The sequence below is a fragment of the Edaphobacter paludis genome (genome assembly GCF_039993895.1).
In the GTDB taxonomy this organism is placed as follows: Bacteria; Acidobacteriota; Terriglobia; order Terriglobales; family Acidobacteriaceae; genus Edaphobacter; species Edaphobacter paludis.
On sequence record NZ_CP121194.1, the window covers coordinates 2,183,522 to 2,414,207 of the forward strand.

213 protein-coding genes, 2 tRNA genes and 4 pseudogenes (2 of these 219 cut by a window edge) are annotated in these 230,686 nt (G+C 56.7%); 100 read left to right on the top strand and 119 right to left on the bottom strand.

What is annotated here, in order from left to right:
• Window positions 1–806 (top strand): annotated as a pseudogene (locus tag P4G45_RS08950) (cbb3-type cytochrome c oxidase subunit I) (it extends 344 nt beyond the left edge of the window).
• A 282-nt stretch (window positions 807–1,088) separates the two neighbouring features.
• A complete protein-coding gene (locus tag P4G45_RS08955) occupies window positions 1,089–1,796 on the top strand; it encodes a hypothetical protein (protein WP_348266134.1) in 708 nt (235 codons plus the stop codon).
• Window positions 1,797–1,833: 37 nt separating this feature from the next.
• On the opposite strand, the gene P4G45_RS08960 is transcribed toward P4G45_RS08955, so the two are convergent.
• The 4 genes from P4G45_RS08960 to P4G45_RS08975 all read right to left on the bottom strand — a co-directional run bounded on the left by P4G45_RS08960 (window position 1,834) and on the right by P4G45_RS08975 (window position 4,751).
• Window positions 1,834–2,490 carry a trimeric intracellular cation channel family protein gene (locus P4G45_RS08960; protein ID WP_348266135.1) on the bottom strand — a complete coding sequence of 219 codons (657 nt, stop codon included), beginning with the start codon at window positions 2,488–2,490 and terminating at the stop codon, window positions 1,834–1,836.
• Entirely contained in the window at window positions 2,487–3,749 is a 1,263-nt protein-coding gene (locus tag P4G45_RS08965) for a M20 family metallopeptidase (RefSeq protein WP_348266136.1), read from the bottom strand. The genes P4G45_RS08960 and P4G45_RS08965 overlap by 4 nt, the downstream gene beginning before the upstream one ends.
• Window positions 3,750–3,832: 83 nt before the next feature.
• Window positions 3,833–4,489 carry a hypothetical protein gene (locus P4G45_RS08970; protein ID WP_348266137.1) on the bottom strand — a complete coding sequence of 219 codons (657 nt, stop codon included), beginning with the start codon at window positions 4,487–4,489 and terminating at the stop codon, window positions 3,833–3,835.
• Between the two features lie 82 nt (window positions 4,490–4,571).
• Entirely contained in the window at window positions 4,572–4,751 is a 180-nt protein-coding gene (locus tag P4G45_RS08975; RefSeq protein WP_348266138.1) for a hypothetical protein, read from the bottom strand.
• Between the two features lie 593 nt (window positions 4,752–5,344).
• Here P4G45_RS08975 and P4G45_RS08980 point away from each other — a divergent pair.
• On the top strand, window positions 5,345–6,481 hold the full coding sequence (locus P4G45_RS08980) for a TIGR03118 family protein (protein ID WP_348266139.1): 1,137 nt from the start codon (window positions 5,345–5,347) through the stop codon (window positions 6,479–6,481).
• 746 nt (window positions 6,482–7,227) lie between these two features.
• On the opposite strand, the gene P4G45_RS08985 is transcribed toward P4G45_RS08980, so the two are convergent.
• The 5 genes and pseudogenes from P4G45_RS08985 to P4G45_RS09000 all read right to left on the bottom strand — a co-directional run bounded on the left by P4G45_RS08985 (window position 7,228) and on the right by P4G45_RS09000 (window position 10,407).
• Complete coding sequence (locus P4G45_RS08985) at window positions 7,228–7,788, bottom strand: FMN-dependent NADH-azoreductase (RefSeq protein ID WP_373695284.1); 561 nt, start codon at window positions 7,786–7,788, stop codon at window positions 7,228–7,230.
• 34 nt (window positions 7,789–7,822) lie between these two features.
• A pseudogene (locus P4G45_RS17030) lies at window positions 7,823–7,966 on the bottom strand (NAD(P)H-dependent oxidoreductase); the annotation flags it as partial.
• 241 nt (window positions 7,967–8,207) lie between these two features.
• Complete coding sequence (locus P4G45_RS08990; protein WP_348266141.1) at window positions 8,208–9,068, bottom strand: NmrA family NAD(P)-binding protein; 861 nt, start codon at window positions 9,066–9,068, stop codon at window positions 8,208–8,210.
• A gap of 133 nt (window positions 9,069–9,201) precedes the next feature.
• Complete coding sequence (locus tag P4G45_RS08995; RefSeq protein WP_348266142.1) at window positions 9,202–9,639, bottom strand: hypothetical protein; 438 nt, start codon at window positions 9,637–9,639, stop codon at window positions 9,202–9,204.
• 141 nt (window positions 9,640–9,780) lie between these two features.
• The gene (locus P4G45_RS09000) at window positions 9,781–10,407 is read right to left on the bottom strand and encodes an NAD(P)H-binding protein (RefSeq protein ID WP_348266143.1); all 627 of its coding nucleotides are present in this window, start codon (window positions 10,405–10,407) and stop codon (window positions 9,781–9,783) included.
• A gap of 108 nt (window positions 10,408–10,515) precedes the next feature.
• On the opposite strand from P4G45_RS09000, the gene P4G45_RS09005 reads away from it, so the two are divergent.
• A complete protein-coding gene (locus P4G45_RS09005; RefSeq protein ID WP_348266144.1) occupies window positions 10,516–11,253 on the top strand; it encodes a TetR/AcrR family transcriptional regulator in 738 nt (245 codons plus the stop codon).
• Window positions 11,254–11,885: 632 nt separating this feature from the next.
• Here P4G45_RS09005 and P4G45_RS09010 read toward each other — a convergent pair.
• The 3 genes from P4G45_RS09010 to P4G45_RS17035 form a co-directional block, all read right to left on the bottom strand.
• Window positions 11,886–12,626 carry a hypothetical protein gene (locus P4G45_RS09010; protein ID WP_348266145.1) on the bottom strand — a complete coding sequence of 247 codons (741 nt, stop codon included), beginning with the start codon at window positions 12,624–12,626 and terminating at the stop codon, window positions 11,886–11,888.
• A gap of 17 nt (window positions 12,627–12,643) precedes the next feature.
• Complete coding sequence (locus P4G45_RS09015; protein WP_348266146.1) at window positions 12,644–12,883, bottom strand: TIR domain-containing protein; 240 nt, start codon at window positions 12,881–12,883, stop codon at window positions 12,644–12,646.
• A gap of 442 nt (window positions 12,884–13,325) precedes the next feature.
• Window positions 13,326–13,433 (bottom strand): SEC-C metal-binding domain-containing protein, encoded by a 108-nt coding sequence (locus tag P4G45_RS17035; protein WP_373694194.1) that lies wholly within the window; start codon window positions 13,431–13,433, stop codon window positions 13,326–13,328.
• Window positions 13,434–15,272: 1,839 nt separating this feature from the next.
• On the opposite strand from P4G45_RS17035, the gene P4G45_RS09020 reads away from it, so the two are divergent.
• Complete coding sequence (locus P4G45_RS09020; RefSeq protein WP_348266147.1) at window positions 15,273–18,383, top strand: DUF4082 domain-containing protein; 3,111 nt, start codon at window positions 15,273–15,275, stop codon at window positions 18,381–18,383.
• 766 nt (window positions 18,384–19,149) lie between these two features.
• Here the strand turns inward: P4G45_RS09020 and P4G45_RS09025 are convergent.
• From P4G45_RS09025 to P4G45_RS09105, 18 genes are all read right to left on the bottom strand, one after another.
• On the bottom strand, window positions 19,150–19,407 hold the full coding sequence (locus tag P4G45_RS09025; RefSeq protein WP_348266148.1) for a hypothetical protein: 258 nt from the start codon (window positions 19,405–19,407) through the stop codon (window positions 19,150–19,152).
• A gap of 309 nt (window positions 19,408–19,716) precedes the next feature.
• Entirely contained in the window at window positions 19,717–21,249 is a 1,533-nt protein-coding gene (locus P4G45_RS09030; protein ID WP_348266149.1) for a Gfo/Idh/MocA family oxidoreductase, read from the bottom strand.
• Window positions 21,250–21,427: 178 nt separating this feature from the next.
• A complete protein-coding gene (locus tag P4G45_RS17040; RefSeq protein ID WP_373694195.1) occupies window positions 21,428–21,565 on the bottom strand; it encodes a YdeI/OmpD-associated family protein in 138 nt (45 codons plus the stop codon).
• Window positions 21,566–21,616: 51 nt separating this feature from the next.
• Window positions 21,617–21,997: a DUF1801 domain-containing protein gene (locus tag P4G45_RS09035; protein ID WP_348266150.1), complete on the bottom strand. Its 381-nt coding sequence runs from the start codon at window positions 21,995–21,997 to the stop codon at window positions 21,617–21,619.
• A gap of 234 nt (window positions 21,998–22,231) precedes the next feature.
• Window positions 22,232–22,723, bottom strand: coding sequence for a hypothetical protein (locus P4G45_RS09040; protein ID WP_348266151.1), 492 nt, complete (start codon window positions 22,721–22,723; stop codon window positions 22,232–22,234).
• Between the two features lie 124 nt (window positions 22,724–22,847).
• The gene (locus P4G45_RS09045) at window positions 22,848–23,186 is read right to left on the bottom strand and encodes a hypothetical protein (RefSeq protein ID WP_348266152.1); all 339 of its coding nucleotides are present in this window, start codon (window positions 23,184–23,186) and stop codon (window positions 22,848–22,850) included.
• Between the two features lie 79 nt (window positions 23,187–23,265).
• Entirely contained in the window at window positions 23,266–23,475 is a 210-nt protein-coding gene (locus P4G45_RS09050) for a hypothetical protein (protein ID WP_348266153.1), read from the bottom strand.
• A 450-nt stretch (window positions 23,476–23,925) separates the two neighbouring features.
• Window positions 23,926–24,090, bottom strand: a complete 165-nt coding sequence (locus tag P4G45_RS09055) for a hypothetical protein (protein WP_348266154.1) — start codon at window positions 24,088–24,090, stop codon at window positions 23,926–23,928.
• Window positions 24,091–24,222: 132 nt separating this feature from the next.
• The gene (locus P4G45_RS09060) at window positions 24,223–24,579 is read right to left on the bottom strand and encodes a carboxymuconolactone decarboxylase family protein (protein ID WP_348266155.1); all 357 of its coding nucleotides are present in this window, start codon (window positions 24,577–24,579) and stop codon (window positions 24,223–24,225) included.
• A gap of 24 nt (window positions 24,580–24,603) precedes the next feature.
• Entirely contained in the window at window positions 24,604–24,978 is a 375-nt protein-coding gene (locus P4G45_RS09065; RefSeq protein WP_348266156.1) for a carboxymuconolactone decarboxylase family protein, read from the bottom strand.
• Between the two features lie 36 nt (window positions 24,979–25,014).
• Entirely contained in the window at window positions 25,015–25,392 is a 378-nt protein-coding gene (locus P4G45_RS09070; RefSeq protein ID WP_348266157.1) for a cupin domain-containing protein, read from the bottom strand.
• A 107-nt stretch (window positions 25,393–25,499) separates the two neighbouring features.
• Window positions 25,500–26,489, bottom strand: coding sequence for an aldo/keto reductase (locus tag P4G45_RS09075; RefSeq protein ID WP_348266158.1), 990 nt, complete (start codon window positions 26,487–26,489; stop codon window positions 25,500–25,502).
• Between the two features lie 72 nt (window positions 26,490–26,561).
• Entirely contained in the window at window positions 26,562–27,152 is a 591-nt protein-coding gene (locus tag P4G45_RS09080; protein ID WP_348266159.1) for an NAD(P)H-binding protein, read from the bottom strand.
• Between the two features lie 17 nt (window positions 27,153–27,169).
• A complete protein-coding gene (locus P4G45_RS09085; protein ID WP_348266160.1) occupies window positions 27,170–28,189 on the bottom strand; it encodes an AraC family transcriptional regulator in 1,020 nt (339 codons plus the stop codon).
• A gap of 3 nt (window positions 28,190–28,192) precedes the next feature.
• Window positions 28,193–29,251: an NAD(P)-dependent alcohol dehydrogenase gene (locus P4G45_RS09090; protein WP_348266161.1), complete on the bottom strand. Its 1,059-nt coding sequence runs from the start codon at window positions 29,249–29,251 to the stop codon at window positions 28,193–28,195.
• 117 nt (window positions 29,252–29,368) lie between these two features.
• Entirely contained in the window at window positions 29,369–29,605 is a 237-nt protein-coding gene (locus tag P4G45_RS09095; protein ID WP_348266162.1) for a hypothetical protein, read from the bottom strand.
• Window positions 29,606–29,822: 217 nt separating this feature from the next.
• On the bottom strand, window positions 29,823–30,476 hold the full coding sequence (locus P4G45_RS09100) for an SDR family oxidoreductase (RefSeq protein ID WP_348266163.1): 654 nt from the start codon (window positions 30,474–30,476) through the stop codon (window positions 29,823–29,825).
• A gap of 192 nt (window positions 30,477–30,668) precedes the next feature.
• On the bottom strand, window positions 30,669–32,381 hold the full coding sequence (locus P4G45_RS09105) for a hypothetical protein (protein ID WP_348266164.1): 1,713 nt from the start codon (window positions 32,379–32,381) through the stop codon (window positions 30,669–30,671).
• A 1,324-nt stretch (window positions 32,382–33,705) separates the two neighbouring features.
• Between P4G45_RS09105 and P4G45_RS09110 the strand changes: the two genes are divergently transcribed.
• Window positions 33,706–36,438, top strand: a complete 2,733-nt coding sequence (locus P4G45_RS09110; protein ID WP_348266165.1) for a TonB-dependent receptor — start codon at window positions 33,706–33,708, stop codon at window positions 36,436–36,438.
• Window positions 36,439–36,565: 127 nt separating this feature from the next.
• Window positions 36,566–36,724: pseudogene (locus P4G45_RS09115) on the top strand (acyl-CoA desaturase); the annotation flags it as partial.
• A gap of 155 nt (window positions 36,725–36,879) precedes the next feature.
• Here P4G45_RS09115 and P4G45_RS09120 read toward each other — a convergent pair.
• Entirely contained in the window at window positions 36,880–37,302 is a 423-nt protein-coding gene (locus P4G45_RS09120) for a hypothetical protein (RefSeq protein ID WP_348266166.1), read from the bottom strand.
• A 225-nt stretch (window positions 37,303–37,527) separates the two neighbouring features.
• On the opposite strand from P4G45_RS09120, the gene P4G45_RS09125 reads away from it, so the two are divergent.
• Window positions 37,528–38,475, top strand: a complete 948-nt coding sequence (locus P4G45_RS09125) for an alpha/beta hydrolase (protein WP_348266167.1) — start codon at window positions 37,528–37,530, stop codon at window positions 38,473–38,475.
• A gap of 196 nt (window positions 38,476–38,671) precedes the next feature.
• Here the strand turns inward: P4G45_RS09125 and P4G45_RS09130 are convergent, their stop codons facing one another.
• Both P4G45_RS09130 and P4G45_RS09135 read right to left on the bottom strand, forming a co-directional pair.
• On the bottom strand, window positions 38,672–39,112 hold the full coding sequence (locus P4G45_RS09130) for a response regulator (RefSeq protein ID WP_348266168.1): 441 nt from the start codon (window positions 39,110–39,112) through the stop codon (window positions 38,672–38,674).
• Between the two features lie 666 nt (window positions 39,113–39,778).
• Window positions 39,779–39,853 (bottom strand) — tRNA-Val (locus tag P4G45_RS09135).
• A 208-nt stretch (window positions 39,854–40,061) separates the two neighbouring features.
• On the opposite strand from P4G45_RS09135, the gene P4G45_RS09140 reads away from it, so the two are divergent.
• From P4G45_RS09140 to P4G45_RS09150, 3 genes are all read left to right on the top strand, one after another.
• On the top strand, window positions 40,062–40,769 hold the full coding sequence (locus P4G45_RS09140; RefSeq protein WP_348266169.1) for an RNA polymerase sigma factor: 708 nt from the start codon (window positions 40,062–40,064) through the stop codon (window positions 40,767–40,769).
• A gap of 71 nt (window positions 40,770–40,840) precedes the next feature.
• Window positions 40,841–41,350, top strand: coding sequence for a hypothetical protein (locus P4G45_RS09145; protein WP_348266170.1), 510 nt, complete (start codon window positions 40,841–40,843; stop codon window positions 41,348–41,350).
• A gap of 220 nt (window positions 41,351–41,570) precedes the next feature.
• Window positions 41,571–42,080 carry a DUF3106 domain-containing protein gene (locus P4G45_RS09150; protein ID WP_348266171.1) on the top strand — a complete coding sequence of 170 codons (510 nt, stop codon included), beginning with the start codon at window positions 41,571–41,573 and terminating at the stop codon, window positions 42,078–42,080.
• A 327-nt stretch (window positions 42,081–42,407) separates the two neighbouring features.
• Here the strand turns inward: P4G45_RS09150 and P4G45_RS09155 are convergent, their stop codons facing one another.
• Entirely contained in the window at window positions 42,408–42,578 is a 171-nt protein-coding gene (locus P4G45_RS09155; RefSeq protein ID WP_348266172.1) for a hypothetical protein, read from the bottom strand.
• Window positions 42,579–42,602: 24 nt separating this feature from the next.
• Here P4G45_RS09155 and P4G45_RS09160 point away from each other — a divergent pair, with 24 nt between their 5' ends.
• The 7 genes from P4G45_RS09160 (at window position 42,603) to P4G45_RS09190 (ending at window position 48,925) form a co-directional block, all read left to right on the top strand.
• On the top strand, window positions 42,603–42,767 hold the full coding sequence (locus P4G45_RS09160) for a hypothetical protein (protein ID WP_348266173.1): 165 nt from the start codon (window positions 42,603–42,605) through the stop codon (window positions 42,765–42,767).
• Window positions 42,764–43,405 (top strand): tyrosine-type recombinase/integrase, encoded by a 642-nt coding sequence (locus P4G45_RS09165; RefSeq protein WP_348266174.1) that lies wholly within the window; start codon window positions 42,764–42,766, stop codon window positions 43,403–43,405. The genes P4G45_RS09160 and P4G45_RS09165 overlap by 4 nt, the downstream gene beginning before the upstream one ends.
• Before the next feature lie 18 nt (window positions 43,406–43,423).
• Window positions 43,424–43,594, top strand: coding sequence for a hypothetical protein (locus tag P4G45_RS09170; protein ID WP_348266175.1), 171 nt, complete (start codon window positions 43,424–43,426; stop codon window positions 43,592–43,594).
• Window positions 43,591–43,836: a hypothetical protein gene (locus P4G45_RS09175; protein WP_348269242.1), complete on the top strand. Its 246-nt coding sequence runs from the start codon at window positions 43,591–43,593 to the stop codon at window positions 43,834–43,836. Before P4G45_RS09170 ends, P4G45_RS09175 begins: the two co-directional genes overlap by 4 nt.
• A 364-nt stretch (window positions 43,837–44,200) precedes the next feature.
• Window positions 44,201–44,650, top strand: coding sequence for a helix-turn-helix domain-containing protein (locus tag P4G45_RS09180; RefSeq protein ID WP_348266176.1), 450 nt, complete (start codon window positions 44,201–44,203; stop codon window positions 44,648–44,650).
• Between the two features lie 3 nt (window positions 44,651–44,653).
• Window positions 44,654–45,235 (top strand): PIN domain-containing protein, encoded by a 582-nt coding sequence (locus P4G45_RS09185; RefSeq protein ID WP_348266177.1) that lies wholly within the window; start codon window positions 44,654–44,656, stop codon window positions 45,233–45,235.
• A gap of 744 nt (window positions 45,236–45,979) precedes the next feature.
• Window positions 45,980–48,925 (top strand): ATP-binding protein, encoded by a 2,946-nt coding sequence (locus tag P4G45_RS09190; RefSeq protein WP_348266178.1) that lies wholly within the window; start codon window positions 45,980–45,982, stop codon window positions 48,923–48,925.
• Window positions 48,926–49,027: 102 nt separating this feature from the next.
• Here the strand turns inward: P4G45_RS09190 and P4G45_RS09195 are convergent, their stop codons facing one another.
• The gene (locus P4G45_RS09195; RefSeq protein WP_348266179.1) at window positions 49,028–49,396 is read right to left on the bottom strand and encodes a helix-turn-helix domain-containing protein; all 369 of its coding nucleotides are present in this window, start codon (window positions 49,394–49,396) and stop codon (window positions 49,028–49,030) included.
• A 734-nt stretch (window positions 49,397–50,130) separates the two neighbouring features.
• Here P4G45_RS09195 and P4G45_RS09200 point away from each other — a divergent pair.
• On the top strand, window positions 50,131–51,195 hold the full coding sequence (locus tag P4G45_RS09200) for a hypothetical protein (protein WP_348266180.1): 1,065 nt from the start codon (window positions 50,131–50,133) through the stop codon (window positions 51,193–51,195).
• Between the two features lie 165 nt (window positions 51,196–51,360).
• Here the strand turns inward: P4G45_RS09200 and P4G45_RS09205 are convergent, their stop codons facing one another.
• Window positions 51,361–51,648: a hypothetical protein gene (locus P4G45_RS09205; RefSeq protein ID WP_348266181.1), complete on the bottom strand. Its 288-nt coding sequence runs from the start codon at window positions 51,646–51,648 to the stop codon at window positions 51,361–51,363.
• Window positions 51,649–51,686: 38 nt separating this feature from the next.
• Here P4G45_RS09205 and P4G45_RS09210 point away from each other — a divergent pair, with 38 nt between their 5' ends.
• Both P4G45_RS09210 and P4G45_RS09215 read left to right on the top strand, forming a co-directional pair.
• Entirely contained in the window at window positions 51,687–51,950 is a 264-nt protein-coding gene (locus tag P4G45_RS09210; RefSeq protein WP_348266182.1) for a hypothetical protein, read from the top strand.
• A gap of 2 nt (window positions 51,951–51,952) precedes the next feature.
• Window positions 51,953–52,672, top strand: a complete 720-nt coding sequence (locus P4G45_RS09215) for an SOS response-associated peptidase (RefSeq protein ID WP_348266183.1) — start codon at window positions 51,953–51,955, stop codon at window positions 52,670–52,672.
• Window positions 52,673–52,685: 13 nt separating this feature from the next.
• On the opposite strand, the gene P4G45_RS09220 is transcribed toward P4G45_RS09215, so the two are convergent.
• The 3 genes from P4G45_RS09220 to arsM are packed head-to-tail and all read right to left on the bottom strand — an operon-like array spanning window position 52,686 to window position 54,552.
• Complete coding sequence (locus P4G45_RS09220; RefSeq protein ID WP_348266184.1) at window positions 52,686–53,087, bottom strand: arsenate reductase ArsC; 402 nt, start codon at window positions 53,085–53,087, stop codon at window positions 52,686–52,688.
• A gap of 15 nt (window positions 53,088–53,102) precedes the next feature.
• Window positions 53,103–53,591, bottom strand: coding sequence for an arsenate reductase ArsC (locus P4G45_RS09225; protein ID WP_348266185.1), 489 nt, complete (start codon window positions 53,589–53,591; stop codon window positions 53,103–53,105).
• Window positions 53,592–53,631: 40 nt separating this feature from the next.
• Window positions 53,632–54,552 (bottom strand): arsenite methyltransferase, encoded by a 921-nt coding sequence (gene arsM, locus P4G45_RS09230; protein WP_348266186.1) that lies wholly within the window; start codon window positions 54,550–54,552, stop codon window positions 53,632–53,634.
• A 73-nt stretch (window positions 54,553–54,625) separates the two neighbouring features.
• On the opposite strand from arsM, the gene P4G45_RS09235 reads away from it, so the two are divergent.
• Window positions 54,626–55,036 carry a metalloregulator ArsR/SmtB family transcription factor gene (locus tag P4G45_RS09235; protein WP_348266187.1) on the top strand — a complete coding sequence of 137 codons (411 nt, stop codon included), beginning with the start codon at window positions 54,626–54,628 and terminating at the stop codon, window positions 55,034–55,036.
• A complete protein-coding gene (gene arsB, locus P4G45_RS09240; RefSeq protein ID WP_348266188.1) occupies window positions 55,036–56,157 on the top strand; it encodes an ACR3 family arsenite efflux transporter in 1,122 nt (373 codons plus the stop codon). The genes P4G45_RS09235 and arsB overlap by 1 nt, the downstream gene beginning before the upstream one ends.
• A gap of 310 nt (window positions 56,158–56,467) precedes the next feature.
• Here arsB and P4G45_RS09245 read toward each other — a convergent pair whose 3' ends face one another.
• From P4G45_RS09245 to P4G45_RS09265, 5 genes are all read right to left on the bottom strand, one after another.
• A complete protein-coding gene (locus tag P4G45_RS09245) occupies window positions 56,468–57,268 on the bottom strand; it encodes a hypothetical protein (RefSeq protein WP_348266189.1) in 801 nt (266 codons plus the stop codon).
• Entirely contained in the window at window positions 57,268–58,131 is an 864-nt protein-coding gene (locus tag P4G45_RS09250; protein WP_348266190.1) for a hypothetical protein, read from the bottom strand. The genes P4G45_RS09245 and P4G45_RS09250 overlap by 1 nt, the downstream gene beginning before the upstream one ends.
• 320 nt (window positions 58,132–58,451) lie before the next feature.
• Window positions 58,452–60,080 carry a ParB/RepB/Spo0J family partition protein gene (locus P4G45_RS09255; RefSeq protein WP_348266191.1) on the bottom strand — a complete coding sequence of 543 codons (1,629 nt, stop codon included), beginning with the start codon at window positions 60,078–60,080 and terminating at the stop codon, window positions 58,452–58,454.
• 81 nt (window positions 60,081–60,161) lie between these two features.
• Entirely contained in the window at window positions 60,162–60,581 is a 420-nt protein-coding gene (locus P4G45_RS09260) for a hypothetical protein (protein ID WP_348266192.1), read from the bottom strand.
• A complete protein-coding gene (locus P4G45_RS09265; protein WP_348266193.1) occupies window positions 60,581–61,495 on the bottom strand; it encodes an ArdC family protein in 915 nt (304 codons plus the stop codon). The genes P4G45_RS09260 and P4G45_RS09265 overlap by 1 nt, the downstream gene beginning before the upstream one ends.
• A 453-nt stretch (window positions 61,496–61,948) precedes the next feature.
• Here P4G45_RS09265 and P4G45_RS09270 point away from each other — a divergent pair, with 453 nt between their 5' ends.
• Window positions 61,949–62,929, top strand: coding sequence for a DGQHR domain-containing protein (locus tag P4G45_RS09270; RefSeq protein WP_348266194.1), 981 nt, complete (start codon window positions 61,949–61,951; stop codon window positions 62,927–62,929).
• A complete protein-coding gene (locus tag P4G45_RS09275) occupies window positions 62,929–63,759 on the top strand; it encodes a hypothetical protein (protein ID WP_348266195.1) in 831 nt (276 codons plus the stop codon). The genes P4G45_RS09270 and P4G45_RS09275 overlap by 1 nt, the downstream gene beginning before the upstream one ends.
• A gap of 42 nt (window positions 63,760–63,801) precedes the next feature.
• Here the strand turns inward: P4G45_RS09275 and P4G45_RS09280 are convergent, their stop codons facing one another.
• From P4G45_RS09280 to P4G45_RS09290, 3 genes are read right to left on the bottom strand one after another with little or no spacing between them, the layout of a single operon-like run.
• A complete protein-coding gene (locus P4G45_RS09280) occupies window positions 63,802–65,367 on the bottom strand; it encodes an ATP-binding protein (protein WP_348266196.1) in 1,566 nt (521 codons plus the stop codon).
• Window positions 65,367–66,965, bottom strand: coding sequence for a hypothetical protein (locus tag P4G45_RS09285; protein WP_348266197.1), 1,599 nt, complete (start codon window positions 66,963–66,965; stop codon window positions 65,367–65,369). The genes P4G45_RS09280 and P4G45_RS09285 overlap by 1 nt, the downstream gene beginning before the upstream one ends.
• On the bottom strand, window positions 66,958–67,980 hold the full coding sequence (locus tag P4G45_RS09290; protein ID WP_348266198.1) for a DGQHR domain-containing protein: 1,023 nt from the start codon (window positions 67,978–67,980) through the stop codon (window positions 66,958–66,960). The genes P4G45_RS09285 and P4G45_RS09290 overlap by 8 nt, the downstream gene beginning before the upstream one ends.
• Before the next feature lie 252 nt (window positions 67,981–68,232).
• Here P4G45_RS09290 and P4G45_RS09295 point away from each other — a divergent pair, with 252 nt between their 5' ends.
• From P4G45_RS09295 to P4G45_RS09310, 4 genes are all read left to right on the top strand, one after another.
• Entirely contained in the window at window positions 68,233–69,189 is a 957-nt protein-coding gene (locus P4G45_RS09295) for a hypothetical protein (protein ID WP_348266199.1), read from the top strand.
• 64 nt (window positions 69,190–69,253) lie between these two features.
• Window positions 69,254–69,607: a hypothetical protein gene (locus P4G45_RS09300; protein ID WP_348266200.1), complete on the top strand. Its 354-nt coding sequence runs from the start codon at window positions 69,254–69,256 to the stop codon at window positions 69,605–69,607.
• The gene (locus tag P4G45_RS09305) at window positions 69,604–71,097 is read left to right on the top strand and encodes a DEAD/DEAH box helicase (RefSeq protein ID WP_348266201.1); all 1,494 of its coding nucleotides are present in this window, start codon (window positions 69,604–69,606) and stop codon (window positions 71,095–71,097) included. Before P4G45_RS09300 ends, P4G45_RS09305 begins: the two co-directional genes overlap by 4 nt.
• Window positions 71,081–72,079, top strand: a complete 999-nt coding sequence (locus tag P4G45_RS09310; protein ID WP_348266202.1) for a ParB N-terminal domain-containing protein — start codon at window positions 71,081–71,083, stop codon at window positions 72,077–72,079. Before P4G45_RS09305 ends, P4G45_RS09310 begins: the two co-directional genes overlap by 17 nt.
• 410 nt (window positions 72,080–72,489) lie before the next feature.
• Here P4G45_RS09310 and mobF (P4G45_RS09315) read toward each other — a convergent pair whose 3' ends face one another.
• The 18 genes from mobF (P4G45_RS09315) to P4G45_RS09400 all read right to left on the bottom strand — a co-directional run bounded on the left by mobF (P4G45_RS09315) (window position 72,490) and on the right by P4G45_RS09400 (window position 90,679).
• Window positions 72,490–75,261, bottom strand: coding sequence for a MobF family relaxase (mobF, locus tag P4G45_RS09315; protein ID WP_348266203.1), 2,772 nt, complete (start codon window positions 75,259–75,261; stop codon window positions 72,490–72,492).
• Between the two features lie 3 nt (window positions 75,262–75,264).
• Window positions 75,265–77,358 (bottom strand): type IV secretion system DNA-binding domain-containing protein, encoded by a 2,094-nt coding sequence (locus tag P4G45_RS09320; RefSeq protein WP_348266204.1) that lies wholly within the window; start codon window positions 77,356–77,358, stop codon window positions 75,265–75,267.
• Window positions 77,359–77,360: 2 nt separating this feature from the next.
• On the bottom strand, window positions 77,361–77,738 hold the full coding sequence (locus tag P4G45_RS09325) for a hypothetical protein (protein ID WP_348266205.1): 378 nt from the start codon (window positions 77,736–77,738) through the stop codon (window positions 77,361–77,363).
• Between the two features lie 202 nt (window positions 77,739–77,940).
• Window positions 77,941–78,255: a hypothetical protein gene (locus P4G45_RS09330; RefSeq protein WP_348266206.1), complete on the bottom strand. Its 315-nt coding sequence runs from the start codon at window positions 78,253–78,255 to the stop codon at window positions 77,941–77,943.
• Entirely contained in the window at window positions 78,242–79,231 is a 990-nt protein-coding gene (locus P4G45_RS09335) for a DNA-primase RepB domain-containing protein (protein WP_348266207.1), read from the bottom strand. Before P4G45_RS09335 ends, P4G45_RS09330 begins: the two co-directional genes overlap by 14 nt.
• A 69-nt stretch (window positions 79,232–79,300) precedes the next feature.
• Window positions 79,301–79,708, bottom strand: coding sequence for a single-stranded DNA-binding protein (locus P4G45_RS09340; protein WP_348266208.1), 408 nt, complete (start codon window positions 79,706–79,708; stop codon window positions 79,301–79,303).
• A gap of 477 nt (window positions 79,709–80,185) precedes the next feature.
• Window positions 80,186–81,154, bottom strand: coding sequence for an ATPase, T2SS/T4P/T4SS family (locus P4G45_RS09345; RefSeq protein WP_348266209.1), 969 nt, complete (start codon window positions 81,152–81,154; stop codon window positions 80,186–80,188).
• Entirely contained in the window at window positions 81,151–81,957 is an 807-nt protein-coding gene (locus tag P4G45_RS09350) for a type IV secretion system protein (protein WP_348266210.1), read from the bottom strand. Before P4G45_RS09350 ends, P4G45_RS09345 begins: the two co-directional genes overlap by 4 nt.
• Before the next feature lie 162 nt (window positions 81,958–82,119).
• Window positions 82,120–83,043, bottom strand: coding sequence for a type IV secretion system protein (locus tag P4G45_RS09355; protein ID WP_348266211.1), 924 nt, complete (start codon window positions 83,041–83,043; stop codon window positions 82,120–82,122).
• Window positions 83,044–83,088: 45 nt separating this feature from the next.
• Entirely contained in the window at window positions 83,089–83,358 is a 270-nt protein-coding gene (locus P4G45_RS09360; RefSeq protein WP_348266212.1) for a hypothetical protein, read from the bottom strand.
• Between the two features lie 12 nt (window positions 83,359–83,370).
• The gene (locus P4G45_RS09365) at window positions 83,371–84,159 is read right to left on the bottom strand and encodes a hypothetical protein (RefSeq protein WP_348266213.1); all 789 of its coding nucleotides are present in this window, start codon (window positions 84,157–84,159) and stop codon (window positions 83,371–83,373) included.
• Between the two features lie 23 nt (window positions 84,160–84,182).
• On the bottom strand, window positions 84,183–84,395 hold the full coding sequence (locus tag P4G45_RS09370) for a hypothetical protein (RefSeq protein ID WP_348266214.1): 213 nt from the start codon (window positions 84,393–84,395) through the stop codon (window positions 84,183–84,185).
• A 22-nt stretch (window positions 84,396–84,417) separates the two neighbouring features.
• Window positions 84,418–85,755 (bottom strand): TrbI/VirB10 family protein, encoded by a 1,338-nt coding sequence (locus tag P4G45_RS09375; RefSeq protein ID WP_348266215.1) that lies wholly within the window; start codon window positions 85,753–85,755, stop codon window positions 84,418–84,420.
• 2 nt (window positions 85,756–85,757) lie between these two features.
• Complete coding sequence (locus P4G45_RS09380) at window positions 85,758–86,609, bottom strand: TrbG/VirB9 family P-type conjugative transfer protein (RefSeq protein WP_348266216.1); 852 nt, start codon at window positions 86,607–86,609, stop codon at window positions 85,758–85,760.
• Between the two features lie 33 nt (window positions 86,610–86,642).
• On the bottom strand, window positions 86,643–89,012 hold the full coding sequence (locus P4G45_RS09385) for a type VI secretion protein (protein WP_348266217.1): 2,370 nt from the start codon (window positions 89,010–89,012) through the stop codon (window positions 86,643–86,645).
• A complete protein-coding gene (locus P4G45_RS09390) occupies window positions 88,993–89,262 on the bottom strand; it encodes a VirB3 family type IV secretion system protein (protein ID WP_348266218.1) in 270 nt (89 codons plus the stop codon). The genes P4G45_RS09385 and P4G45_RS09390 overlap by 20 nt, the downstream gene beginning before the upstream one ends.
• Window positions 89,263–89,270: 8 nt before the next feature.
• Window positions 89,271–89,609, bottom strand: a complete 339-nt coding sequence (locus P4G45_RS09395; protein ID WP_348266219.1) for a TrbC/VirB2 family protein — start codon at window positions 89,607–89,609, stop codon at window positions 89,271–89,273.
• Between the two features lie 116 nt (window positions 89,610–89,725).
• Window positions 89,726–90,679, bottom strand: a complete 954-nt coding sequence (locus P4G45_RS09400) for a LysR family transcriptional regulator (protein ID WP_348266220.1) — start codon at window positions 90,677–90,679, stop codon at window positions 89,726–89,728.
• 271 nt (window positions 90,680–90,950) lie between these two features.
• On the opposite strand from P4G45_RS09400, the gene P4G45_RS09405 reads away from it, so the two are divergent.
• The gene (locus P4G45_RS09405) at window positions 90,951–91,199 is read left to right on the top strand and encodes a helix-turn-helix domain-containing protein (protein ID WP_348266221.1); all 249 of its coding nucleotides are present in this window, start codon (window positions 90,951–90,953) and stop codon (window positions 91,197–91,199) included.
• Window positions 91,200–91,276: 77 nt separating this feature from the next.
• A complete protein-coding gene (locus tag P4G45_RS09410) occupies window positions 91,277–92,476 on the top strand; it encodes a site-specific integrase (protein WP_348266222.1) in 1,200 nt (399 codons plus the stop codon).
• A 640-nt stretch (window positions 92,477–93,116) separates the two neighbouring features.
• Here P4G45_RS09410 and P4G45_RS09415 read toward each other — a convergent pair.
• From P4G45_RS09415 to P4G45_RS09425, 3 genes are all read right to left on the bottom strand, one after another.
• Window positions 93,117–93,977, bottom strand: a complete 861-nt coding sequence (locus tag P4G45_RS09415) for a nucleotidyl transferase AbiEii/AbiGii toxin family protein (RefSeq protein ID WP_348266223.1) — start codon at window positions 93,975–93,977, stop codon at window positions 93,117–93,119.
• Window positions 93,974–94,591, bottom strand: a complete 618-nt coding sequence (locus P4G45_RS09420) for a type IV toxin-antitoxin system AbiEi family antitoxin domain-containing protein (RefSeq protein WP_348266224.1) — start codon at window positions 94,589–94,591, stop codon at window positions 93,974–93,976. The genes P4G45_RS09415 and P4G45_RS09420 overlap by 4 nt, the downstream gene beginning before the upstream one ends.
• A 92-nt stretch (window positions 94,592–94,683) precedes the next feature.
• Window positions 94,684–94,905 carry a helix-turn-helix transcriptional regulator gene (locus P4G45_RS09425; RefSeq protein ID WP_348266225.1) on the bottom strand — a complete coding sequence of 74 codons (222 nt, stop codon included), beginning with the start codon at window positions 94,903–94,905 and terminating at the stop codon, window positions 94,684–94,686.
• Between the two features lie 309 nt (window positions 94,906–95,214).
• Between P4G45_RS09425 and P4G45_RS09430 the strand changes: the two genes are divergently transcribed.
• Window positions 95,215–95,433 (top strand): hypothetical protein, encoded by a 219-nt coding sequence (locus P4G45_RS09430; protein ID WP_348266226.1) that lies wholly within the window; start codon window positions 95,215–95,217, stop codon window positions 95,431–95,433.
• Between the two features lie 208 nt (window positions 95,434–95,641).
• Here the strand turns inward: P4G45_RS09430 and P4G45_RS09435 are convergent, their stop codons facing one another.
• Window positions 95,642–96,358 carry a hypothetical protein gene (locus P4G45_RS09435; protein WP_348266227.1) on the bottom strand — a complete coding sequence of 239 codons (717 nt, stop codon included), beginning with the start codon at window positions 96,356–96,358 and terminating at the stop codon, window positions 95,642–95,644.
• 289 nt (window positions 96,359–96,647) lie between these two features.
• On the opposite strand from P4G45_RS09435, the gene P4G45_RS09440 reads away from it, so the two are divergent.
• The 18 genes from P4G45_RS09440 to P4G45_RS09525 all read left to right on the top strand — a co-directional run bounded on the left by P4G45_RS09440 (window position 96,648) and on the right by P4G45_RS09525 (window position 120,051).
• Entirely contained in the window at window positions 96,648–96,974 is a 327-nt protein-coding gene (locus P4G45_RS09440; protein ID WP_348266228.1) for a TrbC/VirB2 family protein, read from the top strand.
• A gap of 51 nt (window positions 96,975–97,025) precedes the next feature.
• On the top strand, window positions 97,026–97,322 hold the full coding sequence (locus P4G45_RS09445; protein ID WP_348266229.1) for a VirB3 family type IV secretion system protein: 297 nt from the start codon (window positions 97,026–97,028) through the stop codon (window positions 97,320–97,322).
• The gene (locus tag P4G45_RS09450) at window positions 97,322–99,841 is read left to right on the top strand and encodes a helicase HerA domain-containing protein (RefSeq protein WP_348266230.1); all 2,520 of its coding nucleotides are present in this window, start codon (window positions 97,322–97,324) and stop codon (window positions 99,839–99,841) included. Before P4G45_RS09445 ends, P4G45_RS09450 begins: the two co-directional genes overlap by 1 nt.
• Window positions 99,838–100,614: a TrbG/VirB9 family P-type conjugative transfer protein gene (locus P4G45_RS09455; protein WP_348266231.1), complete on the top strand. Its 777-nt coding sequence runs from the start codon at window positions 99,838–99,840 to the stop codon at window positions 100,612–100,614. Before P4G45_RS09450 ends, P4G45_RS09455 begins: the two co-directional genes overlap by 4 nt.
• A gap of 4 nt (window positions 100,615–100,618) precedes the next feature.
• Complete coding sequence (locus P4G45_RS09460; RefSeq protein ID WP_348266232.1) at window positions 100,619–101,902, top strand: TrbI/VirB10 family protein; 1,284 nt, start codon at window positions 100,619–100,621, stop codon at window positions 101,900–101,902.
• Window positions 101,903–101,910: 8 nt separating this feature from the next.
• The gene (locus P4G45_RS09465) at window positions 101,911–102,201 is read left to right on the top strand and encodes a hypothetical protein (RefSeq protein WP_348266233.1); all 291 of its coding nucleotides are present in this window, start codon (window positions 101,911–101,913) and stop codon (window positions 102,199–102,201) included.
• A gap of 29 nt (window positions 102,202–102,230) precedes the next feature.
• Window positions 102,231–103,034, top strand: a complete 804-nt coding sequence (locus P4G45_RS09470; protein ID WP_348266234.1) for a hypothetical protein — start codon at window positions 102,231–102,233, stop codon at window positions 103,032–103,034.
• A 30-nt stretch (window positions 103,035–103,064) separates the two neighbouring features.
• A complete protein-coding gene (locus P4G45_RS09475) occupies window positions 103,065–103,916 on the top strand; it encodes a type IV secretion system protein (protein ID WP_348266235.1) in 852 nt (283 codons plus the stop codon).
• Window positions 103,917–103,927: 11 nt separating this feature from the next.
• Entirely contained in the window at window positions 103,928–104,617 is a 690-nt protein-coding gene (locus tag P4G45_RS09480; protein WP_348266236.1) for a VirB8/TrbF family protein, read from the top strand.
• A 457-nt stretch (window positions 104,618–105,074) separates the two neighbouring features.
• A complete protein-coding gene (locus P4G45_RS09485; RefSeq protein WP_348266237.1) occupies window positions 105,075–105,467 on the top strand; it encodes a single-stranded DNA-binding protein in 393 nt (130 codons plus the stop codon).
• A gap of 65 nt (window positions 105,468–105,532) precedes the next feature.
• Entirely contained in the window at window positions 105,533–106,573 is a 1,041-nt protein-coding gene (locus P4G45_RS09490; RefSeq protein WP_348266238.1) for an ATPase, T2SS/T4P/T4SS family, read from the top strand.
• Between the two features lie 12 nt (window positions 106,574–106,585).
• Window positions 106,586–106,906, top strand: coding sequence for a hypothetical protein (locus tag P4G45_RS09495; protein ID WP_348266239.1), 321 nt, complete (start codon window positions 106,586–106,588; stop codon window positions 106,904–106,906).
• Window positions 106,907–107,103: 197 nt separating this feature from the next.
• Window positions 107,104–107,481: a hypothetical protein gene (locus tag P4G45_RS09500; RefSeq protein WP_348266240.1), complete on the top strand. Its 378-nt coding sequence runs from the start codon at window positions 107,104–107,106 to the stop codon at window positions 107,479–107,481.
• Window positions 107,478–109,553 carry a type IV secretion system DNA-binding domain-containing protein gene (locus P4G45_RS09505; protein ID WP_348266241.1) on the top strand — a complete coding sequence of 692 codons (2,076 nt, stop codon included), beginning with the start codon at window positions 107,478–107,480 and terminating at the stop codon, window positions 109,551–109,553. The genes P4G45_RS09500 and P4G45_RS09505 overlap by 4 nt, the downstream gene beginning before the upstream one ends.
• An 8-nt stretch (window positions 109,554–109,561) precedes the next feature.
• A complete protein-coding gene (gene mobF / locus P4G45_RS09510; protein ID WP_348266242.1) occupies window positions 109,562–112,690 on the top strand; it encodes a MobF family relaxase in 3,129 nt (1,042 codons plus the stop codon).
• A 146-nt stretch (window positions 112,691–112,836) separates the two neighbouring features.
• Window positions 112,837–116,202 (top strand): helicase-related protein, encoded by a 3,366-nt coding sequence (locus tag P4G45_RS09515; protein ID WP_348266243.1) that lies wholly within the window; start codon window positions 112,837–112,839, stop codon window positions 116,200–116,202.
• The gene (locus P4G45_RS09520; RefSeq protein WP_348266244.1) at window positions 116,192–119,434 is read left to right on the top strand and encodes an Eco57I restriction-modification methylase domain-containing protein; all 3,243 of its coding nucleotides are present in this window, start codon (window positions 116,192–116,194) and stop codon (window positions 119,432–119,434) included. Before P4G45_RS09515 ends, P4G45_RS09520 begins: the two co-directional genes overlap by 11 nt.
• A gap of 2 nt (window positions 119,435–119,436) precedes the next feature.
• A complete protein-coding gene (locus P4G45_RS09525; protein WP_348266245.1) occupies window positions 119,437–120,051 on the top strand; it encodes a hypothetical protein in 615 nt (204 codons plus the stop codon).
• 8 nt (window positions 120,052–120,059) lie between these two features.
• Here P4G45_RS09525 and P4G45_RS09530 read toward each other — a convergent pair whose 3' ends face one another.
• From P4G45_RS09530 to P4G45_RS09540, 3 genes are all read right to left on the bottom strand, one after another.
• A complete protein-coding gene (locus P4G45_RS09530; protein WP_348266246.1) occupies window positions 120,060–120,869 on the bottom strand; it encodes a hypothetical protein in 810 nt (269 codons plus the stop codon).
• 67 nt (window positions 120,870–120,936) lie between these two features.
• A complete protein-coding gene (locus P4G45_RS09535) occupies window positions 120,937–122,007 on the bottom strand; it encodes an XRE family transcriptional regulator (protein WP_348266247.1) in 1,071 nt (356 codons plus the stop codon).
• Window positions 121,976–122,785: a hypothetical protein gene (locus P4G45_RS09540; protein WP_348266248.1), complete on the bottom strand. Its 810-nt coding sequence runs from the start codon at window positions 122,783–122,785 to the stop codon at window positions 121,976–121,978. Before P4G45_RS09540 ends, P4G45_RS09535 begins: the two co-directional genes overlap by 32 nt.
• Before the next feature lie 411 nt (window positions 122,786–123,196).
• Between P4G45_RS09540 and P4G45_RS09545 the strand changes: the two genes are divergently transcribed.
• Both P4G45_RS09545 and P4G45_RS09550 read left to right on the top strand, forming a co-directional pair.
• The gene (locus P4G45_RS09545) at window positions 123,197–124,108 is read left to right on the top strand and encodes an ArdC family protein (RefSeq protein WP_348266249.1); all 912 of its coding nucleotides are present in this window, start codon (window positions 123,197–123,199) and stop codon (window positions 124,106–124,108) included.
• Window positions 124,109–124,189: 81 nt separating this feature from the next.
• A complete protein-coding gene (locus tag P4G45_RS09550; RefSeq protein WP_348266250.1) occupies window positions 124,190–125,773 on the top strand; it encodes a ParB/RepB/Spo0J family partition protein in 1,584 nt (527 codons plus the stop codon).
• Between the two features lie 81 nt (window positions 125,774–125,854).
• Here P4G45_RS09550 and P4G45_RS09555 read toward each other — a convergent pair whose 3' ends face one another.
• The 3 genes from P4G45_RS09555 to P4G45_RS09565 form a co-directional block, all read right to left on the bottom strand.
• Window positions 125,855–126,550: an SOS response-associated peptidase gene (locus tag P4G45_RS09555; protein ID WP_348266251.1), complete on the bottom strand. Its 696-nt coding sequence runs from the start codon at window positions 126,548–126,550 to the stop codon at window positions 125,855–125,857.
• Window positions 126,551–126,680: 130 nt separating this feature from the next.
• Window positions 126,681–127,211, bottom strand: a complete 531-nt coding sequence (locus P4G45_RS09560; RefSeq protein WP_348266252.1) for a hypothetical protein — start codon at window positions 127,209–127,211, stop codon at window positions 126,681–126,683.
• Window positions 127,212–127,509: 298 nt separating this feature from the next.
• Window positions 127,510–127,938: a hypothetical protein gene (locus P4G45_RS09565; RefSeq protein ID WP_348266253.1), complete on the bottom strand. Its 429-nt coding sequence runs from the start codon at window positions 127,936–127,938 to the stop codon at window positions 127,510–127,512.
• A 231-nt stretch (window positions 127,939–128,169) separates the two neighbouring features.
• On the opposite strand from P4G45_RS09565, the gene P4G45_RS09570 reads away from it, so the two are divergent.
• Genes P4G45_RS09570 through P4G45_RS09580 form a run of 3 tightly spaced genes read left to right on the top strand, consistent with a single transcriptional unit; the run spans window position 128,170 to window position 134,020 of the window.
• Window positions 128,170–129,306, top strand: coding sequence for a recombinase A (locus P4G45_RS09570; RefSeq protein WP_348266254.1), 1,137 nt, complete (start codon window positions 128,170–128,172; stop codon window positions 129,304–129,306).
• Between the two features lie 3 nt (window positions 129,307–129,309).
• The gene (locus tag P4G45_RS09575; protein WP_348266255.1) at window positions 129,310–130,818 is read left to right on the top strand and encodes a DNA polymerase Y family protein; all 1,509 of its coding nucleotides are present in this window, start codon (window positions 129,310–129,312) and stop codon (window positions 130,816–130,818) included.
• On the top strand, window positions 130,811–134,020 hold the full coding sequence (locus P4G45_RS09580) for an error-prone DNA polymerase (protein WP_348266256.1): 3,210 nt from the start codon (window positions 130,811–130,813) through the stop codon (window positions 134,018–134,020). The genes P4G45_RS09575 and P4G45_RS09580 overlap by 8 nt, the downstream gene beginning before the upstream one ends.
• Before the next feature lie 301 nt (window positions 134,021–134,321).
• Here the strand turns inward: P4G45_RS09580 and P4G45_RS09585 are convergent, their stop codons facing one another.
• A complete protein-coding gene (locus tag P4G45_RS09585) occupies window positions 134,322–137,318 on the bottom strand; it encodes a hypothetical protein (RefSeq protein ID WP_348266257.1) in 2,997 nt (998 codons plus the stop codon).
• 110 nt (window positions 137,319–137,428) lie between these two features.
• Window positions 137,429–137,905: a hypothetical protein gene (locus tag P4G45_RS09590; protein WP_348266258.1), complete on the bottom strand. Its 477-nt coding sequence runs from the start codon at window positions 137,903–137,905 to the stop codon at window positions 137,429–137,431.
• A gap of 358 nt (window positions 137,906–138,263) precedes the next feature.
• Between P4G45_RS09590 and P4G45_RS09595 the strand changes: the two genes are divergently transcribed.
• Window positions 138,264–138,560, top strand: a complete 297-nt coding sequence (locus P4G45_RS09595) for a hypothetical protein (RefSeq protein ID WP_348266259.1) — start codon at window positions 138,264–138,266, stop codon at window positions 138,558–138,560.
• Between the two features lie 255 nt (window positions 138,561–138,815).
• On the opposite strand, the gene P4G45_RS09600 is transcribed toward P4G45_RS09595, so the two are convergent.
• Window positions 138,816–139,751 carry a LysR family transcriptional regulator gene (locus P4G45_RS09600; protein WP_348266260.1) on the bottom strand — a complete coding sequence of 312 codons (936 nt, stop codon included), beginning with the start codon at window positions 139,749–139,751 and terminating at the stop codon, window positions 138,816–138,818.
• A 419-nt stretch (window positions 139,752–140,170) separates the two neighbouring features.
• Between P4G45_RS09600 and P4G45_RS17045 the strand changes: the two genes are divergently transcribed.
• Entirely contained in the window at window positions 140,171–140,371 is a 201-nt protein-coding gene (locus P4G45_RS17045; RefSeq protein ID WP_373695307.1) for a helix-turn-helix domain-containing protein, read from the top strand.
• The gene (locus P4G45_RS09605; RefSeq protein ID WP_348266261.1) at window positions 140,368–141,627 is read left to right on the top strand and encodes a site-specific integrase; all 1,260 of its coding nucleotides are present in this window, start codon (window positions 140,368–140,370) and stop codon (window positions 141,625–141,627) included. The genes P4G45_RS17045 and P4G45_RS09605 overlap by 4 nt, the downstream gene beginning before the upstream one ends.
• 22 nt (window positions 141,628–141,649) lie before the next feature.
• Here P4G45_RS09605 and P4G45_RS09610 read toward each other — a convergent pair.
• Together P4G45_RS09610 and mak are read right to left on the bottom strand one after the other, a co-directional pair.
• Window positions 141,650–141,726: transfer RNA gene (locus tag P4G45_RS09610), tRNA-Asp, on the bottom strand.
• 287 nt (window positions 141,727–142,013) lie between these two features.
• Window positions 142,014–142,928 carry a fructokinase gene (gene mak / locus P4G45_RS09615; protein ID WP_348266262.1) on the bottom strand — a complete coding sequence of 305 codons (915 nt, stop codon included), beginning with the start codon at window positions 142,926–142,928 and terminating at the stop codon, window positions 142,014–142,016.
• A 323-nt stretch (window positions 142,929–143,251) separates the two neighbouring features.
• On the opposite strand from mak, the gene P4G45_RS09620 reads away from it, so the two are divergent.
• Window positions 143,252–144,925 carry a trehalase family glycosidase gene (locus P4G45_RS09620; RefSeq protein ID WP_348266263.1) on the top strand — a complete coding sequence of 558 codons (1,674 nt, stop codon included), beginning with the start codon at window positions 143,252–143,254 and terminating at the stop codon, window positions 144,923–144,925.
• Between the two features lie 75 nt (window positions 144,926–145,000).
• Here the strand turns inward: P4G45_RS09620 and P4G45_RS09625 are convergent, their stop codons facing one another.
• The 7 genes from P4G45_RS09625 to meaB form a co-directional block, all read right to left on the bottom strand.
• Window positions 145,001–146,053, bottom strand: coding sequence for an Asd/ArgC dimerization domain-containing protein (locus tag P4G45_RS09625; protein WP_348266264.1), 1,053 nt, complete (start codon window positions 146,051–146,053; stop codon window positions 145,001–145,003).
• A 39-nt stretch (window positions 146,054–146,092) separates the two neighbouring features.
• Window positions 146,093–146,953: a CDP-diacylglycerol--serine O-phosphatidyltransferase gene (pssA, locus tag P4G45_RS09630; RefSeq protein WP_348266265.1), complete on the bottom strand. Its 861-nt coding sequence runs from the start codon at window positions 146,951–146,953 to the stop codon at window positions 146,093–146,095.
• Window positions 146,953–147,594, bottom strand: coding sequence for a phosphatidylserine decarboxylase (locus P4G45_RS09635; protein ID WP_348266266.1), 642 nt, complete (start codon window positions 147,592–147,594; stop codon window positions 146,953–146,955). The genes pssA and P4G45_RS09635 overlap by 1 nt, the downstream gene beginning before the upstream one ends.
• Window positions 147,595–147,668: 74 nt before the next feature.
• Window positions 147,669–147,899 carry a hypothetical protein gene (locus P4G45_RS09640; protein WP_348266267.1) on the bottom strand — a complete coding sequence of 77 codons (231 nt, stop codon included), beginning with the start codon at window positions 147,897–147,899 and terminating at the stop codon, window positions 147,669–147,671.
• A 91-nt stretch (window positions 147,900–147,990) separates the two neighbouring features.
• Window positions 147,991–148,452 carry a GNAT family N-acetyltransferase gene (locus P4G45_RS09645; RefSeq protein ID WP_348266268.1) on the bottom strand — a complete coding sequence of 154 codons (462 nt, stop codon included), beginning with the start codon at window positions 148,450–148,452 and terminating at the stop codon, window positions 147,991–147,993.
• Window positions 148,449–149,105: a tRNA (adenosine(37)-N6)-threonylcarbamoyltransferase complex dimerization subunit type 1 TsaB gene (gene tsaB / locus P4G45_RS09650; RefSeq protein WP_348266269.1), complete on the bottom strand. Its 657-nt coding sequence runs from the start codon at window positions 149,103–149,105 to the stop codon at window positions 148,449–148,451. Before tsaB ends, P4G45_RS09645 begins: the two co-directional genes overlap by 4 nt.
• Window positions 149,105–150,319, bottom strand: coding sequence for a methylmalonyl Co-A mutase-associated GTPase MeaB (meaB, locus tag P4G45_RS09655; RefSeq protein ID WP_348266270.1), 1,215 nt, complete (start codon window positions 150,317–150,319; stop codon window positions 149,105–149,107). The genes tsaB and meaB overlap by 1 nt, the downstream gene beginning before the upstream one ends.
• A gap of 201 nt (window positions 150,320–150,520) precedes the next feature.
• Here meaB and P4G45_RS09660 point away from each other — a divergent pair, with 201 nt between their 5' ends.
• The gene (locus P4G45_RS09660; RefSeq protein WP_348266271.1) at window positions 150,521–151,969 is read left to right on the top strand and encodes an alpha-L-fucosidase; all 1,449 of its coding nucleotides are present in this window, start codon (window positions 150,521–150,523) and stop codon (window positions 151,967–151,969) included.
• Window positions 151,970–152,040: 71 nt separating this feature from the next.
• On the opposite strand, the gene P4G45_RS09665 is transcribed toward P4G45_RS09660, so the two are convergent.
• Window positions 152,041–152,199 (bottom strand): hypothetical protein, encoded by a 159-nt coding sequence (locus tag P4G45_RS09665; protein ID WP_348266272.1) that lies wholly within the window; start codon window positions 152,197–152,199, stop codon window positions 152,041–152,043.
• A 221-nt stretch (window positions 152,200–152,420) separates the two neighbouring features.
• Here P4G45_RS09665 and P4G45_RS09670 point away from each other — a divergent pair, with 221 nt between their 5' ends.
• The 3 genes from P4G45_RS09670 to metG all read left to right on the top strand — a co-directional run bounded on the left by P4G45_RS09670 (window position 152,421) and on the right by metG (window position 157,162).
• Window positions 152,421–153,749 carry an MFS transporter gene (locus P4G45_RS09670; protein WP_348266273.1) on the top strand — a complete coding sequence of 443 codons (1,329 nt, stop codon included), beginning with the start codon at window positions 152,421–152,423 and terminating at the stop codon, window positions 153,747–153,749.
• 113 nt (window positions 153,750–153,862) lie between these two features.
• Window positions 153,863–154,633: a FadR/GntR family transcriptional regulator gene (locus P4G45_RS09675; RefSeq protein ID WP_348266274.1), complete on the top strand. Its 771-nt coding sequence runs from the start codon at window positions 153,863–153,865 to the stop codon at window positions 154,631–154,633.
• A gap of 183 nt (window positions 154,634–154,816) precedes the next feature.
• On the top strand, window positions 154,817–157,162 hold the full coding sequence (gene metG / locus P4G45_RS09680) for a methionine--tRNA ligase subunit beta (RefSeq protein ID WP_348266275.1): 2,346 nt from the start codon (window positions 154,817–154,819) through the stop codon (window positions 157,160–157,162).
• Between the two features lie 10 nt (window positions 157,163–157,172).
• Here the strand turns inward: metG and P4G45_RS09685 are convergent, their stop codons facing one another.
• The 4 genes from P4G45_RS09685 to P4G45_RS09700 form a co-directional block, all read right to left on the bottom strand.
• Window positions 157,173–157,640, bottom strand: coding sequence for a cupin domain-containing protein (locus P4G45_RS09685; RefSeq protein ID WP_348266276.1), 468 nt, complete (start codon window positions 157,638–157,640; stop codon window positions 157,173–157,175).
• Window positions 157,641–157,766: 126 nt separating this feature from the next.
• Window positions 157,767–158,237, bottom strand: coding sequence for a cupin domain-containing protein (locus tag P4G45_RS09690; protein WP_348266277.1), 471 nt, complete (start codon window positions 158,235–158,237; stop codon window positions 157,767–157,769).
• A gap of 83 nt (window positions 158,238–158,320) precedes the next feature.
• On the bottom strand, window positions 158,321–158,911 hold the full coding sequence (locus P4G45_RS09695; protein ID WP_348266278.1) for a PEP-CTERM sorting domain-containing protein: 591 nt from the start codon (window positions 158,909–158,911) through the stop codon (window positions 158,321–158,323).
• A gap of 246 nt (window positions 158,912–159,157) precedes the next feature.
• Window positions 159,158–159,631: a cupin domain-containing protein gene (locus tag P4G45_RS09700; RefSeq protein ID WP_348266279.1), complete on the bottom strand. Its 474-nt coding sequence runs from the start codon at window positions 159,629–159,631 to the stop codon at window positions 159,158–159,160.
• Between the two features lie 148 nt (window positions 159,632–159,779).
• On the opposite strand from P4G45_RS09700, the gene P4G45_RS09705 reads away from it, so the two are divergent.
• On the top strand, window positions 159,780–160,862 hold the full coding sequence (locus P4G45_RS09705; protein ID WP_348266280.1) for an ATP-dependent DNA ligase: 1,083 nt from the start codon (window positions 159,780–159,782) through the stop codon (window positions 160,860–160,862).
• A 44-nt stretch (window positions 160,863–160,906) separates the two neighbouring features.
• On the opposite strand, the pseudogene P4G45_RS17050 reads toward P4G45_RS09705, so the two are convergent.
• The 3 genes and pseudogenes from P4G45_RS17050 to P4G45_RS09725 all read right to left on the bottom strand — a co-directional run bounded on the left by P4G45_RS17050 (window position 160,907) and on the right by P4G45_RS09725 (window position 165,189).
• Window positions 160,907–162,210, bottom strand: a pseudogene (locus P4G45_RS17050) (DNA polymerase domain-containing protein).
• Window positions 162,211–162,294: 84 nt separating this feature from the next.
• Window positions 162,295–162,540, bottom strand: coding sequence for a hypothetical protein (locus tag P4G45_RS09720; RefSeq protein WP_348266282.1), 246 nt, complete (start codon window positions 162,538–162,540; stop codon window positions 162,295–162,297).
• A 150-nt stretch (window positions 162,541–162,690) separates the two neighbouring features.
• A complete protein-coding gene (locus P4G45_RS09725; RefSeq protein ID WP_348266283.1) occupies window positions 162,691–165,189 on the bottom strand; it encodes a protein kinase in 2,499 nt (832 codons plus the stop codon).
• Between the two features lie 207 nt (window positions 165,190–165,396).
• Here P4G45_RS09725 and P4G45_RS09730 point away from each other — a divergent pair, with 207 nt between their 5' ends.
• Both P4G45_RS09730 and P4G45_RS09735 read left to right on the top strand, forming a co-directional pair.
• The gene (locus P4G45_RS09730) at window positions 165,397–166,461 is read left to right on the top strand and encodes a tetratricopeptide repeat protein (protein ID WP_348266284.1); all 1,065 of its coding nucleotides are present in this window, start codon (window positions 165,397–165,399) and stop codon (window positions 166,459–166,461) included.
• A gap of 128 nt (window positions 166,462–166,589) precedes the next feature.
• Window positions 166,590–167,528 (top strand): multiheme c-type cytochrome, encoded by a 939-nt coding sequence (locus tag P4G45_RS09735; RefSeq protein ID WP_348266285.1) that lies wholly within the window; start codon window positions 166,590–166,592, stop codon window positions 167,526–167,528.
• Window positions 167,529–167,562: 34 nt separating this feature from the next.
• Here the strand turns inward: P4G45_RS09735 and P4G45_RS09740 are convergent, their stop codons facing one another.
• The 5 genes from P4G45_RS09740 to P4G45_RS09760 form a co-directional block, all read right to left on the bottom strand.
• The gene (locus P4G45_RS09740; protein WP_348266286.1) at window positions 167,563–169,833 is read right to left on the bottom strand and encodes a GH92 family glycosyl hydrolase; all 2,271 of its coding nucleotides are present in this window, start codon (window positions 169,831–169,833) and stop codon (window positions 167,563–167,565) included.
• A 54-nt stretch (window positions 169,834–169,887) separates the two neighbouring features.
• Window positions 169,888–172,326, bottom strand: coding sequence for a c-type cytochrome (locus P4G45_RS09745; protein WP_348266287.1), 2,439 nt, complete (start codon window positions 172,324–172,326; stop codon window positions 169,888–169,890).
• Between the two features lie 78 nt (window positions 172,327–172,404).
• Window positions 172,405–173,385, bottom strand: a complete 981-nt coding sequence (gene rfaD / locus P4G45_RS09750; RefSeq protein ID WP_348266288.1) for an ADP-glyceromanno-heptose 6-epimerase — start codon at window positions 173,383–173,385, stop codon at window positions 172,405–172,407.
• A 2-nt stretch (window positions 173,386–173,387) separates the two neighbouring features.
• Window positions 173,388–174,875: a bifunctional D-glycero-beta-D-manno-heptose-7-phosphate kinase/D-glycero-beta-D-manno-heptose 1-phosphate adenylyltransferase HldE gene (gene hldE, locus P4G45_RS09755; RefSeq protein WP_348266289.1), complete on the bottom strand. Its 1,488-nt coding sequence runs from the start codon at window positions 174,873–174,875 to the stop codon at window positions 173,388–173,390.
• A gap of 98 nt (window positions 174,876–174,973) precedes the next feature.
• Entirely contained in the window at window positions 174,974–176,041 is a 1,068-nt protein-coding gene (locus tag P4G45_RS09760; protein ID WP_348266290.1) for a glycosyltransferase family 9 protein, read from the bottom strand.
• Between the two features lie 73 nt (window positions 176,042–176,114).
• Between P4G45_RS09760 and P4G45_RS09765 the strand changes: the two genes are divergently transcribed.
• From P4G45_RS09765 to P4G45_RS09780, 4 genes are all read left to right on the top strand, one after another.
• Window positions 176,115–176,720 carry a DUF4254 domain-containing protein gene (locus P4G45_RS09765; protein WP_348266291.1) on the top strand — a complete coding sequence of 202 codons (606 nt, stop codon included), beginning with the start codon at window positions 176,115–176,117 and terminating at the stop codon, window positions 176,718–176,720.
• A gap of 146 nt (window positions 176,721–176,866) precedes the next feature.
• On the top strand, window positions 176,867–177,436 hold the full coding sequence (locus tag P4G45_RS09770; protein WP_348266292.1) for a tetratricopeptide repeat protein: 570 nt from the start codon (window positions 176,867–176,869) through the stop codon (window positions 177,434–177,436).
• 253 nt (window positions 177,437–177,689) lie between these two features.
• A complete protein-coding gene (locus P4G45_RS09775) occupies window positions 177,690–178,763 on the top strand; it encodes a gluconeogenesis factor YvcK family protein (RefSeq protein WP_348266293.1) in 1,074 nt (357 codons plus the stop codon).
• Between the two features lie 16 nt (window positions 178,764–178,779).
• Window positions 178,780–179,379 carry a GNAT family N-acetyltransferase gene (locus P4G45_RS09780; RefSeq protein WP_348266294.1) on the top strand — a complete coding sequence of 200 codons (600 nt, stop codon included), beginning with the start codon at window positions 178,780–178,782 and terminating at the stop codon, window positions 179,377–179,379.
• On the opposite strand, the gene rlmN is transcribed toward P4G45_RS09780, so the two are convergent.
• Entirely contained in the window at window positions 179,303–180,529 is a 1,227-nt protein-coding gene (gene rlmN, locus P4G45_RS09785; RefSeq protein WP_348266295.1) for a 23S rRNA (adenine(2503)-C(2))-methyltransferase RlmN, read from the bottom strand. The two genes, P4G45_RS09780 and rlmN, sit on opposite strands and share 77 nt — an antisense overlap.
• A gap of 104 nt (window positions 180,530–180,633) precedes the next feature.
• On the opposite strand from rlmN, the gene P4G45_RS09790 reads away from it, so the two are divergent.
• From P4G45_RS09790 to P4G45_RS09810, 5 genes are all read left to right on the top strand, one after another.
• A complete protein-coding gene (locus tag P4G45_RS09790; protein ID WP_348266296.1) occupies window positions 180,634–181,953 on the top strand; it encodes a pitrilysin family protein in 1,320 nt (439 codons plus the stop codon).
• Between the two features lie 54 nt (window positions 181,954–182,007).
• Entirely contained in the window at window positions 182,008–182,547 is a 540-nt protein-coding gene (locus P4G45_RS09795) for a type II secretion system protein (RefSeq protein WP_348266297.1), read from the top strand.
• Complete coding sequence (lolA, locus tag P4G45_RS09800; RefSeq protein WP_348266298.1) at window positions 182,547–183,200, top strand: outer membrane lipoprotein chaperone LolA; 654 nt, start codon at window positions 182,547–182,549, stop codon at window positions 183,198–183,200. Before P4G45_RS09795 ends, lolA begins: the two co-directional genes overlap by 1 nt.
• A gap of 129 nt (window positions 183,201–183,329) precedes the next feature.
• The gene (locus P4G45_RS09805; RefSeq protein WP_348266299.1) at window positions 183,330–184,067 is read left to right on the top strand and encodes a haloacid dehalogenase-like hydrolase; all 738 of its coding nucleotides are present in this window, start codon (window positions 183,330–183,332) and stop codon (window positions 184,065–184,067) included.
• Window positions 184,068–184,179: 112 nt separating this feature from the next.
• Window positions 184,180–184,584, top strand: coding sequence for a (deoxy)nucleoside triphosphate pyrophosphohydrolase (locus P4G45_RS09810; protein ID WP_348266300.1), 405 nt, complete (start codon window positions 184,180–184,182; stop codon window positions 184,582–184,584).
• A gap of 2 nt (window positions 184,585–184,586) precedes the next feature.
• Here P4G45_RS09810 and P4G45_RS09815 read toward each other — a convergent pair whose 3' ends face one another.
• The 3 genes from P4G45_RS09815 to P4G45_RS09825 form a co-directional block, all read right to left on the bottom strand.
• Window positions 184,587–185,837 (bottom strand): Nramp family divalent metal transporter, encoded by a 1,251-nt coding sequence (locus P4G45_RS09815; RefSeq protein ID WP_348266301.1) that lies wholly within the window; start codon window positions 185,835–185,837, stop codon window positions 184,587–184,589.
• A gap of 109 nt (window positions 185,838–185,946) precedes the next feature.
• Window positions 185,947–187,002 (bottom strand): glycosyltransferase, encoded by a 1,056-nt coding sequence (locus P4G45_RS09820; protein ID WP_348266302.1) that lies wholly within the window; start codon window positions 187,000–187,002, stop codon window positions 185,947–185,949.
• 39 nt (window positions 187,003–187,041) lie between these two features.
• A complete protein-coding gene (locus tag P4G45_RS09825; protein ID WP_348266303.1) occupies window positions 187,042–188,316 on the bottom strand; it encodes a magnesium transporter MgtE N-terminal domain-containing protein in 1,275 nt (424 codons plus the stop codon).
• 388 nt (window positions 188,317–188,704) lie between these two features.
• Here P4G45_RS09825 and P4G45_RS09830 point away from each other — a divergent pair, with 388 nt between their 5' ends.
• Both P4G45_RS09830 and P4G45_RS09835 read left to right on the top strand, forming a co-directional pair.
• Complete coding sequence (locus P4G45_RS09830) at window positions 188,705–189,145, top strand: ATP-binding protein (RefSeq protein WP_348266304.1); 441 nt, start codon at window positions 188,705–188,707, stop codon at window positions 189,143–189,145.
• A 14-nt stretch (window positions 189,146–189,159) separates the two neighbouring features.
• A complete protein-coding gene (locus P4G45_RS09835) occupies window positions 189,160–189,507 on the top strand; it encodes an STAS domain-containing protein (RefSeq protein WP_348266305.1) in 348 nt (115 codons plus the stop codon).
• 63 nt (window positions 189,508–189,570) lie between these two features.
• Here P4G45_RS09835 and P4G45_RS09840 read toward each other — a convergent pair whose 3' ends face one another.
• From P4G45_RS09840 to P4G45_RS09850, 3 genes are all read right to left on the bottom strand, one after another.
• Entirely contained in the window at window positions 189,571–190,152 is a 582-nt protein-coding gene (locus P4G45_RS09840) for a LemA family protein (RefSeq protein ID WP_348266306.1), read from the bottom strand.
• Between the two features lie 117 nt (window positions 190,153–190,269).
• Complete coding sequence (locus P4G45_RS09845; RefSeq protein WP_348266307.1) at window positions 190,270–191,055, bottom strand: TPM domain-containing protein; 786 nt, start codon at window positions 191,053–191,055, stop codon at window positions 190,270–190,272.
• Window positions 191,056–191,145: 90 nt separating this feature from the next.
• Window positions 191,146–191,847, bottom strand: a complete 702-nt coding sequence (locus P4G45_RS09850; protein WP_348266308.1) for a DUF4142 domain-containing protein — start codon at window positions 191,845–191,847, stop codon at window positions 191,146–191,148.
• A 135-nt stretch (window positions 191,848–191,982) separates the two neighbouring features.
• On the opposite strand from P4G45_RS09850, the gene P4G45_RS09855 reads away from it, so the two are divergent.
• Window positions 191,983–194,067: a S9 family peptidase gene (locus P4G45_RS09855; RefSeq protein WP_348266309.1), complete on the top strand. Its 2,085-nt coding sequence runs from the start codon at window positions 191,983–191,985 to the stop codon at window positions 194,065–194,067.
• Window positions 194,068–194,610: 543 nt separating this feature from the next.
• Here P4G45_RS09855 and P4G45_RS09860 read toward each other — a convergent pair.
• Together P4G45_RS09860 and P4G45_RS09865 are read right to left on the bottom strand one after the other, a co-directional pair.
• Entirely contained in the window at window positions 194,611–195,366 is a 756-nt protein-coding gene (locus tag P4G45_RS09860; protein ID WP_348266310.1) for a uroporphyrinogen-III synthase, read from the bottom strand.
• A gap of 55 nt (window positions 195,367–195,421) precedes the next feature.
• Window positions 195,422–196,822, bottom strand: coding sequence for a histidine kinase (locus P4G45_RS09865; RefSeq protein WP_348266311.1), 1,401 nt, complete (start codon window positions 196,820–196,822; stop codon window positions 195,422–195,424).
• 86 nt (window positions 196,823–196,908) lie between these two features.
• Between P4G45_RS09865 and ribA the strand changes: the two genes are divergently transcribed.
• Window positions 196,909–197,547, top strand: a complete 639-nt coding sequence (gene ribA / locus P4G45_RS09870; RefSeq protein WP_348266312.1) for a GTP cyclohydrolase II — start codon at window positions 196,909–196,911, stop codon at window positions 197,545–197,547.
• A gap of 3 nt (window positions 197,548–197,550) precedes the next feature.
• Here the strand turns inward: ribA and P4G45_RS09875 are convergent, their stop codons facing one another.
• The 6 genes from P4G45_RS09875 to P4G45_RS09900 all read right to left on the bottom strand — a co-directional run bounded on the left by P4G45_RS09875 (window position 197,551) and on the right by P4G45_RS09900 (window position 202,432).
• Window positions 197,551–198,618, bottom strand: coding sequence for an alpha/beta hydrolase fold domain-containing protein (locus P4G45_RS09875; RefSeq protein WP_348266313.1), 1,068 nt, complete (start codon window positions 198,616–198,618; stop codon window positions 197,551–197,553).
• A 107-nt stretch (window positions 198,619–198,725) separates the two neighbouring features.
• The gene (locus tag P4G45_RS09880; RefSeq protein WP_348266314.1) at window positions 198,726–199,235 is read right to left on the bottom strand and encodes a DinB family protein; all 510 of its coding nucleotides are present in this window, start codon (window positions 199,233–199,235) and stop codon (window positions 198,726–198,728) included.
• 2 nt (window positions 199,236–199,237) lie between these two features.
• Entirely contained in the window at window positions 199,238–200,050 is an 813-nt protein-coding gene (locus P4G45_RS09885) for a glycine betaine ABC transporter substrate-binding protein (RefSeq protein ID WP_348266315.1), read from the bottom strand.
• 146 nt (window positions 200,051–200,196) lie between these two features.
• The gene (locus P4G45_RS09890) at window positions 200,197–200,826 is read right to left on the bottom strand and encodes an ABC transporter permease (protein ID WP_348266316.1); all 630 of its coding nucleotides are present in this window, start codon (window positions 200,824–200,826) and stop codon (window positions 200,197–200,199) included.
• Complete coding sequence (locus tag P4G45_RS09895; protein ID WP_348266317.1) at window positions 200,826–201,593, bottom strand: ATP-binding cassette domain-containing protein; 768 nt, start codon at window positions 201,591–201,593, stop codon at window positions 200,826–200,828. The genes P4G45_RS09890 and P4G45_RS09895 overlap by 1 nt, the downstream gene beginning before the upstream one ends.
• 26 nt (window positions 201,594–201,619) lie before the next feature.
• Entirely contained in the window at window positions 201,620–202,432 is an 813-nt protein-coding gene (locus P4G45_RS09900) for an AAA family ATPase (protein ID WP_348266318.1), read from the bottom strand.
• A 277-nt stretch (window positions 202,433–202,709) separates the two neighbouring features.
• On the opposite strand from P4G45_RS09900, the gene gap reads away from it, so the two are divergent.
• The 6 genes from gap to tpiA all read left to right on the top strand — a co-directional run bounded on the left by gap (window position 202,710) and on the right by tpiA (window position 209,106).
• Window positions 202,710–203,717 (top strand): type I glyceraldehyde-3-phosphate dehydrogenase, encoded by a 1,008-nt coding sequence (gene gap, locus P4G45_RS09905; RefSeq protein ID WP_348266319.1) that lies wholly within the window; start codon window positions 202,710–202,712, stop codon window positions 203,715–203,717.
• Between the two features lie 186 nt (window positions 203,718–203,903).
• Window positions 203,904–205,553 carry an EAL domain-containing protein gene (locus tag P4G45_RS09910; RefSeq protein WP_348266320.1) on the top strand — a complete coding sequence of 550 codons (1,650 nt, stop codon included), beginning with the start codon at window positions 203,904–203,906 and terminating at the stop codon, window positions 205,551–205,553.
• A 272-nt stretch (window positions 205,554–205,825) separates the two neighbouring features.
• Window positions 205,826–206,296 carry a VOC family protein gene (locus P4G45_RS09915; protein WP_348266321.1) on the top strand — a complete coding sequence of 157 codons (471 nt, stop codon included), beginning with the start codon at window positions 205,826–205,828 and terminating at the stop codon, window positions 206,294–206,296.
• A 120-nt stretch (window positions 206,297–206,416) separates the two neighbouring features.
• On the top strand, window positions 206,417–206,791 hold the full coding sequence (locus P4G45_RS09920; RefSeq protein WP_348266322.1) for a RidA family protein: 375 nt from the start codon (window positions 206,417–206,419) through the stop codon (window positions 206,789–206,791).
• A 241-nt stretch (window positions 206,792–207,032) separates the two neighbouring features.
• Entirely contained in the window at window positions 207,033–208,247 is a 1,215-nt protein-coding gene (pgk, locus tag P4G45_RS09925; RefSeq protein ID WP_348266323.1) for a phosphoglycerate kinase, read from the top strand.
• A gap of 100 nt (window positions 208,248–208,347) precedes the next feature.
• Entirely contained in the window at window positions 208,348–209,106 is a 759-nt protein-coding gene (tpiA, locus tag P4G45_RS09930) for a triose-phosphate isomerase (RefSeq protein WP_348266324.1), read from the top strand.
• A 68-nt stretch (window positions 209,107–209,174) separates the two neighbouring features.
• Here tpiA and lepB read toward each other — a convergent pair whose 3' ends face one another.
• A complete protein-coding gene (gene lepB, locus P4G45_RS09935) occupies window positions 209,175–209,663 on the bottom strand; it encodes a signal peptidase I (RefSeq protein WP_348269244.1) in 489 nt (162 codons plus the stop codon).
• A gap of 306 nt (window positions 209,664–209,969) precedes the next feature.
• Here lepB and murQ point away from each other — a divergent pair, with 306 nt between their 5' ends.
• The 5 genes from murQ (at window position 209,970) to P4G45_RS09960 (ending at window position 215,358) form a co-directional block, all read left to right on the top strand.
• Window positions 209,970–210,938, top strand: a complete 969-nt coding sequence (gene murQ / locus P4G45_RS09940) for an N-acetylmuramic acid 6-phosphate etherase (protein ID WP_348266325.1) — start codon at window positions 209,970–209,972, stop codon at window positions 210,936–210,938.
• A 447-nt stretch (window positions 210,939–211,385) separates the two neighbouring features.
• A complete protein-coding gene (locus tag P4G45_RS09945) occupies window positions 211,386–212,144 on the top strand; it encodes a ThuA domain-containing protein (protein ID WP_348266326.1) in 759 nt (252 codons plus the stop codon).
• Between the two features lie 80 nt (window positions 212,145–212,224).
• The gene (locus tag P4G45_RS09950; protein WP_348266327.1) at window positions 212,225–213,397 is read left to right on the top strand and encodes a Gfo/Idh/MocA family oxidoreductase; all 1,173 of its coding nucleotides are present in this window, start codon (window positions 212,225–212,227) and stop codon (window positions 213,395–213,397) included.
• Window positions 213,398–213,441: 44 nt separating this feature from the next.
• On the top strand, window positions 213,442–214,401 hold the full coding sequence (locus tag P4G45_RS09955) for a sugar phosphate isomerase/epimerase (protein ID WP_348266328.1): 960 nt from the start codon (window positions 213,442–213,444) through the stop codon (window positions 214,399–214,401).
• A 90-nt stretch (window positions 214,402–214,491) separates the two neighbouring features.
• Window positions 214,492–215,358: a TIM barrel protein gene (locus tag P4G45_RS09960; protein WP_348266329.1), complete on the top strand. Its 867-nt coding sequence runs from the start codon at window positions 214,492–214,494 to the stop codon at window positions 215,356–215,358.
• Window positions 215,359–215,386: 28 nt separating this feature from the next.
• On the opposite strand, the gene P4G45_RS09965 is transcribed toward P4G45_RS09960, so the two are convergent.
• From P4G45_RS09965 to mutS, 3 genes are read right to left on the bottom strand one after another with little or no spacing between them, the layout of a single operon-like run.
• Window positions 215,387–217,024, bottom strand: a complete 1,638-nt coding sequence (locus tag P4G45_RS09965; protein ID WP_348266330.1) for an ABC transporter substrate-binding protein — start codon at window positions 217,022–217,024, stop codon at window positions 215,387–215,389.
• Window positions 217,021–218,208 (bottom strand): anhydro-N-acetylmuramic acid kinase, encoded by a 1,188-nt coding sequence (locus P4G45_RS09970; protein ID WP_348266331.1) that lies wholly within the window; start codon window positions 218,206–218,208, stop codon window positions 217,021–217,023. The genes P4G45_RS09965 and P4G45_RS09970 overlap by 4 nt, the downstream gene beginning before the upstream one ends.
• A 2-nt stretch (window positions 218,209–218,210) precedes the next feature.
• Window positions 218,211–220,988 (bottom strand): DNA mismatch repair protein MutS, encoded by a 2,778-nt coding sequence (gene mutS, locus P4G45_RS09975; protein WP_348266332.1) that lies wholly within the window; start codon window positions 220,986–220,988, stop codon window positions 218,211–218,213.
• 117 nt (window positions 220,989–221,105) lie between these two features.
• Here mutS and P4G45_RS09980 point away from each other — a divergent pair, with 117 nt between their 5' ends.
• The 10 genes from P4G45_RS09980 to P4G45_RS10025 all read left to right on the top strand — a co-directional run.
• Window positions 221,106–221,915 (top strand): cytochrome c biogenesis protein CcsA, encoded by an 810-nt coding sequence (locus P4G45_RS09980; RefSeq protein WP_348266333.1) that lies wholly within the window; start codon window positions 221,106–221,108, stop codon window positions 221,913–221,915.
• Entirely contained in the window at window positions 221,912–223,231 is a 1,320-nt protein-coding gene (gene hemA, locus P4G45_RS09985; RefSeq protein WP_348266334.1) for a glutamyl-tRNA reductase, read from the top strand. The genes P4G45_RS09980 and hemA overlap by 4 nt, the downstream gene beginning before the upstream one ends.
• 342 nt (window positions 223,232–223,573) lie before the next feature.
• The gene (locus P4G45_RS09990) at window positions 223,574–224,587 is read left to right on the top strand and encodes a FecR domain-containing protein (protein WP_348266335.1); all 1,014 of its coding nucleotides are present in this window, start codon (window positions 223,574–223,576) and stop codon (window positions 224,585–224,587) included.
• Window positions 224,588–224,887: 300 nt separating this feature from the next.
• On the top strand, window positions 224,888–225,871 hold the full coding sequence (gene hemC / locus P4G45_RS09995; protein WP_348266336.1) for a hydroxymethylbilane synthase: 984 nt from the start codon (window positions 224,888–224,890) through the stop codon (window positions 225,869–225,871).
• Between the two features lie 110 nt (window positions 225,872–225,981).
• The gene (locus tag P4G45_RS10000) at window positions 225,982–226,338 is read left to right on the top strand and encodes a hypothetical protein (RefSeq protein ID WP_348266337.1); all 357 of its coding nucleotides are present in this window, start codon (window positions 225,982–225,984) and stop codon (window positions 226,336–226,338) included.
• Window positions 226,339–226,582: 244 nt separating this feature from the next.
• Window positions 226,583–227,590: an NAD(P)-dependent alcohol dehydrogenase gene (locus tag P4G45_RS10005; protein ID WP_348266338.1), complete on the top strand. Its 1,008-nt coding sequence runs from the start codon at window positions 226,583–226,585 to the stop codon at window positions 227,588–227,590.
• 97 nt (window positions 227,591–227,687) lie between these two features.
• On the top strand, window positions 227,688–228,974 hold the full coding sequence (locus P4G45_RS10010; protein WP_348266339.1) for an ABC transporter permease: 1,287 nt from the start codon (window positions 227,688–227,690) through the stop codon (window positions 228,972–228,974).
• Entirely contained in the window at window positions 228,967–229,446 is a 480-nt protein-coding gene (locus P4G45_RS10015) for a carboxymuconolactone decarboxylase family protein (protein WP_348266340.1), read from the top strand. Before P4G45_RS10010 ends, P4G45_RS10015 begins: the two co-directional genes overlap by 8 nt.
• A 120-nt stretch (window positions 229,447–229,566) precedes the next feature.
• Window positions 229,567–230,274: an ABC transporter ATP-binding protein gene (locus tag P4G45_RS10020; protein WP_348266341.1), complete on the top strand. Its 708-nt coding sequence runs from the start codon at window positions 229,567–229,569 to the stop codon at window positions 230,272–230,274.
• A 244-nt stretch (window positions 230,275–230,518) separates the two neighbouring features.
• A protein-coding gene (locus P4G45_RS10025) for an ATP-dependent Clp protease ATP-binding subunit (protein WP_348266342.1) crosses the window boundary here: on the top strand, window positions 230,519–230,686 show its 5' portion. Its footprint extends 2,304 nt past the window's final position; only the first 168 of its 2,472 coding nucleotides appear in the window; its start codon is at window positions 230,519–230,521; the stop codon falls past the right edge of the window.

The window sequence follows — 230,686 nt, forward strand, 5'->3', positions numbered from 1 at the left end:
CTTCCTGGCTGGGTTTTTTCTTACTACGCGACATCAATCATTTTCGTTCTGGCCACACCCGTTGTTGCGATCACGATGGTGCTTGTTGCGCTTGAGCGGTTCACTGATATCGGCGTCTTCGATCCAAAGAATGACGGCGACCCGCTTCTCTTTCAACATCTTTTTTGGTTTTATTCGCATCCTGCTGTGTATGTCATGATTCTGCCCGGTATGGGCATTATCTCGGAGGTGGTTGGCTGCTTCTGCCGGAAGCGGGTCTTCGGGTATACCGCGTCGCATTTTCGTCTGTGAACATTGCGGTGTTCAGCTTTTTTGTCTGGGCCGATCACATGTTCATCATGGGCATATCCAACTACTCGGCGCTGGTCTTCTCCATCTTCAGCATGATGGTTGCGGTTCCTTCTGCAATTAAGGTCTTCAACTAGACTGCGACGATGTACAAGGGCTCGATTACGTTCGCTACGCCGATGCCTTGTTCATTAAGCTTTATCGGTCTCTTCGCGGCGGGCGGAATGACGGGGATATTTCTGGCGGCATTGGGCATGGACATCCATCTGACCGGGACGTACTTTATCGTCGCGCATTTTCACTATGTGATGGTAGGTGGAATGGTGAGCGCATATATGGCCGGACTACACTTCTGGTGGCCAAAGATGACGGGAAGGCTGTATCCGGAATCGACGGGGAAGTTGGCTGCGGCAATTCTTTTATCGGCTTCAACCTTACTTTTTTCCCGCAATTTATTCTTGCCTACCTGGGTATGCTGCGGCGCTATCACTCCTATTCACCTGAGTTTCAGGTGTTAATGTACTATCCACGGCTGGGGTTTCAGTATTCGCCATCGGATATCTGTTGCCAGCCGTCTATCTACTTTGGTCGCTAAAGGTACGGGAAAGTTGCCGGAGCGAACTCCTGGCAGGCGGCCGGCTTGGAGTGGCAGGTTCAGTCGCCTCCGCTAACTGAAAATTTTATTGAGGTTCCCATGGTTACCGAGGAAGCCGATGCCTATGGCAAGATTGTCAATGAGATCGAAGTAACGCATTGACTCTTAATATTGAAACCCGCTCCGGCAACAACGGAGAAGTGCGATGAGCACTCCCCTGCAAATTCTGGACACAAACAAAAATGCCAAACGTGTTGCTGTGGAGCGGCAGAGCCAGCGGATTGTCTCTGCTTTCGTCATCACTGGCTTATTCTTCATGCTCTTGCCGGGGACCTTTCTTGGAGTCTGGAACCTGGTGGATATCTCAGAGGCACACCTGTCTTCAGCGCTTCGCCAGGCGTGGCTGCAGGCTCATGGGCAAGCGCAGATATTTGGCTGGATAGGCTCGTTCATTCTCGGCATCGGGCTTTACTCATTGACAAAAACCCAAAGCTCGATGAACTTTCCGGCGCGCGCTGCCTGGGCTGCGTGGAGTCTTTGGACTCTGGGTATTGCGCTACGGTGGCTCGCACGCATTGTCATGTGGGAGTGGCGGATTGTGTTGCCGTTTTCAGGGCTTCTGCAACTGACATCATTTTTATCCTTCTGCTACGCCATTCGACGGTACGGCCCGAAGGCATCTGCCTCACAGCCTGAAGCGTGGATGCGCACGATTGCGGCGTCGACGGTGGGTTTTCTGCTAAACACTTGCGATCAACTTTGGCCTGTTCCTCCGGCAGGCTTTCGCTGCTGCCTCACCGGCTCTCCCGCATGTCATCGACCAGGAGTTTGTTCTTCTGGCAGTATGGGGGATTGTTGTTCCTACCATCTGGGGGTTCAACGCGCGCTGGCTGCCGGTATTTGCGGGACTTAAACCGACGAATGGCAATCGTCTTTTGTGGGCTTATGTGCTAGGCCTTTCGAGCTGACATGCCTGGGATTGGTAGATGCCAACCACGGAATATCGCCATGACTCTGAGCCAGAAACAGAGGATTGCGCCCACAATCATGGTCACAAAAGACGGGAAGTGCAGAAGATGTCCGATCACCACCGCGATGCCGGCAGCAAGTGCGGCAACGGCGTAAAGATCAGCCCGAAGCACTGTAGGAGTCTCGTTCACCAGGACATCACGCAGTATTCCGCCGCCAATGCCAGTCAACATTCCCATCAGTGCCGCCATGATTGGGTTGAGCCCGGCGGCCAGCGCTTCCTGCGTACCGGTGACAGCAAATAGAGCGAGACCGGCGCCATCGAACAACAAAACGGGTCTGCGGTGCACATCAATATGGGGATACCACAAGAATGTCACCAGCCCGGCGAGGAGACAGACTCCCAGATAACGCCAGTCGCGGATGGCTGCAGGCGGTACCGCGCCGATAAGCAGGTCGCGGGTAATCCCGCCCGCGTTCCCTGTCGCAAAGGCAAGGACCATCAAGCCGAATAGATCTAGTCTGCTCTTCACGCCGGCTGCTGCGCCGCTAAGTGCAAAGACGAAGGTTCCGAGCAAATCGAGTGCGACAAGAAATGGGCCGGCCAGATGTCGTCCGTAAATAAGAATTTCGTTCACGATGCCAACCAAGCATACGACGCGACGACCAGAGCCTTTACTCCCGTTTCTAGAGTGGGATGGATCACGGGTGCGAACCGCGGATTGTGGTTGGTCGGAAGCTCGTTGATTTTTCCATCTTTCTTGGCCTTGTCATAGACCCCTGGATCGTCGCCACCAAAGAACCAGTACACCGCTGGGGCGTGCCACTCTGCTCCAAAGCATCCGAAGTCCTCGCTCGCCATGCTCGGCTTCGTCTGCTCCACAGAGCCATCAAAGAAGTTTTGACGAAACGCGTCAACGACCTTGTTCGTTGCATCGACATCGTTCGTTACCAAGGAATACCTGTCTAGGGGCGTGATCTCAGGCGGTTTCGGTGCACCTGCTGCAGCTGCTTCGGCATTAGCAATTCGTTCGATCGCTGCGAGCACGTGTTTGCGGACTCCCTCATCGAAGGTGCGCACATTCAATTTAATGATCGCCTCGTCTGGAATAACGTTCTCTTTTGTGCCTGCCTGCAGGACTCCAATCGTCACCACGGCAGCATCGGTCGGAGCGACTTCTCGCGAGACGATGGTTTGCAGCTTCATGACGGTCGAGGCAGCCATGACAACAGGATCAATGCTGGCCTCTGGCATCGAGCCATGCGCACCACGCCCAAACAAGCGAATTTGCAGGCTATCAGCAGCGGAGGTCACAACTCCTGTACGCCAATCGAGGTGCCCGGATGGCAAGCTCATGACGTGCTGTCCGAGCACGACATCGGGCTTCATAAACCGTTTAAAGAGCCCGTCGTCGATCATGGCTTGGGCACCCTGTGCTGTCTCCTCCCCTGGCTGAAAGACTGGCATCAACGTTCCCTGCCAGCTATCGCGGCTTTTGGCAAACAGCGAGGCAGCTCCAATCAAGCAGGCCACGTGCATGTCGTGTCCGCAGGCGTGCGCCACGGGCGTGGTCTTGCCATCAGGACCTGTCGCAGTAACAGTACTGGCATAAGGAAGACCGGTTGTTTCTTTGATGGGCAGTGCATCCATGTCGGCGCGCAGCATGACGGTGGGGCCATCTCCGTTGCGCAAGATGCCGACAACCCCCGTCTTCCCGACTCCTGTAGTTACTTCGAATCCGCTCTTCCTGAGATGGTCCGCCGCGATTCCTGCCGTTCGCGTCTCCTGCATCGACAATTCGGGGTGAGCGTGAATGTCTTTGTAGATCGCCTCCAGATCCGGGAGCAATTTGTCTAGAGGTGCAAGCATCTCACTTGGTTTATTTCCATCTGTCATCTCAGACTCCTGTGCTAATGCCCTATCGCATCATCCGAGAGGAGAGCACCTTAGAGCAGCCGGCGCGCCCCCTAGCGCAATCGTTACTGACTGCGAGCCTCGTTCCCTGCTTCAGGAATGCCTAGAAACGTGATGCTCTGAGCGTTTAAGGTCATCCTGCCAGACGGCGCTTTGGCTCCGTTCATGGCAGGGAGGGCATCGTCCGGTTGAAGTTCGAGGACGCGTCCGTTTAACTGGGCGCTTCGGCTGTTAAGCTGTTGCGCTGACAGTGTGTAGCGCTTCGATGCTTTTGATATATCCATTGCCTGATGGCGCGAACTCGCGTTGATAACAAGGAGTGCGACGCCACCGGATACACCTCTTAGGCAGTGCGGATGGTGATAAAGATCAGGCGAAGGCGAAGTTCCCGGCTGTAAGACTGTAGTTCCCATGAGCCAGCGCCATAAAACGGCTGCCCAGAAGTTCGGTCGCATTTCAACGTTGGACGACTGGAATCGTTCATCGACTGTCCAAATCCGCTGCAGTTTCGGCGGGTCTGTTTCGCTCGATTGACCCTTCGCACAAACGCTGCTGATTGCGCATGCTGCGAAGGCGATGGTTCGAATGGGCAGGTTGAACGTGGTTCTCATTGACGTGCTCCGACGGTGATCGACAACGCTGCGTGTGTTGGGAACATCCACCTTAGATTTAGATACAGCGGCCTGATTTTCGAGCGCTACAGGTATGATCGCCACACTCACAAGCTTCTGGAGTCAACTGCATCTCAACATCCGCGAAAGCTGCTGCAGTTAGTGCTCGAGTACAGCCAATCTCTTTCTGTTCTTATACAACCGCTCCTCGAGCGGTCTGAGCTTCCGATATCACACTCTCTCTGCCTGTGGCTGCTCGAAACCCTTTTGGGGCGACATGCTCGAAAATCGCTGTCTCTTGTTTTTTTTTGAGCGATATCAAGACTTGCTCGTCCTGCTCGATAAACAAACGAAGAGCCTCAATTTCGGCCATTTCATTCTCCTTTCGATCTCAAGATAAGCAGACTGGGAACGCCTCTTGTTCTTGCCCGATTTGGCAAACGATCGAATTTCCCGGCCCCAGCAGTCGTGCCTGGGTTAACGTCTTCAAGTACGGATGTAGAGATCTCAAGTACGAATTCCTGGAGAGACTCGCTTCCGTGATCTGTTGATGGTTGCTCCAAAAGTTGAACCGCCGCCGCTCCGTCAGTGCACGCAATCATACGCCTAGCTTGCGACACATTTGTGGTTTTCTTTTTGGAGGGCAACGCCAACTGGTTCCGCAGCTTCGACCATCTTCGCTCTACGCTCGAGTTCCGCCAAAGTCTCGAAGGAAGCAAGGCCTTGGCCCAGCGCCCTTCACAAAACCACAACCATCAATGGTATAAGCACATCGTCCGCACTCCTGTCGACGGCCAATTCTCTGCAAATTCCCAGGCAACCCCTCACCGAATTCTGCATCCTATAAGCCGAAAATCCGCCGGCTTATTCTCCCCTTACGCTCCAGCCGTTCGTCTTCCTTCACCTTCCAACCCGGGCCACGCACCTAGCAGTCCTGGCAACATGCCAGCCATAGGAGGCTACCCAATGCTAAGAAGCCACTCCCCCCATCGTTCTATCAAAGCGACGTGCGAGGTCGCCGCGTATGCCATCGCTTTGATCGCTGCGTCCACGTACTCGCGCGCCGACTCCTTTACCCAGATCGATCTTGCCTCCAGCGTGCCCAATCTTGCCCACACGACCGATCCCAACCTCAAAAATCCCTGGGGTGTCTCCTTTTCGCCAACCTCACCCTTCTGGGTCTCAAATCAAGGATCCGGAACGGCCACTCTGTACGACGGCGCAGGAACCGCGCAGGCATTGGTGGTCACCATCCCGCCCGGTACTCCTCCGGTCACCGGACCCACCGGGCAGGTGTTCAACAGCACTACCGGTTTTCTCGTAAACGGGGTTCCGGCACACTTCATCTTCGATACGCTGAACGGCACCATCTCAGGATGGGCTGCAGGCACGTCAGCGTCTGTGACAGCCACGACCGCGGGGGCTGTCTACACCGGCCTCGCGCTGAATACCAGTGGCAGTTCGACCTACCTCTATGCGGCGAATTCGACCGGCAATATCCATGTATTCAATTCATTATGGGCTGATGTCACGGGGACTACCTTCGCCGGCAAGTTTGTCGACCCGAACGCGGTGGCAGGCTTCGTCCCCTTCAACATCCAGACGATTGGATCGAACCTCTACGTGACCTACGCTGACCTGACCCCGATAGGTACCGGCCTGCCCGGCGGCTATGTGGACGAGTTCGATGCAAACGGTAACTTCATCAAGCGGATCGCGACCGGTGGCGCTCTTTACGCGCCCTGGGGAATGACTCTGGCTCCCTCCGGGTTCGGCTCTTACAGTGACGATCTTCTCGTCGGCAACTTCGGCAACGGCGAGATTCTTGCCTATAATCCATCCACGGACGCATACTTGGGCACGATTGACGGAATCGACGGCTTGCCCCTCGTCAATCCCTTCCTCTGGTCGCTCGAAACCCGCACTGGTGGAACCAACGCGAACCTGGACGCGGTCTATTTTACAGCTGGCATTAATAACCAGCAGGACGGGTTATTTGGAGAAATTGACCCAACTATACCTGAACCCCCAACAATTTTCGGAGCAGCATTCGGCCTGCTCTCACTCGTATTAGTCAAAGTCAGACGAGCCGTTCACACGTAAGATGTCTCTTACTGAGTCCGGTTCCGTTACTGCCAACAAAGCAGCGGCCTTGGCCGCTGCTCTGTTGGCCTTGTCTTGGGCTTTATCAGCCTTCTTCTGCTCCTTGGTCTTCATGGCTTTGCGCTCGCCTTGTCCGCCTTCGTCTGGGCCTTGTCTGCCTTGTGCTGCTGCTTCAATTGTCTCTGAGTCTCTCTGGTCTGATCGACATTTGACTGGGCGAAGCCCGATCCCATTAGGGTCAATGACAACATAGAAGCAGCCGCAATTTTATAAATCTCATCGGAATCTCTCCTTCGTTTTGGATGGCAACCCGCCGCTGAACAATGGCCCGGACCCTCGTCGCAGACTGTTCATGTATGTTGGGCAGCGCCAAGCAGAATCCACAGATAGATTTCATACGCACCATCGTGGTTTTGCCACCTATGTCCCACAGAAAGTCTGACTGACTCACTCCTCGGAGCTGGCTGGCGTGGCGTAACGCTCCAGGTCTAGCCTGTCCTCATAGGGACGTGACACAACAGCGGCTACGAGGCCTGATTCAATTCGTCAGCATGAATTATCTCCGCGGAGAGGTAGTGTTGTTATAGCGATTGGATCCCTCACACGAACAACAGCGGTTCATTCCTTATGTACCGCCCTATCGGCATTGCAACTCGCATCAAAGTTCGATGCAAAGGCAGTACCGAATGAAATTAGTAATATCGCGGTAAAGATATTCGAGGCGCTCTTCGGTACTTCGAATAAACTCAGCAGCTGTCAACCGTCCGCTGGCTAACAACATAAGTCCTCATAAACGCGCATCGAGGAAGTGATCGGACGCCCTGCTGTTCCCAATGAGGCATTGCCCTGTTATCGCCATTTGAGCTTTCGCTGCCAGAAGTTGGTAGACACAATGTGACTTGAACGAAGCCGCTACGGACCTTGCCAAGGTTCACGGCGAGACTCCCTCCTGCCCGCAACACGCCCACGTCGTCGATACCCATAAAGCTGAGCGCCTTGCGGAGCACCGGCGTGACCAGGTCATCTACCTCGCTCGGCTCGCCTGCATGGTAGCTGTCGCGCGACACCACAATCAGTCTGGCTCTCTTGTTCGCCAGCATGCCCGGCCAGCCTGAGGCTAGACGGAAGGTGTAGCCGGGCCGCACCACATAATCGATCCACGACTTCAGAACCGCAGGGATGGTGAAGTTGTACATCGGTGTGCTGATGAAGAGCACATCGGCAGCTTGCAGTTCTGCGATCAACTCGGCCGAGAGCGCAAGCGCCTCCTGCATCTGGGGGGGTGCGCTCCACATCAGGTGGCGCATACACACCCGCGATCCAGTCGCTGTCCATGTAGGGAATGCGCGATGCATTCAGGTCATGATAGATCACAGTGCCACCTGGGTTGCGCGCTTGCCAGTGTTCGACGAAACGCTTTGCAAGGGCGCGAGAGATCGACCGGTCTCCGCGAGGGCTTACATCCAGAGCAAGCAGGGTTGGCATGGCTTATTCCTTTCGGTTGAGTTTGCAGTTTGGAGGAAGGCTTGGAGGAGCGTGAGACCGCCGTCGATGCGCAGTTCTGTTCCCGTGGTGAAGCGAGATTCACCCGAGCGGAACCGGACGATCAGCCGTCCGGTTCCGCCCGTTGCAGCCAAGACAAGTACTTTCATGTTTGAGCTCGATCTTTCTTCACGTTAGCGCCGCAGTTCCCAAGGAACTGCGGCTGATTCAGCTTGCCCCGGACCTACGCCTTGAGGGCGTTCTTTGCAGCCGCAAACACATCGCGTGCGGACGTCGTACCCTCTACGTGCTCCGTACCCGCGATTCCGAGGCCCATCCATCCCGCGTTAATGGCCTCATACATCTCTTCGGCAGGTCCAGTGTGGCCCTTCGGGACGCCGAACTGCTCGAACGCTTCCGCCCACCCTGCACGCGGGACTGCAAAGGCTTTTACGTCGAGTTTCAGAACTTCACCCAATTGTCCGGCCACTTCATCCGCGCTTACCATCGAACCCAGTTCGATGACGCGATGCCCTGACCACGCCGGCCCGGTCAGAAGTGTTGCCACCTCTGCGCCGATGTCGTCTGACGCGACCATTATCGATTTCCGATTTGTAGGATTGTAGAAGACCGGCAGTGTTCCGCTCTGGGCGGCCTGTAAGCCGAAAAGAAAGTTTTCGAAAAAGCCGCCTGCGCGCACAAATGCGACCGGAGATGGCAGGCTGCGAAAACCTTGCTCCAGGAGTGACAAGGCCGTGATGATCCCCGCCCCGCTTGTTCTATGCGCGCCCGTCGACGAGAGCGCTACTACCCGCGGAGGCACTACCTTTGTCAGTGCCTCGACATAGTTCGCAATCACGCCCTTTGCTTCTCTGAAATCAGGCGAGGGAGCCCATACAGCCGGCAACATAACAAACGCGCCCTCAACACCCTTGAGTGCCGCTGCTATGGCTGCCGCATCGTTCCAGTCTCCATCGACCAACTCCACGCCCTGGTCTGCCCACTGCGCCGTTTTCTCGCGATTGCGCACAAGTGCTCGCACCTGTTTGCCTTGCTTGAGCAGATGCCGCGCGGTGGCGCCGCCAACTTTTCCAGTAATACCCATGACTAAATACATGCTCGTTTTCTCCTTGTTAGAACGAAAGTGATGCTCCGATGCGAACGGCAGAGCTTGTGAGTTGCGCAGCTAGCACTCCGCTAGTCCCGTGAGTTTCCACAGTTATCTGTCGCATGAATCGTTACAGCCCTTTACACAGCCGGTCGGATCGCCTCGATTCGCGGTAACGAGCTGTTATCGACATTCGAGGCCAGAGAACGTGATCAGGCGGCATTTCCGGCCGTCGTGTGGGGGCAAGACGCAGGAAGCTGAGAGCCAATGTCACCCCGCAGATGAGCATGGTGATATGGAAGGCAATTTCAATAAAGAGCAACCCATGCATGTTCATTCCGTTATGCATGTGCAGGTTATCGTGCATCCACCAATTTCCCATGAACCAGCAAAGCGTGACGAACAACCATTTGTTAAGCCACGACGCCCCAAGACTTAAGCGGCGTATCGCCGGCCATCCGAATATTGCGAACGCTACAGCAAAACCAAAAGCGAGCGCCTCGATCGCGGAGAGTGCAATGTAGCCGGGCAAAAGATTCGCCGGCGGCATGGGAGCGTCGGGGCTCATTGGCCAAATCCGTGGTCCAGTGAAAAAGGCCGCAAGGCCAATCACTACCGTCAAGAACAACATGCGCGTTATCCTGCTATTCATCTCCATCCCCTTCAAATGGTGTCTCTTTGTCCAAGCCTCGTTCTGGTACTACACAGGTCATGTGGTCGTGACCGTCACGGCCTGACGCACATACCGGCTGCTTTCCAGTTGCTGCACCATGAAGGCTGCCAGATCGGCCCGCCCGATCTTGTGCGCCTTCTCGCCGCCCTCCGTGCTCAGCACCCTGGCAACGCCGGTCTTCTTGACGTCGGTCAACATTGGCGGCCGCACGAGCGTCCAGTCCAGGTTGCTGCCTTCGATCTCGGCCTCCATGCCCGCCTTGTCTACCAGCAGACCCCGCAGAAACGTCCTCATGAGCAGGTGCTCGTTGAAAAAGCCGGCGTTCCTGACGCTCTCGCCCGCACCCACCACCGAAATCTTCAGCAACCGCCGCACGCCATTGCGCCGCATCGCGTCCACAATATTGTGGGCCGCGCTCGTTTCCCTCGTCGTCACTTTCCACGGCGTCTTGCCGCCCAGCGCGTCGATCACAGCATCCTGTCCGGCGACCGCAGCGTCGACCGCGGCCGCGTCCAGCGCGTCGCCCGCAACAACTCTGACGTTCGCCTTCTTGTACTGCGCGGCACCGCGCACGAAAGCCGTCACCTTATGTCCGGCCGCCAGCGCCTCATTTACCAGCGCTTCTCCGCTCCTGCCTGCTGCTCCAATCACTAGAACTTTCATCGCTTCCTCCTTTTGCCTCGTATTTGGCCGCCGATCCAAATGAGCGACCTGACCATTAGAGACTCGGAAAAACCATTGGTTGCAAAATAATCCGTGGTTTTATATCCAATGGATATAAATCAACAATCGGTCGCACAAATCGTCAAAAGGGATAAGCTATTGAAAGTGACATCCACATCACCAAGTCGCCGGCTAGAGCGCAGGGAAAGGTTGCGGGGCGAAATCCTTGCGGCTGCAGGTAAGATGTTCGCCGATCGCGGTTACGAAGCCGTGACGCTTCGCGAGATCGCTAAAGAAATCGGCTATACGCACGCCGTGATCTATCAGCATTTTCCGGACAAATCGCACATTCTTGCCGAGTTGAGCCGCGAGACGATCGGGCTGATGATTCAGAACTTCGACGCGATTGCCGCTGAACATCCCGCATCGAAAGAGCGCCTTTTTGCGACTTCACGCGGCTTGATTCAATTCTGCGTTGCCCATCCACAGCAGTTCCGCAACGTCTTCTTCGGGCCGGAGAGCCGCAACGGCATCCGCGCTGGACAATACATCAACGACATTGGCGCGCCTTTGTTCCAGCGTTTCGTACAGCTCTTTTTCGATGTTGCCAAGGATGAGGGATTGCCAAATAAGAATGACATAGTGGTAGCTCACACTTGGTGGTTTTCGATCTTTGGCCTCGCCACGCTCATGGTCATCCAAGGGGTTGTGCCTGACTTGCCAGACCAGACTCTCGTGGTCGAGCAAACGATCGCCACGCTTTGGGCGGGCGTCCAGGCTGTTCCGCGATTGCCAAAGAGCGCAATCACTAAGCGATCCGGCCGATCCAGTGCCTCAAAGCACTAACAGCTTCTGTCTACTTAGGAATCGTTGGAGGTATGCCCGTGGAGTACCAGGAGTCAACCACTTTTCCAAGACGGTAGCCTTTCTGGTGGCACGAGAGGCCAGTAAAACTGGATCCTTTGGAAGAAGGAAAGTCCCAGCGGGCGCTACCGAAGCCTCCTGAAGTCCATTACCAAACACCACCTCAAGCCCAATTACGTCAAATCGCCGATGCACTCACCGACAATGGAATCCGTCACTGCGAGTGACGTGTAACACCGTCAGGCGTGAAAGCCGGGCATGGGATCTAAACGCAAGCGAACTGGATCAGATCGGCCAAGATCCCTTTTTGGTGGCGTACGCCCTTCCCATGGGTCCAGCCGTCACCATCGTGACCCGCTAAGTCTCGAAGCCCAGGAAGCAGCACCAGAATCGAAAGGTGCCGGATGTTTGTGCTCAATTCAATTCGGTGTTCGTTGTATCGGCGATTTCCAGTTTTTCCGTGAGCTAGATTTCAAAATAACAAGCTGAGGTAGCGCTCCGATGGGTTCGCCAATACAGACACTTCGAGACATCGAATTCTGCTCATAATATTGGAAAATAAAGGGTTATAAAATATCCGCAATCCGCTGTTGTGGATTTTTTGCTGCTGTAAGTCATTGAAATGACGCGCACGGTTCAGAATTGCCAAAAAAAATCAGCATTATGGATATTTTTGACAATTTCCTCAACCCTCGGGTTTGTTTGCGATGCTTGTCGTTTCGAACTGCGAATGGTCGTAAGAAGCAACAACCGGGGCTGACGCTGAAGTCCCCTGCTTTGAAGAGGCGCGATAGCTGCTGCTCTGTTGCTTCGGTCTCAGCGAGAAGATCCTGATATTGCTCGTCTGTGAGTAGAGGCCTCTGTAACTGCGGTAAAAAGGTGTAAACCGGGCTGTCGACCAACGCTGCGCTGATGACGCCAACGATGATCTCTTTGAGTGCGGATCGAGCCCGCTTCGCCTCTCTGGCTCCAATATCTTGACCCAGATGACCATACTGAAAGGTATTGCTGTGATCCAGATCAAAATAAAGCCGTCCAGCTTCCTCCTTCCTAATGATGGTGGAACGCGGACGAAGAGCGTGTCTAACGCCAAGTTCATAAAGAGCATTGGCGTTTCCAGTGGAGATGTCGGCAATTACTAACTCCGCTCTGAGGAGCATCTCGAACATCTTCGTGTCGATGATCCCGGGATGCATGATCTCGTCCGCACGAATACATCTGAGCTCTGCATCTTCGGCAGCAGGCTTGATAATCGCTTCATAGGTTGCGTCGAGATCCAGGGTTTTACCGGTTTCATAGTCGGTTTTTAACCCAAAGCCCATCACCACAAAACACACTTTTCGCGTATCCGACACCGCTGCACCTCAGAGGATCAATAGCCGATCTTTGCATTGCGCAATGCTTCCACAATGCGATCTCGTTCGAAGCTTGTAGCCCAGGAAGTGCCGACATTGAGTAGACCTTCCGGCGTCACATTATTCTGTGCGAGCTTCACCGCAGTGAGCTTCAATCGGACATCTGGCTCTTTGGAGCGCGCAATTTCCCAGTGCATCCACTTACTGGTATTGCTCTTCGCGCCAACCAGGACGAGTAAATGCGTAGCACTTTTCAATCTTGAGACCTACTCCAATCTCCATCTGGGGCCATGCCGGAGAGCCGTCACGACAAGTGCTGGAGAGATACTCACTGATCCTTCTGAGATCTTTTGCGATATGCCAACACGCATGTGCCGCATCTTTCTCGGTTGGAAGCACGGCTTGAAACCCATCACTCGTAAAGCTGATGACGGAACCATTACACTCTTCAACAGCTTCGTTCCCCCCGAAAGAAGATCGCGGAAGAATTGGGCGGTTAAACCGTCAGCTCGAGCCCCTATCAATTTTTCGGAGCCGTTAATGTCAACCACGAGAGCAACGCAATTCAAATAATGCTGCTTGTGGATGGTGCGTCGGTCTATCACGCGCTTTTTCTTCGTCGCCAAGCGAACGCTTCGACTCAGAGTTAACCTTCTTTCCTGGGTCCATGAAGAAATAATCGAGCGTGTCCCTCCCGATTCAGCCGACAATGTGTTCGACCGGGCTCGCGTGACAGCGCCTGTACTTCAGTTGGCTCCCGCAGGGACAGACTTCGTTTCGTCCGGGCGAGATCTTTCCCAGAATCACAGGGAGCAAGGCGTTCAGGAGCTCCCCTTATTGTTTTCCAGTATCGGGAGCATGAAATCGAGGTAGCCGTACTTCCCTGCCTATACTGTGGGCGTGGCCATTGCTTGCCTCAGGTGGCGTCATATACCAGCTGCCGTTCAAGGAAAACCGTCACCTCATCCAGGAATCGCAAAAGACTGCCATTCGGGTCGGCATCGTCCTAGGGAGAACATGGCGGCGGCAGCCAGAGGCAAAACACTCCGCTGGAGAGAATATGCCGGTCGACACCTCTTGGGAAGAATGCGCCAGCATCATATGCGACCGGCTCGGATGACGGATAGTCGGACGGAAACCTGATCCGAATGCGGATGGCAGTCGGGATCCCACACTCTGCCTTGATAACGAAGTCCCCTTGAAGAAGCATCCGGCCGCTTTCACTGTCTACATGAAAGGCAAGGCCGGGATAGTGCGCTTTGACCAACAGCTGCTGCTGTTGCAGCAGCTGCCCTCGCTGCGTTGAAACCACGATTTTGGCTTAGTACCCGAACGAGGATGACGGTACAAAGGAACGACTCCCTGGCGTCGGCTGGCTGCTTACGCTGGCACCAGCGACCCCGGACGCAACATAGACTGGCTGTTTGAAGAGCGATGCCTTCTGAGCACTCTCACCGCGGCGCTGACGGAATCGAACGCGAGTTTGCGGTTCTACCTCCGCAGGATGTGCAGATCGGACTCATGCCTTCTATCGGATTTCCTTTGTAACTCCAATAGACCGGGGGAAAGACTGGCGAAGGTGGACTTTGACGGACTGCTGCCAACGGTGCTCTTTCAGTGCGTCTTCATGAGCTACACCGACCGCTATGTAGTTTTGGCTCCCTGGTTGATTGATTCGGAAACTTGGCTCTATGAAAGCGAAGATTTGCAGTGCAAGCATCCGAACTCCCATCTTAGGTCTGTCCTGTCGACCAGGAGACCAATTGGGGCGGGAGAACGCTGTCGACGCTGAACCGGCACCGGCAACCCGGCGCACGCAATCGACCTCGCTCTCGATGAGTGCTTGACCATTCCCCGCACCGCATCAGCAATCAGTTCCGACCTGTCCAATATCTGGCGACTGACTCAAGTGTGAAGGGATGTTGTAAAGAGTTGGCAAGAATTTGCATACCTATGCAAACAGGAGACGGGTGGTCGGCTGGTCGTATTCGTTCCAGGGCCGTCATTTTAGCTAACTTTGACCCGTACCTCATGGAAAGATCCCCATTATTGCCAGTCATATCCCACTCGCTTGATGTTCATCGAGCTGCGGCTGGCATTCGAATTGCAATGGGGAAAGGAATTAGCCTGCAAAGCTAAACGAACGGGAGGCTCGGCATGAGAGCGGTTCTCCTCTTTTTTGCAGTTGTTGCGACGAGTAGTTTAGCTAATGCTCAGGGGCGCGGATGCAGCGCGGTTCTAAACAATATCAATGAGGGAGCAGCGCTAATTGAGCAGAGCGCGACTACTTACTGGACGCACCGGGCAAAGTTTGTTGACCTTATCTATGGCCCGTCCAGCCAGGTGGTTCCCAATGCCGTGCAAGTTGCGGAGCACGAGAAGAGCGCAGCTGACGTAGAGAAGCAAGCGATGCCAGGCAGAGTGAATAGCCTTAAGGGTCTGCTAACAGCGTTTAACGCGCAAGGTTGTGATCCTTCACTGCTATTGGTGACTTTTGAGCCGGCGATCAAGCACGGAAAGCGCGTTAATTTCGATCAATTCCCGCCTGAGAGCGAACTGGAGGAGCAGGCTGGGCCAGGGCCAACCAGAATGCCGCGATAGCCGCAGGGCCACCCGGAATGCCGCAAATAGCTGCAGGAGGCAACAATGAGAATCGTGCATGCACTGATTTTTTGTGTGATCTCCTGTCTTGCGAGTACGGTAAACGGTGCATTTGCGCAAAACGCTATTGTCACCGAAAATCAGTTGCCGGGCACACCCGAGAGCCAGTGGGACCTCGTCGGACCGGGCTCAACAACCCTCCAGGGCTTCGCCACCGACATAAGCGTCAACCATGGCTCTACGATCAATTTTAAGATTGAGTCCGGGACGGCTAATTGGCGGATCGACATTTACCGGCTTGGTTATTACCAGGGGAACGGCGCCCGGCTGATTACGACTATCAACAAGACGAGCAAGCAAACTCAGCCGAATCCGGTGACGAATGCGACGACGGGCGAGGTGGACGCGGGCAATTGGGCAGTGACCGCGTCGTGGGCTGTCCCGGCGACCGCGGTGTCCGGCGTCTACATCGCCCATCTGGTTGACCAAACAAACACCAACAACGAAAACCACATTCCGTTTATCGTTCGTGCTGACGAGTCGACCAGCGATATCGTTTTCCAGACATCGGATACGACATGGCACGCCTACAACGGCTGGGGTGGCGCCAACTTGTACGGCGGCAACGGTCCCGGCGGCGATTCCTCTCCCGGACGTGCCTACAAAGTGAGCTACAACCGACCAATCGCAACGCGGGACTCGGTCGGAACATACGCCGGTCCCCAGGACTTCCTGTTTGGCGCTGAATTCGCCGCCATCTTCTGGTTGGAACAAAACGGCTATAACGTCTCATACATAGCCGAGGTCGACACCGCGCGCGCTCCGTCGGTATTAGGTCAACACAAGATATTCATGTCGACCGGACATGACGAATATTGGGACACCACCGCAAGAGCGAATATCCAGACGGCGAGGAGCACGAAAGGTCTCAATCTTATCTTCATGAGCGGTAACGAAGTTTATTGGAAGACCCGTTGGGAGCCGAGCATCGACGGCAGCAACACACCTTTTCGCACGCTGGTTTGCTACAAGGAGACCCGTTTCAATGCCCCGCTCGACCCCCTAGACGCAAGCCCGACCTTTGAATGGACCGGAACCTGGCGCGACCCGAGATTCAGCCCGCCTGCGGACGGAGGCAAACCTGAAAACAACCTAACCGGCACGATCTTCCAGGTGGATTCATTCCGCGCCGATTCGATCCAGATTCCCTCCTCGATGAGCGGACTGGGGTTTTGGCGCAATACTCCGAACGTCTCGAAGCTTGCAAATGGCGCGACCTGGAGCCTCACGCAAAACCTTCTCGGGTATGAGTGGGATGGATCCCCGGATAACGGCTTCGCTCCCGCAGGCATGATCGACCTCTCATCGACGACACTCGCCGTCAATACATACCTTCTCGATTACGGTACAACGACCGGTAACGGTACGGCGACCCATAATCTGACTTTATACCGAGATCCGAGCAGCCACGCTCTCGTATTCGGCGCCGGCACCGTTTTCTGGTCATGGGGGCTGAGCGACGAGCACGATCTCTCGCCAACCCCGAGCGATCCGGATGTCCAGCAAGCGATGGTCAACCTGCTCGCTGACATGGGTGTTCAGCCGGGCTCGTTGCAGTCGGGACTGATCTCCGCGCTGCAGTCGACGGACACAACGCCTCCCATCTCGTCGATCTCGACACCTGTCAACAACGCCAGCTTCGTGGAAGGCCAACCGGTCACGATCAGCGGCGTTGCAAACGACACAGGGGGTGGGCGGGTCGCCGGCGTCGAGGTATCGCTAGACGGCGGCGCGACCTGGCTCAGGGCTTCCGGTACAACCAATTGGACGCGTACCTGGAACGCGGCCGCTGGATCGGACACGATCATGTCCCGCGCGACCGACGACAGCCTCAACACTGAAACGCCATCGGGTGGGATCACCGTCAGCGTGGCTGCGCGTTCCAATTTGTTTGGGAGCACAGCTGTCCCTGATAGCCAAACCGCCGTGGACATGAATTCCGTCGAGCTTGGGGTCAAGTTTTCATCCTCGACCTCAGGGACCATCACCGGCATGCGTTTCTGGGAAAATTCCATAAACGGCGGCCCTCACTCCGCGAGTCTGTGGAGCTCGACGGGAACCCTGCTCGCCAGCGCGACTTTTGCCAACGAGACAGCGAGCGGCTGGCAGGAGATCCAATTTCCGCAACCCGTTCAAGTCACTGTGGGTACAACCTACGTTGCCTCCTACCACACCGCCCAAGACTATTCCGTGGCCAGCGGTTATTTTGTCAACCCCACGACCGTGGGGCCTTTGACGGCTCCGTCCAATGCCGGGGTTTATGCCTACAGCAGTTCCCCCGTTTTCCCAACCAACACTTTCATGTCCGATAACTACTGGGTGGACGTTCTGTTCACCGCTACACAGACAGGTACCCCGCCGACGATAACCAGCCCGTTGACGGCCAGCGGCACAGTTGGTACAGCATTCAGCTACCAGATTACGGCGAGTAACACTCCGACCAGCTTCAATGCCACTGGTTTACCTTCCGGGCTCTCGGTAAACACCGGAACCGGTCTCATCTCCGGAACGCCCACGGTGGCCGGGAGTTTTAACGTCACGTTGGGCGCTACGAACTCAACGGGAACAGGTACGGCGGCGCTGGCCCTGACGCTGGCGGCTTCAGGGACGACCGCAACTCTGTTCAACTCCACCGACACACCGAGCATCGTGACGGTAAGCGACCCTCAGGCAGTTAATCTCGGGGTTAAGTTCCAAGCTTCGACCAATGGCACGATCACCGGCATCCGCTTCTATAAGGGGCCGAAGAACACCGGAACCCATATAGGCGCTCTGTGGACCGCCTCGGGCACTCTACTCGCCAGCGCCACATTCACCAACGAGACCGCCAGCGGCTGGCAGCAGGTCAACTTTTCAAAACCGGTCGGCATCACCGGAAACACCACCTATGTCGCTTCGTACCACACCAAGACGGGAGAGTATTCGGCCAACGGCAACTACTTAGCCAACGCCCATACGAACGGACTGTTGACCGCCCCGTCGAGCGCCTCGATCGGCGGTAACGGGGTTTATGCCTATAGCGGCTCGAACGTCTTCCCGAATAAAACCTACAACGCCAGCAACTACTGGGTCGACGTCGTGTTCGTCTCTCAATAGCGGGATTAGACCAATCCGCATCAGGATCGGAGTTGAGGTTGCGGCTGAACCGGAGACAGCGCGTCGGTATGCTTGGGATTTTCCCAAGAGTCGAGGAAGAATCCGCGGCGCATAGCGTTTGCAAGTAGGTACCTTGCGATTTCGGCTTGAGCGCTGGCCGGTGACCCAGCTGCTGCGATCAGATCGAGGGCACGTTCGAGTTTGTCCGGCGGATCAGAGAGGTTGACCCCGAGCCACGAGTCAATCGTCTGGGTTGCTGCCTTTGGCAGCCTTCGGACGTGCTTTCCGTAATTGGGAAGGTATGCTGCCAAGCGACTGGCGGGAAACACATCGGTCAACAAAGGTGATGTGATCATCACTTGCGTTGTTGCAGCAGATACACCTTTCCTTAGGCACACCCCCGTCATCTATTCCGTCGGGCGCCAAGAACGAGCAACGTGTCTGCCATCTCGATGAGTGATAAATCGCCAATGCGCTCATCGAGCGGCCTCATTGGTAAACATAAGCCGACTCGTCGTTATCCATGCCAATGGTCAGCGGTTGAAACCTGCGGAGATTGCCAGATCCATCCAGGGACCTGCTTCCTCGGTACGCTCGGTTCTACGCGCTATCTGTGACCGCGGATTCTCTGGGATGATTGGGGCAACATGACAGTCCGCGTCATGTTGTCCGCCACAGCAAACGCGATGTGTGCGGCGGCTTCCATTCGAGGAGTTCGGGGCCTGCTGGTGGTTTAAAAAATGAGACCTGATCGCTCTTGCGGTCACTATCCGAGATTCGCCCGCGACTCACGGACGTTCGCTACGATGACCTCGTGTCCAAGTTCCTGAAACTGCTCGCTTATCCAGATCGAGTGTGTCCCCGCTTCCATCGCAACCCGCGCTGGAGGTATGTCGGTAAACCATTTTTCGAGGGCCTTCGCGGTGGTCCTAAAGCGGCCTCGATTGACCATTTCTCCATCTTCGTTGAGGGTGCAGTAAATGGCTCCAGACATCTGCAAGGTCAATACCGATCGTCGTCTCAACTCTGGACCGTCTGCAGGGTACTTCCGCGATGAGGTGCGGTGCCGTCTTCTTCATGGGAAACAGTCTCTCCGATCCGAAGGACCTGCTCATCCCATTTACCGTTATTTATTCTTCCTTGTGGGTATATTGGCGATCTGGCGGTCATCGGCTCACTGCTGTTTGCCATCTTCGAAAACACCTCAGTAATGCATCCCAGTGCTGAAAGTATTGAATGTAACCAAAGCATCCGGGCCAACATGCTATTCCCATTCATTTTGAGTGGTAATTATCAGGCTAACGCTTGTTCGGCTTTGCCGAGGATAAATACATCAGGAAAGAGCCCAACCGGAACGGTCTTGTCGCCGTATAAACTGCGCTGCCTGTGGACAATTTTTCGCAACCATCTTCGGCCCGTCCCATTCGATTTTCTGGCCGACACGCAATGACACGCAGCCCAGCAGCATGATCTCCGCGAGACGCGCGCCGATGTCAAAGCGCGAGTAGCACATCTGCGGCTTGTTTTCCTTGATAGCAGCGAGCCATTCCTGCGCATGGGCAACAACGAGATTTCCGGGATGAGGGTTGCGAGGAATCCTCTCCGGATATTGCGCCATGGCGGGGTGCTCGAGATAGTGGACGAACTTCTCTTCGCCCTTCAGCTTTATGAAGAAATTCGTCCCATAGTCGTCCGGCGAAAAGACCGTGCCTCCGTCGCCGATCAGCAGACAACCGCTATCGGGAATCTTGCCCTGCAGCGCGAGGATGTCGGCGGTCAGCTCGACCGGGGGCTTGTTGGTCAGGTCATGGCCTCCACGAAGCGCCGGGTTAGGCTGTCCGCCGTCGTACCACCACAGTGTCACCTGGTCGTGCTCAATCTTTTTGTAATGGTGGAACAGATGCGGATGCTCAAAGGGAATGCGGCCTTTGCGCTTGGAAAAAGCGAAGCGGATCTTGGAACCGACGGGATACGATTCCTTGTTCATCTTTCCGAAAGGCATCGCTTCAATCTCTGTGGGGTAATCGAGATCTAAAGCGCGAAACGGCATATTGACCGTGTGACACGCCATGTCGCCCAGTGCGCCGGTGCCGAAATCCTGCCAGCCGCGCCAGTTAAACGGCTCGTAGATTCCATCTCGCCCTTTTGGTTCCCGGCTGCCCTTATAGGGCCGCATGGGAGCCGGGCCAATCCACATGTCCCAATCTAATGTCGCAGGAACCGGGTCTTCTCCAGCCGGACGCTCCATTGCCTGCGGCCAAATCGGGCGGTTCGTCCAGACGTGAACTTCGTGCACCTGTCCAATGAGCCCGTCCTGAATCGTCTCCACCGCGCGGCGCAAACCGTCCGAGGCGCTGCCCTGATTGCCCATCTGCGTGACAATTTTTCTCTCGTGGGACATCTTCCGCAGATAGCGCGCCTCATAGATCGTTTGCGTGAGCGGTTTCTGGCAAAATACAGCCTTGTTTCTCTTCATCGCCATCGATGCTGCGATCGCATGCATATGGTCCGGCGTCGAAACCGTCACCGCATCGATCCGGTCGCCCATCTGATCCAGCATCTGCCGGAAATCTTTGTAAAACTTCGCGCTCGGATATTTCTTGGTCTGAGTTTCGTAAGCCACGGAACCTGAATCCACATCGCACAACGCGATGATGTTCTCGCTGGCGCAGGCATCCGTGTCGCTCCGGCCTTTCCCGCCAATTCCGATGCAGGCGATGTTCAACTTGCTGTTGAGATTCTGTCCGCGCAAAAGCGCAGGCGCGCCAAACGCGAGCGCCCCCGCAGCGAGAGACGTGGTTTTGATAAATTCACGACGGTCGACACGCGAGAGTTCGGCGGTCTCACCAGCTTTCAGAGAGGGCAACTTTTCGGATGGTTTGGACACGCGTCCATGATACATTGTTCATCGCTGACGCCAACCTTTCAGAGCCTCTCCTTGCGACCAGCCCTGCGTCAGTCCCAAGAAACGTGCATGTCGTCGCTATCCAAAGACCCTCCAATTGCCCGCAATGACGCCTGAAGTGAGCCGCTCGAATCCAGCCTCATCTCGGCAGTTCGTTGAACCCTCGTCCGTTCTGGATCATTGGCACACATCTTTCTGCTCGCGCTGATCTAGTTTTTTCCTGCTTAGCGCTTGAGATGTGGAAGATGTATGACTTTCTCCGTCCTGGTGTGAGCACATTGAAGGACGCCTTCAATGCCGCGTTATTGTTCAACAGGGTCTGCAGTTCCTAGGGAATAGTGTACTCGGACGGCTTCTTGAGTTCTACCTTCTTGCCGGACTGTTCCAGCTTGATGGCTTCGTAGAAGTAGCTTCTCAGAGGCAACTGCAAGGCTGTTATGTCCTTGATCGAAGTAAATTTTATCCATCTTCCGGTCTGTGTGTGCTCTCCGGCTTTTTCAAGAACGTGCTTGGGGTCTTTGAGCAGAGCGCCTTTGAAGAACGCCAGCGCGCACGACTCCTTGAGCGGAATTACAATCGCGACGTTTTTCTTTAGAAATGTGAAGCAGGGTTTGCCCCACTTGAGTTCTTCGGTCAGGTTGCAGCCAAGCGCAATCTCTCGCAGCTTATCCGTTTCCTTCTGCCACCTCTTTGCGTAGGGAACCTGCATCGCTTCCCCTTCCTCTAGATTTCAAATCGCCGCGTTTGTCGCCAACTGAGAGGAATCCACAACTGTGGATCGATCCGTACCAGTCACGTAAGCAAGCGTTCTAGCGGCGATCCGATCATCTTTGCGCCTGCTCTCCCCGATCAGTGGCACGCTGCGCGTGTGCGCCACGATCGCCTCATGTCCGAACTCGCTAATGCAGGGCCACCTGTCAAAGCTTAGGCAGACGGCCTATCACTAGTTGGCTGCGGTAGCCGGATTAGCTGCGAGATTTGGAGCAGAGATAAGAACAACGCTTCCCTGGTCATCTGTTTCCATCTTTGTATAGAAGCTGCGAAGTTCAGAATATTCTTTGGGCAAAAAGCCGATCGCACCCAGGGAGTAATTTCGACGAACGGTGACGCTTGTAGGAGTGGATGTAGCCGAGATGTCGTAGGCAGCGAAATTCTGAAACGGCAATTTGTCAGCTGGCGGTATAGATTCCACCTTCAGTGAAGCCGGGAAACTAACACGAACAGCGTCCTGGTTTAAAAATGGATACTCGAAGTAGACAGGGATATCTCGTTTCATGTGGGGAAAACTTGGTTTTGCATTGACCTCGAAGATATCGCCAGGGATAATCAGACGCTTGCCCGTGAAAGACGCCATCTCTCCTTTCACTGCCAAATCAACCTGAAGAGGTTGTTCATAGTCCGCAAGCTTATCAATGGACGATACCTTAACGTTCATTCCCTGTGGCGGTGGCGGTAAATCCAGTGACCAACCAGGTCTACGTCGCTAACTACAATAGCGCTTCGATGTCGGTGATCAATACCGACGGAACCGGGTTCGATTCCCACCGTCAGCGTGGCAATCAGGGTATTGCTGGTCCGTCGATCACCGATACAGAACCACTTTGGTTAGCGACGTAGACCTGGTTGGTGACCGGATTCACGGGAACGCCATAGGGGCTAGTCCCCGCCGCCAACGTCGTGATCACAGTATTGGTCGCCCCGTTGATCACCGACACCGTGCCGTTACCTCTATTGGTGATGTAGACCTGGTTGGTCACGGAATTCACAGCCACCGCAGCGGGATTGCTTCCCACCGTCACCGTCGCGACCACGGTGTTGGTGCCCCCATCGATCACCGTCATGGTATTGCTGCCCTTGTTAGCGACATAAATCTGGTTGGTGACCGAATTCACAGCCACCGCATCGGGTTCGCTCCCTACCGTCATCGTCGCGGTGGTATTGGGTGCCCCGGTTAATCATCGTGGCCGTACCACTGGTCTAGTTGGCGATGTAGATCTCGTTGGTCACTGGATTAACCGCCACCGCAGACGGTGTAGTCCCCACGGACAGGGAGGAGGTAACCGTCTGAGCAGCCAGCTGCCTGTCCGCAAGAGCTAGCAGCATTAGCACAACAGCAACTTTGAGGGTTGCACGGACCATCCGGCCGGGCCGGATGGGAGAACGAAACAAGCCAAAGAAGCTGGCCATAGACCTATCGAGCGAAAGAACAAGACCACCCAACACGCACAAGCGAGCAATGAGCCAACTTATAAACAACATACCTATCCACCTTGAAACGAACGAGGGATCCTAGGCAGATCAAGAAAGTCAACATCGCAGGGTGGAGGAAGCACAATGCGACACCGGAAGAGACAGTGTAAAGCCAATGCTGGCGAAACATGCGTGTTCGCCATACGAATCCAGGCGGAAGACGCAAAACTTCGTCAGCGGGCAAGAAGGAAGAGCAGCAATCCCCTGAGCCCGGAAACAATTTATTGTTCTTGTACCGATACAAGGTAGCACGGCATTTTCAGGCCAAAGTCTCCTTGGGATAGAGCAGGTTCATCCCGAACGGAGACTTACTGAGCAGGCAAGACGATCGTTAGCTTTTCAACCGACGCATACAGGGCGAGTCACTCATTGAACCTGAATCTATACTCACTGGCTATCGAAGAGACTTACTTGCTTGTTAGAAATCGGAGTCGTCTCCACAAATCGCGTGCGCATCTTCACTGCCGCCAGGATACGCAGCAGGTGAACGGGAGGTCTTTCGGTGGGTGCCAGATATTCCTCGTAGTCGCGCGGCTCCAGGAATGTAGTCATACGATCATGAATCGGCGTTATGTGGAATTAGATCTCGACGTGAAACACAATGAGAAACCAATGACGTTTTCTGTCGAAGTGAACCTCCAAGACCAGAAATAGAGCGTCAGAGCTTGCATACACCGTTAGGGCTTACTCGGACTTTCCCTCACTCACGATGCGCAAACCGGTGAGTGTCCGGGGATATCCTATAAAAGGCAGCAGCTGAGTCATCACGTCGACCATCTTAGCCCGATCGTTGCCGACATTTAGATTTGCAGCGACATGCCCTTTGATTTGCGGTTCGCAGCCTCCCAGCGAAACGAGAATACTCAGAGTCAAGAGTTCGCGCGTGGGAACGTCGATGCCATCTTGCGTGTAGTAATCCCCGAAGCAATTTGCAGAAAGTAAATGCTGAATGCGCATCTGATCGGACGGTGCGGCCTCGTACATCTTCTCGACAGCCTCGCTACCGACGATCAACTTCTGGATTGCGAGGCCTTTCTCCATGCGGTTCTCCGGGGTCGTGGTGGACTACGCCGGCAACGGGATTTCAATGCCACGTTCCATCATCACCTCGTTCGTAGCCTGGATGAAGTCATAAGCTCTGGCTATGCCCACGTACGGAACAGCGTGGTACAGAATCTCCTTTGCCTCGATAGGTGTCACACCAACATTGAGCGCTGCGCCGAGCATTGCCCGATACTCACGGACCGCTTGGCAAGCGATGATCGCAGCCAGTTGCACCATCAACCGCGTGCGTATGTCCAGCTTGGTGGTTCGGAGAAGCTCATCGAAAGCAAAGTTATCGAAGATCTCGATCAGTTCGGGATCAGTTACGGCGACGGTGGAAACGTGATTTGGGAAAAGCTCGTCGTGGTTCTTTTGTGCCTGCTCGTTCGGAGCCATTGCAGTTCTCCTTCATTTGTGACTTGTGCGCTTGCCTTAGGGCTGATATTGCTGATCCGTGACTTTCTCCATCCACTCAACGGCTTTGCCATCTAGCTTTTCGGCAATAGCGATATGGCTCATCGCCATGGTTGCCGTAGCTCCATGCCAATGCTTCTCTCCGGCCGGAAACCACACTACATCTCCAGGGCGAATCTCTTCGATTGGACCGCCTTCACGCTGAACCCAACCCGTGCCAAAGGTAACGATTAGAGTCTGGCCGAGTGGATGCGTGTGCCAAGCCGTCCGTGCTCCCGGCTCGAATGTCACGATGGCCCCACTCACGCGCGGGATCGGTTCCCTGAAAGGGCTGATCAATACGAACCGTCCCGGTGAAGTATTCCGCTGGCCCCTGCGCAGACGCGTGTGACCCATTCCGTTTGATTTCCAAGTTCAGTCTCCTGTGTTGCTGTGTGCGCTTCGCTCACTTAAGAAATAAGGGGCGTCCCCCGATCAGCGAAGACGCCCTTCAGAAGGGCTACCTACTTGCCGACACGAGCCTGCAAGTGAGCTGGGTACCGATCTCCCTGCACTTTGATCTCGGAGAGCGCACCATCAATCTGCTTGAGATCTTCAGGCGTCAGCTGTACGCTCGCACCGCCGAGGTTCTCCTCAAGCCGATGCAGCTTGGTAGTGCCAGGGATAGGAACGATCCAGGGCTTCTGTGCCAGCAGCCATGCGAGCGCGATCTGTGCGCGTGTCGCGCCCTTTCCCGCTGCAATGTCGCCGAGAACATCGACAAGTGTTTGGTTTGCTTTCCGGTTGTCCTCGTCGAAGCGAGGAACCGTGTTGCGGAAGTCCGTGCTGTCGAACTTGGTGTTCTCGTTGATCGCACCCGTGAGGAAACCTTTGCCAAGCGGGCTGAACGGAACGAAGCCGATGCCGAGCTCTTCGAGCGTCGGGATGATTTTCTCTTCGGGCTCGCGCCACCACAAGGAATATTCGCTCTGGAGAGCCGCCACCGGCTGCACAGCATGAGCGCGGCGAATAGAATCAACTCCCGCTTCCGACATGCCGAAGTGCTTAACCTTGCCCTCTGCAATCAGATCCTTCACGGTGCCGGCAACCTCTTCCATTGGAACGTTCGGATCGACGCGGTGTTGATAAAAGAGATCGATCACATCCGTCTTGAGGCGCTTCAAGGATTCTTCCGCCACCTGACGGATGCGAGCGGGAGTGCTGTTCATACCACTGATCGCACCCTTCTCGTCGAAGTTGAAGCCGAACTTCGTAGCGATCACAATCTTGTCGCGGAAGCCTGCAACTGCTTCGCCAACCAATTCTTCGTTTTTGCCCGGGCCATACGCTTCCGCGGTGTCAAAGAACGTAACACCGTCTTCATAGGCTTTACGAATGATCTTCAGTCCTTGTTCTTTTTCGACGGCGGGTCCGTAACCGAAGCTCAAACCCATGCAGCCAAATCCAAGTGCCGAAACTTCCAGCCCGCTCTTACCAAGTGTGCGCTTTTGCATTGCTACTCCTTTCAATCGGTTGGGGCAAGAGCGGCGCGAAGCGCCTCTCCTGCGGTTTGCTGCACTCTCCTCTTAGGAGCGCTTATGAACTCCAAGGCTTTGCCGGATGGCTATGTCCGGCTTGGTTGCCAGTTTCACTACAAGGTCGGCTACGCTCTTGCGCGAGACGACGCCGGAGGCATTCTGGAAGGGCTCACCCTTCTGTGTCGTCCCGTAGTTGATTTCGTCGTTGTCATTGAGCCAGGCAGGCCGGATGATCGTGTAGTCCAGGCCGGACGCCTCGATGAGCTCAGCCGAATCTCGGTACGGATCGAGGATGCTGCGGTAGCGCTGACCCGGCACCTCGCCGTAAATGCCCATGGAGCTTACGAAGATGAGGCGCTTGACACCTGTATTCACCATTGCCGTCACGATGTTTTGTGTTTGCTGCTTCATCGGGCCGGAGAGATTGGCGTAAACCACATCCTGGCCAGCCATCGCAGCTTGCAAGGTTTTGAGGTCAAGGACATCACCTTCGACAACTCGCTCCCGCGCAGGATTGATGACCCTGAGCCGCTTCGCCTTGCGAAGATAGAGGGTCAACTGAGCATCGGTGCGCTCCAGAAAGAGTTCCGTCGCCACCTGCGCGATTTGCCCATTTGCTCCAAGAATCAAAACTTTCAAATGAAACTCCTTTGTGATTAGTTGGGCCTGTCGGTGAGGGCTGCTCTTTGAGCTTCTCGCCAGTTCTTCGGGGGCATGCCCTCCCAAGCGCGAAAGGCTCGCGCGAACGAGTTGGCATCCTCATAGCCAAGAAGATAGGCAGCCTCGGCTAATTCAAAGACAGAGTTGCTGAGGTAGTACCGCGCCATCTGGTGGCGGGCCTCATCGAGAACGCGCTGATAGTTCGAGCCAACATCCTGCAAGCGTCGCTGGAGCGTACGAGGGCTCATGTGCAGATCCTTCGCAACGTCGTCCACCACCGGGCGGTGGCCGGTGAGTCGCTGCTGAATTGCTCCCCGCACCAAATCAATGAAGTGGTCCTCGTTGGCTGCGCGATCCTTCAGTTCCTGGTCAAACTGCGGCGCGAGCATTTCCAGAAGTTCGGCATTGCGCGTGACAAACAGAATTGCCGCATCTTCGGCGCGGAAGATGATCGCGTTCCGGGTTGCGCCAGAGACCACGGGACAACCAAAGTGTTTCTGCAGCGCCCTCGTATGCTTGCGAGGTTGAACCAGTTCCACGCGAAGCGGCTTGATGCGGGTTCCAGTGCCTTCCCGTGCGATGGTAAGAACCCAGGCGAAGCAGTGTTCCACTAGAACGGATGGCTCGACATCCATAGCAAGCGTCCAGCGGAACTGGATGGCCCACTCGCCGGCTTCTGTCTCGTGCAAAATCTCTTCCGGCGCGGACAGTTTCTTATACCGCGCCATGTGGTCAATCGCCGCGCCAAAGCTCTCCGTGGAAAGTGCCGCTATACCCATCGGGTGGAAGCGGGCAATGCTGGTTTCTGTCCCCAGCAGCAGACCAATAGACGGGTCTTTGCTCACTTCGCCAATGGCACGCCAGAGGGCGAAGAGTTCCTCGGTGGAGACGAGGATGCGGGTCTGCTCAAAGAGGTTCTGCGGGAGTCCCGCTCTGCGAAGTACCGCAGAGACGAGGACGCCCGCTTCTTTCAACCTCAACCGAAGACTGCCAGGAACACGGAAGTGCTTGACCATTGTTTACTCAGCTTTCAGAGAAGCCATATCGATTGAAAAGCGGTACTTCACGTCAGCGTTGAGGAGCCGCTCGTACGCCTCATTGATTTGTTGGATGGCAATCACTTCAACGTCGGAAGTGATATTGTGTTTCCCGCAGAAATCGAGCATTTCCTGGGTTTCTGCGAGTCCCCCGATGGGAGAGCCCGATACGCTGCGACGTCCAAAGATGAGGCCGAAGGAACTAAGGCTCAGCGGCTTCTCGGGCGCACCTACGAGGACCATGTTTCCGTCCCGCGTGAGCAGGTTGATGTAGGCGTTGATGTCGTGATCTGCCGACACGCAATCAAGAATGAAATCGAAAGTGCCTGCATGCTTCTGCATCTCGTCGGCGTTCTTTGAGATGACGACTTCATCTGCGCCAAGCCGCTTAGCGTCTTCTACCTTATTGGGCGATGTCGTAAAGACGACGGTGTGGGCGCCCATGGCGTGGGCGAACTTGACGCCCATGTGTCCAAGGCCGCCGAGACCGACGATACCAACCTTCTTGCCCTTCGTTACACCCCAGTGGCGCATCGGCGAGTAGGTGGTGATGCCGGCGCAGAGCAAAGGTGCAGTAGCAGCGAGGTCCAGATTGAAAGGAATACTCAGAACGAAGCGTTGATCGACTACGACGCTGTCGGAATAGCCGCCGTATGTGACGCCGCCCAGATGCTTGTCCGGAAATCCATAGGTGAGGACCTGGTTTGGACAGAACTGTTCCAAGCCTTCTTTACAGGCTGGGCAGGTTCCGTCGGAGTCGACTAGGCAGCCAACACCCGCGAGGTCGCCCGCCTTGAACTTAGTGACGGCAGAGCCGACTTTCGTGACGCGACCAACGATCTCATGGCCGGGAACACAGGGGTAAACCGTAGCCATCACGCTGCTCCACTCATTGCGGGCCATGTGCAGGTCGGAGTGGCAGATGCCGCAGAAGAGGATCTCAATCTGCACATCGGCTTCGCCAGGATCGCGCCGCGCGATCACGGTGGGGGCTAGCGGCGAAGTAGGACTTACAGTCGAGTATGCTTTCGCGTTGAACATGAGTTAAACCTATGCTCCTGACAGCCTACGCGCCCTGCAAAGCACGCCAAAATAGGCGCGAAGGACGCCAAACGGACTTAAAGCGGGAAACCACTCGCCCCAAAAAGAGTACGGAGTTTAAGTCGCTTGGACTTCAACTCCGCTGAATCTGGCTAAATCAGGAACTAGAGTGCTGTAAGTAAGCTCTGCGACGGCATCAGGTCCGGTATAGTTCGTCCGGTCTCCGAGAAGTTCTTCAATCCGCGGTGCGGAGAAGACCTCAGCTACAGCCTGTTCATCACGAAAGTTGATCTGTGCGGCTGCCACGATGTCGGTCTCCTTATCTGCCGGGAAGAAAGCCTCGATAGAAAGCAAACCTCGCGGTCCTCCGATCTCTCGCGTGAGGGGCAGGTGCGTGTTGACGAATACTTGCGGTCAAATCGAGCATCCCGATCACCGCGATATGTAACAAAAAGTGTTCTCATCGGTCCTCAGACTCCTAAAGCAGTAGGTGGTTCAGTGTCGATCAAGCCCAGATCGGGGATATCGAACGGCATCCAGATTCCTGCTCTTGAGGCGCGGCTATTCACTCTTAGGGTGTCGGCAGAAGACCGGCAAGCATGGCGGAGATGACGCCGCCATCGATCAACAGATCGCTACCCGTCACAAAGCCGGCATCCGGGCCCAACAGGAAGTTCGCGGCAACGGCGATTTCGTCGGGCGACGCCATGCGCTTCGCCGGGGAGGCTTCGATCATCGTGCGGTACATGTCTCCGATAGGCGAACTCAACTCATGAAGCGCGAGCGGAGTCAGGATAATCCCAGGGCTGATGGAGTTGACGCGAGCGCCACGCTTGCCCCAGCTGATGCTGGAAGCTTGCACGCGCAGATGATTCGCGCGCTTCGATATGATGTAGGCGACCATTGAATGCTTGTCTGGCGTCACTTTGGCATACCACTGAGTCGATTCAAGCCGGCGATGCCCGAGCCATTCTTTCAGTGCAAAGAGAGACATCGGTTGCTTGGCGTTATAAAGTTGGCTGGCTATGGTGGATCTGGCTCTGTGGCTTGTGATCGAGCCGCGCGTATCCTTCTCAGGTACACCGGCCTTCTTGCAGAGGGTTGGGATGATCGTGTGATTGATGATGCACTTTCCGATTGGGCGACCACGATACATAAAGAGGAAGTCAACGAGCTCGCCTGTTTTTTCATCCGGGATCGCCAACTCACTCAGTGAAACTGCCAAAAATATTTGATCACTCAATGAGTGACTTGCCCTGTTGTCGTCAATCGAGGATTACTTCGGGTTTTCCGGTTTATCAGCAGCAACCTTGAACATACAGGGGGTGCGCGAAAACGAAAGAAATGAGCGGGCGGAGAAAAGTCGGAGCCGTGACGATGTCGCGGCTCCGACCAGACTTGCGATTGATTCTTCTCCCTACCAGCCGTAGCCTCCCGGAGCGAATGTAACTCCGCGGAGCACTTCGTGCGAGCGGGCACTGCGAACCGTGGTGAAATGGCCCAAACGATCGTCTCCCTTCGGCAAAGTGGTATCGCTTATACGGTCGGTGACCTTCACCAGTTTGTTCGGGTCAGCTCCCGTGTCGCCATTGGCGCTGATGGTTGACGTAATGGCGAAGATGGTCACGGTTCCGTCGAAGTTATCGCGTCCGGTGATGTTGCGGCAGCCGCCCGTCGCGGGATTGAGCGAGGAAGGGTAGCCGCCGATGCGGTAGGGCACGCCGATGTTCAGCCCATCCTGCAGGACGTACTGCATCCCCCAGGTGCCATTGATCAGGCTCCATTTCTGCAGGCCGGCGGTGGCCAGCGATTGGGCGTCGGCCACGTTTCCGTTGACCGCCGGGGACACCAGAGTGCCGTCACCCTCGTCGCAAACATAGAGCGTCGTGGGGTTGGCAAACCAGATGCCGAACGGGAACGCCGTGTTTGTACTGGCGGCGGTGTTGGGAAATCCGGGCAGGATGGTCAGGGGCACGGTTGCGAGCGTGGCGACGGAGCCGGTAGGCAAAGTGCCGACAGTGCCCGCCTGGTAGACGGTGTTGACGCCATTGCCGCCGCTGCCCTTGGTGACGTACAGCGTGTTGTTGAAGATGGTGAGGCTGCGGAAGTTGGTGTCCTTGCCCGGCTTGTCAGTGCCTAACTCGAGACGCCCGATCATCTCGATGTTGGGTGGAAGCGGTGGCATCAGCCCCGGATAAAGCAGCTCGGCGCCCGTTGCATTGGACAGATCGATGCCGTCAGTGGTCGTCGACATCTGCTTCTTGGACAGGTTGCCCGAGTTGTCGTTGCCCACCATGTAGTACAGACCATTACCGCCTTTGATGGCCGCGCGGCCGTTATCGCCGCTGTACGCATTGCCGTGGGTGATGCTGAGTTGGCCGTCGGCATCCACTTCGGCAACCGAGCGGTAGTAGGCTGCGGGAACAAAGGGATTGCTGGTAAACGTGGTGAAGACTGGATTGGTCGGATCGCACACGCCCGGAGTGTTGGAAGCCGAAGCATCCAGCAGGTTGGGCGCAGTGGGAGAAACCGCGACGCCTCCGCACCCGATGCCGCCGACGTAGCCCATGAAGGTGATCGAGCGCCCGTCAACCGAGCGGTTCAGCGCAAGCTCAGACTTCGAGCTGAAGCTGGTCACAATCTTATCGCTGGGGATGGGGAGCGTTCCCAGCTCCCGGCCATCGGTCGTGATGTCGTCCAGGAAGATGGGCGACGTCACGCCAAAGCTGCCATCGGAGTTTGCGTTATTCCAGACGTTGTGGGTATCGAATAGGTTCGGGTACTCGCCGTTATCGGTCGCGACGCCGCACGGAACCGTCACAGGAGTCGTGCCGCCCGTTGTGGTGGGAACATTGATGGTCAGTCCCGTCGTACCGCCCTGGCATCCCAAGGGCAACGTTTCGCCGGTGGTGACGGTCGAGGCGTTCCCGTCATAGACACTGCGGCTGACGACCAAAGAGCCTGGAACGAACCGGAAACGATTGTCACGGTCATGGGAATCGCCGCGGTCATGGTCGAGGTCCTGCGAATGATTCGAGGAGTTCCCTTGTGCGTTGAGTCTTGCCGGTGAACCTGCCGCTGCAGCCAGGATCAAGATCGGAGCGATAAGCAGATACTTAACTTCGGTCATATGTTGACCTCCGTGCCTATTAAGTACAGACCCCGGTAGCCGTCCAAATAAATAATGGGAGAAAGAATAATAAATACTCAGTAAACAGCTCAGCGGTCGCACGACGACCGCGTTCGGGTAGGATCGGTTTCGGGAAGCGCCCATCCCGCCTGAATTTCTTCTCGCTTGACGCCAAATCGCCTGTGCGCTCTCACCCACCTCGAACGACACGGCAGCGGCGACCGCGAAAAGATATATCTCGATGGCATGCCAGCGGCGAGGAGGTCGCTCGTATGCGCAGAAAAAATAAACACAACAACAGCAAGAAAACCGTCCTCCGCCTACCCGACTTAACCCACAGCCCTCCACGCTCCCATCTCGCCACGTGAATCGGCGTGGTTCGGACTTTCAATCAGATCGAGCCTCCGAAAGTCTCATCTGTGTTATGAGCTTGCTCAATGTATGGTCCGCAGCCTGACTGCAATGGAAAAGTTCAGGGTTAGAGAGTCTGCGTCAAAGGACCCGGCCTGTATTTCGGGTGGAGAGTCTCTGATGGGTTCGATCTGCCTGCGTACATGACGATTGATATGCGCTGCCAGACTCGATTCACAATTTTGAAACATTGCCTTAATCAAACAGCGCATCTACTCCGGCACACTGAAAAGATAACGTTGTCCTCCTCAACTGGTTCACCTTAAACCGGTGTCAGGCACTATGGCTTATTACGGTAAAAGTCGGTGCCGTCTCTTGTCCGCGAAGTTTTGTGCGTTGACTTTGGGCCTCGCCGTTTTCTTGTGGGGAACAGGATATAAACTTTCGCTCTACTTTTTGCCGAGCGAGAGCCATCCGAGTATTCCAACAGCCAAGCTGCTTTGCCCGGAAAACAGTCCAGTTACGTCATCCAAAGCGGATTGCACAGATTCAAAGGCGAGGTCCGCCACCACGCCTCACCACTTTAGCTTTGTGACAGCCACGAGTGCATCCTCACTTGTGCAGCCGATCCAGCGAGTCGATCAGCGAAGCCGCTATGTCTCTCCCGCGCAGAGCGCCAGCTTCATTCACTTCGCATCGCTCCCGCCTCCCGCTTCCATCCCACCCGCTTCATCGATCTGATCCCATCCAGGAAACACGCAGTGTTTGGTATGCCACGCCAGTGCGGGTGACATAAGCCGGCCCTCTGTTCGCGCCTGCCAGTTCCCCTGCATCCGCAGGCTTCTGTGCCGGTAGCCATTGGTCCCTGATGCCTAGATTCCCAGGTTTTGGAAATTAGATCGTTGTCTTCGCTTATGCCCGAATGGGCGCGCAACCATGCATTTATTTCAAACCATTTCAGGAGACTTTTCTCATGCGACTGCTTCGATTTCTTATGTTCTTCAGTCTGATCTTGCTCGCCGGTCTTGGCACCGGCTCGGCGGCTGATACGCCCAACATTCAGGGAAAGGTGGTTGACTCCAGCGGAGCACTCATTCCTCAAGCGGCTGTTTCTATAACAGATTTGGCAACCAACACAGTGACTCACACAACGACGGATGCAGTGGGCCAGTTTGTCTTCAAGAATGTGCTTGTCGGGCCAAAGGTCATCAACGTCCAGAAGTCGGGATTTGAGTCCTTCACACTGCGGTTCTCACCGGCGACACAGCACACTATCACTGCCACCCTACAGGTGGCTGCGCTCACTGACAGTGTCATCGTGCGCGGAACGGTTGACCCCGAGGCCACCCCGGTGCCCACCCGCGAGGACGTGATGATGATGCCGGAAACAGTGCGGGTGCTCGACCGCAAGCAGTTGGATGCGGCTGGCCCGGTGGCCGGCGGAGCACAGATGCTGCAAGCCACCCCCGGAGCAAATGTTGTCGGTTATGGAAATACAGGCGGACAGAAATATACCGTTCTCCTGAACGGAATCCAGCAGGGCTGGGCGGGCGAAGCGACGAGTTTCACTGCGCCGGGCTCGCTTGGCATCACCTATGACGGCATCCCGGTAGCAGACCCCGCCACCGGTCTCTGGCAATCCGCCACCATGCCGCAGAACCTCGTGATCCAGGACGTGCAGGTGACCTATGGACCCGGCCAGGCGGCGGATCGCTGGTACACCGACGAAGGTGGCCGAGTGGAGTTCACGCCAATTCAGCCGACCGTGGATCGCCACCTCAGCGCTGCCACCACGCAGGGTCCCTACGGCCAGCAGAACTTCGCCTTTGTGGGCAACACAGGCTCGTTCAAAGACTGGTCCACCGTCGTAGGCGGCGGCCTCGGTCGCGGCAACGACTTCCGCAGCGCTCCAGACGGCTTCGGTAACCACACCAGGAATGGGTCAGTCTTCGGCAAAACCGTCAAGACATTTTCGCCGGGAAGTCTTGCCTTCGGTGTCCTTTACGCGAAGGGCGGCGGCTATCGTCCCACGGTGATTCCCACCACCGACGTGGGCCTCATCGAACATGGCAGCGGCATCAATTTCAGCCAGGCCACAAGCGGTTTCTACAGCGCTCTACCCTACGCCAGTTACAACAAGTACGACACCAACGAGATGTTCATGACCTATGCGCGTGAGCGGATCCATTTGAGCCACACCTCTACATTCGAGAATTCGACCTGGTACACCCACATTCGTCGTTTTCACCGCCGCAATCAAGATGCTCTCAGCCAGGGCGCCCAGGTGGACGAGTGGAACAACCCGCACAGCAACATGTTTGGCGACCGGATCGGGTTTACCCAGGTTCTCCCGTACAACACGATTCAGTTCGGCGGCTACCTGATTCACGAGGTCTATAACTCGCACAATCTTTTCTATAGTCCGGCGGAGGGTGGAGACGGCGCCAAGCAGATCGTCGGCGCAGGCTCGAAGTTCCGCTCCGGCTACTTCCAGCAGGACAATGTGACATTCTTTGCCCAGGACGATATTCACCCCATTCCGCAGATTCACATCATTCCGAGTGTGCGCGTCGATGGGTTCTCCACCAACTACAGCGACCAGGCGGCCCGTGACTTCACCTTCGCCTCCAGCACCTACTTCTCCCAGGCCGCTGATGGCACGATCACTCCATCTACCTCTCCTGTCTATCAGACCCACTGCTCACTGAACCCGCAGACCGGCAGCAATGCGACAGACCCCTACTACAACTTCTCAGGAACTCCCGTTCCGACTTCCGACGGCAGTCAGACAAAGGACCAGGGGTCGCTCTGCGGAGCCCATGAGAGCCGCTCTGCCGTTGAACCCGGCATCGACGCCTCCGTGACGCCGTTTCAGTGGCTTACGATCTACGGCGGCTATGACACAATCTACCGTTCGCCCGCGCTGGGCGGCGGTGGCGGCATGTTTCAGGCCGTGAACCCCAAATACTACATCCTGGCGAAGGGAGCCTACGCTCAATTTGGCGGCAAGGTTCATTTCACAAACGCGCCAGCGCTCAGGAACTTCATCGCCGGAGTAAGTTACTTCCACAACGATTACACCAACCAGGAAATTGACGTGGAAACGGCGCTCGGCGTGGTGGAAACCAGCGGCGGCAACTCCGCCTACCACGGCGTGGATGCCTTCTTCGACGCCGACCCCCGCAGCAATATCCATTTCTTCTTCAATTTCGCAGGAGAATCATCGAAATTTACAACCTACGTCACGGGTGGTCCGATCAACGCCTGCGGCACAGCTGCCAATCCTGCTTCCGGTTGCGCCTTCTACAACAATCTGCCGGTGTCGTATGTCCCGAATGTGACGCTGAATACAGGACTCTATTACGGAATTCAGCGCCACGACCGCACGATCATCGAGCCTCGCTTGTGGATCGAGACAACCGGCTCGCAGCACCTGTGGTCGAACAATTCCGGAGGACCCACCACGCAGACCATGCCGTCCTACACGACGCTGAACGTATCGTTCAATGCTCCCATCACCTTCGAAAAACAGTCATTAAACCTCAGGGTTGACATGATGAATTTAGCGAATAAGCAGTACAACGAATACGAGTACATCTCCAGCGGCGGCTACTTTGCGGCCCTCAACCCGAACGCAAGCGGATACATCAACGCCTATCCGGGGGCTCCACGCACCATCTACGGCACCATCACCTATCAGTTCTGATGGTGCGGATGGCAAGCGCGGGGCGGTGCATCTCGACCGCTCTGCGCTTGTACATCGGGACTCTGGCGTTTTCCGGTGGCATCCGCGCTATGCGTTCTTGAGATCATCTCCTAACGCGAAGGTCGCAGGTTGGCACAACAACCACCACGCTCATCCCCAGTCTTCCCGGCATGGCATGGCATGGTATGAGTTCGATCCGAACTGGTATGGAATATCAGCTTTGCGAATGGTAGGTCTCGCTTGGCATGTGAAGGTGTGGAAGCTCGAAGCCGTCGGCCATGTTTAGCATTTCGCTATTTGTATGGCGTTGCTCGATCTCGAAGAATCTCGTTACTATTGAACCTTCTTGAAGCCTTCGGTATTCCCCAGTGCAGAAACCTGGCGGCGGATCTCATCTCGCACGGCACGCAATTCATCTAGGGGGCGGCCTTCAGGATCGGGTTAGAGGCCAATCATGCCGGCGCATCCCTGGAACATATTGGCATTTGTCTCCGCAGCCCATTGTGATGAGCAATTGCGCTTCCCGCGCCAGTTCCTCGTTATTTTTGAGGCTTCGCTCAGATCGATGCCAATCTCTTGAAAGACAGCCAGAACCTCAGGATGCACCCGTAGGCCGGGTTCGGTTCCCGCAGATACGGCTTCCGCTTTATGCCGGTCGGCAAGCTGATTGACGAAATGCAGCTGCCATCCGTGAGCGACCTGCATGCCCTTGTACCGGCCAGTCCGGGCTTCTGCACCGTTACGGACGCGATGAAAGACATAATCAAGCTCCGCCTTCACATTTTTGCGGCGGCTCTGTTTAGGGGTGTGCAGTGGTTGGACGCGACCGGTGGCAGACGTTTGGTGTTTGTACAACAAAGACATTCTCGATTTCCGTCATCTGGCCGACATTATTTTTTAGCGTCGGATGGATGAGGTTTTTCATGTCGACAACAAGGCGATTTCTTCCAATCAGGTTCCGTTTTAGTCTACTGAGACATATAATGTTTCGCCGACGCAGTTCACAGCGTTCCAAAGGAATGCATCAGTCGGGAAACGATTTGCGTAGGGCCGGACGAGAGAGATTTGCCAGAAAAAGGATGTCTCGCCATGCTAGAGGATACCCCGCAATCAAACTACGAAGAGGCCTTTGTCGATGTGGTTGGCGCTCGCGTGTATTATCTCCATGCGGGAAGCGGCAGGCCGATGCTGCTCATCCATGGGCTGCTCGGTTCCAGTGCGAACTGGCGGAATAACATCACGGCCCTCGCTCAGCACGCCAGCGTTTATGCGATCGACATGGTGAACATGGGAAAATCCCAACGGGTCGAAGGGTTGGACACGGGGCTTAGGGCCACCGCCAATCGCATCGTCGCAGTCATGGATGCGCTCGCTCTCACCGAGGCCGACATCGTCGCTCACTCCTATGGGGGAGCCGTCGCACTGATGCTTGCGGCGTTACATCCCAGGCGTGTGCGTAGGCTCATCCTGTTCGCGCCCGCCAACCCCTACTGCCACGCGAGCGATCTGATGGCGCGCATTTATGGCACTCCCTGGGGCGGGTTTCTCGCCTGCGTGCTGCCCTATCTTCCGGCGCCAATTCAGCGCATCGCCCTCGGAGAGATGTATGGAGGCCCCCACCGGGTTGTCGATAGCTGTTTGCAGGAAATAGTCGCTGGCCTGCGGAACCCCGGCACATTGCGCCACGTCTTGTGCATTGTTCGCTGCTGGTTCGCAGAGAGGGCCGGACTGAAAAGCGCGCTCCGCCGCGTGAAACGGATTCCAACGCTGCTAGTGTGGGGGGATGGCGACTGTACGGTCAGTCTGAGCTCAGGCAAGATACTGAAGCGCAGACTGCGCGGTTCCGAACTTATCGTGTTGCGGGGTGGTGGCCACTCCGTTTTCGAGGAGGCACCAGAGGAGGCGAACCGCATCATGGTGGAATGGCTTGGTCGTCATTCGTTGTCCACTCCGCGTCTGCGCGAACTGCCTCAGGCTGCCTCCGTCGCCAGAAAGGCCAGAGGCCGCGCCATGCGACACCTATCGCCTGGGACCTGACACAGCCTTACCAGTCAATGATCAACGAATGTTTTTGGACTACGGTCTGAGATAGGGATCCCAAGCAGTCCAGCCAATATGACGGCAGAATGCAAAACACCTTTCGTTTCACCAAGCGATTGAAAATCTAGGTCTTGCTGCTGCCGAGGATAGTGCTGGAAAGTACGGCGCGCCGAAACCATATTACGCTGGACTCCTACGGCACCAGCGTTATCGGGGCCTGCCGGAACGTGATCTTTTGCCCGGTTGGATCAAGCACTGTCACCTGGCAATCGTAATCTCCCGGCGGCAGAGGGTTGAGCGCGATGTTGAAAAGCAACGGCATCGTCTTCAGTGAGTTGTCCATTCCGCTCACGACCTCGCCCTGTGCTATTTTTCGAATAGCATCCACCAATTGAGTTGGATTGCTATGTTTGAAAAGAACTCCGGCCACACCAGCATTAAGTATGTCCAGAATGGTACGCTCACTCATCCCCGCCGTTACCATCAGTACTCTTGCCGAGCTTTTGCAGGCATGAAGCTGGCGCAGTAGATCGGTTCCCCGCTCTTCGCCGAGATCATAGTCCAGCAGGACAACATCAATTGGGGTCCGTTGGAGAACATCGATTGCCGCGGAAACGGTTGCACAATGGGCCACAACACGGAAATCCGGCTCCGACAGGATTCTGAAAGATGGAACTGTCACCTTCGAATGGTTTGTTCGCAACCGCTACTTCCCGCTTCGCGAGGGGGGACTGGCGGCCAGAAACGGCGAGGGAGAAGAAGGCTCAAATCGAGATTGATTTGATCTCGAAGTTCGGCTCGGAACAATCGAATCGTTGAGACCTTTCGGCAAGACACCCAAGAGTCTCGGCAAGATGCATCTTCCGGATGACCTCGCCGCCGAGCTCAGGCAGTGGAAGTTAGAGTGCAAAAAGGTATTGGAAAAGAAAAGCTTGCCCGATGCCTTCATGTTCCCGAACGCAGATGGCGGGTTCATGGACACAGCCAATTACCGCACCTGAGTTCTCAAGCCTCTCGCGGATTCCTTGGGATATCCCGAAGCTGAGCTTCCAGGTGATCCGGCGGATCATCGCCACCAGAGCACAGAGTCTGGGTTCAGTGAAGGACATCCAATCGCACCTGGGGCACTCTCGAGCGGACACCACCGCGAACGAGTACATGCAGGAGCTGCCAGAGAGCGTGCAGCAAATGGTAGGAACGGTCTTTACGATGCGGAGAGGGCTCGCAGATGGTGAATTGAGCATTTGCTACCAAATGCTACCAATCGCCTCTCTCAAAACTCTCTAAGTTGTTGATTCTATGGTGGGCACAGCAGGATTCGAACCTACGACTTCCACCGTGTGAAGGTGGCACTCTACCGCTGAGTTATGCGCCCCAGTCGCAGCAGAAAGTAATCGAATCCCCTTCCGGCGAATGTCTTGGTCAAGAATATCATCTGTCGGCTTGCCCAGCCAAAAGCATACATTATCTCCCTGTCGCCCTCCCCGGCAGTAGAATGATGAGGCAGAATGCCAGCTATTCCTCCCCACGTCGGCTCTTCGCGTTCACTCACCCCTTCGGTTCCAGAGAAGGCGGAGGACAGCTTGACGGAATTTGACGAAGAAGCGCAACCTGCAGGCGAAGACGGTGTTAAGGATGGTATGGCTACCTTGGCAATCAGTCCGAGACTTCTCGAAAATCTCCAGGCCGTCGAAGCCCACCATGCCACCGGTAATTTCGGCGAAATGGACGATGCCGCGATCATGCTTGCACTCCGCGACGGCAACATGGCCGGCTTCGATTTTCTCATTCAGAAATACCGCAAGCCAATTATTCATTTCATGTACCGCATGGTCCATAATCAAGCCATTGCCGAGGAGCTTGCCCAGGAGGTATTTCTCCGGGTTTACCGCTCCCGGGAGACTTACCGTGCCGAGGCCCGGTTCAGCACATGGCTCTATCGAATTGCCACTAATCTCGGCGTCAACCATGCCCGCGATACAAGGCACGAGCGTACCGCCTCCATTGTGTACCTGGATGAGACTGATTCCGAAACCGGAATGACGCCCGATGTAGCCGACACCACTCCTGGCGTTGAGGCAACGCTGCTTCGTCAGGAACGTCTCAACGCTATCCGGCAACATGTTCTTTCACTCCCTGAACGGCAGCGTATGGCCGTTCTTATGCACAAATACGAAGGTATGGACTACAAGCAAATTGGCGATGTGCTCAAACTGAGCGAATCCGCCACGAAATCTTTACTCTTCCGCGCGTACCAAACATTGCGGGACAAACTGAAGTCTTTTATTTAGTTCGTTGCATCGACAGACGCGCATCGCAATTATTCGACGCGTTCAACAAAGCAACACTGGAAAGGGTCATAATGATCTGCCACGACTGCCAATCCGCTCTACCGGAACTCCTGCTTGACCCGGTTGCCTCGTCTCATGGCGCAGCCCGCGAACACCTAAATTCATGTGCTGCCTGCAACCAGGAATTCCAGTCCCTGAAAGCAACCTTTGCCCTGCTCGATACATGGCAGGCACCGGAGCCTTCTCCATATTTCGACCAGAAGCTTGCCGTTCGTCTGCGCGAGGCGCAGGCGCTTCCTGCTGCCGGTTGGTTGGAGCGCATGCGGAGCCGTCTCCTATTCAATTCTGGGCGGCAGTTCCGTCCGGCCGTTGCAGGAGCGCTTGCCGTGGCTTTTCTGGTGGCCGGTGGAACCTTCGCCGATCTTTCAGGATTCCCACATCCGGCCAAGGCTCAAATTTCAGCTACGGTCAATGATCTACAAATCCTCGACAAGAACGATCAAGCGTTGCAGACGATGAATCTGCTGCTGCAGGATGACAACTCGAGCAATGACAGCTCGGCCCTTGCTCCCAGCAGCTAGGCTTTGGTATTGCTACAAAGGAGATACCGACATCGCACTTCAGCTATAAAGTTGTACTACCAATTAAATTAGCTTTACGACAGCCTCGACTCTCATGCCTTTTTCTACCAAATTCCGGCTTGTGCTCCGACCGGCACTGGCGATTCTCTTGCTTACGACTGTCTCCTCGGCCTTCGCGGGACCGCTCGGTGGTGGGCGCAGAGGATTTGTTTCGCAAGAGATGCACGCTCCCCCGAACCAAGGACGACAGGGGCAAAGGCCGCAGCACCAGGAGCATCTGGACCAATGGATGAATCGCCACGGCAACATGCCTCTTGCCCAGCAGCAGCGCGCGCTGGAGAACGAGCCCGGTTTCCGCCAACTTCCGCCGCAGACCCAGCAGCAACTGCGTAACCGGCTCACCCAGCTCAATGACATGCCTCCGGCGCAGCGTCAGCGTTTGATCGAGCGGAACGAAGCAATTGAGCGCCTCACACCCCAACAGCGTCAGCAAGTCCGGGGGGCCATGCAGCAGCTTGGTACGCTTCCTGCGGATCGTCGCCGCATGGTTGCCCGTGCTTTCCGCGATCTGCGGGAGATGGATCCCTCTCAGCGCCAGGCGATTCTCAGCTCCGACCGCTTTCGGAGCCAGTTTTCTCCCCAAGAGCGCGGCACTCTCTCTCAATTGCTTGATGTAGAGCCTCTTTTGCCTGCTCCGCACTCCGACGGCACTTCTCAGCCTGCGAGATAGTTGGCCGCACTTTGGCAAAGATTCGAACCCGTCTCCGATAGCGGCTTCTAACCACCTTTCGCTGAGGTTCCCATACGTATCCGTGTATTGGCCAACACCCGGCGATGCACTTGGGGCCACTTGACCGACGCGCGGCATGCGGCCGCCCGTACAGTGCTCGCAGCATAGACTTCCTGAAGCTCCAGCTAATCCGGAACTGCTGACGAGCTCAGGTCGCAGCCCTGAGCTCGTCGTCTCCGAATCCTTTTCAGCGACCGGCCTCGAAGTTCTAGCCCACCGGGAGGCGATGATTTGTCGACGCCGTTCGGGCCATGTAACTTTAAGTACTTAGTTTGATCCCGTCTGCCCAACCTGCACAATCATGAAGCTCCCAGGTTTGGCTTTCGGACGTGCCGACGCCGCTCCGGGTTTTGTTTCTTCAAACTCAGCAGTAGGGAGATAGATCGTGTGAGCAGTCGGATCGATCCCCATGGTCCTTGCTCCGATAGATTCAGCCATCAGCGCTCGTGCAAGGAGATCTGCATGAGCCGATTCCAAGAAGGAAGTCTATTGAGGCTGAAGCGCAAAACCGGCCCGGACGCCTGGGTTTTCCGCTGGTACGAAGAGATCAACGGAGAACGCAAGTACCGCAAATCCGTCATCGGAACCGTCGACAAGTTGCCGACGCGTCACGCTGCGGAGGCGTGATTTTGTCGCTTCGGCGCAACATCAACTCCGAGCTAAGAGCACCGGAAACGGTCTCCGAACTCATAGCCCACTATCGAAAGCATGAGCTTGTCCCGGAACGGAAGGCTTTTGCGACCATCGAGTCCACCGGGCACTACCTGAAGCGTCACATCGAGGCCAATTTCGGTTCGAAACGTTTTCTGGAAATCTGGACCATCGATGTCGAGATGTGGCTGCACGCCCTGAACTACGCTCCTGGAACACGCAGCAAGATCCGCAACATCATGTCCGCATTGTTCAACCACGCAATGCGTTACGAGTGGATGGACCGGAATCCCATCACCAAGGTACGCAACATCGGCCAAGCGCTTGCGCGAGACAGATATCCTTACGCCCGCCGAGTTCGCAGCTCTACTTTCCGAGCTGAGCTGCGCGAGAGGACGATGGTGATTCTGGCCGGAAGTACAGGCCTTCGCCGTTCGGAGCTGGTGGCGCTCACATGGAGCGACATCGATCTTGAACTGATGCTGGTAAACGTTCGGCGCTCCTGTGTGCGTAATCGTTTCGGAGATACCAAGACCGAGGCGAGCCGCAAACCGGTTCCGCTCCATCCTTCGGTCGCGAAGACGCTGGCCGCCTGGAGGGAAGAGTCTCCCTAGCCAGCAGACAACGACTTCGTGTTCCCGTCCTTGCGGTTGCATGGCAAGAAGCCGGTGACGCCAGACATGATCTTGAAGAAGGTGATTCGACCTGCGCTCGAAAGAGCCGGCATTACGGAGAAGGTCATCGGCTGGCATAGCTTCGCCACTCGCTCGCGACCAACCTTCGCGCTGCTGGGGTTGATCTGAAGACGGCGCAAGAACTGCTCCGTCACGCCAACTCGCGGATCACGCTTGAGGTATACACACGGGCTATTTCTTCCACGAAGCGGGAAGCGAATGATCGAGTGATGCAGATGTTTTTGGACGAGGGAAAGAAGACGATTTCAGCACCCTCGCCAGCACCCTCGCACACTTCGGCAAGGCTTCTTGAAGGGGGAGATGTTCAGGGAAAAAGCATTGAGGAAAGGCACATGGAGGAGGCAAGCTAATGTTCAGCACCCTCGCCAGCACCCTTTTTCGTGACTGTCACTTTGGTGTATTGCCACAAACTCATTATTATCTTGAGTTTAGTGGCGGGGACGACGGGGCTCGAACCCGCGACCTCTGCCGTGACAGTGAACCGGAAAACTGTAACTAGCTGAAACAATGCGTAGCGGATGGCCCGTTTTAGCGCTATTGGGAACAGCAAGGAACAGTTATTGGACCCTTATCGGACCCGTGGGTCCAAAACCTCGACCTCTGCCCTAAACCACTGCTTCGACGCGGCAGAGGTGTCGTCAAAAATGCCCTGCGAATGCTTCGATAGGTTGCGTTTGCTGCGAATAAGGGCCATAATAAGGCGAGGTTAAAACCGTGCCTGAAGCCCTTCTGACCCAGATTTTACCCACGCCGTCCGAAGCCAAACAGGCCGAGGAAACCAGCCGTCTGCTCTCTTCCCGGCTGCGCTCGAAGACGCCTCTTCGCCTCCGGGTCGTCGGTGCGCCGGAAGACGAGACGGTTGTACTTCCCGCTTCCGCCCTCAAGATGCTGGTCGGAATCCTCGACGAAATGGGACGCGGAAACACCGTCACGGTGATCCCCGTTCATGCCGAATTGACCACCCAGGAGGCAGCCGACATGCTCAGCATTTCCCGCCCTTCCCTGATCCAAATGCTCGACGAAGGCAAGATCGAGTTCAGGAAGGTTGGCACCCACCGCCGGGTACGTTTCGAGTCCCTGACGGCGTACAAGCGGAAGGTCCATGCCGAACGGCTCGCTGCGCTCAATGAACTCGCTGCCTACGACCAGGAGATTGGGATCTGATTCGTGGCGATACTCGGGGCCTTCTTCGATGCGAATGTTCTCTACCCTTCCGGGCTAAGAAACTTCCTCATGCACCTGTCATTGACGGGAATCTTCCGCGCCCATTGGTCTCCCGAAGTCCACGACGAATGGATACGGAATCTCCTTAAGAATCGGCCTGACATCACACGCGACAAACTGGAACGCATTCGACGCCTCATGGATCAGGCTGCGCCGGATGCACTTGTGACCGGCTATGAGCCTCTGATCGAATCCATAGAGCTGCCCGATCCGGACGACCGGCACGTCTTGGCCGCCGCTATCCGCTGCGGCGCAAGCGTAATCGTCACCCTCAATTTGTCCGACTTTCCCAATGCCGCTCTCGCGGACTTCGGAATCGAGGCCCAGCACCCGGATGAGTTCGTTCTGTCGCTTATAGAGACTTTCCCAGCCCTTGTGCTGGAAGCAGCGAGGACCCATCGCGCCAGTCTCAGGAATCCGTCAAAGACCCCTGACGAATACCTCGCCGATCTGAACACTCAAGAACTGGGCAGAAGCGCTGCGACTCTTCGTGAGCTTATCGCCGGACAGGATTCCATCATTTAGCCGGTTGTCGCCTGAATAGGCGCCTGCCCAAATGAATGCCGGGACGGCGATTGTGCCTCCGAAGTGAGCTTGCATGACCTCACTTTTTGGCGACTGATGATCGCTTGCGCCTGACGGAAGCGCGGTCTGCCGAATGCCTTCCCCACGATCTGAGGCGGTGTTTGGTTGTCAAAATGCCACACTTAGAGGGAAACTAATCGAGAATGCTTTGACATCTAACTCTTTGTCCCAAAAGGCCAGTTTTCCATCATGAGAATGCAGCCTCGTGCATTTTCATCTATGTAGTTAGCATTGTGGCGAGTTTGATGACAACTTCTCAGGATGAAACGGATGCGGGTTTTGAACCACAACGAGGTCTTTCCCGGCAATTCGGAGACGAGCGCGGTCCTGCGATCACTGGACTGGACCAAAACACCGCTCGGATCGGTTGACACCTGGCCCCAGAGCCTTCGGACTTCGATCAGCATTTGCTTGAACTCTGCTTTCGCCATCCTGGTGTGGTGGGGGCCGGAATTGGCAATGCTTTACAACGATGCATACATCCCCGTCATTTCGAGCAAGCATCCCCGGGCTCTCGGAGCGCCGGGGCAAAAGATCTTCCCCGAGATATGGGAAACGATCGGTCCGATGCTGGATAGTGTGCTGTCTCGCGGCGAGGCAGTGCGTGCGGATGATCTCCTGCTGGTTCTTGATCGCAATGGGTATCCCGAGGAGTGCTACTTCACCTTCTCCTATAGTCCGATTGTGGGTGAAACGGGCGGCGTAGAAGGTGTCTTCACTCCCGTCCATGAGACTACGGAGCGCGTCATCAATGAACGCCGCCTGAAAGCTTTGAGCATGTTGGCACAAGTCCGGGCCGAACAATCGACAAACGCAGAGAGTGCATGCGAAGCGCTGGGCCGGGCACTCTCTCAAAATCCAATCGACCTACCTTTTACCTCCATTTATCTGTTTGACAAAGAGAGTCCGCACGCAAAGCGATGCGCTGTTTCAAGGGAGGCTGGGGAGACTCTGGCCCCCTTACAGGTGGATGCGGAAGCGACGTGGCCCCCGATGGAGACGATTTTGAGTGGCAAGATCGCCATCGTATCTACAGAATTGCTGCCACGCGAGCAGATTCCGCTGGATCATTGGGGAATTCCGATACAAGAGCTCGCAGTGATTCCTCTCAAACAGGCCGGGAACGACAGGCCAAAGGGTTTCCTCCTGGCTGGCCTGAACGCGCGAAAGCGACTCGATGAAAGCTACACGAGTTTCCTCTCGCTCATTGGCGAACATCTGTCTGGCGGGATCGCTGACGCCGAGGCCTTTGAGCAGGAGCGAAAGAGGGCGGAGGCGCTGGCAGAGATCGATCGCGCAAAGACGGTGTTTTTCAGCAATGTGAGCCATGAGTTTCGCACCCCGCTTACGCTCATGGCTGGCCCGATCCAGGAAGTGCTCGAAGAGGACAATTTACCGGAAGGGGTTCGCGAGCGGCTGCAACTCGCGCAGCGCAACACGTTGCGCTTGCAAAAGCTGGTAAATAATCTCCTAGACTTTTCACGTATCGAGGCTGGCCGGGAAAAAGGCCATTTCGAGCCAATCGATCTTGCGACTCTGACGCAGGACTTGGTGAGCAACTTCCAGTCCGCATTTGAAAAGGCGGGGCTGACGCTTGAGTTCCGAGCAATGCCGTCTCTTCCTCTCGTATATGTAGATCGCGAAATGTGGGAGAAGATCGTCCTGAACCTGGTGTCGAATGCTTTCAAGTTCACGCTTCGCGGAGGCGTTCGGGTGGAGCTCTCGCTCGTTGGCGAGTCTCTTGAAATGGCAGTAAGCGATACCGGGACTGGCATACCAGCCGCTGAGCTTCCCAAGATTTTCAGAAGGTTTGAGCGGGTGGAGGGCGCAACGGGAAGGAGCATCGAAGGCACGGGCATTGGGCTCGCGCTTGTGCAGGAGCTCGTGAAAATCCACGGAGGGAAGATCGCAGTTGAAAGTGAGGAAGGGGCCGGAAGTCGATTCACGGTTGCGATTCCAACTGGTACTTCGCACCTGAACACTGCGCAACTCGGCCACCGCGCAGCCCATCCTGCCATATCGCCCAGGGCGGAAGCGTACGTCAATGAGGCGATGCGCTGGATCGGCGAAGGCAGTAATGCGGATGTATCGACGACCTCGCTGACTGCAGATGGCGAGGCCTCCATCGCGCCGGAGCGCGAAATCGTGGCAGCTAAGAATCGCGTTCTTGTAGCCGATGACAACGCGGACATGAGGCAATATCTTCAGCGGCTTCTCAAAGAGTTTTGGGAGGTGGAGACCGTTTCGAATGGCGCTGAGGCATTGGCTGCGATCCACAGGCGAAAGCCGGACCTTGTCCTGAGCGACGTGATGATGCCGGTCATGGACGGGATGTCGCTGGTCAGCGCCATTCGCGAAGATCCGAATATTGCCTCAGTGCCTGTCATTCTCTTGTCCGCGCGTGCGGGAGAAGAAGCTCAGGTGGACGGCTTGGACATGGGCGCGGACGACTACTTGATCAAGCCGTTCTCAGCACGAGAGCTAATTGCGCGAGTCTCTGCTGCACTGAAAGTTGCGAGATTGCGGGAGACATCAGAGGCCGCGATTCGCGAGGAACGAACCAGACTCCTGGAAGTGCTTCACCAAGCACCGGCGTTTTTCGCACTTTTGCAAGGACCAGACCACATCATCAGCTTGGTGAATCCTTTATATCTGCAGCTAATCAACAATCGGGATGTTATCGGCCAGCCGGTGCGCATCGCGCTGCCCGATGCTGCCGAACAAGGCTATATCGAAATCCTCGACAAAGTATTCGAGGGCGAGCCATACGTCGGGATCGGTTCCCGCTACGATGTTTTCGCGGGGGAAGGTGTTCCTCCGGACCAACGTTATGTGGACTTCATTTACCAACCGCTCCGCGAAGCCAACGGGATCGTGTCCGGGATCATCGTGCTTGGAGTCGACGTCACCGACCGTAAGATGGCCCAGGATGCACTCTTGCAATCCGAAAAGCTGGCGGCCGTAGGGCTGATGGCGAGTTCGATCGCTCACGAAATTAACAACCCCTTAGAAGCTGTCACGAACTTACTTTACTTGGCACGGAGTGCCGCGGTTAGTCCTGCCGCCCAAGAGTTTCTGGAGATTGCCGACGATGAGCTCAAACGCGTTGCTGCAGTTGTCACAAAGACGCTGCGATTCCATAGGCAATCTTCAAAGCCGTCTCCGGTTTCCATTGATTCTCTTATCGACAGCGCTCTGTCGCTTTACCAAACCAGAATCGTTCAAGCGGAGATTGCCGTGGCGAGACGCAGCCGCCTATCTCCCCTTATCAACTGCTTGGATGGGGAAATCCGACAGGTTTTGAGTAATCTGGTCGGGAACGCGGTCGATGCCATGATGACGCAGGGCGGACGCCTCCTGGTTCGCAGTCGATCAGCGACACACTGGACCACGGGCAAGCGCGGAGTGCTTGTAACCGTGGCGGATACGGGACCTGGAATATCTCAACAACATTTATCCAAGATTTTCGAACCGTTCTTCTCAACAAAAGGAGAGCAAGGAACGGGTTTGGGACTATGGATCAGCAAGGAGATCATCGAGCGACACCGGGGCATCCTTAAGGTCAGAAGCAGAGCAGGAAGCAGCAACTCTGGTTCGGTCTTCACGCTCTTTTTGCCGTGCGAGTGGTAGTCGCGTGATCGTGCCAAGCTAATTTGTCCACGATAGGACGGAGTATTGCTGAACGCGGCGCAAGTGTTCGTGATAGAACCTGACGCTCTTCGTCGAGACTCTTCAGCGTGGCGCGCGAACTTTATGGAGCACCCGTTGCCCGATCATTTCCGGAGCGCCTACGGTCTCTCCGAAATCGGCAAGGTGATCCAGCATGGCCTGGATCTGAGGTCGCATCACCTCGGTGAAGTCGTACTCGACATGCCGAACCGACCCGCCTAGGTCTCTTCGAACCACCAAGCCGGCATCCTCCAACTCTCGCAGGTTCTCGGTCAGAACCTTCTTGGAAGCATGTCTCAGTTCACGTCGAAGTTGGCCGAGCCGAACCGGGCCAGAACGGATGGCACACAGGATGTGTATCTTCCATTTGCCCTGAACGAGGTGAACGGTGTCGGTACACGAGCGGCAGTAATCCTCTGAAGTGTGGCTCATGCTGTGGCCCTCAGCGTACGACCCTATCTGATAGGTGTCGTCGCCCTTTTAGGTGTCGTCGCCCTTTGTTGCCAAACAAGTCTCAGTGGCAAGAGACGAACCTGTAGATCCGTTGCCGTAAAGAGAAGGATGTCTCCGTGGCAGCCTTTGGTTGCAACGTATTAGAAGTTCGCAAGCTTCAATACCGCCCTTCTTCGATAAAGCAAACGCGTCCTGAGTGAAGGTTTAGTGGGACGCAACGGAGACCGAAGCTGACGGAAGAGCCGAAACACTGAGTAGATATAGCCTCCTAAGGGCGCTCCCAGTCGAAACAGGCAATCGCGACCGATTGCCAAGTCGAAAGAGATGTTCGATGATGGAGTCGGGATGGTGACGCGCCGTCCTGGGGTGTGGAAACCCCTTCAAACCGAACGTGTGCCGTATGGCACACGATGCTTCCCTACGCCTTTGCGGTCGGGGAGCCTGTGACGAATGTCCAGGCCCCCAAAGCTAAAGGTCACAGGAACCGCTCGGTTTGACGGTTTTCCAACTCCCCGATCACGGGTTTATAGGGCAGTTTGCGGGGGCGCACCGCAGACGTTTCTTCCCTGAACGAGTTGGATGGGCCTCCGTTGACAGCGGAACATGTACAGGCGAAACTCGAACGATTCGCGATGTTCCGGAATTTCGGTTTTCTGGCACGAGCGACATCCTCTTCCGATACGCTGTAACGCGGACGGTTACGAGGCTTGAGAATGGGATGTAACTACCTCCTCAATTTCCATCAGAACGAAGAAGGAAAGCTCCTTCTCCCCCTTAAATGCCTAGTGTCCATAGACTGCTATGACTCGACGGAGGTGCGGGACGCCGTCGCCGCCAGCATCGAGCAGTCGCTTTACGCGCTTGCCCTATCAGGCACGGACTTGCGCGCCCTCGATGGCGTCACCGTTTCCAGCGACGCTCGAAAAGCGGCTTGCATACTTCAAAGTCTTCCGGATGGAGCGGTTCCGCTGGAGATGAGCGATCAACCGGAGACGATGGAACTTGCTCGGACGGTGGCTGTGCGTCGGGAAAGCGAGCTCCGGTTTCACATCGTACTGAGAGCTGGGCTTGGCCTGATGACGCTTTCTGCAAAACCAGAGGAGCAAGCATTAGCGTGCGGTTGTCTCGCCCATGAAGCGGCGCACGTCGAACATGAAGGACATCTCTACAAAACCTTTCCCGATATCTATGGTCGTACGCTTGACTGCGGGGATCGCTCCCGGCAAACCTTTATCAAGGCACTTGATGTCTGGAGTGAATATGCAGCCTGTCGATCTTCCGCCGAGTATCGTCCGGAAGCACTGGGAGATTTCGAGAGCGCTTTTTGCCTCGCGCTCGATGGAAGCCGTTCAGCATCCCGAAGGTGGATCGAAAGTTTCCGAGACGGCGGAAGAGCGACAGATACGTTCCGAGAAATCCAACAAGCCTTCGGTGACGCGTTTATCTGTGCCGGCTATCTGTTCGGCCATCTCCACGGATTGGAACTGCATGAACCCCAAGAAGGAACTGCCGCGAGACAGCTTCTCTCGGAGAATCCTTCAGTAGCGGCGGTAATTGACCGATTGGGACGGGTGCTGCACGAGCTCTGGCTCTCCGAATTCGCCTGGAAGTCCATCGACGTGTTCGCGCCAATCTACGATCTGATATGCGAGATGATGGCGTTGTACGGCATGGCTTTCGCACGGCACGGAGACGAGTGGCGGATCGTGATGAGCGACGAAGCGTCCGGGACGCCGGCGCTGCGAGACTTCCTCTTCTCCAAAGCCAAGGCGCAGTAAGAAACCCAACGATCAATCAGTAAGCTTGCTGCCGGTAAGTGCTGAGGTCCACGGGACACTATCTTGTACGCCGCCTTTACTCCTGTGTCTATGATGTAGCGGCCTCCCTCGGCGACAGATAAAGCTAATCGACGCCCAACACAATGAGCTAATTGGAGTACACGGTCACGGCGGGCTGTCTTCTTCCGATCCGCCCTCGTAGGTGGGCACGACCCGCTGCGGGAATAGGCTTTCATGCCTTCGGAGCAGTTCGTGCATTACGCGAATGCTTATGCGAGCCGCGAAGCTGACTTCCTTATCCAGGTCCACGTCTACGTCTGAGAACTGTGCGTCCGCCGACGATCTTGCGACCCATTTGGCAGTGCGGATTGCGACGATTAAGGCCGTAGCGATGATGATGGACGGGCCAAGTTTCGGCCAGTCTGGGCGGCGCTCGTTTCCGACAACTTTCATTGGTAGAGTATAGGCGAAGAATAGGCGAATATGCCACAATGAGTTATCCGCTGCGCGGCGGGCATGGAGGCGTGTTGGCCCACAAAGCGATATCGCGGGAAGATCCCCTCATCCAGGTTTTCTCACCCTGCGATGGTGGGACGCGTCTCCTTGAAGAATTCGCTCGGGCACGTCCTGCGGACTACACTTTTCTCGAACCGAAGGACTTTAGCGATCTCCGCAATTCAGCGTTTGGCGGTATCGCCGAGTGGGATAGTTTTGCGGAACACGTCCTCGGCTGCGCTCGTTGTGGTGAGGTTTAGCTATGTGTGGACGATACGTTAGACGAAGTGACAAACAAAAGATCGCTGAGCATTTCCACGCGAACCCGAGCCCGCGGGACTTGCCGATGCCTGCCGCAGACTACAACGTCGCGCCAACGACGCATCAACCCATCATCCGCCAGAGCCGAGAAACGGGAGAGCGGGAACTCATCTTGGCTCGGTGGGGTCTCATCCCGTTCTTTACCAAAGACCTGAAAGAGATAAAGGGGCTCTCAACCATCAACGCTCGCGCGGAGACCATCGCTACCTCTCGCACCTGGCGCGAACCGATGAAGAAGCGACGTTGTTTGATTCCAGTGAACGCCTTTTACGAATGGCCCAAAGAGGGTAAGCCACCGAAACGGCCCTACGCATTCGAACTATCGAGTGGGAATCTCTTCGCATTCGCGGGGATATGGGATGCCTGGAAGGACGGGGAGGGCCACTGGCTCCAGTCCTACGCCATTGTGACGACGGACGCAAACGAGCTGATGGCGCGGATACATCCGCGTATGCCAGTCATCTTGCATTCTCGGGACTATGACCGCTGGCTCAACAGGGAGGAGACAGAACAGCTACCGCTCGATCTGTTGCGACCATTCGAGTCGGAGGCTATGGAGATGCGTGAAGCGAACCCGAAGGTGAATAACGTTCGCAACACCGGGCCTGAGTTGCTGGAAAAAGCTGAGTCTGCAGCCGAGTCTGGACAGTTACCGTTATAAGGACACATGCCCGCTAGCGGCTTACACCCTCGTTTTGAATGAGGTTGTAAACACGCGTTTTTACCTCGTCACGAATGACCCTTACCTCTTCCACAGGCAGCCCTTTCGGATCACGCAAGGGCCAATCATCACGACGAAGGCCCGGAACATACGGACATTTGTCCCCACAACCCATCGTGATGAGCAAAGAAGCGCCTTCGGCGAGTTCCTGCGTAAGCTTTTGAGGTTTGGCATCACTCAGGTCGATTCCGATTTCCTGCATTGCAGATAGAACTTCTGGGTGGACGCGAAGTCCCGGCTCTGTCCCAGCCGAAACCGCTTGCGCCTTGCTGTGATCGGCAAGTTGATTGAAGAAAGCTGCGGCCATTTGCGACCGGCCCGCATTGTGGACGCAAGCGAAAATGATCTTTTGCATGGTTTCCTTTCGGGGCTATTGCTTACCGATCTTGTCGATCTCTTTCTGAATTGCGAAGCCGTCGAGGGTTCCAAGGGGGAGACTCAGGAAGAGACTGATACGCCGATCCAGCGCCTGGAACGCCTGACTGAACGCGCGGTCAATCTCGTTCGACGTTCCTTGAACGGTGGCGGGATCAGGAATACCCCAGTGTGCAGTCATCGGCTGACCCGGCCAGATAGGGCAAACCTCATTGGCTGCGTTATCGCACACCGTAAATACAAAGCTCAGATGGGGGGAATCCGGGGTGGAGAATTCATCCCAAGACTTGCTACGAGCACCTGTAGCGTCGAGTCCGGCCTTCTCCAGTTGACGAATAGCTTCCGGCCGAACGGTTCCGGCCGGATGGCTTCCTGCGCTGAATGCCGTAAAGTTACCACGCCCCTTGCGATTCATGATTGCCTCGGCCATGATCGAACGAGCCGAATTGCCAGTGCAGAGAAAGAGAACGTTGTAATGCGGCATAGATGCTCCTAGGAACGTAGTTCGATTGCGGGACGGAAGGCTATGCGCAGCACTCAGGGCCACAGCAGGCTTTTGAACTCGCGGTATGCGGCTTGACTGCGTATACCTTCACGCTGGCCGCCGCGGCATTGACGTCATACTGCGAGAGCAGAGCTGTGAGATCCTCGTGGAGTGAAGGCTCAGTCGGTGCCGGGGTGCACCAAGCTGCTTCAACGACTTGGAACGGATTTGACGTGTCCATCGCCGGCGAACAGCATCCCGCCTGGTTCTCCACCTTCGCGTAGGCATTTAGGTCCGCACCACTATCTACGATCTCGACATGCTCGAATCCCGCTGCGACCAGACCGCTCTTGTAGTCCTCAATCTTGATGGCTCCGGCTATGCAACCCACATAAGCGGCCATGCTCTGCGCTACCGCTTCGGGAAGTTCATGTTTTAGCGCGATATCGCTGACGGCCACCCTTCCTCCGGGCTTTAGGACGCGAGAAATCTCGCGGAAGACGGCAGGTTTATCTGGAGCAAGGTTTAGGACGCAGTTCGAGATCACGCAATCGACCGAGGCATCCGGGAGTGGAATTTGGTCGATCGTCGATTGATAGAACTCAACATTGGTGTAACCGCCACCCTGAGCATTCGCCCTAGCGCGTTCGATCATGGCCGTGGTCATGTCGATCCCAATGGCGCGGCCGGTTGGTCCGACCATCTTGGCCGCCAAGAACACATCGAGGCCTCCGCCTGAACCGAGATCGACGACCACTTCCCCAAGCCGGAGATGCGCAGTAGCGGTAGGATTGCCGCACGAAAGGCCCATGTTGGCCTCGGCGGGGATGGAGATCAGTTCCTCGGCGGTATAGCCGAAGGCCTCTGCGACAGCCTGCACACCCGCGTTGTTGTTGGACAAAGTGCTTTCCGCTACTGCCCCATACTTCGACTTGACCGAATCCAAAAGCTGCTCTGACATATTTCCTCCTTCACATCTGCTTAGGCGACTATATGTCTTGCTTTCGCATTCGTCAAGGCGTATACATTGAGACATGGCGAAACAATCATTCAATGTCGAGCGATTCTTCCAGGCCCTCGGCGACAACACACGGCTCCGCCTCCTGAACCTGATGGGCGATCAAGAAATTTGCGTCTGCTACTTCGTGGAGATCCTCGGCGGTCCCCAGCCGAAGGTTTCCAGACACCTCGCATACCTTCGCAGCGCGGGCATCGTCGCGGCACGGCGCGAAGGAAAGTGGATGCATTACCGGATCGTGATGCCACCACACATCGGTGCCGCGCAAATCCTGAAGCAAACCTTGGGCTGGCTCAAGGAGGATAAGGCAATGCAGGCTGATCGAACACGCCTCTCGAAGGCTTGCTGTTCGCCTTCTAAGTACGCATTGCTCGACGGCGCACCCCTTCCAACCACGATCCAAGAATCATCTTGCGAGGCCTGCTGATGTCCACCGCTCCTTTTACTCAAGGGCAGATTTGTGCTCCTGCAGCCCGCAAGAAGCTCTCTTTTCTTGATCGCTTCCTGACATTGTGGATCTTCCTCGCGATGGCGATTGGTGTCGCGATTGGGCACTTCGTTCCCTCCACTGCCGGATTCGTCAACCGATTCCAGACCGGCACAACGAACATCCCGATTGCCATTGGTCTCATCATTATGATGTTCCCGCCATTGGCAAAGGTTCGATACGAGAAGCTGGGCGAGGTATTCCGCAACAAGCGAGTCCTCGGTTTGTCATTGGTGCAGAACTGGCTCATCGGTCCGGTGCTGATGTTCCTGCTGGCCATCGTCTTTCTCCGGGGCGAGCCGGCTTACATGCGCGGCCTGATCTTGATCGGGATTGCCCGCTGTATCGCGATGGTACTGGTTTGGAACGAACTGGCGGAAGGCGACACGGACTATGTGGCTGGGCTGGTCGCCATCAATAGCGTCTTTCAGGTTCTCTTCTACAGTCTCTATGCCTGGGCGTTCCTAACAGTGCTTCCAAAATGGTTTGGTCTGGAAGGTAGCATTGTCCAGATCGGCATCGGCCAGATTGCCAAGAGCGTTGGGATCTATCTTGGTGTCCCGTTCGCAGCCGGGTTTATCACGCGTTTTGTCTTGATTCGGATGAAGTCCGAGGAATGGTATCGGACCCGCTTCATTCCACGAATCAGCCCGCTTACGCTTATCGCTCTACTCTTTACCATCCTCGTCATGTTCTCACTGAAGGGCGATCTCATCGTCCGTCTGCCGCTCGACGTGGTGAAGATCGCTATCCCGCTCGTCATCTACTTTCTCATCATGTTCCTGGTGAGCTTTTGGATGGGCAAGAAGCTGGGCGCTAACTACGCACAGTCCGCGACCCTCTCATTCACAGCCGCCGGAAATAATTTCGAGTTGGCGATCGCCGTCGCCGTTGCCGTCTTCGGGCTGAACTCGGGCGAGGCGTTCGTGGGCGTAGTCGGTCCGTTGATCGAAGTGCCCGCTTTGATCGGGTTAGTCAACGTCGCTTTTCGGATAAGGCGGCGCTATTTCAATTCGGGGTCAACCGGATACTCCGTCCATCCCGTCGAAGATACGCCTTAGGGGAACGAAGATGCGTACCTGAGCTGGCTTGAAGGTGCTATCGTCACCGAGAGGCCTTTATGCACGACGGTGTTGACTGGAAAGCCGCTCCGAAAATCGCTCAGTGGTGGGCCGTGGACGCTGACGGGAAAGCTCATTGGTTCAAGGCACCCAACGTCGCAGCGTTCACTGATTTCTGGTTTTCGGAGAGTGAGCAAGCACCCCTGTTTGGCTACTCGGGCGACTGGCGCGAGAGCCTTACCAGGAGGCCGTGAGCAGCCGTGACATCGCTCGATTGAGGCCGAGATACTGTTTACAGTTAGGCACATCCTCAACGTTGTTTATCGACATCGAGTGACCTACGGCGTTCACCAACAAAGGCCAACGTCTGATGGCTTTCAGAGAATTCGTACCACGCATCCATCTCGCCCCTAAATAGGTCGGGCGGCAGCTTCTTCGATGCGACCGCGTTCTCCCACACGGTGATACCTGTCTCTCTCGCTTCGATGTCATCCGGGAGACCTGCGGTGCCGTTGTAGATTTCTTGTATCCGCTCCTGTTTGGGTCCGCCGTCATCGGTGTGCATGTACTTCCTCATGGCGAGGTGCCACACGGCGAACTCTTGGATCGAGATCAGTGCGGCGATTCTGGTGTTCTGGAGTCGCGAAGGTCTTACCATCTTGCCTTTGCCGATCAGAAACTCCGATGTCACTTCCGCGTCAGCTGAGCGGCGTCCTTCGGGATCAAATGGAACGCGAAATCCGAGATCGCCATACATCGCGCCTAACATGTAGTTCGGATCATTAAGTTGAACGAAGCTGCCCGGAGGAGCGGCCAGGACCAAGCCACAAACATAATTCGCTGTCGATTTGAACTTCCGTGTGCCTTCTTCGATATGCTCCCGAATTGGCTTGTATGGATCGAACGTGCTGAACCCTAACGGAGGCATAGAATTCACGATGTCTTTTACTTCGAGCAGAATCTTGCCGTGTGTCGGATGGTGGATCACAAAGTCTATGAGCTGGGCGACGCCGGGCAGCTGTGGCTCACGCTCGAACGCAACACCATTCGCCGTGAGATAGGCCGCGAGAACGTCCTCGCCGTACGTCGATTTGTTCTTGCCTTTCGCCATCAACGTACAGACCGATGGGGGAAGCCCGCGACCCGATGCGTTTCTTCGGTCTGTATCCATTCCGTGTCGATGTTGGTGTGGGAGAACACCCCGGCGAACTTCACAAACGGAACCATCGGAAGCCACTTCGGATTGAAGGGATTTGCAGCGTCGGGATGCAACAGGCCAACAATGCGCGACTCACGGTGATCGACCGCCATGAGGAGAATCGCACCTACACTCCGAAGAGCAGGCTTAATGATCGGCGTTCCCGTTGCGTCAAGCAGGCCGGTCGGACGCTGGAACACCGAATTCTTCAGGTCGGTGCTCATGTACTCCCTTCCGCCACCGATAGGAACATTGATCTGGGGCGCGGAGGTCATCAGGTACTCGGCGGCAAGGGTATCCATCAGGATGCTCGCAAACGCATGATCGGACGTGATGGCAAGGACGGTGGGCATGCCCTGTCCCGATAGCTGTTTGGCTTTGCCCTGTATCTTCGCCTTTAGCTTTTCGGTAATGAGAGCAAACGACCCGCCGCCAGCTCCTGTGATTTCTGCCGCGAGGCCGGAACGCTCCGCCACCATCTCCGAATCCAGAGATGTGGCTTCGACGAGAAAATGATCTAGCTTCGCGTGCGTGGCGCAAAAGTCTGGACCTCCAGTGCCAGCGTCTTCGAAGAGGCGCGGCTCCAGTTTCTCAGCACGGAGCCAAGAGAACACGACTGCCTCCGCCCGGGCGGCCGCAGGGTCGCTCCTCTCGCGCTTCAAGAATTGGGTGCAGTGATTCGCAAGGTCGCGGTTACGCCCAAGATAGCTTCGATAGGAATCGTGGACATCCCGCAGTGTGTCGCCCGTGTTGTGTGGTGCCTGAGAGTGCCGCATCTTGCGCGCCTCTTCTCATTTTATCGGGTCAAAGAGCGGCATGTTATCTCTGGATTGGCTGCAACGAGGGAGGCCGAAGGCAGCAAAGGGGGATGGTGCAGGAAGGGGGAACGTCGTCCTGCCGCGCAGCCGGCGAGCGGGGGCCGGCAACCGGGCGGGATGAGGGTCCGGGAGAAACCGAAGGGGTGTCTCCCGGCGCGATTTGGGCGGCATTCAAGAGACAAAGCGGCCCCGGACGAATCCGGGGCCACAGGTGGTCAATTTAGGCCGCTTTCTTCTTGGTCGTCTCTTTCTTTGCCGAAGCCTTGGCCGCTGCTGGCTTAGGTTTGCTCAGGCCGTCTCCCTTGGCTTTGACAGCCTTGGGCTTCTTTGGCGCGAACACCTGCTCGGCCTCTTGTCAGCAATTCCGGCTGGCTCTCTTGAGGAATGCCGATGTGGTCAGAGAGGACGAGGCGCAGGGCGAAGCTGGTTAGCTTCTCATCTGCCGTGCCGTCCAATGCGGCCAGCACAATTTCATCATCCGACTGTTGGGAGTTCTCGTCTCCGTTGGCGAAGTGAGACGCCACCTCCTCAAGGAAGCTGTAGTCCAAATGGATGACCAAGCGAAGGAAGACGCGCAGTTGCGCGGGGCTGAATGACGCGGGAGCCTCTTCGATGATCCGCTCGAGGGTGGTGACTCTCGCCTTGCGCTGTTTGTCGCGGTGCGCTTGCTCGGTCTCGTACTCCTTCTGCTGACGTTCGAATTCGGCTTTGCTCTCCTCCTCTTTGCGCTCCTGTTCGACCTTGTACTCGGCCATGCGTTGTTCGTGGTTGGCCTCGCGTTGCGCGGCCTCCTCCTCCGTCTCAATCTCGGGCGCGGGCGCCATCGTTGGGATGGGATGGGCTGCTGCTTCGGCTGCTGCCTGTGGGTCATGCACCGGGCAATGCTTGTCCGTGCAAACGGTGAGCTTGCGACCGAGCTGCTTGCCGTAAACGACGATTGCGGTCTTGGCTGCGCCGCACGGCATCACTGGCTCCGCGTCGGGATTGTCGGTCGCGGTCGGAATCTCCCGAACGTGGCCGCGCTGCACGGCTCCCGGTCGCTGCTCTTTGGGATTGCGCCAGCCGTTCTCGATCTGGACGAGGCCGGGGTGTGCGGCAATCTCTCGGTCTAGGAATGCCTCTATCTTGCCGTGGTAGCAGCTTGAATCGAGGCACTGGTCGGAAACCACGTCGGCAAAAAGTGCGGTGTTGTATCCGCTGCGGCGGGGGCAGGTGACGCAAGCTCCGGCTGTGGGATTGAGGGTGGGGTCTTCGCGGTCGAAGGGCGCATCCGCGAGAGACAGATAGAGGTTGGCCTGTATCCAGGCGGCAACGTGCTTGGCGGGTAGCAGGTGCGGCTCTTTGTCCTGCCAGTCCTTGCGCCAGCACTGCTCGAAGGCTTCGGCCTGGCTCTCCTGCGGGAGACGGGCGATAAGGTTGGCGTGGCTTGCGGTGATGCGCTCCTGGGTGAACGCCTCCGCCACAGTGGGGATGAGTTGCAATAGGGAGAGACGTGCGTAGACATGGCTTGCGCTCTTGCCTGACTTCTCGACCAAGGCGGCAACGTCATAGCCGGGGATGTCGAGCAATCGTTGGAAGCCCTGCGCTTCTTCATAAGGATGCACGTCGACCCGCTGGCTGTTCTCCACTAGCTGCCATTCGAGCGCCTTGGCGTCGTCGATCTCGACGATACGGGCGGGAACGGAAAACAACTCGGCAAGTTGGGCAGCGCGGTAGCGTCTGGCTCCCGCGACGATCTCGAAGCCTTGGTTATTCGGTCTTACCGTGATGGGCTGAATCAGGCCGTTGTGCTTGATGGAGTCGGCAAGTTCGTACAGCTTGGCTTCATCAAAGGTGCGGCGGGGGTTGGTGGTGGATTCGTGGATGGTGTCGATGGCGAGTATCTGGAAGGCGGAAGAATCCTGCATGGCTGCTCTCCTTGAGCGGTTGCACTGCACTAAGTTGTGGAGCGGACGCGCTTGCCCATCCGCTCCGGGGCGGGAAAGGGTTTAGGCGCGTGGGGTCTGCTGTTGCTGCTCGAAGACTTCGGCGAAGCCCTGCAATCTCAGGTTGTTGTCCCACACCTTGGCGAATCGCTCGTGCTGCTGATGCAAGCTGGCGAGGTAAACGTAGTTGTCGCGGACGATGGTGCGGCTCCACTGCTCCACGCCGACATAGTCGTTTCGGTAGTAAAAGGCGCTCAGATGTGGCCCGTCGATGAATCCAAGCTCGAAACACACCTCCGGGTCGCGCATGAGGTCGCCGTTCTGTTCGCCGTAGTGCGCGACAGAGATAGAGGGCAAACCGCACGGGCCTGATTCGTCGGTCGCCTCAATGACCAAAGCCATATACGGCGGGTTCTCGATCTTGAGGTACAGTCCGTGGTGCCAACCTCCGGCCTGTTTGAGAATGCGAAGAATGGTCTGCATTACGCCACCTTCGCCAATTCTGCATCGGGCATCTCTGCCTCTGCTGCGGTGGGCGGCTGCAAGGCGGCAAGGATGACTGCGGATGCTTGCTGGATGACTTCCAAGCTCTCAATCAAGAGTGAGGCGTTGCCATGATAAAGATTGATGTAGTCGGCGCTTGCCGTTCCGGTTTCGAGGTCTACGGCCTTGCCGATCACAAAGGCGATGGCCTCCGCTTCCGTCTCCCGCACTACCTTGGTCGTGGTGGTCCTGCGCTCGGCCTTGTGCAACATCTCGTGCGCGAGTTCATGGACAAGGGTGCTGAACTCCTCGGCCTCGGACTGGCCGGGAAGGATGGCAATCTTGCCGCCGTAACTCATGCCCAAAGCGGGGGCAATCTTTTCGGTAAACGCAAGCTCGATGCCCTGGGCTTCAATGAACGAAACGAGACGGTCGCGGTTCTCGCCTACCGTTCCGGTCATCTCCCGTAGGGTGGGAAGCTCTGCGCCTTCGGTTTGCTCGACGTCAAAGACGTAAGCGTTGCGGAACCCAACTAAAACCCGGGTGTTCTGCTTGGTGATGTCCTTGTTGGCTTCTTCGTCTTTCTTGCGCTTGATGCCGACGATGGGCGCGAGAATCCGAATCCCTTTCTCACCTTTCTTCACCTTCCGGCCTAGCTGGTTCCATGCGTACAGCCCTGCAACGCGCGTTGCGGACGGCCTCTGCCGGGCAATCTCCAGAATGTTTCCAAAGCTGTAGTTGTGGAATCTGCTCATCGCGTCGAGGTAGGCGGTGAGGGCGTCGGAGTGTCCGGCCTCTAGCTGCTCAATGAGGCTTTTCACGTTGGCGGCGATGATGTCTTTGGCGGTCTGCCGTTGCTGCGGCTGTTTGGGGGCTTCGCTGATGGGGGTGATGGTGCTTGCGGTGGTGTTCATGGGTGCTTCCTCCTTGGGTGTTGGCCTTTGCACGTCCGCGTTGAAACGCGGCATGTACATGCCGAACGCCACCTGGCGAAGGCGGGGGTAGCAAGGCGCAAGGGGAGGGGTCTCCCCACCCTTGAAGAGGAAGCGGAACGCTGGAACGGAAAGGGCGAAGCGCAGCGGAGGTCTGCACAAGCGAAGCGCGGAAGATTGGGGATACCCTTGCGCCGCGCGATCGGGGCAGAGCCCCTTAGCGCTCGGTCCGTTCACCGTTCTTGATCGCGAAGCGGACGGATATGGGGTGGGCGTTGCGGGCGGGAAAGGCCCGCAGAGGTGGGGCGTGGAAGACGCCAGAGCGGCTGCAACGTGGGGAGGAAGCTTCCTACCCTTCTGCTACGGGTTTAGAATCACGAAACACGGAAATGACGACCGCACACTGGTTGCTATAGACGTGCCACAGGAGACATCTTGACGAAGACGAAGCAGCAGAATGAGATTGCAGCACCAGCCTTATTACTCCAACACAATCCCTTCGTTTACGTGGTCGTGCTTCCTGGCAAGTGGCTTTTGACCCATACGACACCCTCATGGAGGCTTCAAGACCCTATTGCCGGATTCCAAAGGATCGTCAATGAGGCGCGATCCCGTGCCATCGCAAGAACAGTGCTGGACAACGAACGGACTTTCCCGAACGCAATCACCCTTGCCTCAAATGTCAAGACCTTGAACTTCGATGGACGTAATCTCACTCTGCCAGATAAGACCAAGTTTCTCGTCGTTGATGGGCAGCATCGACTGTGGGCTCAGAATTTCTCGAACAAAGAGGCGAACTACGCCTGCATCGTCCATTTAGACAAGTCCGAGAAAGAGATGGCCGAACTTTTTCTAGAGATAAATGACAATCAGAAAAGAGTTCCCTCGTCTTTGCGTTGGGATCTTGTCCGATTGGTTCAGCCGAACGGCGACGAATCAGCAATCATGGCTTCTGAGTTGGTCTTTGAACTGGTCGAAAGGAAAGACAGTCCCTTCTACTATGCTATCGACCTCACTGGCGAGCAGAAGGACGTCAGCATAAAGCAGGGGTCATTAGCGCCTGAGATCAAGACGCTCATCACCAAGACGAAGAAAGCTCACTCTGATCTCGGTTTCGAAGCTTATGCTGGACTGCTGATTCGATTTTTTACGGCGGTGAAATCATTAGACACAAAGGGATGGGGAGACACAGACAGTACGTTCTACAAGGCACGGATTCTGCGAGCTCTACTGCGGGTTCTCACCGAGCTGATTCTAAAGAGTCCAGCGCCCGCGATGATATCGACGCCGGAATTTTTGGCTACGCTCAGGAAGATTGACCCCCTTACCCTCACGCCTGAAGTAGTGCGGGCAGCTCAAGGGACAGCCGGGGTCACCGATCTCTTTCAGGCCATGCTGAAGCAGGTTGTTGCCTAATGCGACTGTTCGATTACACTCAGGCTCAGCATTTTTGCGCACCACTACCTGCTTATCAGCAAGGCGTCGGGCAGTCACTTCCGACCCTTTACAGGGGCTCGGCTTCCAAGACTGTACGCGAAGGCTCGCAAAACTTTACTATCCATCGGATCAGTCTACTCAACAATGTTGAGCGCGGAATCCTCTTCGGGGTGAGCCAATATCGGCGCGCTTTAGAGATGTTCACTCCAAGCAACGCTGCATGGTCGCAGGTATCTCTCTATTACGCATCGTTCTTTGCAGCGAATGCAATCCTTGGCATGTATGGAGTGTGGGTCGGACAAGGCTATTCAGCCGATGTGGAGTCAGGGATACCGAATCATCAGGCGTTTCAGATTCATAAGAAAAATCTGAAAGGGCCGAGCGGCTATCGTGGAAGCCACGAAGTGTTCTGGGATCTCTATTACGAGGGATGCACGTCCTTTGCGCCATGGGTTCCGACTATCCTCACCGAGGCGATCGAGCCCGTGAACAATAACCGGACGTGGCAGATTACTTCGCGTAACGGTGTCAACTACGACATGGCACAAGCCTTTGACGCATCCGTTCTCTTGAAGTCAAATCCTCGCCCAAAAGACTTGAGTGAATACGGCGGGTCGCTTGGCCAACAGCGTGAGGTAACGGAGCATATTCTTAAACTCGCAGTTCACTTTGCTAAAGAGTTCAAGGTAAGCAGCTTTCCTTATGAGGGCCTTTTGGCCGGAGATCGGCCAAAGGTCATTCGCTCCCTCGTAACCGCGCCGCCGCCAAATCTTGTAACACAATCCATTTTGCAGCAATTGTTTGTGTAGACGTCGTACGTACATTCAGAAGAGAACGTCAATGCGGTCTTTTCACTTTTGCTTCCGTCGATGGCTGCGCAACTTGGAAAGAATCTTGCCGACCAGCCTATCTGCGACATCTGACTGGCCCTCCGCAAGATAGATAGTCTCAATAACGTCCTTGATTATGTGGCGTTGTGCGGGTGGAAAATCTTGCAATGCATCGGCAGTATCCGGGTCATCGGGAAGAGCCTTTAGTTTGCTCGTAATCTTTTTGATCCTTAGTTCGAACCGGTCCCCCTCAGAATCGCTAAATAGCCCACGTTGAGAGGTCTTTGCCAGCGTGGAAAGGCACGATTCAACTTCCTCTTTTAAAGAAGCTACAACGAAAGCTGGAGTCCGGGGCTTTGACGCAATGGCAATGCTTTCCTCGCATTTAGCGAGGTCAGCTTCGTGCTTCTGAAGCGCATTTCTGCTGATCGAGCTGACCCGGCAACGGTGTGCGATGTCCTTTGCAGTGGGAGTAAGACGGGTCAGCAAATCAGAGAAATGGGCGCTGTGCTCATAGTTGTCTCTGCGCCCATTCGGAATAATCTTTTTGCTGAGGACGTGTGTTTCAGCGATCGTCCATCCATTAAAGCGGCTCTCCGGGAAGAGCTCTTCTAAAATGTCGTTTCCGCCAACCTGCACATCCCCAGACCGCAATCGCCAGCCATTTATCATTGTGCTTTTAGGCAAAGTACCTAGATACTCGTGATGCAAAACCCAACTGACTGCGGAGCACTCCCCCTCTCTATCTAGGGTCGTGAACATTTCAGGAGCAAGCAGCTTGAGTCTCTTACCTCCCAGCGCAATCTCGTTGCGATGGGGTCTAAAAACGGGCCCCTCACCCTCGATCTCAACGGACAAAGGTGTGTAGCTTACACCGTTATCTTTGAGATAGTTGGTAATCTCTTCTCCAAAGCTGAACTCCGGGTGAAACGCGACGGGTGCGACCTGCCCCAGGTATTGAGATACGTCGAGCGTATTTAATAGCCTGTCGTCTCGGTGGCGCACAACATTCCGCAGCTCTACTTCAAAAAAGTGGTCTGGATAGCCGCTAGCTGGAATTGTTCGGGATTCGATGCTCTCTGCAATGATCCCTGCGAGGTCGAGTTGGGTATCAGAAGAGCGCAAAAGCGTCCGAACTTTGCGAGAATCCCACCGCAGCTCATAGACAGAGTCTTTGCCCGCCGGGCGAGTGCGGAAGATGAGTTCTTGGCAGTATGCTAATCCTGCCAATCGCCCTACACCTCGGAAGCCTCGCGCGTTTGTACCGCGCTTCGCACTTCCACCGATCGACGTCAGTCGCTTACGGAACTCGCGTTCGCTGAGGCCGAGGCCGTCGTCCGATATCAGGATGCTGCGTTCTTGCCGATTGATTTTTATACGAACGGAACCAGAACGATTTGTGTTGCGAGTAGTCGCGTCTGCATCATGCGCATCGGCTGCGTTTTGAATGTACTCTCGGTACATTGTAAGCGGATCGACGTACATAGAAGTGCTTAAGAGTTCAAGGATGTCTTTGCCAATGAATATCTGATCTGTTGGCTTGGACCATTGCGGTTGTTTCACTTGTAGGCTTACGAGTCCTGACATCAGGCGGTGATCTCCACGTAATCAGAGGCTGCTAGTGTTGAAGCCCGGTCAGCATCATCGTTTAGCCCTGCATCTTCTACTCTCTCCTCGTCGGGGACGGCAGCAGCAGGCCTTGGAGCATTCCAGATCAAGGCTTCTTGCTCCTTGTCCATAGGAATATAGAACTGAAGAATCCTGCGGACGGCTGAACTCTCAGCAATCGTGGGCAACAGCTCAAAATTCCTCGCATCGGTTGACGAAACGAGGCCGAGCAGTTCGTCGCGATCACTATCAGCAAGGCGCGCAAAGTCCGATTGAAATTGATCCAATTCAGCCTTTCCCTCGCCTTTCTCAAACCATTGACGGTTGAAGATGAAGTGGTGTGGCATAAGAAGGATCTTCTCGAAGTCCTGATACGTGTCGCCGAAGGCATGACGAAAGAAGTCGGGCGCACCACTGACAACGCCGTGTGTGGCTTGGAGGATCAGCTGCATGGAACGCAACTGATAGCGCGACCATTTAGCTCCAATGTGCGACCGGTTAGGCAGGTCCGTCGGTTGGAACCGCATAGGAAAGGACCAGATTCGTATTTTCAACTCTTCGTTAAGCGTCACATTCACGCGCATTCTTTCGAACAAATCGCGTGGTGAATCTTTGAAGTTGTACAGCATGTAATTAGAGAGTTCGGTCAATCCGAACTCTGTTGCATAGCGAACGGCTTGAGAATAGGGCTCTATAAGGCCCAGATGATCAAAGGCGATCCGGAGCGGTCTCAAACAGATCGTCGAAAGTTCCCGCAGGTACATCTTGTCCTTGCAGAGAATCCGCGCATCCACGCCCTGATTGAAATCCACTCGCCGTTGCACAGAGACACGCCCGCGCTTCAGCTTCGCGCCAGGAGTAAATCCAAGATCGCGGATCTCTGCGATAATCTCTCTAAATTTGCCTGATGCGACCACATTGTTGTCCATCAGGGTCAAGTCCTTCTTGGCTCCATAAAATTTTTCTACCCCGCGGACTATGGCCGAGATTGATTCGGTATCTCTCTGATCTCCTTCGAGCTTTGGAACGCCACAGAAGCTGCATTTTCTGATGCAACCACGAGACCCGTATGTGAAATAGGCATCACTCACGGGATACTTGTATTCGATCTGATCCAAGATGCTGTAGTCAGGAATGAGATCTTCAATGGGCGTGCCGCTGGTATCATCCGCGTAGAGCTCATCAGAGAAGTCATCGAGCTGCAATGACGTCGCTGGAGCGGTATTGAGTAGACCCTTTATAACTCGGATGCCCTGCCAGCGGCGTTCCTCCAGAAAGCGTTCGTGCATGAGCGATGCGGCAATACCGCCAACGAACACCTTGTCCCGACTACCTCCGGCAACTCTGAGGGCAAAGTCGATGGTCTCAGCTATTTTGGGGTACTCAAATGAAAAGAGGGTCGTCACATAAATCCGATCCCAAGCTTGCCCAAGGACAGATTTGTCTTCACCCTTGATAAACGTGACGTGATCGCGTTTACCTCGTGGGCCATGGTACTGCGCGATCTTCATCAAGCCAAGTGGCGGATATTTGTTCTTGTATCCGGGCTCAATAAGCAGGATTCGATTGTTAGCCACGATTGACCATCCTTAAAGGGCTAACGCCTCTACTCTGTCGAATGCTTGCAACCACCTTACCCACGCCACCTTCTCCGCCAAAACCTTGGAAAGGCCCTTGCCTGCTCCAATCGATATCGCCTAGGAACTCTGAAAGCTTCATAACGAAATACCTCTTGTCACAAATTTGCCCTTTCGCCTCCGTATAAAGATCGGCGGCGATGATCATCAGCGCATAAACACCAACACCTTTGTTGATCAAGTACGCTCTTGGCGCATTCCACAAGTCTTGAAGGACGACAGATACGGCGGACCAAAACGCGATCACGATCTCAGCAGCTGCTTCCGCCGATTCGGACTTTATAATTTGCGTTTGGCTTAGGAACTTTTTGACTGCTTTCTGCATCGTTCGTAGAGACGCTCGACGCATCATGCCAGACGTAGCTACGCCACCCAAATCTAGCTGTTTGCTCCAAGGGGAATCTGGATGAATGTTGAGCTGCAATGCGATATAAAGCTCTGGTTTTTCGCGGGCTAGATCCCCAGCAAGCGATGCCTCATGGAAGTCCAGCAGGCTGTTGCTTAGTCCTCTCGCTTTGCTATTGATCACGCTGAAGATTTCCATCTCTTCGGCCTGATCAAGGCCGATGAAAGTCATAAATGGGAGGGTGACGTCGACATCGCTCAGGTACCCAAGTCGGTGCTGACAGTCAACTTGGACCATGACCTTCTCCGCGCCTTCGCGAACTTCGAGCACGGAGAGACCGCTCACGGCTTCCGTAAGGCGCCACGCCTCTGTTCCACTCGGGCGAAGATTGAACGTTAGCGGAATGGTCGAGCTTTGCGCGCCTTGAATGTAGCGGCGAAAATCCAAGCTGTGTTTCGCGTTGAAGCGGCGCTGGTATCCGCGTCCCGTCTCCTCGACGAGAACATCAGCAAAGCTCAACGCTGCCAATAGGCGAGCAGGAGCGAAGCCCATTGCGACTTTACGCCCTGCAGAAAAGCCGATCTGGCATGGAATTTTGTGGATAGACACGATCGCTCCTTGCAGCGTTCTACTGCAATTGTGCCACAGTTCAAGTGCACAATGGGGGTCTGATCACTGCAATGAGAGTTGTGCGAACATTTTGCTAAGTCCTACACTCTGAGCGGTTTGTAGTCAAGGCAGGCCTAAAACAGAGGGAAGGATTACCGAAGGGTCTAATTCGTTGATTCTAAAGGAAATGCCATGAACGTTTCGCCTCCCGGCGTCGGCAAGCTCCAGCTCGTACCGATCAATGAGATCGCGTTGGACCGTGACAACCCGCGTATCCGCAAATTTCTTGAGATGTACGGAGAGAATCCGACTGCCGAGCAGTTTTACTTGGCACTGGGAGCCGCTGGGGATGATGAAGGTGATCACAGCGCGACTTTCGAGAAGCTCAAAAACTCAATCCAGACAAACCAAGGAATTATTCAACCTGTCATCCTTACTAGGCGGGCCGGCCAATTCGTTTGCATCGAAGGAAACACCCGCGTTGCACTGTATAAGAAATTCCTCGCCGAAAAGATACCCGGCCCATGGACGGAGATCATGGGGATGGTGTACGAGGAGATGGGCGACCTCCAGGTTGATTCCATACGCCTTCAGGTTCATCTCGTCGGAACTAGGCCGTGGGACCCTTACTCGAAAGCAAAATATCTGCATCATCTTCGCAATGAGAAGAACATGCCGTTAGCCCTTCTTGTCGAGTTCTGCGGCGGGAAAGAGAAAGAGGTCGTCGAGGCAATCAACGCCTTTGCCGACATGGAGAGCTACTACCGTCCTATCGTTCAGGAAGGTAGTTTTGATACGAGCCGCTTTAGCGGCTTTGTAGAGTTGCAGAAGTCGAACATAAAGCAAGCGATAGCAGAAGCCGGATTCCAGTTGAGCGACTTCGCAGCTTGGGTGCGCGACGAAAAGATATACCCGTTGAACACCGTTCGGCTATTACCGAGGATTTTGAAGCACAAGAAAGCAAAGGAAGAGTTCATAAAGCATGATGCTCGACGGGCCGCTGAATTTCTAGAACAACCTACCGTGACAAAGGCACTAGAAGACGCCAGCCTCGCTCAGCTTGCACATGCGCTCACTCAAAAAATCTACAACGTCTCTTGGCACGAAAAGGACAAGCTCTGCAAAGACCCTAACGGCGAGACGATGCAGGTCTTGAACGAAGCGGCGGACGCGCTGGAGCAAATGCTCGGTACCGAAGGCGCAAGCTGAGGTGGGTGAGTCAGCTAAGCACATTGCGCTTCTAACAAAGTTGCTCCAATACGTCCGGGGTTCAATGGAGGACAGCCAGCACCTCTCCGTTTTGCACGATCTGCCCGGTCTAATTGGCTGCGACAAACCCCCAAGGCTCGGCGCCTTCCGGCCTGATTTATATGCTGCTAACGCGCCGACAACGGCGGTCATCGTTGGGGAGGCAAAAACAGCTGCGGATTTAGAGACCAGCCATTCAAGGCAGCAGCTATTGGCCTTTCTCAAACATTTGGCTCTCTACCCAGGATCAACACTTGTCTTAGCAGTTCCGTGGTCCTCAAGGGTTCGAGCAAAGCAGATGCTAATCAACCTCAGCAAAGAGAGCGGTTCCACGCAGACCTACCTTATCGTGATTGACGACGTTCAGGAGATTTCGTGACGATCAGGGCACCGAGAGAACCAGACCTGTCAGCGAAGCACCAGGGTTTTCCCTATCAAGCTCAAGCCTTGGCCGCGACCAAAGATCTTCCATATGCAGCCATTTTCCATGAGCAAGGACTTGGAAAGACCAAGATAGGGATAGATCTAGCGCTTTACTGGATCTCTACTGGGGTGATCGACTCCGTCCTCATTGTTACAAAACGCGGGCTCATTCAGAATTGGATCGAGGAGCTGAGGTCACATACTTATGTGGAGCCGCGCGTCATCTCGCAGGACCGACGTGCCAACTTCCTTGCCTTCAATAGCCCTGCCCGCATCTACTTGGCCCATTATGAGGTAATGAAATCCGAACAGGCCCGATTGGACCTGTTTCTAAAGACCCGCAAGGTAGCGATTGTCTTGGATGAAGCTCACAAGATCAAAAACCCCGAATCAACAATCGCACAGGCCTTATTCAAGCTTTCTCTCGGCTTCGCACGTCGAGTTATTATGACCGGAACGCCGGTCGCAAATAGACCATATGACCTCTGGGCTCAAATCTTCTTTCTCGACCAGGGAGCCGCTTTGGGCACCGATTTCGACGAGTTCCGGAAGACTCTCGACCTTACCAACGACATGTACGACGACTCAATCAAAACAGACCTTTTTGAAGGGGCATTAACCAGTGTCTTTGAGAAGATACGACCCTTCTCCATACGTGAAACAAAGCAAGGCGCAGATATTCAGCTGCCGCAAAAGCACATTTCCATTGTTAAAGTCGGGCTGGAGAGCCGACAGGAAGACCTGTACGACCGCTACAAGAAGGAGTTTGCTTCGATACTCGTCAAGTTGGGACAGCCGGTACTTGACGAGGCAGAGGATACTCTAAAGCGATTGCTCAGGCTTATTCAAGTCGCGTCTAATCCACGCTTGATCGATGATTCGTACCATGGGGTTCCAGGTAAGTTTCCCGTCCTGAGTGATCTCGTAAGCGATATTGTCTCTCGCGATGAAAAAGTCATCATCTGGACTACATTCACCCAGAATGTTGATTGGTTAGCTAAGGAATTTAAGAGCTACAACGCCGTTCGCATCCACGGGAGGCTGGCCCATGAGCAACGTGAGCGCTCTGTACGCCTATTCAAAACAGATCCAGATTGCAAGGTTTTAGTAGCCACTCCTTCTTCTGCAAAAGAAGGTTTGACGCTGACATCAGCTAATAACGCCATCTTCTACGATCGCTCTTTTAGCTTGGACGATTATCTTCAGGCGCAGGACCGCATTCACCGGATCTCCCAGAAAAAAGACTGTTCTGTCATTAATTTAATAGCCGAATCGACTATCGATGAATGGGTCGAAAAGCTTTTGTCCGCAAAGCATCTAGCAGCACAGCTTGCGCAAGGTGATATCAACCGAGCCCACTATCACAAGAGCGCAGACTACTCCTTTGGAGACATGATCAAAGACATATTAGGTATCCGGAGGGACGAACATGAAGCAAAAGGCTGAGTCAGAGACGACAGGTTCGCTGCGCATTAGCGGGAAAGATGTCCCAGTCACAACGAGGCTGCTGGAGCAATCTAAACTCCTCTTTTTCGCGGAGAACCCTCGCGTTTACTCCGTCCTCCATGGAGCCGGGAAGGCACCTGCCCAGGAAGATATACAGGCGCGCCTGCAAGACATGGAGCACGTTCGCACCCTAATAGTGGAGATTCGTCAGAACGATGGCCTCCTTGAACCTCTGATCGTGAAGGACAAGACGTTTGAGGTCTTAGAGGGCAACAGCAGGCTTGCTGCCTATCGTTTTCTGGCGAAGAATGCACCTGTCAAGTGGGGGATGGTGAAGTGCACGATTCTCCCAGCCGACATCGATGAATCTCTTGTGTTTGCTCTTCTCGGTATGTTTCACATTAAGGGCAAGAAGGATTGGGCACCATACGAGCAAGCTGGTTTTCTATCGAGACGGTATAACAAGCACAACCAAGATCTCAAGAAGCTTGCGACCGAGATCGGCATTAGCTCACAAAAAGTCAAACATTTAATCGACGTGTACGACTTCATGGTTAAGTACGACGAAGGCGTAAACCGTTGGAGCTACTTCGACGAGTATCTGAAGTCCACAAAAATAGGCAAAGCGCGTGAGAAGTACCCGCAGATGGACGATCTTGTGGTCGAGAAGATCCGATCTAAGGAGATTAAGAAGGCTATGGATTTGAGGGCTTATCTCCCTGTGATTGCAACTACGCCGCGAGCGTTGACCAAGTTCGTTTCGAAAGCACAAACTTTCGAGAAGGCATACGAATCTGCGGTTACTCAGGGCGGCGATAACGCTCACCTCAACACCACGAAGCGTTTCCGGCAGTTTGTTATTCGAAAAGAAGTCGAGGAAAGCCTTCTAGAAATGGAAGGAAGCGCTAGATCAACAGTGATTGACGAGCTTAAAAAGATTGAGCTCAAGATTCATCACCTTCTTAAAAAGTTGCAGTCCTGAACCCTCTCTAACGGATTGTCATCGTTGCTCGCAGCTTGTGAGTTCGTGTCAAAAGTTTCCTGTTTTCTACGCTCGTCGTTGGACCGGGCTGCGTCCGTGCCTGACGATTGTGTTGAGGCTGTGCATACCCCCGACGTTTGTCTCTCTCAAGGTGTAGCTTGCCCAACATCGGGAGATTGCCGTTTTGTTCAGTACATCGGGCCGATAAAGTTCACCTTCATTTCGGACAGCGAAGTCGTCTTGCTGAGACGTTTCTCAAGTACAGGTATCTTTCGAAGCATGCCAGGATGCCCTCGTCTTTATGGGCGCGCTGATAGACAAAGCCGGTTTAGGGTGCGGGCCGTCCAAGACAAGGCAGCAGTTCAAAGTTCAAAACCACTCACCGACGCATTTTCAGAATGTATCCGCTGTTACAGTCCAAGTCCAAAATCATGAGATCGCGAAACATCTGACGAGCGGTCCGTACGATCACGTTGCGGGGTGATCCGCTGTAAGTCCTCGCGGTCGATGGCACTCGTTTTTATGCTATCGAGATCCAACCTGTGCCCAAGGGAGTGAGCGTCGTTGGTGTAGATACGAGCGTCTTCAGATGCTCGCGAAACGGATACGTACGCGAGTCGATTGTTGATAAGCCCGGGTGATAAATTGGTGTCGATTTGTACGAGCACGCGGCCCGCTGTGAGTCCCTGCGAACTGTGTGAGGTTAGCGCGTAACCATGATCAAACTGACGAAAAACCGCCGTGTTGAAGGTCACGTTCCGATTGAACTTTCCGTCTAGCCGCACTGTCATGCTGCCGTCTTCGATGCCCACGACCGTTCCGAGATCACGATTTGCGACGCCCAGGTCCTTGTTCGGGACAGTGAATTGAAGTCGGTCTCCTGTGGCGAATTCACGTTCGGCTTCGCGGAAAACATTGACTCCCCTCAAGCGTCGAGGGTCATACGTCACGGTCGAACCATCGTTAACTTCGACCGTCAGCAGATTAGCCTGCGGGTCAACCTTGCGGACAGTCGCGAAACTGCCTCGCTCAATGCCTTCCGCTTTGCTGCCGGTGACGTATTGGAGAACGTCGTCCTTACTGTATCGAGCCGCCCAGGAGCGATCCGCTCCTGTCATGTCCGAGCGGTGAGTCAGCGTTCGGAATATCTGGCCGTCGTCCGCAATTAGGCCCGCTTTCCTCAGTTCGACTCTAACGGCGTCATTGATCTGCTGACGACTGCGATTATCCGGCGACACAATGATCGTGTTTTCCCGTTGTGCGGCATAATCCTGAGCGATGGCGGTGATACGATCACGTCCGTTCTGGATCTCGGTAATGCGTCCCTGTTCCGCCAGCATGGCGATACCCTGCACAGTCTCGTTCTTTGCAAGATGCCCAACTGCCTTGAGCAATTCCGGGTCCTTCTGGCGCATGATCCTGTCGAGCTGCGATGTCTGCATTCCGGCCTCCTGCATCTGCTGAAAGGGTCGGCCTGCATCGACCCCCTGATGTTGCCGAGTGTCCCCGATGACGAGCACACGGTCATTCGGTGTAAGTCTGCTGAGAAAGGACCGCATCTGATTTGTGCTGGCGAGGCTAGACTCGTCCAGCATGTAGAGATGACGAGCACTAGGCTCCGCACCCAAGAAATTTCGACCTCGTGCGAGAAAACTTTGAAGTGTGGTGGCGTCAATTCCAGACTCACGGAGCTGACCTGCCGCCTTGGAAGTGGGAGCGAACCCTTCGACCACGTAGCCGCTTGCCTCGGCACCTTCGCGAATCGTCTGAAGGGTCGTGGTTTTCCCCGTTCCCGCAAGTCCTTGAAGACCATGAACCCGGTCCGACGAATTTAAGACCTGCTCGATCACTCCACGCTGAGAGTCGTTCAAGAGGGATCGCGTATTCGCTTGTTCCCGCGCGTTTGCGGCGGTCATAATCGGCTCGATAGTGTTCCGCCCCTCCAGAACAAATCGGACATTGGCACGTTCGGCGGCAATAGTTTCAGGAGTTGTGAAGCTGCGACCGGAGTCGTGTTTCATTCCTTGGACAGAGCGAAACTGTCCCGCTCCGCGCCGTTCGTCGAACTCAGCTCGGATGTCGCGGTATGAGGTCTCGCCCATGCCGCGCCTGAGCGCGTCTCGGAGGATGGCGCGCTCGTCTGCCACAGCCTCCCTCTCAAAGATGCTGTCGCGGGCGAAGGTGACCGCCTCTTTGGCGCGACTGATCTGTTGAGGCTCTCGTTCCTGTTGCTGAGCCCGGGCTCGGGCGGTAGCGACAACCTGCTGAGCCTGATTCCCAAAGCTGGCCGCCATCTCTTTATGGGCGCTGAGGACTTCTTCGGCCGTGAACGGCTGCTTCCTGTCTCGGGTTGAGTGCGCTGCGATCTGGGCTGCCTCTGGCCCGCTGTATCCAAGTTTTTCAAGCTGTTCTCTGATCTGGCGTGAGCGCGGACTGGAGGCATCGAGATAGTCCTGCGTGTATCCTTTGATCTCAGGAGCTCCGCTTCTCCCAGGCTCGATTTCGTATCCAAGCTGCGACAGCCGGAGAGTCAGCTCAGACTGATAAACGGCTGTCGCAAAGTTTTGGCTGTCGAACAATCCCTGCGGCTGGATGGCGCGCGTGCTGCCGTCCGCGCGTTCGGTGACGTTGAAGATCACAGCATGAGTGTGGAGCTGCGGTGCGGCATATCCGTCTACCGGACGCGCGGTGTCGTGCTCAAACTTTGCCGAGATGAACTTACCTGTAGCCTCCGCCGGATTATTGCCGCCGATCCGGGCTTGGGTATAACGCTCCAACTCCTCCAAAGCAGTCGTGACAGCCGCGCGGTGCGCCTCCCGCACACGGTCGTCGCCGCCCACAAGGGCGGTAAGAGAAACGGACTTGGGAGCCGAAAAAGTGGCATCCCATCCGGCACGATGCTCGACTGAGTTGGTGGTGCCGCCGTCGGCGTTCTTGTATTTCATCGCTGTTCGGTGCCTCACCAGCTGCTCGTCGGTAGAGGGGTTCTTGCCGTCCGCGAGCCGCGAGAATTCTAATGGCGATACCTCCCCGGATAAGCCAAGGCGAGCGGCGAGCTGGCCTTGCCATTCGCCTCGGACAGCATCGCCCTGCTTGTAGTAGTTCTGCGTCGCCGAGGTGAATTCCAGCTTGTGATAACTCTGCGCCTGGCGGGAACTGAGGGGTTTGGATATGGTTAGCATGGTTTAGAAGATCCCCGGATGAACCCCGTGCTCAAGCTCATCCAGCGGCGTTTCTAAAGCGTGATGATGTGGACCATGAGGCAGCCTGACAATCTCGGGGCCGTCGGGGGCGAGCGTCACTTCCGAAGCGACGCCAGCGGCTTGTTCGATCTGCGATCCAGACGCTGTTTGTTTTTCGATTTTGTGGGCCAGCGGAGCGCCGTCACCCGACGCCACTTCCGACTGTGCTGGAGGTCGAGCTATCTCAGTTCTACGCGGTTTCAAAGTGTCAGGGTCGAAGCTCATCTCGCCGTCCGCAGAACGCCTCTGTAAAAAGCCAGGTGTCGGAGTGGGCAAGTCCAGATAATCGAAGTCAAACCGGGCCACATCGTTTCCGAGCTTGAGGTAGGCATGCCGGTCGTCCAGCCCGCCGATCTCTGAACCCATTACCAGAGGCTCAATCTGCCGGTCAACGGTAAAGTTTTTGCCAGAACGTGAGCCGTCAAATTTGGTTTCCTTCAGCCTCTCAATCTCGACTTTACCGATAGCTTCGGAGATCCATTCCGCCGCCTTGGGCTCGGCTGTTTTCATGAAGATTTTGGTAGCGGGCTGGGACAACATGACCTCCGCTAGATGTCCGTATGTCACTTCAAGCTGGGACTTCCCCTGGAAGCCGAGCACGATCGGATTTTTGCTTTTTCGGTTTTCGGTTATGGCGGTGTGGAGCTGCGGGAGCTTCTGCAAACTAGCCAACTCGTCAATCACAAACCACACCGGCTTTTGTCCGGGCTGCGGGGCAGTGAGCAGACGCATGACGAGCAAATCGATCCACAGTGAATGGAGAGGACGGAGCGTTTCGCGCTCTGGCGGACGTGAAGTAATGAAGATCCAACCTTTCCTCTCCCTGGCCCATGTCCGGGCGTTCCACGTCTGATCGGTCTGGGTTTTGTCGGGCAGGAGACGAAAGCATTTCGCGACTAAACCAAGCGACGCGAGTACGCCGGCACGCTGCGGACCGGCCTTACGGTCGATGTAAAAGGACATTTCCGTGCCGGCGACCAACTGCTCCAACGTTTCGCTGTTTGCCATCCACTCTGCGAGTTGATGCGGCGTGGGTCCCTTCCTTAATAGGTGGGCGAAGATCTGTGCCGGGGTCTGGTGAAAGAACTCGTCCTTGGCATCGGTGGCGGGTTGATAGAGAGATGCGGCGATAGCATCCGCCTCGGCGTTAGAGGCCATCTCCTGCGCCGGGCCCCAGTACGGGCATCGTTCGTCCAATGGGTTTAGAACGATGTCGCCGCGATCCTTGTCGAAGAATCGCTGGATGTATTCGCAGGCCGGATCGTAGACGATGGCGGAGTCGCCGCGCTCGCGAATCTGGCGCAGGATTTGCATGATGAGTTGGGTTTTCCCGACCCCGGTGTCGCCCATGATCTGGAAGTGCTGGGCTTCCTTCCGAGCTGGTATTCGCATCATCTTGCCCAACTCAGTCGTCTTGAAACCGATTCCGTCACCCTTCTGCTGCCGGTTGAACTCCTGCGGCGAAAGGAGCTGAGGGCCGCGCAGAATGCGTCCATACTTCATTTGCTTGAAGCGGCGGATATCATACGGAACGGCGAGCGAGAGCATCAGAGCGAGGCAAAGCCCACCCTCGATGAAGCTGACGACGAAGAGCTCGAAGACGCCTTTGTCTTCGTAAACCGTGAGGCGGAGCCAACGGTTCAGCGAGAGGTCCGCGAACTTCTGTTCCGGTCCGCGATAGAACGAGCGATATCCCTGCGCGACCGCCAGGTCCGAGAGCGCGGCGGAGACGATCTTCCCTCCTGGAAGAATGGTCTGCCCTTCGACGAAATCGACTGGAAAGGCAAGGCGCGGCTTTGCCTGGCCGCCTCCGAGATACAGAAGCCGATAGGATTCGTGAGCTTTGAAAGTGCTGCCTACGCCAGAGCGGATGTACTCGGCGATGTAGCTCTTCTGGAGCGGCTCCAGTGAAAAGGCGAGCCTCTGCCAGACAAAAACGCAGGTGAAGAGGATTGCAGTTGCAATAGCCGTATAGCTCAGGATCGGCACATGCGGAGGCCAGATGATTGTTTCTTTTCGTCCCCATTGGGTGCCCATGATTAGAACTCCTTCGATGAAGCGGTGGTGTACTGCTGCTGAATTTCTTGGGCGACCTTGCGCTTGTCGGAACGCACGGTCGCGCTGATACGCATGAAGTCCTCGGGCGTGACCACTTGGCCCATCGCCAGAGGCTTCAAGAGGTTGAGCAGGATCATCCGCGTGGCGATGAGTTCGGTGAACATCGGGTCATCTGCGCGGCGGGCTTCCCGCAAGAGAGCTTCCCGAGCCCATTCGCGAACCTTCATTCCATCCTTTGCAGCGGCTCGTGAGAGGACTGTCAGTTCACTTCTTGTAAAGCGGGTAGCGAAGCTTTCGCTTCGGGAGTCACGTCCGTTTCGGGAGGCGATCGTGGTCGGATCATCAGGAGTCAACTTCATGGAATTCACCTGTGAAGAGTGGGTTCCAGATGCAACCGGCATGGTTGCATCTGGAACCGGGGCCCTCATTAAGTTGTTCTTGCTCAGCATGTTCCCCGTTGGAACCATTTCGCTGCTTTGCACGACCCTCGAAGGGGTGGAGTGTCAACATTCTTCCGGTGCGCAGCACCGCAGTGCCTTTGCCCCGGAATGAAATGGAGGATCAAGCGCTTTTCGCCTGGGCTACGGGAGCGGCAACAGATGTCGGAAGAGGCTTCTGAGCAGTCGGCTCAGATGCCTCGGCGGCCGGGACCTTCCGTATCCGCAACGTCGATGTAACCTTCCGGGCTTCCGGGGTCTTGAGGAAGTCCTGGAAGTCGCGGTCTTTGCTGAAGACATAGGCGAGGGCTTGTTCGACTACATCATCGGCGCAAGCGCGGATGAAGGCGGCGTACTGATCGACCTGGGTGGCGGTTGAGTCAGTGAGCCGGATGGATGCGCTGATCTGACGGGTTTGGACGACTTCAAGCAATGGCATGGTGGTTCTCCTTTGGGTGATGAATTGAGGCAAACTTTGTGCGCGAAAGCATCCGCTTTGCTGTGGTCGCAATCTCCCGCGCACGGGAGGAGCAAAGCGAAGCTGGAAACTCGGCGGAACGACGGCGTTCCAGCATGGCGATTACGTCTTCAATCGCCACACCTTCGAGCAGCGAGAGCCGAGCGGAAGCCATGTCGATTGTGCGCTGGGCGTAGTAGAGAGGATTGGGCTTATCCGAGCGCCGGGAAGCGAGCATCAGTGTTAGCTTCCCGGCATCTTCACCGAGCGAAAGCTGCTGGACAATCCACGCCCAATCTTGCTCGGAGTGGGTATTCTTGTTCGCGGGATACATCCGTGCGAAGCCGTAAGGCGGTATCACGGCATTCAGCAATGCATCATCCAAGCGGAAGTCTTCAGGACGATAGGTAGAGTCGCTGGGGTACTCGACCGTGACCGGGTGAGCGGGATCGTATTTGCAATTGCGGAATCCCGGGACTCGGAGAACGCGGTTGCGGTCGGTACAAGCGGAGTCGCCGCCGAAGGCGATGGCGAGCAACTTCAGCGTGTTCTCCTGATGGTCGAAGTCGAAGCCTTCGACCCTCCATAGCACCTGATACTTGTCCGGCGATGTCGAGAGAATCACGGTCGGAACAGGCACGGCCTCCGACTCCATGAGCGTAGCGATTCTGTTGTCGCCGTCTTCGTCGATGTCGAGGTATAGGTGGCGAACTTCCGCGATGCAGTCCTTCGTCCGCTTGCGGCTGCCAGAGCGAAGCGGATTGGCAGCGACATAGACGTTCGCGCCGTTGTGGTTCTCATAGCGCAGCCACGCGATATAGCGGGACGCGGTGGCCTGCTCCAGCGTCACGATGCGCTGCGTCGTAGACGCCGGACTCTCCTTGCGAAGCAAGAGGGCAACTGTCTCTCCTGGGTGGAAGCATCGGGTTAGGAATTCTTGTGCCGTCTGCGTGTTCATTGCGGGTATCTCACAGAGTTTGGAAGCCCGGCATTTACCGGGCTCCCGAGTTGATGGAAGGAAAGCGGCTTATGCGGCCGCTTCCTCCGGTGTAAGGTCTACGACTTCCTGCTCGTCATCCTGCGCTTCTGGGCTGGCCTTCTCCGCCCGGTCCAGCTTGAGAATCGAGTTCACCCGGATCTCCCAGATGGTCTTCTTCTGGGCTGGCTTCTTGCCGACCTTCTTGGGCTCGTACTCCCGGCTGCGTAGCTCGCCTTCCACCTGCAGATGAGCGCCCTTCTTCAGAGTGCCGGCGAACTCACTGAGCTTGCCGAAGACAACGCAACGGTGCCATTCGGTATGCGAGATGTACTTGCCGTCCTTCTTGTAGGAGCTCTTGGTTGCCAGCGAGAGGGTTGTGAAGCTGCGGTTGTCGTTGGTGCGAACTTCTGCGTCGTTGCCGGTGAAGCCGATGAGGGTGACTTTGTTCTGGTACATGATGGTGATCTCCGTTTGAGTTGAATTTCCCGATCTTGCTCGGGTCACTAAATAGCGAAGTGGGCCCGGCTCCCAAGTGCCAAGCTCTGCATTTGCGGAGGGTCCGGCGAAGCTGGAAACCGTAACCCAAAGGGCGACGCAGTCGAAGCAGAAGAGCGCCGAGCCGCAGGGCGCCGGTTAAGCCCCGAAGCAGTGACCGTGCATAGGCGGGATACGAGACGGATGAATCCCTCTGGACCGAAGTCACTTTCTCGCTTCTCGGCTGCGGAAGCTCGCCTAAACCGCAGCGAACTTCGCTGGCTAGAGCGCATCGAACGGACGGCCTCTCGTCACTGCCGTTACGTTCTTCGCAACTCTGAAGCGGCCCGCTGAAGGAGCTTAGAGACAGATGGGGCTGTGCCGCCGAAATGGAAGCATGATGGTGCATCGGTAAGGACCTCGGTTACGGGTTGGGTCTTCTAGCGTTTGGACTGTTAGTTAGGCTGCGGAGGCGCGGTAGACCTCCTCGGTCTGGAAGCTCTGGTCTGCATGGCTGTAGCCGCGCACTATAATCAATTCGCGCACACGACGCCGGCCTGTATGGTCGCGCTCGCAATAGAGCACGAAGTCGATGGCTTCTGCCGTCTCAGACCGCATGAATGCGTGATTGAGATTCGGCCTCGCACTGAGAGCTAGATTTGAGAGACGGTTCAAAGCATCCCACGCGGACTTCGCGTGGATCGTAGACAGCGTTCCGCCGTGACCCGTGTTCATTGCCTGGAGCAAGTCATAGCCGCATTCGTTGCGAATCTCGCCCATGATGATGCGGTCGGGACGATGCCGGAGAGCCGCTGCCAATAGCTCGCTTGGCGTGATGGCAACTTGCCCCGGAATCTCCTCCACTGCCTCCCAACGAACTGCGTTCTTGTGGGCGACCTTCAACTCCGCCGGTTGCTCGATAATGAGCAGCCGTTCGGTCTCCGGGATGTGGTCAAGGAATGCCTTCATCAGGGTCGTCTTCCCTGACCCTGTTCCGCCGCTGATGATGCCATTCTTCTTCTTGCCGATCAGCTCTACCACCGTGTCCCGGACTTGCTGGGGCATAGTGCCTGCTTCGATCAGCTCATCGGACGTGTACCAGCGGTTGAACTTGCGAATGGTTAGCGTCGGTCCATTGATGGACGATGGCGCACCCACAACGGCGACACGGGAGCCGTCCGGCAGACGGGTATTCAAGATCGGATTCTGGGTCGTCAAGTCCTGGCCCAAAATTCGTGCCACACGCTCAATAGCCGCCTGTAGCCGGTCGTTGGTGTATGGCTCGGACAGCGGAATGTGCTGCACGACCCCGGCTCGATCCGCATACACGCCGGTCGTCCCATTAATCATCAAGTCCGAGATGGATGGGTCGAGCAACAGCGCTCGCAATTCCTCGGGAAAGAACGGAAGAATGAGGTGGTAGCTCATCGCGCTCCCTCCGTAGCTTTGGATGTCGCCGCCACAGGAGCGACGGCGTTCGCTCCGACCGCGATGGGATCGACGGACATGCGATTTTCGTGGAATTCCGTGATGGTCAATCCCAGCGGATTGATCGTCTCGAACTGCGGGAAGACTCTAGCCTGGTCACTTACCTGCTTGGGGTTCAAATAGTAGGTGACACTCAGCAACCAGTGTTCCGTCCTCGGCTCCCGAGAGTTCCGCTGTGAGTAGAGCTTGTCGATGGTGACCAACGCAGTCCCTCGGGCGATCGTCGCATTCTGAACAGTCTCCTCCGACATGGTCGTGATGGTGACGTTCTTGACTTCCACATCGCTCTGCTCAATCTGGCCTCCGACCACCTGCGAGACGAGGTGATTCTGATTGTCCTGGCCCATCAACTGCGAAGCCAAGTTCTGGGACAGAAAGTAGTAGTTGAGCGGATACTTCTTGGCGATGGTGTCGCGGCTGACGGTATACCGATAGTTGGCCCAATCGGTCAGATACGTCCTCACTTCGCCTTCGCGCGGGCTGTAGTTAAGGTCGGTGTACGCGATGGCCTGAGCGCGGCCCATCTCGTCAATGCGGATGTAACGATTCGCAATGGGACGATGGGCCAGAGAGAAGATCAGACCGAACGCCCCAAGTAGGATAACTGTCTCGGTCCCAATGACGAACCGGCTTAGTTTCCGCTCGGCATAGTGGGAGGCATAGACCTCGTTTCCAATCTCGTCGGTCAACAAAGAATGCTGAGGTGTAAGTCGGCTCTCATTGGGAAGAGTGGTGCTGTACATGGTGGCCCTCCGGCGTTGAACGGACTGCATTGAACATGGCGATTGCGTAGATGAAGCCAACGACTACGCAAGCCATCAAGATGATCAGGAGTGCGGCTCGCATATAGCGCCAACCGCCCGTTGCTCGACCTACAAGAAAAGCTGCAAATAAGGACCACATGTCTAGCCTCCTGCTCCTTTGATGGCGGCTCCTCCGACAACGGCTCCTACCGTGTTCACTGCGGAAGACGTGAGTCCAGCCGCCCCGCCAAAGATGGCCTGCGTCATACTCGGAATGAAGAGCATGTTGATGATGAAAGCGATGAAAACCATGACGCAAGGGATAAGATTTGCGAGCCACATCTCCATCGAATAATTGCCGTTGAACGTCTGCTGGATGAAGGCGTTCATGAACCCCGACCACACGAAAATGAAGGCGGCGGCAACGGCCCGAATCATCGCGAATCCAATCAGCACATCAAGAAAGTGAAAGAACTTAGATCGGAAGCTTTTCGTCATTAGCAAAGGGACGAAGATCGGTCCGAAAAGCGCTGTGACACCGTAGAGGATGAAGGCGCTGCAATTGATGAGGAACAGGATCGCAGAAGCCAATCCCAAAAGAATCTGCACAAGGAAGTAGCAGAGGATCTGAACCGGTGCAGTGAACGACGGCATCTGCGTCTGATCGCCAGCCGTCTTCAACAAGTTCAAGAGTGAATCCAGAGAACTCTGATCAAAGGCCGCAACCATCGCCTGGGCGATGTAGGAAAAGAAGTGGTTGATGCCGAAGCTCGCGCCGGGGAACGGATTGACCCAATAGGTCTCCAAGAGACAGCAGATGATTAGCTGGAGCAGAAACTTCGTCAGGTCGCCCGCTTGAATCGGGTGATGATGCAGACGGAACGTCATCGTAGAGGTCTGCCAGTTCACAACCATGCTGACGAGCATGAAGAATGAAATGCAGGCTAATTCGGTCATCCCGAGCTGAGTGAGAGCCCCGCCATTCTGTGTCGTCAGGTTGGTCAGATTGTTGGTGAACTGATACAGCCAGTCGACGCCGGAACTCGCGCTGGGAAGGGCCTGGGCTAATACAACAATGGAAGACATGGCGGATGCTCTCTCAGGGTTATCGGACTGGGCTTCAGTCCGGGATTAGGGGATGTAGGTTTTCCAGGTCTTGCCTTCGTGCGCGGCGGCTGAGCTGTGCTGTTTCTTGTCCGCCTCGACCTGCTTACGAAGGGCCTCGTTTTCCTGCTTCAGGTAGTCGTTGTCGTCCTTCTGTATCTGAAGAAGTTGGGCTGCTTTCACCGCGGCTGCGGCCGTCTTCGCTGCCTGGTCGCGTTGATAAATGGCGGCACCGCCTATGACGGTCAGTGCCGCAAGGATTGCAAGGAGAATCTTCGTATTGATTGCTGTCAGCATTTCTTCTCCGAATCAAGGAAGGTAAGTCGTCCAGGTGCTGCCTTCATTGGCCGCGCTGGTGTCGTTCACGGTTCGTTGCTGTTGAACGGCCGCCGCCGTATTCAAGTCCTGTGCTGCGGCGTTCCGTTGCTGCATGTTGGCGACAGTCATCTGGGAAGCGAGGCAGACGTGCATCGCGGCCTGGGACTGCATCTCGGTCAACTGTTGGGCTTGAGCAGCGTTCAGAAGGTTCAGTTGCTGAACCTCACTGTTCGTCGCCGACGTGGTGTCGAACTGCTGCTGCGCGAGAGAACTGCTTGCGGCTCCGTTCTGGCTGCGCCCGGCCCGGTATTGGCCAACTGCCGTAAGGCAGTCCGGCGAGACCGAATCGGACATCTCGATCATGGCGAGTTGGGAGAGCTGGGCGCTGTTCCCGACCGTCTGCCCTTGCAGGTAGGTGGTCGTCCCGGTGCTGACCGGCACGGTTGCCGTCTTCCAAGCTGTGAGCGATGCACTCGGTGAATTGCTGTTCAGCGCGATGTTCACGCCTGCCGTCTCACCGAACATATTCGCCACGTTCGCGTTCTTGAGCGCACTGAGCGTCGTCTGCCATTGCTGCTTGAACGAAAAGTGGGTGACGTTGTTCTTGAGCATGTTGTACTGCGACTCAAGGGTGGTTAGCTGGGATACGAGACTCGCGTAGCTCGTGGGATCAAAGACGATGTCTCCGATTCCGAAGAGCGCGAAGCTCGGCGTCGCTGTTGCCAGAAGCAGCCCGCCCGCAAGCAGGTACTTCCGTCGTTTGTTTAGGTTGAACTTCATAGAGGCTCCTGAAGGGTTGAGGGTTAGTTGCACTCAGAGCAGGTCGGGTTCATCCGCTCCGGAAGCATTTTGAAGTTGGTCACGACCTCGCTGAAGCGGTCGGGTACGTCGGCATAGAACACAACGCGGTCGATGACATCGCTTGCGTTGACCGTCCGCACAATATGAACTACGGTGTGGCTGGCAGGCACAGCTAAGGCCAGTGACAGAGCGATTTTGGGAATACGGACCTTCATCTATGCCTCCAGTACGCATGGGCTACAAGGTTGAATCGACGCGGTGTTCCGCGTAGGACGGGATCAGGATGTCCGTGCCGATGTAGACGCGGGCGCGCGAACCTTCCTTGAGCGTGATGATGGGAAGTCGATTGAGAAAGTGGTTGAGTACCTGTTCTCCCTCGGCTGCGGACTGCTCCGATATGCCGTCACGGATCTGGGTCGAGGGCGAGAGGACACTCCCGCTGTTGCCGATCTGGGCGAGGCCGCCCAGACCGCCTACCGCCGCTGCTGCCGCGAACGCCTGCAAGTAGCCGTGGTCAACCTTGGTAGCCAGGCCGGTCGTGCCCAGTGGATCGAGTCCGACGTACTTATCGAGTTCCAAAGAGAACCCATCCGGGCAGATCGCACGGTGAAAGGTAACAAACATCTTCCGCTGCTGGGCATTGCCAACACTCTGCACCGTTCCAATCAGGCGTGTACCTTGTGGCATGAGAAGCTGCTGGTGGTCGTGCGAGTAGTAGTCGGTAGTGAGCATGATGAGGATGGGCCCGTTCAGGCCACCGTCGATATGGTTCGTAACGACACCTTCCAGAACGGTTCCTTCAAATACCCGGTAAAGCTGACCCTGATAGGAATCGAAGTCATAGGGTGCCATCGGATTGCTCTTACCGGCGAACTTCGGCTGCTGATCCGAGACCGCCTGAGCGCCTCCGCCCCTCCTGGTTTCTCCCACCTCGGGAGTTGACCCTGCCATAGTTTCCGAAGCTGCCTTCGCCGTCATCTCCGCACGTTCGCCTAATATGGCGGTGGATTGAGCTGCGGGCGAACCTGCTGCGGGGGCAGCGGTCGTCGGATGAGCGAAGTCGATGGCGACGGTATCGCTGTTCAGCGCTTCTTGATGCAGCTTCTCTTTCTCCAGTGCCTTCTGTTTCGCCTCGGCTTGTACTTGCGAGACATTGGATGTCTTGGCCGGTGCGTTCGGGCTTTCGCCATACATGGCGGAACGCTGGGCGGCGGTCATAGGTGGTGCTCCCGCTGATTCCGGCCCTGGCACATTTTGCGCGGCTTGGAGTTGCTGCATCTCGGCGGCAAGCTCCTGTCGCCGCTGCTGATCCTCGGAATCTCGCTTCGCCTCCGTCGCCTGCTGCGTCTCGAAGCTGGAGACCTGCTGAGGATTCGCGGTCGCGGGACGCATCGGCAGAGCGCTCTGCGGTGCGGTTCTCTTCTTGCCGCTCACAAGGCTCGATATGTTCGCAAGTCCAATGAGACCGACGATCACGACAAGCGCAATGATGACGGGCGTACTCTTCTTCACTGGCCCCACAGCTTCACGCTGCGCAGGAACAGTAGCGGGCGGGTTGGGATTCTGGTCGGTCATGGCTAGTTTTTCTCCCCTGTTCCGTTGGAACTGCGGTGGAAGTCCACACGCTTCTTGCCGATCGCCAGATAGCCCGTCTCCAATTGCTTCGGTACGGTGTACAGGCCGGCGTTGTAGTCGAAGTTAATGAGCGATCCCTTACCGTCTTTCAGTTCATACAGCGCAGGCGTCTCCTGAAACTGGCCGCGCAGGTAGGTGAACTTATCGTCGTGCCATATCTGCTGAAGGCCAAGCTGCTTACCCTTCTTCTCGTCCCAGCTGAAATCGAAGTGCAGACTACCCGGATACTGACTGCGATAGGTCTCCGCTTTGGCCTCTTCCGACTTCAACTCGGCAGCTTGCGCGGCCTTGGCTGCGGCGGCTTCCTGCTTGGCTTTATCCAACTCGGCAGCGGGTACAAAGACAGGCATGTCGGTAAGCCTGTCCTTGGCTGACTTGTCGCCAGGCACGATGAACACCTTGGAATCGAAGTGCGTGTCCGCGTCCTCCGAGATCTCCTGAAGCTGTAATGTGTATTCGTTGCCGTGGTCGGACACGATGTGAATGTCAGTGGTCGTGTTCGCGAGCTTTGGCTTGACGCTGATGAAGCGGCTGGCTACATGGCCGCCATCGAAGACCCAGTCCACCGTGTCTCCACCGAAGACGGTCGCAATTTTCTCCTCGGCGGGTAGAAGAATAAGGGTGGACTGCAGCAGCCCGGTCCGTATGATGGGCGGCGTCTGCGCCTCGGATACGGTGACGGAACGTGGAGCGTTCGGCTCAAGGCGATGCGGCGGAGTCGCAGGCGATGCCTGAGCAACGCCACAGGCAAGGGAGAGAAGAGACGTGACGGTTAGGATCATCGGCGGTTTCATAGGGGCCCTTTGGTTGTGAAGTGGTGATGCGGGTTACACAGCCTCGCCCTGGGCAAAGCGGGAGATGCCCTCAGAGAGTCCGTACTTTTCGATTAGCTTCGTCCGGCGTACACGGTCCTTCGGCTTCGTAGAAAATGTTGCATAGCTGCGGCTATCGAGATTTAGGGTGACGACCTTCGTCAACCCATCGCGCCGCATGTAAAGTCCTTCGCGGTCCTGCAAACTCTCGAAGAGAGCGAGCTGCTGCTCGTTCATCTTGAAGAGTTCGGCGTACCGCTTCCGGTTGAAGGTCGCATCCTTCAGGAATAGGAAGGATGTGCAGGAGTTCACAATGCTGTCTGCGTTAGCGCCGAGGTCGTCGGCGGACTGGCCGATCATGGTGACGCCGCCAAGGTTCTTGCGGACAGTCTTGATGGAAGCGAGAGCGCCATCCAAGAGCTGCTTGTTCTTCATCGAAGAGAAGATCTCTTCGATGAGGATGTGCTTTGGTACTCCAAGATTGGCGGGGCTGTAGAGCACATCGTTAATCCGCCTCAGCAGCCACACCATAAGCGGCTCGATCAGGTCGGCATACTGCTCGTTGTTAACACCCTGGAAGTCGAAGCATTGGAGCCGCGAAAGCGATAGGCTGTCTTCGATGTTGTCGAAGACGGCGTTATAGATGCCCTTGCCAACCCACTTCGCCAAATACCTGTCGAGCTTTTTCGGAAGGAACAGATTGGACAGCCTGCGATTCGCCGCGTCGAGCAGATACATATCCTGCACGGCCTTGTGGATCACGTCGTCATCTTCCGGCTCCAACTCCGCGCCGCCGTTTGTAAGCAGTAGCTTCACGAACGAGTAGAGGAACTTGATATTGCTCTCGGTCGGCTCCAGTGCGAAGGGATTGACTCGTGGGCCGTCCTTACCGACGCGGTCTACTTTGCCGCCATACAGCTCAACGACACTCTCATAGCTGCCACCGATGTCGAAGATGTAAGTGAATCCGCCATATTTTTGCTCAAGCGAGATGATTTGGTTGCCGTGGACCGACTTTCCGGTTCCAGTAGGCCCGATGATGAGCATGACCCGGACGCCGTCCACATATACGTCCTGGAAGAACGGCGTCCGTGTACGTGTCTCGAAGATGTTCAGATACTCCGAATCGAGATCTTCAGAATGAGGATGTCCGATATGAGGCGCAAACACAGAGGAGAGACGAGCGTGATGGTCCTCGGCCAGCCACAACGGGAAGACATTGAACTTGTGATTGCCGGGGAACATGGCATAGAACGCGGAAAGATTGCCCAGCGTCTCCTCCATCACTTGAGCCCTGGCATCGACGAAGATCCGATGCACATTGGGCACGGTGTCGCGTAGCTGCTCCGGGCTTTGGGCAGCCAAGAGCAAGCGAAGTGAGAACTCACCCTGAGCTTTCTTATCGAGCGACCGGATTACGTCGCTCAAGTCATCTACGCTGTTGTTCGCAGCCTTCGCTCCAGCTCCTGTTTCGAGCGAGGCGGTATCACGACCGCTCATCACGCGGCTCAACACCCCGACTTTGAAGAACGAGATGAACTTCTCCTGGGCATCGATCTCGCTGCGAGCCGCTGATGTTGATTTCACCCGCCATGTCGAGCAAACGACACTGTCGCAATCCAATGTGAGCAGCTCGGAAAACAGGCACGGCCGCGACGCCTCCGGGGTCATCTTCAACGAGAACATCTGAACGTGCCGCTTGCCGATCTGCACATGATCGCTATGCCAGGCAACCGGGCTTTTGACGATCTGGCGGTCAACACCTGTATCTGCGCGAAGCTGATCGCGGCCTGACCATTCCTCCAGATTGAACAAGTAGCTGAAGAACTGGAAGGCCTCGGCCTTGCCCAGCAATGTGAGACCGAGGGAATTGCCGAGGTGACCTTCTAGCAAGGTTGCCGTCTTCTCAAGATCGGAGAGCATCCTTGATGTGTCGGCGGTATTCTCGTCTGGCTTGCGCTGGAAGGCCTTCGCCTGGGAGGGCTCTAGCGTCACGCACCAGTGAAGGTCGATACGGCGAAACGAGGCCGTCTTGTCGAGATGGGCGAGACGGTCGCTCGCGAACGTCTCCGTCACCTCGTTGCCGTATTGCTTCTGACGGGGTAGATCGAACCCGGACATCACTCGCGTGTACTGATAGAGGCACGATCCCTCAGGCAGTCCGCGCAACGCTCCCTCGACCTGCCGGACACGCGCCTCAAGTTCTAGATCGGTGAGTGCCTCTTCATCCAAGCCGGTGAGAGAGAAGAGGCACCCGTAGCCTCCGCCCTTCAGCGCGAAGATGTTCGGGCCGACGAACCGAGAGATCGGGACGATGCTGCACGCCGCTCCAGCCTTCGCGAACCACGGGGTATGTTTGATCTGTTCAGTATTTGCGCGGGTCATAGTAGCTCTTCTGGCCGAGGCTGAGGCCCCACAGTTGAAACATCTTTGGGTGTTTACGGACGATCAACCATGCGCCGCCCGCCAGTGTTGGAAAGCTAAGGATTGCCAGCATTCGGAAACCGACGAGGAAAACCGTCACGCAGACAAACACGATGGCCATCCATGCCGAGAGGTCAAGCCCTAGCTTGGCTCTCGGCCTGTTCAATGCCTGATTAATCGCTGACGGTTCTCCCCGTTTGGTCGTGTGCATGGCAGCTCCTACATCGACTGCCCAGTGAGAGACCCAATCCAGCCCGCGCCCCATCCGAGAACGCCAGCGCCAAACAGCGCACCGAATAGACCTGGAATGGCGTCCTGAAAGCGACCGCTCATCATCCGAATGCCGGCAAAGATCAAACCGCCAAAACAGATGACCGCGCCGGCATAGACGGCGAAGGTTTTGAACGTCCCCATAAGCGTTTGAGCGCCGGAGAAATCCATCGTTCCTTGGGCATGAGCAACACTCGCGAAAGCGAGCACGAAGAGCGACGGCATCATTACACGAAATGCTTGGGTAAGCTTCCGGCTCAGTAGTTTGAGATTGTGACGAAGTGACATCCTGGTTTCTCCTGATGGCGTGTAGTGATTGCCATGTCAGGAAACTAGGTCACTTGGTGCCGCTGAGTCCAAGTCTTCTTTTTTAGATCAAGCAAAGTTTCGCTTATAGAAGAGGGCTATCCGAGAAGTTCCAACTGCTTCGGTAAGGGGCGTACTCCACGGGGTCGTTTCCGCTGAACAGTAAGACCTTCCTGTCGCAGAAATCTTTGAACAAATGGGAGCGCAATGTGTTGGCTATTCTTGCTGGCAACAAAGGCTGTCTGGGCCGACCAGTTCACCCCCGCAATCGGCCGAGTCGTCAACCCAGATTCGAGAGGCAACGCTTGATCAACAAGGGCGAGCCCATACTTCTCTTTGACCATCCATTGGATGTCCGCAGGATTCGTCACAGAGTTTGCAAGGCTGATTGGGATGCCAACCTCGGCGAACAGATTGACCAGATGCGCATGGGCAGATGGGTGAAGTTCCGGATCACGAAAGACTCTGATCCGTGGTGCAACTTCGTGGATATCGAGCTGCATGTGTAAAGCCAGTGGGTCATCGGTTCTCATGCACACGACAAGTTGAGAATGTGCGACCGTGATCACGTCCAGCGTCTTGCTGTCAATGGGGCAAGGCAGGATTCCGCAATCGAGCGCATTCGATTCAAGCCGCTGCACAATGAGAGCTGAATCACCGCCTGAGAATACGACTTCACACTTGGGAAAGAGATCGGAATAGCACTGTCGGAATGTCGTCAGGAGTGTTGGGTTCACAAAGGACGAAAAGCCGAGCCTCAGCGTCGGGACTTCGCCCTTATGGATCGCTCGGGCGATCGCGAAGACTTCGCGCCGTTCTTCCAGGACTGTTCGAGCCCAACTCAAAACAAGTTCGCCGGCAGGAGTCGGCGTGACGCCATCTCGGCCTTGCCTCAGAAAGATGGGGAATCCGATGTCGCTCTCAAGCCCACGTATCTGCTGACTGATGGCTGGCTGCGAGCGGTACATCTTCTCAGCCGCCCTCGTGAAGTTTTTACCTTCGTTGATGGCGACCAAATATTCGAGATGGCGAAACTCTACCGGTTCTGACATGGCCCTGTACTCCGCTGGTGTGGGCCTTGCACTCCACACCGATCTGTGGAAAAGACATACTTAATACTTGGCTGTGGGTATCAACACTGTCAACGGGGCACCTCAAGGTGCCCGGTTACTTAAAGGTGCTCCCTCGGCTTCGGATATCGGCACTCTTATAAGTTTTGCCATGGGTGGCATAGATAGGAAGTATTGGACTGTTTTGGAGCCGCGGGGCACGCTGAGTAATCGTCTCCTTCGAGACGAAGCAGAGATCAATCAAGGAGGCACAATGCTGCCTTTGTCGTCCCGTCATCAACAAGAGTCTGAAGCTATTCCGAAAAAGCCTCCTGCCTCAGCCGATGTTCATCCGGAACCATTGCTGGACTCGGACGAAGCAGCGGCGATCATGCGCATTCACCCCAAGACGCTACAGCGGTACGCCAGGCAAGGAATCGTGAGGGGACTGCAGCTCGGGTCCATGTGGCGATTCCGCGCAAGCGACATCGACCGATGGATATCCGAGCGCCTCGCCGGATAAGAAGATTTTTCAACAAAACCTCTGCCCGGCGTGCGATAGGCTTATTTCAAGCCATCCGCTACGCCTACAGGAGAATCATGCCAAGGCGGACACGGTATCAGCAAGGAAGCGTGCAGTGCGAAAAACGGCGGAGTGGACCAGATGTTTGGGTCTTCCGCTGGTGGCAGTCAACATCTGATGGCGGAACGAAGCGTCGGAAAGCAATCGTCGGCACCATCGCGGCCTTGCCAACCGAAGCAGCAGCACTCAGAGCCGCTCAAGCATTGCGCATCGACGCAAACCAGGAAACCCCGCAGACTGAAGGCGGGCCAAGCACGATCGCAGAACTGATCGCTCATTACCGGCTAAAGGAACTCGCCGGTGAAGATCAGGGACGCAAAGCGTTCTCAACGCGCGCTGCTTACGAATGCTATCTGAGGGGTTGGGTTCTGCCTCGTTGGGGAACACATCGTCTGGATCAGATCAAGCCAGTCGCAGTAGAAGAGTGGCTGGGTGGCATCAAGCGTTCGAGGGGAACGAAGGCAAAGATTCGGAACCTTATGAGTGCTCTCTTCCATCACGCGATGCGCTACGAGTGGATCGAACGAAATCCGATCAAACTCGTGCGCCAAAGCGCGAAGCGAGAGAAAATTCCTGACGTTCTGGAATTGCATGAACTCCAACTTCTCCTCAGCAAGCTGGCGGTCCGAGAGCGCACGTTGGCGCTTCTCGATGCCGCGACCGGGTTGAGGGTCAGCGAACTCCTGGCACTCCGTTGGGACGATGTTGACTTCAAGAACTTGGAGATTCGGGTCACCGAATCGATCTGGCATCAGGTCGTCGGCGTCTGCAAGACCGAAGCCTCAGCCAAGCCCGTCCCGATGGACGAGTACATGGCTGAAGATCTTCGTCGCTGGCGGCGCAACAGCCCGTACCCGATGGATGGTGATTGGGTCTTTGCAAGTCCGCGCATGAAGGGGAAACAACCTTACTGGCCGGACAATCTTATGAAGCGGTACATCAGGCCGGTGGCACGTCAAGCCGGCATCACCAAGAACATCGGCTGGCACACCTTCCGTCACTCCTTCGGCACACTGCTGAAGGCAAACGGGGAAGATGTGAAGACGGTACAGGAGCTCTTGAGGCACGCGAACAGCAGGATCACGCTCGACGTATATACGCAGGCCGTGAACTCGCATAAACGAGCGGCACAGAGCAAGGTTGTAAGGATGATGGTGCCCAACGTGGGTCAGAGAGAGGTTGAAACTGACTCGCTTCTGGTACCCCGGCGGGCGTAATGGACCCTAATCGGACCCTGATTCGCTTGTCACATTAGGTCCCATACGAAGCTAAGTGCTTTGCTTTGTATGGCGGGGACGACGGGGCTCGAACCCGCGACCTCTGCCGTGACAGTTACGCTAACTGGTTGTATCTAAATGATTTCATGGGCGTTGATGGCTAATCAAAGCACCCAAAGGCACTCAAAAACACTGGGAAATACATCAGTTTCAAATTTCAGCACCCTCACCGACACCCTCGCAATTTCAGGATTCAGCGTCAAAATCGCGCTCAGACCTCTGCCGTGCCACGGCATTTCGTCTGAAAATCGCTTTTGACCCCTGCCTTGTAGCAGCAGAGGTTTTGCCTCAAAACGTGCAAATCGCAGCTTTCCACATTTTCCCGTCGAGGGTGCTGGAGAGGGTGCTGAACGCAAAAAGCGAAGGCGCACAATTTCGTTCCAACCTGCGTCTGCCTTGAACGGCAGAGGTCGCGCCCACCCAAAAGGCCGATCACCAGGTTCGATAGAACTAAACATCAAAACGTAGAAAAGCCCCTGAGTCAGGGGCTTTTCAGAAGGGAAAGGGACTTGTGCTCCAGAGGAGGACGTGTCCCGTATATGTTTAGGGTATCTCACACCAGAACTAAATTTGGGGTCTCTCATCGAGAGAGAATGGGTGCGAAAAACAGACGCAGTTCTTCCACTACTTCGGAGAGCTTGGCGGGCGCTTCCGTGAGCCTGGACCGCTTTACGAATGCACTCCACTGCATCTGCTTCGCAGGATCATTGCCGAAAGCCGATGACAGTCCAATCGGATCGAGGTCGAGCTCCATCCCTCGGTTTGCAAACGTCCGCTTGATCGCTTCGACCAGAACTTCCCTGCTCAACTCCGGTTGACGGGTCAGCAGCCAAAGGTCGAAGTAGTCCTTCACCCGTGTGTTCAGCATTCGGAGCTGGACGAGTGCCTGTAGCTTTTCGGCCACCACAGTTTCTCGGCTATAGCCAGAGAGTGTTGGAGCGGGAAAGTCGAGTATCGTCGGATATGTCAGCGTCTCCGGTCCTGGTGTCATCACATCCCCGAATCCGATGTCGATTTGCATGTGGACTCGCGCGCTATCAACGCGCCCGACAAAGGTCGTGCGGACACCCGCATAGTCGGCATCCTCTCGAATGACTTCGCCGGCGAAGGACGACGGATCGAAGACGATTCCGTCGTCTGTGACTTCCGCTTGCGAGATCTCGCGCATGAGCGCGATGATCGCGTCTACAGCGTTGTCCGTTCGGCCATGAAGATCGATGTCCATCGTTGGCCGGGAGATGGGCGCTTGCCAGGCGGTGAGCAGCAAGGCACCCTTCAAGGTAAAGGCTTCGACGTGCGGAGACATCGAAAGACGGTAAAGGAACCGCTCCATCGCGTAATATTGCAATACCTCAGCGAAGGGCCTGCCGTTGGCCTTCGCATAATTGAGCAGTCGTTGCCGCACGGAAGCGCCCATATTCTTCACAACATCGACGGTCATAGAATGGCCTCCATGTAGGGCCTCATCACCCGTTCGATGCGGCACAGCTTGGCATAGTGTTCCAGCTTATCGAGCTGCATTCGTCCCCGACGCCGGTACAGATTCAGCGCCTCGACACACACATCAATTCCAATCTTGTTGCGGTACTTGAAACAATCCGCCAGAGTCCTTTCCATCGAGTAGATGCGGACCTTCGTGCCGTCGAGTACAACCGCTTCTACCCCATCCTCAAACCCGGCCTTTGAATACCAGAACAGCCGGAGGGGAGGATAACGAAGCGCTGGGGCCTGATCGCTCGCCTCAATCGCTAGGTATACGGCATGGGGAACCTGCGCCGTCATGCGATGAAACGCGAGTGCCGAGATCAGGCATATAACTCCCTTTGGAACCTTGAGGGCCACCGTAACGAGATCAGGGTTTTCGAGCGGCTTTCCATCGGCAATCCGGTAGAGGCCACGATCCAGACGTTCCAGCCGCTCAGCGTCTCGAAGCGCATAAAGCGTTCTTGGGTGTATTCCCAGCTCTATTGCACTCTTTGTCTTGAGCACGCCACCGTGCGCTCTAAAAATGCTCAGAGCGTGCTCTGCGGTCGGCGATGGAACTGAAACAGACATGGGATACGTTCCTCGGATAATGATATTTCTTTCCGAGGATTTTATCCATACGCCCTAAATCAATCGCAGATGGACTTTGCACGCCTGTCGGCTCACGGGAAGTTTGCAAACAGCTCTCGCGGCGGCACTGAGAGTGCCCGAGCTAGCTTGATGATGTTCTCAAGGGCTACGTTCCGCTCCCCTCGCTCCACCCCACCCACGTAATTCCGGTGCAGCCCCGCCCGTTCGGCCAATTCCTCTTGCGAGTATCCGCGTTCGTCGCGGAGCTTTCGCAATGAGGAGCCAAATCGAGCTTTTACGGAGGGAGAAGTCACTCATCCATACTTGGATTGTGACCACTATGAGTCTACACACGATGAGTGTGATATTCATTGATTGGCGCAAGCGCTTGGTCTCGCAGCGCAGTAGGCAAACGATAGAAACTGCCAAAATGGCAGCCGTTTGCCAACAAATCGCTTGCACTTCTCTCTGCAACTCAAGGATGATTACCTCGTCTTTTACTTGTAGAAAACCTGCGGTGGTTTCCGCTGAGCTTGACCAGTTGCAGATCGCCCGAGTTCGGGCGCGGCCCTTGCAGAAATTGCATTTGAACGGCCATTCCGCTTCGTGTGAGGTCAGCAGTCATGTCGGACGACTACATTGAGTGTCCCCAGGTATCGGGAAAGACCATCAAGGCTCTGCGTATCTATAAGGACACTGGAGACGGAACCGAAGTCTTGATCGACCTGACGGACGGTACGAGCTTCACGTTTTCCCTCTCCATTAAGCCCACCTTGGAAGCAGCGGTCATCCGGCCGGGCGTAGGTGAACCCGAGATCCTTCATCGTTACGATCTGGAGTGAATCTCCCAGACACATGTCATCAGTCTGCAGATCATAAGCAACTTTCAGGTTTGATAACGGCTCGAGCATACGGAGCTTTCAACATGCAGGAAGCTCACCGAGTGCATCGGCGACTTCGCACTCATCCAGATCACAAATGACGAGAAGGGCGTTTATGAGGACTAACGTCCATATCCGCGATGCACTCAATTAGCGAAACCGCGCTAGCTTAGATGCTGCCGTGCTCCGAGAGAGAATCCGCTGGCTTCAGTAGCTGAATAACAGCGATAAGAGCGCCCCAGCCTCCGAGCAAAATGACCCAGAAGACCACCGTAGGCCAGCTATGACGATTTTGGGCATATAGATTCCAGTAAGCGTTCTGATCTTGGTGAACACTATTCTGTTGACTTGTGAAGTCACCCGCAGTGTTCGTATCCGAAGTCTGGATGGACTGATCGCGCGTATCAAATACGAAGTTTTTAACGTGATCAGTACCTTGTGGCTGAAACTGCGACTTGCTGTCCAAATAGGTGCCAACGAAACGCCCATCGTGGAACTCTAGGTCAATGATTCCACGAACGTAGCCACGCCCGACCCATGGAACATCCGTGGTCACTCCCGGTGCACGAACATAGCCGGAGTAAGTGTTCAGACTGCCTACTACGTAGCCGTTCGGGAGAGTGACGTAGGGGTCAGGGCTGTAGCCGACGCTTTGATGAGCGATGTGATTCGAGATGAAAGCGTGCAATATCAGTGCCGCGACCAACCATCCTAGCGCTAGAAATGGCGCGGCAGCATTGAGTATGCGATAACGTTTGGCAGCATAGGTTGACGTTGGGAAAGAGCGTTTTGCAAACTTAAACAGGATGATCGAAAGAACGATGCTGACGATCGTGAGAATGAATCCCCACGTTAGGAATGTCATCACAACTGCGAATCCGGCCATGGAGGCATTCTACTTCTTGTATCCACGCTGGCTACGCAGGCAGACGTTCTCAACATAAGTAACGTGAAGTCGGCATAGCGGAAGTAATCCGGTCTGGCGGTTCTCAAAGTACGCTAATAGGCCAATGCGCTAATCGAGAACCCTTCCAACCAGCCCAGTACCTGATTCGACCTCGCATGTATTCCAACTTGGAATAGTCCTCCGCCAAAAAGTCATTGGACTTGCTGCGATAGCCACCCGTAGGTTTGCGCCATACCCGACACGATTCAAGTCGGATGGAGGTGCAAATATGAAGACGCTTCATCGTGCAGCCCGAGTTGAGAGGCCGAGTCTTCGGCCTTCCTTCTCGGGTTTTTTACTGCTCACCCTTCTCCTGTTTCCACTGGCAGCTCACGCGCAAACCGGGAGTTCGCCTTTTGACACAGGTCTCACATCCATTCAGACGCTCTTCACCGGAACGATTGCCAAGGTGAGCAGCCTGATTGCGATTGTGTTGGGCGGGTATGCGTTCGCCCACGGAGAACCCGGCGCGAAGAAGACTCTCGCCGGAGTTGCGGCTGGCACCGGAATCGCGGTGATGGCCACCAACATCCTGACTTGGCTGTGGGGTTCGTAGCCCCTTGGTCTCGTCCTTCCGCTCACGCTTCACTCACCCGCGAGGGGCTCTATGACAGAACTCACACCAAGACGCCGAAATCGGGTCTACAAGGCTCTGCATAAGCCCCTCACGTATCTCGGGGTCGAGCGCACCGTCTTCTACTTCGTTTGTGTTGGAGCAGTCGGCGCTTTCAACCTCCTCAACTCGCTCCTTGCCGGAGCCGCAGTTTTCATCGGCGGCTACATCTTCGGTCGTTGGATCACGACCACCGACCCGGCATTTCTCAAGATCATGGGCAAGTCCGAACGCTTCAAGTTGCGCTACGACGCTGCCAAGCAACAAGTCCCGAACGTGGAGATACGCTGATGCTGCGACTCGCCAAGATCATCAAGCCGTGGACTGAGGCCAGTTCGCTGAACGCGAACATCAACCTCTATGGATTCTGGGATGAGACGACTTTCCTGACCAAGAGCGGCGACCTCGGCATGATCCTCAAGGTCTGCGGAGTAGACTTCGAGAGCCTTGACCAGGCGGGACAGGAGTTCGCGGTCAAGCGGCTGGAAGCGGCCCTCAAATCTTTCGGGCCAGGATTTCATGTCTATCAGTATCTCTTCAAGACGAATCGGCCAGAGATGCCATTCGCTCGCTATGGCGACCCGCTGATCGACGCGGCCATCGACCAGCGCCGTGAATTCTTCGAGTCGAAGCGCGACCATCTCTACGAGATAGAGATTTACTACGCGGTGGTGCTTGAGGGAGCAAGGTCCAAGACCGGCATCATGGCCGCGTTGGGACGACTCCCAAGCGATCCAGAGGGCGCGGTTCGAGAGCTCAAAGCGCAGTTCACCAGCAACGTCATGAAGGTGTTGCTCCGCTCTCAGATACAGCGCGATCATCTTCGGCTCAAGCAGCGTGTCGAGGCGTTTGAGCAGCAGCTCCGAGATCAGGTCGATATCGAGATACTTTCGTCCGACGACCAGTTCCACTTCTTTCGCCGTCTGCTCAACTTCGATGCGTGGCGTATCGCCGGCAAGCCGCAGACCTCGCAGTATCTCGACTTCCAGGTGGTGAACTCGGACATCGAAGCGGAGCGCGACCACCTCCGTATCGGCGATCACTTCGTTCGCCTGCTGACGATGCGCGAGTCCATCACAGAGACGCGCCCGCTGGTGCTCGACAAGCTGCTCAAGATCGAGGCGAATTTCTACGCCGTTACCGAATGGACTCAACTTGCTACCGACGCGGCCAAGAAGGAAGTTGTGAAACGGCGGCGTCACGCCAATATGTCAAAGGCCGGACTCATCTCTTCCATGAAGGATGAGAGCAAGGTCAATCAGCGTGACGTGCTGATCGACGAAGGCAAACAGGCGGACATCGAGGTCCTTGGCGACTGCCTGCGGGCACTCAGCGACGGACAGACCCTTGGCGATCTATCGCTGACCATCGTTCTGTATGGCAAGGACAAGGCCATCATCGACCGCGAGATTGCCGACTTCGCTACTGTCTTCACGAACGCAGACGGCTCGCTCTTCGCGGAGACCTACAACCAGCTCAATGCGCTCTTCGCCGTGGTCCCCGGCAACTACGCGCAGAACCTCCGCAAAATGTACATGCTGTTGAGTAACTACGCCGATCTATCTTTCTTCTTCACCATCCTGCAAGGCGAGAAATACAACCCGCATCTGGGAACTGAGTACATGGCCGTGATGGAGACGGACAATGCCACGCCCTATTACCTCAACCTGCATAACGGCGAGGTGGCGCACACGCTCATTCTCGGAATGACCGGCTCAGGCAAAAGTTTCCTATGTAATTTCTTGCTCACGAATGCCCAGAAGTACAAGCCACTCAGCTACATCTTCGACATCGGCGGTTCATTTCAGTCGCTCACCGAGATCTTCGGCGGGAGCTATTTGAACGTCGGCCAGGAGTCGCGTGACTTCCGTATTAATCCGTTCTCTCTTGAGCCCACCAAGGAAAACCTGCAATTTCTGTTTTCCTTCTTCCGTGTCTTGATCGAGGGCACCGGCCAGCGGTATCACCTCGACTTCAAGGAGGAGCGGAAGCTGTGGGCGGCCATCGAGAATATGTACGTCATCGAGCCAGCGCAGCGAACGCTCTCGACTTTCGCCGAGATTATCGGCGAGTTGAAGGAGCGGCTGCATCGGTGGACGGCTGACGGGCAGTATGGCTTCCTCTTCGACAACAGCGAAGACACGCTCACGTTCTCCAGCTTCCAGACCTTCAACTTCGGCGGTTGGGGCGATGCGCCGGACGTGCTGGAGCCATTGCTCTTCTATGTCCTGCATCGGGCCTCGCTTGAAATCGGCAATCCACAACGGCTCTCTACCTTCAAGCTCTTCCTGCTGGACGAGGCTTGGCTCTTCATCAAAAACGAGACGATACGGAACTATGTCGTTACCGCTCAGAAAACCTGGCGCAAGCACAACGCCGCGATGATCCTCGCCACGCAGTCCATCAAGGAGCTTGAGGAGTCGGGGATGTTGCAGATCGTCTCCGAGAGTTGCCCGACCAAAATCTTCCTTGCCAACCCGGAGATGAACCGGGAGGTATACCGCGAGGCATTTCACCTCAACGATACGGAACTCGAAATCATCTCCGACCTTACACGCGGACAGATGCTCATCCGTAAAGCCCAGACCTCCAAGAAAGTCCGGCTCAACGTCGATTCGGTTTCGTACTGGATTGCGACGAACAACGCCAAAGACAACCAGCTTAAGCGCGATTACTTTGCCCGGTACGGCGTCGCCGAGGGCGTCCGCCGTCTGGCTGAAGATCACCCCTTTCCACCCAAGCAACACGCCACGGAGAAGAGACCCGCAGCGTCCACCGCAACCCCCAACCGCAAAGGAGCTGTCGCATGAAGATCACCCTTCTCGCCCTCGCCCTAGCATCGGCCCTGTCTTCGACTACGGCCTTTGCCCAGGCCGCACCCGCTGCACCCGCCGAACAAGCCCGGACGGTGCAGTACCACTCGCAGGACATTGTGCCCATCCGCGCCAAGGTCAAGTACACGACCTTGATCGTGGTGCCTACTACCGAAAAGATCATGGAGGCCGCGACCGGCGACAAGGACTTCTGGATCGTCGATGTGGTGGGGAGTTTCTGCTTCGTTCACCCGGCCAAGCCGGGTATCAGCACCAACCTCAACTTGATTACCGACAAGGGCAACATCTACAGCTTCACCTTGCAGGACATCTCCGCCCAGGGCGGCGATCCCGACCTGAAGGTTATCGTCCAGCCCGCAGATCAGTCTTCCATCACAGCCTCGGCAGGACCGGCGCAGTACGTCCCAGCCGCACAGCTAGACCAGGCCAAACAGCAGCTCGCTACTTTACAGAGCCATGTCACCCAGGCGGTAGACGAGTACAAGAGTGCGTATCCGCTGCAGCTCAAGTTCGACTACACGTTCAAGAACGAAGACCCGTTCGCTGTCCAGTCGATCTACCACGACGACAAGTTCACCTACATCAAGACGACAGCCAGCGAGAAGTTCAGCGTGTACGAGATGAAGGACGGCAAGCCCGACCTCATCAACTATGACCTGCGCGACGGCACCTACATCATCCCAAAGATCGTGGACAAGGGATACATCGAGATCGGCAAGAAGCACATGGACTTCTCACGAAAGGGGTAATGTCATGACGGATCAGACACCGCAGCTCTCGCAGAATGCCTCCGAGCCGAAGGGCGTGATACGCAAGAACATCAAGATGTTCGTCTATCTGGGTGCCATTCTTCTGCTCATCACGGCGAGCCTCTTCAGCTCCAAGAAGAAGACGCCGAACGGCACCCCAGCCAAGGGAACGCCTCCGCAGCCGTTCGTGCAGGACAACACCGCCAACAACATCGCCGACCTCCAGAACCAGCTTGCTGCTGAAAAGCAGAAGCAGCAGCAGGACGCACAGCTTGCGGCGGCGATGGCGGCGTCGCAGACACCAGCACAACAACAGGCAGCGGCGATGTATGGCCCAAACGGCCAACCCAACATGCCGCCCGCGCAGGGTCAGCCGCAGAACAACGGCCAACCTCAGCTCACGCCCGAGCAGCAGCAACAACAGCAGCTCGCTAACAAGGAGCGAGAGTTGACCTTCGATTCTCGCTTCGCGTCGAATCTTGCCTACAGCCACAGCAAGGAGGAGGAGCAGCGTCAGAGCCAGCCGCAGAATTCGCCCCAGATGATGCCTGTCTCCGCTGCAAATCCTTATGCCGCAGCGCTAGCGGGCGGCGAAGGTTCCAGCTTCGTTCCAGGCCGTGCGGCTGGAGAGCAACCCGCTCCAGAGGCCACCAAGAAAGCTCCTGAAGTGAACCTGAATTCAGCGGTTGGGCAGCCTTACGTCATTTTCGAGGGCGCGGTGCTCGACACGGTGCTGATGAACCGGCTTGACGGAGATGCCGTCGGCCCGGTCAAGGTGCTCGTCTCCAACCCTTTCTACTCGCACGACCACCAACACGTCCTCATCCCTGACGGGACGGTCGTGTTGGGCGAGGCCAAGAAGATCGGCACGGCAGGCTTCGGCCAGCAACGTCGGATGGCCGTCGTGTTTCACCGCCTCATCATGCCGGACGGCTACTCCGTGGACCTCGACCAGTTTCACGGTCTCGATCAGATCGGCGAGGAGGGACTGAAGGACAAGGTGAACAATCACTACCTGCAAATCTTCGGCACATCCATCGCGCTTGGCGTGATTGCCGGCGCGGGGGAGATTGAATCGGGCGGTGGCACGATCACCACGTCTGGCAGCCAGGCATTCACTAATGGCGCGGCGGCCAGCGTCTCGCAATCCTCCACCACCATCCTTGACCGGTTCATGCAGATACCGCCGACCATCACCATCCGCGAGGGGCATCGGGTAAAGATCTACTTCACCCAGGACATGCTCCTCCCGGCCTACACCAACCACAACATACCTCAGACGTTCTAGGAGAATCCATGCGAACAGTTCGCTATGCCTCATTCGCGCTCGCTCTGCTCACGCTCGCAGGCTGCGCCGACAAGAAGTGTCTTCCCGGCGACTCCGCGACAACCTGCAAGGCTCTGACCGAGTGCTTTGACCGTAGGAATACAGCCAAGGCTTGCCGCCAGATCGAAAAGGACCAGGCGGAGTACGAGAAGAACTTCCAGAAGAACATTGCCCCCGCATACACCGGGGCCGGTTCGGCCCTGAGCTACGACCCCAACAAGGCGACTCAGAAGCCACCGGCCAAACCACAACCGAAATAGTGACCAACCCAGAGATAAGGAGACCGGCCATGAAACGACTTGTCTTGCTTGCAGCACTCGCAATAACGTCCCTCGCACCGACCGCGCACGCGCAGTTCGGCTCGGGGATCGTCTTCGACCCGACTCAATCGGGCCATGCCGTTCAGCAGCTCGTGCAGGAAACAGGTATCAGTGCGAATACCTTGCAGGAAATGCAGACCGCCATTAAGGCCTACAACTTCACCCGCCAGATGATGACGGCTCCGCAGATGCTCTACCAGCCGTTCATCTCGCCGTACACATGGGAAGCGGCGATCAATACCTCCGCCAACACCTACAACAACACCTCGTCTTGGACGAACGCCGCGAACACCGGCAGCGGCGCGTCATTGGCGACGCAAGCCTATGTCCCCCGTACCGGATCGCAACTACCCGGATACGGGAGTCTGACGGCGCAATCGCAGCAGCAGATCGCCGCCCAGGGCGCGACAAGCGATCTGAACGACTCTGTGAACGCAACTACCCTGCAAACTCTCGGCACCATCCGGTCAAATGCACAACAGCGGGCGACCGATATCGCCAATCTGGAGGCCGCAAGTCACTCCATCGACCCAACCCAGCAAACCGAGTTGGCGACTCTCCAGCGGATCAATCAGGCACTCCTGCTCATGCTTCGCACTCAGCAGGAGACGAACTCCATCGGCACCACGCAATCACTGCAACAGATGATGGCGGCCAAGCAGCAGCAGGACAGCCTCAAAGCCAGCTTCCAGAACGCCACCAGCTACCAGAACAACTTCCAGACATCCGTCGCACCGGCTTACTCCGGTGCATCGTCCGCAATGCGTTACTAACCGCCTCATCCACTACGCGGGGGTTGCAGTATGGGACTACTGAACTTCATCACTCAAGGGTGCGACTCTCTCTCGGCGACAGCCGCACCCTCCGTTACCGCAATGGGCCTGCGTATGTGCATCGCCCTCGCCACGATCATGCTCGTCTGGTTCGGAGTGCAGGAGGCGCTTGCATCCTCGCAGGGCGGACCGGGATTCAGCATGTCGCGCTTCCTCAGCTTCTTCATGCTCATCACCTTCGCCTATGTCATGGTGAAGTATTACGACTCGTCCATTCCAGGACTGGGATCTTCGATCAAAGGCTACATCAACGGCGGCGCTCAGAACCTCGTTCAACTCATTGGGACGGATAGCACAGACCAGATGATGAACACTCTGTCGCAAGCACAACAGAACGCTGGCCCCGGCATGGTGGCGAGCTTCGAGCAACCGTATCTTGTGCTGATCTTCGCCATCACGCAGGTATTGCTTGGACTGCTGTCGGCACTCATTGCCGCCATCGTCGGATACGGTGCCATCGCCAGCACGGTTGTCGGACTCCTTGGCCCGGTGTTCATCCCATTTCTCGTCTTCGACAAACTGGACTTCCTCTTCTGGGGCTGGCTCAAGGCTTTCATCAGTTTCAGTTTCTATAAGGTTGTCGCCGCCGCTTGCCTCAGCGTCCTCAGCCATATCCTGACGGCGTATTACACCAACTTCATCAATGCGACCGACCCGGCGACGATGGTCAAGAACTTCCCACTGCTCCTGTTGCTCATCCTCGTTAACGTCTTCGTTCTGCTTAAGATTCCGGCTCTCACCGCTTCCATCTTCTCCGGTTCGAGCAGCGGGCATGACGGTGGCATGGGCATGATTACCACCGCGATTATGGCACTTGGATAAGGAGACTCGTCATGCAGGAATCTATGAAGTCTGAAGTCACTCCCGACATCAGCCGTGCGGCGGAGCGGTACTTGGAACAATATGGCGATCCACTGGTCACGAACACCTACCTCAAGATCGCCATGCTCTGCCTTGCTGGACTCTGCGTGATGCTTGGCTTGCTCGTATTCAAGAGCCAGAAGGCACTTGCCTCTGCGAAGCCGTTCATCATCCGCATCAGCGATGTTGGGCACGCCGAAGCGATCGACTATCGCAACTTCGACTATCGGCCCCAGGAGGCGGAGAACAAGTATTACCTCACCCGCTGGGCGAACCTGTACTTTGGTCGCAATCGCTACACCATCGAGCGCGACCAGACACAGGCGCTTTACTTCCTCAATGCCGACGTACAGCGGGCCGTCATTGAGCAGGAGCAGAAGAACAACACCATCGCCAACTACGTCAAAGAGTCCACTCTGCCGTATGTGGACATCGAGGTGAAGAACGTCATCCTCGATGACTTGCGCCAGTCGCCCTACTCGGCACGGATCGAGTTCGACAAGGTGTTCACCAACTCCGGCGACCAAAGCGTCTTGAAGCGGGAGAAGTGGACAGCCACCGTCACCTACGTCTTCAACCCGCAGGTATCGAACGAGAAGACCACGGTTGATCCTCTCGGCTTGACTATCATCCGTTTCCGCGTTGACCAGGCGTTCAGCTAGAGAACAGACTCACCCATCCCCACGAGGCTTTTCGATGTCCAGACTTGCTGCCAATCCGGCTGCTTCACCCCACTTGTGCCTGTGCAGGGTGTTCGCGGCGAACCGAGGCCAGAAGCCATGCAACGTCGTTGGCGAATGGTCATCCCTCATGGGAGTTCCCGGTCGCTCGAATGACGCTGCAGTTGGGGCAAACTTCCGCAGCCAAAGAGCAGATGAGAACTCAGTTCCGGCATGTGTCTGCCGTTTTGTATCCCGCCTTTTGCACGGTCACTGCTTCGGGGCCTATCCGGCGCCCTGCGGCAGCTCGCTCTTCTGCTTCGGCTACGCCGCCCTACGGGTTACGGTTTCCGTTCCGGACCCTCCGTAAATGCAGAGCTTCGGCACTTGGGAGCCGGGCCCACTTCGCTTAATAGTGACCCGAGCAAGTTCGGGAAATTCAACAAACGGAGACACGACCATGTACCAGAACAAAGTAACCCTCATCGGCTTTCTCGGCAACGACGCAGAAGTTCGCACCAACAACGACCGCAGCTTCACAACCCTCTCGCTGGCAACCAAGTCCTCCTACAAGAAGGATGGCAAGTACATCTCGCACACCGAATGGCACCGTTGCATCGTCTTCGGCAAGCTCTCGGAGTTCGCCGGCACCCTCACCAAGGGCGCACATATCCAGGTGGAAGGCGAGTTGCGGAGCCGGGAGTACGACAGCAAGAAGACGGACACCAAGCAGCGCATCTGGGAGATCAAGGTGAAGTCCATCCTCAAGCTCGACCGCGCCGAACAGGACGCCGCAGAAGAAGCGGAATACGAAGAGCACGAGGAGATCGCAACCGAGGACGCGGTCGCATAGGCCGCTTTCTCCTACCCAAGCGGGCAGCCCGGCATCTCTGGGCTGCCTACTTCTCTGAGGACGCTATGAGCTTCGAGTTGATACTTCCGTTCCTTCGCCCCATCGAGTCGCTGCTCTTGGACGACACCGTGAGCGAGATCATGGGCAACCCCGACGGCGTGTGGTGGTACGAGCGCCGTGGCAAGCTCTACCCCGCACCCGAAGTCAAATTCGAGACGCGGCAGCTCTTGACAGGGCTTGATGTCATCGCCAACAAACTCGGTCGCAAGCTGGGAGCGGACAAGCCGCTTCTCAATGCTCAACTCCCGGACGGGAGCCGTCTTGCCGCCGTCATTCCTCCAGTCGTCCGTCCTCATCCCTCTGTCACGATTCGGAAGTTCGCCAGAACCCGCTACACGCTTCCGCTGCTCATCCAGGAAGGTGCATTGGATGAGTCGCTTGGTGAGTTTCTGAGTGGCCTGATTGCTTCCGGCAAGACCGTTCTCATCAGCGGCGGAACTGGTAGTGGGAAGACCACTTTGCTGAACGCACTCACCGATTTCATCCCGGAGTCGGAGCGAATCGTCGTCATCGAAGACACTTCCGAGCTTCGCATCGCCAAGCCGAACCTGCTACCCGCAGAATGCCAGACGGACGGACACACCGGCCAGGTGAGTTTCAACGACCTCTTGAAGGCCGCACTCCGCTGGCGTCCCGACCGGATCATCCTCGGAGAGGTTCGGGGAGATGAAGCCCGGACTCTACTCGATTCGTTCAACACCGGCCACGCCGGTTCGATGGCGACCATTCACGCCAGCTCCGCAGTGAAGGCACTGCGTCGCTTTGGCGAGCTTGCGATGCGGTCGCATCAGCAAGCCAACCGCGACGACATCGCCGCAGAGATCGCGGACTCTGTGCAGTACGTCGTGCAGGTACAGCGGTACGCCAATGGCCGCAAGATCAGCGAAGTTGTCGAAGTTCTTGGCTATGACCGCACCGCCAAAGTCTTCGAGTTCGACACCAAGTTCAATCGCGCTGACCTCGCCGACTCTGCCCAGCTTGCACTCCCTGCGGAGTGGGCGCAGTTCGACAGGCCCACAGGTTCCATTGCACTCATACATCACTAAAGGAGAAACAGCATGGCACTACTTGAAGTCCAAACCGTAAACAAAGTCACCGCCACCATCGCTCTTGACGAGTCGATTGCTCAACGGACCGACCAGTACGCACTCTTCATCAATGCACCTTCGGACGAGGTCGTCTCGAAGGCCCTGGAGTACGTGTTCTCCAAAGACAAGGACTTCCTTACTTTCGCTCAGACGGCGGATGGGAAGAAGCCCGAACATCCGCTCCGTATTCGCAGGCCGATGGAAGCTGCGGAGAGAGCCAAGCGCGGACGGCGCTCGCCTCCCCCGGCAACTACTCCCTCAACTCCAGTGGCAACTCAGGGGACGAAGTAGTGGCTTCCCTGAGCAGTCTCGGCGGGGTGGAAACGGTGCTACGCACCGGAAGCATATTGACACTCCACCCCTCCGAGGGTCGTGCAGGGTGCCGTACAGCAACCTGCACGCGGACGTTCAGGATCAATGAGTTGCCCGAACTAAGTTGCCCTGCGATAACCCAGAGCAACTTGGAGTAACGCGAGAGGACACATCCAATGGCGATCCTCGAAGATAGCGAAATCGCAATGAAAGCGGAGGAAAGAACCCGCTTTCGCCTGAAGAGCGCCGGAACGAAACTCAATCAGCAGGAGCTTCGCAATCTCACTGCCTTGGCAAAACGCCGAGGAGTGAGACCTGGCGAGCTTATCCGCAAGCTCATCCTTGACGAGCTCGCCCGTGATGCCGGTGTGGTGGCGGCCAGCACGGAGCTTACGGAAATCATGGGCATCCGCCTCATGCTCACCAACCTCTTTCGCCCTCTTGCCACGGGACAAAAGCTCACACCGGAAGCCTTCGACAACATGGTTGCCGAGGTCAAGAAACGCAAACGCAGCGTCGCCGAAGACGCGATGCAAGACCTGGAGCGTGCATGATGAACACCACACAATGGGGTCGCAAAGAGACCATCATCTTCCCACCGCACTCGCCCATATACAGCTACGGCGCGATCTTCTTTGCGCTGATTCTGACGAGCATCTTTGTCTACCTGCGCTTCAGCTACGGGCAGACGCCATTGCAACAGTTCTACACACCGATCTACGCAAAGAGTGCGGCAGGAGGATTCCTCAACCGGAAGGGCAAGTACCAGCTCCTCTACGTCGGAGACGGAGCGAAGTCAGCCCGACTCGCCACCGAGTCTGACGTGCAGGATGGCGTGACCGCCGCTCCGAACGGTAAGCACATCCCGCTCGCCGTATCGGCCCAGGCTGCCGCCCAAGGGCTTCGCATTCTCTATCGCGGGCCGGAGCAGACATTCTTCGATGCGCCGCTCCATGCCTACCTCCGCACGGCGGTCTTCGGCGGCGATCAGCTCCGCAGCATCTACGCTCCGCCGCTCCTCTTCGGCTTCCTGTCACTGCTCGCGCAGCTCCCGTTTGCCATTCGGAAAGACATCCGCCGCCGCAAGGAATTGAAGTACGGACGGCGGCTCAAAGGCCCCGTCCTGCTCACGCCAAAAGAGTTCAATAAGACCGTAAACGGCGATGGCATCGGCTTCGTAACAACCGAGGCCAAGGACATGATGCGTATCCCGTTGCAAGCCGAGGCGCAGCATATCGAACTCATGGGCGACACAGGGGCCGGCAAGACGACTTTGATTATGCAAGTGCTCCGGCAGATACAAAGTCGGGGTCATTCCGCCATCGTTTACGACCCGGCCTGCGAGTTCATCCAGAGATTCTACGATCAGAAGCGGGGCGACCTGGTCCTCAATCCTTTGGATGAACGGTGCCCGTATTGGGGACCGTCCGAGGAACTGCGTCGCAAGGCCGAAGCCAAGGCTATCGCCGCCTCGCTCTACCAGCCGACCAGTGACAAGAAAGGTGAGTTCTTCACCGAGACGCCCCAGAAAATCTTCGCTCACTTGTTGACCTACGGCCCCAATCCGCAGCAGCTTGTGGAGTGGCTTTCCAATCCTGCCGAGATCGACCAGCGCGTGCGCGGGACAGAGATGGAGGCCATGATCGCCAAGGGCGCACAGCAGCAGCGGAATGGCGTTCTGGCCTCACTGGGATTGGTGGCGGACAGCCTTCGGATGCTCCCGACCAAGGAACAGGCCAAGAACAAAACGTGGAGCGCGACCGAATGGGCCGTCGAGCGGAAGGGTTGGATCTTCATTACGTCGAGTGCCACGGAACGCGAGGCGTTGAGGCCTTTGCACAGCCTTTGGATCGACTTACTCGTCATGCGGCTCCTCACTGCACCGCAGCAGAACCAAACTCCCGTCTGGTTCGTCTTGGACGAACTCGCCAGCCTACAGCGTCTCCCGCAACTCCATACGGCTATCACCGAAAACCGGAAATCCAAGAACCCTCTTGTTCTCGGATTCCAGGGCAAGGCTCAGTTGGAAGTCATCTACGGACATCTTGCCGAAGTGATGCTCTCGCAGCCCGCAACCAAGATATTCCTGAAAACGACGGAGCCGAAAGCAGCCGAATGGGTATCAAACGCCATCGGCAAAATCGAGATCGAGCGCATGAAGGAGACGCACTTCGACGGCTCCCGTTCTGGCAAGAACTTCACCATAGACCGTCAGGTTGAACCCCTCGTCATGGATTCGGAAATCTCCGGTTTGGAGAACCGCCATGCCTTCCTGAAGCTGGGCAACAACGTTGCCCGCTTCCACTTCGAGTACATGGACGTGGCACAAACCACACCCGGTTTTGTGCCGCGCAAGGTGGAGGACGACGAGCTGCCCTTCGACCCCAAGACGCTCGTACCGAAGGCGTCGGCACCCGTCGCGCCGAGTATCGACTTGGAGGCAGCTACACCCGCCCCAGCGCCAGTTCCATCCCCTTCGATTGCCGCGACGGAGGACGAAGACAACGCGGAACCTGAAGCGCCAACCGCAGAAGAGATCGCCTCCAGCGGAGCCAATCCCGACAGCCCGGACGACGATCAAGAAGAGGATGTACCGGTCGCAGTCGATGAAACGATCCGTGTCTGAGACCGCCCATGCTCACTATTTCCAAACCGCTCAGTTCCGGTCAGGCGCAGACCTACCACGCCAAGGAGTTCACGTCTGCGGAGCAGAACTATTGGAAGCAGGGCGATACCATCCTTGGCGAGTGGCAAGGACGACTGGCCGAGCAGTACGGCCTTGCCGGGGGCATCGACGCCCAACACTTCGCTCGCCTCAGTGAGGGGCAAAATCCCCTCACCGGCGAGCAGTTGGTTCGGCACCGTAACGGCCAGGAGTATACAACCGCCGATGGAACCACAGTGAAACCCGTCGAGCATCGGGCCGGTTGGGATGCCACGTTCTCAGCCCCAAAGTCTGTGTCGCTGACCGCCCTTGTTGGTGGAGATGACCGGGTGCGCGAGGCGCACCGGCAAGCCGTGACAACTGCGCTCACGGAGCTTGAGCGGTACACCCAGGCACGAATCGGCGGGAACCACGCCGCCGAAACAACCGGGAAGTTTGTTGCCGCCAAGTTCGAGCATGACACCGCCCGTCCGGTCGATGGCTATGCCGCGCCCCAGCTCCATACCCACGCAGTCATCTTCAATATGACGGAGCGCGCGGACGGCTCCACTCGCGCCGTCCAGCCCCAAAGCTACTTCGACAGCCAGCAGTTTGCGACCGCCGTCTACCAGTCTGAGTTGATGTACCGGCTCTCCCAGTTGGGCTATGAGATCGTACCGGGAAGAAGCGGCGCACCCGAGATCAAGGGCTACACGCAGGAGTACCTTGACGCCTCCAGCCCCCGCAGCCAGCAGATTCGGGAGTACCTCGAAAAGAGTGGCTTTGCGGGGCCAGAGGCCGCACAGATCGCCGCCCATACTACCCGCGACAAGAAGGAGATTCACACTCCGTCCGAGGTGCTGGCCGCTCACAGGCAGGTCGCCGCAGAGTTCGGCAATCAGGCAGATCGAGTCGTGCAGGAGGCAAGAGATCGTCCGAACACCATAGAACGGACACCGCTTGCAGCCGCGTCGGAACGAGTTCAAGAAGCGGTGACCTTCGCCAAAAGCCGCAACTTCGAGCGCGAGGCCGTCACCGATGAACGAGACATCATGCGCGACGCGCTCCGGCGTGGCATGGGCGACCTGACCTACAGCCAGGTGCGCGGGCACTTCGAGCAGCGAGTGACCTCGGGCGAGTTCCAGATCACTCCCGGCCAGAAACATGAAACGGGCCGCCAGTTCACGACCCGCGAGGCGATTGCCGAGGAGCTTTCGACCATCAAGCAGATGCAACAGGGACGACAGACCGCCGAGCCGATCATGCGTCAAGAGGATGCCGCAGCTCATGCCCGCTCCCGTGAATTTCTGAATCCAGCGCAGCAAAGAGCCATTGAGGAGGTGCTTACCTCGCAAGACCGAATCCACGGGCTGCAGGGTTTGGCCGGTTCAGGCAAGACCTCTGCTCTATCCAGTATCCGGGAGGGTGCGGAGCGAAACGGCTACGCCGTAGAGGGCTTTGCGCCGACCAGTCGCGCAGCCGGCCAACTCCGTGACGCTGGAATTCCAGCCGACGCATTGCAAGGCTTCCTTGCGCGTGGGGGCGTCGAGCGAAACGCGGGAGACCCGAACGCGCGGCACCTCTACATGCTCGACGAATCCAGTCTCGCCAGCACCCGCCAGATGCAATCCTTCCTCGAAAAGATCGGCCCGCAGGACCGGGTACTGCTTATCGGCGATACGCGACAGCACCAGGGCGTAGACGCCGGAAAGCCCTTCGAGCAGATGCAGGAAGCTGGAATGCGTACCTCCCAGCTTGACCAGATCGTTCGTCAGAAAGACCCGGAACTTCTCCGCGCCGTCGAGCACCTATCGCGCAACGAGACCGCGACAGGCGTTCAGCTTCTCCAGCAGCAGGGGCGCATCAGTGAGATCCCCGACCGCCAGCAGCGGATCGAGGCCATCGCGAAAGACTACGTTGCGCGGCCCGAGAATACGCTCATTGTCTCGCCCGACAACGCCAGCCGCCGCGACATCAACGATGCCGTCCGCGCGGAGTTGCAGACCTCCGGTGCTCTCTCGAAAGAGAATCACCCGATGACCGTTCTCACGCAGCGTTCGGAGCTGACCAGTGCCGACCGGAATTGGGCTGCCCTATACCAGCCAGCCGACATTCTCTACTACACCCGAGGCAGCAAGGAACTCGGAATCGAGCGCGGCACCTATGCCACCGTCGTTTCCACGAACCCCAAAGACAACTTGCTTACGGTGGAACGGCAGGACGGCCAGCACGTCACCTATAACCCCGAAAGACTTCACGGCATCGCAGCCTACCGTGAGATCGTCCGCGAGTTCTCCGAAGGCGACCGGATTCAGTTCACGGTGAGCAAGCCGGATATGGACGTGAAGAACCGAGATTTAGGCACCCTCGAACGGATTGAAGGCACCAGCATAAGCGTTCGGATGGACGGTGAAAAAGACCGAACTCTGACGTTCGATACATCGCAGATGCGGCACTTCGACCACGGCTACGCCGTCACGTCGCACAGCTCCCAAGGACTCACCACGGATCGTGTCCTCGTCAACATGGACACCACAACGCACCCGGAACTCATAAACACGCGATTCGCCTATGTTTCCGTCTCTCGCGCGTCTCAGGACGCGCGAATCTACACCAACGACGTTTCGACCCTTGCCGAACGGCTCAGCACCGACATCAGCAAAACCTCCGCCCTAGAAGTCTCCAGGCCCAACGGCGAGGCTCAAACCCAGCAACCCCAACCCAAGGAGCAGACGATGACCAACACAAGAGAGCAGACCCAGGAAGAGCAGCGGCGGCAGTTCCAGCACGAAGCTCAGAACCCGGCAAACGATAAGGCGCAAGTCCAGACCGAGATCGACCTCCGCCACTATGCGCCCATCCAGACTGCGCTTCCAAATGAAGCCAGCAGCTACGAGTGGAAGCGCGAGACCGGAGACATCCAGAGCTACCAGCACCAGCAAACCGGGGGATGGCTGCACATCGACCCGCAAGGACAGTTTTACGATAGGCAAGCCCAACCGATTTCGCGGGATGTGGCGCTAGAGGCGACAGCGCATTCTGTCACCCCAGCTATCGCGGACCAGGGACATACGCAATCTCGGGCCAACGACACGATCGACAGCGGTATCAGTCTTTAGCTGGTTTAATTACTCAGCCTTTAGAACGAATTTAAAAGCGCACGATGAACCGTGCGATCTCAGGTACGCACACGCCTTGGCTCGGCTGCATTCGATACAATCGTATTTCGCGTTGGATCAATGCCTTATGGACAGATCGGTCAGCCATGCCACGGATTTTCGACAATATCGACAAGCAGTTGCTGCCGACGCTCAAGACGACCTTAGCGGTCTCCCACCGGTCGGATTTTTGTGTCGGTTATTTCAATTTACGCGGTTGGCGACAACTCGACGAGCACATTGAAACCTGGACGGGCGGCGACGGCGAATGCTGCCGACTCCTAGTTGGGATGCAGACGCTACCCCAACAAGAAATCGCCGAGGCCTACGGGATCATTAAACAAGACGCCGAACTCGACAACCAGACCGCTCTTCGGCTCAAAAAGGCACTCGCAGAACAATTTCGCGTACAACTCACCCTCGGCGCTCCGACGAATGCCGACGAAGTGGGGCTCCGCCGCCTTGCAGCACAGATTCGTGACAAAAAAGTCGTGGTCAAGCTGCATCTTCGCCATACCCTTCACGCAAAGCTCTATTTGCTCTTCAGGCACGATCCAGTCAGTCCCGCTATTGGTTTTCTTGGGAGCAGCAATCTGACCTTCGCGGGACTCTCAAAACAGGGTGAGCTAAACGTCGATATCACCGACCACGATGCCTGCGAAAAACTGGCGAGGTGGTTCGATGACCGTTGGGAGGACAAGTGGTGCCTGGACATCTCCAAAGAGATAGCTGACATCATCGACCAGAGTTGGGCGCGTCCGGAGCCGATTCCGCCGCACCATATTTACGTCAAAATGGCCTACCACCTCTCTGAAGAGGCGAGAGAGGGCATCGTTCGCTATGGCATTCCAAAGGACTTCGGAAGCCAGCTTTTCGAGTTTCAGGAAAAGGCGGTCAAGATAGCCGCGCACCATGTACAGAAGCGAGGGGGTGTCTTGCTCGCTGACGTTGTGGGTTTGGGCAAGACTTTGATGGCCACGGCTCTTGCGCGAGTTCTTGCCGATGAATTGCTTCTTGAGACCCTCATCCTCTGTCCACTCAATCTGACTGATATGTGGAAAGACTATTGTCATGACTATCGTGTGCCGTCTTGCAAGGTCCTCTCATACTCCAAGGTTCTCCAGCAGTTACCAGAACTCCGCGCATACCGACTGGTCATCTTGGACGAGAGCCACAATCTTAGGAACCGAGAGGGAAAAACATACAAGGCCATCCTGGAATACATCCAGAGGTCTGGAAGCAAGTGCATCCTGCTTTCAGCTACGCCATTCAACAAGGAATATCTCGATCTCGCCAGCCAACTGCGCTTGTTTGTTTCCCCGGAGAAGGAGCTTGAGATCGGTCCCGAACGTCTCCTGCATGACGTTGACCGAGCGCAATTCAGAGGGCGCTACCAGTGTGGCGCAAACACTCTGGCTGCATTCGAGAAAAGTCAGTATGCCGACGACTGGCGCGACCTCATGCGTCTCTACATGGTTCGGCGCACACGGGGCTTCATCAAGGCGAACTACGCTAAGACAGATCAGGATAACGGTCGCAGGTATCTTGAGTTCAAGGATGGGAGCCGTTCCTATTTCCCTGATCGGCTCCCGAAGAAGCTCCCGTTTACTGTCGATGACGAAGACCCGAACGATGAGTACGCAAGGCTCTATTCCGCTCCCGTGGTCGATATCGTAAACGGCCTAAGCCTGCCCCGTTATGGCTTGGGGAACTTTGTATCTGCTAAACCGCCGATTGCTGCAACGAATGCTGAGACGGCTATCCTCGCAAATCTATCCGCCGCAGGGACGCGGCTCATGGGATTCTGCCGCAGTAATCTCTTCAAGCGATTGGAGAGTAGCGGCCACAGCTTCTTGCTATCCGTCGAGCGGCACATTCTCCGCAACTTCATTTTCCTTCACGCAATCGAGAATGGCTTGGATATCCCAATCGGGACACAGGATTCCGGCCTCTTGGACACTTCGCTGTCAGATGAAGACACGGTGGCTACTCGCACGCCCGATGAAATCGCCAGTGCAACGGGACATCTTCGATCTGTCGCCGAGTTCAAAGCCCGAGCAGCAGAGGTCTACGCACTCTATGCAAACGCTTTTCGGTCGCGTTTTAAGTGGATTCGCCCTGGATTGTTTAGTCCGCAACTTGGAACCGGCCTACTTCAAGATTCCAAGGCACTTATGTTGATCTTCGACAGATGCTCTGTTTGGGAACCGAAGAAGGACTCCAAACTTGATGCACTCGTCAGCCTCGTCAGCAAAAAGCACAAGACGGAAAAGATTCTCGTTTTCAGCCAGTTCAGCGATACAGTTCAATACCTGAATCGCCAACTTGTGGCGGCAGGAGTCAGGGGAAGTGCGGCGGCGACTGGAGACTCCGAAAACCTAACCGAGCTGGTCTACCGCTTTAGCCCGACGAGCAATAAAAAGACGATTGCGCCCGAACAGCAGCTCCGCGTCTTGATAGCGACCGATGTCCTCAGTGAAGGACAGAACCTCCAGGACGGATTCATCATCGTGAACTACGACTTGCCGTGGACGATCATCCGGCTCATTCAACGTGCTGGACGTGTTGACCGTATCGGACAGAAGTCGGACAAGATTCTCTGCTACAGCTTTTTGCCGGCGGAGGGTATCGAGCGCATCATTCGCTTGCGGGCGAAGGTTCGTGCGCGACTCCATGCAAACTCTGAGGTCGTGGGAACGGACGAGTCTTTCTTCGATGACGACCGACACAACAAGGCCGTCACCGACCTCTACCATGAGAAGTCAGGCTTGCTTGACGGAGAAGACGACTCCGAGGTTGACCTCGTCTCTTACGCTTATCAAATCTGGCAGGACGCGATTACTGCGAACCCAGCCCTCAAGAAGACGATTGAGGATATGCCAAACGTGGTCTATACCGCTAAAGAACACCAGCGCACGGAGCCATCGACGCAAGGTGCTTTGGTCTACTTGAGAACTGCCAGTGGCACAGATTCTATGGCCTGGGTTGATGAGAACGGCCAGCGTGTGACCGATTCGCCATACAAGATACTCAAGGCGGCTGAGTGCCTTCCAACCACTCCCGCAGTGCCACGACTCCCAAATCACCATGAGCTTGTTGACGGAGCAGTTAAAGAGCTCGCTGCGGAGGAGAAGATCGTAGGCGGAGGCCTGGGCAGCTCCACTGGAGCGAGGTATCGGACCTACGAACGGCTGAAGCGATACACACAAGAGGTCAAGGGGACGCTCTTCGACACTTTGCCGTTACAGCGGACGCTTGAGGATGTCTACCGCTATCCCCTACGCTCCTCGGCCACGGACATTCTGAATCGTCATATGAAGACTGGAGATACCGATCAGGCACTTGCCGAGCTTGCGGTCAGTCTCCGCGAGGACGGACGCCTCAGCATTGTTGAGGGCGACGAAGAGCACGAGACGTTGGCACAGATCATCTGCTCACTCGGCCTGACGCACGGAGCACATAATGCCCATTGACCGTGAACGCTCTCGCCAGTGCCTCAAGGCATTTGATTTCCGCAAGCTCTTCCTCGAAGAGCTTGGCTGGGACAAGTTTTCGTCTAAGCTCGTCAAACAGATTGACGGGGTGGAGTACAGCTTCCATGCCGTAGCCGAAAAGCGCGGCGTCGTGGTGCTGGTAGCTGACTCCATTCCTGACTATGCAGTCAGGGTTAAGCTGGACAAGCTCATTGCGAAAGACCACTTTGAGCATTTGATCGTCTTTTCAGATAAGGCGCAGGGTCGTCAGGTATGGCAATGGGTTCGTAAGGAGACCGGTAAGCCAACCGCTGTCCGCACCTACCATTTCTCTTCCCATACAGCCTCGGGCCAGGCGGGAGAACTTCTTCTCCAAAAGCTCGACAACCTCGTCTTCACTCTTGAGGAAGAAGAGAGCATCCGCACCGGCACAGTCACGGGACGCCTGAAGGCCTTCGATGTCGAGAAGGTGACGAAGAAATTCTACGAGCGGTTCAAGACAGAGCACGCCAGCTTCCTCGGCTTCATCAAAGGCATACCCGACAAACAGATGGAGAGCTGGTACGCCTCCGTGATGATTAACCGGCTCATGTTCCTCTACTTCATTCAGGAAAAGGGTTTTCTAAACGGCGATCCGGATTACCTGCGCAACAAACTGGCGGAGAGTAGCGCCCGAAAGCCCAATGCCTATTATGCCGAGTTCCTTAGTCCGCTCTTCTTCCAGGGCTTCGCACGGAAGAAGGCCGACCGTTCAGCCGCCACGAACAAGCTGCTCGGCGAGATTCCTTATCTGAATGGAGGCCTATTCCAGAAGCACCAGATCGAGGAAGTGCACGGCAAGACGATTGTGATCGTCGATAAGGCCTTTGAAAAGCTCTTCGACTTCTTCAAGGAATACAACTGGCATCTCGACGAGCGCGAGGATCATAACGACCGCGAGATCAATCCAGATGTTCTTGGTTACATCTTCGAGAAGTACATCAACCAGAAACAGATGGGCGCGTACTACACCAAGGAGGACATCACTGAGTACATCTCCCAGAACACCATTATTCCGTTCCTCCTTGACGAAGCGCGGAAGGGCTGCGCTGTTGCCTTTACGCCAGAGGGTTCCGTCTGGCGTCTGCTCCGCGACGATCCAGACCGGTACATCCATGACGCGATGAAGAAGGGCGCATCTCTGGCGCTGCCATCCGACATCGAGGCCGGGGTTCATGATGTGGCGCGGCGTTCAGGGTGGAACAAGACCGCTCCCGAGGAGTACGCCCTGCCGACCGAAATTTGGCGCGAGGCGATCGACCGCCATCAACGGTATCGCGCTGTCAAAGCGAAGCTGGCCATTGGCGAGGTACATGAGGTCAACGATCTCGTAACCCTGAACCTGAACATCCGCCAGTTCGCCCAAGATGCCATCCAGTTCTCTGAAGGACCGGAGTTACTCCGTGCCATCTGGAAGGCCATCGAGAAGGTCTCAGTCCTCGATCCGACCTGTGGCTCTGGTGCATTTCTCTTTGCGGCGCTCAATATTCTCAAGCCGCTATACGAGGCCTGCCTGCAAAGGATGCGCGGCTTTGTGGAAGACCTGGAAGCAGCTGGTCCGCACCACCCTAAGAAGTTTGAGGACTTCAAGAGCATCATTACCGAATCGCAGAAACATCCCAGACAGGATTACTTCATCCTCAAGGCCATCATCGTCAACAACCTCTTCGGCGTGGACATCATGGAAGAGGCAGTCGAAATCTGCAAGTTGCGGCTCTTTCTGAAGCTAGTGGCTCAGGTCGAATCGCAAGATCGAATTGAACCGCTGCCCGACATTGACTTCAACATCCGAGCCGGTAATACGTTGATCGGTTATACGCACTATGAGGACGTAGAGAAGGCGGTGGAAGCCAAACTCGATTTCGGTTCTGCTCTGGCTCGGATTCAGGATCGAGCACTCGTACTAGACTCTGCGGTAGACGTATTCCGCAAGCAACAAACTCAACTTGACGGCACCGTAACTGCAGAGGACAAGATGGAACTGCGGGGTAGGTTCTCCGACTTGGAGAATGAACTCAACGACTACCTCTCAGGAGAATACGACGTAAAGAAGACCGGAATGAAGAAATGGAAAGAGACGCATAAGCCCTTCCATTGGTTCTGCGACTTCCATAGGATCATGTCCGCTGGCGGTTTCGACGTCATTATTGGCAACCCACCATGGAAAGAATATGCAGCGATAAGGCAGCAGTATCGCCTGTTTGGGTATGTGACAGAGCCGTGCGGTAATCTCCACGGCATGACCACTGAACGGGCAATCAATCTCGTTCGGGAGGGCGGGCGCGTAAGCTTCATTGTCCAATTACCCCTAACCAGTTCTTCTCGAATGAACACAGTGCGTTCTCTACTCCGAACATCGTCCTCGTATATCTCGGTCATTCCATTCGATGATCGGCCTGGGAAGCTATTTGACGGCTTACAGCATTGCAGGAGTGTTGTGTTCACTTGCCGAAAGGATGACCGGAGTCCGAAGTTCGAGGTCGTGTCTCGATATCAACGTTGGCCTTCAGAGGCAAGATCGACTCTGTTTTCCACTCTCAGCTTCTCATTAGGCAACGTTGAGGATTCAATAACCCGCCACTTTGCCAAGCTCGGATCACCGCAGGCGCGAAACGTCATCGAGAAATTGCAATCAGATACGAATGGCTCATTTGGCCTGTCGCTGTCCTCTCAGAAAACGTCCGACTTCATTTTTTATCAAGAAGCGACACAGTATTGGATCAAAGCCACTGTCGGACTTCCTTTCTATTCCAAGAACGGTCAAACCGGCGCACCGGCGCACGGTCGCTACCTATCTTTCCGCGATTCTGACGCTGCACATGCCGCGAATGCCATCCTGAACAGTAGCCTCTTCTACTTGTACTTTATTGTCTTCGGCGACTGTTTCCACCTGAGCGATACCCTCGTCTCTAATTTCCCGACGCCTCCATCCGCCCTAACTGATCCTCGCTTGGTAGCTCTTAACAAGAAACTCCTAGAGGACTTGAATCGAAATGCAACGACCAAGACCATCACTACGAAGGATGATGATTCAATTTCGTATGCTGAGTTCTCAACGGGTCCGTCAAAGCCCATCATCGACCAAATAGATCGCGTGATGGCGGCACACTATGGTCTGACTGGCGATGAATTGGACTTCATCATCAACTACGACTTCAAATTCCGTCTGGGTGCCGATGTAGATGAGGCCTAAAAGTGACCCTCGCAGAGCAAGTAATAGTCGTCCAACCTGAACGTCCTGCCTTTCCACCGTCGTTGACGACGATGAAAGACTTGGACGCAAATGTTCATGTTTGGGCTGCGGGTTCAATCGATGTGCTAAGCCGCTCCAAGACTGGTTTTTTCTGCTCGTCCCAATGCCCAGGCTCAATCGTTCTCAAGACCTTCGATGCCATCACCAGAATGCGAGACGAAGGCCAGGTACTCATCGGCGGCTTTCACTCCGTCATGGAATGGGAGTGCTTGCGAATCCTGCTCCGTGGACGCCAGCCGATCATCTGGGTTCCGGCGCGGACTATCGTCGGAATGCGCTTGAAACCAGAACTTCAGCCCGCCTTCAAAGAAGGCCGGCTGCTCATTCTCTCGCCATTCCCACCCACACAGAACAGAATCACGTTGGCGCTCGCCCAACAGCGCAATCGCTTTGTTGGCGATCTTGCAAATACGATATTCGTTCCCCACGCAGCACCGGGGAGCCGTACCCTTAACTATTGCACCGAACTCTCTTCGGCAGGCAAGAAGATCGTAACGATTGACGATTCTCACAACGAAGCGCTCTTGCGTCTCTCCGATGTCGAGCGACTTTCGTAAGCAAAACGCTACGAAGTTTCCCCCGGTGGTGTCTCATCGACCGCTTCACGGACCAATTTAATGTGTGAAGAAAAGAGGGGATGCTGTTGCATCCTCTCCCACACCGGGGAGATAGCTATACCCAAAGGCAGACCGGCAATCGCCGGTGTAGCGACCGGAAAGCAAGCGACGCGCAAAGCAACATACGACATCTTCTCCGATATCCAGTGCTGAAGAGGATTCGCGACCAGACGGCCATTGAGGTATCCCGCAACGGCCTCTTTCTCGGGTGAATTCATGAAGCCTGTCTGCCATCGTTTGAGGCTTTCCAGTTTCTCGTTCGGATCGCCCTTAGATACCGCATAGAGGGCCAACGGAATATCCATGAAGAAGTAGACGTGCTTCATTCCAAAATCGAGCCGACGAAGAAGTTCTGAGTCAAACGTGATTCGGGGAGCGACCAGCGCCAGCGACCGATGGAAAAAGCTACGCACCTGCGAACCGCCATCGGCGAAGTTGTCGAACTGGACTTGCAGCCAACCACTGTCGCCCGTCAATGCAAAGAGTGTCGAACCAATCAAAGGCGGTCTGACGTACCCCCAGGTGGAATCTCGCGTGTGGAGTCGCGGAGCCATCCACGCAGACATCTCCCCCTGCAACGAGGTCGGGAAGGCATCTGGCAGGAAGACGGCGACCCAGTTCAGGAAGAAGCCGCGCAGATCTTGTCGTTCGGGGACAGGAGCAATATCCATGTCTTCGAGAAACGACTGCCACTCTTCTTCACAGATTGCCGCGACGCGGTTCGAATCGATCGATAGGGTCAACCCAAATGGATGCAAATTGGTACCTCTTCCTCTGTGAGGCTAGTGTAGTGGCGGCTTGCAAAAGTGTATTTACAGATCGCGTCTATTGCGCTCTTGGCTTGAAATCCAAGACGCGTCCACGCCGCTTGGGTGCTTCCACGCCCAGCAGTTCGGCAACAGTGTGGAGGGGGATGCCCGTTTCACCCGACAACTTGGCTAAATCTATCGGATTCCCGTATCGAAGTTCGGCCATTTTCCTCATAAGGCGCGGCTTTGGCTGAGGGATGTTCTCGTCACCCGGCTCAAGTTGCGTCCAGCCGCTAGTGCGTACTTGTTGGTTCAGATAGCGATACTGGTTTGGCGTAATCAACTTGAGATCGCTGGCCCGACGTATCAACATTTGCAACGACACGTTCCATCTTGGCTTGAGCGTCGCAAGATTGGTAAGGGTTATCGGGCCTCTCATCTCTTCGAGCATGGCTTCCTTTGGGAGGAGCAGCTCCTGAGCAAAAGCCCTCGCTTGATTGTCAGCTTCCACAACAGACACGGTTAGAGGAGAGTGCAAGACGAGATGCCCGATTTCCTCGCCTAACGTGAAGTTGACGCGATAGCCGACCTTACCCCCGAGGAGCGCAATGACGGGCCTTGGATACGGTGACCCAACCCATGTCGCGAACCCATCGAGCGTACTGATCTCCCGAGGAATCAGCAATATCAACACGCCGTTGCGCTCTGCTCGTTGCATGAGGTCTACCACTGGGACGTGAGGCGCGATGCCAAGGGCCGTTCGTGTTATCTGAGCGGCCTTTTCAGGTGATTCCTTGAGTCGCGGAAGATTGACTGGCACCTGTTTCAACTTCGCGCCCAAGAAGACCGCCAGTTCAAAGGCAACTGACGTTAATCCATGAGCATGTTGCCGCTCCGACTTGGAGAGTGCGGTGCGGGCACGATAGAGGAGCGCCCCCGAGGGGAACTCGTCAACGTGGGTCGGCTCGAAAAACGCGAGGCCAAACCCCGTCTGCTTAGCCAGGATTTTGAGATAGTCCGATGATGGCCGATAGAGATTGGCTTCCATCGAAGCGATTCCTGACTGTGTTGTGCCAATCCGTTCTGCAAGTTCTGTCTGAGTTAATCCGGCAATCTCACGCGCCAACTTTATCCGACTGCCTATCATCTGCCTCTTCTTCCGAATGTGTTGCCGAAACTGTTGGGGTCTCTCCGTCCATAGGAACGTCCCGATCTAGTTGACTTGAATCATCGCTCTCGGTTGCTACGGGGCCATCGCCTCCAACCAGGAGTGCTTCGATCTCTTGGTCTGCCAATGTTTCAGCCTGTGCGGCAGAAGCGGGTGTACGCTGCGAAGCGACCGGCTGCAAAATCGGATTCGTTACGGGCTCTTGCCAAGCAAGAACTACGTCCTGAGAACGTGCGCCCGCGACTTGCGGACACGCAAGCCACACATTTGCGATTCCAAATCCCGGACTGAAATCCCAGAGGACTAAGAGGTTCGTCTTAGAACCCGCAGGCTTACCATCGTCTCCGAGGTAACGGACAGACGCCTGATTGTAAAACTCTCTCCTGCGAGTAGACGTACCGCATCCCGGCGCTACGCCCTTCTTTCCTTTCAGAACTCGGAACGCAAAACCCCTGTAGTGAACAAGCAGACTGATAAGCGGCTCTGCGGCAAGACGAAATCTGCGCTCTTTCAACTCCGTAACCCGCAGCCCATTTTTTGCGAGATACCGCTTCGCCTGATCGCGCACGATCATCTCCCGAAGGTGCGGCTCAGGACTTTCCCCATCACAGTTTTGCTCGTAGTATTTGCGGCACACCGTCGCCCCAACATCTAGTGATTCATACAGTAGTCGCATTAACGATTCGACCTCGCCCATAACCTCCGAGAACGACGGTAATGGGTCTGGCTCCAGCGAGATCAACGAGAGTTTTTGCATACAGGTATGTTTTTATCATATTGGACAGAAATTCTCAAACTTTCTTCCAACTTTCCACGACCTTCACAATTCCGCTCTCGTGGGGAGGAAGTAATCCTCCCTGTCTTCGGACGCTTACCGTCCTTCGCCACCCTCCTCCAGCGGGGCGGTCCACCCTCCCCGCAACGGCCCTCCGGCAGAAACAAGCAACCGCAAAAGCCGCTAAGGGGGCTCTGCCCCGGCTCGCGCCCGCAAGGGGTTTCCCCATAATTTTTCTGCGAAAAATCACGCGATAAAACCGCGCCCTACGGGTGGGAGATACCCGCTCCCCTTGCAGTTGCTACCCCCCGCCTTCGCCAGGTGGCGTTCGGCATGTACATGCCGCGTTTCAACGCGGACGTGCAAGAGCCAGAACCCAAGGAGGAAGCACCCATGAACACCAACAGCACTGTTACCCCCATCAGCGAAAACCCCAAACAGCCGCAGCAACGGCAGACAGCCAAAGAGATCATCGCCGCCAATGTGAAGAGCCTCATCGAGCAGCTAGAGGCCGGACACAGCGATGCGCTTACGGCCTATCTCGATGCCATGAGCCGTTTTCACAACTACTCTTTCGGGAACATCTTGGAGATCGCAAGGCAGAAGCCCACCGCAACCCGCGTTGCTGGCCTGTATGCGTGGAACCAGTTAGGCCGAAAGGTGAAGAAGGGAGAGAAAGGAATTCGGATTCTCGCTCCCATCGTCGGTATCAAGCGGAAGAGAGACGAGGAAGCCGAACGGGACATCACCAAGCAGAACACCCGCGTCCTTGTCGGCTTTCGGAATGCCTACGTCTTCGATGTCACGCAGACCGAAGGCGCGGAGTTACCGAGCATGAGGGAGATGCGCGGCACCGTAGGCGACAACCGCGACCGTCTCGTTTCCTTCATCAAGGCACAGGGTATCGAGCTTGTCTTCACCGAGAAGATTGCACCCGCGTTGGGAATGAGCTACGGCGGCAAGATCGCTATTCTTCCCGGTCAGTCCGAGGCCGAGGAGTTTTCGACCCTCGTCCACGAACTCGGACACGAAATGCTGCACAAGTCGGAGCGTCGCACCGCCACCACGAAGGTAGTGCGGGAGACAGAAGCCGAAGCTATCGCCTTTGTGATTGGGAAGGCAGTTGGCTTGGAGACAGGTTCGGCATCCGCCGACTACATCCACCTGTACCACGGTAACGCCTCGCTCTTGGCCGAGAGCTTGGAGGTTATCCAGCAAACCTCCGGTGTCATCCTTGCCGCGTTGCAGCCCCCGACAGCAGCAGAGGCGGAGATGCCCGATGCAGAACTGGCGAAGGTGGCGTAACCCTTTCCCGTCCCGGAGCGGAAGGAGAGCGCGTCCGCTACAAAACACCGATGCAGTGCCACCCCCCCAAGGAGTACAGCCATGAACACCCAAACGACGAACGAGTACCGCGACCTTCCCCTGTCTTTACTTACTGAATCCAAGACCAACCCACGCCGTACCTTTGAGGACGATTCCTTGAAGGAACTGGCCGAGAGCATCCGCACCCAAGGCGTACTATCGCCCTTGCTTGTCCGGCCTATCACCGAGCAGGGCTTCGAGGTTGTCTTCGGAGCAAGACGCTTCCGTGCCGCCCAAATCGCAGAAGCGGCAACAGTCCCCGTTCGCATCAAGAACCTTACCGATGCGGAGGCGTTGGAGGCGCAGCTTATTGAAAATCTGCAAAGACGCGACGTACATCCATTGCAGGAAGCGCAGGGTTTTTGCGCGTTGCTCAACCTTGAAGAACCGAAATACAGTATCGAGCAGATTGCAGCAAAGGTTGGAAAGTCTCCGGCCTATGTCGCACAGCGCATCCGGCTCACGGAGCTTACCGCCCCGGTAGTGGAGGCTTTCTATGCCGAGGAAATCGGCATCGGACACGCTCTCTTGCTTGCCAAGCTCCAGCCCGACCAGCAGGAGAAAGCCCTCTCGGAGTGTTTCCGCGAGGAGTGGGCGGGCGCGGGCAACAAGCCCAAGCGCATCCTGCTACCCGTTCGCCACCTTCAGCATTGGATAGAACACCAGCTCATGCTTCTCTTGAAGTTGGCACCGTTCAGCAAGCGCGATGCCCAGCTCGTTCCCGCAGCCGGAAGCTGTCTCGAATGCCCCAAGCGGACAGGCCACAACAGGCTTTTGTTTGCCGACGTGCAGCAGGACGCTTGCACCGACCCAACCTGCTATGCGGCCAAAGTTGAGGCGCAGGTGCAAGCCCTCATCGCCAGCAAGCCCAAGCTAGTCCAGATCAGCACCAGCTACGGCAACCTACCGGAAGGCAGCGCGGCCATTCCCCGCAACAAGTACGTCGAGATTGAAGCGCAGAAGCCGGACACGCCGGAGAAGGCAAAGCGGCCAGAGTATAAGACCTGCCGTTTTACCACCGAGGCCGTCGTCACCTATGGGAGCGAGAAGGGTGTAGTCCGCAAGGTCTGCGCCAATTCCGATTGCCCCATACACAACCCCAAGAAGCAGCCCAGCAAACCCAGTGCCGCGGCCAAAGCGGAGCAGGAGAAGCAACGCCGCGAGGAAGCACTCGCGAAAGCAACGGGATTACGGGTGCTACAGACCATCGTTGCTTCCGTCCCCGTTCGCTTGATGAAGCGTGACCTGCTCTTTATGGCAGAGAACCTTTTGCCCTTGCTGGACGAAGTTCGATTGGTGATGGTCGCTCGGAATCGCGGCATCCGTCCAAGCGAAGGGCAATCCGTTGGCAAGCTGCTCACGGCCTTCATTCGCAAAGCCGACGAGGGCGAACTGAACCGCTTGGCGATTGAGATTGTCATCCTGCTTGCCGCACGCTCGCAGTCGGACGGTGGCAAGGTGCTCAAGGCCGCAGCCCTGACGTACAACGTGAACACCGATTCCATCGCCCTCAAGGTGAAGCAGGAGTTTACGGCAAGGGAGAAGGCAAAGCAGCCTCAGAAGGTCGAGGCCAAACCAGCGGTCAAAGCGAAGAAGGCAGCATAGGTACGACCGCGCGGGGTTTGCTCCCAAGCCCCGCGCGTTTTCTCATGCTCCCTCAGAGCAACGTCAGGGCCGAGTGCCGCGCTATCCCCAGAGGGTAGGCGCGTCGTCACAGACGAGCAAACTTTCCTCATCATTCCGCACGTTGCCCACACGCGAGTTCGCCTTCCATGCCCGCATCCTCTCGGCAGGAAAAGGCCTCAGCAGATCGAGCGGCAGAGCCTCAGCTTCCGCCGGCTGGAGCCAGCGGTCGTAATCCTTCGGCTCAATAATCACCGGCATCCGGTCATGCAGCGGCTCCATGACTTCGTTCGGGTCCGTCGTGATGATAGTGAACGTCTCCAGCAGCGTCCCGTTCTCTTCCTTCCAACTCTCCCAGAGGCCAGCAAAGCCGTACTGACTTCCATCGAGCATCCCGATGGCGAAAGCTTGCTTGGTCTTCGCGCCGATCTTCTGCCATTCGTAGAACGCATCGGCAGGCACCAGGCATCGCCGCTTCTTGATCGCTTCGCGGAAGGATGCGGTGGTGACAATGCTCTCTGCGCGAGCATTGATGCGCTTCACTCCGTCTCGCGCATCCCGCGCCCAGAAGGGCACGAGTCCCCACCGCATCAAGACAATCTCCCTCTCGCCCGACTCCGGCGAGAATCGCACCACGGGCTGAAATGTCTGCGGCGCAATATTGAAACTCGGGCCGAACTCCGGCAGGTGTTCGGGATCGACGCCGAACCAGTCGGCTATCGCCTTTTTCGTTGCCCGTCGAACGTAGCGTCCACACATCGAGCTGACCTCGCCACGATTCTATAAGGGTATTACTTCCCACAACCCGATTTATGAGGCCGCATCTGCTCGCGAGCGCTTCATAAGCTGCCCGTGGTTTTTCTTTCGGTAAGGGGTGTCCGTTACAGCTTCAGAATGGGATTTCATCCTCCGAGAGTACCCTACCGAGTGGCGGCACAACTGCCGCAGCTGCGGTGCTCTCCGAAGAATCCTCAAAGTCGTCTTCGCTGGTATCGGTACCGTCAGCAGCGGATACTTTCATGTTAGCGGCGCTTCGGAGTAATTCCGAGATGGTTCCAACGAACGGGGATGTGTCGATTGCTCTTGCTGCCGCCGAGAGGCGGATGTCGAAGTTTTCTGCAACCACAATCTTGTATTTGCGACGATTGAAACTGCGCAAGATATCCTTCGCGTTCGGAGTCAGGTTGCCGAGGGCAATTAGCGCCGGATGCAGATGGTCATCGCCGAGGCAATATTTCTTATTCTTCCTGAGGAACTTTGGTTTTATCTCGTGAACGATCCCGACAAATTGAGCCAAGAGCATCGGATAGATTACGAGCTTCTTGGCCTCGGCAAAACTGATCAATTCACTGTTTTTCAGTGTGTCTGATCCCTTCTTGCTTTTCACTGTTGGAACTACGCCAGGGTTCACAATCGCCACGTCGACACAATAGATCCCAGAGTCCCGACCGCCAAGCACGCTGAGATTGGAATGCAATTCGAAAACCGATGCCCCGCGTTCACAGACCACGTGCGAGTAGTCCGCAGGGTGTCCCCTGGTACTTAGCTTTACTCGGAACTCTTGCGTACCCGTAGGATTCCGAATAGAAGTCTTGTATCCATAGGCACGGTAATGTTGGACCACCCCAACCATCGCCCCAACCTCAAGAAGTTGGGTTTGCCGTGCATTCAGGAAATCGAGTGCCGTTCGATGCTGTCTCGCGAATTGTCGGATTGCACTACTGATCTGGTCTGCGTTCATTTGCCAAGAAGTGCAAAATTTGAGGATACGGCTGACGAAGGAGTTCGACGTTAAGGCCTTGGTCGTTCAAAAGTACTTCCAAATCGCGGAGAAGCGTCCCTAATTGACGAAACTGTACACTCTCGGGTGTGAAAGTGGTTCCTCCGACCCGAACGCCGCTTACATCGTTCCCCAACAGCCTCGTTGAGTTGTAGAGCAGCCAATAGCTTGACGAACAGATTGAGTGCAGCTTGCGCACGGCTGCTACGAGCGCGAGTTGATCGCGAAGCTCGTCTGTAAGCTTGACCTCGGCTTCCTTAAAAATCTCCTGCGAAGCCGCCTCAACAGACCTTGCGTAATCAATCACTTGTTCCCGAAGCGTGTAGGGCAGTTCGGGGGCAAATGCATTCACGTAGCGAAGGCTCATTTCATGCTCCTATGCCTTAGGATAACCTCGGCTATCATTGAGCCGAATCGAAGCGGTGCCAAATGGGAAAAATAGTAGTTCTCATTTCTTCGTCGGCTTCCTGAAGGCACCTGTTTGTAAATCCTCGTTTGCCTTCTGCAATGGCTGCACCAATCGCGGTGCAACATTGACTTGCGCCCCAGAGCAGGGAGTATTCTGGGGCTGCAGCAGAGAACAAAAGGCGAAAACGAAATGGCGATTCAGTCCCGAAGTGCGGCGTTGAGGCAGGAAATCGAGAGCAGCCTCGCGTCGCGGATTCCCGCCGCCTTATCGCCCCAGGCCGTCCAAATAGCACGGCTTCTCCCGATTCGGAATGAAGCCGTAAATACCCTGTTGGGTGGCGGTTTGCCTATCGGTGGCATCTGCGAGTTTACCGGTCCCGCCTCAGCCGGACGAACATCGCTGGCTCTGTCAGTCCTAAGTGAAGCGACAGTCGATTCGGCCTGCGCCTACATCGACGTGAGCGACAGCCTCGACGCAAGAAGTGCCGCCGCCGCTGGAGTGCGACTCAAGAACCTTCTCTGGGTGCGTTTTTCCGAGATACAGGAGCAAGCTCCGCCCCCCACCCAACCCGGCCCGACCGGGAGAGTCGGCACGCCTAGCCCGAATGATGGTGTGGATAGATCAACGCAGCACCACGGCATTCGCCACCCACGCGCCGAAACGAAGGGTATCGACCGGGCGTTGGAGAAGATGCTTGTTCAGAAAGCCGAGACGCGGCTCAAGAAAATGGAAGGAACCCCAGGCTATCCCAACCAAAGACTTAGCCTCGCAGCCGCCCCAGCAGAGCAGGTCGCCTACGAGCATTTCAACGCCCGCCGTGCTGATGCGTCCGACCCGTTACGGCAAATCGACCGGAGAACTGCGGATGAGGCCCGCGAACGTGCCAAGTCGCCCGCAGCAGTACAAGGCGGGCTGAGGCGTGATGCAAAGCCGTGGAGCAAGTTGGACAAGGCTCTTCGTACAGCAGACCAGATTCTCCAAGCGGGAGGTTTCCGAGTCGTGGTACTTGACCTTGCCTCAGTCTCCCCGGAGCAAGCTCTTCGTATCCCGTCGGCAACCTGGTATCGGTTCAGCCGCGCCGCGCAGGAAGGCGACGCGATCCTGCTACTCCTGACTCAGGAACCATGCGCCAGATCGAGCGCGAAATGCGTACTCGACTGCTCACCGCACTTGGCTCCAAGCGAATCAATCCATGTCTTCGACAGGATGACCTACGCAACCGAAGTCGTCCGCCAGCGGGTGGCAAATCCTTACGGCAAGAAAGCACCGGGCCGAGCTGTCGAATGGAATTCGACAGCTCCGTGGATGCGTGCGGCGGGGAGGTAGCGGATGGAATACGCCGCGATCCACATACCGGAGTTTCCGGTAGTCGCATGGCTGCGATCGGACGCCGCCGCACGCTCCCACGCCCTCGCCGTCATCGAGGGCATCGCCCCGCTTCAGCGCGTTGTCTCCATCAACCGCGCAGCCAGAGGTCAGGGCGTCTCGCGTGGCATGAGCAAAGTTCAAGCTGAGGCGACAGGACCGATGCTCTTTCGCAATCGTTCCATCGCTGAGGAGACTGCAAACTTTGAAGACGTGTTGGAGATTGCCGAGCGCTTTTCCCCACGAATCGAAGCTCTATCCGGTCCACTCAACAGCTATGCCCAGGCCCACACATTATCCGTCTCGCTGCTAATAGATCGTACCGGCACTGAGACGCTATTCGGCACCGCAGAACAGTACGCCCGGAGGCTGAAGTCTCAGCTTGAGGCGGCAGGTTTTCCTTGCAGCATTGCTACTTGCTCCAACGCGGAAGCAAGTCTGCTACTCGCTCGTTCTCATGCCGGAGTAATTTGCGTACAAACGCTTGATCTGGAAAAGCGACTTGCCCCGCTGCCCATCGCATTGCTCCGCTGCGACGATGCCACTTTGACGGTGTTTGCCAGATGGGGAATACGAACGTTGGGAGAGCTTGCCGCACTGCCCGAGACTTCGCTTATCAGTCGTATCGGACAGCAAGCGAGACGCCTGCAACGTCTCGCTCGTGGCACGGAAGATCATCTGCTTGTCCCGGAAGAAGCAGACCTTATCCTCTCCGAAACCGCGATACTCGATACGCCGCTCGTCCTGCTGGACTCGCTGCTATTCGTTGTGTCGCCGATGCTCGAACGCATCATGCGCTCCGCCGTCGAACGTGCCTACGCTTTGCGTAGTCTCACCCTTGCGTTGCAACTGGAGAAGGCCCCCGCCTATGAGCGGCACATCCGCCCCGCTATCGCTACACAAAGCCGCGACCTCTTGCTCAAGCTGCTCAATCTGGATTTGCAGAGCCACCCGCCACAAGCCGCCATCCTTGGCGTGACGCTCACCGCAGAGGCCGCGCGTCCGCAGACGGCACAGCGCGGCCTCTTTCAAGCCCAATTCCCGGAGCCGGATAAGCTCGACATCTTGCTCGCAAGACTTCGCTCGATTGCCGGCGACCACAACGTAGGTGCAGCGGAGCTATGCAACAGCCATCGCGACGATGAAGTCACGATGACATCCTTCCGTCCAAGTGTCCTCGCCATTGGCTCGTCCCCTTCGAAGTCGTCATGCCTTGCACTCCGCAGATTCCGTCCGGCCCAACCCGTCCGGGTGTCTTTGAAAAACGGAACACCGTCACTTCTTTTCTGGCAGGGCGGACGATTGGACCTCGCAGAAGTCAAAGGCCCCTGGCAGTCGAGCGGCTATTGGTGGGACGGTCGGACTTGGGAGGCCGACGAATGGGATGCCGTCGTTGTGCAGCCTCTATACGCTCTGCGCCTCCGCTATGAACGCGCACCAAGAGCATGGAGTATCGCAGGTGTGTATGACTGAGGACTATGTGGAGTTCCACGCCCGTTCTGCCTTTTCCTTCCTTGAAGGAGCTTCGCTACCTGAGGCTCTGGTAGAGCAGGCCGCCAAACTCGGAATGTCGGCTCTCGGCATACTCGACCGCGATGGCCTCTACGGAGCGCCACGGCTCTACACGACCGCAAAGAAGCTGGGGCTGCGCTCTCACGTCGGAGCCGAGGTTTCTGTGAGCGATCTTGGATTGCAGGTACAACCGGCCGAGTGGCAACCGCACACCATCCCTCAAAGACCGGTGCGGCTGAGCCTGCTTTGCGAATCGCAGAGAGGCTATCGCAATCTCTCGCAGCTCATCACCGGATACAAGCTCAGACAGAAGACAAAGGGTGAGGGCGTCGCTACGCTCCGCGAGATCAATGAGCGGAGTGAAGGGCTGGTTTGTTTGACCGGTGGCGATGAAGGACCGCTTGCCGCAGCTCTCGAAAGAGGAGGCATGGACGAAGGGCGGCGAGTTCTCAGGTCGCTCATTCAGACCTTTGGCCCGAAGAATGTGTACGTCGAACTCCAACGTCATCGTATCCGCGAACAGGAAGCCCGTAACGATGCCGCAGTCTCACTATCGCGCGAGTTTCATCTTCCTATTCTTGCGACAAACGGCGTCAACATGGCGACCGCCTTCGAGCGAGAAGTGCTTGATGTATTGACAACGATTCGGCACCACACGTCGCTTGATGGCGCAGGCCTGCTCTTGCAGCACAACGTCAACCGTCACCTACGGCCAGTTCGGGAGATGGCCGTGCTCTTCCGAGACATTCCCCAGGCCATCGCTGAGACACGCGAACTATCGTCGCGCCTCCAGTTCGAGATGAAGGACATGGGCTATCAGTTTCCGCTCTACCCGGTTGGCGACGACGAGACGATGGACAGCTTTCTCAACAAGAGAACGATGGAGGGAGTTTCTAATCGTTACGGTGTGAAGAGCAGCGCCAGCCTTCGCAAGCGAGCCGAGAAGCAAGTAGCCAGAGAGCTTGCACTCATTGCAAAGCTGGGACTCGCTGGATACTTTCTCATCGTGTGGGACATCGTAGAGTTTTGCCGCAAGAACGGAATCCTCGTCCAGGGCCGAGGGTCCGCCGCTAACTCCGCCGTTTGCTACTCGCTGGGGATTACGGCAGTTGACCCCGTAGGGATGGACCTGCTCTTCGAGCGTTTTCTCTCCGAGGTGCGCGGCGAGTGGCCGGACATCGACCTGGATCTTCCATCGGGAGAAGACCGCGAGAAGGCGATCCAGTACGTCTATACCCGATATGGCCAGTTGGGAGCCGCGATGTGCGCCAACGTCATCACCTATCGCGGAAAGTCAGCAGCCCGCGAGGTTGGCAAGTCACTCGGCTTCGATGAAGACACACTGACTCGCCTTACCCGGCTCGTCAGTGCATGGGAGTGGAAGGGCGCGACCGACACGATGCAGGAGCAGTTTCGCGTCGCCGGATTCGACCTCGCGCATCCTCGCATCGCCAAGTACCTTGAGCTTTCGATTCGGATGCTCGACTTGCCGCGCCATCTGGGGCAGCACTCAGGAGGCATGATTATTGCGCAGGGCCAGCTCGCCTCCGTCGTACCGATAGAACCGGCAAGTATGCCAGGCCGCAACGTCATCCAATGGGACAAGGAAGATGTCAGTGACATGGGTCTCATCAAGGTAGACCTGTTGGGCCTCGGCATGATGGCCGTCCTCAAAGATTGCACCAACCTCATCCCGCAACACTACGGCAAAACGGTAGACATCGCGCAGATACCCCACGACGACCGGCAGGTGTACGCCTCCCTCCGCAAGGCCGACACCATCGGATTGTTTCAGGTCGAGTCGCGGGCACAGATGGCCTCGCTTCCTCGCAACAATCCCGACAAGTTCTATGACCTTGTGGTGCAGGTTGCGATCATCCGCCCCGGCCCAATCGTCGGCAAGATGATGAATCCTTATATGGAGCGGCGGCAGGGCAGGCAGGAGATTACCTACCCGCACCCTCTCTTAGAACCAGTGCTACGGCGGACTCTAGGCGTCCCGCTCTTCCAAGAGCAGTTGCTTCGCATCGCCATGACCATCGCGGACTTCACAGGCGGGGAGGCGGAAGAGTTGCGTCGTGCTCTTGGTAGCCGTCGCTCTGCGGACAAGATGCGGGCATTAGAAATTAAGCTCCGCGAAGGCATGGACAAGAACCTAGTGGGGATTACCGCCCAAGAGGAGATCATTCAGTCGATCAGCTCTTTCGCGCTCTATGGTTTTCCTGAAAGCCACGCGGCCAGCTTCGCTCTCATCGCTTACGCGAGTGCATGGCTCAAGTTCCACTACCTCGGCGCGTTCACCGCCGCGATCCTCAATAACCAACCGATGGGGTTTTACTCCGCCGCTGTCCTCGTCAAGGACGCGCAGCGCCACGGACTTCGAGTGCGGCCTATCGACGTGATGCGGTCGAGTTGGCCGTGTACCTTAGAGCGCGAAGAAGACGGTTCGCTTTCGCTCCGTCTTGGCCTTCGCTTTGCCCGTGGCCTTCGAGAGACCGCCGCTTTGGAAGTTGAGGCCGCGAGAGCGCAACGAGCCTTCGCTTCCATCGAAGAACTCGCGCGTCGGGTACCGTCTCTCTCCCGCGCGGACCTCGCCACACTTGCCGAGGTTGGTGCTCTCAACTCGATCGGCGAAGCTTCGCATCGTCGAGATGCGCTTTGGCAGGTCCAAAGAGCGGGGCGGCAGGCAGGGCCGCTTCTTGAATCGTTGGATCAAGACGAGGAGCAGACTTCGCCCTTGGAAGCCATGAATCCCGAGGAGCGCATGGTTGCCGACTACGCGGGTACCGGTGTCACGGTAGGCCGTCACCCGATGGCACATTGCCGCGACCAGCTACGGAATATGAACGTTTGCCGCGCCGACGACCTTCGTATGCTTCGCCGCGGAGTCAAAGCCCGTATCGCCGGCTGCGTCATTGCCAGACAGCGACCGGGCACAGCCCACGGCTTCATTTTTCTTTCCCTCGAAGATGAAACCGGCATCTCGAACGCAATCATCGACCCCGAGCTATACGAGCGGAACCGCTCACTGGTCACGTATGCCCGCTTCCTGCTGGTCGAAGGAACGCTGCAAAACGTCGATAAGGTCATTCACATCCGAGCCAGGCACATTGAAGAACTGAACGTCACCGCAGCCCCAACGCAGTCCCACGACTTCCATTAAATGAGCGAACACATGACATCGCCGGGTGACTCCCAGCCTCCGAAAGACTGGTGGCTGGAGAATGCCTGCCGTATTGCCGCTTTCCGATTACGACAGGAGAAGTACATCAGTGCAAATACTGTGCCCTTGCGGGAGCAAGTCCGGGATAGCGTCGAGTTCGTTCGCGTCGTCTGGGAAGAGATCGAGCGTTCGCTTATTGATAAAGCTTGACCGGCGGTATTCGCGAACGAGAAAAAGCCTTCCTAATGACAGACGTAAGACCACTGATCTCATCGCGAGACTCATGCTCCACAAGGCGTGATTATTGAGATTTGATACGGTTCTGCCAACCCCACCCTTCATTCAAAAGCTCGAAAGCAAGTGTTCCAACAACCGCCTGCGCTTCCGCGTCAGAACCCGCAACGCTTCTCACCGTTGAACCGATGTCGCGGTCTATGATTACTTGATTCAGGTGATCACGATATGAGAGCGCCAGTCGAAGGCTGTCCGACTGCTCAAACTGACCAGTTGAGAGTTCAATCGGGGATGGAGCTAGCACATAAAAATCGGCCAATGAAACCCCAACTCCAGACCCTCGTGCTGGAAGCTGTGGAGCAGGACCAGCGGCGTCCGGTAAGAACTCCGTCGAGCATTTATCTAGGGAGGGGTCCTGCTTTTTCTGATCACTCGTAACCCAATATTCAAAGCGCCAACTGGGAAACATCTCGCTAAGCTTTTCTCGGGCGTATGTTGAGCCGCCGCAAGCCTGAGGGCCGGTAAATGCTGTGAGTGCGAGCGCATAGTATGTCTGCCTGAACTGTTCCGCCTCCGCCTTATCCATACCTCCTAGTGAGTCTGCGATTGCGTGTCTCATAGCTAACAAAACGACATTCCGAGCGAGAGTCGGATTAGTACGCATCGCCAAGAGTGCTTTCTGCTTAACAACATCTGTCATTACCTTTGGGTCTGTATTGAGAGATCGAGTGGATGGATCATAAAGAGATCGTTCTACCAATTGCGCGGTGTAGTCGCCATAAGCGACACTCTGTTGTAGAACATAGCCTTCAGTCAACCAGCGCATCTTTGTGAGTAAATCTGCCCCCTTATGCTCCTCAAGTGCTTGGCGAAGCTGTGGAGTGGAGCCGTCCCTATAAAAGTTCTCGATTACTTTCGGCTTCACAAATACAAACGTTCCGCGTCCATCATTTCTGGAGAAATCAACGATAGTCGATAGCGCGATCCCGGTATCTATCAAGCCCGTAGAGTATGGACCGATCAGAGAAGCACCAAGCATATCTTGCCAGCGATTACTCGCTGGAGGGTTGGCGGCACCGGGTACGATCCCAAAACAGAGCAGATCCCGCAGCGGTGGCGAGAGCACATCACTCTCATTGCATTTAAACGAACTAAGCCTGTTAGCGGTTGCGGGCGCATCGATGGCAGAGCTTAGTTGATCGGCAAAAGAAGTGTCAACTACAGGCTGCGAGAATCGCGCAAGTATCGCGGCGGGCGGTACAGAAGATTGCGATAAAGCTTGGAAAACAAAGTCCCTTGCTGTCTTATAGGTATTGATACGCTGTGACTGGAAGGCCGACCAGCTACTCTGAAGTGTCGGATCGGCTGGGATGGCATCAGCTGGGAAGCTGTCCGCATCGATGATTTGCCCTGACCATTTAGCCGGTTTTACATAGGCATCCAGAAAGCCTGCCATTTGGGAATAGCAGTGTGTGGCGTAGTCACTGATATTTGGATTGCCAACGACGCCCACGAGAACATCGCGTGTCGGAATCGTGAATTGACCATTTAGACTAGTACCGTTAATTAGCGCATAACATTTTTGCCATTGGTTTAGTAATACCGCTTGGGTAAGCTTCTCATTTCTTAAAACGATGCTCTCGATCCTATCAAGTTGGCCTAGCACCTCTTTCCGAAATTCTTTTTGCTCATCTGCGAGTGTGGCTATCGCCCTAAGTGTTTGGACTTGGAGATCGATGATTTTGTCGAGTTTCTTATTTACCTCAGCAAATTGCTGTTCGAGATATTTCATCATTGCCGCGTAGTGCACGGCTTCAGCGTCAGGGGCACCCAGCCCAACGAGTGAAGTAATGCTTGAAAGCCCTCCAAGAATGTCCCCCGTCGCGAACTTGGTGACTCCGGTCGCGACTATCTGCGCACCTTGTAAGCCCGTCACAATATCGCTTGGAAGCCCAATGTGACCAGCGATGGCTGCGAGGTTTCCGAAATCCTGAGCAGCTTGCTGGAGATCGACTATGGCGTTCTCTCGTGCTTGATCTGCTTTTAGGCTCGTCGCGAGTGCAGTCTTTTGCTCTGTTGTCAGTTCGGGGAAAAGGCCACCCTCTACGGCTTGTAGCTTTTGCTCCGTCGACCAGCCAGAGTAGGATATCTGGGCCAACGTCTGCATCGCCTTGGACTGGCCTTGCACCTGTGATCGCAAAGCATCTAGCTTCTGGTTTGCCAAGTTCGTTGCATCCTCGACACTGGATAGTCTTGTGTTGATAGCGTCAAGGTGAGTATTTACTTGATCTTGGAAATCAGCGATTTCCTTTTTCGTATTGGCGAGTTCTTTTTGGATCGTCTTTACATCTGATGCTGTTCCTTCGGAGCGGGCCAGCGCTTCGACCCCAATATTGGTCGCGATATCGGTTGCATTTGCTTGGAGCATATCTAAACTTCCGGGGTCATCTTTGAGAGTCTCGCGCAGCGTCTGTCCCCCAACTTTCAGATCACCGACTCTTGAACGTAAATCGTCGGCTGTCATGCTCTTGAGTTGAACGTCGGTCAAACCACTATTCTTGAGACCTTGAGCCAAGATCGCTCGCGCCTGGTTCTCGGATTGCTCAATAACTAGTTGCCCGATCGCATCCCCAGTTTTTTTTGCACCCCATGCTGCCACCCCACTCACAGCTTTTGATAAAGGCTCGGGATCAACGGCGGCTCCATAAACCAGCGTCGTTCCGATGACATTGAAATTGGCTTTGACGAGCGAAGAACTCGCTCGTCCGAGATCAATCTGTTCCTTAACCTGAGCGGCCAGTGACATGTAACGATTGGCGTCAGACCGGGTCACGGCCCGATGGTCGTTAACCGAAACCCACAGAAGTTTACCTACGCTCCCACCGAATTCAATTGCTGAGGTGGCAACATCCGTTGGATCGGTGCTCCCCACAGCTTGCGCTGGTTGGACAAGGATTGAAAGCAGGATGATCGCGGTCCAGCGTCTTACTGCAATCTTGGAGTCAACGGTGCGAGACCATCTCTTCATTGAAAGATGGTGCTGCTGTGGATTGCGGAATCGCATTCTGTTCTCCTGGCGCAACAAAGAGAGGACTTTGACTGATGACGCGATCTCTTATGCCCTTTCGGGCGCTAATCTCTCGATTGCTGGAACACGGTACCCGAGGGTTCGAGCTATTTGGGTTGCTCCAACTTTTTCAGTCTGGCCTCGGCGTCGTTCAACCGCTTGGTCAGTGCATCATTCGCATCTGAAAGTCTCTTGATATCCGCCTTCAAAATATTCAGTTGTTCTTGCAATTGCTGCTTAAGGTCGGAGATGCTAGTTGCTTGCTGCGCTTGCAAGTCAGCCCAAGACGTAAACGTTCCAACACAGGCGTTAGGTATTTCTTGGTAGAAAGTGCCTGAAACGGCAACATTTGTTGAAGTCGCACATTTGTTCTGGATTGTGCCCTTACAGTAGCCATACTGTGGCGTCGGAAAAAGAGTTCCAGGGCCTGGATGCTGTACTTGATACCTCTGGTTGTGGACACATTCCGGTGTGACGCCATCGACATGTACGAGGTCCTGCGAGTGTGCTGACGAAGCGAGAGCCATTGATAGAACGGCGAAGAGAAGTGCGCGAAGGTATTGATCCTTTCTCGGTTCGGGCATCCTGTCCTCCTGATAATTGGTTGTGATCAGTGCAATTGTAGGCGACGCGCCCGTAAAAAATCTGCAACGAGTGGTAATTTTCTTGATGGAACGAGCTCCTCTGGAGTTTGCACGATCTCCTGTTTGCACACTCACTCGGCCACCGCTTCGGTGCAGGAGCTGCGCCCTTCGGCTCTGCGTTCAGAACTCGCGTACCGCACCCTCCGGCTTTTGGACTCCTCCCCCCTCGCAAGCTCCGGGTCCCCACTCCAAAAACTTCTTCTCTTGGCAACGCGGCTATGCCGCGACTTGGGAGCAGCGCACCTTTGCGCCCCTTCGGGATGTGTGTCCCGAGTGACCGGGCAAAAGGAGAAATACCATGCAGACCCAACAGACCATCACCCTCTTCGGCACCGTCAGCAACCCCGCCATCAGCCGCACTTCCAAGAACGGTCGCAAGTACACTGCCTTTGGGGTTTCCATCATCTCCGACCGGAACCTTCAGGCCTTTCACTACAACGTCGTAGCCTGGGGCAAGCAGGGCCACTTTGCCAAGCCTCTCCAGAAAGGCACCCGTGTAAAGCTCGTTATTCAGGCGCAGTCTCAGCCCGACAACATCGCTACGATCCCCCTACTCACCGCAACCTTCGTGCGACCGGTTCATCCGGTCGCATGAGGGCAACACAGGGGTTGTTATCGGGTTCTAATGGAGTAGCGGTATGTAATTTGACTGAATGAGGTCGGGCCATATGGAGAATCACGCCCCTCAAACGTCTACGAGGCTGCAAGCAGTCCATGTTTGCGAGAAATGTGAAACCCGTTTCCGTCCTGATGAAGTCAATGAGGACGTGAACATCACAGGGGTCATCGAGTGCAAGGTTTGCTCGCACATCGGACCGCTCCGTATCCTGATTCTTCCGCAGAACAATAGCTAATGGGCAAGACCTAAACGAAGCTGCTTGGCATTCGTCCGTTCCTTCAGGCGACGCACAAAGCCCCGCAGGAACTCACTGACAACGCGCCCTTGGCTGTCAGACCTGCAAGCGAGTCGTGTCTCCAGTCTCAGTCCAGCAATGCACAGCGGCCGTATGGTGATGCCATTGCGGGCGATTCTCCATGCTCCAGCTTGGGTAAGCACCGCTACGCCGAGCCCTCGCAAAACGAATTGAGAAGCATCTTCGGCGGTCATTACGTGATGGATCGACGTGCCGGGTTTCGTCGCCGGCTTCGCGGCCTTGCATAGCGCGTCGTAGAGCGTCGGATGGACGTGTCGCTCAAACAATATGCAAGAGACGCCTGCGAGGTGACTGTGATCCACTTCCGGGTTTAACGCGAGATCATCATCTTCCAACATGGCGACGAAGAATGGTTGATCGGAGACCGTTGCAGCACTGATGCGCGGAGTCTCCGGCATCCCAGTAAGAAAGGCCATGTCCAGAGTTCCGTTGAGCAGATCGTGAGAGAGATCAGCGGCGAGTTTGCTGCACAGTTTGATCTTGAGGTTTGGGAAAAGCGGCAACCGAAACGAAAGCAGATTGCTCAGGAGATACGGGTCGGTATACGGCGACTTGCCAATATGAAGAGTAATCTCGCAATCTCGATCTGCCTCACGGGCAATTTGAATTGCGCGCTCCGTATGCAGCAAGGCTATTCGAGCCTCTGGGACGAACTTCTCACCCGCTGGCGTCAGTGAAACCTTGCGGCTATCCCGAACGAACAGCGTTAGGCCTAGGAAGTTTTCCAGTGCATGTATTTGTTTCGTTAGGGTCGATTGTCCGATGTGGAGTTTTTGCGCTGCGCGGCAGAAGTTGAGTTCATCCGCCAGAACCACCGCAGCACGCAACCATTTTGTGTCGAGATCAGCCATGGCCCCTCACGGAAGAAACCACTACTAAGACCGCGCAAACACAACTCTCATTCGATGCAGAGTGATCCGGGGCGAGGTTGCCTATGGAATGAACGTGGAGAAGCAAGTTAGAAGTCTTGCGAAGCTCGGAAAATCTAAGCCGCCACGAATCTTGAACTATTCCATCTTGGAATAGCCATCAGCGAGAATTTCATTGGACAGTTTGGAGTGTCGGGAAGAAGTTTGAGGGTACGAGAACGGATTCTCACTTCAGAGGTTTCTCAATGACCGACGCGCAACTCAACTCAAGAACGCTATCGGGAGAACCACATACTCTCAACACAGATGAGCCTATCGCGAACGGAAGAGCTGCGCTAGACCCCGTGTACAAAAGCAGTAAACACTTCCTGAACGCTGATGAAGCAGCAGAGGTTCTCCGAATGGATAGCCGAACTCTTGTGCGTTGGGCGCGCCTTGGTCAGGTACCCGCACACCCTCTCGGCGAAGGGAAACGAAGGCTGTGGCGCTTCATTGAGACCGAGTTGATTTCCTGGCTTGCAGAGCGCGGAACACCCCTCAAGAAGCCTGTCGCTAATACAATGGATACAGCCATCAACGCTCATGCAAGGAGAACTGCATGAGCCGTTTCCAACAAGGAAGTATCTTGAAGCTGAAGCGCAAAAGCGGCCCGGATGTGTGGGTGTTTCGCTGGTATGACGAGTCCAGCGGGACGCGCACCTACAAGAAACGCACTCTCGGCACTGTGGCAGAGATGCCCCAGAAACGGGATGCGGAAAAAGCCGTGGCTTCCTTTCGCGCCAACATCAACACCGGGGTCAGGGTGCCGGAAACGGTATCGGACCTCATAGCCCACTATCTCAAACACGAACTGACGGCAGACAAGAAGGCATACGCCACCATCGAGGCGACGACGATCTATTTGGCTCGTCATGTCGGCCCCAAATGGGGAGCCAAGCATCTGTCAGACGTTCGGACCGTGGAAGTCGAGGAGTGGTTGCATACTCTTGATTACGCTCCTGCCACTAAGAGCAAAATCCGAAACATCATGTCGGCCTTGTTCAACCATGCCATCCGGCATGAGTGGATCAACCGGAATCCCATCAGCAAGGTTCGGGCTTCCGCGAAGCGCCTGCGGGAGCCGGATGTTCTGACTCCCGGTGAATTCGCGGCCCTGATCGAACAGTTACCCCTTCGTGAAAAGACGATGGTGATGCTGGCCGGAAGCACAGGGCTGAGAAGGTCGGAGCTGGTTGCGCTGACATGGGGCAACATTGATCCGTTCCTGGTTCAGATCAATGTCGTTCGCTCTTGCGTCCGCAATCACTTCGGAGACACGAAGACCGAAGCAAGCCGCAAGCCGGTTCCGCTCCACGCATCCGTAATTGAGTACCTCGACGAATGGAGACGAGTCTCGCCGTACAACAGCGACGGAGACTTCCTCTTTCCGTCTGTACGGCTGGAGGGCAAGAAGCCCATCACGCCCGATATGGTGCTTAAGAAGGTCATCCGTCCGGCTCTCGTTCGAGCGGGAATCACGGACAAGGTGATCGGCTGGCACAGCTTCCGTCACTCTCTGGCAACCAACCTGAGAGCGGCAGGAGTTGACCTCAAGACCGCACAGGAACTCCTTCGTCACGCCAACTCCCGGATCACGCTCGACGTGTACACGCGAGCGATCTCCGCGAACAAGCGCGACGCCAACAATAAAGTCATGGAGATGGTGTTGGAGGCCGGAAAAGGCCAAAATTCAGCACCCTCGCCAGCACCCTCGCGACAGGGAACGCCTTTACTACCGGGCAGCAAAAAGGGCGCTGAAATCATTCAGCACCCTTCAGCACCCTCGCGGGCTTCAAATACTTTTGTCACTGTGCCATAAACCATTCATTTTCTTTGGTTTATGGCGGGGACGACGGGGCTCGAACCCGCGACCTCTGCCGTGACAGGGCAGCGCTCTAACCAACTGAGCTACGTCCCCACGTTGTTTTCAACAACTTGGTTATTTACTTGGAACAGAGAGCTCACAGCTTCACTCTTCTCGCTCTGATCCAATATCGTCACCTTGAACTCAATATCGGGCATCATTGGATGCCGAATTGAAAACCAAAATCACCAACGCAACGACAAGATAAAGTCTATCAGATGAAGCGAGGTTTTGGTGTATGACTCGGAGGCTCCAGCGAAAATTCAGCTGTGAGGTAAGGTTTAAAACCTTCTTATGCGGACCATCCCGTGACGTTGGCAAGGTGATAGATTCACACGGCACTATTTCAGAGGCCACAGCCACGCTGCTCCTCGCACGCCGCTTGAATCACCATACTTCGCCGGCAAAATCGGGGTAGCCATTTCGCCACCGAACACATATTGGAGCACCTTTGCAGGCAGGTCCCGATAGAGATGCGCCGCCTTCGACAATCCTCCTCCGAACACCAAAACATCCGGGTCCAGCATATTGATCACGTGGGCTAATCCCCGGGCCAGCCGATCCTCGAACCGATTTACCGTAGCTGCTGCGTCTGAATCCCCGGCCTCATAGGCCGTCATAATTTCCCGCGTCGTCTGTTCCCTGCCTGTCGTTTTCCTGTAATCCCACGCCACTCCAGTCCCCGAGATCCACTTCTCCAGGCATCCCCGCTTCCCGCAATAGCAGTCCGGCCCTGGCAACTCTTCAGGTCGGGCCCACGGCAACGGATTATGTCCCCATTCCCCGCCTATCCGGTTCGGTCCGTCATGAACATGACCGTCAATGGCGATACCTCCTCCGCATCCCGTCCCCAGAATTACGCCGAAAACCAATCTCTTCCCCGTCGCAGCACCATCAGTAGCCTCGGAGACAGCAAGACAGTTGGCATCATTCGCCACGCGCACCTCGCGCTCCAGCGCATGGCACAGATCCCGGTCGAGGGGCTTCCCGTTCAGCCATACCGAATTGGCGTTCTTTACCAACCCTGTCACCTGAGAGATGCAGCCCGGTATACCCGCCCCCACAGTCCCGATTTGCCCCATTTCTCGCTCGATGCGTCGAACCAATCCAGCGATGGCTGCAATCGTCGCATCGTAATCGTCTCGCGGAGTGGCAACCCGATGTCTGACCAATTCCCTTCCCGTCTTGTCAAGCGCGAGCGCCTCAATCTTTGTTCCGCCGAGATCAACGCCGATACGCATCTCTAAATTTGTCATACCACTCTCATCCGCCACTTGCAGCTTTCCGTGGCCTATTAAATTTGCAACTTAACCTTACTCTGGGAAAAACGTTGAGTACATGGCATTTCAATCTATCGAGAATGAATTCTAACTTCATCATCTCCAGAAATTTGAGATAGAACTCCTGGAACGGTGCACCAACCAAGTTACGCTGCCCCAATAAATGTTCTTCTCCGATAAAACTCGTACCAGAATGCTAAAGTGTTACGGTCTTCTGGAGGCGGGAATTGATCATGACGAAAAGTGCCGAACACTTTACCCGTTCCCATCGAATCATCTTTAACATTCAAAGGCCAACCATGAGACATCTCAACCCAATCGGAATTTTGCTGCTTGCTGCAGCGGCCCTTCTTCCTCGCAGCGCAAGCCCGCAGACACCTTCCACTGACGCAGCTTCAAATGCAAAAATACTCAGCTACATTCACACCAGTTGGGACACTCTCTCCCGTTCCATGACCGACTGCAAATCGCTGGTCGATCCCAAGGTTACGACCGCCCCAATCCTGTATCTTCCTGCCGATCTCACAACGCCAGCTCCCGTCGCCGCCATGCAGAAACTCTGTAATGTGGAGGTGCGCAGACTGCCGCGAAAGATCACACGCATGGGCGACGTCAAGGTCAGTGAAATTCCCAAAGAGGGCCTCCTATATCTACCTAACCGCTACGTCGTTCCCGGCGGTCGCTTCAACGAGATGTACGGCTGGGACAGCTACTTCATCATCCTCGGCCTCGTGCACGATCATCGCTCCGATCTCGCTCGCGGCATGGTCGAAAACTTTTTCTATGAGATTGAGAACTACGGCGCCATCCTCAACGCCAACCGCACTTACTTCTTCACTCGCTCGCAGCCTCCGTTTCTTACCTCGATGATCCGCGAAGTCTATGAGCACCCTGACAACAAGCCTCTCTCGAAAGCATGGCTCGCCGAAGCCTACAGCTACGCACAACGCGACTATGCTCTGTGGACATCACCCGTCCATCGCGCCGGCGACACCGGCCTCGCCCGCTACAAGGACATCGGCGAAGGCCCCGTCCCCGAGATGGCCGACGACAGCGATTACTATCCCAACGTCATCCGCTGGTTGCTCGCGCACCCGGACATCCACACCGGCTATCTCATCGACGCCTCTGAGCACCCAACCCAGGCCCAGGCTGCCGCCCTTGCAAGGTCCAGTTGCGACATCACTGCATCCAGGATCTGTGCCCGCGCCTACGTCAGTGGTCACCGTCTCACCAGCGCCTTCTACAGTGGCGATCGCGCCATGCGGGAGTCAGGCTTCGACCCCAGCTTTCGTTTCGGTCCCTTCAGCGGTTCGACTGACCACTACGCGCCCGTCTGCCTCAATAGTCTCCTCTATAAATACGAACGCGACATGGCCCACTTCGCCACGCTGCTTGGCCGCCCCGCCGAAGCCACAGAGTGGGAACACCGCGCTACATCCCGACGCGATGCCATCAATAAATATCTCTGGAACCCCGCCACAGGCATGTTCTATGACTATGACTTCACCACGCATCAACGCTCGACCTACAACTACATCACAACGTTCTATCCCTTATGGGCAGGCCTAGCCAGCCGCGAGCAAGCCGTCGCAATAGACCATCATCTTTCACTTTTCGAGCACCCCGGCGGGATTGCCATGAGCGACTACAACTCCGGGGTCCAATGGGATCTCCCCTTCGGTTGGGCTCCCACGAGTTGGCTCGCAATCAAGGGCCTCTCGCAATATGGCTTCGCTAGTGACGCTTCCAGAACAGCCAACGAATTCTCGCAGACCATTCTTCAGAACTTCCTGCGGGACGGTACCATCCGCGAAAAATACAACGTAGTCAGCGGCTCCGCAAACGTCGAGGTCGCCACTGGCTACAAGAGCAACGCCGTAGGCTTCGGCTGGACCAACGCCGCCTACCTGCAGATGAGCGACCTTCTGCCTCACCCCAAAAAGAAGACCGCTAAAACATTAGGCCAATAGAAATATACTGAAAGCGTTCAAAAAATCTAAATTGGTGTTCATCGGTGCGGACTGGCGTTAAGCCTACCGCACCTTTTATTGCACCTTACCCAGAGGCCGCAACCGACGCAACTCCCCCGCACAGGCAATAGCATTCAAAGCCGCAAGCTTCAAATTATCCGCAGCGAGCCAAAGCCAGACCCGCGCCACACCCGCGCCACCGACATCCTCGCTAACTCGAACCATGATGTCTTCCTGACCGGCAGCACTCAAATTGCTCGGAGGATCAGATTCTCCACTGACCACATCCACATGCTCGCCCACCAGCGCAGCTTCTATCTGTTCCACGGTTGAGAATTGCTCAACCTCCACCAGCATAGAAATCGTATAGCCATGAAATACCGGCGCCTGCACTACCTGTAAAGCCAGCGGCGGTAGCAGTCCACCTGAGAGCTCCGCATACTGTTCCCGAATACGCTTCTCCGTGATAGCCAGCTTAACCTTCGCGTTCTCACCCAGCGATGGCAGCAGATTGAACGCAACCTGTGCGTCATACTGCTCCCGAGGCAGCGTCTGAAACGACAGCAGATTCACTGTCTGCTGATGTAACTCATCCATCGCAAAGCGCCCGCCCTCCGATGCCGGTTCCATCACCGTTGCCGCCACGCTCCTCAGCGCCAGTTTCGCTTGCAACCTCGCCGCCATCACTGCAAGCATCACTGCCGCAGGGTGTCCTGCAGTGACCGCAGGAGTATTGAGATCCAGCTCCCGCCCAGGCTCTGGCGTCTTCGCTGACAGCGCCTCCTTCACCCAGGGAGCCTGCGCCGGAACATCCTTCTCGCCGTCCAATGCATAGGTCAAATCTACGATGCTTGCTCCCGCCCGGCGCGCATCTTGCCAATACTTCTTCGTTACTTCCGCTGTGCCCGCAAAGAAAACAAAGTCCATTCGGTCGAACGAAGACGCCTCCAGCCGCTGAATAAACGAAACTTCATCGCCCGTCGCAGTAACCTGCCCGGCAGCCTCATCTTCGTCAAGCAGCACAAAATCCGAAGCCCCCAGCAGAGACTCACCCAATTCGTCGGTCAACTCTTTTCCCACCAGCGACGACGCGCCTACAATACCTATTCGATAAATTCCATTCGCCATATCTACTCTGCAATCTTCTTTCTCTGCAATCCAGACAAACTACCGCGCTTCAGTCGAATGATGCCGCCGCTCTCTGCTCCACGAATAAGCCAGCCGCGCCACCACGCCGGAGACCAGATAACCCAGCGCGAGAATAATCAACATGTACTCCGAGTAGAGCCACAGCAACGCGATCAGCACTCCAACCAATGCAACCATCTGGAACGGATGGCGGTTTCCCAGACTGATCTCCTTGCCGCTCCAGAAGCGCCAGCTACTCACCATCAGAAAGCCTGTGAACCCAATCAGACACATCCACACAACGGCGATCCATGGCCGGTTAATGGGCGATCCATTGAAGCAATGAATCACCGCGCAGATCACGCCCGCACCTGCCGGAATCGGCATTCCGACAAAATATTTGTGCCCGGGCCTGCCCGGGTTGCGAGGCTGCGGATTGATGCTGATATTGAACCTGGCCAGTCTGCACGCACCGCAGATAAGAAACACAAAGCAGACAAACACTCCAAGATGGAGGATCTGATCGCGCAAGCCCGGATACCCCATCAAGGGAAGCATTCGAAATCCCCAGATATATGCCAGCAAACTCGGAGCAACGCCGAACGTGATCACGTCGGCCAGCGAATCGAGTTCCTTGCCGAAGTCGCTGGTCGTGTTCGTCATCCGCGCAATACGTCCATCGAGACCGTCGAACAGAATGGCAAAACCGATGGCCAGCGCCGCATGGTCAAAGTGGATGGAATCTCCCACACTTCCCTGCACACTCTGCGTAATCGCGTAATAGCCCGCGGCGATATTGCCCGCGGTAAACAGCGAGGGCAGCACATACATCCCACGGCTCGGCTGATGTCTCCTGCCGCCTGTGTCCATCCGCGTCCCCTCGGACGCTCCGGCCTCCATCAGGCCACCACTGCCTTCGAATTGGTCGGGGGAACTACAGCAAGCACCGATGAACCGCCACGCACCCGCACACCTATCTTCACCTTTAACTCGGCCTCGGCTGGCAACAGCACATCCACCCGCGATCCAAACTTGATGAGCCCAACTCGCTGACCGCGTTCTACATGATCGCCGACCTTCACATTACACACAATCCGCCGCGCCAGCAGTCCCGCAATCTGCTTGAAGCTCACCGTATATGCCCCCGTGTCGATCACCACCAAAGTCTGCTCGTTATGCAGCACCGATTCCGGTTTCATTGCATTCAGAAACTCGCCCTTGCGAAGTTCAACCACCGTGACCGTCCCGCTCACCGGCGCACGATTCACATGCACGTCAAATACATTCAGAAAGATGCTGAGCCGCAACCGGCTTCCCGCCGTCGTCTCAAGCCACTCCGCCGCAGTCACCAGTCCATCGCCAGGCGAGACAATCTGCCCAGGCTCCTGTGGAATTACCCTGTTCGGATCGCGGAAAAACCACAGAAAGAACGCTGCCAGCACGATCGGTACAGCCACAAGAAATGCCGGCATCTTCAGATACCAAAGCACTGCTGCCACCACGCCGAGGCCTAACGCATAGAAAAATCCATCTCGAACCATAAGTGACTCGATTATAAGGCCACGCACACCTTCACTCAGCGTCTGTTCTCAGCCGCACGACACGCCAATAATGTTTAGTGCTCAGAAACTCTGGCGCCGGGACGCCGAAGCCTCTCCATCTCATCCTTCAGGCTCAGTTTCAGCTTCTTCAGCCGCACCTCTTCCACCTTTTCGTCCTCAGTCAGAAACAGCTTCGCGCGCAGTGTCTCTAATCTGCGTGCGTACAAACTGTGTTCCTGCTCGAGCCTGTAAATGGATGGAATCGACGTGGACTCAGGTAGCTCCGTAAACTTGGCAGTCTGCATGAATAAATACCTCCAGCATCAGACGACAGCTCACCGATTGGCCTAAACGCTATCACAGCTAAACCCGCGCTTGCAAAGCCACTTATACACTTTACGGTAACTCTAGTCGCATCAACACCGAATCATCCACAGGCCCGCTGTAATACCTCGGACGCCGTCCCACGGGAACAAACCCTAACCCCTGATACAACCTAATCGCGCTCTCACTCGACGCCCGAACCTCTAACTCCACCGCTGCGGCGCCAGCTCTTTTGCACCAATCAATCACAACCCCGCAAAGTGCACGTCCAACCCCTCCGCGTCTCGCCTGCAAATCCACCGCAATACTTTCCAACTCAGCCGAATTCCCGGCGACCTTGCCCACCGCAAACCCAATCAGCGCTCCCTCCACATCAGCTACAAACAAGCACCGCCGAAGATAATCGCCACTACCACCAATCGCCGCAGCATACTCCGCCTCACTCCAATGCGGAGCCTCCACCGTAGCCCTTTCCAGCGCAAGTACCGAAGCAAGATCCCCGAACTCACCCGCCCGAATGCAAACATCTTTCATTGCAGTACTGTCTTTGGCTTGGCAAAGATCTCCGCATCCGTCCGCCGAAGATAATTCGCATCAAGCACCGCAGCGTCATCCAAATTCCCCGCTGCAGCTCGCTCCATCGCAAACGCCAAAGCATCCCTCGCACCCGGCTCGGCAACCACCCAAGGCCTGAGCGCCGCCAAAGCCTCCGCAACCTTAATCTCGCAGACGATCACTGCTCCTCCAGCCGCAGCGGAAACTATCTCCTCCGTCGTTAGCAGGGTCTCTCGCAGGCATTTGTGGCCCAGATATTCCCCGCAATAAAACTCGCCCCGCCCCGCATCCAGGACCGCATGAACTACACCATCGCCACCGCCAGCCGCCAACAGAGCCAGCCGCGAAACAGCAATCAGCGGCACGCCTCCCGCCTCGCTCAAACCCTTCGCCGCACTCAATCCAACCCGCACCCCAGTAAATGACCCTGGCCCATGCACCACAACCACTGCGGTCAAATCTTGCAGCCTCCACGCACAAACCTCCATCACCCGCCGCACCGCCGGAACCAGCCGCTCCGAAGCCGTACGGCCTGGCAATACCTCCATAGCAACCACCGCATCGGCCAACGCCGTATCCGCCAGAGCCACGCTGCCTTCACTCCCGCATGTATTGATCAACAAAAACCGCATCACTCCCCTTCCTCCCGCTTCAAACCGGCGGCGTCACCCACAATCTCCACTAGAACTCCGCCCGTACTCCTCGGATGCACAAAAAAATACCGATGCCCGCCAGCCCCAACCCGCACCGCATCGCTAGCCAACTCAACCCCCTGCGACTTTAGCCTCTCAAACATCGCATCCACTCTGTCCACTCTCACCGCAACGTGATGTAACCCCTCGCCCCGCTTCGCAAAGAACCGTCCAATCACCGAATCATCTTCCGTTGCCTCCAGCAATTCAATCCGACTGTCCCCGAGCGGAAGCATCGCCGTCTTGACCTTCTCGTGCTCAACCGTTTCTTCGTGACTCACCGCGAGCCCTAGAGCCTCATAAAACCCCCGCGCCGCAGCTATACTCTCGACCGCGATTCCAAGATGATCCAGCCGAAGGCTTTCCGGCTTAAATCCAATGCTCTGCTTCCCCTTCTGCCCATACGCAGCACAACGTCGCACTGCGTCCATCAACTCACTCACTCCCGTACCATTCGTCGCCACCGTCCGCACCACTGGCGAAACCCACTCACCACTCGCCACCGCTAGTTCCTGCATCGCCAGAATCTCCGACTCCACCCGCTCGGCACCCTCGCGGTCACTCTTATTCACCGCAAAGATATCCGCGATCTCCATCACCCCCGCCTTCAAACTCTGCACCTCATCTCCCATTCCAGGAACCAGCACCAGGACTGTCACATCTGCCAATCCAGCCACCTCGACCTCATCCTGCCCCACTCCCATCGTCTCAATCAGAATCACCTGCCGCCCTGCGGCTCCCATCACAACGCACACATCCTCCACAGCCGCCGCCAGCCCCCCCTTCGCGCCGCGTGAAGCCATGCTGCGGATGAAGACTCCCTCGTCCCCGCTAAATCCCTGCATGCGGATACGATCACCCAGCAGCGCCCCACCCGTGTAAAGACTAGAGGGATCAACTGCGACCACACCCACCCGCTGCCCCTCCCGCCTTAAGAACCGCGCCATCTGATCGACCAGCGTGCTCTTCCCCGCCCCTGGAGGTCCGGTAACCCCTATCCGTAAGGGACTGCCCTCATACCTCCGGCAAGCCTTCACCAACTCAGTTCCAACAGCCGATCCGTCCTCCACCAGCGACACAGCACGGGCCAGCGCCCGCATTTCGCCAGCGCGCAGCCGTTCAACCATCCCCTCAACATCACCCAATTCGCTCACATCAGCGATAATACCTTTCTACCCACACGCAAAATAATATTGTCATCCTTCCGCAAAGCGGGAGGATCTGCTTTTCTCATGAGCTGCATCAAGTCCTCAAAGGGCATTTGTTTGCCTACTCACAGGCCAGTCATTTTTCACCTACACCATACATTTTTCACATACAATTCTCCCGACATCATTCCACTCCGAGGATTTGCCGTGAATCTTAACCGCCGCACCTTTACCGCTGGACTCTCCACACTCCTGGTCGCCCCCTCAGCGCTTGCTCAGATCGAAGGCGAGCGCATCGCCACCTCGCCTGCACATCCGGTCAAAGCCATTCAGGACACAGAAACCCGCGCCCAGCGCAACGCCCGCATGGCCTGGTGGCGCGCCGCCCGTTTCGGCATGTTCATCCACTGGGGCCTCTACTCCATCCCCGCCGGTGTATGGGACGGGAAAGAGATCCCCGGCATCGGCGAGTGGATCATGAACCGTGCCTCCATCCCGGTCGCCGACTACAAGGCCCTCGCGCCCAAGTTCAACCCCACCGGCTTCAACGCGCACGACATCGTCGCCCTTGCCAAGGCCGCTGGCCAGAAGTACATCGTCATCACCGCCAAGCACCACGACGGCTTCGCTATGTTCGACTCCAAGGTCAACAACTTCAACATTGTCGCCGCCACCCCCTTCAAGCGCGATCCGCTCCGCGAATTGGCCGAAGAGTGCAAAAAGCAGGGAGTCAAACTCGGCTTCTACTACTCCCAGGATCAGGACTGGACTGCCCCTGGCGGCGCGGCCCTCAAGACCGGCGACCACCAGCCCCCCACCTTCCACTGGGACCCTGCCCAGAACGGCGACTTCGCCACCTACCTCCACACTAAGGCCATCCCTCAGATGAAGGAACTGCTCACTAACTACGGTGACTTCCCCGTCGTCATCTGGTTCGACACCCCCACCAAGGACATGACGCCCGCCCTCGCCGGTGAGATCGTCGAACTCCTCAACCAGCACCCCAACCTCATCTGGAACAACCGTCTCGGCGGAGGCTACAAAGGTGACACCGAAACCCCGGAGCAGTACATCCCCGCCACCGGCTATCCCGGCGAAGACTGGGAGTCCTGCATGACCATGAACGACACCTGGGGCTACAAGTCCCATGACACCAACTTCAAATCCACCGAGACTCTGCTTCGTAATCTCATCGATATCGCCAGCAAAGGCGGCAACTACCTCCTCAACATCGGCCCCGACTCTCACGGCGTCGTCCCCGCCCCCGAGGTCGAACGCCTGCATGAGGTAGGCAAATGGATCGCCGTCAACGGCGATGCCATCTATGGCACCCAGCCGACCCTCTTCGGAGCGGAGGCTGGCTCCTTCAGCCCTACCGAAAAAGATGAGGACGGCAAGCCTAAATTCATCCCGGCATGGGACTGGCGCTCAACAACAACGCCAGACAAGATTTATATCTCCATCTTCAACTGGCCAGCCAACAGCACGTTCCACCTCGAAAAGCTGCCCCGCAAGGTCACTAGCGCTTATCTATTGGCTGACAAAGCTCGCAAGCATCTCAAGCTGATCCAAAGCGGAGATAGCCTCGACGTCCATCTTCCCGCAACGGCGTTGGACTCCATCGCCACCGTCCTGGTCCTCAACACCTCCAAATAAAATAAGCCCGGGGTGCGGCATCAACCGCACCCCACCTTTTCACCTTCGGCGAACCTTAGAACCCGTTCCAACTACGTTGCACCCAAACCCATAGTTTCTGGACAGGCTCTTAGATAGTTCAGGTACCGTTGCGCCCTGTTCATTGCAAGTCCAAGCACCACCCCGATCGCGGCGCCCATTGCAGGACCGATGGCGATGACGATGGCAACACCTATTCCCATACGATTCATGTGAAGCGCCCTCCTCAAAGTAAATAGCCCTACCATTGCCACGTCGAAAGTCGGGCGCGTAACTCTGTGGACTTTCAACGGACTCCCCGCCACGGCATTTTGTTCGTACTTGACACAAGTAGCTCATAAACAGCTATCCTCATCATCGAGCACCAACATACAAATCGCTTCCCCTTCAATCTGCAACGTCCGTCCAAGCATCTCTCCGGGAGCTTCACTGAATGTCCATGAAAGCCGCCAGCCTGTCCGATTCGGGCTTTACTACAGCCGCCCCGCCCAAGTCCAACGTCCGCTGGTTCGTCTGCTTCCTGCTCTTTCTCGCCACGACCATTAATTACATGGACCGCTCGGTCTTCTCTCTCATCGAGCCACTCCTCCATCTTCCCTTCATGGGCTGGATTCCCGGTCTTGACGCCGCCCATCAGATCGCCTACGACCTCAACTACGGCCGCATTCTCATCTGCTTCCAGATCGCCTACGGCGTCGGCTTCCTCTTCGCCGGCCGCATCATCGACAAGCTCGGCACCAAAACTGGCTATGCCCTCGCCATCGGCATCTGGGCCTGCGCCTCCATCAGCCACTCCCTCGTCGCCAGCGTCGCCGGCTTCTGCATCGCCCGCGTCTTCCTCGGCCTGGGCGAGTCCGGCAACTTCCCCGCCGCCATCAAGGCCACCACCGAGTGGTTCCCCGCCGAAGAACGAGCCCTCGCCACTGGCCTCTTCAACTCAGGCACCAACGCCTCCTTCTTCATCGCGCCCATCCTCATCGCCGCTGTCACTGCCAAATGGGGATGGCACGCCGCTTTCATTTGCACCGGTTCCATGGGGCTTCTCTGGCTCGTTATCTGGATAGTCTTCCCTTACAACAAGCTTCGCCGCGGAGCCACGCAGACCCAGGCAGACTTGGCCCCCGTCACCCAAGGCGGCCCGCTCTATTCCATCCTCGTCAAACACCGCGGCTTCTGGGCCTTCTGCATCGCCAAAGGCATCACCGACCCCATCTGGTGGTTCTATCTCTTCTATCTCCCCAAATTCCTCAACGACAACTACGGCCTCAACCTGAACGAGGTCAAATATCCGCTCATTGTCATCTACACCTTCGCCACGGTCGGCTCTATCGCAGGAGGCTGGCTCTCCGGCTTCCGCATGACCCACGGTCACAGCGTCAATTCAGGCCGCAAGTTCGCTCTCCTCATCTGCGCCGTGTGTGTGTTACCCATCATGCTCGTCCCGCACATGCATGTGATCTCGCCCCATAACGCCTGGCCTGCCATCGGACTCTTCTGCCTCGCCACCGCCGCGCACCAGGGATGGTCAGCCAACATCTTCTCCACGCCGACCGACATGTTCCCCTCTACCAGCGTCAGTACAGTTGTAGGCATCGGCGGAGCAGCCGGAGCGTTGGGCGGAGCAGTCTTCACTTGGCTCGTCTCCCACTTCTTTTCGCTTCACCCCATGCTCATCTTCACCCTCGCAGCGTTTGCCTACGTCATTGCGCTTGTGATCTTCCAGCTTCTGGTTCCCCGCCTGGGAGAGACCCGCACCGCATGAGAATAGCGCGCCCGAATCGCACGTCGAGGCGCGCTGCTCCAACTTCAATATCGCCTCTGGTATTACCTCCGTGTTACCCTTCTCCCATTTAGGAGTAAGGAGTTTTTCCGGGCGTGAAAAAAGAGGTCACAGAAGAAGTCACCGGCCACAGCCAACTGACCATGCAGGTCGTCGAGCATGTCCGCTCCCTCATTGCCAAAGGCGAGGTGCATCCCGGAGATCGTCTTCCCCCCGAACGCGAGCTGGCTCGCAAACTCAAGATCAGTCGATCCAGCCTCCGCGCCGGAATCGGCTTTCTGTCCGCTATGGGTGTCCTCAAAAGCCGGCACGGTGCCGGAACCTTTGTCTCCTCGGGCCCTCCCGCGCTCGATTCCAGTTCCCTCTCTGTCCTCGGAGCGCTCCACGGCTTCCTTCCCTGGCAGATGTTCGAGGCCCGCATCGTCATTGAATCCAACGTCGCCGCCCTCGCCGCAGAGCGCGCTACCGACGAGCACATCGCCGAACTTGCCGAAGAGGTCGCCGAGATGTATGCCTCGCTCACCGACCCTCAGGAATACCTCATCCACGACGTTCGTTTCCATCGCACCATCGCCCGCGCCTCCGGTAATCCCATCCTCGGCGCGCTCATGGAGACGATCACGGCCAATCTCTACGAAGGCCGCAGCAAGACCGTCCAGCACGCCCAGGACCTCAAAGAGTCCGCCGAGATGCATCGCGAGATCTACCGTGCCATCCGCTCTCACAATCCCGCCAAGGCCCGTCAGACCATGGAGCAGCACCTCAGCCTTGCCAGCAAAGCACAGGCCGCCGAAACGAGCACTCCCGCAGCCTCGCCCGGTGAAGAAATCCACGAAGAAGCAGCTATTCCTCTAGCTAAGCAATAAAGCAACTCTCCTTCACCCACCAAAATGCACAGGTGCTCCATCCTTCACATAATTTGTGAAGGATGGGATCGCAAACCTCACCACGCACAGAACCGGGCGCTCTACTTCCCCTTCTCGCAGACGTGGACAGAAACGCCCCAGACCCAACCCGCATCCCTGCTAAACTGAGCATTGGCCCCCACCATGTCTGAAGCCCAGAAAAAGTTCTACCTCACCACGCCCATCTACTATGTCAACGCGCGCCCGCACATCGGTCACGCCTACACCACCATCGCCGCGGACGTTATAGCCCGCCGCCACCGCCTTCTCGGCGACGACACCTTCTTCCTCACCGGCACCGACGAACACGGTCAGAAGATCGAACGCAGCGCCACCGCGGCCGGCATCCCGCCACAACAGTTCGCCGACCAGGTCTCCGCCCAGTTCGAATCGCTCTGGAAGCGCATGGGCATCACCAACGACGACTACATACGCACCACGGAGTCTCGTCACAAACGCGGCGTGCAAAAACTCTTCCAGATTCTCCGCGACCGCGACAAGATCTACCTCAGCACCTACACCGGCCAGTACAGCGTCGGCGAAGAGATGTTCATCGACGGACCTCCCGGCACCATTGGCCCGGACGGCAAGCCCACCGAAACCATCACCGAAGAGAACTACTTCTTCCGCCTCTCCGAGTACCAGCGCCCCCTCATCGACCTCATCGAAAGCGGCGAACTAAACATCCAGCCTGAGGTCCGCAAAAACGAAGTCCTAAGCTTCCTCCGCGGCAACATCTCAGAAACAGACAAAACCGAACTCTCCGCCAAAGGCACTCCTTACGTTCCCGGAGCCCTCAAAGACCTCAGCATCTCGCGCTCCAGTTTCAAGTGGGGCATCCCTGTCCCCGGCGACGAAAAACACGTCATCTACGTCTGGCTCGACGCCCTTGCCAACTACATGACCGCCATCGGCTACGGCAGCGACGACCCAGCCGATCAAGCCAAATTCGAAAAATACTGGCCCGCCGATCTCCACCTCGTAGGCAAAGAGATCATCCGCTTCCACTGCGTCTACTGGCCTGCCTTCCTGCTCGCCGCCGACCTCAAGCTACCAAAGGCCATCACCGCCCACGGCTGGCTCCTCTTTGAAGAATCGAAGATGTCGAAGTCTCGCGGCAACATCGTCCGTACCGAAACCATCCTCGACGCCTTCGGCACACTGTTGACCAAATCCGAGGCCGACCGTCGCGTTAAGGGCACGGCTTCAGCCGTGCCGCAGCCCCCCCCAATCACAGATGCGGCTTTAGCCGCTGTGGTACCGTCTTCTTCCGAAGAGCCAGCGCCTCCCACCAAAGCCGAGCAAGACCTTTTCGCCGCCGACGTCATCCGCTACTTTCTCCTCCGCGAAATCCCTTTCGGAAAAGATGGAAGTTTCAGTTTCGATGCGCTAATCCAGCGCTATAACAGCGACCTAGCCAACGGCTACGGCAACCTAGTCAGCCGCACGCTCTCAATGATCGGAAAGTATTTCGAAGGCTTTATTCCAGAGATGGATGAATCTGTCACAGAAGAGATTTCATCATTTCGAAAAATGCAAGAAACGGTGAACTTCAAAGACGGATTTATATCTGCTCTTCTCGGGAATTTTGAACGAGGCGAGTTTGATCGATTCCTTCAAGGAATGTCTATTTATGTCATTGGCATAGTTGATGAAACGTTGACGCTTATGGCTCCTTGGAAAAATAAGACGACCGAAGCTGAGACCACAAGGAATCGCATTTGGGCTTTGTATTATGCCGCCGAATCCATCCGCATTATTACCGCGCTTCTCTATCCAGTGATGCCCTACGCCGCATCCAAAGTCTGGGCACAACTAGGCCTCGGCGACATCGAACAAGCCGCCGCAAACGGCGAACTGAAAGACCTCCGATGGGGCGGCCTGAAACCCGGCACCAAACTAGGCCCACTCTCCCCGATCTTCCCCCGAGCAGACAAAGGACTTATCCAGATCATGACTGACATGGAACAGAACAGCGCCACCCCGAAACCAACCGAGCCAGTCGGACTACCGCAGGTCAACATCGAGGTCGATAACCCCGCGCACGAGCACACCGAGTTCCGCGAATCCCCCATCTCCTCCGAATCCGCCACCCCGTCCATGAACCTTATCGCGGAGACCGTTCACCCCATCGCCCATCAATCCGCCGTCCCAGACACCCCTCAAATCGTCATCGACGACTTCGTAAAGATCGATCTCCGCGTAGCCAGAATCACCGTCGCCGAGCGCATTCCCAAGGCCGACAAGCTCCTCCGCCTCGAAGTCGATCTCGGCTACGAAAAGCGCCAGATCCTCTCCGGCATTGCAGAGTGGTACACCCCCGAAGAGCTCATCGGCCGCAACATTGTAGTCATCGCCAACCTCGCGCCCCGCAAGATGCGTGGCCTGGAGTCCCACGGCATGTTGCTTGCCGCCTCGCACGGCGAAAACGGCAAGCCCGTCCTCGCCACCTTCGGCGAAGACATAGCCCTGGGCTCCCGCCTGCGTTAGCAGGCGGGCTTTACGAGAACTTCGGTGCGGACTGCTTCCCCACGGCAACGACAAAGTAACGTGCCGGAGTCGTACCGACGTTCTTCAGGCTGTGCATCACATTCGACGCGGTAAAGACGACGGCTCCCGGGCCAATCTGCCCCTTCTTCCCATCGGAGTTGACCTCGAGAGTCCCCTCACGGATCAGCAGAAATTCCGAGTGACTATGCCGGTGCGGCTTATGTGGCATCTGTCCCGCCGGCAGGGTCGTCTCATGCGACTCCACGAACTCTCCCGTCGGCAAGGTCCCCTGAATCACCGCGCGGCTCTCCCCGCCATTTGCCGAGTGCTTCACCGGAAGCGTGTCGAAGGGAAAGATCTCGGAGTGCGCCAGCGTCGCGCCCTCCGTGCTGCCTGTCTGTGCTTCAGCCGATACAGTGCCCACCGCGGCCAAGGCCGACAAGGCAATACAAAGATCACGACGGTTGATATTTTTCATGCCGCCATGCTAACCCACCCATCGGTCACTTCGCCACTCGCCACCATCTCACTCTGAACGAAGGCGCAGCCGAGTCAAAGGACTTCCAGCAGCTTCAGCGCTCCTAAGATGGCCCCGGGCAAAGACTCAGACTTGTTGCACGCCCGACTCCCGCCCAATCGCAATCACGAAATATTGCGCCGCAACGCTCCCGACATTCTTCAACCCATGCGTCTTCTCCGAAGCGGCGAAGATCACGCCGCCCGGCCCGACGGTCTCTTTATTGCCATCATTGTCGAACTCCACCGTACCCTCGCGAATCATCATGAACTCCGAGTGCCGGTGCTTATGCGGCGGATGCGGCATCTGTCCCGGCGGCAGCGTGGTCTCATGCATCTCCACATACTCGCCGGTCGGCAATACGCCCTTGGTCACATGCCTGCTCTCGCCGCCGTTCTTCGAATGGCTTACTGGCAATTTGTCGAACGGAAAGGCCTGGGAATCCGACAATACCTTGTCTCCCGGATTGGCCAGCGCCTGCGCTTGGGCAGCCACACTCCCCATCGCAGCAAAGGCCGACAGGGCAACACAAAGATCACGACGACTCAAATTTTCCATGCCGACATCTTACTCGCCGATCTCGCCGCTGGCCAACTGCCGTCTCTCCAACAGAGCGCAGTTTGTTATTGCTGACAGCGCCGCTATGACTTGAGCATGCGGGCAAAGCCGGCAAGTCCTACAATGCCGGTGCCAAGCAACAATAGTGACGAAGGCTCGGGTGTTCGAGCAGCAGCAACGTTGACCGATTCCAAATGTCCGCTGCTGAAGTCGGTAGCCGCAAGACCAGGATTGCTTCCCGTCGCGTTGTTATAGAAGCCGTATATCTGGAGTGAGGAGGGCGCCACCGTTCCCATTGAAGTTCCACACTGCGCACCGCCGATGCAGAGGTCGAATTGACCGTCAGCGCCGGCAATCGTGTTGAGGTAAAGCGCTATCTGGCCTGTATTGTTGGAGGAACCAATGTAATTCTGACTTAAGCCGTTGTAGACGTTGGTGGACGATATCGCGTTGAAGTACGGAAGGCCCGGATTGTCGAACTTCGAATCGTTGAAGCTAAGTCCAGCAGCCGTAGCATTGCCGGCATTGTTGAAGGTAACTGTACCTGTGACGGAGTAGCCATCGACAAATGCATTGTCGAGATTGTAGACACCCGCGGCAATGGTAGAAGCGTGCGCAGCGACACCGAGGCCGAGGGCCAAGAACGACATGAGGAGAAGAAAACGATGATGCATGAAGGTTCTTCCTTTAAGCGCAGAATTGGAAGATATCCACGGTCAAGAGGCACCAGCAGGAGACCTCGCGGCGAGTTTTTCCAAACGCTTTATTTACTCATGTCGACGGTAACAGGAGACGCGCAGATTCTTGATGGAACTTTCTACAACTTTGGTATACATCGGCCCCCTGGTGCATAAAGAGGGCGCAGGTGTCACGACAGGGTTGCAATGGCGCCGAGCACCCACGCTCGGCGCCATCGCTGTTCATCTTTTCGTGTCCCCGCCAATCGCGATCACGACATACTTTGCCGGCACGTTCCCCACATTCCGCAAACGATGCATCGTTCCAAATGCCACATAGATCACCCCACCCGCTCCTACCTCTTCCGCCTTGCCATCGTGCTCAAATTCCACGGTGCCTTCGCGCACAACAATAAACTCCGAGTGTTCGATCCTGTGCGCCGCATTCGGCTTGATTCCGACCGGCTGCATCGATTCATGCACCGCGACGACCTCTCCCGTCTTGAGCACCCCATGCGCGACATCTTCGCTCTCCCCTCCATTCGGCATCCTTCTCACCGTCATCTTCCCACTCGGAAACACCTCCGCCTGAGATAGCACATCTGCGCCTGATACCTGCGCCGAGCCCGTTGCACTCTGCGCTCTATTGACGCCGCAACTCAAGGCCACAAAGACGAAAAGAAAACTCCAAACCCGCAACCGAACCATATTCTTCATGCCGCCATCCTACGGCAAGCGTAAGCCGCTGCCAATCTTCCAGTCCGTGTCATCTCCTTGCCCCATCTACTGAAGATCTGGCCCACCTATCCGATGCGCATGATAGGTCTCCAGTCTGATCGTTACCTGTCTGGATGTAATATGAGGCGTGCATCTTCCAGTAAATCCGCCGGTGTTGCCAATGCTCGCCAAGCGAGTGGCCGAAATACCAACGGGAAACATGTGGATCTTTGAACCCAAGTGGGATGGGTTTCGTGCCCTGATCTTTCGCGATGAGGATGAGATCCTGATTCAAAGCCGGGACGGCAAATCACTGAATCGCTACTTCCCTGAATTGATGGAAGCATTTTCAGCGAAATTGCCTCCCCGCTGCGTTCTCGATGGAGAAATCGTCATCGTATCGGATAACGGTCTCGACTTCGACTCACTTCAGCTTCGTATCCATCCCGCTGCCTCACGGGTAAAGCTCTTGTCTCAGCAAATCCCTGCATCCGTCATCTTCTTTGACCTCCTTTGCGAGGGAGACAGCGACCTTCGCGATGAACCCTTTGAGCGACGGCGCGAAAGGCTCGAATCACTGCTCGTTTCTGCGGAACCTCCAATCCATCTCACGCCTGCAACCTGTGATAGAACGATCGCCGCGGATTGGTTTCGCCGTTTCGAAGGAGCCGGTCTTGACGGCGTGATGGCCAAGTCAATTACAAGCACCTACGAGCCAGACAAACGCACCATGCTGAAGGTAAAACACGAACGCGATTGCGATTGCGTCGTCGCGGGTTTTCGCTGGCACAAGGGTAGCGAGGAAACGGCGATTGGCTCCCTGTTATTGGGACTTTACGATGATGCCGGTGTGCTGCAACACGTCGGCGTTTGTGCGAGTTTTAAATTGGAGAAACGTCGTGAGTTGGTGGAGTACCTGGCGCCTTATAGAAAGAATGCGCTCGCCGACCATCCATGGAAATCATGGTCGACAAGCGACCTTAGCGACGGGGAGCATCGCGTTCCCGGCGGCCAGAGCCGCTGGAGTCAGGGCAAGGATCTGTCATGGGTGCCGGTGCGACCGGAACTCGTCGTAGAGGTCGCGTATGAGCACATGCAAGGCAACCGTTTCCGCCACATGGCCCAATTCCGCAGGTGGCGGATAGATAAGAAGCCTGCCGACTGTACCTACGCGCAACTCGAAGTCGTTCCACCGCAAGAGCTGATGGCGATCTTCCCGACCGGCCGCTGAGGCTTTCGAATCTTCTGATTCTTACTCATGACAGCAAGAATGAGCTACGCACGTGTAGGATCGTCATCCGGATCGGGTGTCTCCTGCTGCGGCCGCAACTCCTCAGGAACGTGACGCAAATTGACGCGAATGCGTGTCCAGGTGGAGGATCTGCCGCGCATTCGATCGACCAGCACATCATCGATAGCGAGAAGCGCAGCCGCCTCTGGATGCTTCGTCTTCCATCGCTCCAGACCTTGCTGCGCCGCTTCTTCACTGGGCGAGTTTGCGATGACGAGTAGCGGCATCCGAGTGCGAGGAGCTTTGCTATTGGACCCCTTCGTCGCAGATTTGCTGGCCCCAGACTTCGCTCGTGAAGGGGCAACTCGCGGAGCCTCACCTTCAGTCTTGCGGAAGTGCGGCGGCCATGGTGCGTCGCTGATACCCTCGGCCTCATCTCGCGCAGCAAGCTCAAGCAAGCCATCGAGCGAACCGCGTGCGGTATCCATGCCAGCGTGAGGATCGCCGATCTCTGCGAATCGATGCGGCATCGTAAGCACCGTGAACTCAGCAGGGTCGCAGTCAGGCACCTCGTGCCAATGAAGAGGGGCGGAAACCCGCGCGTCGGGCAACGGGCGAACGGAATACGCAGAGGCCGTTGTGCGGTCCTTGGCATTCTGGTTGTAATCGAGGAACACTCCGTGACGTTCCTCTTTCCACCATTTGGAACTGGCCAGAGCAGGTGCTCGACGCTCTACCGCCGTGACAGTGCAAGTGCTGCGCGTCGCACCTCAGTAAAAGTCCATCGCGGCTCGATTCGAGCATTGATATGCATACCGCGTGAACCGCTGGTCTTCGGCCAGCCTCGCAGCCCGACCTCTTCGAGGAGCGCCTTCACCTCAAGCGCAACCAGCCGCACATTCGACCACTCCACCCCGGGTCCAGGATCGAGGTCGACGCGCAGCTCATCCGGATGATCAAGATCGGAAGAGCGCACCGGATGCGGATGCAGTTCAATGCATCCCAGGTTCACGATCCAAATGAGTCCTGCCGTGTCATCGACGACAAGTTCCTCCGCAGTGCGGCCAGAAGGGAAAGACAAAGTGATCGTTCGCAACCACGAAGGACGTTCCGAAGGTGCACGCTTTTGATAGAACGCCTCGCCCTCAGCTCCGTTTACAAATCGCTTTAAAACGATTGGACGATCGCGAATTCCCGCCAGCGCACCGGGTGCGACGGCAAGGTAGTAGCGCACAACATCGAGCTTCGAAAGCTTCGTTTGCCTGGAAAAATAGAGCTTATCGGGGTGAGTCACGCGGACCTCACGTCCGTCAATGGTCAACACTTCGATACCTTCTTCTTTTTTCACACTATCCCTATAAGGCTTCGCCTGTACCAGTTGTACTCAGCAGTCTCTCCGAGAAAAGCGGCCTGATATTAGGCGTTGGGTGTACTACTTCTCACTCGTCGTACCCGGCGTAACATTCGCATCTTCTGGAGCGGACGGATTGAGATGGCCTAGATTGTTTTCCGGCGTATTCGAACGAACAGCGGTCTGCCCCGGACCAGCGGTTGAAGGATTATCTCCCAGTGGGCCGGACGGCTGCACTGCAGCTTCCTGCGAAGTTGGTGTTTTGTGCTGAACTGGAGTTTTCGGTTTGTTCTCCGATGTTTGGGATTCCTGGGTTTTTGAAGTCATGTGCTTACTCCTGCCTTGCATGATCTTCATTGGAGAGGATCAGGGCTCTTTCCGTTGCCTGATACTCTCCAAGTCCGCACTGTAGTAGGAGCCTGAAGTACAAACGTAAATATTCAGGAAAGCCCAGGTGAGAACTTCCGATTCCCCACCCTAGTTCCGTACCTGCGCCAGCAGCCGCTTCCAATTCTTTTGATTACGGCGATAGCTCTTCTTCAGGTCTTCCAGAATTCGCTCGAAGTCGGCATGGCCGCTCAGCTTGCGCCATGCTGGATTGATGCTGAACCAGGGATAGTTCTCGTTGCCCAGGTAGATCGCCCGCCGCAGCCAGTGCAGCGCCTCCGATTCATCGCCTTCGACAGCAAAATAAGTCGCCAGGCGGTAGGCCATCTCGCTGTCGGCTTCCGCGGCGGAGAGCGTCTCATCCACGATAAAGCTGGCAGCCTTTTCCCGCTCTCCAAGCTGAACATAGCAGAGGGCAATCGTCGGAAAGACGATCCGCAGTGACGACTCATTGCGAATGACGCTCTCCAGCGTCTCGATGGCGCGCGGAAGATCTCCCGTACGCATCTGCTGGTAGCCAAGCGAGATCCGCAGCAGCGGTTGTTTCGGCTCCAGCGTCAACCCCTTCTGAATCTCGTCCGCCGCCAGTTCCATCTGGTTCTGATACTGGTAGACGCGGGCGCGGTGGTTGTAGATCATCGCCGCGTTGGATGGATTCATGCGAAGAGAAGCATTGAACTGATCGAGCGCCTCTTCGTACATGCCGTCGATACGCAACGTTATTCCAGCAACCAGGCGGACGTTCCAGTCATTACCTGCCGTCTGAAGCAGGTGCTCGATCCCGTGGCGTGCCGACTCTTTTTCGCCGCGGGACAGCAGCATGTAGACACGGTAGAGATTCGCTTCGACCGAACCCGAATCCAGCGACAGCGCCTTATCAAAAGCCCGCCGTGCCTCAAGAACATGCATCTGGCCGCCGAGGCCATGGCGAGCATATTGCAGGTGCGTGATTCCAAGCCCCGACCAGCCCGGCGCATACCTCTCGTCCTGCTTCACGACTGATTCAAACAGTGTTCGCGCACGATCGAGATCGTCACGGCTTCCGGTACGGGTCATGAAAGACGAGAGAACGGCACGCGCCTGCAAGTACTCCTCAGAGACATCTTCAGAGAGCGAGGTGGCGCGATGATTTTCATGGGCTCCCTGCAAGTCGCCGAAGCCCTGCAACGTGCTGAAGACCTCGTTGCAGATCTCCGATTGGACCGACACCAGATCGAAAGAGGCCACATTAATGGAGCCGCCCGCCCGGACGCTCTGGCTGGGTACATCGAGAAGCTGCCAATTGAGGTCGAATCCCTTGTCGGAGCGCAGAAAATTCCCTGCCAGCACAAAATGCACGAGCAGCTTTTTACCAACGCTCAGTGGATCGAGCTGCTGAGTCGCAACGTTCATCAGCGAACTTGAAGGCCGCACCACCAGAGACGGCATCCGCGCAAGACGAGCTGCGATGGCATCGGCCAGCGCATAGCCATACAAAGGAGCGACATCGGCTGGGCCGTAGTTGATAAATGGCAGCACGACGATCGTGTTCTGCGTGCTCACCTCGGCGGGCGTCGATTCACGGAAGCGCTCCGCAAGCATGGAGAGGAGGCCAGTGGTGCGCTTCTCTTCCTCCGGCGTTTCCGTATGGTTGCGGCTCTGGCCACCCTGCGACGGCAGCAGCGAGACCGACTCCCCATGCAACAGCACCGAGTCGAGTTGCATGGCCATCATGATGGTCTTCAGCGCCTCGCGAACCTCCGCGGCAGAAGCAAAGCGAGCCGAGGGCTGCTTTTCAAGGCAGCGGAAGATGACGCTTTCAAGTTCCACAGGAAGATGCGGAGCGATCTGGCGGATCGATGGCGGCTCAGCAAACTGGATCGCGCGAATACTTTGGAAGTCCGGCGCATCGGGGCGATGAAAGGGGTGGCGTCCGGTGGCAAGTTCGTAAAGGATCAGTCCGAGCGCAAAAATATCAGACTGAACGCTCGACTGGCCGGTGACGAACTGCTCCGGAGCCATATAAGCGATGGTGCCGCCGCGAGCGGTATAAGTGGCACCGGCGTTCGGTGGGTTGCGCTTACTGTCCGGTCCGGAGGGATCGAACTCTGCCTTGTCTGGGGTGAGACGGCGGGCGAGCCCGAAATCGAGAATCTTGATCAGGCCACCGTCGGTGAGCATGACGTTGGCTGGCTTGAGGTCGCGATGAAAGATGCCGAGGTTGTGGGCGGCCGACAAACCATCCGAAATCTGAATGCCCGCCGAAAGCGTGAGCTGAAGACTGGCCGGCCCCTCCCCGATCACCTTGTCGAGCGACTTGCCCGGGATGTATTGCATTACGATGTAAGCTTCTTCGCCGTTGCCGGAGTCCGCGGGAGCCACGCCTACCTCATAGATGGCGCAGACGTTCGGGTGGTCTATAGCCGAAGCCAGACGGGCCTCGCGAAGCTGCGTAGTGCGCATCTGCTGTACGGTCAGGTTGCCGCGTTTCAGCAGCTTGAGAACCACAGGCCGCTGCAGAAGGGTGTCGTTCGCCAGATACACAACGCCGCTGCCGCCCGCGCCGATCTTGCGAACGAATTCGTACTGCTCGATGACGCGTCGCTTCATACCTCCATTATCGCAAGCTCGGACGTGGGAAACGTTACAGTCAGCATTCCACCCTATTTTCTCGCCACTGTTTACCTTGAACGTATACTTTCAAAGACGTGGTAAACAGGTACTCGGAAACATCCGCAATCAACAGGCAATGCAATGTCGGGTGCAAATGTCACGAAATCGCGGACGCATATCCACTACAGCCTTGCACTGGCTGGATTGGCCCTCCTGCTGTTTCCTTTGCTGGCATTGGCGCAGAATGAGCCAGCTAACTTTGAGGATGTAGTAGCGCGTGCGTCCGCAGCAAGGCAGCAAAACGACCTTCCCCGCGCGATCGAACTATATCGGCAAGCTCTACAACTCAAACCGTCGTGGCCGGATGGCTGGTGGTTTCTCGGGTCGACGCAATATGCAGCCAATGACTACCCGGGAGCCGAAGACGCTATTACCCAATACCTCAAGCTGACTCCCAACGCCGCGCCTGCTTTTGCCCTGCGGGGACTGTGTGAGTTTGAAACCGGTCAGTACATCCAGTCGATCGAGGACATCGACCACGGACTGTCTCTGGGTGCAGGCAATCAGCCGCGCAACGAACAGATACTACGTTTTCATGAGGCGCTGTCGCTTACCCGCACAGGCCAGTTTGAATCCGCACTGACCCAGTATGCTTTCTTCGCTAAAAATGGAATATCCAATCCGGAACTCTTTATCGGCATAGGGCTGGCGGGTCTCTGGATGCCGCAACTGCCAAAGGATGTGGAGGCCAGCCAGCGCGACTTGGTTCTGGCGGCGGGCACAGCGGCATACTCCATGATGGCTGGCGACGACAAAGGTGGCGCGCAGGAGTTTCAGGATCTGTTCCAGCGCTTCCCGAAGGCGGTGAATGCGCATTATCTTTACGGTTATCTCCTGTTCCAGACAGACCAGGAGCATGCGCTCGCGGAATTCAAACAAGAGTTAGCGATTGATCCTTCCAACACCTTAGCGAATGTAATGGTGGCCTGGACCTATATGCTGCAAAACAAGTTTTCAGAAGGCCTCTCGTATGCCCGGAAATCCGAAGCACAAGAGCCAAATCTTACTATGGCGCAGCTTGTCCTAGGCCGATCGTTAGTGGGAACAGGAGACATACAGGGCGGATTGAAATATCTTGAAAAGGCGCGTCAGCAGCAACCCAATAACCTTGAGGTTCACCTTGCGTTGGTCAGAGCTTATGACGAATCCGGCCGCAGCGAAGATGCCAGGCGGGAGCGCCTGCTCTGTCTTCAGCTTATAAAGAAATGAGGACAGCTACGCGAAGCACTCGTCGATTCTTAGTCCTCCTGCTTTGGGCCATGTGTGTTCCCGCACTGGCCCATGCGCGGCCCAGAAGACAGGCAGACGGGTGTGCAACCTGCCACTCCAGCGAGGCCATGACTCAGCCGTTGACGGAGATGGGGCGTGCCTTGTCCTTACCGGGATCGAACCCCGTTCTACAGGCGCATCCGAAGCTGACCTTCGCAAAGGGGGGATACACCTACACCATCGAAACCAACGCTGGCCATAGCACATACACCGTAAGCGACGGGACAAGAACAATTTCTCTGCCGATTCTCTGGAGCTTCGGCGCAGGCGCACAAACCTGGGTCCTCCAGCGCGGCGATCAGCTTTACGAAAGCCTCGTAAGCTATTACCCCGCCATCCACGGCCTGGACATCACGACAGGCGATGAAAGGATGACGCCAAATACTCTGGATGCGGCTATGGGACGGCCAATGACGCAACAAAATGCCAAAGCCTGCTTCGGCTGCCATACCACCGGCGCAATCTCTCAAGACAAACTGGATTTTCAATCCATGAAACCTGGCGTCGGCTGCGAGCATTGCCACCTTGGCGCAAATCAACACATGGCCGATATCTTTGAAGGTCAGGAGGATTCGATTCCTCCTGACCTAAGCAAGCTAACGTCCGGACATATCTCCGACTTTTGCGGCCAATGTCACCGGACCTGGGAACTGGTAGTAAGGAGCCGCTGGCAAGGCGAGGCGACCGTCCGCTTCCAGCCTTATCGTCTCGAAAACAGTAAGTGTTTCAACGCGACGGACTCTCGCATTGGCTGCATCGCATGTCACAACCCGCATCAACAGGTCGTCAGAAAAGCGTCCTTTTACGATGCGAAATGCCTTGCCTGCCACTCGCCTTCGATGCACCGAGCCTCGGTGCCGTCTGCCAACCGATCAAAATCCTGCCCTGTCGCCAAATCCAATTGCGTGAGTTGCCACATGCCCAAGGTCAACATGCTTGGAGGACATCTAACGTTTACCGACCATGACATTCGGATTGTGAAACCGGGCGAGCCTTATCCCAATTAACACCTTTTCTCCTGCCACGAATCTCTCCGCAAGGCTATGTGCTTGTCACCATATTGAATCGCACAGCCCCACCTTTCATGATGGTCGCGTGCTCCAGAGTTTGGCCGGAGTGTGGCTGGCCATTCAGCGAAACGCTGCGAACAAAAACTGCTTCCGGGCTATTTCCAGCCGCCTCCACGACAAAGGTCTTGTTCCCTGAAAGATGAATGGTCGCTCGCGTGAAGAGAGGACTTCCCAGGGTGTACTCCGGCTTGCCTGGGCAGACCTGATAGAAGCCGAGGGTACTCAGGATGTACCAGGCCGCCATGGAACCCGTATCTTCATCGCCAGGGAAATTATCCGGCGTATACAGTTCCTTCATCACCTTGCGTGCCCAGAACTGCGTGCGATCCGGACGTCCGGCATGAGGAAAGATGTAGAGCATATGATGCGACGGCTGGTTGGACTGTGCGTACTGGCCAAACGGAACAGCAGCCATCTCCGACATCTCATGGATCTCGGCACCGTAAACCCCCACGTTGAAGATCGGCGGGGTTGTCAGCATCTGCTCCAGCGCAGCCGCCGACTCAGCCTTGCCGCCCATCGCGTCGATGAGTCCGGATATATTCTGTGGTGCATCCCAGCGGTGCTGCCAGGCGGATCCTTCGACATAGGGACTTCCCCACGTGAAGGGATCGAAGGGCGTCTCCCACGAGCCATCCTCATTCTTGCCACGCAGGAACTTCGTCTTCGGGTCAAAGAGCTCGCGCCAGTTTTCCGACCGCTTCATGAACATTGCGTAGTCTTCCTGCTTGCCCAGCGCCTTCGCCACCTGAGCGATACAGAAGTCGCCATAAGCTGCATCGACGGTCTCGGCCATCGACTGTGCAATGCGGTTGGCGGGAATGTAGTGCAGCTTGAGGTAGTCCTCCACTCCCACGCGCCCAAAGCCTTTTGCCGGATCGCCGGGAACGGTCGCCTGTTTCCTCAGACCCTCATAAGCCTCCGCAAGATTGAAGCCGGTGATGCCCTTCGCCGCCGCGTCCCCAAAGACAGAATCGATCAGGCTGCCCGTCATACAGGCGCGATAACCCGGCGATGGAAACTGAGGAAGCCATCCCCCCTCCTTGTACGCGTTGACCCATGCCTGAAGAATCTCGCCGAGCCGCTCTGGAAAAAGAATGGACATCAGCGGATACCACGCACGGTACACATCCCAGTAGCCGTGGTCCGCATACATAACCCCCGGCATCACTTTGCCGTTGAAGGCGCTGAAGTGATGCATCTCGCCGCGTGCGTCCGGTTCGTGCCAGATGCGCGGAAACAGCAGCGCTCGATACATGCAGGAGTAGAAAGTCCGTTGCTGATCTCTTGACGCACCCTCAATTTCGACACGGTGCAAGTGCTCGTTCCACCGGCCCGCTCCGGCCTCTCTGAGAGCAGGAACAGAACTGCTTCCAATCTCCTTCTCTATATTGAGCGCAGCCTGCTCGAAAGAGATAAACGAAGTTCCAATCTTCGCTTCGATACTTTCACCCGCCCTGAAGCGAACGACTCCGATCTGATGTCCTCGGATCTGCTTCACTTCGAAACTCTCCCACGGCCCGGGAAACTCCAGCACATAATACGTGGCGAAGTTCTCTGGCACGCCACCCGCGTTTTTCTTCGAAGTAAAGCTGATCCTGTGATGGTCTGGTTCTGGCTGAATGACGCCGATAGTATCTGGAATATCGAAGAGCAGGCCGGGTGCCTCAGCCGTCTCCACCTCGTCGAACTTCGCGGTAAGTACAGCGCACCGCTCCGTTGGCACCAGCTCCACATGAGCGCGATAACGCAGCAGAAATAACTGCAGCGAATAGGGCGTCAGATGTGCCGCTTCGAGATCATACGAGGAAGCCCGTCTCCCTGCCTCCAGATGGATATCCCCTTTGAATGGGAGAAACGTGGCATATCCGTAATCGTCCAGCCATGGGCTTAGCTGATGCGTGCAACGGAAACCCTGAATGCGACGCACGCCCGGCTGAAACATCCACGGCGTGTCGGCATGAGATTGAAGCGTCCAGTGCCCCATACCGAAAGGAAGAGCGGCAATCGGAAGCGTGTTCCCGCGCGAAAACTCCATGGTCGAATTCGTTCCCTGCAGCAGGTTCACCATATCCACGGCGCTTTGCGGCGACGTGTGGGCCTGATCGCGCTGCGTCTCTGTCTCCGTGGCTTGAGCGGTGACTTCATTCGGCAGCGCCGTGCCAAGCGCAACCAGTCCCGATGCTTTGAGGAAGGTGCGTCGGGTTGGATGAATGCTTTTTCCTTTGAATCCTTCAGTCATGAATTTCCCTTTTCGTGCTCTTGGTCAGCGCGCTGTCTTTCACTTTTATTGCAGCTACGGTAATGCGAATGCCACATAGGCGCCGCCCTGTGGCCCTTTTAGGTTCCTCGCCCCACTGGTGCCGATGACAATGTACTGCTTGCCATCCACCATGTAAGTCGAGGGCGTGGCGACACCCGCGAATGGAAGCTGAGCTTGCCATAGGAGCTTTCCATTGCGGCTATCGAAAGCTCGAATCCTGTTGTCAAAGATTGTCGCCGCAATAAACACCAGACCGCCCTTCGTCACAACCGGGCCGCCATAGTTTTCAGATCCAGTGTGGCCCATGCCTTTGGCGGCAAGTTCCGGGTAATACCCAAGAGGCAGCTTCCAAAGGTATTTCCCAGTGTTCAGGTCGATAGCGTTCAACGTTCCCCAGGGCGGAGCCACCGCCGGATAACCATCGGGGTCATAGAACTTGTTATAGCCCGTGAACAAATACCTCATCCAATCGGGCCCGGAGCTGGCAGATTCGACCTCCGTAGCGGGTTGAGGACCGCGAAGATATTCGAGCAGGGTGTTGAGTTGTTCATCAGGCAACGTGGTAAAGGACGGCATTCGGCCCTTCCCGTCGCGAATCGTTTGCGTGATTTGTTGCGGGCTGAGTCGCTGCCCCACCCCAACCAACGATGGGAAGGACGGTGTAATTCCCTCTCGCTGATCCCCATGACAAACGGCGCAGTGGCTTGCGTATACCCTCGCGCCTGCGGAGTCCTGCCCACCAGAGGTCGTCGCTCTTCCAGTCGCGATCTCTTCGTGCGACAACTCTTTCTTGCCGCCAGCTACGCTGTTCTCAGCTTCGTTGCTCTTGCCCGTCCGCAGATACTTCAGCAACGCCGTCAGCGTGTCGTCCTGGAGGTTTGGAAACGTCGGCATCCTTCCTTTGCCGTGATGAATGGTATCCGAAATTTCTGCTGGCGTAAGCCTGCTCTCTACATCAATCAAAGAAGGAAATGCCGGAGGAGAACCTGTGCGATTGATGCCATGGCACACAGCACATTGGCTTCGATAGGTCCGCGCGCCCAGGTCAGCGGTAGGATTGTTCGCCACCAGCATTCCCGTCGTCGCAATATCATTGGCATTTACATAGAGAACACCTGTCGTCGGATCGACGGCAGGACCGCCCCACTCCGCGCCGCCATCGAAGCTTGGAAAAACGACTGTCGCCTTGTTCACCTCAAACGGAACGAACGGTCCTCCACTCCGCAAAGTGCGGAACTGCTCCACCGCCCAGGCATGCGCTTCAGGTGTGCGGTCGGTTAGCATGTCCGCGGTCAGTAACTCCCTGGCATAGGGCGCGGGCGCCAGCGGATAAGGCTGCGTCGGCGAACTCACCTCACCCGGCACATCGCTGGCTGGATAATGTCGTTCCTCGATCGGGAAAAGCGGCTTTCCCGTCGTTCGGTCGAATACAAACAGCCAGCCCTGTTTGGTGGTCTGCGCCAGCGCATCGATGCTTTTACCATTTCGCTTCAGGGTGATCAGCACAGGCGCAGCAGGAAAATCGCGGTCCCACAGGTCATGGTGCACACCCTGAAAGTGCCAGATCAGCTTGCCTGTCTCCGCATCGAGAGCGAGCAGCGTGTCGGCAAACAGATCGTCGCCCAACCTGTTGCCACCATAAAAATCCGGTACCGCAGACCCGGTCGGTACGTACACGATGCCACGTTTCGCGTCGAGCGTCATGCCGGCCCAGTTGTTGGCAGCGCCGGCGCTCTTCCATGCATCCTTTGGCCAGGTTTCGTATCCTGGCTCACCCGGATGCGGGATCGTATGGAACCGCCAACGTAGAGCCCCGGTACGGACGTCGAATGCGCGGATATCACCGGGAGGCGCGGGCGCCGTCTCTGGATTGCGCCCGCCAACAATAATGACGTCTTTGTAAATGACGCCGGGACTGGTAAGAACAACCGACTGCAATTGGTAGTCCCCGCGCAGATCTTTTCTCAGGTCGATTCGACCGCCTTCTCCAAAGCTTTCGATCGGCTTGCCTGTCGCCGGATCAAGGGCATACAGGTAATTCATGATTCCTGCAAAGATCTGACTGTTCTTACCGTCTGTCCAATACGCCACACCGCGCGTAGGCTGATCGCCTTTGACTCCGGAATTGAACTTCCAGAGCAGCTTGCCCGTCGCCGCATCCAGAGCAATGACCTCGTGCGCAGGCGTGAAAGCATAGAGCACACGCCCCACAATCACCGGATTGGTTTGGATACTACCCTTTTCCCCGGTATCAAACTTCCACGCCATTGCCAGCTTTTTCACATTGCCGCGATTGATCTGCGAAAGGCTGGAATAGTGGTTCTCCCCACTCTGGCCGCCGTAAACTGGCCAGTCCTGCATGCGCGCCTTATGCGTCACGGCCGCCGCGTACACAGGGACAGGCGCGTCCCGGTAACAGGTCGATCCAATTGCCGCTGCAACGATTACTGCGACCGCCAGGTTCCGCATCATCCCGTTGCCAACTATACATTTCCTTCTCAGTAGCATCTTCGCTCGCACGCTATCGCCTCGGCATTGGATCATCCGCTCTTACAGAGCAGGTTCTTCAGCGAATGTTTGCTTGATGCCATCTTCCAACGTGGTGAAAGGAGCGGAATAGCAAGCTGCGCGAAGCCCAGCCACATCCGCCTGAGTATAGTGCTGATAACGGTTTTTAAGATCGCCCGGAAATGGAATGTACTCGATCTTGCCCGGCCCGTGGACCTGCATGAGCGCTTCCGCCACTGCCTTAAAGGTGCGAGCTTCCCCGGTTCCGGCGTTCACGATAGCGCGAGTGGGCTTGCGGGGACTATCGGGCAGCAGGCCGCCAAAGAACATATTGATACGCGCAAGGTCCTTCACGAAGACGAAGTCGCGCCGCTGCTCGCCATTGTCGTAACCGCCAGAGCCTTCAAACATGCGAATCGTCCCCGTGTCCTTGAGCTGACGAGTGAAATGATGGATCACGCTGGCCATGCGGCCCTTGTGCTGCTCACGTGGTCCATAGACATTGAAGTAACGAAGACCGACGACTGTGCTCTTGACCTCCGGCAACAGACGACGCAGATAGTTGTCGAAGACCAGCTTTGAATAGCCGTAGACATTGAGCGGGCGCTCGTTCGCTGGAACTTCCTTGAACTCAGTACTGGCGCCGTAAACGGCTGCAGTCGAGGCATAGACAAAGGGAATCTTGTGCTCCAGCGCGAAGTGCAACAGCTCCTTGGAGTAGGTGAAGTTGTTGTCCATCATGTAGCGGCCATCATCTTCCAGTGTGTTGGAGCAGGCCCCCTGATGCAGGATGGCGCGGACTTTTGCGCCTTCGAAGTCACCCGACCGGAGCGCGGCACGGAACTCCTTCTTGTCCATGTAATCGGCATACTCAGCACCCGCGAGGTTGAGGAACTTCGGCCCGCTGAGGTTCGGCGAAGGCGCGAGATTGTCGACGACTAAAATATCGCGCTCGCCGGCGCGGTTAAGCTGGTGAACGATGTTGCTGCCAATAAAGCCTGCTCCGCCGGTTACGATAATCACTCTTAGTTCTCCTCGCTGGTTCCGTTGGGTGCGGTAAGTTTTTTCACGATATTACTAGTGGAGAAGCCTTCGACGGTAGGCACGATTTCGACCCGCCCACCAGCAGCGATGACGTCCTCATGGCCGACGACGGTCTCAACGGTGTAGTCGCCGCCCTTAACCAGAACATTCGGTTTAAGCGCACGGATCAGCTCGAGCGGCGTGTCCTCTTCAAAGAGAACGACGGCATCGACAGCAGCAAGCGCCGCCATGACGCGCGCCCGTTCCCGTTCGCCCACAATAGGGCGCGAAGGGCCTTTTAGTCGGCAGATCGAGTCATCTGCATTCAGACCGAGAACAAGCTTGGAGCCGAAGCGGCGGCAGTCCTCGAGCAGCGTAATGTGGCCCACGTGCAGCAGATCGAAGCAACCATTGGTGAAGACGATAGTCTCGCCCGAGGCACGCCACTCTGCCACGCGTATCTTGGCGTGGTCCAGATCGAGGATTTTTTCCCCCGCAGTTACCCCGGAGCTTGGAGTAAGCGCCGCCACCAGTTCGTGTCGTGCAATCGGCACGGTCCCCACCTTGCCGACGACAATTCCGGCGGCGAGATTAGCGAGTTCGACAGCCGTCTCTATCTGAAGCCCGCCAGCGAGGCAGGCAGCGAGCGTGGCAATCACAGTATCCCCTGCACCCGAGACATCGAAGACCTCACGCGCCCGAGCCGGAGAGTGATATTTACTGTCGCGGCGAACCAGAGCAATTCCCTTCTCGCTCATGGTGACGGTCAGAAACTGAAAGTCATGTTCGGCTATCAGCTCCTGCGCGGCATCGAGGATCGCATCGGTCTGGTGCCCGGAGACGCCCGTGGCAAGCGAGAGTTCGCCGAGGTTCGGGCAGACGGTGGTGGCGCCAGTGTATTTGCTGAAATCAGGAGTCTTGGGGTCGGCCAGAATGGGAATCTTTGCGATGCGAGCGGCGTTAATGACCGCAGCGCAAAGCTGGGTCGTGAGCGCACCCTTTGCATAATCAGAGAGGACCACGGCGTGGACTTTGCTCACCAGCTCCGTCGCGCGGTCGATAAGCCGTCTCAACTCAATTTCAGGCGGAGCTTCCCGGCTTTCGATATCGAGCCGCAGAAGTTGCTGGTTCCGGCCAACGATGCGAGTCTTGGAGATGGTGGGCAGGCTGCTCGAGACGACGCCTACGGTATCCACTCCGGCGCGGTCAAGAATGGCAGCAAGCTCGCTCTGCTCCATGTCACTACCCCAGAAGCCGCTCAGAATCGCATGGCAACCCAGGCCGGCCAGGTTCATCGCCACATTGGCGGCGCCACCGGCGCGCTCGTAGCGCTGAGCATGGCGAATGACCGGCACAGGCGCCTCGGGAGAGATGCGGTCGACGTCGCCATGAATGTAGCGGTCGAGCATGATGTCGCCTATTACCAATACCTTGATCTGGCTGAAGCCGCCTTCGAGCAGGTTTAGAACGGAGTGCAGTTCGGGCAACATTTTCTGGATGGGCTCCTTCCCTCCATCATCGCATTTTCTTGGGAAAGGAAAAAACCGCGCATCCGCCATCCTCGACACCATGCTTGATATCGAGACGCTCAGTCGAGAATGGCCCGAACCTGCTCCAGAACCTCTTCGACCGTGATAGAGGTAATGCACTTCTTGCGCTCTACGATGCAGGTTTCGAGTCCACAGCCCCAACAATCGGTCCGGTGATAGACGACGCGATGTTGTTTGCCGTACGGAAACCAGACGCTGGGCTTATTGCGCGCGGCGAAAATTGCGACGCACGGGGTCTGCACGGCGGCCGCGAGATGCATGGGGCCGCTGTCGTGGCCGATGAAAATCCGCGCATGGCCAAAGGCGGCGGCGCTCTCGCGCGGAGTGAGGACGCCACAGAGATTGATGACGGGACCGCCCCCGGCCTCACGCCAGCCGTCGGCCGCGAACTCGCTGGCCTCACTCTCCGCCGGCGAACCGCTCAGGGTAAGAGCGTTTCCGGGATAGAGTGCAGCCACGTGGGCCAGCAGGGTGCGCCAATTGTCCCGGCCCCAGTCCTTGGACTGAACCTTTGTGCCAACGCTGACGGCGATGACCGGCAGTCCCGCAGCGGGCCTCAGTACCTCGTCAGCCCGCGCCTGTTCTTCGACGGTGAGGCGGAGGTCCCAGCTTTGAGGATCGTCAAGCCGTGCATCGCCAAGCTCGGAAAGATTGCGGGCAAGGCGTGCGCCTTCAGCTTCGAGAGTCTCCCCAGGCTCCTCACGGCGATTCTGCTGCATGTCTTCAGTCATCGGTATTCCGATGAGGCGACGAATCCCGCAGAGCCGGAAGAAGGACGCATCTCGACGAGCCGACTCGACGCCTCGGGCTCCCCCTATATAGACGAGAGCCTGGGGACGCCAGCGAACGATCTGCCACCATAAAGAGAAAAGTTCGCGAAAGCTGCGTGTGCCCACTTCGTACCGATAATAACTATGGACGAGCCCGCTGTTTTCAAGAATCGCGGCTGCGGGCGGAGCCTTCACATTGACGGGGAAGTTGGTCAACATGCGGCGTTCGGCATCAGGGAACGCGCGCGCCGTGAGATGAAGCGCGGGGAGAGCTACAAGCGTATCGCCGAGACTACCAAGGCGGTAGATGAGGACTTTTTTTGCCGATGAGGACATGATCTGCTTTAAGTCTTATTTTAGAGCTAACGTTTTCTTGCAAACCCTACAAGATCGGCCTGATAAAGTCGATGTGGATAGAAATGAAGGTGGTCTGGAAATGCTAAGTGCTTATTCACTGACGGAGATGCAGGACCAAAAGACGCAGACTTGGCACGGATCCGAAGAAGCGATCGAGGGCAAAAGTCTGATGGCGCTGGCCATGGCTCAGCACCGGGCCAACTTCGATCTTTGGCACGAGGAAGACAAGGCGCGCGATCCAGGCGCGACGGATGCCGACATCGCAGCGGTCAAACATCAGATTGACCGGCTGAATCAGCGGCGCAATGATCTGGTGGAGAAGATAGATGAACTGCTCCTGATACAGGCGGGAGCCCAAAACCCAACCGCTCCGCTCAACTCGGAGACGCCGGGACTAATGATCGACCGGCTTTCAATACTGGCGTTGAAGATCTTTCACACCCGCGAAGAGACGCGGCGCGAGTCGGCGACAGAGGTGCACCGGCAGAAAAATTTGGCGCGGCTTGCGGTACTCGAAGAGCAGCGCAGTGATCTTGCAGGGTGCCTCGATGCTCTATGGTCAGAGGTGCTAGCCGGGACACGTCGGTTCAAGCTCTACCGGCAGATGAAGATGTATAACGATCCCGAATTGAATCCCGTACTCTATACACACAGGTGAGCCGGCGATGCTCTGCCCGTATGACGCTTACGGGGAGTTGACCTTGTACCCGCAGGTGGGTATAAAACCGAGACAAGATTATTTGCAGGAATTGGCTCTCCGTATGTCGGGAGTCTTGGGAGCGCCATCCGGCGACAGGAATATCAATGACTCAGGCAAAGACTGTATCGGCAGCTACTTCCCCTTCTACAAAACGTCCTCGAACCCTGGCTGGTGTCGTCCCTGCACCGAACGACGCTGCACGTACGCAGGCGCTCGCCCACTACGAAGCTGCATTGCGGCTAATGCAGGATGGTAAGTACGACAAAGCTCATGCCGCCTTCGACAAGATGTTGGCAGCCGGTCCAGGCGACCTGGGCGACCGGATCCGCATGTACATCAATGCCTGCCTGTTACAGGTAAACAAGGGTAAGGCCAGCTTCAAGAGCAACGAAGAGCGCTACGACTACGCCGTCTCCCTACTGAACGACGGGCACTATGAGGATGCGCGTGAAGAGTTCAAGACGATTCTGAAGCAGGACGAAAAGGCCGACTATGCATTTTACGGTCTGGCCGTGCTGGCCAGTATGACCGGTGACTCTCACACCTGCCTGGAGCATCTCACCGAGGCCATCCGGCAGAACCCGAAGAACCGCATTCAGGCGCGAGGCGACTCCGACTTCCAGGACATGGCAGACGATCCCCGGTTTACCGAGCTGCTTTATCCCGAGGTATAAAAAGACAGCAAAAGCATCTTTATTGTTGCCTGTTCTCCTTCAACCTCAGCATAAAACCCAGACCCGTCTCAATCGAAGGCGGGGTTTTGCTGCCGCAGGGCGGAAGAAAACCCTGCATTTTGTCTTTGCTTGTTTAGGCTCTTGCTGCCTCGAAAGCTGGATAGACCTACGCGCTCTTTGAAGCGACCCGAGCGCATCAGCGGAATGACCCGCTAAAATCAATCCTCAGAGATTTCAATGGGAGAATTGGGCCATGCAGTTGTCGAATCCGGATGGACCAAAAGAGCTTCGAGTCGTCGCCATGGGCGGAGGGACCGGACTGTCGACACTTCTACGCGGTCTGAAGTGCTACGTCCCCATGCGAGATCGACGAAAGAGGCCGCGAACACCCGAGCTGACAGAAAGCCCCGGCTTGCCTTGTAAGGACGCACGCTGGATGATCCGCGAGCTTTCCGCGGTCGTGACCGTGACAGATGACGGCGGCTCCTCCGGGCGGCTGCGCGAGGACTTCAAGATGCTGCCGCCGGGCGACGTGCGCAACTGCATGGTCGCGCTCTCCGAAGACGAACACCTCCTCTCGAAGCTGTTCCAGTTCCGTTTCGACCAGGGGGAGCTGGAGGGGCATAGCTTCGGCAATCTCTTTGTCGCTGCCCTCTCGCACATCACCGGAGACTTCGCGCAGGCCGTTCAGATGTCGTCGCAGATCCTGGCGATCCGGGGAAAGATCTTTCCCGCAACCAACACCAACGTTACCCTTGCTGCACAAATGGACGACGGATCAGTGGTACGGGGCGAGACGAACATTACCGCCAGCAAGCGGCGCATTGTGGAACTGATGCTCGAGCCCGCGACCGCCCATCCTCTACCCGAGACGCTCGAGGCAATTGCCCATGCAGACCTGATTACGCTGGGACCGGGATCGCTGTACACCTCGCTCATCCCCAACCTGCTGGTCAGCGGTGTGCCCGAGGCGCTGGCAGCCTCCCCGGCAACTAAGGTATTTGTCTGCAACCTCATGACGCAGGCGAACGAGTCGCTGGGACTGTCGGCCTCGCAACACATCGAAAAGATCCTGCAACATGCGGGACCCACGAAATCGCCGCTCTTCGATTATGCGTTGATCAATACGGCCCCGATCTCTGCGGAGCGTCTGGAGCAGTATGCACGCGAAGGCCAGGAGCCGATTGAAGCCGATCTGGAGCGAATAAGGGCGCTCGGAGTTGAGCCGTTGACCGGCAACTTCGTGCATGAGGGAGACGTGCTCCGACACGACTATGACCGCGTGGCGGAGACTCTGCTCGGTCTGCGGGCATTGGCTATTGCCTGAAGGAGAAGAAGAGACGATGTGCGCGACCCCGCTACTCGAAGGGACAAGAATACGTCTGGAGCCTCTGACCCTCGACCATCTGACAGGGCTGGAGGCAATTGCTTTTGACGACCGCATCTGGCGCTACATGCCGATAACCATGAAGACGCCGGATGATCTGCACAATTGGGTGGAGAGCGCTTTGCGGCTGACAGAAGCCGGAACGACAATCGCCTGGGCCACGGTTTTGAAGTCGGAGAACCGGGTGATCGGAAGCACTCGCTTCTCCGATCTGGATCGCACTCATGAGACGGCGGAGCTGGGGCACACGTGGTTATCCCCGGAGTTTCATGGGGCGGGTCTAAATACCGAGGCCAAGCTGCTGCAGCTTACCTATGCCTTCGAGGAACTTAAACTGCGCAGAGTGGCGCTGAAGACGCATCACGAGAACGTGCAGTCGCAGAAAGCCATGCGCAAGATCGGCGCAGTCGCGGAGGGAAGGTTTCGCAACCACTTCATCATGCCCGACGGCTCTCAGCGGCACAGCCTCTGGTTTTCGGTCATCCGGGAAGACTGGCCGCAGACGAAATCGCGACTAGAGGCGCGGGTAGGGGATCTGACTCCACCGTCCGTTTGAGCTGCCCGCAGGCGGCGTAGATGTCCCGCCCACGCGGCCGGCGGATATAGGCCGGAATGCCGGCGGCGATGATCCGCTTCTGAAAAGCCGCCACTCCTGCCTGCGAAGGCTCGTGATAAGGCATATTGGGGCCGGAGTTCCAGACGATAAGGTTGATCTTGCAGCGTCGACCGCTGACCAGCGCGATCAGTTCGTCCGCGTCGCCCAGCGAATCATTGATGCCCCCCAGCATCACGTACTCGAAGGTGATCCACTCTCGATTGCGCAGTGGAATGGTATCGAGCGCCTCAAACAGCGCCGCAATATTCCACTTGCGCGTGATGGGCATAATTGATTCGCGGATGACGTCGTTGGGAGCGTTGAGGCTGACCGCCAGCTTGGGACGCACCGGCTCTCGCGCAAAATCCAGAATGCCAGGCAGAATCCCGGAGGTGCTGACCGTCATCCGCGACTCGGGAATGCGCATGTAGACCAACAGGCGAACTGCCTCCATGAAGTTGGCATAGTTCAGGAACGGCTCTCCCATGCCCATAAAGACAAGATTGATCCGCGCCGGGGTAGGATTGCCACGGCTGCTGCCAAGATCGACCCTGTGGCGGTTGAGCACTGCGGCGACCTGCCCAGCGATCTCGCCAGGAGTAAGATTGCGCCGGATGCCGAGCTTGGCCGTGAGGCAAAACTGGCAGTTGACTGCGCAGCCCACCTGGCTGGAGACGCAGATGGTCGCACGGCGATAAGGGAAGGCTGCCGGATTGGCATCCTCCTTCTCCTCCTCTTCGGCGGCAACCGAGCCATCGCCTCGCTCGCCTCCGTCGCCGTCCGGCATCCAGACGGTCTCGACGGTCTCGCCGTCGGCCATGCGGATCAGATAGCGCTCGGTGCCGTCGACGGACCGGGCAGTCTGAACGATCTCCGGCAGGCCGATGTCATACCCCTCGGCGCTAAGCGACCCGCGCAGACTCGCAGGCAAAGTGGTGATCTCGTCGAGCGAACCGACCCGTTGCCGATAGACAGCCTCGATAAGTTGGTTAGCCCGGTAGGGGCGCTGCCCGAGGTGCGTCATCAGGTGGGTCAGAGCGTCCAGCGACTGGCCGAAGAGCGGCTTGGACCCTAAAACGACTTCGGCTACGGTGTTTGTTTTGTTCAACATAGTGATATTACGCGGTCTCAGGCGGGCTGTAGTTAGTTTACTCCGAACGGGCCGGGGCGACCAACATCCACCCTGCTGTGAAACAATGGAGGGTAAGGAGCTCCATGTCTGTAACGTTAGTTGAAGATAGCGGTTTGACGAGAAATGCCTCCGCCCGCAACATCCGCAAGACCGTTTTATCGAACGGATTGACGGTGCTGACCGAGGCCATGCCCCAGGTCCGTAGCGTCTCGATGGGCGCCTGGATCGGCACAGGTTCGCGTGACGAAGAGGCAGCCGTGAACGGCGTCTCGCACTTTGTCGAGCACATGGTATTCAAGGGCACGACCTCTCGCTCGGCCAAGCAGATCGCCCGTGAGGTAGACACCATCGGCGGCAATCTCGACGCCTTCACCGGCAAGGAGATGGTCTGCTTCAACATCAAGGTTCTTGACGAAAACGTGACCCCGGCGCTCGACGTTCTGGCCGATCTCGTGCTGCACCCGACGTTCACACCCGAGGAGATCGTGCGCGAGCAGGGCGTCATCCTCGAAGAGATCAAGATGGACGAGGACAACCCCGACTACCTGGTCCACGAGGTCTGGACCCAGAACTTCTGGAAGAACGAGGCCCTTGGCCGTCCAATTCTCGGCACCAAAAAGACTGTCTCAAGCTTCAACCAGCAAATCATCTTCGACTTCTATGCCAGCCGATTCACGCCGCGCAACATGGTCTTTTCGGCGGCAGGAAACCTGGACCACGATGCCTTCGTGGCGCAGGTCGAGCAGCAGTTCAGCTCCCTCGCCGCCAGCAGCGACGGCCATCTCCCACAGATGCCGACCCCGGTGGCCACTCCGCACATCACCCTGAAGCGGAAGAAGTCGCTCGAACAGGTCCAGGTCTGCCTCGGCATTCCAGCGCCCCCGGTGAACCACTCCGACCGCTACGGAGTCTACCTGCTCAACACCATGCTTGGCGGCGGCATGAGTTCGCGCCTCTTCCAGACCATCCGCGAAGACCAGGGCCTCGCCTACGCCATCTACTCAGAGATGAATCCGTTCCGGGACACCGGCTCCCTCTGCATCTTCGCTGGCACGGCAATCGACAAGACCGAGAAGGTCTTGCAGCTTACCATGCAGGAACTGCGCCGTCTGAAAGAAGACACTGTCAGCGAAACTGAGTTGAAGCGCGCAAAGGACCAGTTGAAGAGCAATATCGTGATTGGCCTCGAAAGCTCAGGCAGCCGGATGGCAAACCTGGCACGGCAGCAGATGTACTTTGGCCGTTTCTTCGGAGTGGACGAGATCACGCAGGAGATCAATGCCGTGACCCCTGCCGACATTCAGTCCCTGGCGCAGCAGCTCTTTCGCCCCGAAGCGATTGCCCTCACCCTGCTGGGCAACCTCGGCGAGATGAAGGTCGAGCGCGAAGATCTGGCCTGCTAGTCTGATAGAGTTTTGTTCGATGGAATGATCTGAAATGGACAGGCCGAGGAATTGATGACCAAATTGATGGCGAAGACGACAGCCCTGGGACGAGGACAAGCAGCACGACCGACGGAAGAAGGCTTCACCCTGATCGAACTGCTGATCGTCATGTCGATCATGCTCATCCTAATGACGCTGGCAGTTCCTCAGTTGTTGAAGCTGAAGAAACAGGGCAATCAGACCTCGGCGATCAACTCGGTGCGCACCATCGGACAGGCGGAGTTGCAGTACAACTCGGCTTATCCCGCCAACGGATTTTCCTGCTCGCTGGCCACGCTGGGCGGCGATCCCAAGGCTGGCGCTCCGACACCGCAGGCGGCGCAACTGATTACGCCCGACCTCGCCGCCGGCCACAAAGCGGGATACACCTTCGCCATTACCAACTGCCAGAAGGTGACCATCAACAATCAGGACATGATTACCTCGTTTGAGATCACGGCTGTACCCGACGCCGTCGGCAAGACCGGCGACAACGGTTACTGCTCCGACGAGAACAACGCCATCCGGCAGGACCCCACCGGCGGCACGAACTGCACCCAACCCATCCAGTAATGCTGAAGAAGACCGCTCTATTGCTGTTCGTCTGCTGTGCGACGCCCCTGTTCGCGCAGGGGCAACAGAGTGCCACGCCAGACAGCGCCCTCATTCGCAAGGTCGACGATCACTACAACCACCTCACTTCCCTGCGCGCCCATTACACCGAGCACTACACCGGCATGGGCATGGATCGCACTGAATCTGGCACGCTCCTGCTGAAAAAACCCGGCCGCATGCGCTGGAACTACGATAAGCCAGTCGGCAAGGTCTTCGTGCTCGACGGCAAGTACGCCTGGTTCTACACGCCGGGCGATTCACAGGCCCAGCGCGTTCCTGCAAAGGAGCTGGACGATCTACGATCTCCGCTGCGTTTTCTGTTAGGCCATACACAGCTCAAAAAGGAACTGGACAACCTGACCGTCACCCCGGACGGTGCAGGGTTCAGGATCACCGGTGTCCCGAAAGGCATGGCGCAGCGGGTAAAGCTGCTGACATTACAGGTAACCTCTGCGGGAGCAATTCAGCAGATGCAGATCGAAGAGCTGGATGGATCTATAACAGGATTTACTTTCAGCGAAATACAAGAGAACATTCCAGTGAAAGGTGAGACTTTTGTCTTTCACCCTCCCGCTGGAGTCATCTTCGTAAACGGACTGCCCCCCATTTAGAGAACACGCCGGACGTTGTCAGGCGCATGGCTTTCTCCCTCTCATTACGGCCAATTGTAAAATTGAGTTAACCTCAAAGTGATTGAATTGATCTAGCGCGACGCCGTGCGCGGAAAAGTTGAGTGTAACGTGAACAACCCAAGCAGCACCCTCCTGGCCAATCGTCTTTCCACTGCCGAGTTCCACGCCGCAGTTTACGAGCTGTCCCCTACCGTTGCCGTCTTCGACTGCGATGGAACGCTATGGTCAGGCGACGCCGGTTCGTCTTTCATGAAATGGACGATCGATACCGGCCTGATCTCCCGCGAAGCGACCGACTGGATCGACGGACGGTATCGCGGCTACAAGCGCGGTGAGGTCTCCGAGCTGGCGATCTGCGGCGAGATGGTCCAGCTCTACCAGGGTCTGCGCGAAGAGGAGATGCGCCGCGCCGCCAAAAAGTTCTTTGCAACCCACATCGAACCCAATATCTTTCCCGAAATGCTGGAGCTGGTCACCGAATTGCAGCGCAAGGGTGTAGATATCTGGGCAGTGAGCTCCACCTGCGACTGGGTCATCGAGGAAGGCGTGCAGCGCTTCAAGATTCCCGCGAACCGTGTGCTGGCAGCCCGCGTCACCATCAAAGATGGCCTGGTAACGGAGACGATCTGCGATGTGCCGACCGACGAAGGCAAGGTCACCTCGCTGGCCCGCGTTGGCATTACGACCCCCGAGGCAGTCTTCGGCAACTCAGTCCACGACGCCGCGATGCTGGGAATTGCAGGACGGGCGTTTCCAGTGAACCCGTCACCAGCGTTGGCGGAGCACAGTGCAGCCGAGGGATGGCCGGTTTACTATCCGGCTTCAGTCGTACCCATCGGCTATTAGAGCGAACGAGGCATTTAGGCACGGCGAGAGTCTAAACTGTAGTCAGGTGAGAGATTCCATTCGCAAGCTTGAAGTACGTGTCGAAATAGCGCCATCCAGGCCCCTCCGGCTTGTGGTCGCGGCGCTGATTCTACGCAAGGGCGCCGGTGGAACCGAAGTCTTTATTTGTCAACGCAAACCCGACCAGCCCATGAGCCTCAAATGGGAGTTTCCCGGCGGAAAAATCGAGCCAGGCGAAGGCCCGGAAGAAGCCTTGGCGCGCGAATTGAACGAAGAGCTGGGAATCGCGGCCGACATTGGCGAGCGTGTAGCGCAGATCCGCCACAAATACCGGAACGGTGGCGCGGTGGATCTTCAGTTTTTTGTCGTGAAGCAGTTTCGTGGACCGCTCGAGAACCGCATCTTCAACGACATGCGCTGGGCTCCCCTGGCCACCCTGCCGGAGTACGACTTTCTCGCCGCAGACCTCGGCCTCATCCGCGACTTGTCTGAAGGTAAGCTTCTCGAAAAAATTTAGCACTACGCGTGGAAGCCGTTCCACACCATTACCCCAGACAGCACAATCACGATGATCGTGGTAAGCCATGCCATCGCATTGAACCAGCGGCTGTTCGTATACTTCCCCATCAGCTCATGCTTGTTGATAAGACGCAGCATGAAGATCAACACAATGGGCAGAAGAACGCCGTTCAGCACCTGCGACAGAATACTGAACTTCACCAGCGGAAAATTCGGTATCAGCACAATGCCTGCAGCAGCGGCAAGCAGCAAGGTATAGAACCAGTAAAAGAACCGTGCCTCCTTGAAGCTCTTATCGAGTCCGCTCTCAAGTCCAAGTCCCTCACAAACCGTATATGCCGTCGAGAGCGGAAGAATAGACGCCGCAAATAACGAAGCATTGAACAGACCGGCGGCGAAAAGAATAAAGGCATACTGGCCCGCGAGCGGCTTCATGGCTCCCGCGGCGTCGGCAGGGTCGGCGATGTTGCGGATGCCGTGAGTAAACAGCGTCGCCGCGCAGGCCACCACGATAAACCACGCCACGAGATCAGTGAAGAACGAGCCAACAATCACATCGAGCCGCGACGCCTTGTATTGGCGAACCGTAATTCCCTTTTCAACGATGGTGGATTGCAGATAGAACTGCATCCATGGACTGATCGTAGTGCCGATGATGCCGACCGTCATATAGACATACAGCTTGTCGTGCCACACGCCGCGAGCGGGTAGCTTCACCGTCTCGACCATCGCCAGATGCCAGTCCGGTCCGCTGAGAACACCCGCCACGATGTAGGCAATGTAGAAAACGCTGGCGATGAGGAAGACTTTTTCGACGCTCTTGTAATCTCCCTTGACCACGAGTACCCACACCAGAAAGGCGCACGCCGGAACGCTGGCGTACTTGCTGATATGAAAGAGCTGCATGCTGCCCGCGATGCCCGAGAACTCGGCGATGACGTTGCCGAAGTTGACCACGACCAGCAGGATCATCATCACGAAGGTCATGCGCAAGCCAAACTCTTCGCGTATCAGGTCGCTGAGTCCCTTGCCCGTTACCACGCCCATGCGCGCGCACATCTCCTGCACGATAATCAGCGCAAGCGTAATCGGAATCATCGTCCACAGCAGCGTATAGCCGAATTGGGCGCCAGCCTGAGAGTAGGTAAGGATTCCGCCGGCGTCGTTATCAACGTTAGCGGTAATGAAGCCCGGGCCGAGCACGGCCAGAAAGAGGATGAGACTCGTTCTCCATCTGCGCCAAGAAGTCATGCCATTCCCTACCCTTTTTATTGATAAGCCAACGAGGGACCCCCACTCGCGGCGCATGACTTTAAAGTCGTCCTCTCAGGCTAAATCAAAGGTTGGATAAATCCTGCGATCAGACCGAGGTTGTACGCAAACGATTAACAATTTCCGCTGCGCGTTCGACGATCAACTCCATCTGACGATCGTTATGGTAGCCATCGCGCAGCGCACGTCTCTGCCCCGCCGCGGCAATCCGTCGCCGGGCCGCTTCGTCCGGCAGATAGCGCCGAATCTTCTCTAGCAACTCGTCATATGACGAGAAGAAGACGGCCTCCTCGTCCTCACGAAAGCGCTGAAGATGGCCTTCAGACCTCTCGGCAAGCAGAAAACCGCCGCACCCCGCGATCTCGAAGCTCTTATGCACAAACTCGTCCAGGTTCGAGTGGGTGATAAAGCTGAGGTTGATCTTCGACCTCCAGATCGCCTCGCGATACTGCTGTCGGTAAAGCTCGCCCTCGCGATAGAGACGGCTGAAAGGCTCCTCGCCGAGCGCTCTCTTCCATTGCCGGTCGTTGCCCGAGATCACCACCTGAAACTCATTTAGTTTCGACAGACGGTTGAGAGTCTCGGCACGGTTATCGTAAGGTGTCCCAACGAAGGAGACTTCCCGGTTGCGGTTGGCATCCGACCAGCTATCCGGCGGAGGATACTGAAGCGTAGGCTCATAGGCGGTCTGAATCTTGATGACATCGCGCGCGCCACGCTGACGGTAGTCGGTGATATTTTTATCCCGCTGCACCACATGCAGATCGTAGTGCGGAATGTCCTTCATATAGAGCCGCCAGCCCGGGTCCTGCCGTGGCCCGAAGGGGTTGTCGATCATGTAGCTGACCGTGGCAATGCCCATCGCCCTCATGCGATCGAGCGTCCCGGGCTGCATCGAAAGCAGCTTATCCGTCCACAGTAGGTCGGGTTTTTCGGCAGCGGCTACCCTCAGCAGATCGCGGTTCAGCCGCGTAACCATCGGCCCTGCGGCCAGGCGAAAAAACACCTTGCGCAAAAAGGGATTGCTGTATTGATAGTCATAGGTATTCATCGGAATCACCTGATGCCCCAGGCGTTCCAGCGCCCACATGCGATAGAGCGAGGTATCGTTCGGCGTTAAACCGGCGGCATAGAGAATCTTCATCGAAAACTGAGTCTTTCTGATCGTTGGCGTGATTCGATTTTAGCGGTTGGCGCGCAGCAACGCGATGACCTGTTCGGCATGGATCACCCCAACCAGCCGCTGCTCGCTATCAAGCACAGGCAGTGAGCGCAGATTGTATTTATCAAAAAGTTCCGCCACCTTGCGACCGTTCTCGTTGATATCACAGGTAACGACATGGCTGTGCGGCAGATCTGCCAGCGCTGCATTCGGCTGCGCAAGCAGCAACTGAACCAGAGGAATGAGGCTTGCAATTCTTCCCTCTTCATCCAGCAGGTAGATATCAGTGACGATCTCGATGTCGCCCTCGAACTTGCGCAGCGCCTCGATGGCCTGCCCCAGCACAGCCGTCGCTGGCAGAGCGATATAGTCCGTCGTCATACGCCCGGCGGCAGAGTCGCCGGAGAATTCGAGCAGCTCCTGCACCTCCTGCCTCTCTTCAGGCTCCATCTTTCCGAGAATCTCCTCCGACCTTTCATCCGACAGTTCGGAGAGCAGATCCGCGGCGGCGCCAGGGTCCATCTCTTCGACGATGTCAGCGATCTGGCCCGAGTCGAGTGACTCGATCAGCGCCTGCTGCATCTTCGGCTTCACCTCTTCCAGCGCTTCGGCGGCAGTCTCCTCGTTGAGGCTGATGAACAGCGCCTGCCGCTCGGCAGGCGCAAGCTCTTCGAGAATGTCCGCAATGTCGGAAGGATGCATCTGCTCGAGGCGGTTCTGCTCGATCTTGAGCTTGACCCGACGTGACGGGTCGCGGTCGATCAAGTCCACGAAATCCCACGGAATAAGGCTCGGGCTGAAGCGGGCTGCTATGCGGTCAGCCGTCGAAGCATGTAAGCCCTTCAGCAGGCGGCGTACTGCTCCACGCAAGCCAATCTCGACCTCAGCGATGCGCAGAGATAATTCCGCACCTTCACCGTTCGCTGACTCCCACACCAGATCGACATCGTTGACGCGGACCACCTTGCGACCATGAACGTCGATAATCTGCTGATCGAGCAGGTCGCGCTCCAGCATCAGGCGGCTTTCCTCCGCGGGCAGTACGGCTGGCGAAGCTCCCTCGCGCAAGTGCATCTCGTTGCCTTGACCCAGCCGGAGATCGGTAATCAGAATCAGTGCAGGCTGCTCGCCCCGCTTCCCTGCCGATCGCCGAAGCAGAAGTCCATGAACCTGAGAGGTCGCAATCTCTGGCGCAACGACAAACTCGCTCACACGGCCATAGAGCGCGCCCTGCGCGTCCATCACGCTGGCGCCCATCAGGGCAGAGACACTCGTTCGTTGATTAAACTTCGTCATAGGCGCTTGCAACTGCTGTCATACCAGACTTTACATCGCTCCGCGGCGGGCAATACATCTCCATCTCAACCCGTAGCTCTGACCCAGGAAGACCGTCGCCAGCCCTGAGCAGCAAACACGCATCTTATAAAAATTGCGCCAGGAGCAGATTACGGCGGACAGCATCCGTATACTCCTCTTATCCGCATGGTAGCTCACATGAACGGGCCCGTCCGCCGAAAAGAGCAGGAACGAGGCAGCCCAGATCCATGCCCGTATCGTTAGGAGGAAACCTTTGGGAAAAATCACGCGCCATGCATCCTTGACATTCGGCAAATCCACAAGCACACTGCCATCATCGCTATCGTCGGCAGTTGACGACCGATATGAAGGTTCCGCAAGGACAGCATTGGCCGACTCAACTACAAGCCGCGTCAGCTTCACACTTGACTCCTCTCTGGATAGTGTCAACAAAGTAGAGTTGACTGCCGAGCAGGCAGCGCAGCGCGCCGGGTTCGACGAAGATACCGCTACTCACGTCGCGATGGCGGTCCGTGAAGCCGCAGTCAACGCTGTTCTCCACGGCAACGCCTACAGTCCCAACAAGCACATCACAGCTTCTTTTGAAACAACGTCGGACGCGCTCGTCATTCGCGTCGCCGACCAAGGCCCCGGGCTCGATCCGGACAGCATTCCCGATCCGCTGGCACCGGAGAATATCCTTCGCGGTTCAGGCCGTGGCATCTTCCTCATCAAGGCCTTCATGGATGAGGTACACTTTCGCCAGCTACATCCCGGCACGGAACTGACTCTTATCAAACATCGCAAACCCGCTCAGCCGGGGAACTAAGGAGACGATTACTCATGAGCATGAAAGTACAGACTCGCCAGGTAGACGGCGTCACAATTCTGGATCTCAGCGGCCGGATCACACTCGGCGAAGGCAGCGTAACCATTCGCGATGCAGTTCGCGATGTGCTCGCTAAAGGCTCGAACAAGATTTTGCTGAACCTCGCCGACGTCAACTACATCGACAGCTCTGGAATTGGCGAGCTGGTCAGCGCCTTTACGACGGTGAAAAATGCCGGTGGAGAGCTGAAGCTGCTCAATCTCACCAAGAAGGTTCACGATCTTTTACAGATCACTAAGCTCTACACCGTCTTCGACGTCAAGGATGACGAAGCCTCCGCGATCTCTTCCTTCACCAAGTAACTTCATTCCTCACACAAAAGGCCGTCGCTCGAAGCGACGGCCTTTTGTGTTGATGCCAACCGATTACTTGGAGAAGTCCACTTTAGGCGCAGTGCTGTTCTCAGGATTGCCCTTGAAGTATTCATCTCTGTAGTGGAACCCTGCCATACCAGCCCAGATGCTGTTAGGAAACTGGCGGACGTAGACGTTGTAATCCTCAAGCGTCCGGTTATACCGGCTGCGTTCCACCGCGATCCGGTTCTCCGTACCCGCCAGTTCATCGGTCAGACGCGTGAACTGCTCGTTCCCTTTCAGGTTTGGATACTGCTCTTGCAGGCGGAAGAACGGCCCCAACGCAACGTCGAGCTTCGAGTTCGCCGCGATGCTGCTCGCACGGTCAGGAGCGCTCGTGATGGCCGCCCGCGCATTCGCAATGTTGGTCAGCACGGTGGACTCTTCGTTGACATAACCTTTCACCGAAGCAACCAGGTTCGGAATCAGGTCGAGACGGCGCTGCTGCACCACGTTCACCTGCGAATAGGCCTGGTTGATGGCCTCATTCTTCTGTACCAGCGTGTTCTTCGTGCTCACATAGCTGCCAAATCCAAACAGCGCTATAAGAATAATGACGCCGACTACTCCAAGCACAATCCATAAAGATTTCATTCGCCCCTCAATCTCCTTCGTCTGGTTTCGATCTTCCGGCAGGTGTCCCGGCTGTACTCTATCACTCCCGGTTGTCCTGCCCGTCCGTTGCCTCAACTGATATTTACATCGGCATCCTCAAAAATCTCCACTCGCTCCGCCGCCACCGGAACTGCCCCCTCCAAAGCCACCGAAGCCGCCTCCGCCACCCCCCTCGTCATCTCTGCCCCCGCCTCTGCCGCCTCCACCGCCCATCAGGCTTCCCAACAGGAAAAAGATCAGCCCCACATTTCCCGTCCGGACAAGAATGAACAGCACGAAGAGAATGCCAACGCCGCCCAGCACCACCTGCCACAGGCTCAAATGAACAGCCACCGGCTGCGGCTGTTGACGGTATTGCTGTTGCATCGGCTGCGTAAGAGTAACGCCCGCATCCGTAGCGATGATCTGCGCAATCTGCCCAACGCCCAGCGGAACGGCATGGTTATAGTCCCCCTGCCGCGCAAAGGGAGCCATGGCTCGCCCTATGTCCCCAACCTTGGCGTCGTTGAGAATGCCTTCCAGCCCATAGCCAACCTCGATCCGCCCGCGCCGCGGCTGCATGACCAGCAGCATCAGGACGCCGCGGTCCGTTCCCTTCGCGCCTACCTTCCATTTATCTTCAAGCGCGGTAGCGAACTCTTCAATGGATTGATCGCTATCAATCGTCTTGATCGTCACCACCGCTATCTGGGCATGGGCCTGACGGTCGACCTGCGTGCAAAGAGCATCCACGCTCTGCACCGTCGCAGGCGACAACACCCCGGCAAAATCGTTGACATAGCCGGTGGGCGCCGGCAACGAAGCTACCGTCTCCGCCGTCAGAACTCCGACTGGCGAAAGGACTAGAACAACAATTGCCAGCCATCGTGAAATGCGCTTCATTGAAGGTCTATTCTACGCCCTGACAGACGACGCGCCCGCAAGAGAAAAGGACGCTCCCGGCGTCCTTTTCTCTCTCACAAAAAAACAGTGTTACTCCGTCGGCGGAGGAGGCGGAGGAGCAGATGGCGACTTGTTCCCACGATGCGGCATCTCGATGCCCTTGCTCTTCGCAAGCTGATCCACCATGACCAGATGCCCATGGATTATCTTCGCGGCCTTCATCACCGCATCTCGCAGCATGGCATCCTGGGTACCCTCCGCTTCCACGCGAAACTCGCGCAGATCGTGGTGGTGCTCCTTCATCATCAGCGTCAGATACTCCGTATCGAAGGCATCCCCGGAAAGTGCACCGAGTTTGTCCAGCTCTGCCTGATCGTCTTTATTGATGCGCTTCGGCAGCATCACTCCCATCGAGTCGGCCACGCTCTCCATATCTTTGTTCATCGCGGTGTGGTCCTCGACCATCTTCTGGCCGAGCGCCTTCACATCGTCGCTCCCACCCTTCTGAGCTGCAACCTGGCCGAACTGTATCTCCGCAAGACCTCCCTCCACCGCCTTGCGCACAAACATCTTGTCCTTTGTCTCCTGTGCAGTCTGTCCACTGGTTCCGACCGAATCCTGCATCGAAGGTCGCTGCGTCTGTCGTTGCCCCGGTCCTGGCATCGGCTGGCTCGATTGGTTCGGGGCCGCGTTCTCCGGCAAAGTCCCAGGCTCTGCCTGCCCTAGAAGCGCGGCAGGAAAGAGCATCGTGGCTGTACTCAATAAAATGATTTGCACTGGTCTGAAATTCATTACTTGCCCTCCGGCGAACATCTGTTAGTCGTTCTTTGTGCCGCCTTATCCTTCTCGTTTGGTGTGCTGCTTCGACTTCGGGTTGCCTCTCTCAAAAACCTCTGACACTGTATCCTGACGGCTGGAGTTTATCGAATGACCCAACCTGCCATCACCCCGCCGACTGCCCGTCAGGACCCTACGCCTGTAACTCTGCATGGCCAAACGCTCGAAGATAACTACCGCTGGATGCGCGATAAAGACTCACCAGAAGTAATCGCTCATCTTCAAGCGGAAAACCAATATACGCTCTCCGTCATGGCGCCTACTACAGAATTGCAGGCGCGGTTATACGCCGAGATGCTCTCCCACATTAAAGAAACCGACGAGTCCGTTCCCTACCGCGACCGCGGCTGGTATTACTACACGCGCACCGTCGAAGGCAGCCAATATCCCATCCATTGCCGCAAGCTCGCCGCGTCGGCAACCTTCGATCCCACCCAGCCCGAAGAGGTTCTGCTCGACGTCAACAAGCTCGCCGAAGGCCAGCCCTTCATGTCGGTAGGCGGCATGAGCGTCAGCCCCGACGGATCGAAGCTCGCCTACTCCACCGACAACACCGGCTTCCGCCAGTACACCCTGCACATCCGCGACCTCAAAACCGGAACCGACCTCCCCGACACCGCCGAGCGCGTCGGCTCGCTCGTCTGGGCAGCCGACTCGCACACCCTCTTCTACACAACCGAGGACGAGGTCACCAAGCGGCAGGACAAGCTCCACCGCCACCGCCTCGGCGACGACGCCGCAGATGATGCCCTGGTCTACGAAGAAAGAGACGAGCGCTTCAACCTCGGCGTCGGCAAGACCCGCGACGGCAAGTATCTCCTCATGGAAGCTGGAAGCCACACCACCAACGAGTGCAGCTACCTCTCAGCCGACACGCCCGGCGGCGTCTTCCTCGTCATCGCCCCCCGCCTCGACGAGCAGGAGTACTACGTCGATCACCGCGACGGCCTCTTCTACATCCGCACCAACGACACCGGCAAAAACTTTCGGGTCGTCACTACGCCCGTCAACGGAGAAGGCCGCGACTCATGGACCGAGCTCATCCCCGAAGATCCGCAAGTACCACTCGAAGATTTCGACGTATTTAGCTCATTCTGCGTATCTTCAAGAAGAGAAGAAGGCCTCACCGCCCTCGAAGTCCAGCACTTCGAGGCGAGCGGTCAATTAGGCCAGGTCGCAAAAATCGATTTCCCCGAACCCGCCTACACCGCCCAGGCCCACGTCAACCGCGAGTTCGTCACCAGCGCCTTTCGCTACAGCTATCAATCCCTGGTCGCCCCGGCCTCCGTCTATGACTACAACGTGGACACCGGCGTCTCCACCCTCCTCAAACAGCAGGAAGTCCCCGGCGGCTTCGACTCCACCCGTTACGCCTCCGAGCGCCTCTGGATCGAAGCCAAAGATGGAGTCAAAATCCCCGTCTCCCTCGTCTACCGCCGCGACGCATTCAAGCGCGACGGCACCAGTCCCCTCTACATCTACGGTTACGGCTCCTACGGCTATCCTCTGCCTATCGGCTTCGGCCCCTCGCGCCTCTCGCTCCTCGACCGTGGCGTCGTCATGGCCTACGCCCACATCCGCGGCGGCGGCGAGATGGGCGACCAATGGCACGACGCCGGAAAGATGATGGCGAAGCACAACACCTTCACGGATTTCATCGCAATCACCGAGCAGTTAGTAGCCCAGGGTTACGGAGCGAAGGACCGCGTAGCCATCGAAGGCGGCAGCGCAGGCGGTCTGCTCATGGGTGCGGTAGTCAACCAGCGTCCCGACCTGTTCCGTGTAGTCCTCTCGCACGTTCCCTTCGTCGACGTGATGAACACCATGCTCGACGCCACCCTGCCGCTTACTGTCGCCGAGTACGAAGAGTGGGGAAACCCCAACGAGCCCGAGGCCTTCGCCTACATGCGCTCCTACTCCCCGTACGACAACCTCAAACCCGGCCCCTACCCAGCCATGCTCGTCAAAACCAGCCTCAACGACTCGCAGGTCATGTACTGGGAGCCGGCAAAGTACATCGCCCGCCTGCGCACATTGAAGACCAACGACACGCCTCTCCTCCTGCACATCAACATGGACGCAGGCCACGGCGGAGCCTCCGGCCGCTACGATTACCTCAAAGAAATCGCCTTCGACTACGCCTTCCTCCTGACTCAACTCGGCGTGGAGGGCTAGGGAACTCTGGGAACGCCCATTGGTTTTTTTGTTTGTCATTCCGCAGCGAAGCGGAGGAATCTGCGCTTTTGGGTGCCGATACAGCTTCAAGGACACTAGAGCAAAGTAGCCGTTGATGTAGAGTCTGCCGAGCCCTTTGTTTGTCATTCCCGAAGGGAATCTGCGGTTGCCTTCCTCCACAACAACAGCAAATCTGGACTAAACTGGCGTGATCACCCAAGAGATGTTGAAAAACCTGTCAAGCCCGAAAATGGCATAAAGCATTGATTTACAAGCACATCTTCACTGCAAAAGAGTTTCGCTCCATTCGCTACAATTAAACAAGATGAGTTACGAATCTCCCGCTGAGTGTGGCGGAAGGTCAGAATCCGACATCCTGCCTTCCGCGACCCCCAACCTCCTGCCCGCTTACCAGGAGAGCATAAGTCATTTGGATGGAAGACTTTACCTTTAAGTCTTTTGTTTGGAAGACTTTGCCGAAGTATAATTTTCTATCGTATTGCAAACAGAGACTTTAGAGGGTAGGTGGAGGGAGGGGGGGTACTAGTCGGAGTGGTCCACAAGAGTTTGGATGAGAGCCGAAATGGTGGGTTCAGTGGCTTCCAGATGCGGAGGGTGGCCAAGGTCGCGGAGCGTCTGAGAGGTGATGGGACCAATGGACGCAAGAAGGATGCTGGCAGGAAGGGTCAGGCCAGCGGCTTCGAGCAGTGCGATTAAATTCCGGGCGGTGGAAGCGCTGGTAAAAGTGATCGCGTAGGGGTAGTTCGCGGGCAAGCTGAATAGTTGCCGCAGCGAAGACATGGAATCCGGTGGGATCTGATTGCGATAGGCTTCGGCAACCGTCACCGTAGCTCCGGCAGCGGCAAGCATCTCCGTGAGAATGTCGCGGGCGTCTGCGGCGCGAACAAGAAGAATTCGTCTCCCGGAGACGTCGGAGGCAAGCGCATCGGCAAGCGATTCGGCGACATACTTCGGCGGGATCAGGTCGACTTCGAGGCCGATTCCCTGCACTGCCCGTGCAGTGGCTGGCCCTATGACGGCGATGCGCTGGGGGATGAAAGCTGGATTGCGGCGCTGGCCGAAGACTTCAACAGCATTAGCGCTGGTAAAGAGCAACCAGTCGTAGGTCTCCAGTTGCGCCAGGGCGGAGTCAAGAGGACCATAGCTTTCGGGCGGAACAATCTCGATGGTGGGAATAAGGATAGGAATCGCCCCCAGTGCTTCCAACTGGACAGCCAGATCTGAGGCCTGATGGCGGGTTCGGGTGACGAGGATGCGTTTATTTTGGAGGGCGAGCATCTTTCCAGCGATTGTAGTTTGAGGAGAGGAGCTAGACGCAATCGCCAGAATTTCTTTAGCGCCGGGTCACGGCTCGAACAGCGTCACCCACAACGCGAAGGGCCTGTTCTGCCGCGTCTCCTACCGGGCCCCAGACCTCCGCTCCATCGTCCAGGATCGGCATTCGCAGGCTGACCTTCGTTCCCCTGCCCGGACGGCTATTGATCTCGACCCCGGCCAGGTTGCCATAAAGAACGCCCATCCGCTCGCGCACGTTTCGTATGCCAATGCCCGTTCCCGGACGCACCAACCCGCTGACCGGCGAGGTGCTCTCCAACTCCGGGTCCATTCCTACGCCATCGTCCTCAACCTCAACCAGCAGCATTCCATCCTCGGTAATGCGGCTGCGCAGGGTCACTGTGCCGCCGCTGATGCGCGGCTCGAGACCATGCTTGATACTGTTTTCAATCAGCGGCTGAAGCAACATTCCCGGCACGACAACATGTAGCGTCTCTTCGGCAATCTCCTTCACGACCTTAAGCTTCTCGCCAAACCGAACGACCTCAATATCCAGATAATCGTCGGTAAACATCAACTCTTCGCTGAAAGGTACAAACGCCTCGCGATCCTTGAGCAGAACGCGCAGAATGTTGCCCAGCTTCACGATCATCTCGCGGGCAAGTTCGGGACGCGATCGCACCAGCGACGTAATCGAATTCAGGGTGTTGAACAGGAAGTGCGGATTGATCTGGCGTTGCAGCGCATCGAGCCTTGCCTCCAGCAACAGTCTTCCCTGCTCCTCCAGCTTGCGCTCGATGCGGACCGAGTTCCATATCTTCAACGGAATTCCGACTACAACAGGCGATGCCGCGCAGATCAGCAGTTCGACCCACCACGAGTCGGAGTGCAACTCGAAAAACCGGCGAGGATAGAGTCGCGAGAGCATGCTCAGTCCAAACTCGCCCATCGCAATCGACAGCAGAAGCAAAACCTGCCAGTCAAGGCGAGGTCGCCGCAGATTCCGCGTCACCCAGCGATAGATGCTCAGGTCGATCATCGGCGAGAAAGACCAGACCTCTTCAGCCTTCGCAAAGCGTCCAAATGCGCCAGCCGCCGCTGCCACCAGCAGGTTCACCGGAAGCGCCAGATACTCATGGTGAAGCACCGCAGGAATTGCCAGCGCAGCGCCGCCTGCCATCGCCGCCAGCGGGCCTACAAGGATGCCCAACAGAATTGTCGTCTCATAAGAGAGGTCCGCCGCCAGAAAGTTCGGCACCAGCACGCGAACCCAGACTCCCAACGTCAGTGGCACGCAGATCATCGCCACCAGCCCCGCGGTCTGCCGACGGGTTCGATGCGGCGCCAGTAACAAGTTTTTGAATGTTTTCGCGCGCGCCAGCGAAGTCGACACCGCCGCTGCCACGCCCAGCTCAATCAGCAGCGTAATCAGGATCAGCTTTGGATCGGTCTGCGTCACAACCTTACTTTACCCCTTCAGCGCTGCATCGAATGCCTGCGGCGAACAATCCAATCTCCATGCAGTCAGAAACGTATAATCGCACTATGCCCTTCGCCTCCGTAAAAAAAATAGCCGACGCCGACTTCCCTACTCGCTGGGGCCATTTCCGCATCCTCGGCTTTGAGGGCATCGTCACCAATCCGCAGCCCTGCAACGAAGCAATGCCGGATCCTGCAACGCGGATAGAAGCTGCCGTTGCGCTCGTCATGGGCGACATCCACGCTGCGCCTCCTATCGTGCGCATCCATTCACAATGCCTGACTGGAGACGTCTTCCACTCGCTACGCTGCGACTGCCGCCAGCAACTTGAGCTTGCTCTCGCTACCATTGCAGAAGCAGGCACGGGAATCCTACTCTACGAGCAACAGGAAGGCCGCGGCATTGGCCTGATGGCCAAGCTACGCGCCTACGAACTACAGGATCAGGGCCGCGACACCATCGAGGCTAACCTCGAACTCGGCTACGCAGCCGACTGCCGCGCCTATGAACTTCCCGCCGAGATCCTCAAGAGCCTCGGATTGAAGGCCGTTCGACTGATGACAAACAATCCCGAGAAAGTCGACGCGCTCGTCTCCGCCGGAATCGAAGTCACGGAACGTATCTCGGCCGAGGTGCCAACCGAACCGACCTTCGACCGCTATCTCCAGACCAAGCGCGAAAAGATGGGTCACCTGGTCGGCTAGGATTCACCGGCCCAGCTCCCTGTCGAAGAAGTTCGCCATCAAGCCATAAGCCTCCTTCGACTCCGGCAACTCCGCATCGTTCCAGAAAGCATGCGGCAATGCCTCGAAGACCACCAGACGCGCATCCACCCCGTCTCGCAAAAATGCGCGATGCAGAATCGTCGTGCCGCTGAGCAGCAGGTCGCGGCCGCTCGTAATGAAAAGCGTCGGCGGCATTCCGTGCAGGTCAGCGTAGAGCGGTGAGAGAACCGGGTCTTGAGGGTTTGTTCCCTTCACATATTCGGCGAGCAAGGGAGGCGGCGCGGGAGGATCAAGATGTCCCGACAGGCCGCCAAGCGTGTACATCGCCTGCGAATCGCCGACATGATCGAAGTCTCCAAAGCCTGAGAAGATTCCCAGCGCTCCCGGCAACGGCAGCCCCAGCTGTTTGATCTTCACCGCAACCTCGCCCGTCAGGATTGCCCCGGCCGAGGTTCCGTAGATCGCGATCTTCGCGGGCTTGTACGTCTTCAGCGCCTCTCGATAGACCGCGACGGCATCATCCACCGCCGCAGGAAAAGGGTGCTCAGGAGCGAGCCGGTACAGGACGGCGATTACCTTCGTCTGCGTCAGGTTGGCAATCGGCACAGTCTCGGTGAGCGAGCCGGAGTCGGAGTTGAATCCACCGCCGTGCAGATTGATGAGCACACGGTCCTGACGATCCGCGGGCGTTTCCAGTGGAGTGACCAGAAGCACAGGCACGCCAGCGAACGACTGGCTCACCACATGCACGGGATACAACGACTCCGACAGCTTGCCTGCGCGGGCCTGCCACGCATCGGTGCCGGTTCGCCGGGCTTCGAGCGTCTCCGGCTTGGCCGCGTCCGACTGGGGACGCGCAAGCATGCGCTGGGCCTCGGGGCTTACCGTCTTTGGCACAGGAATAACGCGAGTAATGTGCGCCGTTCCCTGGCCATCGATCACGCTCGAATCCCTTTTAGCCCCGGCGGTCGCCTGTTGCGACCATGCGGGAACAGTACATAAAGAAATCGCCGCGCAAATCATCGCGCCCGCATAAAACCTGTTCCCCAAGTGCAATCTTAAACGTGCGAATCTGCGATGCATCGACCGATCCTTTCCGAACTCACTGGCCACCCATCATACAAACTGCGCTGATGAGATCGAAGGTGCAAACAAATCTAATGCCGCATTCCTTCGATCACCTTAGCCGTTGTCACGAGCTGCCCTACGTGCCGCTGCGTGTGGTCTGCACAGTGCACCAACAGCCCGGCAACCGTGGTCGGCAACATCTTCCTGCCGACGCCGCGGCTTTCTCCGTAGCTCTCAGGCCGAAACGCTTTGACTCGCTGCATCGCTGATGAAAGTCCCGATTCGAACTCCGCAAACAAAGCCTTTCGTGAAGCGCTCGCGTTTACTTCCGTCTTCAACGCTTCCAATTGCTCCGGGGACAACTGCCTTCCCTCCGCATAGGTCAGCAATCGGTCGAGGCTGCGGACGATGTGCCGCATCTGGCGTCCCACGGAAGGCAGGCCGAGCGGCTGTGCCTCGAGTTCTTCGTCGCGTAACTCCGCACACCAGCGTTCGACATCCTCGCGGGCAAGCTCCAGCGCATGAAGCACAGCGCGCTGAACCGCATCCACTTCAGTCAGGCTTCCCCGCAACCAGGGCTCAACATCTGTGAGAGCCATCGTTACAACCCCTTTCTCTGCCGAAATGTCCTTACCACTTCGCCCACATCTTTATGTTCCGAATCTACTGCGAAGTTCATCTCGCGGATCTCCTCTGCGCTGACCTTTCCCGCCAGCCTGTCCATCGCCACCTGAATCACCGGATGCCGCCGCAACGAGTCCTCACGGATCAGCGGCACGGCTTCATATGGTGGAAAATAATGCTTGTCATCTTCCAGCACCGTAAGTCCCATCGCCCGTATCGGCCCATCGGTCGAATTCCCTGCCACCATGTCCACTTGTCCAGCCCCGAGCGCCCGATAGAGCAGGCCTAGATCCATCACCCGCGGAGCCTCGCGAAACCGCAACCCATACGTCGCTTCCAGCCCGCGCAGCCCATCCGGGCGCTCCTCGAACTCATACCCTACGCCGAGCCTCCACTGTGGCGTCACTTTCACCGCGTCAGAGATCGTCTTCAACCCCAGCCGCTGCGCATCCGCTCCGCGTACGACCATCGCAAAGGTATCCTCAAACCCCAGGCCGCGCTCTACCTTCACCGCATACCGCTTCGCGTATAGCTGCTGTATCGTATCGAACACAGTCGCCGCATCGCGCTGTCCCACCGGAGGAAGCGGCTGCTTCAGGATCGCAGTCAGCGCGGTTCCGGTGTACTCGATATAGCCATCGATACGCCCATTTACCAGGGCCTGCTGACAGATGTAGCTTCCGGCCAGATAAAATTTGCGGTCGACCTTCTCGCCAGTGACGGCCTCGATCTCCTGCGCCACCAACTCACCGAGCACCACCTGCTCGGTAAAATTTTTCGCGCCAATCACGATTCGCGAGGAGCGTGGTGGTGCACAACCGATCAAACCGCCACAAACTATCAGTACCAAAACCATAGGAGCCAAACTGAAAAACGTACACGGCCACCCCTTACACGCGATCCGCTTTAATTCGCGAAATGCGTGGCCAGCCGTCCTCAAGCCCGCCTCACAGCAAGCCGTTTCTCCAACCATCCCAGCCCCGCATCCGCCACCAGCGCCAGCAGCGCCGCCGGAATCGCTCCCGCCAGCACCAGGCTGTTGTCCACGCTCGCCACACCGCGAAAGATCAACTCGCCCAAGCCGCCCGCGCCAATCGCAGCCGCAATCGTCGCGACCCCAACGCAGGTCACGGTGGCCGTTCGCAGTCCCGCCAGAATTACACTAGCCGACAACGGCAGTTCCACCTTCCACAAGCGCTGCCACGAGGTCATTCCCATCGCCTCGGCTACATCGCCCAGCGCTGCATCGACGCTGCCAATCCCTGCGTAGGTGTTTCGCAGAATGGGCAGCAGAGCATAGCCGGTCAACGCGAGAATCGCCAGCCGCGCCGCGTTCTCTCCCAACCACGGAACCGGCAGCAGCAACCCAAACAAGGCCAGGCTCGGAATCGTCTGCACCACATTCGCAAACCCGATAACCGGCTTCGCGAGAGCAGGCTTTCGCGTCAGCAGAACCCCCAGCGGCAGCCCGATCGCAGCAGCCAGCAGCATTGCGAAGACTGTAAGCCACAAGTGCTCGAAGGTCAGACGGGCAATCTCCCATCCATGCCGATGCATAAAGAGCATCAAGCTGGCACCGCCCGATGTACAGCGGAAACATAATCCTTTACTTGAGGGTTATTCGAGATCAAAACCTCGCGCGCAGCTAAATCTGCCGCTACCTCCCCGTTGGCCAAAAACACGACCCTTTCGGCCAGATAAAGCGCCTCATCGAGGTCGTGCGTCACCAGCAGAACCGTCTTACCCACTCGCTGCAACAGATCCCGCAACATGGTCTGCATCTCCGCCCTGGTCAGCGGGTCGAGCGCCCCGAACGGCTCGTCCATCAGCAGAACATCCGGCTCCAGCGCCAGCGCCCGAGCTAGTCCCACTCGCTGTCTCTGTCCGCCTGAGAGCTGCCATGGATACCGGTCCGAAAACTCCGCGAAGTCCATACCCACCAGCCCCAGAACTTCCGCTGATCTCGCTGCGATGTCGGCCCGCGACCGGCCTGCCAGCTCCAGAGCCATCCCTGCATTTCGCTCTACGGTCATGTGCGGAAACAGGCCCGTCTCCTGAATGACGTAACCCACGCTCCGTCTGAGAGCCACAGTGTCATGAGCCCCGACAGGCTTTCCGCCGACACAGACCTCTCCGGCGGTAGGCGTCACCAGTCCATTGACCATGCGCAGCAACGTCGTCTTCCCCGACCCGCTTCGCCCCAGCAAAGCAGTCGTCGTCCCTGCTTCCAGGCGCAGTGAGACGTCGCGCAACAGGGTGCGGCCCGGTTGTCCGTCCGCACCTACGGGCAGCGTATAGCTCACCTTCGCGAACTCGACGCCAACCGCAGCCATGCTCTTTACCTATCCGATATTGCGAGCTACTGTGCAGCCTCCGGAGCAGACTCAGCGCCACCCTGCACGCTTGCTCCGGGATGCCCCTTCACCCGGACGACCGTAATCTTCTCGAAGCCCTCTTTGAACGTCGGCGGACGCAGACGCTCAGCCATCTTCTGCATGATCTCGTCCGTCACTACACGCTCACGCTTGCTGTTGCGCTCCATGCACACCGCCAGTGGAACGTCGAAGAAGACCGCCTGTACCTCGTAGCCGAAGCTCTTCGCCATCTTGATCCACTGCTTGCGCTCGTGCGGAGAGAGGTTTGTGGCATCGACATAGTTCCACGGCATCTTCGCGATCAGCCGTGCCCGCAGCAGGCTGCGCAGAGTCGAAAACACTAGTCCCTGATAGCGCTGCTCGGTGATGTCGTCAAACAGCAGCGTCCGCAGCAGGTCGCTCGACAGAGGCGTGACTCCACGGCGCTTGTACCAGGTCGTCTTGCCCGAACCGGGCAGGCCAATCGCCAGTACGACATAGCCTTTGGGCGACTTCGCAGCCGTCTGTTCCGCCGGTGGCGTAGCCAGATTTTCGGGCTGCGTCTCCACGATCACAGTGCGTTCCGGCGCTACGACTTCGCCGCTGGCCTGTTCGTGAGCGGGCTCACGGATAGGTTCCCGGACAGGTTCAGAAACGGGCTCTGCCACAGCCGCGGCGTGTGGATGCTCCGGCGCATGTACCGGCAGAGGCTCGGGGTACGTAGGCCGCAATGGAGCAGGTTGATTTGCGGGCAGTTCCTGCCCGCTCTTGCCCGTGGACTCCGAATCATTCGGTCCACGTCTAGGGCGTCGTCTCATTTTTTCGCGCATCCAATCGCGCAGTTCGCGCATGTCACGCTTGTAACACACCGCGAAAGCCGCCCGCAAATCTTGGCACCTCAGACGCCACTCCTCGAATACCTCCGAACAGCAAATTGCCTGTTCTCAAGTGGGTGCGGGTCACTTGTAGGTCCGGCCATCCATTTGCGAACGCCCTCTCCGAATGCTAGCATCGGTTTTGATGGGGCGTTCGCTGTCCGGCTGCGTCCTTAACTCTCACCAAGGCATAGCCAAAACGATAGGAGCAAGCGTAATTATGGCAGTAAAGGTAGGCATCAACGGCTTCGGCCGCATTGGACGCAACGTCTTCCGCACCGCTCTCAGCAACCCGGAGATTGAGTTCGTAGCTGTAAACGACCTGACCACCCCGGCGACCCTGGCCCATCTGCTTAAGTACGACTCCATCCTTGGTAATCTCAAGAACGAAATATCTCACGGCGACGACTTCATCTCCGTCGATGGCAAAAAGATCAAGGTCTTCGCCGAGCGCGATCCGGCCAAGCTCGACTGGGCCAGCGTAGGCGCACAGGTCGTCGTCGAATCGACGGGCTTCTTCACCGACGCCACCAAGGCCAAGGCCCACCTCGGCAGCACCGTCAAGAAGGTGATCATCTCCGCTCCGGCCTCCAACGAGGACATCACCATCGTTCTCGGCGTCAACGAGAACAAGTACGACGCGGCGAAGCACAATATCATCTCGAATGCCTCCTGCACGACGAACTGCCTTGCGCCCGTCGTCAAGGTGCTGCATGACACCTTCGGCATCGCCAGCGGCATCATGACCACGATTCACAGCTATACCAACGATCAGGTCATCCTCGACACGCCGCACAAGGACCTGCGTCGCGCCCGCGCCGCTGCCCTGTCGATGATCCCGAGCAGCACCGGCGCCGCCAAAGCGCTCAAGCTGGTCATCCCCGAGATGGACGGCAAGCTCGATGGCTTCGCCATCCGCGTCCCGACCCCCAACGTGTCGGTCGTCGACCTCACCTTCGTCTCCGAGAAGCCGATCAGTGTAGCGAGCATCAACGAAGCCTTGAAGAAGGCAGCCGACGGCGAACTAAAGCCCTACCTCGGCTACACCGACGAAGAGCTCGTCTCCTCGGACTTCAAGGGCAACCCGCTCTCCTCCTTTGTCGACTCCAAGTTGACCAAGGTCGTGGGCCAGAACACCGGCAAGGTCATCAGCTGGTACGACAATGAGTGGGGCTACTCCAATCGCGTCAAGGACCTCATTCTCTTCCTCGTGAAGAAGGGCCTCTAAGCTTCATCCATTCCAGACGGCAGCGGCAGTTCCTTTTCGGGACTGCGCTGCCGTTTTTGTTTGCCTGCTTCACGCCCTCGTAAGTTTGGACCAACGGCCAGTTATACCCCAACGGTGTTATGGCCGCATCGGTCTCTTCAACCTAAGATGAACGAATCGAGTCAGCGGTTAAGGGGATCGAGGAGAATGCCAACAAAACGGTCCGAACTTAAAACTGAACTCCGTAAAGCACTTAAAAACTCAGAGATCGTTCCATACTTCCAACCGATGGTTGGAATAAGGAGTGGCAAACTCGTAGGGTTTGAGGTCCTCGCGAGATGGCTGCATCCTCAGCGAGGCACGATTCGCCCGGATGAATTCATCCCCCTCGCAGAGCAGGCTGACCTCATCGGCGAGTTGACCGATACGATCCTCCTGCAGGCCTTCGCGGCAACGGCTGCGCTCGATAAAAGTCTCACTATCTCAGTCAATATCTCCCCCATTCAACTGCGCGATCCTTCTCTGCCGGAGGAGATCCGCAGAGCCGCCGCCATGGCTGCCTTCCCTCTCAACCGGCTGACGATTGAGATTACCGAAAGCGCACTCGTCGATAACCTCGAACTTGCGGCTTCGATCGCCACGAAGTTAAAAAATCTCGGCGTGAAACTTGCCCTGGACGACTTCGGCACCGGCTACTCCAGTCTTCGCAACCTCCAGGCGCTGCCCTTCGATGAGTTGAAAGTCGACCGCAGCTTCGTCAGTTCCATGGTTCAATGCCGCGATAGCCGCAAGATCGTCGCGGCCGTCATCGGCCTTGGACAAAGTCTTAAGTTGACGACCGTCGCCGAGGGCATCGAAAACGAGACCCAGGCCGACATCCTGCGCTGGCTCGGCTGCGATGTCGGTCAGGGATGGATCTACGGCCCCCCGGTCTCGGTGCATGACCTGCCAAAAATCGTCGACGCGCCCATGTCGACCTCTACACACACGCTCCACGATTCGCCAGCGTCCGATCTGATCACCTGTATCAAGCCGCTTCCTTCGCAGCGGTTCGCCCAGTTACAGGCCATCTACGATGGCGCACCGGTGGCTCTCGCCTTCGTCGACGCCGACCTGCGATATGTCAGCGTTAACCAACGCCTCGCCAGCATGAACGACATTGCGGTGGAAGAGCACCTCGGTAAAAAGCTGTCCGAAATTGTGCCGCCGATAATCTATACCAGAATAGAACCGCATCTTCTTCACGCCTTGAAAGGAGAAGCCAGCAGCCTGGAGATAACCAGGCCGGGCATCTCCGAGGATGCGAAAGGAGAAACCTTCTTAGTCTCTCATCAGCCCGCGCGAGACGAAGGCGGTGAAGTCATCGGAGTCTCCGTCGCTATGGTGGACATCTCGGAGCGCAAGCTCATGGAAGATGCCCTCCGGGAGAGCGAAGATCACTACCGCCACATGGTCAAGCTGAATCCTCAGATGCCATGGATCATGGACCCCAACGGCAAGACCATCGACATAAGCCCGCGCTGGACGGAATTGACCGGAATGAGCTCGGACGATACATCAAATTACGGATGGAAAGAGATGGTCCATCCTGACGACCTGGAACGCCTGCTGACAGTCCTGCAAGCCTCGTTTCAGAGCGGTGATGCCTTCGATTTCAATTATCGAGTACTCACAAGGGATAAAAGCTGGCGATGGGTGCGTACACGTGGCCAGGCCCGACGCTGTGCGAGCGGAGAGATCCTGCGCTGGTACGGATCGACCGAAGAAATCGAAGAATATATGGAACTGAAGCAGAAGCTGCGCGAGACGGAAGCCGCACTCGCCGCTTTGCTTGAAGAGAAACAGCAGCGACTGTAGAGAGAGTATTCGCTTACGTCTATGGTTCAGGCGGGAGCATCCGCGTGAATGATCCTTGTCGTAATCTGCTCCCAGAAGCGTTCTCTGCGAAGACCGTCACGAAAGAAAAGGATCTATATTACTTGTCTTTCGCAAGTAACCTGTGTTTACAATACGCAACGGGCCGACCACCGCTTCAACTGCTCTATCTGCAACGTCCCATTTTCTTCTATTACAGATGCGATCTTCAATAAGCCCAAGAACCTATTCCAAATAGAAAGCAAGGTGATTCAATGGGTACTTTTCAAAACTTTCCTCGCGTGACACCGTTTCTCTGGTTCGACTCCAACGCCGAAGAGGCAGTCGAGTTTTACCTGACCGTCTTCAAGAACTCGCGGCGGCTCGACGGAGTTCGCACCAGCGACGACAATCTCGGCGCGAAGGGGAAAGTCATGACGATCGCCTTCGAACTCGATGGTCAGACATTTACCGCGCTCAATGGCGGCCCGATGTTTAAATTCACCGAGGCGATCTCGTTCGTCGTGCGCTGCGACTCGCAGGAGGAAGTCGACTATTACTGGTCGAAGCTTTCAGCAGGGGGGAGCGAGGTTCAGTGCGGCTGGCTCAAAGACAAGTTCGGCCTCTCCTGGCAAATCGTGCCCTCACGTCTGCCCGACCTCATCAAACATCCCAAGGCTATGCAGGCCATGATGCAGATGAAGAAGCTCGACATCGCGGAACTAGAGCGCGCCGCGCAATCGTAGCGCACTCACAGACGACACTTCGCCGCACATATTCAACACAGAGGCCGGGATACTATTTGCCGTCGTCGTGCATCATGCCACAATGGTTGCAGGCAGCTTCTAAAGGCCCACCATTCAACCATGACACGAACAAATATCCCCGGCACATCTCCCTACGAGCCCATCATCGGCTTCTCCCGTGCTGTCCGTCTCGGCAATCATGTCTATGTCTCCGGAACCGGTCCGGTCGGCGCTGAGGACGCATCCCCCGCCGATCAGACGCGCGTTGCCCTCGATATCATCAAGGCCGCACTCGAAAAGGCCGGAGCCAGCTTCGAGCATGTCTATCGAACCCGCATGTTCCTCGCCCGCGCCGAAGACTGGGAAGAGATTGGGCGCGCCCACGGCGAGGTCTTTGGAAAGATCCTGCCCGCCTCCACCATGGTTGTGGCTTCCCTGCTCAATCCGAGATGGCACGTCGAAATCGAAGCTGATGCCTATATTCCCGGCGTCTGACCGACTCCATGTTTTTCTGTGCCTGAAAACATGACCTTCCTATTCGGTATCATTGAGGACAAGTAAGCAAGAGCGTGCTAAGAAAGGTGTGTGACTTCAAAAGAAGCCATTACATTCAATACTTTGCAAAGATAGCTCTTTTAGAATCAACATTTTGCATGACCATCCGAAGATATCTCTATTGTTTTGAATACTTTGCATCAATTAACCAGGGGGCAGACCCCGGGAGAAGAATAAAAAAATGAGCAAGCTGTCCATCCGCGATCTAGACCTCACGAACAAGCGCGTCCTCATCCGTGTCGACTTCAACGTGCCGCTCTCCAAAGATGGCCAGACCATCACCGACGACACTCGCATTCGCGAGACGCTGCCCACGATCGAGTACGCACTCCGCCGCAAGGCCAAAGTCATCCTCTGTTCTCACCTGGGCCGCCCCAAAGGCAAACCGGTTGATACTATGAGCCTTCGTCCGGTTGTGGACCGTCTCCGTGAGCTGCTCGATGCTGTCGTTGGCGAAAACGAAAACGTGGCCTTCGCTCCAGACTGCGTCGGCGAAGTCGCCACGGAGATGGCAACGCAGCTTGAATCCGGCCAGACCCTGCTGCTGGAAAACCTCCGCTTTCATGCTGAAGAAGAAGCGAACGATCCGGCCTTCGCGAAGCAGCTCGCCAGCCTTTGCGATATCTACGTCAATGACGCCTTTGGCAGCGCCCATCGCGCCCACGCTTCTACGGAAGGAATCACCCACTTCGTCAAGCAGTCTGCCGCAGGCTTGCTCATGGAGCGCGAGCTCACTTATCTCGGCAAGGCCCTCAGTCAACCCGACCGGCCCTTAGTCGCGATCATCGGGGGAGCCAAGGTCTCCGACAAAATCGGCGTCATCGACAACCTCCTAGAAATAGCGGATGCCATCATCATTGGCGGAGGCATGGCTTACACCTTCCTGAACGCGCAGGGGCAAAACACAGGCAAGTCTCTCGTCGAAACCGACAAGCTTGAAGTTGCCAAAGCTGCCCTCGATAAGGCCAAGGCAAAAGGCGTTCGCTTCCTGCTGCCCATCGATCACGTGCTTGCCGACAAGTTCGCCCCGGATGCCAAGACGACGATCCATGAAGGTTCCGCTCACTTCCCCGCCGATCTAATGGCTCTCGACATCGGTCCCAAATCGGTGGCCCTCTTTGAAGCCGAGATCGCTAACGCCCGCACCATCATCTGGAATGGTCCCATGGGCGTCTTCGAGATGCCGGCCTTCGCCAAGGGAACTCAGGCCATCGCCCATTTCGTCGCAGGCAACCACGACGCCATCACCATCGTAGGCGGAGGAGACTCGGTAGCCGCGGTCAAGCAGTCCGGCGTCTCCCACAAGATCAGCCACATCTCGACCGGCGGGGGAGCCAGCCTCGAGTTCCTCGAAGGGAAGATCCTTCCCGGCGTCGCTGCGCTGACAGAGAAGTAAATATTTTCGTAATTCTGTACGCAGCGAAATGTTTCGCTGCGTACTCTTGCGAACTTCGTTCGAAAATTCACATACCACCCAAGGGAAGACCGATTTTCAAATGCGCAAACCACTGATCGCCGCCAACTGGAAGATGTACAAGATCCCTGCCGAAGCCATCGACTTCACCGATGCCTTCCTTCCGCTCGTCGCCAACCAGGAGAAGACGGAGATCGTTCTCTGTCCTTCGATGACATCGCTGGGCGTAGCGATTGCAGCCACTAAGGGAACGCAGGTCCACATTGGAGCGCAGACCATGCACTGGCTCGACAATGGCGCGTACACCGGCGAGACTTCGCCCACGATGCTCAACGCCATTGGAGCCACGCACGTCCTGATCGGCCACAGCGAGCGCCGTCAATACTTCAACGAGACGGATGAGACCGTCAACATGAAGCTCAAGTCTGCCCTCGCCCACAAGCTGATTCCCATTGTCTGCGTAGGGGAACAGAAGGCCGAGCGCGAATCGGGCCACACCAACGACGTCCTTCAGCAGCAACTCTCCATTGGCCTTCAAGGCATCGACCCTGCTATCGCTACCCCTCTGGTCATCGCTTACGAACCCGTCTGGGCTATCGGGACCGGGCTTACCGCAACGCCGCAGATCGCCGATGACGCCCATAAATTCATCCGCGCTCAGATCGCTGAACTCCTAAGCCCCGCCATCGCCGCCAGCACGCGCATCCTTTACGGCGGTTCAGTCAAGCCGGATAACGCAGCCAGCCTTTGCTGCCTCGAGAACATCGACGGCGCACTCGTAGGCGGAGCCAGCCTCGATCCCATCAGCTTCGCCCAGATCATAGCCAACTCATCCATTTAGTGAGCAAAAAAGATGCCGTTTCGGCCAATTGGTCGAAACGGCATCTCTTTGCTCAAACTGACGCTGGGCTACCGCACCACTCCAGCCTGATCGACGGGCCAGTACACAAACGCCGCCTTGCCATAGATCAGATTCCTCTCCACCGGCCCGAAGTCTCTGCTGTCGCTTGAGATCGAACGGTGGTCTCCCATCACAAAATACTCATGCGGAGGAACCACCATCTCCGGTTGTGAGCGCTCATCTTCAAACCGCACGGGAACATATTTCTCGAGGACGCGTTTGCGGTTCACATAGACCTCGCCGCGGTCGATTCGGAGATCGTCGCCCGGCAAGGCAATGACACGTTTGATATAGCTCTTCGAGTGGTCATGCGGATAAAGAAAAACCACCACGTCGCCACGATGGATGTCCTCTACGCGGTACACCATTTTATTGATGAAGAGCCTGTCCTGATCCTTCAGCATGGGTAACATGCTGGTTCCCTCCACGCGGACGGGCTGGTAGAGAAAGATGATGATGAACGCCGAGACAGCCACTGAAACCACCAGGTCTCGCATCCACGATCGCAATCCACCCTTGCCGGACGGCTCCAAATTTTTTCCACCTTCACCAAGCTCCGGCCCACGTTCGTCAGTCTGCACGTTGTTTTCACGCTCCTCAGTCATTTAGACGCCCAACTTGTTCGACCGGCACCAAGTCGCCTCTCTTATGCCTGGTCCACCACGCAACCGACCAAACAAAGTTTGCATCATCTGTATCATATAAGGTTGACACTAGAACCATCCGTGACAATCCTTGTAACCTTTCTGAACGTATCGGAGCGTGATGGGGCTAGAATTGAATTGAGAAGCACAGCGATCATTATGGCTACCCTAACCATGCTCGAGCAGCCCCCTACACCCAAACCCGGAAATCGCATTCGTCTGGAATTCCACGATCTCACTACGGAGACCGCGAATTCAGCGTCGGAAGGACTGGATACCAAGTCGGCACTTGAGATCGCACGCATCATCAATCATGAAGATGCCAAGATCGCAGCAGCGGTAAAAAAGGCGCTGCCCGAGATTGCAATCGTCATTGACACCGTGGCACGGTCTCTCCGTGATGGCGGGCGTCTCATTTATGTAGGAGCCGGTTCCAGTGGTCGTATCGCCTCCCTCGACGCGTCGGAGTGCCCACCAACTTATTCCACTTCTCCATCACAAGTCCAGTACATTATGGCTGGCGGACCGAAGGCCCTTGCCTCCGCCTCAGACGTCAATGAGGACTCCCCTGAGATCGGCCAGCGCGATATCGCCCGCCGACGCCCGACCCGGAAAGATATCGTCATTGGCGTCTCAGCCAGCGGCCGCACTCCCTACGTTGTAGGCGCGGTCGAATACGCCCGTGCGCGCGGCGCCAAGACCGCGGCAGTCACCTGCAATCTCAATACCCCGCTCTCCGACGTCGCCGACACTACCATCGTCGCCGAGGTTGGCCCGGAGGTCCTCTCCGGCTCCACTCGCATGAAGTCAGCCAGTGCCCAGAAGATGATCCTTAACATGATCACCACTGGGGCCATGACGCGCCTAGGCTACGTCTACGACAACCTCATGGTCAATGTGCACATGAAGAACGCGAAGCTGGTGGAACGCGGCATCCGCGTGCTGATGAAAGTGTGCGAGATCGATCGCGACACAGCCATCCGCACCATCAAGTCCGCCGGGAAATCCATTCCCATCGCCGTAGTTATGCTCAAGGCCAACGTGGACAAGATGGAAGCAGTACGCCGACTCACTAAATCAGACGGCAATGTGCGGCTCGCCATCGACGACTCCCGACTCGAACTGTAAACCCGCTTCGGCGTCAGCCAGAGCGGGCTCCTCATACTTTGTAATACGAGCCCGGTTCAGCGGAAGTCCGTGGCTCGCTCGCCCTCACGTGGAATCATATTTTTCGCAATTGGACTCCAACTCCGGTGCTACGCTCCGCTAATTGACAGCGGGAGGCAGATTGACACGACGTGGCTTATTCCATACGGTGTTTGTGGCAGGTATCTTGATGTGACAGGCACATTCAAACGAATCACTATTGAATAAATACATGCCCGAATGAACTGCCAAGCCTATTGGGAAGAAAGCAATTTGTCATTCAAAGGAGATTCTGTGCGCCGTCCGTGGAAGCTTGTATTCCTCTCTACCTCGCTACTTGTCGCTTGTTCGTTCCTTCTGGTTCCCGCAAACGGGCAGACAGCATCCAGTTCGGTAGTACCTCCTCCTCCCCATGCAAAAGAAACTCACTTGAAGCACGTACTCGTCATTGGCGAGACCAAAGGGTACGAGCACGACTCCGTCCCCGACGCCATGGCAGCCATCTACAAGATGGGGCACGATAGCGGCCTGTGGGACACGACGATGCGAACCGATACCGAGTTGCTCACCAAGAAGGACCTGGGCCGGAACGCGAAGAACCTCAATTATTTCGATGTTTTGATCTTCGCCAGTACAACCGGCGAACTGGACATGGACGCGAGTCAAAAACAGGACATGATGTCCTTTATCAAAGAGGACGGAAAAGGCTTTGTCGGAATCCACGCAGCGCTCGACACCAACTACACCTGGCCTGAATACGGTGAGATGATCGGCGGCTGGTTTGACCAGCATCCCTGGATGACGTTCAACGCACCCATCATCAACGAAGATCCTTCATTTCCGGCAGTACGCCACTTCCCGCACGCATTCGTGAAGTATGACGAAATCTATCAGCCGAAGGATTGGTCGCGCGACAAGGTGAACGTTCTTCTGAGCCTGGATTCCTCGAAGCTGAATTACGCGAACAATCCTCGCATCCATCGGGCAGATCATGACTTTCCTGTTGCCTGGTCGAAGATGTATGGCAAGGGGCGCGTCTTCTATTCCACCCTTGGCCACACCGAAGAGTCATGGAACGATCCTGACATCCAGAAGATGTATTTTGAGGCGATCAAATGGGCGTTGGGCATGACCGAGGGCAGCACGGCCTCTCACGCGAAACCAGCACCTTCTGCCACAAATCCCTAATGCCGAAAGAATGGCGCTCCATGGATGCACCACCGTTCAGGGAGCGCCGCATCGCCGTCAACATCATGTAAGGATAGGTTATGAGAACGCTTGGAATGGGCCTGGTTGGGCCAGGATTTATCGCAGCGCACCATATCGATGCAGTTAGAAGGTTGGGCGATGTAGAGGTAGTCGCCGTCGCCGGTTCGACAGAAGAATCTGCGGCCCGAAAAGCGCGGGAGTACAAGGTCGATCGTTCTTATGGCGATTACAAGGCATTGATCGCCGATCCGGACATTCAGGTAATCCATAACACCACGCCGAACCACCTGCATCTTCCGGTGACGATGGCGGCGCTGGCGGCGGGCAAGCATGTCATCTCCGACAAGCCCCTTGCACTCAACTCCGACGAAGCGCGCCAGTTGCGCGATGCCGCGATCAAGGCCCGGGTAGGCCATGTGGTCACCTTCAACTATCGCGGAAACCCTCTCGTTCAGCAGGCGCGGTCGATGGTCGCAAGCGGCGAGACGGATGGCGTCAGCTTTGTCCATGGCCACTATCTTCAGGATTGGATGACCGACCCGAACGTCTACTCCTGGAGGTCCGATCCAGCGAAGGGCGGCTCAAGCTCGGCGCTTGGCGATATCGGCTCTCACTGGTGCGACCTTGCAGAGCATGTATCTGGACTAAAGATCGATTCTGTTCTCGCTGACCTGACGACCGTGATTCCGGTGCGCTTCTCCGCCGGCGGTTCTGCCGAGGCGTTCTCACAGAAACAATCGGCCGATCGCACCCCTGTCAAGGTTCAGAGCGAAGATCTGGCCAGTGTTCTGCTTCGATTCAGCAATGGCGCGAAAGGCGTCTTTTCCGTTGGACAGATACTCCCCGGCCACAAAAACGATCTACAGCTTGAATTGAACGGAAAGAAGCGCTCGCTGAAGTGGCGTCAGGAAGAGCAAAACGAGTTATGGATCGGCCGTCACGACCAGCCGAACGAGATCATGGCAAAGGACCCGTCTCTGGTTTCGCCGGATGCTCGCCGCTATGTTCATCTGCCCGGCGGTCATCAGGAGTCATGGGCCGATGCATTCCGCAATCTCATGCGCGACGCTTATGACTGGATTCGCGAAGGCGCGACTCCGTCGGCAAAACCAGAGATGCTGCCAACCTTCGAAGATGGGTACCGCTCGGCTTGCATTGTCGACGCGATGCTCAGGAGCCATGCAGCCGGTGGAGTCTGGGAAAAAGTTCGCTATGCCGCCGCTGAAAACTAGCGCAACGGCCAATCCTCATTTCTATTGATGCTAGGAGTACCCGTATGAAACTTGGAGTATTCACGCCGCTATTGGCTCAGCTGCCTCTCGACGACGTCCTTAGTAAGCTCAAATCACTCGGCATCAGCACCGTGGAATTGGGAACAGGAAACTATCCCGGCGATGCTCATTGCAAGTTGTCGATGCTGGAGGATGCGTCGGCGCTCAAGGAGTTTCAGCGCAAGCTGGAGAACCACGGCGTCAGCATCAGTGCATTGAGCTGCCACGGCAATGCCCTGCATCCCGATAAAGCTCTGGCTGCACAGGCGCAGGAGACCAGCCGAAAGACAATTCTGCTAGCAGAAAAGCTCGGTGTCTCGACGGTCGTCGACTTTTCCGGCTGCCCGGGAAACTCTCACGAGGCTACCGCCCCTAACTGGGTCACCTGTCCCTGGCCTCCGGAGTATCTCGAGATTCTGAACTGGCAATGGAAGGAAGTCGTCGAACCCTACTGGGTAAAGCACGCAGCCTTTGCCGAGCAGCATGGAGTAAAGATCGCAATCGAAATGCATCCCGGCTTTGTTGTCTATAGTCCAGAGACGATGCTGCGGCTGCGTTCCATCGCAGGGCCATCTATTGGGTGTAACTACGATCCGAGCCATATGTTCTGGCAGTCGATCGATCCCATCGCAGCAATCCGTATTCTGGGCGAAGCCATCTTCCACGTCCATGCCAAAGACACGCAGATGTATCCGGTCAATCTTTCCCGAACCGGCGTTCTTGATACCAAGCCGTACACCGATGAACTAAATCGAGGATGGATCTTCCGGACCTGCGGCTTCGGCCACGGCGCGGAGTGGTGGAAGGAGTTCGTCTCGACTCTCAGAATGTGCGGATACGACGATGTGCTCTCCATTGAACACGAGGACAGCCTTCTATCGTCGGAGGAGGGACTTACCAAGGCCGCACGTTTTCTGGATGAGATTGTGCTGAAAGAAAAGCCGACAGCGGCATGGTGGACCTGATCATCGCTTGCTCAGATACAAAGCAGCAGTGTTGAAGTTTTTCTACCCTACTAGCAACGATATTCATCGCATACGTTTCCGGTGCCATCTATGTCCACACTCTCTCGTCGCCGCTTGATTCAAGGTACCGTTGCAGGAACGGTTCTCACGTACGCTTCGCAATCGGCCTTTTCGCAAGGCGATGCTCCCGTTCAGCGAAAGGGACGTATTCGTCAGTCGGTTTGCCGCTGGTGCTACCAGAAGACATCCGTCGAGGATCTCTGCGCTTATTCAGCACATATAGGATTGAAGGCGGTTGATCTGCTGAATCCAGACGAGTATGAAATTCCTCGCAGGTATGGCCTTGTTTGCAGCATGGGATATGCAGGTGGCGGGGATATCGCCAATGCTCTAAATCGAGTAGAAAATCACGCCAAGATAGAAGCCGCATTCCGTCAAAATATACCTCTCGCCGCAAAGGCAGGCGTCCCTAATGTCATTACATTTTCCGGAAATCGTAGGGGAATGTCGGATGAAGAAGGCGCTCGCAATACAGTTCTGGGATTGAATCGCCTCAAAAAGATTGCTGAAGATAACAACGTCACCATCTGCGTGGAGTTACTTAACAGCAAGGTGAACCATAAAGATTACATGTGCGATCACACTGCCTGGGGCGTCAATGTCATGCAGCAGGTCAACTCAACCCATGTGAAATTGCTGTATGACGCATACCACATGCAGATTATGGAAGGCGATCTGATCCGAACCATCCAGGAAAATATTCAGTGGATCGGCCATTTCCATACGGGCGGCGTTCCCGGACGGCATGAACTCGACGATACCCAGGAAGTCCAGTGGGACGGACTGATGCGCGGCATCCTTGCCACAGGATTCAATGGCTATGTCGCCCATGAGTTTCAACCGACCCGCGATCCGTTCACCTCTCTTCGCCAGGCCGTGGACTTGTGCGACGTCTAGCAGCACGCCCGATACCGAGCCCTGGCCGTTACTTCACCCAGGCGTCGCGCAAAAAGTCGAAGCTTCCCGAGCCACGCTGCTGAATGCCCTCGACCCGGCGCGTATGGACGACCTCGTTGTTCGGATACCAGAGCGGAATCCCCGGTAGATCTTCCGCCAGAATCTTCTGCACTTCGGTGTATTCCACGCGGCGCTTTGCCTGATCGGTTTCAGCCGACGCCGTCTTCAGCAACGCGTCGACCTTTGGATTGGAATACCTCCCCCGATTCCCTCCCTTCGGCGGAAAGCTCTCCGAAGCATAGGCATAGCGAAAAATATCGGGATCTTCGTTGCTGTCGATCCACTTCAACGCATACATCTGAAATGCCCCACGAGTCACGTCAGAATAAAAAGTCCCAAACTCCGCGGAGCGGATGTTCAGACGAATCCCCGCCGCCCTCATCTGCTGTTGCAGCACCATCGCCATCAGCCGCGTCGATTCATCGGTACTCGTCTTCAGCGTGATCGTCAGCCTGACGCCATCCTTCCCCGCATGAAAGCCGGCCTCCTCCAGCAGTCGCTGCGCCCGCGCGACATCATGAGGATAGTTAGCCACCTGTGCCAACTCCGCATCCGTCGCCGCCGCCCAATGCCCAATCGGCAGCAACGTATTCGCTATTCTCGCCTGACTACGCCACAGATCGCGCACAATCGCCTGCCGATCAATGGCACAAGCCACTGCCTGCCGCACTCGCCTGTCCTTCAGCAGCGGATCAGTCACATTGAACGTTAGATAAAATACCTGCGATCCCAGCCCGGTCTCCACCCTCAGATTCGGATTACGTTTCAGTTCATGCACCATATCCAGCGTCACTACATTGCTGGCCAGGTCCGCCGAACCCTTTTGCAATTCAAGAGCACTTGTAATCGCATCCGGCACGACCTCGAATCGCACTCGCTCAATCCTGTGCGCGCCCGGTGGAGGCGGCGGAGACGTCGCCCAATAATTCGGATTCCGCTCCAGAATCACGTCCTTGTCCTGCACCGCGCTCACAAACTGAAACGGCCCTGTCCCCACCGGATGCAACCCAAACTCTTTTCCCGCACCCTTCGGCACCACTCCAAAAAGCCCATCGCTGACATTGAACAACAGTCCTTCATCGGGACGCTTCATATGCACTACAACCGTCAACCGGTCACGTGCCTCTGCCTTCAGCACCGAAGCGAAGTTCCCACTCTTTCCGGTCACCAGACTTCCATCGATCAGGCTGTTGATCGTATACGCCACGTCCTCAGCCGTCAGCGGGCTGCCATCCTGAAACCGCACCCCATCGCGCAGATGAAACACCCACGTCAGAGCATCGGGCTGCTCCCAACTGGTAGCCAGCCAGGGTTGCAGGTTGTAGTGGTCATCCTTCTTCACCAACGCATCGAAGATCAAGCTGCCAAGCCGCGCCGACTGCGCATCCGTCCCTTGCCGCAGATCCAGATTGTTGGGGCTGCTCTCAATAATCATCACCACCGTAGACGGATCTTCTACCCGCCCGCGGCACCCAACCAACCCCAGACAAACGATCACGATCACCCAGCCACAAAGCCGGGTGCCCCATCTTCGCGCCCGCATTTGGGCGCTAAGGTGGGCATTCGCGAAGCGAACCGCTTTCCTAACCCCATCTGCAGCACTCATCCGTGGGCAACCTTCCCCAAGACAACCGGCCTCGCCGCTCCGGTAGCGCTCGGGACATTCCCCGGCAATCCAAACCAGCTCAGCCACGCCAACAGAGCAAAAGCCACTCCCTCCTTCGCCTGCCCCGGAACCCCCAACTCATCCATCAGCCGCACCTTGACTCCGAGCGGCTGCAACCTCTCGCGCAGCATATCCATCAACGCGGCATTCTTAGCTCCGCCCCCAGCCACCACAAACTCCGTCCTCGCCAGCGGAGCGGCGGTGCCAAGATGCGCCCACACGAACTTCCGATAGCCAGCCAATACTGACTCCGCAGTCAAAGCCGTCGCCGTAGCCACCACATCCGCATCGACCGCTCCCACCTTCCTGCACATCGACATAAACTGCGCGACAAAGTCAGCGCCAAACTCCTCGCGCCCACAACTCTTAGGCGGTAGAGCCGAAAAATATCGCTGCTCTAGAATCCTAGCCACGACAGTCGAAATCACCCTCCCTCTTCGCGCTACCGCACCCCCACGGTCAAACGCCTTCCCGTAAAGCCGCTCCATGCAGGCATCGATCACCATATTCCCCGGCCCCGTATCGAACGCCATCACACCATCCACCCCAGCTCCCGCCGGAATCGCCGCCAGGTTCCCAATGCCGCCAAGATTCTGCAACACCCGGTTCATCTTCGCCAACCTGAACATCACATAATCCAGCATTGGAACCAGTGGAGCAGCCTGTCCGCCCGCCGCCATATCCGCCGGACGAAAATCACTTACCACCGGAACCCGCAGACGTTCAGCAATCACGCTGGCTTCCCCCATCTGCCACGTACATCGCACATCGCTGCCTAAATATTTAGCAGCCACTCCCTGGTGATAGATCGTCTGCCCATGGCACCCCACCAGCCCCACCTTCACACCAAACTTCGCCGCTGCCTTCTCCACGCAATCGGCATAGATCTCACCCAGCCGCCAATTCAACCGCGACAGCTCCGCCACCGAAGTAGCCTTCGCATCCATCGCCGCCAAAACCGCCGCCCTCACCGCTTTCGAATATCCAAAGCCCGCATGACCCAGTAGCTTCACCCGAGGCACGCCGTTCGCGTCCTTCGCAGGAGAGATCCGACAAAGCGCTACATCCACCCCATCCGCCGAAGTCCCGCTCATCACTCCCGCCACCACCATCGACTTCGGCATCCTCATCCCTTCAACTCGCGCTGCAACTCCGCCAACAAATTCAGCGCTTCGCGTGGAGTCAGCCCATCCACATCCACCTCGCCCAGCCGGTCGACAATCCTCTGCGACAGGGGGGTAAACATCGTCATCTGCAACTGCGGCGTCGCAGGAGCAGCCTCGCGAACCTGCTGCGTCTCCGCCCGCTCATGCACCTTCAACACCTCACGCGCCCGCGAGATCACCTTCGCAGGCAGACCGGCCAGCCGAGCCACCTCGATGCCATAACTCTTGCTGGCCGCACCAGCCTCCACCGTGTGCAGAAACACAATGCCTGAAGCCGTCTCCTTCACCGTCACCCGCAGATTCATCAGCCGCGAAAGCCGCTCTGCCAGCAGCGTCAGCTCATGATAGTGAGTAGCAAAAAGCGTGCGCGCTCCAATCCGGTCATGCAGATGCTCCACCGTAGCCCACGCCAGCGAAAGCCCGTCATAGGTAGCCGTCCCTCGCCCCATCTCATCGAGCAGCACCAGCGATCTGGCAGTCGCCGTATTTAAAATCGCCGCCGTCTCCGTCATCTCCACCATGAACGTCGACCGCCCGCGGGCCACATTATCACTTGCCCCGATCCGCGTATAAATCCTGTCAACCAGTCCCAGCCGCATCCGCTCCGCCGGAACAAAACACCCACATTGCGCCATCACCACCAGCAAGGCCGTCTGCCGAAGATACGTACTCTTGCCTCCCATATTCGGCCCGGTAATCAGCAGCACCGCCGGCCCACCCGGCCGCAAATCTCCGGGTGCCCCATTCATCGCAGTCTTATCGCGATGAGTGGGGTCAACCAAGCCGGCGTCCAGATGCACCGAGTTCGGCACAAACCTCCCTGTACCCGACTCCTCCATCCGTCGCTCGACCACCGGATGCCGAGCCCCCAGAAACTCCAGCACGCCACTCGCGTCGACTGATGGCCGCACCCAGCCGCGCAGCGCGGCCAGATGCGCAAAGCAGCCCAGCATATCGATCTCGGCCACGCGCCGCGCCGTTTCGCGCATCCGCTTCGCCGCATCCAGCAACTGCCGTCGCAACTCGGCGAAAAGCCTGCGCTCAATCTCACCGCTCCGCTCCTGCGCGGTCAGAATCTTCGTCTCATACTCCTTCAGTTCAGGAGTAGTAAACCGCTCGGCATTCACCAACGTCTGCTTCCGCTCATAGTCTGCTGGAACAGCCTTCGCATTCGCCTTCGTCACCTCAAGGTAGTAGCCGAACACCGAGTTGAACCGAACCTTCAGCGACCCAATCCCGGTCCGCTGCCGCTCACGTTCCTCAATCGCCACCAGCGCTTGCCGCCCACTCCGTGACAGCTCGCGCAGCTCATCCAGCTCCGCATCCACGCCTGCGCGAATCACACCACCATCGGCCAGCGAAACCGGAGGCTCCTCCGCAATCGTCTTTACGATCAACTCGTGCAGATCTTCCATCGCATCCAGCCCTGCACCCAGCTTCCGCCACAACTCAGCTTTAAACGAATTGACAGCCGCCAAAATCCCCGGCAGACACCCCAGCGTCCCCGCCAGCGCCATCACCTCTCTTGGGCCCGCCGAATCGAGCGCCACCCGCCCCAGCAGCCTCTCCAGGTCGAGCACCCCACTCATCGACCGTCGCAGCTCTTCCCGCTTGCGCAGGTCCGCCACAGCCTCACCCACTGCATCCAGCCGCCCCTCAATCTCCACCAACTGACTCGAAGGCCGCAACAGCGTCGCCCGCAAAAGCCTTTTGCCCATAGGCGTGCAACAAGCATCAAGCGTATAAAACAACGTCGTCTGCGCAGATTCACCCGAAAACAGCGGCTCCACCAGCTCCAGATTCCGTACACTCACCGCATCCAGCTCAAGACACGTAGACCGCTCATAAAAGCGCAGCCCATCCACATGCTCCAACCCACCCTGCTTGGTGGCCCGCATGTAATGCAGCAGCGCACCCGCTGCCACCGCCGCAGCCTCATGCCCACCCAATCCCATCCCATCCAGCGACTGCACCCGAAGATGATTCCTCAGCAGCGGCACCGCATAGTCTGCCGTAAAAACCCAATCCTCCACCGCAGTCTTCGTCCGAATCCCATCCAACCCCACCGAAGCTGCTTCCTCTTCCGTCCCCGAACTCAAGGGTGCCCCATTCATCGCAGTTTTACCGCGATGAGTGGGAAGTAAATCGCTGGAGCGACCGTTCAACCCGACCAGCCCACCCTGCGCATAAAGCAACTCCACTGGCCTAACCCGCCCCAACTCATCCGCCGCCTCAGCCCAACCTGAAAACTCCGTAGCCCGAAACTCTCCCGTAGAAAGATCCAGCAGCGCCAGCCCCACACATTTATCCAGCACCACAACACTAGCCAGATAATTACTCTGCTCCGCCCCCAGCGCAGGATCGACCGCCGTCCCCGGCGTCAACACCCGCGTCACCTCCCGCCGAACAATCGTTTTGGTCAGCTTAGGATCTTCGATCTGTTCGCAAACGGCGATGCGATACCCCTTCCGCAGCAGCCGCTGAAAATAACCCTCCGCCGCATGGTAAGGAACGCCGCACATCGGCTGCTTCTTCTCTTTGTCACGCGCCGTCAGCGTCAGTTGCAGCTCACGCGAGGCCGTAACCGCGTCCTCATAGAACAGCTCGTAGAAGTCCCCGATCCGGCAAAACATCAGACAGTCCGGATACTGCTCTTTCGCCGCAAAATACTGCCGCATCACCGGCGTCAGCGCCGTCGTATCGCTTATCAAACCGCTCGTCATCTCATTCGTCGTCATTGTTATCGCAGAACCGCCAGAATACCGCACTCACGCAATCTCATTTTCACCTGTGCGACAATCCTCCAACCACAATCGCTATACTTAAGACTCGCAACAAAGCGAACGAATCAACCCATGTCCCTCCTTTGGCTCAGAGTCGCGGTTCTCTTCTACGGTATTGCCTCGCTCGCCGTCCTTCCGGCAGCGTTGTACGACCGTCCCCGCTGGCGTCACATCGCCATCCCCGCCACCACCGCCGCCCTCTTCTTCCACTTCGTCTCGCTCGTCGAGATGCTCAACGCCGCGCACCACCGTCTCCCCGTCGATACCCACGAGACGCAGTCCTTCCTCGGCCTCGTCCTCGCATTGGCCTTCCTCTTCATCTACGGACGCTACAAGACCGTCTCGCTCGGCATCTTTATCCTCCCGATCTGCTTCCTGCTCGGCCTCATCCCCGCCTTCCGCCCGGGCGAAGAAGCAACGTCCTTCCCGCACCTGCACACCGGCTGGATCTTTCTGCACGTAGCCCTGTTGCTGGCAGCCTACGCCGCGCTGTTCCTCTCGCTGCTCGCTTCCCTGCTCTATCTGATCCAAGAGCGCCGCCTCAAGCGAAAATCGCCAGCCCTCACCTGGCTGCCGCCGCTCGAAACCACCGACCAGATCGCCCTGAGGACGCTGCTCTTCGGCCTCCCCTGCATGACCGCCGGTCTGCTCATCGGCTCCGTCCTCGCCCAGCAGACCATCGGGCCGTCTTACTTCCTCGATCCCAAAGTGGTGCTCTCCTTCGCCATGTGGCTGGCTTACGTCGCCATGATCTTCATCCGCCGCCACTCAGGCTTGCGCGGACGCCGCGCGGTCTATCTCTCCAGCTTCGTCTTCCTCGTCGTCCTTGCCGTCTGGGCGGCGAACCAGCTCTCCGTCGTCCACAGGTTCACCGCGCCATGACGAAAAATCCCACAGCGCCGAATCTGATTCTCCTCGGCATCAATCACAACACCGCGCCCATCGAGGTCCGCGAGCGCCTCGCCATCGCTCCCTCGCGCCTGGCCGACGCCACCCGCGCCCTTGCCCACCAGCCCGGCATCCGCGAAGCCATCATCCTCTCCACCTGCAACCGCGTCGAACTGCTTACCGTGCAGGACTCCGCCCACCCTGTCGACGAAAATTCCGGCACCCTCAACTTCCTCTACGAGTACCTCAACATCCCCGCAACCGACCTGCAGCCCCACCTCTACGAGTTCCGCGAGCGCGAAGCCATCCGCCATCTCTTCCGCGTAGCCAGCTCCCTCGACAGCATGGTCGTAGGCGAGCCGCAGATCCTCGGTCAGGTAAAAGAGGCTTACACCACAGGCCGCGAGGTTGGCGCCGTCTCCACTACGCTCGAAGGCCTCTTGCAGCGCGCCTTCACCGTAGCCAAGCGCGTCCGCACCGAAACTCAGATCGGCTCAAGCTCCGTCTCCATCGCCTCGGTGGCGGTCGATCTGGCGCGCAAGATCTTCGACTCCCTCGAAGGCAAGACCGTCCTCCTCGTCGGAGCAGGAAAGATGTCCGAGCTTGCCGCCCGCCACCTCATCCAGCAGGGCGCAGCCTCCATCCTCGTAGCCAACCGCACTCAGTCGAGGGCCGAACAAATCGCGCTGGACTTCAACGGTCAGGTCATTCCCTTCGACCAGATCTACGAGCAGGCCGACCGCGCCGACATTGTCATCACCTCGACCGGCGCGCCTCAGAAGATCTTTGGACGTTCCCACGGCGAGCACTTCCTGCATCGCCGCCGCAACCGCCCCATGTTCTTCATCGATATCGCTGTCCCCCGCGATGTTGACCCGCGCATGAATGAGGTCGAAGGCTGCTTCGTCTACGACATCGACGACCTCCAACAGGTAGCCCAGGCCAACCTCGCCGACCGCAGCCGCGAGGCCGAGGCCGCGGAGACCATCGTCACCCGCGAGGTCGACAAATATCTCCAACGCCTCCAGGCCCTCAACGCCGTGCCTGCCATTCAATCGCTGCAGCAATACGCCGAGACCATCCGCCAGGCCGAACTACGCCGCTCCCAATCCAAGCTAGCCTCTCTCACGCCTGACCAGCGCGAAGCCGTCGAAGCCCTCACCCGCTCGCTCACGGCAAAGTTCCTGCACCATCCCCTCACCGGCATCCGCCAGGCCGCCCAGCAGGGCGACGCCCAGGCCCTTGCCGATCTGCAGCGCCTCTACACCGGCCAGCCCAACCCTAAGTCCGACGCACCCACCGACGACTAGTTGCTATACCCGAAATTGTTGTCATCCTTCGCCGCAGGCGGAGGATCTGCGGTTGTTTCAGCCGTTGCCCGTCCCTTTTCCCAACTCCAAACCCACGTCATCTCGACCGAAGCGAAGCGAAGTGGAGAGACCCCTGTATTTTGTTCCACGAACGATCCGACACATCGCGCCACGAAACCCGCTCACCTTCTCCAAAGCAGTCCAACCCCATCAAAACGACAACCCCAAACCATAAAAATAGTTGCGCCGCCTGAACGCGCTATCCCAAGCTATTGCAATACTTTAAGGCTGTGACCTTTTGTTTATTTAAACATCTAAATAAACAGAGGTTTTATGATGTCGATGTTAAATTTGAAAGCGCTCTTCGTCTTCTCTCTGGCAGCTGTGTGCGCACCCGCCTTCGCGCAGAACGCGAACCCAGCCAGCCCAGGCACACTTAATTACGTGGAAGGACAGGCTTCGATCGAGGGCCGTCCGCTCTCACGCAGAGCTGTAGGCCGTACCGAGATGCAACCCGGTCAGGTCATTGCCACCGCTAACGGCAAAGCCGAAATTCTTCTTACTCCTGGCATTTTTCTTCGCCTCGGAGACGACAGCACGGTGCAGATGGTCTCGCCCGATCTAACCCACACCGAGTTCCGGCTCGAACGAGGCCGCGCCAACGTCGAGGTCGACCAGATCTACAAACAGAATGTCGTCCTCATCGACTTACCCAACGGTCAGGCACAACTGCTCCAACACGGCCTCTATGCCTTTGATGCCAACAATTCGACCGTCCGAGTCTTTGATGGCAAGGCTGCCGTATACCCCGGCCAGAACCTGCAGAGCAACATCAAGCCCATCGAAGTCAAGGGTGGTCGTCAGCTCGCACTCAACGGCGAACTGGTAAAGCCGCAACGCTTCGACAAAGATCAGGCCAAGAACGATCCCCTCTATCAATGGAGCAGCCTTCGTTCGGCATATCTTGGTGACGCCAACATCAATCTCGCATCCGAGTACGCGGGATATGGTGGCTTCAGCCCTGGTTGGTACTGGGCTGGTGGTCCCTTCGGCTACACCTGGCTCCCCGGAGATGGATTGTTCTGGAGCCCATTCGGCTACGGCTTCTACTCGCCCTATTACCTCTACGGCGGCGGCTTTATCTATGGCCGTGGCGGCTACGGAGGATATCGCGGCTATGGATATCGCGGCGGCTATCCCGGACATGGTGGATATCCCGGCAGAGCAGGCCAGAGTCACGGGCCCGTCGGCAGTTTCCACGGCGGAAGTGGCGGTAGCTTCCGCGGTGGTGAAGGTGGTGGCTTCCATGGCGGCGGAGGCGGAGGCGCTTCCCGTGGCGGCGGCGGTCACCGCTAACTCAAACCGTATTAGAACTTGAACTGAGAGATGCCGGCTGACCCTTCAGCCGGCATCTCTCTTTGCCCCTGCATTGCTCCCAGCAAGATGGAGAAACTTGACAAACACACCCCCCAGACAGGGGTGGTTATCAGCCACCTAAGAAAAAGTCCTTATTCGAAGTCCGGACTTAGGCCCCATGTTTTGAAGACTTTAGGACTTAAAGTATAGGAGGGGGATACCCCTCCCTGAAGCCGTCAAAATCATCGGTTGCCGAAAATTCGCACCGCTCACCTACAATCAGACAAACCCAGGAAAATTATGAGCAGCGAATTCAATCATCCGAAAAACCCGATCCGCATCGGTTCACGAGGCTCTCAGCTTGCTCTCTGGCAAGCCAACCACATTCTCTACGCTCTGCGCGACGCCGGTTATCACGTAGAACTCGAAGTCATTCGCACCACGGGCGATCGAATGCAACAGCCCGGATTCGTCGTACCCGCAAACCTCGACGGCAAAGGTATCTTCATCAAGGAGATCGAAGAGGCTCTTGAAGAAGGCCACATCGATCTCGCCGTCCACAGCCTCAAAGACCTGCCCACGAAACTCGCTCCCCAGTTCACTCTTGCCGCGATCCCCAAACGCGCCGACGCCCGCGACGTCTGGGTCTGCGAACCTTACTGGTCGCTCAACACTCTTCCCGAAGGCGGCCGAATCGGAACAACGAGTCCTCGCCGTCGCGCCCAGCTTCTCGCCCTTCGCCCCGATGTGGAGTTCGTCGATATCCGCGGCAACATCGACACTCGCCTCAAGAAGCTGGCTGCTGGCCAATGCGACGCTCTTGTCCTCGCCGCCGCTGGCCTTGACCGGCTCAAGCGCGCTGAATGGGTTCATCATCGCTTCTCGCCCGAAGAGCTTTGTCCTGCTCCTGGTCAAGGCGCGCTCGCCTTGGAAACCCGTAGCGCTGAGTACCCTGTCGACGAGGCCCGCGATGCTTACATCCGTCAAGCCGTCGCCTTCTTCAACCATCCCGAGACGCGCTTCTGCGTCGAGGCCGAACGCGTCGCCCTCGACGCTCTTGGCGGAGGATGTTCTATTCCCATCGGCGTTCATTGTGTGCCCGAGTTCGAAAGGTGGCGGATGTTCGCACAGGTGCTGGCGCTCGACGGCGAAGCCATGGTTCAGATCGATACCGATGCTGCCCTCGACGTCGCCCCCGATTGCTTCGGTCAGAGAGTCGCAGACGAGCTCAAATCCAAAGGCGCTCTCGGCCTGCTCGCCGCTATGCCTGAACTGTCAAACTAGCGGAGTAGGTCCTCACCGTCTCATTTTTCACAAACGCAATCAAACTCAACAAGCTCTTCAACCTAGAAGTAAGCATCCTATGGAATGCAGTAAACGGAGAACAAGACCACATGACAGCAAAATGGATTACCGGAGCACTCGTTGCCGCAACTTTGGCGGTTCCAGCATTTGGCCAAATTCACGTGTACATCGGATCAGCTCCTCCCCCGATCCGTTATGAGCGCCGCCCCCCGCCGCCCGGCGAAGGATTCGTCTGGACGGAAGGATACTGGGGCACGCGAGATGGAGGTTACGTCTGGGTGCCGGGACGGTGGGAACAGCCACCTTATGCCGGAGCCTATTGGAACCATCCCCATTACGACCACTACAACGAGGGCTGGCGCATGCATGAGGGTCACTGGGATCATGAAGATCATGGCGACCACCATGACGAAGATCGCGACCACAACGATCGCAGAAACCGCTAGCAAGCATTATTAGACGCCCGGATCCGTTACTTATGGCACGGATCCGGGCGGCATTTACTTCGGGCACAAATGTCTCGTCTCCTTACTTCACCGTTTGCTTAAATAGAACAACTTTATCCTCAACCTGTTGCAGCCTGCATGGACAATTCATGAATATCGCAGCGACATTTTTTGCTCATGGCGATGTTGTAGCATCAACAGCAGGTGCGGCGAATACGTCAAGCACCCAAAGGAAAGACTTCCAATGAGTGAGATCCATGGTTTGGCTGTGCACGCGGCCGGTGCACATTTGCTGCCTTACAAGTACGATGCAGGTGAGTTGCAGGCAAATGAGGTGGAGATCAAGATCTCACACTGTGGGGTTTGCCATAGCGATATTCACCTGATCGATAACGACTGGGGATTCAGCAAGTATCCTTTCATCCCCGGCCATGAGATTGTTGGCACTGTTGTAGCGGTGGGTAGCGGCGTGGTTGACCGGAAAACAGGCGACAGGGTTGGGGTGGGCTGGCAGGCGGATAGTTGCGGAGTGTGCGAGTGGTGCCGGCAGGGGGATGAACATCTTTGCGCGAAGTCGCAGCCTACCTGCGTGGGGCGCAATGGCGGATACGCAGACCGCGTTCGCGTGAACTCCCGCTTTGCAATTCCCGTCCCGGCGGTGCTCGAGAGCGAGAACGTGGCCCCGTTGCTTTGCGCGGGAATTACGGTTTATAGTCCGCTTCGCAATCATGGGGTTCGTCCATCATCGCGGGTCGGCGTAATTGGGATTGGCGGACTGGGACATCTGGGACTTCAGTTTGCGAAGGCTTTCGGCGCGGAGGTAACGGCGTTTTCAACCTCGAAGGACAAAGAGGCGGAGGCGCGGTCGCTTGGGGCGCATCATTTTTTGAACACGCAGGACACGGGCGCTTTGAAGAAGGTCGCGGGATCGTTTGATTTTCTGCTTTCGACGGTCAGCGCAGATCAGGACTGGCAAGGGTATGTGAATGCGCTGCGTCCCAAGGGAATGCTCTGCGTGGTCGGTGTTCCGCCGTCGCCGATTCAGATACAGGCGTTTTCGCTGCTTGGAGCGCAGAGGTCTATTTCGGGAAGTCCGACGGGCAGCCCGCGTGACCTGCACGAGATGCTGGATGTGGCAGCTCGGCATGGCGTGAAGGCCATCACCGAGCGCTTTGCGATGAGCAAAGCCAACGATGCGGTGGCCAAGGTGAAGAAGAACCAGGTGCGGTACAGAGCGGTTCTGGCCAACTAACGCGGCTCGATAATGCTAGTGGTGAGAAGGGCGGGAGCTTCGGCTTTCGCCCTTCTTTTTGAGGGATGGACTTCGCCGGATAGTAAGCTGAGATTCGATGCGATTTGAATTATTTATTGCGACGCGTTATCTACGGGCCAAGCGGCGTCAAGCTGTGGTGGGAGTCATCACGGCTATCTCCGTCATTGGCGTTGCGGCGGGGGTGGCTTCTCTGATTATCGCGTTGGCGATTACGAACGGAATGCAGAGAGACCTGCAGGCGCGACTGGTTGGCTCGACCGCGCATGTGGAACTGATGCGAGTGCAGGCGGATGGTATTCGAGACTGGAGGCCACTGCTGGAGAAGCTGCGAAAGCTGCCGCATGTGACGGCGGCTGCTCCGGGACTCTATGGACAGGTCCTGATCTCACGAGGAGCACGGAGTGGGGGCGCTTTGATCAAGGGAGTGATTCCTGCGGATGAGCGCAACGTGGGGGACTTGTTGCAGTCGGTTGCCGAGGGATCGGCTAAGGATTTAGAGCCGGTTGACGTTACGGAAGCGCATGTCCCAAAGGCTGGCCCTGGGGCACCCGATTCTGCGGCGGTGCAGGCGATTCCGCCGATTGTGATTGGGAAGGATCTGGCGGAGACGATTGGCGCGGGGGTTGGAGACGATGTGCTGGTGACAAGCCCTCAGGGAGAATTGACGCCGCTAGGATTGGTACCGCGGTATCAGCGATTTCAGGTGGCGGGGATCTTCAAGTCGGGGTTCTATCAGTACGACTCGAGCTATACGTTTGTGCGGTTGGCTGACGCGCAGAGGCTTTTCAGCGAGCCGGATTTGATCTCTGTCATCAGCTTCAAGGTGGACGATCTTTATCATGCCGACAGGATCGGCAAAGAGATTGAGAAGGCGGCGGGACAGGGATTTGAGACGACGAACTGGATGGAGCAGAACCGCGAGTTATTCCGCGCGCTGAAGCTCGAGCAGGTGGTGACGTTTATTGTGCTCGCTCTGATCGTCTGCGTGGCTGCGCTGAATATTCTGATTGCCCTGACCATGATGGTGATGGAGAAGACGCGTGACATTGCCGTCCTGATGAGCTTCGGCGTGCGGGCGGAACAGGTGCGACGAATCTTTTTGTTGCAGGGGTTGTTGATTTCAGTGATCGGGACGGTGATCGGGCTGGTGCTTGGGTATGGATTGAGTTGGATGGGCGGACATTATCGGTTTATCCATCTGGACGCTTCGGTCTATTCGATTGATTATCTGCCCTTCGCTCCAAGAATATGGGATGCGGTGATTGTGGCGTCGGTATCGCTGGGGGTCAGTTTGCTTGCTACGTTGTATCCTTCCGGTTCGGCGGCGAGAGTATTACCTGCGGAGGCTTTGCGCTATGAGTGAACCACGATTGAAGTATGCGGACCTGGCACCCGAAGGCATGGCGAAGATGCGGGAGCTTGAACACTATCTGAATACCGGAGCGGGGCTGGAAGCATCGCTGCTGGGGCTGGTGAGACTGCGGGCTTCGTTGATGAATGGTTGCGAGTATTGCATTCATCTCCACACGGCTGAGCTTCGGAAGCTCAATGAGCCTGCGGAACGGATCGATGGGCTGGCGGAGTGGCGGAATTCAGACCTCTATACGAAGCGGGAGCGGGCGGCGCTGGCGTGGACTGAGGCAGTGACGGACATCCAGGAGGGTCATGCTCCCGATGCGGTGTACGACGAGGTGCGAGCGCACTTCAGCGATGTGGAGACGGTGAATCTTACGCTGGTGATTACGACGATCAATGCCTGGAACCGGATTGCGATCTCGCTGGGAGCATATCCGGGTCATGCGGGCGCAGCAGTAACAGAATCGATGGAGAGATAAGTGGCCGAGCGAGAGGGTGAAATACAGTGGTCTCTCCATGCCGACGGCAATAGCGCCGCCGCCGGTCGAGATGACGTTTCTGGGGAAACCTCGGAGGGAAGATTAGAGCCGTTGCCCGGTATGACTGAGCCAAAGGTGGTGCTGCGTGCCGAGGGCCTGACGAAGACCTATGCCGCCGTTCCCGGCGCAGCCGGACGGGGTGAGTTGGAACTTTTTCGCGGCCTGGACCTGACGGTTCATGCCGGCGAGATGGTGGCGATCGTTGGGGAGAGCGGCGCGGGTAAGAGTTCACTGCTGCACCTGCTGGCGGCGCTGGACACGCCGACGGCGGGGGAGGTCTGGTGCGGGGTGAACCGGTTGAGTAAATTTTCGGCTGGACAGGCGGCGGATTTCAGGAACAGAGATGTGGGGTACGTCTGGCAGTTCCACTACCTTTTGCCGGAGTTTACGGCATTGGAGAATGTCGCTATGCCCTTGCTGGCTCGTGGGATGGGGCGTTCGGCAGCTTTAGAGCGGGCCAAGGTATGGCTGGGCGAAGTGGGGCTGGCGGAACGGGCTGAGCATCGCAGCGGAGAGTTGAGCGGCGGAGAGCAGCAGAGGGTGTCCCTGGCGCGTGCCCTGGTGACGGAACCGAAGATTCTGCTGGCCGATGAGCCTACCGGAGATCTCGACCAGAAAACAGCCGAAGCGGTATTTGGGTTGATTCAACGTCTGCACACCGCGCATGGGCTGACCAGCGTCATCGTCACGCATAGTCTTGATTTTGCAGGACGTTGCGGTAGGATGTTGAGGCTGCGTGAGGGACGTCTGGAAGAGATAGGCAGGTGAGGCAGCAGGCTTGGTGTCTTTTTTACATAGCCTTCATCTAATAGAGAGTGCTAGGGTATTGCATAACTTTTGAGGGATTTCCCGATGTGTTGCGCAGGCGACTACACTGATAGAAGTGGGATGGATGCTTCGCAGTCCGAAGTAGCCTGAAGGTCTCGGTGAGCGGTTAGCACAGGGACGGTACGGTACCAACGGCGCCATGCGGCCTTCGGGCTGGGTGGTGGCCGGCGTTGAAGGGGATAACATGTTCGAACGCTATACGGAGAAGGCGCGGAGGGTGATCTTCTTTGCTCGGTATGAGGCCAGCCAGTTCGGGTCGCCTTATATCGAGACAGAGCACCTGTTGTTAGGGTTGCTGCGGGAGGACAAGGCGTTGACGAACCGCTTTTTGCGGTCGCACGCTTCGGTGGAA

Coding starts and splice junctions, on each gene's coding strand:
- P4G45_RS09565 (WP_348266253.1), bottom strand. CDS start 127,938: ATGAGCCTTCGCTACGTGAATGCATTTGCCCCCGAACTGCCCTACACG.
- P4G45_RS09390 (WP_348266218.1), bottom strand. CDS start 89,262: ATGCACACGACCAAACGGGGAGAACCGTCAGCGATTAATCAGGCATTG.
- hldE (WP_348266289.1), bottom strand. CDS start 174,875: ATGTTGCCCGAACTGCACTCCGTTCTAAACCTGCTCGAAGGCGGCTTC.
- P4G45_RS09250 (WP_348266190.1), bottom strand. CDS start 58,131: ATGCGGCACTCTCAGGCACCACACAACACGGGCGACACACTGCGGGAT.
- P4G45_RS09375 (WP_348266215.1), bottom strand. CDS start 85,755: ATGACCGACCAGAATCCCAACCCGCCCGCTACTGTTCCTGCGCAGCGT.
- P4G45_RS09380 (WP_348266216.1), bottom strand. CDS start 86,609: ATGAAACCGCCGATGATCCTAACCGTCACGTCTCTTCTCTCCCTTGCC.
- P4G45_RS09040 (WP_348266151.1), bottom strand. CDS start 22,723: ATGAACGTTAAGGTATCGTCCATTGATAAGCTTGCGGACTATGAACAA.
- P4G45_RS09090 (WP_348266161.1), bottom strand. CDS start 29,251: ATGTTCAACGCGAAAGCATACTCGACTGTAAGTCCTACTTCGCCGCTA.
- P4G45_RS09110 (WP_348266165.1), top strand. CDS start 33,706: ATGCGACTGCTTCGATTTCTTATGTTCTTCAGTCTGATCTTGCTCGCC.
- P4G45_RS09760 (WP_348266290.1), bottom strand. CDS start 176,041: ATGTCCTCATCGGCAAAAAAAGTCCTCATCTACCGCCTTGGTAGTCTC.
- P4G45_RS09600 (WP_348266260.1), bottom strand. CDS start 139,751: ATGGCTGATCTCGACACAAAATGGTTGCGTGCTGCGGTGGTTCTGGCG.
- P4G45_RS09575 (WP_348266255.1), top strand. CDS start 129,310: ATGGAATACGCCGCGATCCACATACCGGAGTTTCCGGTAGTCGCATGG.
- P4G45_RS09205 (WP_348266181.1), bottom strand. CDS start 51,648: ATGAAAGTTGTCGGAAACGAGCGCCGCCCAGACTGGCCGAAACTTGGC.
- P4G45_RS09225 (WP_348266185.1), bottom strand. CDS start 53,591: ATGCCGCATTACAACGTTCTCTTTCTCTGCACTGGCAATTCGGCTCGT.
- P4G45_RS10015 (WP_348266340.1), top strand. CDS start 228,967: ATGAGTGAACCACGATTGAAGTATGCGGACCTGGCACCCGAAGGCATG.
- P4G45_RS09085 (WP_348266160.1), bottom strand. CDS start 28,189: ATGGTCAAGCACTTCCGTGTTCCTGGCAGTCTTCGGTTGAGGTTGAAA.
- P4G45_RS09155 (WP_348266172.1), bottom strand. CDS start 42,578: ATGGCTGAATCTATCGGAGCAAGGACCATGGGGATCGATCCGACTGCT.
- P4G45_RS09360 (WP_348266212.1), bottom strand. CDS start 83,358: ATGCTGACAGCAATCAATACGAAGATTCTCCTTGCAATCCTTGCGGCA.
- P4G45_RS09470 (WP_348266234.1), top strand. CDS start 102,231: ATGAAACGACTTGTCTTGCTTGCAGCACTCGCAATAACGTCCCTCGCA.
- hemC (WP_348266336.1), top strand. CDS start 224,888: ATGAGCAGCGAATTCAATCATCCGAAAAACCCGATCCGCATCGGTTCA.
- P4G45_RS09465 (WP_348266233.1), top strand. CDS start 101,911: ATGCGAACAGTTCGCTATGCCTCATTCGCGCTCGCTCTGCTCACGCTC.
- tpiA (WP_348266324.1), top strand. CDS start 208,348: ATGCGCAAACCACTGATCGCCGCCAACTGGAAGATGTACAAGATCCCT.
- P4G45_RS09850 (WP_348266308.1), bottom strand. CDS start 191,847: ATGAATTTCAGACCAGTGCAAATCATTTTATTGAGTACAGCCACGATG.
- P4G45_RS09700 (WP_348266279.1), bottom strand. CDS start 159,631: ATGAAGAATATGGTTCGGTTGCGGGTTTGGAGTTTTCTTTTCGTCTTT.
- P4G45_RS09395 (WP_348266219.1), bottom strand. CDS start 89,609: ATGTCACTTCGTCACAATCTCAAACTACTGAGCCGGAAGCTTACCCAA.
- arsB (WP_348266188.1), top strand. CDS start 55,036: ATGTCCACCGCTCCTTTTACTCAAGGGCAGATTTGTGCTCCTGCAGCC.
- tsaB (WP_348266269.1), bottom strand. CDS start 149,105: ATGCGGTTTTTGTTGATCAATACATGCGGGAGTGAAGGCAGCGTGGCT.
- P4G45_RS09005 (WP_348266144.1), top strand. CDS start 10,516: ATGGATATAAATCAACAATCGGTCGCACAAATCGTCAAAAGGGATAAG.
- P4G45_RS09820 (WP_348266302.1), bottom strand. CDS start 187,002: ATGAAGATTCTCTATGCCGCCGGTTTAACGCCGAACGATACCTCGCTC.
- P4G45_RS09055 (WP_348266154.1), bottom strand. CDS start 24,090: ATGACTACATTCCTGGAGCCGCGCGACTACGAGGAATATCTGGCACCC.
- P4G45_RS09500 (WP_348266240.1), top strand. CDS start 107,104: ATGGCGATCCTCGAAGATAGCGAAATCGCAATGAAAGCGGAGGAAAGA.
- P4G45_RS09920 (WP_348266322.1), top strand. CDS start 206,417: ATGACACGAACAAATATCCCCGGCACATCTCCCTACGAGCCCATCATC.
- P4G45_RS09915 (WP_348266321.1), top strand. CDS start 205,826: ATGGGTACTTTTCAAAACTTTCCTCGCGTGACACCGTTTCTCTGGTTC.
- P4G45_RS09440 (WP_348266228.1), top strand. CDS start 96,648: ATGAAGACGCTTCATCGTGCAGCCCGAGTTGAGAGGCCGAGTCTTCGG.
- P4G45_RS09370 (WP_348266214.1), bottom strand. CDS start 84,395: ATGAAGGTCCGTATTCCCAAAATCGCTCTGTCACTGGCCTTAGCTGTG.
- P4G45_RS09385 (WP_348266217.1), bottom strand. CDS start 89,012: ATGACCCGCGCAAATACTGAACAGATCAAACATACCCCGTGGTTCGCG.
- P4G45_RS09050 (WP_348266153.1), bottom strand. CDS start 23,475: ATGGCCAGCTTCTTTGGCTTGTTTCGTTCTCCCATCCGGCCCGGCCGG.
- P4G45_RS09745 (WP_348266287.1), bottom strand. CDS start 172,326: ATGATGCGGAACCTGGCGGTCGCAGTAATCGTTGCAGCGGCAATTGGA.
- P4G45_RS09825 (WP_348266303.1), bottom strand. CDS start 188,316: ATGACGAAGTTTAATCAACGAACGAGTGTCTCTGCCCTGATGGGCGCC.
- P4G45_RS09200 (WP_348266180.1), top strand. CDS start 50,131: ATGGGATGTAACTACCTCCTCAATTTCCATCAGAACGAAGAAGGAAAG.
- P4G45_RS09795 (WP_348266297.1), top strand. CDS start 182,008: ATGACCAAATTGATGGCGAAGACGACAGCCCTGGGACGAGGACAAGCA.
- P4G45_RS09235 (WP_348266187.1), top strand. CDS start 54,626: ATGGCGAAACAATCATTCAATGTCGAGCGATTCTTCCAGGCCCTCGGC.
- P4G45_RS09590 (WP_348266258.1), bottom strand. CDS start 137,905: ATGCCCGAACCGAGAAAGGATCAATACCTTCGCGCACTTCTCTTCGCC.
- P4G45_RS09605 (WP_348266261.1), top strand. CDS start 140,368: ATGAGCCGTTTCCAACAAGGAAGTATCTTGAAGCTGAAGCGCAAAAGC.
- P4G45_RS08995 (WP_348266142.1), bottom strand. CDS start 9,639: ATGAGCCCCGACGCTCCCATGCCGCCGGCGAATCTTTTGCCCGGCTAC.
- P4G45_RS09890 (WP_348266316.1), bottom strand. CDS start 200,826: ATGCTCTTTATGCATCGGCATGGATGGGAGATTGCCCGTCTGACCTTC.
- lepB (WP_348269244.1), bottom strand. CDS start 209,663: ATGCGAGACCTGGTGGTTTCAGTGGCTGTCTCGGCGTTCATCATCATC.
- P4G45_RS09320 (WP_348266204.1), bottom strand. CDS start 77,358: ATGGGCACCCAATGGGGACGAAAAGAAACAATCATCTGGCCTCCGCAT.
- P4G45_RS09065 (WP_348266156.1), bottom strand. CDS start 24,978: ATGGCTCCGAACGAGCAGGCACAAAAGAACCACGACGAGCTTTTCCCA.
- P4G45_RS09195 (WP_348266179.1), bottom strand. CDS start 49,396: ATGAGCCACACTTCAGAGGATTACTGCCGCTCGTGTACCGACACCGTT.
- mutS (WP_348266332.1), bottom strand. CDS start 220,988: ATGACGACGAATGAGATGACGAGCGGTTTGATAAGCGATACGACGGCG.
- P4G45_RS09345 (WP_348266209.1), bottom strand. CDS start 81,154: ATGAGCTACCACCTCATTCTTCCGTTCTTTCCCGAGGAATTGCGAGCG.
- P4G45_RS09635 (WP_348266266.1), bottom strand. CDS start 147,594: ATGGTTCGAGATGGATTTTTCTATGCGTTAGGCCTCGGCGTGGTGGCA.
- P4G45_RS09535 (WP_348266247.1), bottom strand. CDS start 122,007: ATGATAGGCAGTCGGATAAAGTTGGCGCGTGAGATTGCCGGATTAACT.
- P4G45_RS09215 (WP_348266183.1), top strand. CDS start 51,953: ATGTGTGGACGATACGTTAGACGAAGTGACAAACAAAAGATCGCTGAG.
- P4G45_RS09960 (WP_348266329.1), top strand. CDS start 214,492: ATGTCCACACTCTCTCGTCGCCGCTTGATTCAAGGTACCGTTGCAGGA.
- P4G45_RS09490 (WP_348266238.1), top strand. CDS start 105,533: ATGAGCTTCGAGTTGATACTTCCGTTCCTTCGCCCCATCGAGTCGCTG.
- P4G45_RS09460 (WP_348266232.1), top strand. CDS start 100,619: ATGACGGATCAGACACCGCAGCTCTCGCAGAATGCCTCCGAGCCGAAG.
- P4G45_RS09545 (WP_348266249.1), top strand. CDS start 123,197: ATGAACACCAACAGCACTGTTACCCCCATCAGCGAAAACCCCAAACAG.
- lolA (WP_348266298.1), top strand. CDS start 182,547: ATGCTGAAGAAGACCGCTCTATTGCTGTTCGTCTGCTGTGCGACGCCC.
- P4G45_RS09445 (WP_348266229.1), top strand. CDS start 97,026: ATGACAGAACTCACACCAAGACGCCGAAATCGGGTCTACAAGGCTCTG.
- P4G45_RS09690 (WP_348266277.1), bottom strand. CDS start 158,237: ATGGAAAATTTGAGTCGTCGTGATCTTTGTGTTGCCCTGTCGGCCTTT.
- P4G45_RS09075 (WP_348266158.1), bottom strand. CDS start 26,489: ATGCAAAAGCGCACACTTGGTAAGAGCGGGCTGGAAGTTTCGGCACTT.
- P4G45_RS09580 (WP_348266256.1), top strand. CDS start 130,811: ATGACTGAGGACTATGTGGAGTTCCACGCCCGTTCTGCCTTTTCCTTC.
- P4G45_RS09400 (WP_348266220.1), bottom strand. CDS start 90,679: ATGTCAGAACCGGTAGAGTTTCGCCATCTCGAATATTTGGTCGCCATC.
- pgk (WP_348266323.1), top strand. CDS start 207,033: ATGAGCAAGCTGTCCATCCGCGATCTAGACCTCACGAACAAGCGCGTC.
- P4G45_RS09815 (WP_348266301.1), bottom strand. CDS start 185,837: ATGACTTCTTGGCGCAGATGGAGAACGAGTCTCATCCTCTTTCTGGCC.
- P4G45_RS08955 (WP_348266134.1), top strand. CDS start 1,089: ATGAGCACTCCCCTGCAAATTCTGGACACAAACAAAAATGCCAAACGT.
- P4G45_RS09955 (WP_348266328.1), top strand. CDS start 213,442: ATGAAACTTGGAGTATTCACGCCGCTATTGGCTCAGCTGCCTCTCGAC.
- P4G45_RS09035 (WP_348266150.1), bottom strand. CDS start 21,997: ATGCAGGTTCCCTACGCAAAGAGGTGGCAGAAGGAAACGGATAAGCTG.
- P4G45_RS09260 (WP_348266192.1), bottom strand. CDS start 60,581: ATGCAGACCATTCTTCGCATTCTCAAACAGGCCGGAGGTTGGCACCAC.
- P4G45_RS09725 (WP_348266283.1), bottom strand. CDS start 165,189: ATGAAGCGACGCGTCATCGAGCAGTACGAATTCGTTCGCAAGATCGGC.
- P4G45_RS09435 (WP_348266227.1), bottom strand. CDS start 96,358: ATGGCCGGATTCGCAGTTGTGATGACATTCCTAACGTGGGGATTCATT.
- P4G45_RS09325 (WP_348266205.1), bottom strand. CDS start 77,738: ATGAAGTTGACTCCTGATGATCCGACCACGATCGCCTCCCGAAACGGA.
- P4G45_RS08990 (WP_348266141.1), bottom strand. CDS start 9,068: ATGGGTATTACTGGAAAAGTTGGCGGCGCCACCGCGCGGCATCTGCTC.
- P4G45_RS09335 (WP_348266207.1), bottom strand. CDS start 79,231: ATGAACACGCAGACGGCACAAGAATTCCTAACCCGATGCTTCCACCCA.
- P4G45_RS09505 (WP_348266241.1), top strand. CDS start 107,478: ATGATGAACACCACACAATGGGGTCGCAAAGAGACCATCATCTTCCCA.
- P4G45_RS09780 (WP_348266294.1), top strand. CDS start 178,780: ATGTGCGCGACCCCGCTACTCGAAGGGACAAGAATACGTCTGGAGCCT.
- P4G45_RS09265 (WP_348266193.1), bottom strand. CDS start 61,495: ATGAACACCACCGCAAGCACCATCACCCCCATCAGCGAAGCCCCCAAA.
- P4G45_RS09275 (WP_348266195.1), top strand. CDS start 62,929: ATGCGACTGTTCGATTACACTCAGGCTCAGCATTTTTGCGCACCACTA.
- P4G45_RS09640 (WP_348266267.1), bottom strand. CDS start 147,899: ATGCAGACTGCCAAGTTTACGGAGCTACCTGAGTCCACGTCGATTCCA.
- P4G45_RS08985 (WP_373695284.1), bottom strand. CDS start 7,788: ATGCGCCACCTGATGTGGAGCGCACCCCCCCAGATGCAGGAGGCGCTT.
- P4G45_RS09880 (WP_348266314.1), bottom strand. CDS start 199,235: ATGGCTCTCACAGATGTTGAGCCCTGGTTGCGGGGAAGCCTGACTGAA.
- P4G45_RS09020 (WP_348266147.1), top strand. CDS start 15,273: ATGAGAATCGTGCATGCACTGATTTTTTGTGTGATCTCCTGTCTTGCG.
- P4G45_RS09420 (WP_348266224.1), bottom strand. CDS start 94,591: ATGTCTGTTTCAGTTCCATCGCCGACCGCAGAGCACGCTCTGAGCATT.
- P4G45_RS09550 (WP_348266250.1), top strand. CDS start 124,190: ATGAACACCCAAACGACGAACGAGTACCGCGACCTTCCCCTGTCTTTA.
- P4G45_RS09410 (WP_348266222.1), top strand. CDS start 91,277: ATGCCAAGGCGGACACGGTATCAGCAAGGAAGCGTGCAGTGCGAAAAA.
- P4G45_RS09060 (WP_348266155.1), bottom strand. CDS start 24,579: ATGGAGAAAGGCCTCGCAATCCAGAAGTTGATCGTCGGTAGCGAGGCT.
- P4G45_RS09860 (WP_348266310.1), bottom strand. CDS start 195,366: ATGCTCGCCCTCCAAAATAAACGCATCCTCGTCACCCGAACCCGCCAT.
- P4G45_RS09415 (WP_348266223.1), bottom strand. CDS start 93,977: ATGACCGTCGATGTTGTGAAGAATATGGGCGCTTCCGTGCGGCAACGA.
- P4G45_RS09790 (WP_348266296.1), top strand. CDS start 180,634: ATGTCTGTAACGTTAGTTGAAGATAGCGGTTTGACGAGAAATGCCTCC.
- P4G45_RS08965 (WP_348266136.1), bottom strand. CDS start 3,749: ATGACAGATGGAAATAAACCAAGTGAGATGCTTGCACCTCTAGACAAA.
- P4G45_RS09475 (WP_348266235.1), top strand. CDS start 103,065: ATGGGACTACTGAACTTCATCACTCAAGGGTGCGACTCTCTCTCGGCG.
- P4G45_RS09620 (WP_348266263.1), top strand. CDS start 143,252: ATGAGACATCTCAACCCAATCGGAATTTTGCTGCTTGCTGCAGCGGCC.
- P4G45_RS10010 (WP_348266339.1), top strand. CDS start 227,688: ATGCGATTTGAATTATTTATTGCGACGCGTTATCTACGGGCCAAGCGG.
- P4G45_RS09665 (WP_348266272.1), bottom strand. CDS start 152,199: ATGAATCGTATGGGAATAGGTGTTGCCATCGTCATCGCCATCGGTCCT.
- P4G45_RS09855 (WP_348266309.1), top strand. CDS start 191,983: ATGACCCAACCTGCCATCACCCCGCCGACTGCCCGTCAGGACCCTACG.
- pssA (WP_348266265.1), bottom strand. CDS start 146,953: ATGGAGGCCGGAGCGTCCGAGGGGACGCGGATGGACACAGGCGGCAGG.
- P4G45_RS09970 (WP_348266331.1), bottom strand. CDS start 218,208: ATGCCGAAGTCGATGGTGGTGGCGGGAGTGATGAGCGGGACTTCGGCG.
- P4G45_RS09895 (WP_348266317.1), bottom strand. CDS start 201,593: ATGGCTGCGGTTGGCGTCGAGTTCGCGAAGGTGAGCTATACGCTGCCC.
- rlmN (WP_348266295.1), bottom strand. CDS start 180,529: ATGTTGAACAAAACAAACACCGTAGCCGAAGTCGTTTTAGGGTCCAAG.
- P4G45_RS09625 (WP_348266264.1), bottom strand. CDS start 146,053: ATGGCGAATGGAATTTATCGAATAGGTATTGTAGGCGCGTCGTCGCTG.
- metG (WP_348266275.1), top strand. CDS start 154,817: ATGTCTGAAGCCCAGAAAAAGTTCTACCTCACCACGCCCATCTACTAT.
- P4G45_RS09515 (WP_348266243.1), top strand. CDS start 112,837: ATGCCACGGATTTTCGACAATATCGACAAGCAGTTGCTGCCGACGCTC.
- P4G45_RS09735 (WP_348266285.1), top strand. CDS start 166,590: ATGACTCAGCCGTTGACGGAGATGGGGCGTGCCTTGTCCTTACCGGGA.
- P4G45_RS09840 (WP_348266306.1), bottom strand. CDS start 190,152: ATGAAATCTTTATGGATTGTGCTTGGAGTAGTCGGCGTCATTATTCTT.
- P4G45_RS09965 (WP_348266330.1), bottom strand. CDS start 217,024: ATGAGTGCTGCAGATGGGGTTAGGAAAGCGGTTCGCTTCGCGAATGCC.
- P4G45_RS09900 (WP_348266318.1), bottom strand. CDS start 202,432: ATGAGACGACGCCCTAGACGTGGACCGAATGATTCGGAGTCCACGGGC.
- P4G45_RS10005 (WP_348266338.1), top strand. CDS start 226,583: ATGAGTGAGATCCATGGTTTGGCTGTGCACGCGGCCGGTGCACATTTG.
- mobF (WP_348266203.1), bottom strand. CDS start 75,261: ATGCTAACCATATCCAAACCCCTCAGTTCCCGCCAGGCGCAGAGTTAT.
- P4G45_RS09520 (WP_348266244.1), top strand. CDS start 116,192: ATGCCCATTGACCGTGAACGCTCTCGCCAGTGCCTCAAGGCATTTGAT.
- P4G45_RS09950 (WP_348266327.1), top strand. CDS start 212,225: ATGAGAACGCTTGGAATGGGCCTGGTTGGGCCAGGATTTATCGCAGCG.
- P4G45_RS09150 (WP_348266171.1), top strand. CDS start 41,571: ATGCACGCTCCCCCGAACCAAGGACGACAGGGGCAAAGGCCGCAGCAC.
- P4G45_RS09355 (WP_348266211.1), bottom strand. CDS start 83,043: ATGTCTTCCATTGTTGTATTAGCCCAGGCCCTTCCCAGCGCGAGTTCC.
- P4G45_RS09120 (WP_348266166.1), bottom strand. CDS start 37,302: ATGTCTTTGTTGTACAAACACCAAACGTCTGCCACCGGTCGCGTCCAA.
- P4G45_RS09480 (WP_348266236.1), top strand. CDS start 103,928: ATGCAGGAATCTATGAAGTCTGAAGTCACTCCCGACATCAGCCGTGCG.
- arsM (WP_348266186.1), bottom strand. CDS start 54,552: ATGTCAGAGCAGCTTTTGGATTCGGTCAAGTCGAAGTATGGGGCAGTA.
- murQ (WP_348266325.1), top strand. CDS start 209,970: ATGGCTACCCTAACCATGCTCGAGCAGCCCCCTACACCCAAACCCGGA.
- P4G45_RS09220 (WP_348266184.1), bottom strand. CDS start 53,087: ATGCAAAAGATCATTTTCGCTTGCGTCCACAATGCGGGCCGGTCGCAA.
- P4G45_RS09310 (WP_348266202.1), top strand. CDS start 71,081: ATGAAGCAAAAGGCTGAGTCAGAGACGACAGGTTCGCTGCGCATTAGC.
- P4G45_RS09845 (WP_348266307.1), bottom strand. CDS start 191,055: ATGAAGCGCATTTCACGATGGCTGGCAATTGTTGTTCTAGTCCTTTCG.
- P4G45_RS09450 (WP_348266230.1), top strand. CDS start 97,322: ATGCTGCGACTCGCCAAGATCATCAAGCCGTGGACTGAGGCCAGTTCG.
- P4G45_RS09775 (WP_348266293.1), top strand. CDS start 177,690: ATGCAGTTGTCGAATCCGGATGGACCAAAAGAGCTTCGAGTCGTCGCC.
- P4G45_RS10020 (WP_348266341.1), top strand. CDS start 229,567: ATGACTGAGCCAAAGGTGGTGCTGCGTGCCGAGGGCCTGACGAAGACC.
- P4G45_RS09430 (WP_348266226.1), top strand. CDS start 95,215: ATGTCGGACGACTACATTGAGTGTCCCCAGGTATCGGGAAAGACCATC.
- P4G45_RS09645 (WP_348266268.1), bottom strand. CDS start 148,452: ATGAAAGATGTTTGCATTCGGGCGGGTGAGTTCGGGGATCTTGCTTCG.
- P4G45_RS09585 (WP_348266257.1), bottom strand. CDS start 137,318: ATGCGATTCCGCAATCCACAGCAGCACCATCTTTCAATGAAGAGATGG.
- P4G45_RS09105 (WP_348266164.1), bottom strand. CDS start 32,381: ATGACCGAAGTTAAGTATCTGCTTATCGCTCCGATCTTGATCCTGGCT.
- P4G45_RS09330 (WP_348266206.1), bottom strand. CDS start 78,255: ATGCCATTGCTTGAAGTCGTCCAAACCCGTCAGATCAGCGCATCCATC.
- P4G45_RS09280 (WP_348266196.1), bottom strand. CDS start 65,367: ATGTCAGGACTCGTAAGCCTACAAGTGAAACAACCGCAATGGTCCAAG.
- P4G45_RS09720 (WP_348266282.1), bottom strand. CDS start 162,540: ATGACTTCAAAAACCCAGGAATCCCAAACATCGGAGAACAAACCGAAA.
- P4G45_RS09555 (WP_348266251.1), bottom strand. CDS start 126,550: ATGTGTGGACGCTACGTTCGACGGGCAACGAAAAAGGCGATAGCCGAC.
- P4G45_RS09300 (WP_348266200.1), top strand. CDS start 69,254: ATGGAGGACAGCCAGCACCTCTCCGTTTTGCACGATCTGCCCGGTCTA.
- P4G45_RS09695 (WP_348266278.1), bottom strand. CDS start 158,911: ATGCATCATCGTTTTCTTCTCCTCATGTCGTTCTTGGCCCTCGGCCTC.
- P4G45_RS09540 (WP_348266248.1), bottom strand. CDS start 122,785: ATGCAAAAACTCTCGTTGATCTCGCTGGAGCCAGACCCATTACCGTCG.
- P4G45_RS17045 (WP_373695307.1), top strand. CDS start 140,171: ATGGATAGCCGAACTCTTGTGCGTTGGGCGCGCCTTGGTCAGGTACCC.
- ribA (WP_348266312.1), top strand. CDS start 196,909: ATGCCCTTCGCCTCCGTAAAAAAAATAGCCGACGCCGACTTCCCTACT.
- mobF (WP_348266242.1), top strand. CDS start 109,562: ATGCTCACTATTTCCAAACCGCTCAGTTCCGGTCAGGCGCAGACCTAC.
- P4G45_RS09740 (WP_348266286.1), bottom strand. CDS start 169,833: ATGACTGAAGGATTCAAAGGAAAAAGCATTCATCCAACCCGACGCACC.
- P4G45_RS09495 (WP_348266239.1), top strand. CDS start 106,586: ATGGCACTACTTGAAGTCCAAACCGTAAACAAAGTCACCGCCACCATC.
- P4G45_RS08980 (WP_348266139.1), top strand. CDS start 5,345: ATGCTAAGAAGCCACTCCCCCCATCGTTCTATCAAAGCGACGTGCGAG.
- P4G45_RS09685 (WP_348266276.1), bottom strand. CDS start 157,640: ATGAAAAATATCAACCGTCGTGATCTTTGTATTGCCTTGTCGGCCTTG.
- hemA (WP_348266334.1), top strand. CDS start 221,912: ATGACGAAAAATCCCACAGCGCCGAATCTGATTCTCCTCGGCATCAAT.
- P4G45_RS09365 (WP_348266213.1), bottom strand. CDS start 84,159: ATGAAGTTCAACCTAAACAAACGACGGAAGTACCTGCTTGCGGGCGGG.
- P4G45_RS09595 (WP_348266259.1), top strand. CDS start 138,264: ATGCAGACCCAACAGACCATCACCCTCTTCGGCACCGTCAGCAACCCC.
- P4G45_RS09245 (WP_348266189.1), bottom strand. CDS start 57,268: ATGGCGAAAGGCAAGAACAAATCGACGTACGGCGAGGACGTTCTCGCG.
- P4G45_RS09255 (WP_348266191.1), bottom strand. CDS start 60,080: ATGCAGGATTCTTCCGCCTTCCAGATACTCGCCATCGACACCATCCAC.
- P4G45_RS09455 (WP_348266231.1), top strand. CDS start 99,838: ATGAAGATCACCCTTCTCGCCCTCGCCCTAGCATCGGCCCTGTCTTCG.
- P4G45_RS09485 (WP_348266237.1), top strand. CDS start 105,075: ATGTACCAGAACAAAGTAACCCTCATCGGCTTTCTCGGCAACGACGCA.
- P4G45_RS09210 (WP_348266182.1), top strand. CDS start 51,687: ATGAGTTATCCGCTGCGCGGCGGGCATGGAGGCGTGTTGGCCCACAAA.
- P4G45_RS09125 (WP_348266167.1), top strand. CDS start 37,528: ATGCTAGAGGATACCCCGCAATCAAACTACGAAGAGGCCTTTGTCGAT.
- P4G45_RS09070 (WP_348266157.1), bottom strand. CDS start 25,392: ATGGGTCACACGCGTCTGCGCAGGGGCCAGCGGAATACTTCACCGGGA.
- P4G45_RS09980 (WP_348266333.1), top strand. CDS start 221,106: ATGTCCCTCCTTTGGCTCAGAGTCGCGGTTCTCTTCTACGGTATTGCC.
- P4G45_RS09405 (WP_348266221.1), top strand. CDS start 90,951: ATGCTGCCTTTGTCGTCCCGTCATCAACAAGAGTCTGAAGCTATTCCG.
- P4G45_RS09570 (WP_348266254.1), top strand. CDS start 128,170: ATGGCGATTCAGTCCCGAAGTGCGGCGTTGAGGCAGGAAATCGAGAGC.
- P4G45_RS09350 (WP_348266210.1), bottom strand. CDS start 81,957: ATGTACAGCACCACTCTTCCCAATGAGAGCCGACTTACACCTCAGCAT.
- mak (WP_348266262.1), bottom strand. CDS start 142,928: ATGACAAATTTAGAGATGCGTATCGGCGTTGATCTCGGCGGAACAAAG.
- P4G45_RS09670 (WP_348266273.1), top strand. CDS start 152,421: ATGTCCATGAAAGCCGCCAGCCTGTCCGATTCGGGCTTTACTACAGCC.
- P4G45_RS09990 (WP_348266335.1), top strand. CDS start 223,574: ATGTTAAATTTGAAAGCGCTCTTCGTCTTCTCTCTGGCAGCTGTGTGC.
- P4G45_RS09770 (WP_348266292.1), top strand. CDS start 176,867: ATGACTCAGGCAAAGACTGTATCGGCAGCTACTTCCCCTTCTACAAAA.
- P4G45_RS08975 (WP_348266138.1), bottom strand. CDS start 4,751: ATGGCCGAAATTGAGGCTCTTCGTTTGTTTATCGAGCAGGACGAGCAA.
- P4G45_RS09000 (WP_348266143.1), bottom strand. CDS start 10,407: ATGAAAGTTCTAGTGATTGGAGCAGCAGGCAGGAGCGGAGAAGCGCTG.
- P4G45_RS10000 (WP_348266337.1), top strand. CDS start 225,982: ATGACAGCAAAATGGATTACCGGAGCACTCGTTGCCGCAACTTTGGCG.
- P4G45_RS09340 (WP_348266208.1), bottom strand. CDS start 79,708: ATGTACCAGAACAAAGTCACCCTCATCGGCTTCACCGGCAACGACGCA.
- gap (WP_348266319.1), top strand. CDS start 202,710: ATGGCAGTAAAGGTAGGCATCAACGGCTTCGGCCGCATTGGACGCAAC.
- P4G45_RS09910 (WP_348266320.1), top strand. CDS start 203,904: ATGCCAACAAAACGGTCCGAACTTAAAACTGAACTCCGTAAAGCACTT.
- P4G45_RS09145 (WP_348266170.1), top strand. CDS start 40,841: ATGATCTGCCACGACTGCCAATCCGCTCTACCGGAACTCCTGCTTGAC.
- P4G45_RS09160 (WP_348266173.1), top strand. CDS start 42,603: ATGAGCCGATTCCAAGAAGGAAGTCTATTGAGGCTGAAGCGCAAAACC.
- P4G45_RS09835 (WP_348266305.1), top strand. CDS start 189,160: ATGAGCATGAAAGTACAGACTCGCCAGGTAGACGGCGTCACAATTCTG.